This is a genomic window from Diaphorobacter ruginosibacter (genome assembly GCF_014395975.1).
In the GTDB taxonomy this organism is placed as follows: domain Bacteria; phylum Pseudomonadota; class Gammaproteobacteria; order Burkholderiales; family Burkholderiaceae_C; genus Diaphorobacter_A; species Diaphorobacter_A ruginosibacter.
In genome coordinates this window covers 4,729,662-4,935,000 of sequence record NZ_CP060714.1, presented here as the reverse complement: position 1 = coordinate 4,935,000, position 205,339 = coordinate 4,729,662, and the positions used below count along the sequence as shown (strand labels likewise).

Annotated in this window: 179 protein-coding genes and 4 pseudogenes (2 of these 183 only partly in view); 89 read left to right on the top strand and 94 right to left on the bottom strand. The window is 65.0% G+C overall.

Features of this window, described 5'->3' with window-relative positions:
- The 6 genes from H9K76_RS22210 to H9K76_RS22185 form a co-directional block, all read right to left on the bottom strand.
- A protein-coding gene (locus tag H9K76_RS22210) for a benzoate/H(+) symporter BenE family transporter (protein WP_187597417.1) crosses the window boundary here: on the bottom strand, positions 1–662 show its 5' portion. Its footprint begins 517 nt before the window's first position; only the first 662 of its 1,179 coding nucleotides appear in the window; its start codon is at positions 660–662; its stop codon lies beyond the left edge, outside the window.
- Positions 663–794: 132 nt separating this feature from the next.
- Positions 795–2,672 (bottom strand): potassium transporter Kup, encoded by a 1,878-nt coding sequence (locus tag H9K76_RS22205; protein WP_187597416.1) that lies wholly within the window; start codon positions 2,670–2,672, stop codon positions 795–797.
- A gap of 188 nt (positions 2,673–2,860) precedes the next feature.
- Positions 2,861–4,156, bottom strand: a complete 1,296-nt coding sequence (gshA, locus tag H9K76_RS22200; RefSeq protein ID WP_187597415.1) for a glutamate--cysteine ligase — start codon at positions 4,154–4,156, stop codon at positions 2,861–2,863.
- Between the two features lie 125 nt (positions 4,157–4,281).
- On the bottom strand, positions 4,282–5,748 hold the full coding sequence (locus tag H9K76_RS22195) for a TrkH family potassium uptake protein (RefSeq protein WP_187597414.1): 1,467 nt from the start codon (positions 5,746–5,748) through the stop codon (positions 4,282–4,284).
- Positions 5,749–5,790: 42 nt separating this feature from the next.
- Complete coding sequence (trkA, locus tag H9K76_RS22190) at positions 5,791–7,254, bottom strand: Trk system potassium transporter TrkA (RefSeq protein ID WP_187597413.1); 1,464 nt, start codon at positions 7,252–7,254, stop codon at positions 5,791–5,793.
- Between the two features lie 4 nt (positions 7,255–7,258).
- Positions 7,259–8,539 (bottom strand): glutamate-5-semialdehyde dehydrogenase, encoded by a 1,281-nt coding sequence (locus H9K76_RS22185; protein WP_187600797.1) that lies wholly within the window; start codon positions 8,537–8,539, stop codon positions 7,259–7,261.
- Between the two features lie 88 nt (positions 8,540–8,627).
- On the opposite strand from H9K76_RS22185, the gene H9K76_RS22180 reads away from it, so the two are divergent.
- Positions 8,628–8,912 (top strand): hypothetical protein, encoded by a 285-nt coding sequence (locus tag H9K76_RS22180; RefSeq protein ID WP_187597412.1) that lies wholly within the window; start codon positions 8,628–8,630, stop codon positions 8,910–8,912.
- On the opposite strand, the gene H9K76_RS22175 is transcribed toward H9K76_RS22180, so the two are convergent.
- On the bottom strand, positions 8,907–10,418 hold the full coding sequence (locus H9K76_RS22175; protein ID WP_187597411.1) for a sensor histidine kinase: 1,512 nt from the start codon (positions 10,416–10,418) through the stop codon (positions 8,907–8,909). The genes H9K76_RS22180 and H9K76_RS22175 overlap by 6 nt on opposite strands.
- Positions 10,396–11,091 (bottom strand): response regulator transcription factor, encoded by a 696-nt coding sequence (locus H9K76_RS22170; RefSeq protein ID WP_187597410.1) that lies wholly within the window; start codon positions 11,089–11,091, stop codon positions 10,396–10,398. Before H9K76_RS22170 ends, H9K76_RS22175 begins: the two co-directional genes overlap by 23 nt.
- Before the next feature lie 226 nt (positions 11,092–11,317).
- Here H9K76_RS22170 and phnD point away from each other — a divergent pair, with 226 nt between their 5' ends.
- The 5 genes from phnD (at position 11,318) to H9K76_RS22145 (ending at position 15,495) form a co-directional block, all read left to right on the top strand.
- Positions 11,318–12,307 (top strand): phosphate/phosphite/phosphonate ABC transporter substrate-binding protein, encoded by a 990-nt coding sequence (gene phnD / locus H9K76_RS22165; RefSeq protein WP_187597409.1) that lies wholly within the window; start codon positions 11,318–11,320, stop codon positions 12,305–12,307.
- Between the two features lie 164 nt (positions 12,308–12,471).
- Positions 12,472–13,242, top strand: coding sequence for a phosphonate ABC transporter ATP-binding protein (gene phnC, locus H9K76_RS22160; RefSeq protein ID WP_187600796.1), 771 nt, complete (start codon positions 12,472–12,474; stop codon positions 13,240–13,242).
- Positions 13,230–14,054, top strand: a complete 825-nt coding sequence (phnE, locus tag H9K76_RS22155) for a phosphonate ABC transporter, permease protein PhnE (RefSeq protein ID WP_187597408.1) — start codon at positions 13,230–13,232, stop codon at positions 14,052–14,054. Before phnC ends, phnE (H9K76_RS22155) begins: the two co-directional genes overlap by 13 nt.
- Positions 14,047–14,868 carry a phosphonate ABC transporter, permease protein PhnE gene (gene phnE / locus H9K76_RS22150; RefSeq protein ID WP_187597407.1) on the top strand — a complete coding sequence of 274 codons (822 nt, stop codon included), beginning with the start codon at positions 14,047–14,049 and terminating at the stop codon, positions 14,866–14,868. The genes phnE (H9K76_RS22155) and phnE (H9K76_RS22150) overlap by 8 nt, the downstream gene beginning before the upstream one ends.
- Before the next feature lie 183 nt (positions 14,869–15,051).
- Positions 15,052–15,495 (top strand): cupin domain-containing protein, encoded by a 444-nt coding sequence (locus H9K76_RS22145; RefSeq protein WP_187597406.1) that lies wholly within the window; start codon positions 15,052–15,054, stop codon positions 15,493–15,495.
- Between the two features lie 48 nt (positions 15,496–15,543).
- On the opposite strand, the gene holA is transcribed toward H9K76_RS22145, so the two are convergent.
- The 3 genes from holA to leuS are packed head-to-tail and all read right to left on the bottom strand — an operon-like array spanning position 15,544 to position 19,841.
- On the bottom strand, positions 15,544–16,596 hold the full coding sequence (gene holA / locus H9K76_RS22140; protein ID WP_187597405.1) for a DNA polymerase III subunit delta: 1,053 nt from the start codon (positions 16,594–16,596) through the stop codon (positions 15,544–15,546).
- Between the two features lie 17 nt (positions 16,597–16,613).
- Entirely contained in the window at positions 16,614–17,126 is a 513-nt protein-coding gene (locus tag H9K76_RS22135) for an LPS-assembly lipoprotein LptE (protein WP_187600795.1), read from the bottom strand.
- 42 nt (positions 17,127–17,168) lie between these two features.
- On the bottom strand, positions 17,169–19,841 hold the full coding sequence (leuS, locus tag H9K76_RS22130) for a leucine--tRNA ligase (RefSeq protein WP_187597404.1): 2,673 nt from the start codon (positions 19,839–19,841) through the stop codon (positions 17,169–17,171).
- Positions 19,842–20,170: 329 nt separating this feature from the next.
- On the opposite strand from leuS, the gene H9K76_RS22125 reads away from it, so the two are divergent.
- Positions 20,171–21,442, top strand: a complete 1,272-nt coding sequence (locus tag H9K76_RS22125) for a mechanosensitive ion channel family protein (protein WP_246475199.1) — start codon at positions 20,171–20,173, stop codon at positions 21,440–21,442.
- Positions 21,443–21,450: 8 nt separating this feature from the next.
- On the opposite strand, the gene H9K76_RS22120 is transcribed toward H9K76_RS22125, so the two are convergent.
- From H9K76_RS22120 to H9K76_RS22095, 6 genes are all read right to left on the bottom strand, one after another.
- Positions 21,451–23,289 carry a GDYXXLXY domain-containing protein gene (locus H9K76_RS22120; protein ID WP_187597403.1) on the bottom strand — a complete coding sequence of 613 codons (1,839 nt, stop codon included), beginning with the start codon at positions 23,287–23,289 and terminating at the stop codon, positions 21,451–21,453.
- Complete coding sequence (locus H9K76_RS22115) at positions 23,286–24,305, bottom strand: DUF2157 domain-containing protein (protein ID WP_187597402.1); 1,020 nt, start codon at positions 24,303–24,305, stop codon at positions 23,286–23,288. The genes H9K76_RS22120 and H9K76_RS22115 overlap by 4 nt, the downstream gene beginning before the upstream one ends.
- 121 nt (positions 24,306–24,426) lie before the next feature.
- Positions 24,427–24,873 carry an ExbD/TolR family protein gene (locus tag H9K76_RS22110; protein ID WP_187597401.1) on the bottom strand — a complete coding sequence of 149 codons (447 nt, stop codon included), beginning with the start codon at positions 24,871–24,873 and terminating at the stop codon, positions 24,427–24,429.
- Positions 24,874–24,888: 15 nt separating this feature from the next.
- A complete protein-coding gene (locus tag H9K76_RS22105; RefSeq protein ID WP_187597400.1) occupies positions 24,889–25,596 on the bottom strand; it encodes a MotA/TolQ/ExbB proton channel family protein in 708 nt (235 codons plus the stop codon).
- 21 nt (positions 25,597–25,617) lie between these two features.
- Positions 25,618–26,445 carry a 4-hydroxy-tetrahydrodipicolinate reductase gene (gene dapB / locus H9K76_RS22100; protein ID WP_187597399.1) on the bottom strand — a complete coding sequence of 276 codons (828 nt, stop codon included), beginning with the start codon at positions 26,443–26,445 and terminating at the stop codon, positions 25,618–25,620.
- A gap of 150 nt (positions 26,446–26,595) precedes the next feature.
- Positions 26,596–27,171, bottom strand: a complete 576-nt coding sequence (locus tag H9K76_RS22095; RefSeq protein WP_187597398.1) for an outer membrane protein assembly factor BamE — start codon at positions 27,169–27,171, stop codon at positions 26,596–26,598.
- Positions 27,172–27,248: 77 nt separating this feature from the next.
- On the opposite strand from H9K76_RS22095, the gene fur reads away from it, so the two are divergent.
- Positions 27,249–27,680: a ferric iron uptake transcriptional regulator gene (gene fur, locus H9K76_RS22090; RefSeq protein ID WP_187597397.1), complete on the top strand. Its 432-nt coding sequence runs from the start codon at positions 27,249–27,251 to the stop codon at positions 27,678–27,680.
- A gap of 115 nt (positions 27,681–27,795) precedes the next feature.
- On the opposite strand, the gene hprK is transcribed toward fur, so the two are convergent.
- From hprK to hpf, 3 genes are all read right to left on the bottom strand, one after another.
- The gene (gene hprK / locus H9K76_RS22085; protein WP_187597396.1) at positions 27,796–28,752 is read right to left on the bottom strand and encodes an HPr(Ser) kinase/phosphatase; all 957 of its coding nucleotides are present in this window, start codon (positions 28,750–28,752) and stop codon (positions 27,796–27,798) included.
- 91 nt (positions 28,753–28,843) lie between these two features.
- The gene (locus H9K76_RS22080) at positions 28,844–29,311 is read right to left on the bottom strand and encodes a PTS sugar transporter subunit IIA (RefSeq protein ID WP_187597395.1); all 468 of its coding nucleotides are present in this window, start codon (positions 29,309–29,311) and stop codon (positions 28,844–28,846) included.
- Positions 29,312–29,501: 190 nt separating this feature from the next.
- Positions 29,502–29,858: a ribosome hibernation-promoting factor, HPF/YfiA family gene (hpf, locus tag H9K76_RS22075; RefSeq protein WP_187597394.1), complete on the bottom strand. Its 357-nt coding sequence runs from the start codon at positions 29,856–29,858 to the stop codon at positions 29,502–29,504.
- 369 nt (positions 29,859–30,227) lie between these two features.
- Here hpf and H9K76_RS23545 point away from each other — a divergent pair, with 369 nt between their 5' ends.
- Positions 30,228–31,148 carry a phosphoribosylaminoimidazolesuccinocarboxamide synthase gene (locus H9K76_RS23545; protein ID WP_246475198.1) on the top strand — a complete coding sequence of 307 codons (921 nt, stop codon included), beginning with the start codon at positions 30,228–30,230 and terminating at the stop codon, positions 31,146–31,148.
- A gap of 242 nt (positions 31,149–31,390) precedes the next feature.
- Here the strand turns inward: H9K76_RS23545 and H9K76_RS23540 are convergent.
- Both H9K76_RS23540 and trxA read right to left on the bottom strand, forming a co-directional pair.
- Positions 31,391–32,086 (bottom strand): annotated as a pseudogene (locus tag H9K76_RS23540) (YbaY family lipoprotein); the annotation flags it as partial.
- 111 nt (positions 32,087–32,197) lie between these two features.
- Positions 32,198–33,088, bottom strand: coding sequence for a thioredoxin (gene trxA, locus H9K76_RS22065; protein ID WP_187597392.1), 891 nt, complete (start codon positions 33,086–33,088; stop codon positions 32,198–32,200).
- A gap of 328 nt (positions 33,089–33,416) precedes the next feature.
- Here trxA and purE point away from each other — a divergent pair, with 328 nt between their 5' ends.
- From purE to H9K76_RS22045, 4 genes are all read left to right on the top strand, one after another.
- On the top strand, positions 33,417–33,914 hold the full coding sequence (gene purE / locus H9K76_RS22060) for a 5-(carboxyamino)imidazole ribonucleotide mutase (protein WP_187597391.1): 498 nt from the start codon (positions 33,417–33,419) through the stop codon (positions 33,912–33,914).
- On the top strand, positions 33,911–35,086 hold the full coding sequence (locus tag H9K76_RS22055) for a 5-(carboxyamino)imidazole ribonucleotide synthase (protein WP_187597390.1): 1,176 nt from the start codon (positions 33,911–33,913) through the stop codon (positions 35,084–35,086). The genes purE and H9K76_RS22055 overlap by 4 nt, the downstream gene beginning before the upstream one ends.
- 2 nt (positions 35,087–35,088) lie before the next feature.
- On the top strand, positions 35,089–36,084 hold the full coding sequence (locus tag H9K76_RS22050) for an L-threonylcarbamoyladenylate synthase (protein ID WP_187597389.1): 996 nt from the start codon (positions 35,089–35,091) through the stop codon (positions 36,082–36,084).
- A gap of 89 nt (positions 36,085–36,173) precedes the next feature.
- Positions 36,174–37,130, top strand: a complete 957-nt coding sequence (locus tag H9K76_RS22045; protein ID WP_187597388.1) for an SGNH/GDSL hydrolase family protein — start codon at positions 36,174–36,176, stop codon at positions 37,128–37,130.
- 113 nt (positions 37,131–37,243) lie between these two features.
- Here the strand turns inward: H9K76_RS22045 and H9K76_RS22040 are convergent, their stop codons facing one another.
- From H9K76_RS22040 to dacB, 3 genes are all read right to left on the bottom strand, one after another.
- Complete coding sequence (locus H9K76_RS22040) at positions 37,244–37,918, bottom strand: OmpW/AlkL family protein (protein ID WP_187597387.1); 675 nt, start codon at positions 37,916–37,918, stop codon at positions 37,244–37,246.
- 33 nt (positions 37,919–37,951) lie between these two features.
- The gene (locus H9K76_RS22035) at positions 37,952–39,112 is read right to left on the bottom strand and encodes an SGNH/GDSL hydrolase family protein (RefSeq protein ID WP_187597386.1); all 1,161 of its coding nucleotides are present in this window, start codon (positions 39,110–39,112) and stop codon (positions 37,952–37,954) included.
- A gap of 256 nt (positions 39,113–39,368) precedes the next feature.
- Positions 39,369–40,940 (bottom strand): D-alanyl-D-alanine carboxypeptidase/D-alanyl-D-alanine endopeptidase, encoded by a 1,572-nt coding sequence (gene dacB, locus H9K76_RS22030; RefSeq protein WP_187597385.1) that lies wholly within the window; start codon positions 40,938–40,940, stop codon positions 39,369–39,371.
- A gap of 126 nt (positions 40,941–41,066) precedes the next feature.
- Here dacB and tsaB point away from each other — a divergent pair, with 126 nt between their 5' ends.
- From tsaB to corA, 4 genes are all read left to right on the top strand, one after another.
- Positions 41,067–41,789, top strand: coding sequence for a tRNA (adenosine(37)-N6)-threonylcarbamoyltransferase complex dimerization subunit type 1 TsaB (gene tsaB, locus H9K76_RS22025; RefSeq protein ID WP_187597384.1), 723 nt, complete (start codon positions 41,067–41,069; stop codon positions 41,787–41,789).
- Positions 41,786–42,265, top strand: a complete 480-nt coding sequence (gene rimI / locus H9K76_RS22020; RefSeq protein ID WP_187597383.1) for a ribosomal protein S18-alanine N-acetyltransferase — start codon at positions 41,786–41,788, stop codon at positions 42,263–42,265. The genes tsaB and rimI overlap by 4 nt, the downstream gene beginning before the upstream one ends.
- The gene (locus H9K76_RS22015; protein ID WP_187597382.1) at positions 42,262–43,056 is read left to right on the top strand and encodes a uracil-DNA glycosylase family protein; all 795 of its coding nucleotides are present in this window, start codon (positions 42,262–42,264) and stop codon (positions 43,054–43,056) included. The genes rimI and H9K76_RS22015 overlap by 4 nt, the downstream gene beginning before the upstream one ends.
- A 208-nt stretch (positions 43,057–43,264) precedes the next feature.
- A complete protein-coding gene (corA, locus tag H9K76_RS22010; protein WP_187597381.1) occupies positions 43,265–44,251 on the top strand; it encodes a magnesium/cobalt transporter CorA in 987 nt (328 codons plus the stop codon).
- Positions 44,252–44,328: 77 nt separating this feature from the next.
- On the opposite strand, the gene H9K76_RS22005 is transcribed toward corA, so the two are convergent.
- From H9K76_RS22005 to fba, 4 genes are all read right to left on the bottom strand, one after another.
- Complete coding sequence (locus tag H9K76_RS22005) at positions 44,329–45,090, bottom strand: 5'-methylthioadenosine/adenosylhomocysteine nucleosidase (protein WP_187597380.1); 762 nt, start codon at positions 45,088–45,090, stop codon at positions 44,329–44,331.
- Between the two features lie 160 nt (positions 45,091–45,250).
- Positions 45,251–46,930 carry a long-chain-fatty-acid--CoA ligase gene (locus H9K76_RS22000; RefSeq protein ID WP_187597379.1) on the bottom strand — a complete coding sequence of 560 codons (1,680 nt, stop codon included), beginning with the start codon at positions 46,928–46,930 and terminating at the stop codon, positions 45,251–45,253.
- Positions 46,931–47,148: 218 nt separating this feature from the next.
- Positions 47,149–47,877, bottom strand: a complete 729-nt coding sequence (locus H9K76_RS21995; RefSeq protein WP_187597378.1) for a hypothetical protein — start codon at positions 47,875–47,877, stop codon at positions 47,149–47,151.
- A gap of 277 nt (positions 47,878–48,154) precedes the next feature.
- Positions 48,155–49,219: a class II fructose-bisphosphate aldolase gene (gene fba / locus H9K76_RS21990; protein ID WP_187597377.1), complete on the bottom strand. Its 1,065-nt coding sequence runs from the start codon at positions 49,217–49,219 to the stop codon at positions 48,155–48,157.
- 291 nt (positions 49,220–49,510) lie between these two features.
- Between fba and H9K76_RS21985 the strand changes: the two genes are divergently transcribed.
- On the top strand, positions 49,511–50,092 hold the full coding sequence (locus H9K76_RS21985) for a phosphatase PAP2 family protein (protein ID WP_187597376.1): 582 nt from the start codon (positions 49,511–49,513) through the stop codon (positions 50,090–50,092).
- Here H9K76_RS21985 and pyk read toward each other — a convergent pair.
- The 6 genes from pyk to H9K76_RS21955 all read right to left on the bottom strand — a co-directional run bounded on the left by pyk (position 50,040) and on the right by H9K76_RS21955 (position 57,251).
- Entirely contained in the window at positions 50,040–51,476 is a 1,437-nt protein-coding gene (gene pyk / locus H9K76_RS21980; RefSeq protein ID WP_187597375.1) for a pyruvate kinase, read from the bottom strand. The genes H9K76_RS21985 and pyk overlap by 53 nt on opposite strands.
- A gap of 116 nt (positions 51,477–51,592) precedes the next feature.
- Complete coding sequence (prfH, locus tag H9K76_RS21975) at positions 51,593–52,198, bottom strand: peptide chain release factor H (RefSeq protein WP_246475197.1); 606 nt, start codon at positions 52,196–52,198, stop codon at positions 51,593–51,595.
- The gene (locus H9K76_RS21970) at positions 52,189–53,361 is read right to left on the bottom strand and encodes an RNA ligase RtcB family protein (RefSeq protein ID WP_187597374.1); all 1,173 of its coding nucleotides are present in this window, start codon (positions 53,359–53,361) and stop codon (positions 52,189–52,191) included. Before H9K76_RS21970 ends, prfH begins: the two co-directional genes overlap by 10 nt.
- Positions 53,362–53,850: 489 nt before the next feature.
- Positions 53,851–55,242: an aminopeptidase P N-terminal domain-containing protein gene (locus H9K76_RS21965; protein WP_187597373.1), complete on the bottom strand. Its 1,392-nt coding sequence runs from the start codon at positions 55,240–55,242 to the stop codon at positions 53,851–53,853.
- 339 nt (positions 55,243–55,581) lie between these two features.
- A complete protein-coding gene (locus H9K76_RS21960; RefSeq protein WP_246475196.1) occupies positions 55,582–56,310 on the bottom strand; it encodes a TSUP family transporter in 729 nt (242 codons plus the stop codon).
- A 134-nt stretch (positions 56,311–56,444) separates the two neighbouring features.
- On the bottom strand, positions 56,445–57,251 hold the full coding sequence (locus H9K76_RS21955) for a nucleotidyltransferase family protein (protein ID WP_425489639.1): 807 nt from the start codon (positions 57,249–57,251) through the stop codon (positions 56,445–56,447).
- A 181-nt stretch (positions 57,252–57,432) separates the two neighbouring features.
- Between H9K76_RS21955 and tkt the strand changes: the two genes are divergently transcribed.
- From tkt to H9K76_RS21930, 5 genes are all read left to right on the top strand, one after another.
- On the top strand, positions 57,433–59,490 hold the full coding sequence (gene tkt, locus H9K76_RS21950; RefSeq protein WP_187597371.1) for a transketolase: 2,058 nt from the start codon (positions 57,433–57,435) through the stop codon (positions 59,488–59,490).
- Between the two features lie 94 nt (positions 59,491–59,584).
- Positions 59,585–60,586, top strand: coding sequence for a type I glyceraldehyde-3-phosphate dehydrogenase (gap, locus tag H9K76_RS21945; RefSeq protein ID WP_187597370.1), 1,002 nt, complete (start codon positions 59,585–59,587; stop codon positions 60,584–60,586).
- Between the two features lie 237 nt (positions 60,587–60,823).
- Positions 60,824–61,204 carry a DUF4398 domain-containing protein gene (locus H9K76_RS21940; RefSeq protein WP_187597369.1) on the top strand — a complete coding sequence of 127 codons (381 nt, stop codon included), beginning with the start codon at positions 60,824–60,826 and terminating at the stop codon, positions 61,202–61,204.
- 48 nt (positions 61,205–61,252) lie between these two features.
- Positions 61,253–62,194, top strand: a complete 942-nt coding sequence (locus tag H9K76_RS21935) for an OmpA family protein (RefSeq protein WP_343066288.1) — start codon at positions 61,253–61,255, stop codon at positions 62,192–62,194.
- Positions 62,195–62,236: 42 nt separating this feature from the next.
- Positions 62,237–62,806, top strand: a complete 570-nt coding sequence (locus H9K76_RS21930) for a DUF924 family protein (protein WP_187597368.1) — start codon at positions 62,237–62,239, stop codon at positions 62,804–62,806.
- 81 nt (positions 62,807–62,887) lie between these two features.
- Here H9K76_RS21930 and H9K76_RS21925 read toward each other — a convergent pair whose 3' ends face one another.
- Complete coding sequence (locus tag H9K76_RS21925) at positions 62,888–63,241, bottom strand: HPF/RaiA family ribosome-associated protein (protein ID WP_187597367.1); 354 nt, start codon at positions 63,239–63,241, stop codon at positions 62,888–62,890.
- Positions 63,242–63,481: 240 nt separating this feature from the next.
- On the opposite strand from H9K76_RS21925, the gene H9K76_RS21920 reads away from it, so the two are divergent.
- The gene (locus H9K76_RS21920; protein ID WP_187597366.1) at positions 63,482–64,360 is read left to right on the top strand and encodes a gamma-glutamyl-gamma-aminobutyrate hydrolase family protein; all 879 of its coding nucleotides are present in this window, start codon (positions 63,482–63,484) and stop codon (positions 64,358–64,360) included.
- Between the two features lie 54 nt (positions 64,361–64,414).
- Here the strand turns inward: H9K76_RS21920 and H9K76_RS21915 are convergent, their stop codons facing one another.
- From H9K76_RS21915 to H9K76_RS21890, 6 genes and pseudogenes are all read right to left on the bottom strand, one after another.
- Entirely contained in the window at positions 64,415–64,747 is a 333-nt protein-coding gene (locus H9K76_RS21915; protein ID WP_187597365.1) for a helix-turn-helix domain-containing protein, read from the bottom strand.
- Positions 64,744–64,956, bottom strand: a pseudogene (locus tag H9K76_RS23535) (type II toxin-antitoxin system RelE/ParE family toxin); the annotation flags it as partial. The gene H9K76_RS21915 and the pseudogene H9K76_RS23535, both read right to left, overlap by 4 nt.
- A 237-nt stretch (positions 64,957–65,193) precedes the next feature.
- Positions 65,194–65,667 (bottom strand): FKBP-type peptidyl-prolyl cis-trans isomerase, encoded by a 474-nt coding sequence (locus H9K76_RS21905; RefSeq protein ID WP_187597364.1) that lies wholly within the window; start codon positions 65,665–65,667, stop codon positions 65,194–65,196.
- Positions 65,668–65,710: 43 nt separating this feature from the next.
- Positions 65,711–66,697 (bottom strand): Bug family tripartite tricarboxylate transporter substrate binding protein, encoded by a 987-nt coding sequence (locus H9K76_RS21900; RefSeq protein ID WP_246475195.1) that lies wholly within the window; start codon positions 66,695–66,697, stop codon positions 65,711–65,713.
- A 40-nt stretch (positions 66,698–66,737) separates the two neighbouring features.
- Positions 66,738–67,142, bottom strand: a complete 405-nt coding sequence (locus tag H9K76_RS21895) for an AtuA-related protein (RefSeq protein WP_187597363.1) — start codon at positions 67,140–67,142, stop codon at positions 66,738–66,740.
- Between the two features lie 21 nt (positions 67,143–67,163).
- Positions 67,164–68,558, bottom strand: coding sequence for an acyclic terpene utilization AtuA family protein (locus H9K76_RS21890; protein WP_246475194.1), 1,395 nt, complete (start codon positions 68,556–68,558; stop codon positions 67,164–67,166).
- Positions 68,559–68,665: 107 nt separating this feature from the next.
- Here H9K76_RS21890 and H9K76_RS21885 point away from each other — a divergent pair, with 107 nt between their 5' ends.
- Positions 68,666–69,574: a LysR family transcriptional regulator gene (locus tag H9K76_RS21885; protein ID WP_187597362.1), complete on the top strand. Its 909-nt coding sequence runs from the start codon at positions 68,666–68,668 to the stop codon at positions 69,572–69,574.
- Position 69,575: 1 nt separating this feature from the next.
- Here the strand turns inward: H9K76_RS21885 and H9K76_RS21880 are convergent, their stop codons facing one another.
- From H9K76_RS21880 to H9K76_RS21865, 4 genes are all read right to left on the bottom strand, one after another.
- Complete coding sequence (locus tag H9K76_RS21880) at positions 69,576–70,043, bottom strand: GyrI-like domain-containing protein (RefSeq protein ID WP_187597361.1); 468 nt, start codon at positions 70,041–70,043, stop codon at positions 69,576–69,578.
- Positions 70,044–70,149: 106 nt separating this feature from the next.
- On the bottom strand, positions 70,150–71,199 hold the full coding sequence (locus H9K76_RS21875) for an SDR family oxidoreductase (RefSeq protein ID WP_187597360.1): 1,050 nt from the start codon (positions 71,197–71,199) through the stop codon (positions 70,150–70,152).
- A 143-nt stretch (positions 71,200–71,342) separates the two neighbouring features.
- Positions 71,343–71,966, bottom strand: a complete 624-nt coding sequence (locus H9K76_RS21870) for a DUF1439 domain-containing protein (RefSeq protein ID WP_246475193.1) — start codon at positions 71,964–71,966, stop codon at positions 71,343–71,345.
- 151 nt (positions 71,967–72,117) lie between these two features.
- Positions 72,118–72,795: a chalcone isomerase family protein gene (locus H9K76_RS21865; protein ID WP_187597359.1), complete on the bottom strand. Its 678-nt coding sequence runs from the start codon at positions 72,793–72,795 to the stop codon at positions 72,118–72,120.
- Between the two features lie 349 nt (positions 72,796–73,144).
- Here H9K76_RS21865 and H9K76_RS21860 point away from each other — a divergent pair, with 349 nt between their 5' ends.
- From H9K76_RS21860 to H9K76_RS21825, 8 genes are all read left to right on the top strand, one after another.
- The gene (locus H9K76_RS21860) at positions 73,145–74,026 is read left to right on the top strand and encodes an IclR family transcriptional regulator (RefSeq protein ID WP_187597358.1); all 882 of its coding nucleotides are present in this window, start codon (positions 73,145–73,147) and stop codon (positions 74,024–74,026) included.
- Between the two features lie 39 nt (positions 74,027–74,065).
- Positions 74,066–75,223, top strand: a complete 1,158-nt coding sequence (locus tag H9K76_RS21855; RefSeq protein WP_187597357.1) for a thiolase family protein — start codon at positions 74,066–74,068, stop codon at positions 75,221–75,223.
- Between the two features lie 24 nt (positions 75,224–75,247).
- Positions 75,248–75,631: a Zn-ribbon domain-containing OB-fold protein gene (locus tag H9K76_RS21850; RefSeq protein WP_187597356.1), complete on the top strand. Its 384-nt coding sequence runs from the start codon at positions 75,248–75,250 to the stop codon at positions 75,629–75,631.
- Between the two features lie 70 nt (positions 75,632–75,701).
- Entirely contained in the window at positions 75,702–76,706 is a 1,005-nt protein-coding gene (locus H9K76_RS21845) for a tripartite tricarboxylate transporter substrate binding protein (RefSeq protein ID WP_187597355.1), read from the top strand.
- Positions 76,707–76,765: 59 nt separating this feature from the next.
- A complete protein-coding gene (locus H9K76_RS21840) occupies positions 76,766–78,871 on the top strand; it encodes an acetate--CoA ligase family protein (RefSeq protein ID WP_187597354.1) in 2,106 nt (701 codons plus the stop codon).
- Between the two features lie 190 nt (positions 78,872–79,061).
- Positions 79,062–79,610, top strand: coding sequence for a ferritin-like domain-containing protein (locus H9K76_RS21835; RefSeq protein WP_187597353.1), 549 nt, complete (start codon positions 79,062–79,064; stop codon positions 79,608–79,610).
- Between the two features lie 112 nt (positions 79,611–79,722).
- Positions 79,723–80,292 (top strand): DUF2939 domain-containing protein, encoded by a 570-nt coding sequence (locus H9K76_RS21830; RefSeq protein WP_187597352.1) that lies wholly within the window; start codon positions 79,723–79,725, stop codon positions 80,290–80,292.
- A 135-nt stretch (positions 80,293–80,427) separates the two neighbouring features.
- On the top strand, positions 80,428–80,676 hold the full coding sequence (locus tag H9K76_RS21825) for a hypothetical protein (protein WP_187597351.1): 249 nt from the start codon (positions 80,428–80,430) through the stop codon (positions 80,674–80,676).
- Positions 80,677–80,682: 6 nt separating this feature from the next.
- On the opposite strand, the pseudogene H9K76_RS21820 reads toward H9K76_RS21825, so the two are convergent.
- The 4 genes and pseudogenes from H9K76_RS21820 to H9K76_RS21805 form a co-directional block, all read right to left on the bottom strand.
- Positions 80,683–81,494, bottom strand: a pseudogene (locus tag H9K76_RS21820) (tRNA-uridine aminocarboxypropyltransferase).
- The gene (locus H9K76_RS21815; protein WP_187597350.1) at positions 81,473–82,087 is read right to left on the bottom strand and encodes a class I SAM-dependent DNA methyltransferase; all 615 of its coding nucleotides are present in this window, start codon (positions 82,085–82,087) and stop codon (positions 81,473–81,475) included. The pseudogene H9K76_RS21820 and the gene H9K76_RS21815 overlap by 22 nt, the downstream one beginning before the upstream one ends.
- Before the next feature lie 113 nt (positions 82,088–82,200).
- Positions 82,201–82,587, bottom strand: coding sequence for a VOC family protein (locus tag H9K76_RS21810; protein ID WP_187597349.1), 387 nt, complete (start codon positions 82,585–82,587; stop codon positions 82,201–82,203).
- A gap of 54 nt (positions 82,588–82,641) precedes the next feature.
- Positions 82,642–82,806 (bottom strand): hypothetical protein, encoded by a 165-nt coding sequence (locus H9K76_RS21805; protein ID WP_187597348.1) that lies wholly within the window; start codon positions 82,804–82,806, stop codon positions 82,642–82,644.
- A gap of 147 nt (positions 82,807–82,953) precedes the next feature.
- On the opposite strand from H9K76_RS21805, the gene H9K76_RS21800 reads away from it, so the two are divergent.
- From H9K76_RS21800 to H9K76_RS21780, 5 genes are read left to right on the top strand one after another with little or no spacing between them, the layout of a single operon-like run.
- On the top strand, positions 82,954–83,457 hold the full coding sequence (locus H9K76_RS21800; RefSeq protein WP_187597347.1) for a MarR family winged helix-turn-helix transcriptional regulator: 504 nt from the start codon (positions 82,954–82,956) through the stop codon (positions 83,455–83,457).
- A complete protein-coding gene (locus tag H9K76_RS21795; RefSeq protein ID WP_187597346.1) occupies positions 83,454–85,589 on the top strand; it encodes an FUSC family protein in 2,136 nt (711 codons plus the stop codon). The genes H9K76_RS21800 and H9K76_RS21795 overlap by 4 nt, the downstream gene beginning before the upstream one ends.
- Complete coding sequence (locus H9K76_RS21790) at positions 85,586–85,792, top strand: DUF1656 domain-containing protein (RefSeq protein ID WP_187597345.1); 207 nt, start codon at positions 85,586–85,588, stop codon at positions 85,790–85,792. Before H9K76_RS21795 ends, H9K76_RS21790 begins: the two co-directional genes overlap by 4 nt.
- 13 nt (positions 85,793–85,805) lie before the next feature.
- A complete protein-coding gene (locus H9K76_RS21785) occupies positions 85,806–86,798 on the top strand; it encodes an efflux RND transporter periplasmic adaptor subunit (protein WP_187597344.1) in 993 nt (330 codons plus the stop codon).
- 5 nt (positions 86,799–86,803) lie between these two features.
- Positions 86,804–88,303 (top strand): efflux transporter outer membrane subunit, encoded by a 1,500-nt coding sequence (locus tag H9K76_RS21780; RefSeq protein ID WP_187597343.1) that lies wholly within the window; start codon positions 86,804–86,806, stop codon positions 88,301–88,303.
- A 106-nt stretch (positions 88,304–88,409) separates the two neighbouring features.
- Here H9K76_RS21780 and H9K76_RS21775 read toward each other — a convergent pair whose 3' ends face one another.
- Entirely contained in the window at positions 88,410–91,316 is a 2,907-nt protein-coding gene (locus H9K76_RS21775) for a DNA topoisomerase III (protein WP_187597342.1), read from the bottom strand.
- Between the two features lie 96 nt (positions 91,317–91,412).
- Here H9K76_RS21775 and H9K76_RS21770 point away from each other — a divergent pair, with 96 nt between their 5' ends.
- The 3 genes from H9K76_RS21770 to H9K76_RS21760 all read left to right on the top strand — a co-directional run bounded on the left by H9K76_RS21770 (position 91,413) and on the right by H9K76_RS21760 (position 93,871).
- On the top strand, positions 91,413–92,099 hold the full coding sequence (locus tag H9K76_RS21770) for an SET domain-containing protein (protein WP_187597341.1): 687 nt from the start codon (positions 91,413–91,415) through the stop codon (positions 92,097–92,099).
- Complete coding sequence (locus H9K76_RS21765) at positions 92,096–92,995, top strand: biotin--[acetyl-CoA-carboxylase] ligase (RefSeq protein WP_187597340.1); 900 nt, start codon at positions 92,096–92,098, stop codon at positions 92,993–92,995. The genes H9K76_RS21770 and H9K76_RS21765 overlap by 4 nt, the downstream gene beginning before the upstream one ends.
- A 90-nt stretch (positions 92,996–93,085) precedes the next feature.
- Positions 93,086–93,871, top strand: coding sequence for an SPOR domain-containing protein (locus H9K76_RS21760; protein WP_187597339.1), 786 nt, complete (start codon positions 93,086–93,088; stop codon positions 93,869–93,871).
- 1 nt (position 93,872) lies between these two features.
- Here H9K76_RS21760 and H9K76_RS21755 read toward each other — a convergent pair whose 3' ends face one another.
- From H9K76_RS21755 to H9K76_RS21745, 3 genes are all read right to left on the bottom strand, one after another.
- Positions 93,873–94,733 (bottom strand): N-formylglutamate amidohydrolase, encoded by an 861-nt coding sequence (locus H9K76_RS21755; protein WP_246475192.1) that lies wholly within the window; start codon positions 94,731–94,733, stop codon positions 93,873–93,875.
- A 143-nt stretch (positions 94,734–94,876) separates the two neighbouring features.
- Entirely contained in the window at positions 94,877–97,174 is a 2,298-nt protein-coding gene (locus tag H9K76_RS21750; RefSeq protein ID WP_187597337.1) for a xanthine dehydrogenase family protein molybdopterin-binding subunit, read from the bottom strand.
- The gene (locus tag H9K76_RS21745) at positions 97,174–97,647 is read right to left on the bottom strand and encodes a (2Fe-2S)-binding protein (RefSeq protein WP_187597336.1); all 474 of its coding nucleotides are present in this window, start codon (positions 97,645–97,647) and stop codon (positions 97,174–97,176) included. Before H9K76_RS21745 ends, H9K76_RS21750 begins: the two co-directional genes overlap by 1 nt.
- 231 nt (positions 97,648–97,878) lie before the next feature.
- Here H9K76_RS21745 and H9K76_RS21740 point away from each other — a divergent pair, with 231 nt between their 5' ends.
- On the top strand, positions 97,879–98,457 hold the full coding sequence (locus H9K76_RS21740) for a nucleotidyltransferase family protein (RefSeq protein WP_187597335.1): 579 nt from the start codon (positions 97,879–97,881) through the stop codon (positions 98,455–98,457).
- Here the strand turns inward: H9K76_RS21740 and H9K76_RS21735 are convergent.
- Complete coding sequence (locus tag H9K76_RS21735; RefSeq protein ID WP_187597334.1) at positions 98,449–99,918, bottom strand: sensor histidine kinase N-terminal domain-containing protein; 1,470 nt, start codon at positions 99,916–99,918, stop codon at positions 98,449–98,451. The two genes, H9K76_RS21740 and H9K76_RS21735, sit on opposite strands and share 9 nt — an antisense overlap.
- 103 nt (positions 99,919–100,021) lie before the next feature.
- Complete coding sequence (locus H9K76_RS21730) at positions 100,022–100,696, bottom strand: response regulator (protein ID WP_187597333.1); 675 nt, start codon at positions 100,694–100,696, stop codon at positions 100,022–100,024.
- Between the two features lie 215 nt (positions 100,697–100,911).
- On the opposite strand from H9K76_RS21730, the gene H9K76_RS21725 reads away from it, so the two are divergent.
- From H9K76_RS21725 to phnY, 3 genes are read left to right on the top strand one after another with little or no spacing between them, the layout of a single operon-like run.
- The gene (locus H9K76_RS21725) at positions 100,912–101,640 is read left to right on the top strand and encodes a phosphonate utilization associated transcriptional regulator (protein ID WP_187597332.1); all 729 of its coding nucleotides are present in this window, start codon (positions 100,912–100,914) and stop codon (positions 101,638–101,640) included.
- 1 nt (position 101,641) lies between these two features.
- Positions 101,642–102,874, top strand: coding sequence for a phosphonoacetate hydrolase (phnA, locus tag H9K76_RS21720; protein WP_187597331.1), 1,233 nt, complete (start codon positions 101,642–101,644; stop codon positions 102,872–102,874).
- 12 nt (positions 102,875–102,886) lie between these two features.
- Positions 102,887–104,326: a phosphonoacetaldehyde dehydrogenase gene (phnY, locus tag H9K76_RS21715; RefSeq protein WP_187597330.1), complete on the top strand. Its 1,440-nt coding sequence runs from the start codon at positions 102,887–102,889 to the stop codon at positions 104,324–104,326.
- A 160-nt stretch (positions 104,327–104,486) separates the two neighbouring features.
- On the opposite strand, the gene H9K76_RS21710 is transcribed toward phnY, so the two are convergent.
- Positions 104,487–108,773 (bottom strand): DUF11 domain-containing protein, encoded by a 4,287-nt coding sequence (locus H9K76_RS21710; RefSeq protein WP_187597329.1) that lies wholly within the window; start codon positions 108,771–108,773, stop codon positions 104,487–104,489.
- 397 nt (positions 108,774–109,170) lie between these two features.
- Here H9K76_RS21710 and H9K76_RS21705 point away from each other — a divergent pair, with 397 nt between their 5' ends.
- Complete coding sequence (locus H9K76_RS21705) at positions 109,171–109,746, top strand: phosphonate degradation HD-domain oxygenase (protein ID WP_187597328.1); 576 nt, start codon at positions 109,171–109,173, stop codon at positions 109,744–109,746.
- Here H9K76_RS21705 and H9K76_RS21700 read toward each other — a convergent pair.
- Positions 109,728–110,222: a MarR family winged helix-turn-helix transcriptional regulator gene (locus H9K76_RS21700; RefSeq protein WP_187597327.1), complete on the bottom strand. Its 495-nt coding sequence runs from the start codon at positions 110,220–110,222 to the stop codon at positions 109,728–109,730. The two genes, H9K76_RS21705 and H9K76_RS21700, sit on opposite strands and share 19 nt — an antisense overlap.
- Positions 110,223–110,402: 180 nt before the next feature.
- On the opposite strand from H9K76_RS21700, the gene recA reads away from it, so the two are divergent.
- Together recA and recX are read left to right on the top strand one after the other, a co-directional pair.
- Positions 110,403–111,494 (top strand): recombinase RecA, encoded by a 1,092-nt coding sequence (gene recA, locus H9K76_RS21695; RefSeq protein WP_187597326.1) that lies wholly within the window; start codon positions 110,403–110,405, stop codon positions 111,492–111,494.
- Positions 111,495–111,623: 129 nt separating this feature from the next.
- Positions 111,624–112,109, top strand: coding sequence for a recombination regulator RecX (recX, locus tag H9K76_RS21690; protein ID WP_187597325.1), 486 nt, complete (start codon positions 111,624–111,626; stop codon positions 112,107–112,109).
- A 20-nt stretch (positions 112,110–112,129) separates the two neighbouring features.
- Here the strand turns inward: recX and H9K76_RS21685 are convergent, their stop codons facing one another.
- From H9K76_RS21685 to H9K76_RS21655, 7 genes are all read right to left on the bottom strand, one after another.
- Positions 112,130–112,546, bottom strand: coding sequence for a hypothetical protein (locus tag H9K76_RS21685; RefSeq protein ID WP_187597324.1), 417 nt, complete (start codon positions 112,544–112,546; stop codon positions 112,130–112,132).
- Between the two features lie 18 nt (positions 112,547–112,564).
- Positions 112,565–113,116 (bottom strand): DUF4234 domain-containing protein, encoded by a 552-nt coding sequence (locus tag H9K76_RS21680; protein ID WP_187597323.1) that lies wholly within the window; start codon positions 113,114–113,116, stop codon positions 112,565–112,567.
- Between the two features lie 11 nt (positions 113,117–113,127).
- Positions 113,128–115,593, bottom strand: coding sequence for a DUF1631 family protein (locus H9K76_RS21675; protein ID WP_187597322.1), 2,466 nt, complete (start codon positions 115,591–115,593; stop codon positions 113,128–113,130).
- A 163-nt stretch (positions 115,594–115,756) separates the two neighbouring features.
- Complete coding sequence (gene secF, locus H9K76_RS21670; protein WP_187597321.1) at positions 115,757–116,713, bottom strand: protein translocase subunit SecF; 957 nt, start codon at positions 116,711–116,713, stop codon at positions 115,757–115,759.
- Between the two features lie 14 nt (positions 116,714–116,727).
- Positions 116,728–118,647, bottom strand: a complete 1,920-nt coding sequence (gene secD, locus H9K76_RS21665; RefSeq protein ID WP_187597320.1) for a protein translocase subunit SecD — start codon at positions 118,645–118,647, stop codon at positions 116,728–116,730.
- A 130-nt stretch (positions 118,648–118,777) separates the two neighbouring features.
- Positions 118,778–119,107 (bottom strand): preprotein translocase subunit YajC, encoded by a 330-nt coding sequence (yajC, locus tag H9K76_RS21660; protein ID WP_187597319.1) that lies wholly within the window; start codon positions 119,105–119,107, stop codon positions 118,778–118,780.
- A gap of 255 nt (positions 119,108–119,362) precedes the next feature.
- Positions 119,363–122,986 (bottom strand): indolepyruvate ferredoxin oxidoreductase family protein, encoded by a 3,624-nt coding sequence (locus tag H9K76_RS21655; protein WP_187597318.1) that lies wholly within the window; start codon positions 122,984–122,986, stop codon positions 119,363–119,365.
- Between the two features lie 174 nt (positions 122,987–123,160).
- Here H9K76_RS21655 and H9K76_RS21650 point away from each other — a divergent pair, with 174 nt between their 5' ends.
- Positions 123,161–123,646 carry an Lrp/AsnC family transcriptional regulator gene (locus H9K76_RS21650; RefSeq protein ID WP_187597317.1) on the top strand — a complete coding sequence of 162 codons (486 nt, stop codon included), beginning with the start codon at positions 123,161–123,163 and terminating at the stop codon, positions 123,644–123,646.
- Between the two features lie 212 nt (positions 123,647–123,858).
- On the top strand, positions 123,859–125,553 hold the full coding sequence (locus H9K76_RS21645; protein ID WP_187597316.1) for an MFS transporter: 1,695 nt from the start codon (positions 123,859–123,861) through the stop codon (positions 125,551–125,553).
- Positions 125,554–125,576: 23 nt separating this feature from the next.
- Here H9K76_RS21645 and mltA read toward each other — a convergent pair whose 3' ends face one another.
- Complete coding sequence (gene mltA / locus H9K76_RS21640) at positions 125,577–126,785, bottom strand: murein transglycosylase A (protein ID WP_187597315.1); 1,209 nt, start codon at positions 126,783–126,785, stop codon at positions 125,577–125,579.
- Here mltA and H9K76_RS21635 point away from each other — a divergent pair.
- Together H9K76_RS21635 and H9K76_RS21630 are read left to right on the top strand one after the other, a co-directional pair.
- Positions 126,718–126,858, top strand: coding sequence for a hypothetical protein (locus H9K76_RS21635; RefSeq protein ID WP_187600821.1), 141 nt, complete (start codon positions 126,718–126,720; stop codon positions 126,856–126,858). The genes mltA and H9K76_RS21635 overlap by 68 nt on opposite strands.
- A 199-nt stretch (positions 126,859–127,057) precedes the next feature.
- Positions 127,058–127,702: a YiaD family glycine zipper/OmpA-like lipoprotein gene (locus tag H9K76_RS21630; RefSeq protein ID WP_187597314.1), complete on the top strand. Its 645-nt coding sequence runs from the start codon at positions 127,058–127,060 to the stop codon at positions 127,700–127,702.
- A 97-nt stretch (positions 127,703–127,799) separates the two neighbouring features.
- Here the strand turns inward: H9K76_RS21630 and H9K76_RS21625 are convergent, their stop codons facing one another.
- The 4 genes from H9K76_RS21625 to H9K76_RS21610 all read right to left on the bottom strand — a co-directional run bounded on the left by H9K76_RS21625 (position 127,800) and on the right by H9K76_RS21610 (position 135,597).
- A complete protein-coding gene (locus H9K76_RS21625; protein ID WP_187597313.1) occupies positions 127,800–128,429 on the bottom strand; it encodes a response regulator transcription factor in 630 nt (209 codons plus the stop codon).
- A gap of 4 nt (positions 128,430–128,433) precedes the next feature.
- On the bottom strand, positions 128,434–130,479 hold the full coding sequence (locus H9K76_RS21620; protein ID WP_187600787.1) for a two-component system sensor histidine kinase NtrB: 2,046 nt from the start codon (positions 130,477–130,479) through the stop codon (positions 128,434–128,436).
- 64 nt (positions 130,480–130,543) lie between these two features.
- On the bottom strand, positions 130,544–131,359 hold the full coding sequence (locus H9K76_RS21615) for a carbon-nitrogen hydrolase family protein (RefSeq protein WP_187597312.1): 816 nt from the start codon (positions 131,357–131,359) through the stop codon (positions 130,544–130,546).
- Positions 131,356–135,597 carry a YhdP family protein gene (locus H9K76_RS21610; RefSeq protein WP_187597311.1) on the bottom strand — a complete coding sequence of 1,414 codons (4,242 nt, stop codon included), beginning with the start codon at positions 135,595–135,597 and terminating at the stop codon, positions 131,356–131,358. The genes H9K76_RS21615 and H9K76_RS21610 overlap by 4 nt, the downstream gene beginning before the upstream one ends.
- A gap of 137 nt (positions 135,598–135,734) precedes the next feature.
- Between H9K76_RS21610 and glnE the strand changes: the two genes are divergently transcribed.
- The 4 genes from glnE (at position 135,735) to H9K76_RS21590 (ending at position 144,594) form a co-directional block, all read left to right on the top strand.
- Positions 135,735–138,545: a bifunctional [glutamate--ammonia ligase]-adenylyl-L-tyrosine phosphorylase/[glutamate--ammonia-ligase] adenylyltransferase gene (glnE, locus tag H9K76_RS21605; RefSeq protein ID WP_187597310.1), complete on the top strand. Its 2,811-nt coding sequence runs from the start codon at positions 135,735–135,737 to the stop codon at positions 138,543–138,545.
- 188 nt (positions 138,546–138,733) lie between these two features.
- On the top strand, positions 138,734–140,215 hold the full coding sequence (locus H9K76_RS21600) for an efflux transporter outer membrane subunit (protein ID WP_246475191.1): 1,482 nt from the start codon (positions 138,734–138,736) through the stop codon (positions 140,213–140,215).
- A 47-nt stretch (positions 140,216–140,262) separates the two neighbouring features.
- Positions 140,263–141,501, top strand: a complete 1,239-nt coding sequence (locus H9K76_RS21595; RefSeq protein WP_187597309.1) for an efflux RND transporter periplasmic adaptor subunit — start codon at positions 140,263–140,265, stop codon at positions 141,499–141,501.
- A 12-nt stretch (positions 141,502–141,513) separates the two neighbouring features.
- Entirely contained in the window at positions 141,514–144,594 is a 3,081-nt protein-coding gene (locus H9K76_RS21590; RefSeq protein ID WP_187597308.1) for an efflux RND transporter permease subunit, read from the top strand.
- 620 nt (positions 144,595–145,214) lie between these two features.
- Here the strand turns inward: H9K76_RS21590 and H9K76_RS21585 are convergent.
- Complete coding sequence (locus H9K76_RS21585) at positions 145,215–145,835, bottom strand: glutathione S-transferase N-terminal domain-containing protein (RefSeq protein ID WP_187597307.1); 621 nt, start codon at positions 145,833–145,835, stop codon at positions 145,215–145,217.
- Between the two features lie 223 nt (positions 145,836–146,058).
- Here H9K76_RS21585 and purB point away from each other — a divergent pair, with 223 nt between their 5' ends.
- Both purB and H9K76_RS21575 read left to right on the top strand, forming a co-directional pair.
- On the top strand, positions 146,059–147,438 hold the full coding sequence (gene purB, locus H9K76_RS21580) for an adenylosuccinate lyase (protein ID WP_187597306.1): 1,380 nt from the start codon (positions 146,059–146,061) through the stop codon (positions 147,436–147,438).
- Between the two features lie 137 nt (positions 147,439–147,575).
- Positions 147,576–148,136 (top strand): YaeQ family protein, encoded by a 561-nt coding sequence (locus H9K76_RS21575; protein WP_187597305.1) that lies wholly within the window; start codon positions 147,576–147,578, stop codon positions 148,134–148,136.
- Positions 148,137–148,172: 36 nt separating this feature from the next.
- On the opposite strand, the gene H9K76_RS21570 is transcribed toward H9K76_RS21575, so the two are convergent.
- The gene (locus tag H9K76_RS21570) at positions 148,173–148,487 is read right to left on the bottom strand and encodes a putative signal transducing protein (protein WP_187597304.1); all 315 of its coding nucleotides are present in this window, start codon (positions 148,485–148,487) and stop codon (positions 148,173–148,175) included.
- Positions 148,488–148,729: 242 nt separating this feature from the next.
- Positions 148,730–149,149: a DUF3717 domain-containing protein gene (locus H9K76_RS21565; protein ID WP_187597303.1), complete on the bottom strand. Its 420-nt coding sequence runs from the start codon at positions 149,147–149,149 to the stop codon at positions 148,730–148,732.
- A 560-nt stretch (positions 149,150–149,709) separates the two neighbouring features.
- On the opposite strand from H9K76_RS21565, the gene H9K76_RS21560 reads away from it, so the two are divergent.
- From H9K76_RS21560 to H9K76_RS21550, 3 genes are all read left to right on the top strand, one after another.
- Complete coding sequence (locus tag H9K76_RS21560; RefSeq protein ID WP_187597302.1) at positions 149,710–150,444, top strand: TerC family protein; 735 nt, start codon at positions 149,710–149,712, stop codon at positions 150,442–150,444.
- A gap of 200 nt (positions 150,445–150,644) precedes the next feature.
- The gene (locus tag H9K76_RS21555; protein WP_187597301.1) at positions 150,645–151,169 is read left to right on the top strand and encodes a hypothetical protein; all 525 of its coding nucleotides are present in this window, start codon (positions 150,645–150,647) and stop codon (positions 151,167–151,169) included.
- A 61-nt stretch (positions 151,170–151,230) separates the two neighbouring features.
- Positions 151,231–151,587, top strand: a complete 357-nt coding sequence (locus H9K76_RS21550) for a phage holin family protein (RefSeq protein WP_187597300.1) — start codon at positions 151,231–151,233, stop codon at positions 151,585–151,587.
- On the opposite strand, the gene H9K76_RS21545 is transcribed toward H9K76_RS21550, so the two are convergent.
- Positions 151,546–153,156, bottom strand: coding sequence for a M48 family metalloprotease (locus H9K76_RS21545; RefSeq protein ID WP_187597299.1), 1,611 nt, complete (start codon positions 153,154–153,156; stop codon positions 151,546–151,548). The genes H9K76_RS21550 and H9K76_RS21545 overlap by 42 nt on opposite strands.
- Before the next feature lie 199 nt (positions 153,157–153,355).
- Between H9K76_RS21545 and moaC the strand changes: the two genes are divergently transcribed.
- A complete protein-coding gene (gene moaC / locus H9K76_RS21540) occupies positions 153,356–153,868 on the top strand; it encodes a cyclic pyranopterin monophosphate synthase MoaC (RefSeq protein WP_187597298.1) in 513 nt (170 codons plus the stop codon).
- A gap of 62 nt (positions 153,869–153,930) precedes the next feature.
- Here the strand turns inward: moaC and H9K76_RS21535 are convergent, their stop codons facing one another.
- From H9K76_RS21535 to sucC, 10 genes are all read right to left on the bottom strand, one after another.
- Positions 153,931–155,490, bottom strand: a complete 1,560-nt coding sequence (locus H9K76_RS21535) for a spermine/spermidine synthase domain-containing protein (RefSeq protein WP_187597297.1) — start codon at positions 155,488–155,490, stop codon at positions 153,931–153,933.
- The gene (locus H9K76_RS21530; RefSeq protein WP_187597296.1) at positions 155,487–156,128 is read right to left on the bottom strand and encodes a spermidine synthase family protein; all 642 of its coding nucleotides are present in this window, start codon (positions 156,126–156,128) and stop codon (positions 155,487–155,489) included. Before H9K76_RS21530 ends, H9K76_RS21535 begins: the two co-directional genes overlap by 4 nt.
- Before the next feature lie 15 nt (positions 156,129–156,143).
- The gene (locus H9K76_RS21525) at positions 156,144–157,877 is read right to left on the bottom strand and encodes a phosphoethanolamine transferase (RefSeq protein ID WP_187597295.1); all 1,734 of its coding nucleotides are present in this window, start codon (positions 157,875–157,877) and stop codon (positions 156,144–156,146) included.
- A 60-nt stretch (positions 157,878–157,937) separates the two neighbouring features.
- Entirely contained in the window at positions 157,938–158,708 is a 771-nt protein-coding gene (locus H9K76_RS21520; RefSeq protein ID WP_187597294.1) for a hypothetical protein, read from the bottom strand.
- Between the two features lie 77 nt (positions 158,709–158,785).
- Positions 158,786–159,343, bottom strand: coding sequence for a pilin (locus H9K76_RS21515; protein WP_187597293.1), 558 nt, complete (start codon positions 159,341–159,343; stop codon positions 158,786–158,788).
- 273 nt (positions 159,344–159,616) lie between these two features.
- The gene (locus H9K76_RS21510; RefSeq protein WP_187597292.1) at positions 159,617–160,267 is read right to left on the bottom strand and encodes an FHA domain-containing protein; all 651 of its coding nucleotides are present in this window, start codon (positions 160,265–160,267) and stop codon (positions 159,617–159,619) included.
- Positions 160,268–160,399: 132 nt separating this feature from the next.
- The gene (locus tag H9K76_RS21505; RefSeq protein ID WP_187597291.1) at positions 160,400–161,215 is read right to left on the bottom strand and encodes a Stp1/IreP family PP2C-type Ser/Thr phosphatase; all 816 of its coding nucleotides are present in this window, start codon (positions 161,213–161,215) and stop codon (positions 160,400–160,402) included.
- Between the two features lie 376 nt (positions 161,216–161,591).
- On the bottom strand, positions 161,592–162,281 hold the full coding sequence (locus H9K76_RS21500) for a TerC family protein (RefSeq protein ID WP_187597290.1): 690 nt from the start codon (positions 162,279–162,281) through the stop codon (positions 161,592–161,594).
- Positions 162,282–162,452: 171 nt separating this feature from the next.
- Positions 162,453–163,349 carry a succinate--CoA ligase subunit alpha gene (sucD, locus tag H9K76_RS21495; protein WP_187597289.1) on the bottom strand — a complete coding sequence of 299 codons (897 nt, stop codon included), beginning with the start codon at positions 163,347–163,349 and terminating at the stop codon, positions 162,453–162,455.
- Between the two features lie 18 nt (positions 163,350–163,367).
- Positions 163,368–164,528 (bottom strand): ADP-forming succinate--CoA ligase subunit beta, encoded by a 1,161-nt coding sequence (gene sucC, locus H9K76_RS21490; RefSeq protein WP_187597288.1) that lies wholly within the window; start codon positions 164,526–164,528, stop codon positions 163,368–163,370.
- A 272-nt stretch (positions 164,529–164,800) separates the two neighbouring features.
- Between sucC and argC the strand changes: the two genes are divergently transcribed.
- Positions 164,801–165,733, top strand: a complete 933-nt coding sequence (gene argC / locus H9K76_RS21485) for an N-acetyl-gamma-glutamyl-phosphate reductase (protein WP_187597287.1) — start codon at positions 164,801–164,803, stop codon at positions 165,731–165,733.
- Positions 165,734–165,915: 182 nt separating this feature from the next.
- Here the strand turns inward: argC and dprA are convergent, their stop codons facing one another.
- Together dprA and H9K76_RS21475 are read right to left on the bottom strand one after the other, a co-directional pair.
- Positions 165,916–167,079, bottom strand: a complete 1,164-nt coding sequence (gene dprA, locus H9K76_RS21480; protein WP_187597286.1) for a DNA-processing protein DprA — start codon at positions 167,077–167,079, stop codon at positions 165,916–165,918.
- A gap of 127 nt (positions 167,080–167,206) precedes the next feature.
- Complete coding sequence (locus tag H9K76_RS21475) at positions 167,207–168,463, bottom strand: LysM peptidoglycan-binding domain-containing protein (RefSeq protein ID WP_425489634.1); 1,257 nt, start codon at positions 168,461–168,463, stop codon at positions 167,207–167,209.
- 191 nt (positions 168,464–168,654) lie between these two features.
- Between H9K76_RS21475 and def the strand changes: the two genes are divergently transcribed.
- The 8 genes from def (at position 168,655) to H9K76_RS21435 (ending at position 174,735) form a co-directional block, all read left to right on the top strand.
- The gene (def, locus tag H9K76_RS21470; protein ID WP_187597284.1) at positions 168,655–169,167 is read left to right on the top strand and encodes a peptide deformylase; all 513 of its coding nucleotides are present in this window, start codon (positions 168,655–168,657) and stop codon (positions 169,165–169,167) included.
- Positions 169,164–169,709 carry a hypothetical protein gene (locus tag H9K76_RS21465; RefSeq protein ID WP_187597283.1) on the top strand — a complete coding sequence of 182 codons (546 nt, stop codon included), beginning with the start codon at positions 169,164–169,166 and terminating at the stop codon, positions 169,707–169,709. Before def ends, H9K76_RS21465 begins: the two co-directional genes overlap by 4 nt.
- An 85-nt stretch (positions 169,710–169,794) precedes the next feature.
- Positions 169,795–170,793, top strand: coding sequence for a methionyl-tRNA formyltransferase (gene fmt / locus H9K76_RS21460; RefSeq protein WP_187597282.1), 999 nt, complete (start codon positions 169,795–169,797; stop codon positions 170,791–170,793).
- A 131-nt stretch (positions 170,794–170,924) separates the two neighbouring features.
- A complete protein-coding gene (locus H9K76_RS21455; protein ID WP_246475575.1) occupies positions 170,925–171,677 on the top strand; it encodes an AzlC family ABC transporter permease in 753 nt (250 codons plus the stop codon).
- A complete protein-coding gene (locus H9K76_RS21450; RefSeq protein WP_187597280.1) occupies positions 171,674–172,006 on the top strand; it encodes an AzlD domain-containing protein in 333 nt (110 codons plus the stop codon). Before H9K76_RS21455 ends, H9K76_RS21450 begins: the two co-directional genes overlap by 4 nt.
- Before the next feature lie 160 nt (positions 172,007–172,166).
- The gene (locus H9K76_RS21445; protein ID WP_187597279.1) at positions 172,167–173,357 is read left to right on the top strand and encodes a phosphoglycerate kinase; all 1,191 of its coding nucleotides are present in this window, start codon (positions 172,167–172,169) and stop codon (positions 173,355–173,357) included.
- Between the two features lie 221 nt (positions 173,358–173,578).
- Positions 173,579–174,151 carry a hypothetical protein gene (locus tag H9K76_RS21440; protein WP_187597278.1) on the top strand — a complete coding sequence of 191 codons (573 nt, stop codon included), beginning with the start codon at positions 173,579–173,581 and terminating at the stop codon, positions 174,149–174,151.
- A gap of 14 nt (positions 174,152–174,165) precedes the next feature.
- Positions 174,166–174,735 carry a FlgO family outer membrane protein gene (locus H9K76_RS21435; RefSeq protein WP_246475189.1) on the top strand — a complete coding sequence of 190 codons (570 nt, stop codon included), beginning with the start codon at positions 174,166–174,168 and terminating at the stop codon, positions 174,733–174,735.
- Positions 174,736–174,978: 243 nt separating this feature from the next.
- Here H9K76_RS21435 and H9K76_RS21430 read toward each other — a convergent pair whose 3' ends face one another.
- Positions 174,979–175,866, bottom strand: a complete 888-nt coding sequence (locus tag H9K76_RS21430) for a DMT family transporter (protein ID WP_187597277.1) — start codon at positions 175,864–175,866, stop codon at positions 174,979–174,981.
- A 57-nt stretch (positions 175,867–175,923) separates the two neighbouring features.
- Here H9K76_RS21430 and pyrF point away from each other — a divergent pair, with 57 nt between their 5' ends.
- The 4 genes from pyrF (at position 175,924) to H9K76_RS21410 (ending at position 179,912) form a co-directional block, all read left to right on the top strand.
- Positions 175,924–176,748: an orotidine-5'-phosphate decarboxylase gene (pyrF, locus tag H9K76_RS21425; RefSeq protein ID WP_187597276.1), complete on the top strand. Its 825-nt coding sequence runs from the start codon at positions 175,924–175,926 to the stop codon at positions 176,746–176,748.
- A 25-nt stretch (positions 176,749–176,773) separates the two neighbouring features.
- Positions 176,774–177,676 (top strand): LysR family transcriptional regulator, encoded by a 903-nt coding sequence (locus H9K76_RS21420; RefSeq protein ID WP_187597275.1) that lies wholly within the window; start codon positions 176,774–176,776, stop codon positions 177,674–177,676.
- A gap of 180 nt (positions 177,677–177,856) precedes the next feature.
- Positions 177,857–178,888, top strand: coding sequence for a Bug family tripartite tricarboxylate transporter substrate binding protein (locus H9K76_RS21415; protein ID WP_425489633.1), 1,032 nt, complete (start codon positions 177,857–177,859; stop codon positions 178,886–178,888).
- 52 nt (positions 178,889–178,940) lie between these two features.
- The gene (locus H9K76_RS21410; protein ID WP_187597274.1) at positions 178,941–179,912 is read left to right on the top strand and encodes a M14 family metallopeptidase; all 972 of its coding nucleotides are present in this window, start codon (positions 178,941–178,943) and stop codon (positions 179,910–179,912) included.
- Between the two features lie 586 nt (positions 179,913–180,498).
- Here the strand turns inward: H9K76_RS21410 and uvrA are convergent.
- The gene (gene uvrA, locus H9K76_RS21405) at positions 180,499–183,489 is read right to left on the bottom strand and encodes an excinuclease ABC subunit UvrA (protein WP_246475574.1); all 2,991 of its coding nucleotides are present in this window, start codon (positions 183,487–183,489) and stop codon (positions 180,499–180,501) included.
- Between the two features lie 249 nt (positions 183,490–183,738).
- Between uvrA and H9K76_RS21400 the strand changes: the two genes are divergently transcribed.
- The 6 genes and pseudogenes from H9K76_RS21400 to H9K76_RS23620 all read left to right on the top strand — a co-directional run bounded on the left by H9K76_RS21400 (position 183,739) and on the right by H9K76_RS23620 (position 190,387).
- Positions 183,739–184,245, top strand: a complete 507-nt coding sequence (locus H9K76_RS21400; protein ID WP_187597272.1) for a MarR family winged helix-turn-helix transcriptional regulator — start codon at positions 183,739–183,741, stop codon at positions 184,243–184,245.
- Positions 184,246–184,315: 70 nt separating this feature from the next.
- Entirely contained in the window at positions 184,316–185,860 is a 1,545-nt protein-coding gene (locus tag H9K76_RS21395) for an MFS transporter (protein WP_187597271.1), read from the top strand.
- A gap of 70 nt (positions 185,861–185,930) precedes the next feature.
- The gene (locus tag H9K76_RS21390; RefSeq protein WP_187597270.1) at positions 185,931–187,583 is read left to right on the top strand and encodes a phosphoethanolamine transferase; all 1,653 of its coding nucleotides are present in this window, start codon (positions 185,931–185,933) and stop codon (positions 187,581–187,583) included.
- Positions 187,584–187,790: 207 nt separating this feature from the next.
- Positions 187,791–188,996, top strand: a complete 1,206-nt coding sequence (locus tag H9K76_RS21385; protein ID WP_187600783.1) for an MFS transporter — start codon at positions 187,791–187,793, stop codon at positions 188,994–188,996.
- A 119-nt stretch (positions 188,997–189,115) separates the two neighbouring features.
- A pseudogene (ssb, locus tag H9K76_RS23625) lies at positions 189,116–189,690 on the top strand (single-stranded DNA-binding protein).
- Between the two features lie 136 nt (positions 189,691–189,826).
- On the top strand, positions 189,827–190,387 hold the full coding sequence (locus tag H9K76_RS23620; protein ID WP_187597269.1) for a TetR/AcrR family transcriptional regulator: 561 nt from the start codon (positions 189,827–189,829) through the stop codon (positions 190,385–190,387).
- A gap of 33 nt (positions 190,388–190,420) precedes the next feature.
- Here the strand turns inward: H9K76_RS23620 and H9K76_RS21370 are convergent, their stop codons facing one another.
- Positions 190,421–191,623 (bottom strand): M24 family metallopeptidase, encoded by a 1,203-nt coding sequence (locus H9K76_RS21370; RefSeq protein ID WP_187597268.1) that lies wholly within the window; start codon positions 191,621–191,623, stop codon positions 190,421–190,423.
- Positions 191,620–192,588, bottom strand: coding sequence for a Bug family tripartite tricarboxylate transporter substrate binding protein (locus H9K76_RS21365; protein ID WP_187597267.1), 969 nt, complete (start codon positions 192,586–192,588; stop codon positions 191,620–191,622). The genes H9K76_RS21370 and H9K76_RS21365 overlap by 4 nt, the downstream gene beginning before the upstream one ends.
- 185 nt (positions 192,589–192,773) lie before the next feature.
- Between H9K76_RS21365 and H9K76_RS21360 the strand changes: the two genes are divergently transcribed.
- Complete coding sequence (locus H9K76_RS21360) at positions 192,774–194,297, top strand: rhomboid family intramembrane serine protease (protein ID WP_187597266.1); 1,524 nt, start codon at positions 192,774–192,776, stop codon at positions 194,295–194,297.
- 97 nt (positions 194,298–194,394) lie between these two features.
- On the top strand, positions 194,395–195,783 hold the full coding sequence (locus tag H9K76_RS21355; protein ID WP_246475188.1) for a tetratricopeptide repeat protein: 1,389 nt from the start codon (positions 194,395–194,397) through the stop codon (positions 195,781–195,783).
- A gap of 45 nt (positions 195,784–195,828) precedes the next feature.
- Here the strand turns inward: H9K76_RS21355 and H9K76_RS21350 are convergent, their stop codons facing one another.
- Complete coding sequence (locus H9K76_RS21350; protein ID WP_187597265.1) at positions 195,829–196,740, bottom strand: LysR family transcriptional regulator; 912 nt, start codon at positions 196,738–196,740, stop codon at positions 195,829–195,831.
- 167 nt (positions 196,741–196,907) lie between these two features.
- Between H9K76_RS21350 and gcl the strand changes: the two genes are divergently transcribed.
- From gcl to H9K76_RS21320, 6 genes are all read left to right on the top strand, one after another.
- The gene (gene gcl, locus H9K76_RS21345) at positions 196,908–198,698 is read left to right on the top strand and encodes a glyoxylate carboligase (RefSeq protein ID WP_187597264.1); all 1,791 of its coding nucleotides are present in this window, start codon (positions 196,908–196,910) and stop codon (positions 198,696–198,698) included.
- Between the two features lie 89 nt (positions 198,699–198,787).
- Complete coding sequence (hyi, locus tag H9K76_RS21340; protein WP_187597263.1) at positions 198,788–199,564, top strand: hydroxypyruvate isomerase; 777 nt, start codon at positions 198,788–198,790, stop codon at positions 199,562–199,564.
- A gap of 66 nt (positions 199,565–199,630) precedes the next feature.
- Positions 199,631–200,533: a 2-hydroxy-3-oxopropionate reductase gene (gene glxR, locus H9K76_RS21335; protein WP_187597262.1), complete on the top strand. Its 903-nt coding sequence runs from the start codon at positions 199,631–199,633 to the stop codon at positions 200,531–200,533.
- Positions 200,530–201,816: a glycerate kinase type-2 family protein gene (locus H9K76_RS21330; protein ID WP_223196264.1), complete on the top strand. Its 1,287-nt coding sequence runs from the start codon at positions 200,530–200,532 to the stop codon at positions 201,814–201,816. The genes glxR and H9K76_RS21330 overlap by 4 nt, the downstream gene beginning before the upstream one ends.
- A gap of 64 nt (positions 201,817–201,880) precedes the next feature.
- The gene (locus H9K76_RS21325; protein WP_246475187.1) at positions 201,881–202,294 is read left to right on the top strand and encodes a type II toxin-antitoxin system RelE/ParE family toxin; all 414 of its coding nucleotides are present in this window, start codon (positions 201,881–201,883) and stop codon (positions 202,292–202,294) included.
- Positions 202,278–202,601 carry a helix-turn-helix domain-containing protein gene (locus tag H9K76_RS21320; protein WP_187597261.1) on the top strand — a complete coding sequence of 108 codons (324 nt, stop codon included), beginning with the start codon at positions 202,278–202,280 and terminating at the stop codon, positions 202,599–202,601. Before H9K76_RS21325 ends, H9K76_RS21320 begins: the two co-directional genes overlap by 17 nt.
- Before the next feature lie 64 nt (positions 202,602–202,665).
- On the opposite strand, the gene H9K76_RS21315 is transcribed toward H9K76_RS21320, so the two are convergent.
- The 3 genes in view from H9K76_RS21315 to H9K76_RS21305 are tightly spaced (at most 50 nt apart) and all read right to left on the bottom strand, a layout consistent with a single transcriptional unit that may run on beyond the window.
- Entirely contained in the window at positions 202,666–203,643 is a 978-nt protein-coding gene (locus H9K76_RS21315; protein ID WP_187597260.1) for a Bug family tripartite tricarboxylate transporter substrate binding protein, read from the bottom strand.
- Positions 203,644–203,693: 50 nt separating this feature from the next.
- Positions 203,694–204,623, bottom strand: a complete 930-nt coding sequence (locus H9K76_RS21310) for an alpha/beta fold hydrolase (RefSeq protein WP_187597259.1) — start codon at positions 204,621–204,623, stop codon at positions 203,694–203,696.
- A 12-nt stretch (positions 204,624–204,635) separates the two neighbouring features.
- Positions 204,636–205,339: the 3' portion of a TauD/TfdA dioxygenase family protein gene (locus tag H9K76_RS21305; RefSeq protein ID WP_187597258.1), read on the bottom strand. 142 nt of this gene lie beyond the right edge of the window; 704 of the gene's 846 nt are visible here — the last part of the coding sequence; the start codon falls outside the window, past its right edge; the stop codon is at positions 204,636–204,638.

The following is a 205,339-nucleotide window of genomic DNA, read 5'->3' as shown; positions in this document are numbered from 1 at the left end:
AAGGGAAGCGCCAGGCTCATGACCGCTGCCACCGAGAAGGTGGGCATGGTGAATACCGGCATGGCGAGATCCCAGTGGATGGCAGACCAGTCCATCTTGCCCTGCGCCGCCGCGCACAGGACACCGACCAGCAGGGTAAGCATCACTGCGTAGCGCGGCAGGATGCGCCGCGCGAGCAGATAGGTCAGTAGCATGGCAACGATCAGCACCGGGGCGGTCTCGGCCGCATTGAACGCCTGCATGCCGAACTTGGCTAGCACGCCCGCCAGCAGTGCCGCGGCGATCTCCTGCGGAATCTTGCTCATCACGCGCTCGAACCATCCCGTCACGCCCGCCAGGAAGATGAGCGCCGCGCTCACCATGAATGCGCCGACCGCATCGCCCATGGTGAAGGCCCCCGTCGCGCCCGCCGTGGCCAGCACGGCCGCACCTGGCGTGGACCAGGCCACCATGACCGGCTGCTTCAGGATCAGCGAGGGAACGAGCGTGCACAGCCCCATGCCGATGCCCACCGCCCACATCCACGAGGCGATCTCCGCCGGCGACGCCCCGAAGGCCTGCGCCGCCTGGAACACGATGGCAACCGAGCTTGTCAGCCCCACCAGTACCGAGACGAATCCGGCAACGAAGGCCGAGAGGGTCAGATCCTTGAAAAATTGCATCGTCGAGAGTCTTTCACCAACTGCGGCGCCGCGCCTTCCCGGAGTCCGGAAGAAAGCCCGCCGGAGAGGATGATGCGCGACGCAGGAAAAATGACGGGATCACACCGGCGGGCAAGGCCCGCCCGGAAGCCTTCAGACTTCCACCTTCGATCCCAGCTCCACCAGGCTGTTGCTGGGCAGCAGCAGGAAGTCCGCCACACCTGCGGCGTTGTGGTGCATCTGCCCAAACAGTTTCTGGCGCCAGAGCGCCATGCCGATGTTCTTGTCCCCCGGCACGAACACGTCGCGCGACAGGAAATAGCTGGTGCTCATGCTTTCCACCTCGCAGCCGCGGCCACGCAGTTGCTGCAGCGCCGCCGGCACGTCGGGGTCGTTCTTGAAGCCGTAGTTGATCTTCACGCTCCAGCAGTCGCTGCCCAGCGATTCGATCTGCACGCGCTTGTCCAGTCCGATCCAGGGCACCTCGTGGTTCACGATGGTCACGAAGATGTTCTGCTCGTGCAGCACCTTGTTGTGCTTGAGGTTGTGCAGCAGCGCCGTGGGCGTCACCTTGGAATCGGACGTGAGGAACACGGCCGTGCCCGCGACACGCGTGATCGGCGGCTGCTGCAGCAGCACCATCTGCAGGAAGTCGCGCAGGTCGATACCGTCCGCATGCAGCTTGTCGTAGACGAGATCCCGGCCACGCTTCCAGGTCATCATCACCGTGAACACCGCAAAGCCGATCGTCAGCGGGAACCAGCCGCCCTCGAACAGCTTGAGCAGGTTGGAGGCGAAGAACGTCACGTCGATGCAGAAGAAGAACAGCGTGGGAGCGAGCGCCATCCACAGCGGGTACTTCCAGCCGAAGCGCAGCACGAAGAAGGTGAGCACGGTCGTGATCGTCATGTCCAGAGTCACCGCGATGCCGTAGGCGGCCGCCAGGTTGCCGCTCGAGCGGAACATCATCACGGCCAGCGCGATCGCCACGCACAGGCTCCAGTTGACGAACGGTATGTAGATCTGGCCCATGTCGCGCACGCTGGTGTGCTCGATCTGCAGGCGCGGCAGGTAGCCGAGCTGGATGACCTGCTTGGTCACGCTGAACGCGCCCGTGATCAGCGCCTGCGATGCGATCACCGTCGCCATGGTGGCCAGCACCACCAGCGGCAGCACGGCCCAGCTGGGGGCCAGCATGAAGAACGGGTTCTTGATCGCGTCGGGATTCTCGAGTATCAATGCGCCCTGTCCGAAGTAGCACAGCGTGAGTGCCGGCATGGCGATGCTGAACCAGGCCAGGCGAATCGGCTTGCGGCCGAAGTGGCCCATGTCGGCATAGAGCGCCTCGGCCCCGGTCACGCAGAGCACCACGGCCCCGAGAATCACGAAGCTCACGCCCGGGTTGCTGGCGATGAAGCTCAGCGCATAGTGCGGGCTCAGGCCGCGCAGCACCGTCGGGTGCTGTGAAATGTTCCAAATGCCCAGGACCGCGATGCTTGCGAACCAGATCAGCATGATCGGCCCGAAGAACTTGCCGATGCCGCCGGTGCCGTGCTTCTGGAACCAGAACAGCAGGATCAGCACCACCAGCGTGAGCGGCACGACGCCCTTCGTGAAGTGCGGCGAGACGATCTCCAGACCCTCGACCGCCGACAGCACGGAGATTGCCGGCGTGATGACCCCGTCGCCATAGAACAGGCAGGTGCCGAAGATGCCGATCATCATCAGCACCGACCGCAGTCGTGGCTTGTCCTTCACCGCCTGCGACGCCAGCGCCAGCATGGCGATCAGGCCGCCTTCGCCGTTGTTGTCGGCACGCAGCACCAGCACCACGTACTTGAGCGAGACGATCAGCGTCAGCGTCCAGAACAGGATGGACAGGATGCCGTAGACGTTGTCATGGGTGAACGGCACGTATCCCGAGCCGAAGACCTCCTTCAACGTGTACAGGACACTGGTGCCGATGTCACCATAGACGACACCGATCGCGCCCAGTGTGAGCGATGTGAGGGAGGATTTGGCGTTTTGCACGGGAATCTGGCTGTTTGCCGTAGTGTTGGCGCGAGCGCCTCAAAAGCGGGTCAAAAGCCGATCAAAAGTAGGTCAATGGTCGCTATTTTGCTCTGCCCTTGATTGGACGCAAGCAATGAATGAATGTCGGGGGTCCACCGCACAGCCCACTTGACATTCATCCACGCTTCACACGATTTCCAGCGATATCAGTCGTAGACCTCGGCATTCGGGTCGGTCGCCTCGAGTTCATAGCTGGATGCCAGCATGGCCAGGCGTGCGATCACGCCGTACATGTAGAACCGGTTGGGAGCGCTGGCTCCGGGACGCGCACCCGGCTGCGGCAGGTGCGTGCTGTGCTCGAACGCCAGCGGCACGAAGCTTGCGCCCGGCGCGTTCAGGTTCTCGTCCGTTCCACGCTCGGCATGCATGCGGTAGAAGCCGCCGACCACATAGCGATCCATCATGTAGACCACCGGTTCGGCCACGGCTTCGTGCACGCGCTCGCGGGTGAGCACGCCTTCCTGGACGATCACGTCGTGCACGACCTGGCCATCCTTGATGACGGCCATCTTGTTGCGCGTCTTGCGGTTCAGGTCCTCGAGCTCCTTGGCATCGCGCACCGTCATGATGCCCATGCCATAGGTGCCGTTGTCGGCCTTCACCACCACCCACGGCTTCTCGTTGATGCCATATTCCTTGTACTTGCGGCGCACCTTGGTGAGCGTGGCGTCCACGGCGGTCTGCAACGCATCGAGGCCGATGCCTTCGTTGAAATCGACGCCTTCCACCTTGGTGAACAACGGATTGATCAGCCACGGGTCGATGCCCAGCATCTTGCCGAATCGCTTGGAGACCTCTTCATAGCTCTGGAAGTGGCGGCTCTTGCGGCGCACGCTCCAGCCCGCATGCAGGGGCGGCAGCAGGTACTGCTCATAGAGCTCCTCCAGGATGCCCGGCGGGCCCGCGGAGAGGTCGTTGTTCAGCAGGATGGTGCAGGGGTCGAAGTTCTTCAATCCCAATCGGCGCTTGGTGCGGATCACCGGCTCGAGCGTGATGGACTCGCCGTGAGGCAGCGTCACCGTCGTCGCCTTCTTGATCTCCGGGCTGATCGAGCCCACGCGCACATTCAGTCCGGCCATGTTGAAGATGCGCTGCAGCTGCATCACGTTGGCCAGATAGAAGGTGTTGCGCGAATGATTCTCGGGAATGATCAGCAGGTTGCGCGCCTCGGGGCAGATCTTCTCGATCGCGGCCATGGCCGCCTGCACCGCCAGCGGCAGCATCTGGTCCGTCAGGTTGTTCCAGCCGCCCGGATACAGGTTGGTGTCGACCGGTGCAAGCTTGAAACCGGCATTCCGGATGTCCACGGAGGAATAGAAGGGCGGCGTGTGCTCCATCCATTCCAGGCGGAACCAGCGCTCGATCGCCGGCATCGAATCCAGAATGCGTTGTTCCAGTTCGTTGATTGGCCCGGTCAGGGCGGTAATGAGATGGGGAACCATCAATGTCCTCGCAAAAGACTTCAGGCGGGTTGGCGAAACATTTTAGGCGACTCGTTTATTCAAGCTCAATGAGAACAGGCGCCGGTCGCGACACATGCATCACGGACGGCCTCTGCACGCCGTGGCTAGCGCCGCCAGAAAGTCGGTGTCAGCAGCGCGATGAAGCTCAGGATCTCCAGGCGCCCGAGCAGCATGCCCAGGGTGCAGACCCACAGCTGGAAATCGGTGAGCACCGCGTAGTTCGAGCTCGGGCCCAGCCGTCCCATTGCCGACCCCGAGCAGTGCACGCTCGCCAGCACGGCGGAAAAGGCCGTCAGCGGATCGAGGTCGGTCAGCAGCAGCGCCATGCTCAGCAGGATCACCGTGGCGCCGTACATCAGCATGAAGGCCAGCACCGAGAAGATCATGTGGTTGTCCACCACCGCCTGCCCCAGCCGCACCGGCTGCACTGCCGCCGGGTGGATGATGCGGGTCATCTCGCGCTTGGCCTGCTTCAGCAGGATCAGCATCCGCGCCATCTTGATGCCGCCACCCGTCGAGCCGGCGCCGGTCGCCACGCCCGACAGCATCAGCATGAACACCGGCACGAACACGGGCCAGCCCAGGTAGTCGGCGGTCGTGTAGCCGGTGGTGGTGGCCACGGAGATCAGCTGGAACATGCCCATCCGCAGGGCGTCGGACGGCTCGTACACGCCCTTGGACCAGAGCAGCAGCGCGACCAGCAGGCCACCGCCGATCAGCGTGGCCATCGTCGCCCGCATCTCGATGTCGCGCCAGAAGCCGCGCCAGTTGCCCTTGCGCAACGCAATGAAGTACAGCGCGAAGTTGCAGCTGGCCGCCATCATGAAGAAGATGGCGATGCATTCCATCAGCGGCGACTTGAAGTACGCGAAGCTCGCATCGTGAGGCGTCAGCCCCCCCAGGCTCACGGTTGTGAACATGTGCATGATCGCGTCCTCCGGCGTCATGCCCGCCCACCAGTAGCCCAGCGCGCAGAACAGCGAGAACAGCACGTACACGCCCCACAGCCCCTTGGCGGTCTCCGTCATGCGCGGGGTGAGCTTGGTGTCCTTGACGGGGCCCGCGGCCTCCGCCTTGAACAGCTGGCTCGCTCCCACGCCGAGCAGCGGCAGCACGGCCACCGCCAGGATCAGAATGCCCATGCCGCCGATCCACTGCATGAAGGTGCGCCACATGTTGATCGACAGCGGCAGCTGATCGAGGTTGGACATGACCGTCGAGCCCGTCGTGGTCAGCCCCGACACCGCTTCGAAATAGGCGTGTGTGAACGACATGGGCTGGTGGATCTGCCAGGACACCAGCAGCAGCGGCACCGCGGCGAACAGCGGCAGCACGACCCACACCATCGACACCAGCAGCACGCCGTGGCGCGGCAGGAGTTCACGCTGGTACTTGCGCGTGCCGAACCACAGCACGGCGGACACCAGAAAGGTCAGCAGCATCGAGATCACGTAGCTCTGCCAGAGCCCGTCGTCGGCATACAGCGAGGCCGACAGCGGCACGAGCAGCGCGCCGGCGAACATCGCCAGCAGGGCGCAGAGCAATCGCAGGACGGGCAGGATGTCGGACATGGTGGTCGGATGGGTGGCGGGCGTTTCGGCAGTGCCTGCGGGTCAGAAGTAGGTGGCACTCACGCGGAAGAGCTTTTCCACGTCCTTGACCAGGCGCTTGTTGGGCAGGAAGAACACCACATGGTCGTTGCTTTCGATCACCGTGTGGCTGCGCGGAACGATCACCTGCACCTCCCGCTGCTTCGGCTCGCTGCCCTCCTCCTGTGGTTCCGTCGGATCGGGAAGCCCGCGCACGATCAGCCCCATCGTGACCTCGGGCGGGAGGTGGATGTCGCTGATCTTGCGCCCCACCACGCGAGAGCTCTTGGCATCGCCGCGCGCAACGATCTCCAGCGCCTCGGCCACGCCGCGGCGCAGGCTGTGCACCGCCTGCACGTCGCCCTGCCGCACATAGGCCAGCAGCTCACCGAGCATGGCCTGCGCCGGGGACAGCGCGATGTCGATCTGCGTGCCGTGCATCAGGTCCGCGTAGCTGCGCCGGTTGATGAGCGCCAGCACCCGGCTCGCTCCCATGCGCTTGGCGAGCAGGCTCGCCATGATGTTGTCCTCATCGTCCCCGGTGATGGCCAGGAAAAGGTCGACGTCCTCGATGCTTTCGTTGCCGAGCAATTCCTCATCGGTCGCGTCGCCCTGCAGGACCAGCACATCCGACGGCAGCTCGGACGCGAGCGCCACGCAGCGCTCGGGACTCATCTCGATGATCTTGATGTGATGGCTGCCCTGCCGGGTCAGCTGCCGCGCCAGTCGCAGCGCCACGCGCCCGCCGCCGGCCATCATGATGCGGCGCACCGGCCGGGCATTCTGCCCGCTCGGGCGGTGAAAGGACGACAGCACCTCGGAGATCTGCTCGCGCCCGGACAGCACGAACACTTCGTCCCCCGGCTCCACCATGGTCGAGCCGTCGCAGGAGATGAAGCGGTCGGGCTCCTCCGCGAACCGACGGTAGATGCCCACGATGCGCATGGCCACGTCGGGTGCCATCAGCCGCAGCGCTCCGATGCGATGCCCCACCATCGGAGCGCCGCCGCGCGCGCGCACGGACACCAGGCATGCGCGCCCACCGGCGAATTCGCGCACCTGCATGGCCTCCGGGAACTCGATCAGCTTGCCGATGTAGCGCGTGAGCGACTCCTCAGGGCAGATGATCCGGTCGACGCCGAAGCCGTCCTTGCCCAGCAGCTTGTCGCTCTTGTCCAGGCCCGACGATCGCACGCGCGCCACGAGCTTGGGAACGTTGAACATCACCTGCGCCACCTTGCAGCAGACCAGGTTGGTCTCATCCTGCGCGGCACAGGCGATCAAGAGATCGGTGTCGTTGGCGCCCGCCTCGGCAAGCACCCGGGGATCGATGCCGTTGCCCACCACGCCGCGCAGGTCATAGCGCGACTCGAGCTCGCGCAGGCGTGCCGGATCCTGGTCGATGACCGTGATGTCGTTGCGCTCGGAAACCAGGCTGTCCGCCACGCTCGCGCCGACCCGGCCCGCTCCCAGAATGATGATTTTCATGAGCTCAGCTGCGGATTTCGCCTTCGCCCAGCACCACCCATTTGAGCGAGGTCAGGCCCTCGATGCCCACCGGCCCGCGCGCATGGAACTTGTCCGTGCTGATGCCGATCTCCGCACCCAGGCCGTACTCGAAGCCGTCGGCAAAGCGCGTGCTGGCATTCACCATCACACTGGCCGAGTCCACTTCGCGCAGGAAGGTCTGTGCATGCATGTGGTTGGTGGTGATGATGGCGTCCGTGTGATGGCTCGAATACTTGTTGATGTGGGCGATCGCCTCGTCCACGCCCTCCACGATCTTCACGCTGATGATCGGGGCCAGGTATTCCTCGCTCCAGTCGGCCTCGGTGGCCAGCGCCAGCGTGGCTCCGGCCACCGGCTTGAGGATGTCCAGCACTTCGGGCGTGCCGCGCATCTCCACGCCCTTGGCGGCAAAGACGGCGCCGATCCTTGGCAGGAATTCCGCCGCGACGCCGCGCGCCACCAGCAGGCTTTCGCTGGCATTGCAGGGGCTGTACTTCTGTGTCTTGGCGTTTTCGGTCACCCTCACCGCCATGGCGATGTCACAGGGGTCGTCCACATAGGTGTGGCAGTTGCCATCCAGGTGCTTGATGACCGGCACGCGCGCGTCGCGGCTGATGCGCTCGATCAAACCCTTGCCGCCGCGTGGAATGATCACGTCCACATAGTCGGGCATGGCGATGATCTGGCCCACCACTTCGCGGTCGGTGGTCTGCACCAGCTGCACGCCGTGCTCGGGCAGGCCCGCTTCAGCCAGCGCCCTTGAGACCAGCAGCGCCAGCGCCTTGTTGGAATCGATGGCTTCCGAGCCGCCGCGCAGGATGCAGGCATTGCCGCTCTTGATCGACAGGCTCGCGGCCTCGATGGTCACGTTCGGGCGGCTCTCGTAGATCATGCCGAACACGCCGATCGGCACGCGCATCTGTCCCACGCGGATGCCGCTGGGCTGCTGCTTCATGCCTAGGATCTCGCCGATGATGTCCGGCATCGCCGCCAGTTGCTCGCAGCCCTCGGCGCAGGTCTCCAGCACCTTGGGGGTCAGCTTGAGCCGGTCGACCATGGGCTCGGGCAGGCCCGCGGCGCGCGCGCGCTCGAGGTCGCGGGCGTTGTCGACCTGCAGCGCGTCCACGCTTTCGCGCAGCAGACGGGCCAAGGCCTTGAGCGCTTTGTTTTTAATAGCAGCTGGAGCCTTGGCCATCAGCGCAGAGGCTGCCTTGGCCTGTACTCCGAGAGCGTGGGAATATTCAGCGATGTTGAGCGCGTTCATAGCCATGATTCTCTCCGAAACCGTCCGGCCCGCGTGCACATGGGCCTGTTCCGGTTACGCTTGTTGGCTTTTCCACCCCGCAACCGCCATGTCCGACACCGCACACTACGAACTCCAGAGCCTTCGCGAACGTCTCCAGCAACTGGCCGACGGCAGCCTCAGTCCGCATGGCTTCAGCGACAGCGCCCGCTCGCTGGAGGCTCTGCTGGCGGCCCTGCCCGCCCGCTACGCGGAGGTGCTGTTCGGACTGCTCGATCGGCTCGAGTCGGGCGCCCTGTTCACCGAGGAGAGCTGCTCGTTCAGCCTGAAGGACCTGACCGACAACCTGCGGCTCTGGGCCGACAAGGCCGAGGCGCAGTTGCAGCGCTCATGACGCGCCCGCAACCGGCGGCCGTGGCATAGGCGGCAGCGGCGGCAGCAGCAGCGCGGCCTTCACACCCGTCGGCCCGCCGCCCTGCGCGCTCCGCGCTCCCTCCGCCCGGTTACACACGCTGAGCTGCGCGCCCAGCGCCAGCGCCAGGTCGCGGCAGATGGCCAAACCCAGGCCCGCGCCCTTGCCGCCACCGGTGACGAAGGGCTCGAACAGCCGCTGCGCCACGTTGGCGGCCAGCCCCGGGCCGCTGTCCCAGACCTCGAGTTCGCACCCCTTCCCTTCCAGGCTCCGCAACCGCATGCCCAGCTCCGAGCCTGCCGGCGCGTGCTGGATGGCATTGGTCAGCAGGTTCTTGAGGATTTCCTCCACCATCCACCGCTCGCCCGTCCAGAGCAGCGGAGCCTCGGGGGCATCGAGTGAGAAATCCAGCTGCTGGCGCGCCAGCAGCGGCGAGAGCTCCACCGCCACGTCCTGCATCAAGCCGCGCAGCTCGACCTGTTCGCGCGATGGATCCGGGTCATGCCGGTCGCCCTGGGCACGATTCCACATCAGCAGCTGATGCACCACGCGGCTGGTCCGCCCGGTGGTGTCGGCAATGTGGCCCAGGGCCTCGTGCGCCGGCACATCGCCCTTGAGGCCGGATTCCGCATGCAGCTGCAGCACGGCCAGCGGCGTGCGCAGCTGGTGGGAGGCATCGGCAATGAAGCGCTGCTGCCGCTGCCGGGAGCCATCGACGCGCGCGAGCAGCCCGTTGAACGCGCACAGCAGCGGCCCGACCTCCTCCGGCGTCGATGCGGCGGACAGCGGCTTGAGGTCATCCGGACTGCGCTGGTCGACCGAGCGCGCCAGCACCCGCAGGGGCCGCAGCGCCACGGTGGCGACGACCCACATCGCCACCAGCAGGAGCAAGAGCAGCGCCACCTGCCGGGCCAGCGTGTTCCAGAGAATCGCGCGCCCGATCGCATAGCGGTACGAGACGTACTCACCCACCTGCACCACCACGTAGCGCATGCCCTCCGCGGACTCCACGGGCTGCCACAGCGCCACGAAACGCGCGGGCTCTCCGTCGGGCATCTGGCGGTCATAGAACTGCAGCCGCGAGGCATAGGCCGTGTTCACCGGAGGCAGGCCGGTGTAAGCGGGCAGCGCCGCATCGCCTGCAAGAAAATCGCCATTGAGAAAGTTCACGCGATACAGCAGCGGGCTGCGCCCCGGCTGCTCGCGCAGGTCGGAGCGCACATCGGTGGAGTACAGCTCCAGCGCCGAATGGGGCAGCGTCACCTGGAGCTCGCCGCGCTCGAGCCGGATCATGTCTCCCAGCGCATGGGAGGCCGTCACCAGCAGCCGGTCATAGGCCGTCTGCGTGGTCTGCAGCGCGGTGCGATAGCTCAGCCAGGCGTCGATCAGCACGAATACCAGCAATGGCACCGCCATCCAGATGAGCAGCCTGCGGCGCAGCGAGAACGCCCGCGACGCCGCGGCATCAGGGCTGCGGCGCGCGGCCACCGGCACTGTCCTGGCTTTGCTGGATCAGGTAGCCCACGCCGCGCAGCGTCGTGATCTGCACGTCGGTGTCCAGCAGCTTCTTGCGAAGACGGTGCGCCACCACTTCCACCGCATCGGACTGCGGGGCCTGCCCCGATGGAAACACCAGCGCCATCAACCGCTCCTTCGTCACCGCATGGCCCGGACGCTCCATCAGCGCCGCCAGCAGAGCCGATTCGCGCGGCGTGAGTTCGAGCGCCCGTCCGTCCACGTAGGCCACATGCGACGCGCGCTCCACCCTCAGGCTGCCGCAGCGCATCTCGCCCGCGTTGCCCCCTGCGCGGCGGCACAACGCACGCAGGCGGGCCTCGAGTTCGTCCAGGTCGAAGGGTTTGGCCAGATAGTCGTCCGCACCCGCATTCAGGCCCGCCACGCGGTCGCCCACCGCGCCGCGCGCCGTCACCACCAGCACCGGCACCTCATTGCCCCGGGCCCGCACCTTCGAGACCAGTTGCAGGCCGTCCATGACCGGCAGCCCGAGGTCGAGCATGACCACGTCGTACTGCCCCGCCCCCAGGTGCACGAGCGCCTGCACGCCATCGGTGCAATGCTCGACATGGATGCCGCGCCGCGTGAGCACGCGCGAGAGCGCGGCGCTCAGGTCCAGGTCATCCTCGACCAGAAGCACCTTCATGGCAAAGCCACCTTCATGGAGCCCCATGCATCCGTGCGTATTGCTGCATCGCAGCAATCGCCATGCGCCTCGGCAAACGCCCGTGTAACGAAATTTTTTCCCATATTGAAAGCTACTTGAAAGCCAAGCGCAAGCCAGTCGAAAGCCAGCCGGCGACCGCGCGGATTGTGCTCCCTATAGTCCGAGCATCCCATCATTCAACCAACCCATTCCACAAGGATAAGAGATGGCCTTGAACCTCACCGCACGCGCCGCCCTCCTGGGCGTGGCGCTCGCCGCATCCGGCGCTGCATTCGCCGACGAAGCATGCTCCCACCGCGGCGACCTCGACGCGCAGTTCTGCGACGCCAACAAGGACCTCGTGGCCGACACGCCCACCGACCCGAAGAAGCTCAAGGACCCCAGCACGCTGGTGTTTGCCTTCACGCCGGTGGAAGACCCCTCCGTCTACGAAAAGCTGTTCCGCCCGTTCATGGGCCACCTGTCGCAATGCGTGGGCAAGAAGGTCGTATTCTTCCCCGTGCAGTCGAACGCCGCGCAGATCGAGGCCATGCGCTCGGGCCGCCTGCACATCGCCGCATTCTCGCCCGGTCCGGTGAACTTTGCCGTGAACCTCTCGGGCGCCGTGCCGTTCGCCATCCGTGGCAACGACCAGGGCCCCGTCGGCATGCACCTGAAGATGATCGTGCAGAAGGGCAGCAGCTACCAGAAGCTCGACGACCTGAAGGGCAAGCGCATCGCCCACACCTCGCCGTCGTCGAACTCCGGCAACCTCGCGCCGCGCGCGCTGTTCCCCAAGCTCGGCATCACCCCCGACAAGGACTACAAGGTCGTCTACTCGGGCAAGCATGACCAGTCCATCCTCGGCGTGAAGACCGGCGACTACGACGCCGCCCCGGTGGCCAGCGACGTGCTCGAGCACATGACCGAGCGCGGCGTGGTCGGCAAGGACGACTTCCGGGTGCTCTACACCAGCGAAATGTTCCCCACCGATGCCTACGCGTTCGCCTACAACCTGAAGCCCGAACTACAGGAAAAGATCAAGGGCTGCTTCTTCAACTACAAGGTTCCCGCCGAAATGGCCAAGGGACTGGGCGGCGATCGCTTCCTGCCGATCACCTACAAGAAGGATTGGGAGCTGGTGCGCACCGTGGCCCAGGCCTCCGGCGAATCGTTCACGCGTGAAGCTTTCGACAAGGCCGCTCAGAAGAAATAACGGCTGATTGAACCACGCGGGCGGATGTTGCCGGGCAGCATCCGCCCGCGTTGTCATTTGAAGGGGGCCGCCTTGGGGCGACCTCCTTGCAATCCGCTCCGAAGAACACGATACAAGCACTTGAAGGCACCCTGCCCATGAGCAATCAAGCCCCATCCACCACCATCGACGCCGCCATCGAGATCCGCAGCCTGGTGAAGGAATACCGCGCGGGCCAGCCGATCCTCAAATCGATCGACCTCGCCCTCCCGGCGTCCGGCCTGACCTGCGTGATCGGCCCCTCCGGCACCGGCAAATCGACCATGCTGCGCTGCATCAACCGCCTCGTCGATCCCACTTCGGGCGAGATCTGGGTGAACATCGAGGGCCGGCGCACCGACATGGCGAAACTCAGCGGCCGTGAACTGCGCCGCGCGCGTCGCCACATCGGCATGGTGTTCCAGGAATACAACCTCGTCGACCGGCTGAGCGTGATGGAAAACGTGCTCACGGGCCGCCTCGGCTATCTCTCCGCATGGCGCGCATGGCGGCGCAAGTTCGACGCACAGGACTTCATCCATGCGCAGCAGCTGCTCGACGAGGTGGGCCTCGGCGACTTCGCCTCGCGCCGTGCCGATGCCCTGAGCGGCGGCCAGCGCCAGCGCGTCGGCATCGCCCGCGCGCTCATGCAGCGCCCCGCCGTCCTGCTGGCCGACGAACCCACCTCCTCGCTCGACCCCAAGACCTCCATCGAGATCATCCAGCTGCTACGCGAGCAGGGCATCCAGCGCAAGATCCCGGTGATGGTCAACATCCACGACGTGGAGCTGGCGCGCAACTTCGCGGACCGCATCGTCGGCATGACCGGCGGCCATGTCGTCTACGACGGCGCGCCCGCCGGCCTGACCGAGGAGCACCTCACACAGATCTACGGAGGCAAGGCATGGCTGGAATGACGGACAGGCACGCCACCGCGACCGCATCGGCAAGCCCGGCACAGCGCAAGCCGTTCAGCATGGGCTGGCAGCAGCGCACCGTCCTGCTCGCGCTGCTGGCCTACTGCGCCTGGGCGCTGGCCAGCATGGGGGTGAACAGCGAGCGCCTTGCGAACGGCTGGTCGGCGGCGGCAAAGTTCATCGGCATGATGTTTCCGCCGCAGATGGGCAAGATGGACGAGCTCTGGCAAGGCCTCAAGGAAACCATGCAGATCGCCGTGCTCTCCACCGCCGTGGGCATCGTGCTGAGCCTGCCCGTGGGCCTGATGTCCGCCTCGAACATGTCGCCGGCTCCGCTGCGGGCATTCGGCCGCGGGCTCATCGCCGTGTGCCGTGCGCTGCATCCCGTGATCAGCGCCATCCTGTTCGTGAAGGCCGTCGGCTTCGGACCGCTCGCCGGCATCCTGGCGCTGGTCGTGGCCACCGTCGGCTTCGTCGGCAAGCTGTTCGCCGATGCGATCGAGGAGATCTCGCCCAAGCCGATCGAGGCGATCAAGGCCACCGGCGCCTCGTTCATGAACGTGGTGCTGTTCGGCGTGCTGCCGCAGGTGATCAGCCGCTTCGTGGGCTTCGCCACCTACCAGCTCGACTCCAACCTGCGCAACTCCACCATGGTCGGCATCGTCGGCGCGGGCGGCATCGGCGGCGTGCTGTTCGCCGCTTTCCTGCGCTATGAATACAACTTCGTGTGCACGATCCTGGCCGCGGTGATCGCGATCATCGTGGCCGGGGAACTCATCGTGAACGCCGTGCGAAAGGCCCTCCATGTCTGAAGCAGCGCCGACACTCCACCCCGCCGCACCCGCGAAGTGGGAACGCTTCACCTTCGGCCAGCGCATGCTCCGCTATGTGCTGTGGATCTTCTGCGTATGGGCCATCGTGCAATCGGTGCGCTACATCGAGGTGATTCCCGAGTTCCTCTATGACGCGCCCGAGCAGATGGGCGACATGCTCGGCCGCATGTGGCCGATCGACTGGGCCTACTTCCAGCCTGACGTGCTGCAGGGCCTGACCGAAACGCTGCACATGGCCACGCTCGGCACCGTGCTGTCGCTGTTCCTCGCGCTGCCGCTCGGCGTGATGGTCGCGCCCAACGTCACGAAGAGCAGGACGCTGAACTTCATCGCGCGCGTTCTGCTGGTGGCCAGCCGCTCGGTGAACTCGCTGGTCTGGGCCATGCTGTTCGTCGCCATCTTCGGCCCCGGGCCGCTCGCCGGCATGTTCGCGATCGCGCTGCGCTCCGTGGGCTTCGTCGGCAAGCTGATCGGCGAGGCGCTGGAACAGACGCCCAAGGGCTCCATCGAGGCGCTGCAGGCCACGGGCGCAGGCAAGTTCGCGCAGCTCTGGTACGGCTACTGGCCGCAGATCAAGCCCGCGTTCTGGTCGGTGGCGCTGCTGCGCTGGGACATCAACGTGCGCGAGTCCGGCGTGCTCGGCCTCGTGGGCGCGGGCGGCATCGGCGTCGTGCTCAACACCTGCATCGACCTGTTCCAGTGGGACCGCGTGGCGCTCGTGCTGTTCACCGTGCTGGTGGTGGTCGCGGTGGCGGAAATCATCGTGCTGCAGATCCGCAAGCGCGTGCTGTAAGACAGGCGGGCCGCCCCACCTCGCATCCGCACAAACCCCGAAATGGAAGAGCCCGGGCCTCGCCTATAGTGAATTCCGTCCACTCAGCACATGCCGCGCTCCGGCCCCCCGGACGCGGCATTTCTGTTGGTGGCGTGTCCTGAACAATATTCACACCAGCAAGAAAGAAGGGCGTCTTCCATCATGCGCAGCAACCCGTTCACCAGGATCCCCGGATTCACTTCGTTCACGGCATTGGCCCTGCTGACCGCCACCAGCTTCGTCCATGCCGAGGTCTATCCGCGCGAAAGCATGATCAAGGCCGAAAAGAAGGAGGCAGCAGGAGGCAAGGGTGTGCTGCACGGGGAATATGCGTTCACGCGCGACATGCCGAAGAAGGACGAGGCGATCAAGGAGATCAGCTGGCTCACGCTGAAGCCGGGCGACTCCATCGGCTACCACAAGCACACGACGAACGAAGACACGTACATCATCATCTCGGGCACCGGCATCTTCAAGGACAAGGATGGCAAGGACGTGCCCGTGAAGGCCGGTGACGTGACCATCGTGCGCAAGGGCGAATCGCACGGGCTCACCGCCACGGGAGTCGAGCCGCTGGTGTTTGTCGATGTGATTGCCGAGCAGTAACCGCCGCCTGCCGGCTGCGCCACGACCAGGCCCCGCTTCGTTCCGCCGTCAGCGCGCCCCGCAGGTCTTGCACAGCTGCAGCCCCAGGCGCTGCAGTGCCAGCCAGCCGTTCTGCGGCCAGTCGGGTTGCTTCAGGCCCTTGACGATGCCGTCCACCGTGTGCGCCGACTGCAGCAGCCGCGCCAGCGCGGCATCTCCCACGTTCGGCAGGATGCGCTCGAACAGGCGCTCCTTCGGCCCCCAGATGCGGTTTTCGCGCAGCGCCATGGGCAGGGGCTTGCCGGCATTCATCGCGTCTTTCACGCGCTTCAGCGAGCGGATGTCCTCGGCCAGCGCCCAGTGCACCAGCACCTCGGCCTCGCCTTCGGCCTGCAGGCCGTCCATCATGCGCTGCATGCGGGCGACGTTGCCGGAGAGCACGGCCTCGGAGAGCTTGAAGACGTCGTAGCGCGCGACGTTGAGCACGGCCTGCTCCACCTGTGACCAGGTGAGCTCGCCCTGCGGATACAGCAGCGCGAGCTTCTGGATTTCCTGGTGCGCGGCAAGCAGGTTGCCCTCCACGCGATCGGCAAAGAAGGCCAACGTGCGCTGGCCCTCCTCGCCTGCGACCACGCGCTGGCCCTGGCTGGCCAGGCGCTGCGCGATCCACTGCGGCAGCGCACCGCGCTCGACCGGATCGATCTGGATGCTGATGCCCGCGGACTCCAGCGCACTGAACCATGCACCGGTCTTCGTGGCCTTGTCCAGACGCGGCAGCATCACGATGGTGAGCGTGCCTTCGTTGCCTGCAGACTCCTGCGCGATCTGTTGCAGCGCTGCGCCGCCGTCCTTGCCGGGCTTGCCGGAGGAAACACGGATTTCGATGATCTGCTTGTCCGCGAACAGCGAGAGCGAGCCACCGGCCGCAAGCACGCTGCTCCAGTCGAAATGCGCTCCCTGCACGGTGAAGCTGCTGCGCTCGGAGTACCCCTGCGCACGCGCTGCCGCACGTATGGCGTCGACCGCCTCCTGCTGCAGAAGCGGCTCGTCACCGTGCAGCACGTACAGCGGCTTCAGGCCTTTTTGCAGATGTCCGGCGAGCTGGTTCAGGGCGACTTGCATGCGTTCGTCCCGGGCGATCAGGACACGGGGATCAGCTTGACCTTGGCGAGGCGGCGCATGAGCTGCTGCACCAGATCGGTCTGCATGTTCTTGTAGAGCATGGCCTCTTCACCCTCCTTGGACAGCGCGATCGATTCGTTGTAACTCACGTCGCGCTGCTGCAGCAATTCGGTGTTGGTGATGTACTCCTGCCCCTGCGGGCCCGTCAGCGAGAAGTGGATGCGCAGCCGCAGTTGCAGCTCGCGCACCTGGCCCGAGGCGTTCAGGCCGACCACCACGCGTTCGCGGGCTTCCGAGAGGATGTTGCAGACCACCTCGGCCTCCGTGATGCGCTCGGGCTCGGTGATCACCGTGATGTTGCCGCCCGCTCCCTTGAGCGTGCGGATCAGCTCGCGCGACATCTGCGAGCCGGGCTGCGACTTCACATAGATCGACTTGAAGCTGAAATCGGGCGCGCCACGCAGGCGAAAGCCGCATGCCGCCAGCAGCGGCACGGCAGCGAACATGGTGAGAACGGTACGTTTTTGCATCATGGTGCTTGGCATCTCCTGCGTGACTGGGCCGCTTCGCCGTCAGACGACCACGTTGACCAGGCGACCCGGCACCACGATGATCTTCTTCGGGGCCTTGCCTTCGGCGAACTTCTGGTATTCCTCGTTGGCCAAGGCAGCGGCTTCGATGGTGGCCTTGTCGGCACCGGCGGCCACGACGATGGAGCCGCGCAGCTTGCCGTTCACTTGCAGCATGAGTTCGATCTCATCTTGCACCAGCGCCTGTGGATCGACTTCGGGCCACGAGGTGTCGAGCAGATCGCCTTGAGCCTTGGCGTAGCCCAGTTCGCTCCACAATGCGTGACCGAGGTGCGGCGTTGCGGGGTACAGCGCGCGGACCAGGATGCCGAAGCATTCGACCACGGCCTCGCGGCCGCCTTCGCTGTCGAGCGCCTTGAAGTCCTCGAGCGCGTTGATCATCTTCATCGCGCCGGAGACCACGGTGTTGTACTGCATGCGCTGGTAGTCGTAATCCACCTGCTTGAGCACGGTGTGGATTTCGAGGCGCAGCGCCTTGGCTTCCTTGCCGAAGCTGACCCCTGCCACGCCGTTCCTGGCCGTGGCCTTGGCGCGTGCAGCGTCAAACTCAGCACCCGCCAGCTTGGCGCCAAAGTTGTACACGCGGCGCAGGAAGCGGTAGCTGCCTTCCACGGCGAACTCGTTCCACTCCAGCGTGAGCTCGGGCGGCGAGGTGAACATGGTGTACAGGCGCGCGGTGTCGGCGCCGTACTTCTCGATGAGGTCCTGCGGGTCCACGCCGTTGTTCTTCGACTTGGACATGGTGGTCATCTCGTAGTCGAGCCTGGAGCCGTCGGCCTTGAGCGTGCCGCCGATCACCACGTCGTTCTCGTTCTTGATGACGTCGACGTCCTTTTCCCAGTAATAGACCTTCGCGCCGCTCTCGGCCTTTTGCGAGAACGCGCCGCGCAGCACCATGCCTTGCGTGAGCAGCTTCGTGAAGGGCTCGTCAATCTTCACGAGGCCCATGTCGCGCATCACCTTGGTCCAGAAACGCGCATAGAGCAGGTGAAGAATCGCGTGCTCGATACCGCCGATGTACTGGTCCATGGGCATCCAGTAGTCGGAGCCGCCGGCCACCATCTGCTCGCTGTTCTTCGCATCGCAATAGCGCATGAAGTACCACGACGAATCCACGAAGGTGTCCATGGTGTCGGTCTCACGGCGCGCGCTCTTGCCGCAGCAAGGGCAGACCACGCCGGCGTGGAAGGCCTCGCTCTTGACGAGCGGGTTGCCGGAGCCATCGGGCACCAGGTCCTGCGGCAGCACGACCGGCAGGTCCTTCTCGGGCACGGGCTGCGGGCCGCAGTCCTCGCAGTGGATGATCGGGATCGGCGTGCCCCAGTAGCGCTGGCGGCTGATGCCCCAGTCGCGCAGGCGCCAGGTGGTCTTGAGCTCGCCCAGGCCCTTGGATTCGAGCACCTTCGCGACGGCTGCGACGGCGTCCTTGTGGCCCATGCCGTCGAACTCGCCGGAATGGATGGTGATGCCGCGCTCCTTGTCGCCATACCAGTCATGCCACTGGGTGGCGTCGTAGGTCTCGCCCTCCACGGCCACCACCTGCCGGATCGGCAACTGGTACTTGAGCGCGAACGCGAAGTCACGCTCGTCGTGCGCGGGCACGCCCATCACGGCGCCGTCGCCGTAGCTCATCAGCACGTAGTTGCCCACCCACACTTCCACCTGCTTGCCGGTGATCGGGTGCGTGACGAACAGGCCCGTCGGCAGGCCTTCCTTTTCCTTGACGGCAAGTTCCGCCTCGGTCGTGCCGCCCTTCTTGCATTCCTCGATGAAGGCCGCAAGCCCGGGGTGGGACTGTGCCGCATGCTGCGCGAGCGGATGCTCGGGCGCCACGGCACAGAACGTCACGCCCATGATGGTGTCGGCACGCGTCGTGAAGACGTACATCCGGCCGTCCTGGATCAGCTGGCCGTCCGCTCCCCGGATGTCGTGCGTGAATGCGAAGCGCACGCCCGCGGACTTGCCGATCCAGTTTTCCTGCATCAGGCGCACCTTGTCGGGCCAGCCGGTCAGCGTGGCCTTCTCATTGCCGATCTGCACGTGGTCGAGCAGCTCCTGCGCGTAGTCGGTGATGGCGAGGTAGTAGCCGGGGATCTCGCGCTTTTCCACCAGTGCGCCGGTGCGCCAGCCGCGGCCGTCGATCACCTGCTCATTCGCGAGCACGGTCTGGTCCACCGGGTCCCAGTTCACGACCTGGGTCTTGCGGTAGGCAATGCCCTTCTCCAGCATCTTGAGGAACAGCCACTGGTTCCACTTGTAATACTCGGGATCGCAGGTGGCGACTTCGCGGCTCCAGTCGATCGCGAGGCCCATGGCCTGCATCTGGCCCTTCATGTAGGCAATGTTCTCGTACGTCCACTTGGCCGGGGGCACCTTGTTCTTGAGCGCCGCATTCTCCGCCGGCAGGCCGAACGCGTCCCAACCCATGGGCATCAGCACGTTGAAGCCCTTCATGCGCAGCTGGCGCGTGAGCATGTCGTTGATCGTGTAGTTGCGCACGTGGCCCATGTGCAGCTTGCCGCTCGGGTACGGCAGCATGGAGCAGGCATAGAACTTCTGCTTGGAAGCGTCCTCGGTCACGCGATAGGCGTCGTTGGCGGTCCAGTGGCCTTGCGCGGCGCGCTCGACCTCGGCGTGGTTGTATTTGTCTTGCATGGAACTCGAATGGGAAGAAACGCGGCCGCAATGCCCAAGGGTTGACGCGAACCGAATGGTCGAAGATTGTAGGCGTTTGCCTGAACCCCGGTTTTCGGCTCCGTTACACGGCCCGCACCGGACCTCGACACCCCCGCCCAAGCACCCGGCGGTGGGCATGGTCAAGACAGGGCATGCGAAAATAGAGGGATCTTTCCGGCATTTCTCATGTCACACATGGATCGCGCGCTCCCAATCAAGGAGCAAAAGCGGGCCGCCCCACGCGGGCGACAGCCTCGCCCGACGATCCCATCTTTCACCCCCGAAGCCACCACAAGGAGTGTGAACCCGTGCTTTCCGAGTATTACGACACCATCAGCCACCTCGATCCATGGATGCAGAGCGCCATCGGCCTGGCCGTGCTCGCGGTCTTCGCGTATGTGCTGCGTTTCATCACGCGTCTCGTCCTGTTGAACGTGGTGCCGCGCGTGGCAGGCAGCCTGCCCGATGGCGGGCTGCAGAACCTGATGGACAGGCGCGTGCTCAGGCGGGTTGCGCAGATCGTGCCTTCGCTGGTGTTCCAGGTGGGCGTGTTCGCCGTGCCGCACCTGTCTTCGGTGGTGCTGAACATCATCCACAACGTGGCCGTGGCCTGCACGGTGCTGGCGATCGGGCGCGTGGTCGTGGCGGTGCTCGATGCGATCCAGGACCACAACGCCCAGGCGCTCAGCACCCGGCCCCAGACGCGCTCGCTCAAGAGCTACGTGCAGCTCGGCAAGCTGGTCACCTTTCTGATCGTGGGCATCGTCATGGTCGGCGCGCTCATCGACCGCTCGCCGCTGATCCTGCTCTCGGGCCTGGGCGCGATGTCGGCCGTGCTGATGCTGGTGTTCAAGGACACAATCCTCTCGTTCACCGCGGGCGTGCAGCTCACGGGCAACGACATGCTGCGCGTGGGCGACTGGCTGCAGATGGACCAGGTGGGCGCGGATGGCGCGGTGGTGGACATGGCGCTGAACACCGTCAAGATCCGCAACTGGGACAACACCATCACCACCATTCCCACCTGGCGGCTGATGAGCGAGAGCTTCAAGAACTGGCGCGGCATGTCGGAGTCCGGCGGGCGACGCATCAAGCGCAGCATCCTCATCGACAACGCGACGGTGCGCTTTCTCACCGACACCGAGATCCACGAGCTCTCGCAGATCGCACTGCTGAAACCCTACCTCGAGAGCAAGACGCAGGAAATCGGTGAATACAACAGCGACTTCGCGCGCAAGGCCCCCGACATGGCGGAGGAGGTCGTGAACCTGCGCAAGCTCACCAACATCGGCACCTTCCGCGCCTACGTGAATGCCTACCTCCGGGCCCATCCACGCCTGCGCAAGGACATGACCCTCATGGCCCGCATGATGGAAAGCACCACCAACGGCACGCCCCTCGAGATCTATGCCTTCACCGCGACCACCGCGTGGGTGGAATATGAGGGCATCCAGGGCGACCTCTTCGACCACCTGATGGCGATCCTGCCCGAATTCGGGCTGCAGGCGTTTCAGAATCCGTCGGGCCATGACGTGAAGCTGGGACTGCGACAGAACGAGGTGGGCGCGCTGTCGCAGTAGAGGATGGGCTACTTCCGCCCGGAGGGGGCCGCAGGCTCGGCCTCCGGCACGGCCGGCGCCACCTCGGGCGCGACCGGCGCGACGGCTGCGGGCTCCTCCATCGCCTCGGTCTCCTCCTCTAGCGGGACCCGGGGACCGCGCGGCATCTCGATCGCCTGGCCGTCCGCATCCGCCAGTCCGACCAGCAGCGCACGCCCATCGGGCAGCACGCGAAAATCACCATACGAGGCGTGCTCGAAGACACGGCCCTGGCCCTCGGGGAAGAAGAAGGCGTCGGTCACCAGCACCCAGGAGCCCTTGAGGCGCTTGAGCGGCAGGAGGATCCGGCCCTGCCCGGGTGCCACGTTCGGCCGCGCGAGCCCCAGCACCGTGGCACGCCCCTTGTCATCCAGGCTTGCCTCCACCAGGGCGGTTGGGGCAAGCGTGTTCTCCAGGCCCTCGCGCACTTCCGCCGGCAGATCGAAGCGCAGCGCCATGTAGTCGCCCTGCATCAGGGAGCGCGGATCGACCGGCACCAGCCTGACCAGCACGGGCTGGCCATGCTCGATGACCTGTTCCTTGCCGCGCACGTCCCAGTTCACCAGGCCGAAGATCAGCAACGCGCCGGCAATCAGGCACAGCAGGCGCGTGCGCGACCAGGCGGCCAGTGGCGGCAGCATCACATCGGCCTGCGCCCCGGCATCGACGGCGGCCTTGCGGGCCGCGAGAAGACGCTGCAGATACAGGCCGGCCAGCAGCAATGCGCCGAACAGCGCAAGCCCCAGGCCTTTCTGCGCCAGCGTCCACGCCAGGCTGTAATAGAACTGAGACAGTGCCCAGAGGGCTGCCACCCCGCAGAGCGCTGCGATGCGCCAGCGGCCGCCAATCAGCGCGCCGGCTGCCATGAGCGCCAGCATGCCGAGCGAGGGCGCGAACCAGGCTGCGACCGCGAGCAGCACTCCGGTCCCGAGCAGCGTCATCAGGGTCTGCGGCTGCGCCATGCCGCCGCGCTTCCAGTGGGCGTGCACCAGCCCCGTGGCCAGCAGCACCAGGGCCACGGCCCAGACGCGGCCCGCCGTGGCGATCAGCCGCAGCGTCGACTCCGGCATATCGGTCACGTCCGTGCCCCACAGGCCCTGCAGCTTGTGGGACAGGCCCACGCCAAGGCCCGCGTCCACATAGTTCAGCGCCATCATGCCGATCAGGGCCACCGCGACGCTGTCGAGGAACACGGCCCAGCCCGTCAGCGATGCCCCGCGCGCCGCCAGCAGGCCGGGCTCCTTGCGGATGAAGAACAGCCAGCAGGCCACCATCAGCAGGCTGCTCACGTCGAAAACCACCAGCAGCAGGCTGCTGCTCATGACCGTGGCGAGGAACCAGTGCAGCGCGACGGCACAGACGAAGCCCATGATGCGCTTGATCCAGAGCGCGCGCGCAACAAACGCACCGACCAGTTGCAGCACGAACACCAGCCCCGAGCACAGCATGAAGAGCTGACGCTCGTCATGGTCGATCTGGTCGCCAATGCGCAGCAGGAGAAGCGCAATGAAGGTACCCCAGAGTACCAGCGCCAGGCAGGTGATGAACACGCCCCGTGCGCGATGCAGCATCACGCCCGCGCCGACGATGCCCAGCACGCTCACCCCCACGGCAGCGGGGTTCCTGAACCAGAAGTCCGAATCGAGCAGCGCGAAAAGGAACGCGCCCACCAGCAATGTGCAGACCAGGGCCCCGATCAGTGCCAGCACCACCACGAAGATGTTCGGATCCTCATCGATCGAGGCATTCGGGGCGTCGCCGCTCACCAGCCCCTGCGCGCGGGCGCGCTGCCACCAGGCCGGCTGCGAGGAAAACAGATTCAGGTTCATTGTTCGCCTCCTGTGTTCGACCGCGACGAACGCACCGCAGCGTCCGCCTCGCCGCGCAGCCTGCGCTGCACGGCCATCAACCCGGATACCGTGGCCGCAAGGCAGCCCAGCCCCACGATCGCACAGATCAGGAAGGCGGCTACATCACTGCTGGATGGGATCACCCTCACGACCAGCGACATGATCCATGCGTTGGCGGCCAGGGCCCCCAGGCACAGGCTCGCAAAGTCCTGCATGCGCCCCCGGTAGGAGACGAACATGGCCGCAGCGGTCAACAAACCCGCCAGCGGAAACGCCAAGCCGCTGTGCTTGCTGGTGAAGAGATCGGCCACGCCCAATACCATCCATGCGGCGAGCGCGAGAGCCAGGGCAAGGCGATGCGACGACCACGCCACGCCATGGCGGTGGCGCGCCCACGGAAGAAGAGACACCAGCCAGGGCACGAGCGCCAGTGCCAGCCAGATCGCGACATAGAGCAGTTGCTCCGTCATCCCGCGGTCGCGCGAGAACAGGATGCTCCACAGGTCCAGGTGCCCGTACCACATGGCGATGGCGGTGGCCGCCACGACGATCCACAGCACCCACAGCACATCACTGCGCGCCAGCAGCGTCCAGATCAGCGCGAGGCCTGCCCAGGTTGCGAAGAGCTGCCACGCATCCGCCCCGGTCTGGTAGGTCTGCCCCACGAAGGCGAGCAGCCCGCCCAACGCCAGTGTTGCGCACAACAGCGCCGCGATGCGCCCGCGCCGCCAGAAAATCGATGCCAGCACGCTGGCGAGCAGGGCGCCTTCTATCAGCCCCAGCTTGAACATGCGCGTCTGCTCCTGCCAGTTGGCAGCGATCCAGAAGATCAGGCCGCAGGCCAGCAGCAGCCCCGCCACGAGCAGCAGGCCCGCATGCATCTGCCGCGCCAGTGCGCGCGGCTCACCGGGCGCCGTGGCCACGGCGTGCAGCTGCGCCACCTGCTCTGCAGTGTGCGGCTGCTGCGCTGCCCATTCGTACAAAGTGCGATCCATCGAGGACTCCCCTTCCATGCCGGAACGGCGTTGGACGACACTGTAACGGCAGCGCAGGACACGGGAGTGCCGAGTGCGAAAAGTATTGTGTGGTGATACTTGCGAGCGCCTGGGGCACTACTCAGCGCAGCGAGTGCCCCTCGGCCTGCGCAGACTGCGGCGCGGTCACGAAGGCAATCCGGTGCAGGCCCGCCTTGTTGAGTTCGCCCATGAGCTCGACCACGCGACCATAGGGCACGGTGGTGTCAGCACGCAGCTGGATTTCGGTCTCGGCACGCGTGCGTGCGATGTCCTTCAGGCCCTCACGCAGCGCATCGGCATCGAGCGGCCGGTCGTTCAGATAGGCCCTGCCCGCGGCGTCGATCGACACGACCACCGGCTTGGAGGAGGCGGCACTTGCCTCGGCGCCATCGGCCTTGGGAAGATCGAGGCGGATCGCGCTGGCCAGCAGCGGCGCCGTGAGAATGAAGATCACCACCAGCACCAGCATCACGTCGACGAGCGGCGTGACGTTGATGTCGCTCATCGGCTTGGATTCCTGTGATCGCACCATGCGTCCGAAGGCCATGTGGCGTGCTCCCGGTCAGTCGCCCAGCGGGCCGGTTGCCAGATCGTCCGCCGAGTCATCCGCCAGGCTGTTCGCAGGGCCATCGGCCAGCAAGTCGCGCAGGTCGTGCGCGAAGCCCTCGAGATCGGCTTCCACGTTGCCGAGGACGCGGCCGTAGACGTTGTAGGCCAGCACGGCCGGAATCGCCACGGCCAGCCCCGCGGCCGTCATGATCAGCGCCTCGCCGACCGGCCCCGCCACGCGCTCGATGGTGATCTGCCCGGCACCCGCCATGCCCGTGAGCGCGTGGTAGATGCCCCAGACCGTGCCGAGCAGGCCCACGAAAGGTGCCGTCGAGCCGACCGTGGCAAGCAGCACCTGTCCGAACTTCAGGCGGGAAAGCGACGACTGCAAAGCGTTGCGCAGCACGCGGGTGAGCTGCTGGGAGCGATGGCCCTGCCCTGCCAGCGTGGCGGACGACTGCGCGGACGCCGCGAGCGCCGCCTCCACCATTGGCCGCACCAGGCCTTCACGATCCCAGGGGAGGAGTCGTTCGCTCGCGGCTGCGAGCGTGGGCGCCTGCCAGACGGCTTGCGTGCAGCGCGGAACGTCTACATGGGCGCGGCGCATGAGCCACGCCTTCCAGAAGATGACGATCCAGCTGGCCACCGACATGGCCAGCAGCAACACGGCCGTGATCTGCGTCACGGCGTCCCCTTGTCGCAACCACGCCAGTCCGTTCATGGTGCGCTCCGTCTGTGTGGATCAGTCGTTGAGCTTGAGCACGTCGAACATGTCGAACATGCCGTTCTTCTTGTCCGCCAGATAGCCGACGGCACGCAGGCTGCCGCGGACGTAGCCGGCGCGGCTCGAGGACTTGTGCGCGATCTCGATGCGTTCGCCTTCGCTGCAGAACAGGACCGTGTGGTCGCCCACGATGTCGCCGCCACGCACGGTGGCAAAGCCGATGGTTCCGGCCTTGCGCGCGCCGGTTTCGCCATAGCGCTCATACACCGCGCGATCTGCGAGATGCGTTCCCTGCGCCCTGGCGATCACCTCGCCCATCTTGAGCGCCGTGCCCGAGGGGGCATCGATCTTGTGCTTGTGGTGGGCCTCGATGATCTCGATGTCGTAGCCATCGTCGTTCATTGCACGGGCGGCCATCTCCAGCAGCTTGAGCGCCACGTTCACACCCACGCTCATGTTGGGGGCGAACACGATGCTGATCTTCGCGGCGCCTTCGGAGAGGCGGGCCTTCTGGGCTTCGCTGAGGCCGGTGGTGCCGATCACCATCTGCACCCCGAGCTCCTCGCAGACCGCCAGGTGGCTCATCGTGCCTTCGGGGCGCGTGAAATCGATCAGTACGTCCACGTTCTTCAGCCCCGCATGCAGGTCGGCCGTGATCTGCACGCCGCTCGCATGGCCAAGGAACGCCGTGGCGTCCGTGCCGACGGCCGGGCTGCTCGCAACGTCGAGGGCCCCCGCCAGCACGCAGTCGTCACTCTGGCGGATGGCCTCGATCAGCATGCGGCCCATTCGGCCGGAAGCACCAGCCACGGCAACGCGGCGACGGGAATGTGAAGGAGCGGTCATGGATAGTCTGTCTTTTTGTCGTTGCTCCCGCCCCGGGCGGCCGGCTGCAGGCCCGTGGCCTTCCGATGCGTGCCGCCTGCCTGGCAGGAGCGGGGAAAAGATTGCCCGAAAAAGGTTGCCGTTGCGGCCTGCCCTGCTGGCTCTGCCGGATTACTTGCGCGCTTCCAGCGGCGGGTAGCTGGCGGGCAGCGGTGCCGATGGAGCCTCGTTGCCGGGATTGTCGACCACGGAGACGGGTGCATCGGGCTTGGGCGCGTAGCGCTTGAGCTGGTCTTCCGTGGCTTCCAGGTTCGGCACCTTGTTCTTCGAGGCCTTGGATGCCAGCGAAGAAACGAAATCGGCCTCGGTCGGCATCTCGTCGCCTTCGTAGCGATCGAGCACGTCATCCTTGAAGAACACGGTCAGCTTGCGGGTCTGCTGCTCGATGCCGGGACGCTTGAGCGTGAAGACGTATTCCCAGCGATCATTGTGGAAGAGCGGCGTGACCAGGGGCGTGCCAAGGATCTCCTTGACCTGCTGGCGGCCCATGCCGGGCTTGAGCGCCTCGACCTGTTCCCTGGAGACGAAATTTCCTTGCACAACATCGATCTTGTATGGTGTGATGGCGCTGGCCAGACGATGGCTTGCGCTGTCAAAGCTACCGCAAGCGGCCAGCCCGGCACTGAGCAAAACGATTGCGCCACAACGGACGCCGTAACGGGCGGGAGCGAACATGGTTAAAGCCATAGGGATATGATCAGCCCATTGTAGCGGCTGGAATCCCCCGGGCCTTAACGCGCCTTAGGCAAACGAAAGACCTTGTCATGACGAATATCGACGAACTGAAAAGCACCGGCCTCAAGGCAACGCTTCCCCGCCTGAAGATCCTCGACATCTTCCAGAAAGGGCAGCAGCGCCACATGACGGCCGAAGACGTTTTCCGCGTATTGCTGGAAGAACGTTCCGACATCGGCCTTGCAACCGTTTACCGCGTGCTCACGCAATTCGAGCAGGCCGGCATCCTGCTGCGCAGCAATTTCGAAAGCGGCAAGGCCGTCTACGAACTCAACGAAGGCCAGCACCACGACCATTTCGTCTGCACCGGTTGCGGCAAGGTCGAGGAGTTCTACGACGCGGAGATCGAGAAGCGCCAGAACCTCATCGCCAAGCAGAAGGGCTGGGTGATCCAGGATCACTCGATGTCGCTGTACGGCCAGTGTTCGGATTGCGCCAAGCGCGCCAACGCCGGGCGTTGAACCTGCACGAGCGCCAAAAGGAACAGGGGACCGGCAACGGCTCCCTCCCAAAGACAAAAGCGAAGCACCTGCTTCGCTTTTTTGTTGCTCGCCTGGAATACGTTGACGGCCAGGATCAGGGCTGGACGCCGCTGGCCATGGCCTTGCGGTGGCGCTCCACGAACTCCTGGTAGGTATCAATGCCGCGCAGTTGCAATATGGTGTTGCGTACGGCGGCCTCGACCAGCACGGCGATGTTTCGGCCCGCAACCACCTGAATCACTACTTTCAGAACCGGAACACCCAGCACGTCCTGGGTCAGCGGCTGATAGGGCATGCGCTCGTAGTCGCGCTCCAGCGTTTCCTTGCGCACCAGGTGCACGATGAGCTTCAGGCGCATCTTGCGGCGCACCGCCGCCTCGCCGAAGATCGCGCGGATATCGAGCAGGCCGATGCCGCGCACCTCCAGCAGGTTCTGCAGCAGGTCGGGGCACTTGCCCTCGACCGTGGTCTGGTTGATGCGGTACAGATCGACCGCATCATCGGCCACCAGGCCATTGCCGCGCGAGATCAACTCGAGGCCCAGCTCGCTCTTGCCCAGCCCCGACTCGCCGGTGATCAGCACGCCCATGCCCAGGATGTCCATGAACACGCCGTGCAGCGTGGTGCGCGTGGCGAAGTGCTTGGAGAGATAGGCACGCACCACATCGATCACGAAGGCCGACGACTCATGCGTGGCGAACAGCGGGATCTGTGCACGCTCGCACAGCGACAGCAGCGCATCAGGCGCCGTCTGGTCGTCTGCAAGAATCAGCACGGGCGGCTCGAGCGTGAGAATGCGCGCGACCCGGCGCTTGCAGTCGTCTTCGGTGCCGTTGCAAAGGTAGCGGATTTCCCGCTCCCCCATGACCTGGGCACGGAAGGGGTGGATGTAGTTGAGATAGCCCACCAGGTCGGCGCCCGAGCGGGCCGCACGCACCGCCTCTTCGTCGAAGCGACGGGCCGATGCGCCGAGGCCGGCGACCCAGACCAGCTTCAGGGAACTGCGAAACTCTTCGAACAGGACGTCGGCACTGACAAGATTGGGTTTCACGCTATTCCTGACTGGTTTGTTAGGGAATCAGGACCGCCCGGCTTGCTCGGAACCCGGCGGCTGGCGCCGGAGCCGGCGCACGGAAGGGAAATCAGGCCGCTTGCGCCGATCGCCAGTCGGCGATCAGGCCGTGCAGTTCCGTCGCGTCCGAGCAGGTCTTGATGCGTTCGCGCAGCGCGCTGTCGCTCAGCAATTCGGCGATTTCCGAGAGAATTTCCAGGTGCTTCTGCGTGGCCGCTTCGGGGACCAACAGGAAGATCAGCAATGAGACCGGCTGCTCGTCCGGTGCGTCGAAACCGATGGGGTGGGCCAGCTGGAACACCGCAGCCATGGGCGATTTCAAGCCCTTGATGCGCCCATGGGGAATGGCCACGCCGTGTCCAAGCCCCGTGGATCCCAGGCGTTCTCGGGCGAAGAGGCTGTCGGTGATCAGTGCACGGGACAAACCGTGCTGGCTCTCGAACAGCAAACCCGCCTCTTCGAAGGCCCGCTTCTTGCTGGTGGCGTCGACACCAACCAGAACCTGGGCCGGAGGCAGTATGGAAGCAAGACGATTCATGATGGCAATTATGCGCGTCAAGCGTAAACCCTAAAGGACTTACTATAAGCAACAAAAAACCGCCTTGGAAGGCGGTTGCGTATCCAACCCTCGAAATAAAGAGAAGTGGGCGCGACTGATAAATGGGGTTGCATTATGTATCAGTCGCGCGCGATACGTGGTTCGAGGGCGTTTGCGGGGCTTTTGTCGCTCAGGCCGCCGAGGCTGCCACAGCGAACTCCGCCGTCGCCCGGCGCACCGCCGGCTGATGATCCTGAAGACGCTGTTTGTACTTCATCACCTTGCGATCGAGCTTGTCGATCAGCTCATCCACTGCCGCATACAGGTCGAAATGGGCGCATTCCGCAAAAAGATCGCTGCCTTTCACTCTGACATTGCATTCCGCTCGCTGCCGCTTGTCCTTTTCCTTCTGGTTTTCGACTGTCAGCAGCACCTTGACATCAACCACCTGATCGAAGTGCCGTGTAATGCGTTCCAGCTTGGAAGTCACGTAGCTGCGCAACGCGGGGGTCACCTCAAGATGATGTCCGCTAATCGTCAAGTTCATAAAACGTCTCCTGTGACGCACGGGTTGAAATCGCCCTGCTCCCTGGCAATCAGGGGGCGGGACAGCCGAACTTGAATGCATTCATGTTGGCTTCACTATGCGCGCCGCGATGGTGAAAATCAACGCGTGTCCTGCCGGGATACCCGGGTTACCTGTTACAGATGCCAAGCTGCAAAAAAACGGTCACAATGCCAAGTTGTCCGGGGTGGTACCTTGCACCGCCCGCCCCGCGAGCCGCCTCCTCCCGCAAACCGGACTCCTGCAGCGCAAGGCGTAAAATCATCCCTCACGTCCCGTCCCAACCCGGCACAGCACGTTGGCCCAGCGTGCCCGGCGGGATTTTCCTTTTGTGTTTGCCTGAAAACCGCAATGACCCAGCCTAGCTCTTCCGCTCTGCATACATCCGCCCTGACCTCGCTGCCGCTGCTCGCGCGCGGCAAGGTGCGCGACAACTATGCAGTGGGCGACGATCGCATCCTGATGGTGGCCTCCGACCGCCTGTCGGCCTTTGACGTGATCATGGGCGAGCCCATCCCCGGCAAGGGCGAACTGCTCACGCAGATGGCGCTGTTCTGGTTCGACAAGCTGCAGGGCGTGGTGCCCAACCACCTGACCGGCGACGCACCCGAGAGCGTGGTGACACCCTCCGAAGTGCCCCAGGTCACCGGCCGCTCCATGCTCGTCAAGCGCCTCAAGCCCATTCCAGTGGAAGCCGTGGTGCGCGGCTACCTGGCCGGCAGCGGCTGGAAGGAATACCAGGAATCGCGCTCGGTCTGCGGCGTGCCGCTGCCCGAGGGCCTGACCAACGCAGCCAAGCTGCCCCAGTCGATCTACACCCCGGCAGCCAAGGCCGCGGCCGGCGAGCACGACGAGAACATCACATTCGAGCGCACCGTGGAGATCGTGGGCGAGGAACTGGCCACGCGCATCCGCGACGTGAGCATCGAGCTGTACGAGAAGGCCGCCGCCATCGCCCTGCAGAAGGGCATGATCATTGCCGACACCAAGTTCGAATTCGGCCTGACGCCCGAGGGCGAGCTGGTGCTGATGGACGAGGTGCTCACGCCCGACAGCTCGCGCTACTGGCCTGTCGAAGGCTACGAGGAGGCGCTCAAGGCCGGCGCCAATCCGCCCAGCTACGACAAGCAATTCGTGCGTGACTGGCTCGAGTCCGTGCGCATCAACGGCAAGCCATGGGACAAGACGGCACCGGCGCCGCGCCTGCCCCGCGAAGTGGTGGACAAGACCGCTGCCAAGTACCGTGAAGCGCTGGAACGTTTGACCGCCTGACCGGTCCGGTCGCCAGATACCTCCGACGAACTACCGCTCCGCGCTGCATGGCCGGGGCGGTTTTTTGTTGCGGAGGTCTTTTTGAGGACAGAGCAGAAACTGAACCAGCCAGCAACCCAATCACTGCGGCGAGTTCGGCGGCTCATAGGGCTCGAACCCCGCCATGCCCCCTCCTGCGCACGCAACTGCAAAATAGGCTTATCATCCTCATCCTGCAATTCCAGTTCGCGTCCGCGCTGCACGAAAGACCGCGCTTCGGCGAGGGCGCTCAGGAATGCAGGCTCATCGCCTCCGCCATCCAGGCACAGGCGGATCGACGTTCGGGTCAGTTGCAGCCGCAGCGACTTGCCCTGCACCCTGTAGGTTCCAAGAAATCGGTTGCAGCCGCCCGAACCGACGAAATCGCCCTGCGATTCGCCTGCGGGGAATTTCCCTGCCGCCGGCTGGAACTGGAGGAAGGCCGGAACCGCGCCTTCTGCCGCCGGAGCCACGGGCGTCACGGCATTCTCTCCCACGCTCAACAGCCGCCAGTGGGTCTGCGCGAAGGGAATCGCTGCATTGACCGTGGCATCGGTGCGCACGTAGGGCTCCAGCATCACGTCCACCCGCTGGAACGCGGGGTCCTGCATGACCGGATTCACGCCCGGCGTGTAGAAAATCAGCTCGTTGTAGAGCGTGACCTGCGCCTGCACCACGTACTTGCCGTTGCGCTGCACCTGCTCCTTGCGAAAGGGGATGGCCAGATCGAACGGTGCCTGGCCCGCGGGCTCGAGCCGCTGGCGCCCGAGCGCGACCGGTGCTTCTCCCTCGTTCGTGACATCGAGCAGCACCGCCTCGAACACGGCATCGGGTGGGATGTAGAGCCGCTGGAGCGAGAACGCGCGGCCGGTGATGAGTGCATCGGGCCGTGGCACGCTCGCGCAGCCGGAAAGCAGCATCAGCCCGCCTATCCCGCCATACAAGGCGCCGCGCAACCACAGGCGCCGGCCCCGTGCGGGGGCGTCATCCGTCACGGGCCGCGCCGCCACATCGACCCCGCCACCTCGCGCTCAGCTCAGCACCACGCTGGAGAGGCGACGGCGGTAGGTGGCGACAGTTGGGTCCTCGGGCGGGATCTGGCCATCGGCCACCTTGACCTTCGGCGGCTCGATGAGCTCGAGGATGGCGATGTACAGCTTGCGCGCCGCATCGCCATTCCAGGTCTTGTCGCGCATGAGGATGTCCAGCAGCTCGTCCATCGCGTCGGTCCACTTCTGTTCGGACAGAAGCTTGCGGGCGCGGGCAAACCGGGCGTCGAAGTCACGCTTGTTGGCGGCGATCTGCGCGTCGAAGTCGGCCATGGAGCCGCTGCGCGCGGAGAAGTCGAGCGCATCCATCCAGGCCTTGAGCGCGCTCAGCTTGCGCGATGTCTCGGCCTTGGCGATCACGGGAGCGAACGCCACCTTGGCGTCGTCCTCGCGGCCCTGCTGCAGCAACAGCTTCACATAGTCGTAGCGCGCGTCGTCATTCGACGGGTCGGTGGCAACGGCATGCTGATAGCGCTCGAGCGCCGACTCGGCATCCTCGGAGGCCAGCGCATCATCGGCCAGTTCCTCCTCGGCCGGTGCTTCTTCGGCGGGCGGCACATGCTTGTCGAGGAAGGCCTTGACCTGACCTTCGCTCTGGGCGCCCATGAAGCCGTCCACGGGCTGCCCATTCTTCATCAGGATACAGGTGGGGATGCTGCGGATGCCGAACGCGCCAGCCAGCTCCTGCTGCTGGTCGGAGTCGATCTTCACCAGCTTGAAACGGCCCGCGTACTCGGTCTCGACCTTTTCCAGGATCGGGCCGAGCGTCTTGCACGGGCCGCACCATGGCGCCCAGAAGTCCACCAGCACGGGTGTCTGCATCGACGCGGCGATGACTTCGGCTTCAAAATTCTCTACGGTGACATCGATCATGGCAAAAACCCGGTGATGTGGATGGTGCGCGGTGCGCAATGTAAGTGAGTGCGGGAGGGGCGTGCACTCGGCCCGCCCGGCTCCTGCAGATGGGGTCATGGCGTGCGTTCACAAGCCGGCAGCCCGTGCTCGCCGCCCCTCTCCAAACTCGCATTCTCCCGCATATTCGACGCTCCCATGGAAGCCCCACTCGCAGGCGGCATTGCCCGTCTTCTCCCCGGACGGGGGTGCGCAACTGCGGGCCATTGCACGCCCCGCGCGTACAAAAAGTAAAATCGCGGGTTCCACCCCAGCGGGGCTGCCTTTTGCGGCCCCTCGCATTCACACAATGACATCCATCCAAATCGGCGTGGTGATGGGCTCCAGCAGCGACTGGGACACCATGCAGCACGCAGTCGCCATCCTCGAACAATTCGGCATCGCCCATGAGGCGCAGGTGGTTTCGGCCCATCGCATGCCGGACGACATGTTCCGCTATGCGGAAGCTGCCGCCGGCCGCGGCCTGAAGGCCATCATCGCCGGCGCGGGTGGTGCAGCCCACCTGCCGGGCATGATCGCGGCCAAGACCCCGGTTCCCGTGCTCGGCGTGCCGGTGGCCAGCCGCCACCTGCAGGGCGTGGACTCGCTGCACTCCATCGTGCAGATGCCCAAGGGCGTGCCGGTGGCGACATTTGCCATCGGCCAGGCCGGCGCAGCGAATGCGGCACTGTTCGCCGTGGCCATGCTCGCCAACGAGGATCCCGCATTGCGCAAGAAGCTCGAAGCGTTCCGCGAAGAGCAGACCAACGCGGCACGCGCCATGACCCTGCCTCCGGTGTCCGCATGAGCGCGCAGGACGATTCCCGTGTGATTCTTCCGGGCGCCACGCTGGGCGTGCTCGGCGGCGGCCAGCTGGGCCGCATGTTCGCGCAGACCGCCCAGGCCATGGGCTATTTCACCGCCGTGCTGGACAAGGACGAGACCAGCCCCGCCGGCCTCGTGAGCCACCACCATATCCGGACCGGGTATGAGGACCCGCAAGGCCTGGCCGAACTGGCCTCGCTCTGCGTGGCGGTCACCACCGAATTCGAGAACGTGCCCGCCGGTTCTCTCGACACGCTGGCGCAGTCGGTGCCGGTTTCGCCCGCCGGCTCCGCCGTCGCCATCGCCCAGGACCGTGCCGCCGAGAAGGCGCATTTCGTCAAGTGCGGTGTCCCGTGCGCCCCCTACGCCGTGATCGAGACGTCCGAGCAACTGGCCGCCGTGAACGACGCGCTGCTGCCCGGCATCCTCAAGACCGCCCGCATGGGCTACGACGGCAAGGGCCAGGTGCGCGTGAAGACGCGCGAAGAGCTGAACACCGCCTGGGAGCAGCTGGGCCGCGTGGCCTGCGTGCTCGAGAAGATGCTGCCGCTCGCGCTCGAATGCTCGGTGATCGTCGCACGCGGCCGCGATGGCACCATCGTCAATCTGCCGGTGCAGCGCAACCTGCACCGCGACGGCATCCTCGCTGTCACCGAAGTCTACGAAGGCAGCCTGCCGGCCACCCAGGTCGAGAAGGCGATCGCCGCCGCGCGCTCCGTGGCGATCGGCCTCGACTATGTCGGCGTGCTGTGCGTGGAGTTCTTCGTCCTGAACGACGGCATGCTGGTCGTCAACGAGATCGCACCGCGTCCGCACAACAGCGGCCACTACAGCCAGAATGCCTGCGACGTGTCGCAGTTCGAGCTGCAGGTGCGCTGCATGGCCAACCTGCCGCTGACGCAGCCGCGCCAGCACAGCCCCTCGATCATGCTGAACCTGCTGGGCGACCTGTGGTTCAAGGACTCCGCCGAAGCCAGGACACCCGCCTGGGACCAGGTGCTGGCGCTGCCAGGATGCACCCTGCACCTCTACGGCAAGCATGACGCCAAGCGTGCACGCAAGATGGGCCACCTGAACATCACGGGTGCCACGCCCGAAAACGTGCGCGCCACGGCGCTGAAGGCGGCTGCGATCCTCGGCATCGAGCCCTTCTGACCATGATCCTCGATGCAAGCCTGAAAGAGTCGATCACGGCCGGCGCCCGGGCGCTGCAGGAGGGCCGGCTGCTGGGCATGCCCACCGAGACGGTCTACGGCCTGGCCGCCGACGCGGACAACGATGCGGCCGTGGCCCGGATCTTTGCCGCCAAGGGCCGCCCGGCCAACCACCCGTTGATCGTGCATGTGGCCGATGCCGCCAGCATCCAGCGCTATGCCAAGGAAGTGCCAGTGTTCGCGCAGCAGCTGATCGACGCCTTCTGGCCCGGCCCGCTCACCGTGATCCTCCCGCGCCTGCCGGAAGCTGCCAAGGCCTCCACCGGCGGCCAGGACAGCGTGGGACTGCGTTGCCCGTCGCACCCGGTCGCGCATGCGCTGCTGCTGGCCTGCCAGCGGCTCGACCCGCCGGTCTGGGGCGTCTCCGCCCCCAGCGCCAACAAGTTCGGCCGCGTGAGCCCGACCACCGCGGAGCACGTGGCGTCGGAGTTCGGCGACGATCTGCTGGTGCTGGACGGCGGCGCCTGCGAGGTGGGCATCGAGTCGACGATCGTCGATTGCACGCGCGGCGCACCCGTGCTGCTGCGCCCGGGCGCCGTCACGCGCGAGGACATCGAGCGCGCCTGCGGCATGCGCCCGCTGTCCAAGGAGGAGATGCCGGAACACACGCCGCGCGCCTCCGGCACGCTGCTTGCCCACTACGCGCCCAGCGCCAAGGTGCGGCTGATGGATGCCAGGCAGATCCAGACGGCGCTCGAGGTGCTGGGCAAGGACGCCGCGCATATCGCCATCTATTCGCGCACCCGCATGCTGACGCCGGCACGGGCCGTCACCCTGCGCCGGATGCCGGACGATCCGAATGCCGCCGGGCAGGAACTGTTCGCCGCGCTGCGCGACTTCGACGAGGCCAAGGTCAAGCTCATCTGGGTGGAAACTCCGCCAGAATCCGGGGAATGGGAAGGCGTGCGCGACCGCCTGCAACGCGCGGCCGCGGCCTGATTGCGCAGGTGGCCTACAGTTTGTAGCGGATGCTTCGCCCATCGTTGACACGCACTAGTTACACTCACAGGATCGTTTTGGAGAAATTTATGGCAGCAAATTGGATGCGCCGCACTTTTGTGGCCGCAGCGTGCGCTTCGGCAGCCCTGCTGACGGCCTGCGGCTCCAGCAGCGTGGACTCGGCAATCAGCCCCGATCGTTTCGTCGTCTTCGGTGACGGCCTTGCCGACCAGGGCCAGCTGGGAACCTCGTTCACGGTGAACGACGGCAGCGTCAACAACTGGACATCGCAGCTCGCCGCGCGCTATGACGTGAAGCTCACGCCAGCATCCAAGGGCGGCTGGAACTATGCCTATGGCAACGCCCGCATCTCGCAGAGCCCCGACGCGGCCGGCAACGCCAGCACGCCCACGGTGGTCAAGCAGATCGACACCTTCCTCGCTGCCAACAAGTTCGCCGACAACGACATGGTCGTGATCAGCGCCGGCGTGAGCGACGTGATCGCCAACACCATGGCATTCATCAATGGCACGATCACCCAGGACCAGCTGATGGCGAATGCCACGCAGGCGGGCGCGGATCTCGCAGCCCAGGTCACCCGCGTGATCAATGCGGGCGCCAAGCACGTGGTCGTGACCGGCACCTTCGACCTGGGCCGCACGCCATGGGCCAAGCAAATCGACAAGGAACAGTTGCTCACCCAGGTCATGCTGGCCCTGAACAACCGCCTGAAGATCGACATCAACCCGCTGGGCGGCAAGCAGGTGCTGTACATCGATGCAGCCTACCAGGTCAACCTGTTCCAGGGCAACCCCGGCGCCTACGGCTTCCAGAACAGCGACACGGCCATCTGCACGTCGGTGGATGCCGGCGCGGGCATCGGCACCGGCAACAACCGCGTCAACTCGGCGCTGTGCACCCCGAACACCCTGCTGCCGAACGCCGATCCGATCCGCTATGTGTTCTCCGACAACGTCTACCTGACACCCGAAGCCAATCGCCGCCTGGGCGAGTACGCTCGCGACATCATCGTCCTGCAGTGGTAATGCGACCGGTGTGCGGGAAGCTCCCGAGCACACGGATCAAGGGATAAAAAACCGGCCCCGAAGGGCCGGTGGTGTCTACCTTGGAGAGGAAGACGCAAGGATCAGACGTAGTATCAGAAGCGGTAGCCGATGCCGAAGGACACCACGTCCGGATTGAGCTTGACCGAAATGCTCTGCCCCGTGGACAGATGCGCCTTGGACTTCAGGAACGACTTGTAGTACGAAGCATCAACATACCAGCGCTCGTTGATGTTGTAGGTGAAGCCGATCTGCGGTGTGATGCCGAACTTGTTGTCCATCTTGGCGGTCGTCGGATTGTCCGGGGTGCCGCCCGTCAGTGCGGAAAGGGTGGCCGTCGTGCGGTTCTTGAAGAATTTCGCATATGTCACGCCCACGCCGACATAGGGGCGGAACGCCGACTTCGCATCCCGGAAGTAGTACTGCACGAACAGCGTCGCGGGAATCACCTTGACCTGGCCCAGCTTGCCCACGCCCGCGATCGCGCCATCACCGTAGAAGTTGTGCTTGAACGGCAGTCCGAGTGGCAGGTCCAGGGCGATGTTGTCCGTGACCATGTAGTTGATGCCGCCCGTGAACTGGTTGGCACTGTCCACATCGATCTTGGTGTTGGGGAAGCTCGGGGCGGACAGGTTGCCGCTGTCCACGTCGGGCATGATGCGCGTGGCGCCCGCGCGCACGCTGATCGTTCCCGCAACCTGCGCCTGTGCCGCCGCGCAGGCCGCCAGGATGACCAGCGCTGCGCCAGCCTGTTTGAAGAGCGTCGTCATGTAATCGTCTCCAGTATTCGTTGTGGATTCAGGTCAGAGCCAGCCTGCTTGCGACAGCGAACGTGCCGTCAGCTGGCTCATCAGCTTCTGGCCGTAGGGCGTGGGGTGGAAGCTGTCGGCAAAACCGTAGCTCTTCCACCAGTCCGCACCACCGGTGGCTCCGGCTGGAGGCGTCCTGGCCGACAGGGCCTGCGCCGTGCAGGTTGTGAAGGTGTAGGTCGGCAGGCCGGATGCGTCCTGGCCCGTCGGCGGGCAGACCGGATCGGTCACGTTCTGGTACGAATACTGTGCGGGGTTGGCTGCCTGGTCCTTGAAGGAGTCGTAGAAATCCACGATCGCGATGCGTGCGTCGCCCTTGAGGTTCGCGTTCAGTTGGGTGTTGAAGGTCTGCACCCAGGTGTCGAACAGCGTGTTCAGCTTGGCCGCCGCTTCCGCGCCCTGCGTTGCAGTGATCTTCTTGAGCACCATCTGGAACTTGGGCGTCAGCGTCACGCCGGGCATGTTCAGCACGGCCACGCGAGGGGCTCCCTTGCCCACCGTGTTGGCCTGGATGCTCTTGGAAAAGCCGGTGGCCAGCGCCTGCATGTAGGCCGCACCCGCCTTGGGCATGCCGGCGGCACCCTGTGCGGCCAGGGCCTGCACCGTGGCCGGGTCGAGCACCGTGCCGAGCAGGCCGAAGAATGTCTTGCCGCCGTCCGTGGAGGCTGCCAGGTAGGCACCGAACAGGTCGCCAGCGTCATTGCCGCCGCCGTCGATCAGCACGAGGTCGGTGGCTGCATAGCCTGCAGCGCCCATGTCGGCGAGCTGCTTGAGGATGGAAACGGGCGAGGTGGCCGATGCGGGGTAGTTGATGCGGCCGCCAGCCACTGCGTAGCCCGTGCAGTTCGCCACCGCAGCGAAGTTGGCCCCCGTGGTGTCTGTCGCACGGTAGTGCGCGCAAAGCGATGTTCCGTAGTCCTTGGCGATCCAGTCCACCCACATCGGCGTGGAGTCGGGGCCGGTCATGGCTGTCGAGGACGCCTGCACCGTCGCCTTGAAACCAAAGGTGCCCACGTCGGACAGGCTGTCACCGGCGACCTTGACCGTCGTGATCTTCGCGGCGGGCGTCGTGTCCGAACCACCGCCGCCACAGGCTGCCAGTGCCACAGCAGCAGCTGCCGCTGCAACCCAATGCATACGCATACGTGCTTTCATTTACAGAGCTCCTTCATTGAATAGAACGACCGTTCGTTTTTTTCAAAATGATAGAGATGAATCGCTTTCGCTCCTATTTGGGTAAACACTGAATTCCCGCCTAAACAACGCCAAAGGGTGGCTTTTGCGGCGCGTCATAGGTGCAAATGTGGGAAAACGATAGGTGCCTGAAAGCCAATGGCCCCGGGTATGCCGGGGCCATTGCACAGGGATTGTCAGTGGGCCGTCCGCGTGGCTGCGGCAGGGTGATCCGTCGTCAGCGGCGATGCGACACCTTGGCCGCGGACCCTGTGTTGTTGTTGGCCACCTGCGGGGATGCCGCGGGCGCGTCCTGCGCGGCCCAGTCGACCAGGGCATGCAGCGCCGGGCGGGCGTTGGGCGCCAAGGGGTGGTTGATGATGCCCACCAGTGCATAGCGCCTGCCGCTCACGGAGTCCACCACGCCGGCCAGCGCGGTCACGTCGCGCAGCGTGCCTGTCTTCAGATGCGCCATGCCCTTAGCGCTCGCGGTGTTCACGCGGCGCAACGTGCCATCGACACCGACGATCGGCAGCGACGACAGCAGCTCGGGCATGTGCGGCGAGAACCATGCGGTCTGCAACATGCCGGCGAGCGAACGGGCCGTCACACGCTCATCGCGGCTGAGCCCGGCGCCGTTCTCCCACACCGGCGGCGTGAGTTGGGGCCAGCGGCTGCGCCACCACTGCGCCATGGCCTGGCGGCCCGACTCCCAGGTGCCCCGGCCCGTGGCCTGCAGGCCCAGCGTGAGAAACACTTGCTGCGTCATCACGTTGTTGCTGTACTTGTTGATGTCGCGCACCACTTCCGCCAGGGTCTGGGACCGGCTGGTGAACGCAGGCTTGAGCCCCGCGGGCACCTTGCCGTCATGCACCGACCCCGTGACCTTGCCACCCAGGTCGCGCCACATGCCCTCGATGGCACGCGCGGCGTAGCCGTCGGGGTCTGCCGGCGCGATGGACCATTCGCGCTCGCCACAGGTCGCGGGAAACGGGCCCGCGAACGTGATGCGGCCCGGCTCACCCAACTCGGCCTTGAGCGCAGCCTGCCAGTCACCACAGGCCGTGGCGGCGGGCGCGAGCGGCACGGAGGCAGGAAGCTGCATGCCGCCCATCGGCGGCTCGTAGGTGATGCGTGCGACACCCGCCGCCGCGTCGGGCACGAAGCGCAGCGTCATCGCCTTGAAGTTGATCAGCAGCGCATCAGGCCCCACGTTGTAGGGGCGCCAGGGCTCGCCGTCGAAGGTGGCGGCATCGCGCGGCGGCAGGCTGAATGCCGAGCGGTCGAGAATGATGTCGCCCACGATCACCGTCACGCCCATGCTGCGCAGCCGGCGCATGGCAAGCCACAGGCGTTCGAGCACCATCTGCGGGTCGCCCTGGCCCTGGATGTAGACGTTGCCGCGCAGGGCCCCGTCCTGCGGCACGGCGTCGAGATAGACCGGGGTCTCCCATGCGAATGCCGGGCCGAGCTGGTCGAGCGCCGCGTAGGTCGTCACCAGCTTCATCACCGAGGCCGGATTCATGGGCTCGTCGGGGCGATATGCCAGCTTGGGCGACTTGGGCGAATCCAGCTCCACCACCATGGCCGCAAGGGCCTCGCGCGGCACCTTGGCACGCTGGAGCGCGGCATCCACCGAGGGCGGCAGCGCCTGCTGCTGCGGCGCGGGAGCCAGCGCGGGCTGGGCGGTCCGCTCATTCTGCGCGACAGCGGGAAGAGCGGCTCCGGCAGACAGGACACAGGCCAGCGCCACGAGGCGCCAATGCACTTGCCGCGCGCTGGCGGCGGCTGCGAGGAATTCCAGAAACATCCGACAAGTCTATGATTTATCGGTATTTCCAGCCAACAATGCTGCCAATTACCCGCAGATATCACCCGCGGATATTGCGGCGGGACGATAATCCCGGGTCCCCCGCTCCCGCCAGATCGACCGTTCATGAATCTCCTTGCGCTAGATACCAGCACCGATACGCTTTCCATCGCCGTCCAGAAGGGTGGCAACGGGAGCGGAGCGGGGCTGCTGGAGCGCAGCGCACCCGGCGGCGCCCAGTCCTCCACCACGCTGATCCCGCTGATCCGTGAACTGATGGGCGAGCTGGGCCTGTCCTTCGATGAGCTTGACCTGATCGCCTTTGGCCGCGGCCCGGGCTCGTTCACCGGACTGCGCACCGCATGCTCGGTGGCGCAGGGCCTCGCCTTCGGCGCCCGCAAGGGCCTGGGCGTGCCCGTGCTGCCCGTCGACTCACTGCTGGCCGTGGCCGAGCAGGCGCGCATGGAACACGGCGTGGACAAGGTGCTTGCCGTGCTGGATGCACGCATGGACGAGGTCTATGCCGCAGCCTATCGATGGGACGGCGGGCAATGGAGCAGCGCTGGCGACTATCAATTGCTCGCTCCGCAGCATGTGATCGTCGAGCCCGGCTTCACCGTCGCCGGCAATGCGCAAGCCGCCTACGGCGAACGCCTCGCGCCCGATGCCCCCCACGTGCGCGCCCTGCCGACGGCCGGGGCCATGCTGCGCCTGGCCCCTCAGCTCGCCGCCAGCGGAACGGTATCCGCCAAGGAAGCGCTGCCGCTCTACATCCGCGACAAGGTGGCCCAGACCACGGCCGAGCGCGAGCAGGCCAGGCAGGCAGCCTCCGGACCTCAGCCCGCATGAACGCCATCGCCTCCACCTTGCACCATGACTCGCTGCTGCACTTCGAGTTGCTGTCGCTCGCGCGGCTGGATGCGCTGCTCGAGGTGGAGAACGCGGCCTATACGCATCCGTGGACCCGCGGCAACTTCATCGATGCGATCGCGGTCGGCTACCAGATCCAGTTGCTGATGCAGGAAGACCAAATTGTCGGCTACTTCGTCGCCATGCAAGGCGTGGACGAGGTGCATCTGCTGAACATCACCGTGGCGCCGCGTTTCCAGCAGCAGGGCTGGGCGCGCGTGCTGCTCGACTCGCTGGTGCTGTGGTCGCGCGGCAGGCAGGCACAGTGGCTTTGGCTGGAAGTGCGCCAGAGCAATCTGCGTGCGCAGCATGTCTACCTGCAGTATGGCTTCCAGTCCGTGGGCCAGCGAAAGCGCTACTATCCGGCGGAAAACGGCGAACGCGAGGACGCCATTGTCATGAGTATCAAGCTATGAGCCTTCAGCTGGACGCACGCCAACGAGCGATGCTGCAGGAGATGGGCATCACCATCTGGCAGGCAGCACCTGCGGCCGCCGCGGCGGCTCCTTCCGTGACCGAACGCATGGCACGGCCCGCAGCCCAGGGCATGCCCGTGCTGGAACGGCCGCTCGCGCCGCAGGTGCCTCCCGCGCAACCCCGCGCGGAGGCGCCCGCGCCCGTCGCGCGGCAGCAACCGCCCCAGGCCGCCCCTGCACCGGCACCTGCGGCCACACAGCCTGCAGGCGCATCCGAAGGAGCCGTGGCCAGGCTGCACGCACCGGTTGCGCTGTACCCCGATGCCGCAACGGCCACGTCCGGCCCACCGCGCGAGCTTGGCAACGGCTGGCTCGTGATCTTCGAAACGCCGACACCCGCGGACCCCTTGGGTGGCGATTCCGGCCGCCTGCTCGACAACATGCTGCGTGCCATGCAACTGCACCGGCATCCGCGCACCTTCGCCTGTGTGCTCGAACGCGGGGCGGGTGCCGAAGCGTCCCCACCTGTCCAGGCGATGCTGTCGCGGACGCTGGCGGAGCTTCAGCCCTCGATGGTCCTGATCCTCGGCCTCGGTGCTGCCCGCGCCACCCTCGACAACCGGGAACCGCTCGGACGCCTGCGTGCCGCACAGCACCAGATGCCGGACGGCACACCCGCCTTCGTCAGCTACGACCCTGCCTATCTGCTGCGCGCGCCCGATGCCAAAGCCTCCGCCTGGGCCGACCTGTGCCGAGCCCTGGCCGTGGTCCGCAAGGCCGGCGAGGCCTGATTACCGCCCCCCTCTTTGTCACACTCCCGCGATGGCATGGGCCGGGATGCCGATGCCATAATGCGGGAATCTTGAATACAGGAGACAGCTCCGTGGAAGCCTACCCCAGTTGGTAGCTTTCAACTCCCGGCGTGCCGAGGGTTGAAAGCGATATGACCTCACTCAACACCCTCGCCCTTGCACAATGATTTTTCGGGAATGCTGAGCAATGCTCAATATCTTTACGTTGGCCAATGGCCGCCTGGTTCAGGAAGAAATTGAATCGCTGGAGGAGCTCAAGCGTTTTCAGCCGATCTGGGTAGACCTTGAATCGCCGACCGTGGAGGAAAAGCGCTGGGTCAAGCAGCACTATGGCCTGTCGATTCCCGAAGACGCGATGGACGAGGACATCGAGGAATCGGCCCGTTTCTACGAGGAAGACAACGGCGAACTGCATATCCGCAGCGACTTCCTGGTGGATGTGGATGACGATCCGCGCGCGGTTCGCGTCGCCTTCATCCTGAACCTGGTCAACGACTCGCTCAAGAGCAAGGGCGTGCTGTTCTCTATCCACGACGACGACGTGCCGGTCTTTCGCCTCGTGCGCCTGCGCGCCCGCCGCGCGCCGGGCCTCATCGAGGATGCCAAGGAAGTGCTGCTCAAGCTGTTCGACGCGGACGCCGAATACTCGGCCGACACGCTCGAGGGCATCTATGACGAACTCAAGCTCGTCAGCACCCAGGTGCTCGCGGGCGACGTGACCGACGCCAAGGCCAGCGAAGTGCTGGCCGCCATCGCCCGCCAGGAAGACCTGAACGGCCGCATCCGCCGCAACATGCTCGACACGCGCCGCGCCGTGAGCTTCATGATGCGCTCGAAGATGCTCAACGCCGAGCAGTTCGAGGATGCGCGCCAGATTCTTCGCGACATCGAATCGCTGGACAACCACACCGCGTTCCTCTTTGACAAGATCAACTTCCTGATGGATGCGACGGTCGGTTTCATCAACATCAACCAGAACAAGATCATCAAGATCTTCTCGGTGGCCAGCGTCGCCCTTCTGCCACCCACGCTGATCGCAAGCGTCTACGGGATGAACTTCAAGTTCATGCCCGAGCTGGAATGGCAATACGGATATGGTTTCGGGATCGGACTGATGGTCTGCAGCGCCGTGATTCCCATGCTGTATTTCCGCAAGCGCGGATGGCTCAAATAAGGTTTTTCGCGGAAGACCGGGTCGAGTGGAGGGACTGACCCTCCGGGTGCACTTCCTGCCTCTGCCAGCAGGAAAAATCAAAGCGCCCGCAAAAACGCATGCACCACATGGTCCGCGTACCGGCTCGCCACGGTCCGCACGAACTGCAGGAAATCCACATCCGCTGAATCATCGGCCCGGTCGGAAATCGTCCGCACCGCAGCGAATGCTATGCCATAGTCCGCGCACACCTGCGCCACCGCCGCCCCCTCCATCTCCACGGCCAGCACGCGGTGCCCAGCACCCTCCAGCACCGAGCGGATGGCGCCGGACTCCTGCGCCGTGCTCACGAACCGATCGCCGCTCGCGATCAGGCCCAGGTGCACCGAGGGCCGGTGGGTGGCGCCGAGCCCGAGGGATGCCCAGTCGATCGCATCGCTGTCCCGCGCCACGCAGTCCTTCGTGGCGGAGACAAGCCGCTGCGTGAGGTCGGCATCGCAAGCCATCCGGATCGCCGGATAGCCGGGCACACGCCAGCGCTCGACGATGGGTGACGCGTCCATGTCGTGCTGCAGGTAGTCCTGTGCAACGACCACGTCGCCCACGCACACGCCCTCGCCCAGCCCGCCCGCCACGCCGGTGAACAGCACGCGCGTGGCGCCGAACTTCTCCGCCAGCACTGTGGCCGTGGTCGCCGCCGCCACCTTGCCGATCCCCGAGAGCGCCAGCACCACTTCATGTCCATGCAGGGTGCCGCGCCAGAATGTGCGTCCGGCGTGGGTCACCTGCCCGGGCTGCTGCAGGGCCTGAACGAGGCTGCCCTGCTCCTCGGGCAAGGCACTGATGATGGCGATGGTCACTGCGCGGGTCTCCGGCAAAAAGAGTGCGATTATCGTGCGCGATGGAAGCTCTGCGCGCATTCCGTCGACACATGCTTTTCGATCGGCGCGTGCAGGGCCTCCCAAGAAAAACGCCGCACGAGGCGGCGTAGGTCGATGCGCTGTAAAGCAGGCTCGGTGGTCACTTCTTGTCGCGCAACTCGCGCCGCAGGATCTTGCCGACCGGCGTCTTCGGCAGCGAGTCGCGGAATTCGATCACGCGGGGACGCTTGTAGCCGGTGAGATTGGCGTTGCAGAACTCCTTGACCTGCGCCTCGGTCAGCGACGGGTCCTTCTTCACGATGACCAGTTTCACGGCCTCGCCGGTCTTTTCGTCGGGAACGCCGACCACGGCACATTCGAGCACGCCCGCCATGCCTGCCACCACATCCTCCACTTCGTTCGGGTAGACGTTGAAGCCGCTGACCAGCACCATGTCCTTCTTGCGATCGACGATCTTGAAGAACCCGTTGTCGTCGATGATGCCGATATCGCCGGTCTTGAAGTAGCCGTCCTCGGTCATGACCTTCGCGGTTTCGTCGGGGCGCTGCCAGTAGCCCGCCATGACCTGCGGCCCCTTGATGGCGATCTCGCCCGGATGCCCCTTGAGAAGCACCTCGCGGCCATCGTCATCGACCAGCTTCATGTAGGTGCTGGGAATCGGCACGCCGATCGTGCCGGTGAATTCCTTGGACGTCACCGGGTTGCAGCTCGCCGAGGGGCTGGTTTCCGACAGGCCATAGCCCTCGACGATCGGGCAGCCCGTCTTCTCGAGCCACAACTTGGCGACCGCGCCCTGCACGGCCATGCCGCCGCCCAACGAGCACTTGAGGTTCTTCCAGTTGACCGTATTGAAGTCAGGATGGTTGGCCAGGCCGTTGAACAGCGTGTTCACGGCCGGGAAGCTGTGGAAGGTCTGCTTCGAGAGCTCCTTGAGCACCGCAGGCAGGTCGCGCGGATTGGGGATCAGGATGGTCTTTCCGCCCGTGCGCATGGACAGCATCATGTTCACGGTGAACGCGAAGATGTGATAGAGCGGCAGCGCACAGACGGCCGTGGGCTGCTCGCCCTGCGGCACCTTGCTCATCACGGGGGCGTTCCATGCCTGGGATTGCAGCACGTTGGCGATGATGTTCCGGTGCAGCAGCACGGCCCCCTTGGAGACGCCCGTCGTGCCGCCCGTGTATTGCAGCAGCGCGATGTCGTCGGGCGTGATCACAGGCTTCTGGAATGGGGCACGCGCGCCGCGCGCGAGCGCATCGTTGTAGCGTACGGCACCGGGCAACGAGAACGTCGGCACCAGCTTCTTCACGTTGCGCACGACGTAGTTGATGATCATGCCCTTGAGGAAACCCATGCGGTCGCCCATGGTTGCGAGCACCACGTGCTGGACGGGCGTGCTCGCAATGCAGGCCTGCAATGTGGCCGCGAAGTTCTCGATGATGATGATCGCCTTGGCGCCCGAGTCCTTGAGCTGGTGCTCCAGCTCGCGCGGGGTATACAGCGGGTTGACGTTCACCACCACGAACCCGGCACGCAGGATGGCCGCGACCACCACGGGATACTGCGGCACGTTCGGCATCATGATTGCGACCCGATCCCCCTTGGCCAGCCCCAGCGATTGCAGGTAGGCCGCCATCTGGCGGCTTTCGGCATCCGTCTGCGCATAGCTGACCTCCTTGCCCATGAAGCTGTAGGCGGTGCGTGAAGCGTAGTCACGAAAGGCCTGCTCCATCAGTTCGACCAGCGAAGCATATTGCGACGGGTCGATATCGGCTGGAACGCCAGGCGGATAGGCGCTGAGCCAGGGGCGGTCTGTCATGCTGAGGTCTCCTGCGTGTCTCGTTGTTGAATGCAAAATCCGTAAATTCTGCGCATTGTCCGGTCCATCGTTCATTTCCAGAGTCTGGAATTACCCTAGAAAAACGAAATTTCTGCACGATCGTTCGTTTTTATCATGTTCCCTCCGCGAAGGGTTGAATTTCACTTGATCGGACCGGAAATTGATTCACGCGTGCGGCCTTCCTCCCAGCGGCCGGGTTACTCTGGCAGCGGTACGGGAAAGGGGGGTACGACGAAGCGGCCGTCCAGCATGGCCACGCTGTCCTTGGCGGCCTGCACGAAGTCGATCAGCCATTCCTGGGCGGGTCTGCCGGCCGCGAGGAACTGATCCGTGCCCACGGTTCTGGGCCGCATCAGGCGCTGGTCGACCAGTGCTTCCACCAGCAGGTAGCCCCCTTCCGCCGTCGCGTATCGGTACGACACGTGCGAGTAAGGCGCGAGCGGCAGCGCATTGTTTTGCTTGACCCACTCCTGCAGCACGGGGCGGTTCTTCTTGAGGAAGTCCTCGCTGTCCGCGCGGCGCTTGAAGCGCAGGCAGTCGATGCGGATGGGACTGCCCTTTGCGAAGTCATCGACCTGGACGCCCTGCTGTGCCGGGCAGGTATGGGTCCACAGCGTGGTGTCGCGAGGGTCGTTGGAGGCATTGGTCTGCACGACGATCACGGCCAGCATTTCCCCCTGGCGGCCGCGCAGGCCCACGGCCTGCGTGCGCATGGGCAGGTCGTGCGAGACGTCATCGGGCAGCACGTTGAAGAGATCGCTGTCGCCCTGCTCGAGCTTTTCCCAGTCGCCCGGCGGCAGCTGCAGCTCGGAGCGCCCCACCTTGACCAGGCCTTGCTGCATGGGCGCGCATGCGGTGAGCAACACCGTGGAAGCAACCGCAGCCACCGCCACCGCGCATCGAGCGCGCAGAGAAAACTTCAGCATGATGAAAACCAAATCCTTGCTATCCCGAGCGGGCGGGCAGGCTGCAGCCTGCCTTCCTTGTCGATGATGATGATGAGTTTGAGAAAGTCGGAATATTGTGAGCGTACAGCCTGCCTTGGCCGCCCGTGCCCCGCATTCTCCACCAGAGCAGAATTTACCGAATCTTGCAAACCGGCAAGGCATCCCATCCCGGCTGGCTTCACGCCCCCTGCAAAGCAAAACCCGGCGCCTTTTGCAAGACGCCGGGTTTCGGCACTTTTCACTGGAGGGCGAAAAATCAGTTCACAGTCTGCTTGAGCGAACCAGAAGCATATTTTGCCGCCATTTCGGAAAGCGAAACGCCCTGGATCTTCGAACCCTGGCCTTCACAGCCGAATTCCAGGTAGCGTTGCTTGCAGATCTGCTTGGCGGCCTCGCGCGCGGGCTTCATCCATTCGCGCATGTCGAACTTGTCCGGGTTCTCGGCCTGGAACTTGCGCACCGCGCCGGTCATGGCCAGGCGGATGTCGGTGTCGATGTTGATCTTGCGCACGCCGAACTTGATGGCTTCCTGGATTTCCTCGATCGGCACGCCGTAGGTTTCCTTCATCTTGCCGCCGAACTGGTTGATGATGGCCAGCAGGTCCTGCGGCACGGAGGAGGAGCCGTGCATCACCAGGTGGGTGTTGGGGATGCGGGCATGGATTTCCTTCACGCGGCTGATCGCCAGGATGTCGCCCGTGGGCTTGCGGGTGAACTTGTAGGCGCCGTGGCTGGTACCGATGGCGATCGCCAGCGCGTCCAGCTGCGTGGCCTTCACGAACTGTGCGGCCTCTTCCGGATCGGTCAGCAGGGCCGAGTGGTCCAGCACGCCTTCGGCGCCCACACCGTCTTCCTCGCCAGCCATGCCGGTTTCCAGGGAGCCCAGGCAGCCGAGCTCGCCCTCGACCGTCGCGCCGATCCTGTGGGCCATTTCGACCACCTTGCGGGTCACGTCGACGTTGTAGTCGAAGTCCGCCGGTGTCTTGCCGTCTTCACGCAGCGAGCCGTCCATCATCACCGAGCCGAAGCCCAGGTTCAGCGCACCCTGGCAGATCGCGGGAGAAGTGCCATGGTCCTGGTGCATGACCAGGGGAATGTGCGGGAAGGCTTCTGCCGCGGCCTGGATCAGGTGCTTGATGAAGGGTTCGCCAGCGTACTTGCGGGCGCCGGCGCTGGCCTGCAGGATCACGGGAGCGCCCACTTCGTCGGCAGCCGACATGACGGCCTGCACCTGCTCCAGGTTGTTCACGTTGAAGGCTGGAATGCCATAGCCGTTTTCGGCAGCATGGTCGAGCAATTCGCGCATCGAGACGAGAGGCATGGGAAAGGTCCGTAAGGTAAGTTGTTGAGCGACAGGCACCGGTCGACGCGGCCCGCGCGGGGTCGGGCGGGGTGCTGCCGCCTTGCGCGAGTTGGTAACCGGTTGGTAACTGCCGATTTTAGCGCCAAGCCCGAATGGCCGGAATTTCGGGCTCCTGCGGCCCTGCGCAGCCAGGTGGAACTGCGGGAGGCATCGCCCGGTCGATTTCATGCATCCGCGTTCAGATTGCTTTCACATTGGTGCCGTAGATTCGCCGCAACATCACTCGGGGCGCAACCACGCGCCACCCCCATGCTGCCTCTGGATCACGTCCTTTTCCTGCATATCAACGCCAGCGCCGCCACCCCGGCGGCAGTCGTCGGGGTGGCGACATGGCTATCGCAGAGCCTGCCGATGTCGATGGCAGGCGCCTTCATTCTTGCATTGCTGGGAGGGGGACGGCTGGTGCAGCGCGAACTGCTCGCGACGCTGGCCGGATTGCTACTGGCGGCGGCAGTCGCCTATCTGATCCGGCGCCATTGGCCGGAGCCGCGTCCGGCGCAGCTGGGGCTGGGAATCCAGTGGATCGCCCACGGCATGCGCTCGGGATTTCCAAGCATGCACGCCACGCTGGCATTTGCGCTGGCGCAGGGGCTGCTTACGGGGCAGGCGATCCGCGACTCGCGCCTGGGGCGCTGCGTGATCGCTGCGGCCTGGCTGGCCGCCATGGCCATCGGCTGGAGCCGGGTCTGCCTCGGTGTCCACCTGCCCGGCGACCTGCTGGGCGGCGCGATCGTGGGCATCGCCAGCGCGAGCGCCGTTGCGGCGCTCGCCGGCAGGGTCAGCGGGCGCGGCAGATCTTCATCATATTGGTCCCGCCCGGTGCGCCCATAGGCTCGCCGCAGGTGATCACGTAGAGGTCGCCCTGCTGGACGATGTTGCGCATCCTGAGATGACTCTCCGCCTGATCAAGGGCCGTGTCACGGTCCGCGCTGGTGTCCATGAGCAGGGGGCGCACGTTGCGGTACATCGCCATCTTGCGCTGGGTCGCCACCTTGGGCGTCAATGCATAGATGGGAATGTGGATGCGGTGGCGGCTCATCCACAGCGCCGTCGAGCCGCTGTCGGTCATCGCGACGATCGCCTTCGCGCCCAGGTGATGGGCCGTGAACAGCGCGCCCATGGCGATCGACTGGTCGATGCGGCCCAGCGTCTGGCCGTGGAAATCGTCATCGCGGTCCGGATCCTCCGCCGCTTCGGCAGCCGCGCAGATCGTCGCCATCTCGCGCACCGTCTCCAGCGGATAGCGGCCTGCGGCCGTTTCGGCGCTCAGCATCACGGCGTCCGTGCCGTCCAGCACGGCATTGGCCACGTCGCTCACCTCGGCGCGCGTGGGCACCGGGTTGGTGATCATCGACTCCATCATCTGCGTGGCCGTGATCACGAACTTGTCCATGTCGCGCGCCATCTTGATCATCTTCTTCTGCAGCGCAGGCACCGCGGCATTGCCCACCTCCACGGCCAGGTCGCCACGCGCCACCATGATGCCGTCGGAGGCGCGCAGGATTTCCTCGAGCAGAGGAACGGCCTCGGCGCGTTCGATCTTCGCCACCAGCCCGGGACGGTGGCCCGTGCCCGCTGCCGCCACGTAGCAAAGCTGGCGCGCCATCTCCATGTCGGTGGCATTCTTGGGAAAGCTCACGGCCACGTAGTCGGCCTGGAAGCTCATCGCGGTCTTGATGTCCTCCATGTCCTTGGCGGTCAGTGCCGGCGCCGTCAGACCGCCGCCCTGCTTGTTGATGCCCTTGTTGTTCGAGAGTTCGCCCCCGATCCTCACCGTGGTGTGCACCGCATCGCCGCGCACTGCCTCGACCACCAGCACGATCAGGCCGTCGTTGAGCAGCAGCACGTCGCCCGGGCGCACATCACGGGGCAGTTCCTTGTAGTCGAGGCCCACGCCGCCGAGATCGCCCGGCTCGGTGCGCGAAGCGTCCAGCACGAACGCGGCCCCCTCCTCCAGCATCACCTTGCCCTCGGCAAACTTGCCGACACGGATCTTCGGGCCCTGCAGGTCGGCCATGATCGCCACCTCGCGGCCCGCGCGCTGCGCCGCGGCACGCACCATGGCCGCGCGGTCGATGTGGTCCTGGGCCTTGCCGTGGCTGAAGTTCAGGCGCACCACGTTCAGTCCGGAGGCAATCATCTTCTCGAGCAGCTGCGGATCGCTCGAAGCGGGGCCCAACGTGGCAACAATCTTGGTAGCGCGGCGGATATGCATGACCATCAAAATCCCATGAGTACGTAATTGAGTTTCAATTTTTGCATAAATCGGGTTACATGAGGGCAACTTCCGGTGCTGCAGCGCACAAAACCGCGGCACCGCCGCCGGCCTCCTCACCCGTGCAGGACCCGTACCGGATTGCCGCGGTCCACATCCCGGTGCAACAGGCTGCGGCTCCTGCGCGCATGGCCCTCGTCCTGCTCCGCCCGCTCGGCCAGCTTCAACGCGATGAGCGTGCGCGCCAGCCGCCGGTTGGCGTGCTGGCTGCGTTCGCTCATCACCTTGACCGCGATGCCGCTCGGACGATGGAGCGCATGGACAGCCGAGTCGGTCGTGTTGACGTGCTGGCCGCCCTTGCCCGACGCGCGGCAGGCCTGGAAGACGATGTCGCCATCGTCCAGCGCCAGAGCCGCCGGCGACACTTCGCAGCGCTGCACCCCCACGAACCAGTTCCTGCGGCGATGCCCCGGGCGGAATGGACTCGTGAAAATGCACTGCACCGACCCGAGCCATGTGCGCAGCCATGCATCGGCCGCCTCGCCTCGCGCCTGCAGCAGCACGGACTTGAGCCCGGCGGGAGACGCCGCCTCCTCGACGACATCCACCTGCACGCGGTGCGCCTCGGCGTCGCGCAGCAGTGCCTGCAGCGTAACCAGCGTCGCGCGCTCGCACTCGAGCGGCCCCTGCGCCGCCGTGATCTGGAAGAACGTCAGCAGCATGCGGCCAGCCCTCCCTTCTTGTAGGTCAGGATGGGACGCAGGCGCGCAAGCAGCGTGACCAGGCCCGCATCGACCAGGGCGGCGACCACCGAGTCCACATCCTTGTAGGCCTGGGGGGCCTCCTCGTACAGCAGTTCCTTGTCGTTGCACACCACCGTGCTGCCAAAGCGCGTGCGGCGCAGCTCGTCCGAGCGGTACTTGTGCGCCAGGCGCCCCATGCAGTCGGAGCGCGACCACTTGCGGCCCGCGCCATGCGCCAGCGAGAACAGCGCCTCGTCGCGTCCGGCCACCGGCCTCACCAGGTAGCTGAAGTCGCCACGCGATCCGGGAATCATCACCACGCCCTGGTCGGAGGGAGTGGCTCCCTTGCGATGCAGGAAGCCGCACTCACCACCGAATTCGGCTTCCTGGACATGGTTGTGGCTCACATCGAGCAACAGGTCGGCCTCGGCACGGATCGCCTGCAGGATGCGGCGTGCGATCCAGATGCGGTTCAGGCATGCGAAGTCGAGCGCCGCGTCATGCTGCGCGAGATAGACCCGCGCATCGCCCGAGCCCGCCGTCAGCCCCGCATGGCCGAAGCGCTCCACATGCTCGCGCAGAATGGCGCCTCCGAGGCCGCGCGAACCACTGTGCACCAGCAGGTGCACGCGCTTGCGGTCGATGTCCGCATCGGCGTCGTAGACCTCGTCCACCACCTGCAGTTCGGCGAAGTGGTTGCCTCCGCCGATCGTGCCGATGCTGGCCGCCAGCATCTCGCGCGACGCGGGCAGCTGCGCGACCGCAATGCCATCGAGCTGGCGCTGCGCATCGGCCATCAAGGCGTCGGGAAGCGGCCCGTCGATGTTGCCGAGCTGCTTCTCGAGCTTGCTGGCCGAGGCCGCATGCGCGCGCAGATCGGTGCGCCACAGGCCCATGCCGCAGCCGATGTCGCCGCCGACCAGCGCGGGGTAGAAATGATTCACGGAAAAGAACGCAGCACCCACGGGGTAGCCACGACCCGGGTGCAGGTCGGGCAGGCCCACGGCTGCACGGATGTGCGGCAGGCGTGCGGTGATGCGAAGTTGTTCGAGCGCGGCATCCTCCAGCCATACGCGCTCGCCTGCCAGCACGCGCACCTGCGCGGCGTGTTGCAGTTCTTGAAATGGGGTAGTAGTGCCCATGCGATTGAATCCAAACAAACAAACGAATTCCTTCGCGCGGCGTGCCTTGCGACACGGCGCGAAACAATGCTTTGCCTGGCAAAAACGCATATGGCGGGCAGTCCTGGAAGGACTCCGTCCACCTGCATCCAGCAACTGGATGCTCACATCACGCGACCATCAGCGCGTGACACTTTCAAAAGAGAAAGAAGGAGTGAACGACGACGTTCAGGCCTGCGCGGCCACTTCGTTGATGCGGCAAGCGATACGGTCTTGTCGTTGCCATGCAGTCTTCTTCATGTTGCTGCTCCTTGGATGTCTGGAATGAAAGGGAAAGGGAGGTTGCCCACGGTGTCTCACGACACGGTCTCCACGGAGATCCCCGAGGATGGGGGCAAGAGGCACAGTCTATCGGCACCTCACGGCACTGGCAAGGCTTCACGCGCTTCTTCGCGCACCTCCTGCGAGCGGCGTTGCGCGAGCGCCGCACGTGCAGGAAGCGCGCCTGGCTCATGCCCTCATCAGCGCCTCGATGTCGTCGGCCTTCACAGGCACGCCGCGCGTCAGCAGTTCGCAACCGGTCTCGGTGACCACCGCATCGTCCTCGATGCGGATGCCGATGTGGTGGAACTGCTCTGGCACGCCGGGCGCGGGGCGCACATAGATACCGGGCTCGATCGTCGTGACCATGCCCGGGCGCAGGATGCGGCTCGGACGGTTCTTGATGAGCTCGCCCGACAGCGGATCCTTGCGTTCGCTGACCACACCGATCTCCGACGGTTCGACGTAGCTGCCGCAGTCGTGCACATCCATGCCGAGCCAGTGGCCCGTGCGATGCATGTAGAACTGGAAGTACGCGCGCGATTCGATCACGTCCTGCGCGGTGGCGTGCTTGTTGCGATCGATCAGGCCCAGATCGAGCATGCCCTGCGCCAACACCGCGACGGTGGCGTCATGCGGATCATTGAAGCGCTTGCCGGCCCGCGTGACGGCGATCGCCGCCTCCTGGCTGGCCAGCACCAGTTCATACAGCGCGCGCTGCGGACCGTTGAACCGACCATCGGCGGGAAAGGTGCGCGTGATGTCGCTGGCATAGCCGTCGAGTTCGCAGCCGGCATCGATCAACACCAGCTCGCCCTTGCGCACCGGCGCCTTGTCGGCGCGGTAGTGCAGCACACAGGCATTGGCACCCGCCGCGACGATGGAGTCATAGGCCACGTATTGCGCGCCGCTCTGGCGGAATTCATGCAGCAGCTCGGCATCGAGGTGGTACTCGCGCACATCCTCGCCGGCACGCAGCATGCGCGCGGAACGCTGCATGGTGCGCACATGCGCGCGCGCACTGATGATGCCCGCGCGCCGCATGATGTCGATCTCGTGCGCATCCTTCACGAGGCGCATTTCGTCGAGCAGCGCACACAGGTCGCGTTGCTCCGTCGGGCACATCGCGCCGAAGCGCACCCGCGCGCGCACCTTGTTCAGCCAGCCATCGACCTGCGCGGCCAGTCCTTCGTGCGTGGCAAACGGATACCACACGCATTCGGTGTTCTCGAGCAGCCGCGGAATACGTGCCGGCAGCTCGGCCACCGAGAACGCCGCATCCATGCCCAGCGTCGTCACCGCCGCTTCAGGGCCGAGGCGGTAGCCGTCCCAGATCTCGCGCTCCAGGTCCTTGGGCTGGCAGAACAGCGTGCTCGTGCCATCGGCCGCCAGCACCAGGCAGGCATGGGGCTCGGTGAATCCCGTCAGGTAGTAGAAATAGCTGTCGTGACGATAGAGAAAGCTGTTGTCGCGATTGCGCTGGCGCTCGGGCGCCGTGGGAATGACGGCGATGCCGCCCTTGCCAAGCTGCGAGGCCAGGCGGGCACGTCGTTGGGCGTATACGGTTGCGGACTGAGTCATAGGCACATTGTGTACCTTCCGCCGCCGGGCGAAAAAGAAATTCTTCGCGGAATACCGTGTCGAATGGGGTCGCGTGACGAATGGGCGTGCTGCGCTTTTGGTGAGAGTCTTCGTTTTGGGGTGCTGAGATGGCCCCTCATACTTTGTTCCAAAGGCTTGCCGTACGCTTGTACTGTCCGCGCCTTTGCGTCGCGTCTGAGGGGCCATCTCAGCATTGGAGTGAACAGTTCATGCGTGACACGCGCTGCTCAGGCAGTTGTTTGGAGAGCCTTGTGCTCACACCGTCCATGCGTGATGGCACCACGCTTGCCCGCTGCGTGTGGCCGAGAGCAACCCGTCTCAGCGCAGCGCGGAAAGCAGCATGCTCACGCCGGCCAGCAACAGCAGCGAGCAGACCAACCACTGCAGCACGCGTACGGGCAGCCTCGGCGGATGCTTGGCCAGCACCCAGGTCACGCCCGCCACGACCGGCATGGCGAAGGCGGCGACGATCACGGATGACCGGTTCAGCTCACCGGTCGAGATCACGATGCCCAGGCGCAGCACGGTGTTCGCCAGAAACAGCACCAGCAGGCATTGGCGGATCAGCTCGGCTGGCAGTGGCTCGCGATAGAGGTGGTAGACGATGGGCGGGCCGGAGGTGGAAAACAGGCCGCCCAGCAGCCCCGACAGCCCGCCCGCCACATACATGGCACGCGTGCCGGATGGCTGCTCGCGCCGGCCCTTCTGCGAGAGCAGCAGGACCGCGCAGGCGATGATGGTCACGCCCAGCAGCATGCGCAGGATGTTGACCAGGCTGCCGCTGAGCAGGTGCAGCAGCCCCAGCCCCAGGAGCACGCCGATCTGGCTGCTGATCAGCATCGGCTTGAGCAGGTCCCAGCGCGGCTTGAACGGATGGCTGCGCAGGTAGACGACGCCGTTGACCAGCGAAAGCAACCCTGCCACGTTGGCCGCATCGGCGATCGGCAGCAGATGCAGCGCGCCCGCCAGCCCCACGAAGATGAGCGCGAACGCAAACCCCGTCAGGTTCTGGCAGGCCGACGCCAGCGCAACAACGATCAGCAGCATGAAAAAGCTGCTCCACTCCATACCCATCTTCCGCCCCATCCCCGCGAGGATCTCAATCAGGGGGTGGATTCTGACGGATGTGGCCCGGACAGTGGCGGGCTCGGCTATTCGGCCCTGCCCTGCGAGCCGGAGGATCAGGCGGCGTTGAGCTGTGCGAGCCGCTCGGGCGTTCCCACGTCGGTCCAGCGGCCTGTGTAGAGCGTGGCCCCCACGCGGCCGGCATCCATCGCGCGGCGCAGCAACGCAGCCAGGGGCGCGGCCACGCCGTCGGGATTGCCCGGCGCGATATCGCACCAGGGCGCGCGGAACAGCTCGGCCTTGAGCAGCGCGATCGTGCTGTAGGTGAATCGCGGGAATGCGCTCGGCGCCTCCCTGGGCTGGTTGAGCGCGCGGCCCGTGCCGCTGCCGGGCGCTGTCTCCTGCAGCGCAAAGTCGCCCAACGGGTTGTGCCCGGGGTTCGGCACCAGCCACACATGGGCCAGGTCGCTGCCAGCGGAAAACGCGCGCGCGCATCCGGCGTCGAACACGAAATCGGGCGCAAACACGTCCCCCGCCGCAAGCCAGAAGGCCTCGCCCAGCAGCGGCAGCGCCCGGGCGATGCCGCCAGCCGTCTCCAGTGCCCTGCCGAAATCACGGCCCTCGTGCGAAAAACGCAGCCGCCCTTCCTTGTCGAGACCTGGAAAGGCGGCCCGCAGATGCTCGGGAATCTGTTCGCCCAGCCATGCGGTGTTCACGGCAAGGCGGTTCACGCCATCGCGCGTCAGCGCCCGCACATGCCAGTCGAGCAGGGCCTGCCCCTGCACGGCCAGCAGCGGCTTGGGCGTTCGATCGGTCAGCGGACGCATGCGCTCGCCGCGTCCGGCCGCCAGCAGCATGGCGTCCAGGTGCGTGCCCGGTGCGGTGGGCAGGGCGATTTCCGGTGAAAGGGAAGCGGTTTGCATGGGCGCACACTGTAGAGCATTCACGCCACCACACGGGCTCTGCGGGGCAGATCATGAGGCGATCACAGGGTGACGCCAGGGCGTTCACTGGGTCGGAGGAAGCCCCCTTGCACGCCTGCGCCTCGGGCAATTAGTAAAATAGGGGGTTTTCTCTACCAGTCCCTCCCGGAGCACGCCTCTCATGGCCAATTCACAACAAATGGCGAATGCGATCCGCGCACTCGCAATGGATGCCGTTCAACAAGCCAATTCCGGTCACCCCGGTGCCCCGATGGGCATGGCAGACATGGCCGTGGCCGTGTGGGGACGTCATCTGCGTCACAACCCCACCAATCCGAACTGGGCGGACCGCGACCGCTTCGTGCTCTCCAACGGCCACGCATCGATGCTGCTGTACTCGGTGCTGCACCTGACCGGCTACGACCTGCCGATCGAAGAGCTCAAGAATTTCCGCCAGTTGCACAGCAAGACCGCCGGCCATCCGGAGCACGGCATCACCCCTGGCGTCGAAACCACCACCGGCCCGCTGGGCCAGGGCATCACCAATGCCGTGGGCTTCGCACTGGCCGAGAAGCTGCTGGCCAAGGAATTCAACCGCGAAGGCCACGCCATCGTCGACCACCACACCTACGTGTTCCTCGGCGACGGTTGCCTGATGGAAGGCATCAGCCAGGAAGCGATTTCGCTGGCTGGCGCCTGGAAGCTGAACAAGCTGATCGCGCTGTACGATGACAACGGCATCAGCATCGACGGCCAGGTCGCGCCCTGGTTCATCGACAACACGCCCGAGCGCATGCGCGCCTGCGGCTGGAACGTGATCGGCCCGGTGGACGGCCATGACGCCGACGCCATCGACGCCGCCGTCGCCAGCGCCAAGACCAGCACCGACAAGCCGACGATGATCGTCTGCAAGACCCACATCGGCAAGGGCTCGCCCAACCGCGCGAACACCTCCAAGGCCCACGGCGAGCCGCTCGGCGCCGACGAAATCACGCTCACGCGCAACGCGATCGGCTGGAGCAGCGCTCCATTCGAAATCCCCGCCGACGTCTACGGCGACTGGGATGCCAAGGAAGCCGGCAAGGCCGCCGAAGGCGAGTGGCAGCAGCGCTTCGACGCCTACGCCGCCGCATTCCCCGTGCTCGCATCCGAATTCGCGCGCCGCATGGCCGGTGACCTGCCGCGCCACTTCGCACAGACCGCCGTGGACGCCGTGATCGCTGCGCACACCAAGGCCGAGACCGTCGCCAGCCGTAAGGCCAGCCAGATCGCGCTGGAAACCTTCACCGCCAAGCTGCCCGAGCTGCTGGGCGGCAGCGCCGATCTGACCGGCTCCAACCTCACCAACACCAAGAGCACGCCTGCCCTGCGCTTCGCCGAGAACGGCGACGTGGTGCAGGTCGAAGTGCAGCTCGGGGACGAGACCGTCAAGGTCGGCGGCCGCCACATCAACTACGGCGTGCGCGAATTCGGCATGGCCGCGGTGATGAACGGCATCGCGCTGCATGGCGGCTTCATCCCCTACGGCGGCACCTTCCTCACGTTCAGCGACTACAGCCGCAATGCGATCCGCATGGCGTCCCTGATGAAGCAGCGCGTGATCCACGTGTTCACGCACGACTCCATCGGCCTCGGTGAAGACGGCCCGACTCACCAGTCGATCGAGCACGCCGCGAGCCTGCGCCTGATTCCCGGCCTCGACGTGTGGCGTCCTGCCGATACCGCGGAAACCGCCGTCGCCTGGAGCGTGGCGCTGTCCAACCGCAACAAGCCGACTGCCATGCTGCTGTCGCGCCAGAACCTGCCCTACCTTGCCAAGAAGGACCTGGGCGACATCTCGCGCGGCGCCTATGTGCTGTCCGAGCCCGCCGACGTGGGCCTGGCCAGGAAAGCCAAGGCCGTGATCATCGCGACCGGCTCCGAAGTGCAGCTCGCCGTGGCCGCGCAAAAGCTCCTTGCCGAGAAGAAGATCCCTGTGCGCGTGGTTTCCATGCCCAGCACGACCACCTTCGACCGCGAAGAGGCCAAGTACAAGAAGCTCGTGCTGCCCGAGGGCCTGCCGCGCGTCGCCGTGGAGATGGGCGTGACCGACTTCTGGTGGAAGTACGGCTGCGCCGCCGTGGTCGGCATCGACACCTTCGGCGAATCCGCTCCCGCTGGCGTGCTGTTCAAGCACTTCGGCTTCACAGCGGAAAACGTTGCGCAGACCGTCGAGGCGGCACTGCAGCGCGCCCGCTGAGCGCCGGCAGGCATGGGTTCATCCATCGGCAGCGCAGGCGACTGCGCTGCAGGATTTCAGGTTTTGTAATCGACTTAACTTTTGAGGCACAACTATGACGATCAAGATTGGTATCAACGGCTTCGGCCGCATCGGCCGCAACGTGCTGCGCTCCGCAGTGCAGAACTTCTCCGACATCGAAGTCGTGGCGATCAACGACCTGCTCGAGCCTGACTACCTCGCCTACATGCTGCAGTACGACTCGGTGCACGGCCGCTTCAAGGGCGACGTGAAGGTCGAAGGCAACACGCTGATCGTGAACGGCAAGAAGATCCGCCTCACGCAGGAACGCGACCCTGCGAACCTGAAGTGGAACGATGTCGGCGCCGACATCGTGATCGAGTCCACCGGCCTGTTCCTGGACAAGGCCACCGCCGAGAAGCACATCGCTGCAGGCGCCAAGAAGGTGCTGCTGTCGGCGCCCTCGAAGGACGACACCCCGATGTTCGTCTATGGCGTGAACCACAAGACCTATGCCGGCCAGGCCATCATCTCCAACGCCTCGTGCACCACGAACTGCCTGGCTCCCGTGGCCAAGGTGCTGCATGACAAGTGGGGCATCAAGCGCGGCCTGATGACCACGGTGCACGCTGCCACCGCCACGCAGAAGACCGTGGACGGCCCGTCCAACAAGGACTGGCGCGGCGGCCGCGGCATCCTGGAAAACATCATTCCGTCGAGCACGGGCGCAGCCAAGGCCGTGGGCGTGGTGATTCCCGAGCTGAACAAGAAGCTGACCGGCATGTCCTTCCGCGTGCCCACATCCGACGTGTCCGTGGTCGACCTGACCGTGGAGCTCGACAAGGCAGCCACCTATGAGGAAATCAAGGCCGAGATGAAGGCCCAGTCCGAAGGCGCGCTCAAGGGCGTGCTGGGCTATACCGAAGACAAGGTGGTGGCCACCGACTTCCGTGGCGACACCCGCACGTCGATCTTCGACGCCGACGCCGGCATCGCCCTGGACGGTACCTTCGTGAAGGTCGTTTCCTGGTACGACAACGAATGGGGCTACTCCAACAAGTGCCTCGAGATGGTTCGCGTGATGGCCGGCAAGTAAGCCCTCGTCACCGTCCCTGTACAAGGAAAAGCGCCTCCGGGCGCTTTTTTCATGTCTGCTCCATAGCTTCTGGTAATTAACAATTCACGTAGGACTAGCTCCACCCTATCGATCTCCCGACTCCGACAGGGATGGCCAGAAAGGGCCTACCCGGATACGTTGCCGCTCCACGAAAAAATGGAAGGCACAGCGAGATCCGCTGTTTCTCGCCACAACATCACACGAGGAGAGCCTTCCATGCACAACAACACCACCTTCCTGCTTCGCGGAGCGGCCGCTGCCCTCATGCTGGGCGCCCTGTCCGCCTGCTCCTCGGTCCCGGCACCCACGGGCGAGATGGCCGTCGCACAAAGCGCCATCGCGCGTGTCTCCGCCGCGCCGCAAGTGACCGCCCATGCCCCGCTGGAGCTGCAGCGCGCACGCGACCTGTGGGCGAAGGCCCAGAGCGCCATGGACAAGAAGGACTACACCGAGGCCCGTCGCTATGCCGAGTCTGCGGAGGCCGAGGCCCGCCTGGCCGAGTCCAAGGCACAGGCCGCCGAGAACCGCTCGCGCCTGCAGGAAGTGGAGCGCGGCTACCAGGCCCTGCCCAAGCCCGGCTCCGGCGCCGTGCGCTGATCCTGGCCGATCCGCCCATCGCACAGCCCCATGGAACAAGGAACACACATGCAGCAGCCCATCACTCATCAACTCCTCTCTCTGAAGCACCGCAGCCCCCGCACCATGCGCGGCATCGGCATGGTGGCCGCCGGCGTGGCCAGCCTCTCCCTGCTGACCGCCTGCGCGACGCGCAATGCGCCGCTCGAGCCCCTGCAGAAGGCTCGCGCCGCCGTGAGCACGGCCATGAACGACCCCAAGGTCGTGCAGTTGGCACCGCTCGAACTCAAGAACGCGACCGACACCCTGTCCAAGGCCGACAACGCATGGACCCGCGACGCCGATGCAGCCGAGGCCACCCATCTCTCCGAACTCGCACTGCAACGTGCGCAGATCGCGCAGAACGTGGCGCAGACCCGCCAGCTCGACGCCGACATCAAGCAGGCCGGCGTGAATGCCGAGCGCCAGCGCCTCGAGGGCACTGCGGCACGCGCGCAGATGCAGGCAGAACAGGCCCGCGCGGCCGCCGCCGCCAATGCCACCGCTGCAGAGCAGGCACGCCAGCAGGCGCAGGCCGCACAGGCACAGGTGAAGGACCTGCAAGGCCAGCTCAACGACCTGCAGGCCAAGCAGACCGAGCGCGGCCTGCTGGTGACACTCGGCGACGTGCTGTTCGAGTTCGGAAAGGCCGACCTCACCTCGCAGGCGGCACCGCGCCTGGACAAGCTGGCCCAGTTCCTGGCCGAGTTTCCGAGCCGCAAGCTGCTGATCGAGGGCTACACCGACAGCGTGGGAACCGACGCCATCAACCAGAAGCTCTCCGAGCGCCGTGCGGCGGCCGTGCAGAGTGCGCTGGTCACCCGTGGTGTCGCGCCCGACCGCATCACGGTGCGGGGCTACGGCAAGGAGTTCCCGGTGGCGGACAACGCATCGCCCGAGGGCCGGGCAATGAACCGCCGCGTGGAGATCGTGATCGCAGACGAGAACGGCAACCTGCGCTCACGCCGTTGACCTGGGGGCGCGCAGGGCGCCCGGACGCGCTACAGTGGGGCCATGACGACCCAACAAGCACAAGCACATGACCCCACGGCCCAGGCCGTCATCCGTTTCTGGTTCGAGGAATCCACGCCGCAGCAGTGGTTTGCCAAGGACGACGCATTCGACCGCGCCATCCAGGAGCACTTCGGCGGCGTACTCGATCAGGGCGCACGCGGAGAGCTCTGGCACTGGCGCAGCGATGCCCTCGGACGCCTCGCCGAAATCCTCGTGCTCGACCAGTTCTCGCGCAACGTCTGGCGCGATACGCCCCGCGCCTTCGCGCAAGACGGCATGGCGCTCGTGCTCACGCAGGAGATCATCGCACTGGGCCTGGACCGCGATTTCACCGAGGCGCAACGCGCATTCGCCTACATGCCGCTGATGCACAGCGAATCGGCCGTGGTGCAACAGGAGTCAATCCGCCAGTTCACCGCCCTGGGCAATCCCGTCAATCTGGACTTTGCCGAGCGCCACAAGGCGATCGTCGACCGGTTCGGGCGTTATCCGCATCGCAATCGGGTGCTGGGGAGAGCGAGCACCGCGGAAGAAGAGGCGTTTCTGCGGACACCCGGGAGCTCGTTCTGAGACAAGAAAACAAAAGCAAAAACGCCCGGAGCTCCCACCCCGGGCGTTCAGCGTTACAAAGACAACAGAAGAAAAAAATCGTTAAGGTTGCTCGCCATCGCGAATGGTCTCGCGATTGTTCTTGTCGCGCGCTCGGCCCTGATCGGCCTCCAATCCGCGCAGCAGCTTGTCGATCGCCGCATTCAGGGCCTCGGCCACCTTCGGTGCATCGGCATTGGCCGCCACCGGCTGGCGTCCCGCCGGGCGCGCCTCGATCACACAGCGCTTGTCCTGGCCGCCCGCCTTGGCATGGCCGTCGGAATCCGAGAAGAACACCTCCACGCGCGTAATGCTTTCCTTGAAGCGTGCGAGCCGACTGGAGACTTCCTGCTGCACCCATTGCGCCAAGGATTCGCCGCCCTGGATCTTGTCGTTGGTGTGGACTTGCACTTGCATCAACTTCTCCTGTATCGAAATTAACAATCCAATAGGTCATTGGATCTGCTGCATCTTGCCAGCAACTACAGCATAGCGCTTGACGCGCATCAACTCGGCAACGGACAACACTCGCTTTCCCGGATAACCGCACCGTCCATGGGCGGGATGCGAGCCGTGTTACAAAGGGGCGGAAACCTTCGTGCGGCTGTGCACCTCGAACCGCTTTGTACACAGGAAGAGTAGAAGGATCGGAAAAACATGACCAGCCCCCGTTCTGACCAACGCCTGAAGATCGGCCTCTCCGCCTGCTTTTCGCATGCAGACCCCTATCGCCCGCTGTTCACGAACAAGACGCTGCAATACGTCGAGCAGACCATTGCGCACTGGATCATGTCGGCCGGCGCGATGGTGGTGATGGTGCCCTGTCCCACCGGAGAGACGGCGCTCGGCGATGTCACGCTGAGCCACTATGCCGAGTGGCTGGACGGCGTGGTGATGCATGGCGGGGCCGACGTCTGGCCCGGCAGCTACGGGGAAGAGCCGCTCAAGGATGCATGGCTTGGCGACCGCATCCGCGATCTCTACGACCTTGCCGTGGTCGAGGCCTTCGAGCAGGTGGGCAAGCCGATCTTCGGCGTATGCCGGGGCCTGCAGCTCATCAACGTGGCCTTCGGCGGCACGCTCTACCAGGACATCGAGACTCAGCACCCGGGCGCGCAGCAGCACCGCGACCCGATCACCTACGACCAGCATTTCCACGACATCGAGATCGTGCCCAACACGCGGCTTGCGCGCATGTACCCGGAGATGGGCCAGGTCAAGGTCAACAGCATCCACCACCAGGGTATCAAGCAGATCGCGCCGGGCTTCGACATCGAGGCCTGGAGCTATCCCGACGGCGTGCCCGAAGCCATCCGCCGCCACCCCACGCAGGGCCATGGCTATATCGCGGCAACGCAGTGGCATCCCGAGTTCCGTGCACACGACGGCAGCATCCTCGACGCCAGGCCGATCCTGGACGACTTCCTGCTCGCCTGCGAGCGCGCCAAGGTGCAGCCGCTGCCGGGCCACAGCCCCTTCCAGATTCGCGATCGCGCTTCGCGCCTGCTGCGCCGCGCGCTGCTGCGGCAGCGTTGAAATGGGAAAAAACTCAAACAACCCAATGGCTTAGGCTGAACCCCGGAGCCTGCATCAGCCCACCGCGAGTCGAACCGGCTTGCCGATGCGGCTGAGCATTTCCACCAGCGTGTCGATGGTGAATTTCGTCGTCTTCTTGTTCACCACATCGGACACACGCGGGCGGGACACCATCAGGATCTCCGCTGCCTCGGCCTGCTTCAGGTGATGCTGCGCGATCCACTCGGCCAGCTCTGACATCAGTTGCTCCTTGAGCAATCGCGTGTCATTGATCTGCTGGCGCGACGCCGCCTGCAGCCGCTTGGCTTCGTCGGCCGAAAAGCCCAGTTCCAAGAACAGGTTCGCACCGGGCCTTGTGACATGGCGGATTTCGGTGTCAATCTTCATGGCGTGGCCTTTCTTGCGTTGACCACGGCGCGGTAACGCGCCGTAGCGATGTCCTTGTCCCGCTGACTGGTCGCCTGCGTTTTCTTCTGGAAGCAGTGCAAGACGTACGTCTTCGGTTCAGCCGCTTCGCGCACCGGCTTGTCCTCGGTGTGAAGGTAGCGCATGGACGTCGCCACGGCCTTGTGCGCCGTCAGGGCCATGCCGACCTTGAATGAAAAATGGCCCTCACGCCCCCCTGCTTCGCATGGTCCGCTGCCCCCCGAGGGGGCGCTTTTCATCTTGGGGCGGCCCGGCGATGAAAATGGCTCCCCACGCTTGCCCACTGCGTGTGGCCGCTGCCCCTCCGAGAGGGGCGCTTTTCATCTTGGGGCGGCCCGGCGATGAAAAAGGGCCGAAGCATGCATGACTGCACGCTTCGGCCCTTGAAGAGCAAAGACCGGTTCGGCTCAGTGATGGTGGCCGTGGCCGCCGTGCACGTGCCTGTGCGCGATCTCTTCCGGTGTCGCGGCGCGCACCTCGGTTACCGTGGCGGCAAAGCGCAGCGGCTTGCCGGCCAGCGGATGGTTGCCATCCAGGTGCACCTCGGGGCCCTTGATCTTCACGACGTTGAAGACCGTCATGTGACCATCATTGCCGGGGCCCTGGAGCTGTCCGCCCACCTTGACCCCGGGGGGAAACTCGCTCTTGGGAATCACGCGCACCAGGCTTTCGTCGCGCTCGCCGAAGGCGTCCGCCACGGCCAGGTCGATGGTGGCGGCAAATCCCGCGGCCTGTCCCTCAAGGGCGGCCTCGACCTTCGGGAAGATGTTCTCGTATCCGCCATGCAGATAGGCCACATCGCCCGAATCCAGCGGCTTGCCGGTGACGGGATCCGCGATCTTGTAGTGCAGCGTGACGGCTGTGTCTTTGGTGATGTTCATGGGCGAGATTCTACGGTTGCCGCGCGGCACACGGGCAACACGGTCAATCGAGCTTCACGCCCGTGGTCTTCACCACCTTGCGCCATTTCTCCACATCGTCCTTGATCTCCTGCGCGAAGACTTCCGGCTTGTTGGCGACGGGTTCCGCCCCGAGGTCGTTGAGCTGCTTGGCCACCTCGGGCGACTTCACCGCCTCGGCGATGGTGCCCTGCAGCTTGTTCAGGATCTCCCTGGGCGTGCCCGCGGGTGCCAGCAACCCGAACCAGCCGGAAACCTCGTACCCCGGCACGCCGCTCTCGGCCACCGTGGGAATGTCCGGCGCGCCGGGCCAGCGCCGGGCGGTGGTCACCGCCAGCGCACGCACCTTGCCGCTCTTCACGAACCCGATGCTCGATGGCAGGTTGTCGAAGCCGATCTGCACCTGCCCGCCGATCAGGTCGGTCAGCATGGGCGCGGCCCCCTTGTAGGGCACATGCGTCATGTCGATGCCGGCCATCATCTTGAGCAACTCGGCGCTCATGTGCGGCGAGCCGCCCGCGCTCGTGGAGCCGAAGTTGATCCTGCCGGGCTCCTTCTTCGCCAGTGCGATCAGCTCCTGCAGGTTCTTCACCGGCACAGCCGGGTTGGCGATGATGATGTTGGGTGTGTTCGCCACCACGGTGATCGGCGCGAAGTCCTTCACCGCATCGTATGGCAGGCTCTTTTGCAGCGCCGAGTTGATGCCGTGGGAGCTGGCCGTCGCCATCACCAGCGTATAGCCGTCGGGCGCCGCCTGCGCCACCGCCTGCGAGCCGATGGCGCCGCTCGCACCGGCCTTGTTCTCGACGATGAACGACTGCTTGAGCCGCTCGGTCAGCTGGTTCGCCGCGATGCGCGCGATGATGTCGGTCGTGCCGCCCGCCGGGTACGGAACGATGATGCGCACGGGCTTGCTGGGGTACACGGCCTGCGCAAAGGCGGCAAAGGAACTGGCGGCGAGATACGCCGCCGCGACGTGGCGCAGCATGGTGCGCCTGCGGGTTTGGAACATGGTGCCTGTCTCCTTTTTATCTTCGTGGTGTCATGGCGGTTCACGGCTGCCCGGCGCCCGCATCGGCATGCCCTTGAGGGGACGCCGGCTGGCGTGTTCTCAGGCATGACAGCAGCGCCTGCGGCACCTCAATTTCAAAGCCCAGAATCGCCGCCGACAACGCCTTGCCGTAGTTGTCCAGCGACAGGCTGCGCGAGACGCCGCCGCCGAGCGCGCCATGGGCGACAAAGTTCAGCGCGTGGAGGTTGTCCACCTCGTATCGCAGCACATCGCCGGTGATGGCCGTGCGGTGAAACGCCTTGAAGCGCTCGGCCGTGAGCTGCTCCTTGAGCAGGGGATAGAGCGCGGGCTCATAGGCAAATACCGCGATGTTCGAGGTGTTGCCCTTGTCGCCCGAGCGCGTGTGGGCCACCTGTTCGAGCAGCACTTTCTTCGTGGATGACATGTCGGTTGGCTCCTTTCCGGCTCAGCTGATGAAATAGTCGATCTGCGGCGTCACCTGTTCGCGCGCCACCAGCGATGACCAGACGCCAATCACCTCGCGCGTGCGGTCCTGGTGCGGCACGCGCTTGCCGGTATGGGCCACGCCCGACACCGCCATGCCGTCGACCTCGCGGCCCACTTTCAGCGCCTGCTCGCGCGTCTTCGTCCTGGCCGCGACGCGCACGGCCACCTCGTAGGGCTCGGGCGCATCGGCCGGCGTCGCGGCGCCGTGGATGGCATTGAGTCCCAGGAAATCGATGCGCATGTCCTCCGCCTCGAGCTTCACGATCCTGAAGCGCTCCTCCAGGATCCTCCTGGCCAGCTGTGCGCGGCGCAGCGCGCCCGGGCCGGCGTAGAAGAACATGTCCTCGCCGATGAAGCCTTCGGTGCAGCCCATCGAGACCTTGAGCGTGGACGTGCGCGGCTTGCCGGTCAGCCCGGTCACGCGCACACGGTCCGCTCCGATCTGTTCGAGCCGCGCCCGGGTGAAGTCGACGACCACGTCCGGCGTGATGTAGTTCGCCGGATCATGTACTTCGTAGAGCATCTGCTCCTTCACGGTCTGCAGGGTGATCGCGCCGCCCGAACCCGCGACCTTCGCGATCACGACGCTGCCGTCGGCCTCGACCTCGGCGATGGGAAAGGCAAAGTTCCAGGGTTCGGGCACGTCCTTCAGGCCCGGGTCGCTGAAGTAGCCACCCGTCACCTGCGCACCGCATTCCATGAGATGGCCGATGCCGCTGCCCGCGCCGACCTTCTCGTGGTCAAGCGCACTCCAGCCGAACTCGTACATCATCGGCGCGAGGAACAGCGAAGGATCGGCCACGCGGCCCGTCACCACGATCTGCGCGCCTTCGCGAAGCGCCTGCACGATCGGCTCCGCGCCCATGTAGGCCTCGGCGGAGATCAGCGTGTCCCGAAGCGTGGCGGTGGGCTGGCCGTTCTCCAGGATGGTCGGTGCAAGCGAGAGCACGCGGTCGGTGATCATGCTGCCGCTCACCGCGGCCACCTTCACGCCTTCGATGCCCATCTCGCGCAGCAGCGCCGTGATGCGTTCGGCCGCGCCCTGCGGGTTGATCCATCCCTGGTTGGAGATGATCTTCGTGCCGCGCCGCATGCACGCGGGCAGCACCGCCCGCATGCGGTCGTCGAGATAGGTGTCGTAGCCCGCGAACGAGGGATCGCGCCGCGCGCGCACCTGCGCCGCGGAGACCGTGGCCTCCGCCATGGTCTCGAAGCACAGATAGTCGAGATCGCCCTGCTCCGCATTCAGCCCCGCGGGCTCCACGCGATCGCCCCACCATGCGGCACCCGAGCCGATGCGCAGCGTCCTGCTGCGCGGCGTGCGCCCGCCATCAACGTCACTCATGTCGTTCATCAGCGTTGTCTCCTTCATTTCAGGCCATTCTGAAGATCCGCTCTTTGTTCAACAATGCGTTCGCAAGACCAGTAGCTATGAATTCAATTCACAGCTACCCTTGCATCATGGACAAATACGCTGAAATCTCGGTCTTTCTGAGCGTGGTCGACGAGGGCAGCTTCTCAGCCGCCGCACGCAAGCAGGAGATGACGCCGTCCGCCGTGAGCAAGCTGATCGCGCGGCTGGAGCAGCGTCTGTCCGTGCGGCTGTTCGAGCGCATCGCGGGCACCATCCGCCTCACGCAGGAGGGCGAGCGCTTTCGCGAGGCCGGCATGCACGTGGTGCGCGCCATGGTGGATGCGGAAGACGCCGTGCACCTGCGCGCCGCGGACATCTCGGGCGTGGTGCGCATCCACACCGCGCTGACCACGGCCAAGTACCTGATCGCGCCGCGCCTGCCGCTGCTGATGGACAGGCACCCCAGGCTGCGGCTCGACTTCGTGCTGGGCACCGAGCGTGCCGATTTCATCCGGCAGGGGCTCGACGTGGCCATCCACAGCGGGCAGCCCACCGAGCTCACCTTGGTGGGCCGCCCGCTGATGCTGCGCCCCTGGGTGATCGCCGCCGCACCGTCCTATCTGGAGCGCTTCGGCAGCCCCGCCGAACCCCAGGAACTGCGGCACCACCGCTGCCTGAACTTCACCATCCGCACGCAATGGAACAACTGGACCTTCCAGGACGGCAGCGACGTCAAGGCCGTGGACATTCCGCGCCATATCGGCGCCAATCAGGGCGAGCTGCTGCGCACGCTGGCCCTGCAGGGACTGGGCATCGTACGGCTGGCGCACTTCAACATTGCCGCCGACCTGCAGGCGGGCCGGCTGGTGCCGCTGCTCACGCAGTTCCACCGGCAGTCCGAGGAGGATCGCTTCTATCTGCTGTATCCGGGCGGCCGGTCGCTTGCGCCGCGCGTGCGTGCCGTGGTCGACTTCCTGGCGGAGCAACTGGCACAGGACGCCCCGCAGCCTGCCTGATTCAGCCTGCCAGCGGCTGAATCAGTTCGGTGCGCCAGAGCCGCGTATCGGAGCCGCGCTCAGGACCGGTCACGTAGCACTCCCAGAGATCGGGGGTCACGGCCAGCCCGTGCGCCACGATCCACTCCTTGAATGCGCCCCATGCACCGGGCAATTCCTCGTAGCGCCCGCAGTGCACGGTGCGTGCCACGCGCATGACCGGCCACTCCGAGGGCAGCACGCGCCCGCAGGCGTGGACCGAACGATCGACCGGAATGCCGATCTCGAAGTCGAAGCTGTCCGTGGGTCGCCGCAGATGATGGGTGTAGAGCGGCGCAATGGGCGCCGCACCCTGTTCGCGCACCGCGTCGAGCAGTTCGCGTACGCCTCGGCCCATCACGAGCTGGATCTCCTCGCGCGTGCAGCGCACCGGAATCACGGCCGTGAAGCGGCACAGCGATATGTCGATGATCTCTGGTGGCTCAATCATGATGCGCTCCTGGCTGAGTCAAGCAGACATCACACATGGTAGTGCCGGATCCATACCCTGGCTATAGGGCATGGATCGCGAGTGGGGTCACCCCCGGGAAAGCCGCTCAGCGCCGGGTGCGGCTGCCCACCCACCAGCCGATCGCCAGCCCCACCGTGCCCAGCACGATGGCGGCCGTCGCGGCTTCGGTGCGCGCACTGCGCACGCCGCCATCGATGCCGGTGTCGACGGAAGGCTCGTAGAGATTTCCATCGCTCAAGGGAGCAGGCTCCGCGTGGCGCAGGCCACGCGCACCGAACCAGTTCATCACCTTGCCGACCAACGTGGGCGATACGGCGTGCGCGACCCGACCGGGCAGCGCGGCGGCCCCGAGCCACGTCACCGGACGCGGGTGCGACGAGTACGCAAGCGCCACGATCGTCTGTGCCACGCGGCGCGGATCGAGCATGGGCAGCGGCATACGCAGCCGCCTGCCCGTGTAGTTCGCTCCGTTGGCGAGGCCGGGAGTGTCCACCAGCGTGGGCGCCACGTCGCAGATGTGGACATTCGGCAGATCGGCCACCTCGGCGCGCAGGCTCTCGGAGAGGCCGCGCACGCCGAACTTGCTGGCACTGTAGGCGGCCGCGAACGGCGTGCCGACCCAACCACCCATGGAATTGAGGTTGACCAGCAGGCCCCTGCCGGTCTCGCGGAAATGCTGGATCGCCGCATGCGCGCCGTGCAGGTGCCCCATCAGGTTCGACTCGATCACCCTGCGGCTGGCCGACAGCGGCACGCCATCGAAGCGCCCTACGGCACCGACGCCGGCGGCATTCACCCACACATCGATGTGGCCATAGTGGCTGATGGCGCGATCCGCCAGCTTGCGCACCGCATCGGCATCCGTCACATCGGTCGGGATGCCCAGCGCCGAGGTCCCCTCCGCGATGCACTCGGTCACGACCGGCGCCAGGGTGTCCGCGCTGCGTGCGGCCAGAACCAGCCGCGCGCCGCGCCGTGCGAACGCCACGGCGGCCGCATGGCCGATGCCGCTGGACGCCCCGACGATGACCACCACCAGCCGGCGATGCGCGGCCTGCTCCTGTTCGAGCGATGAAGAAGAACGGCGAGAAGACACCGTCCGTTGCGAACCCTCATGGCTTGTCTGTGTTCTCATGGGCAATACATCTCTTTCTTCGTCTCTTTCTGCCTGGCGGAGCGCCACGCCCGACGCTCTGTGAACCTGTTTGTAACAGCCACGCGCGCCGCGCCGCGTAGGACAGTGTCACGAACCATGCGCAGACATCCGAAAGGACGCCATCAAAGTGCGTTCTTCGGCTTGAGCTGCACCACCAGTCCCTTGTCCGTCACGGTGAATTGACCCGGCTCCAGGCCCAGCCCGTCGGTCAGCGCGAGGTCCTGCTCGCTCAGCTGATGCAGGACCACCTCCTGCAGTGACCGCTGGGCCAGCGTCGTGCCGTATTGCTGCAGCATCTGCTCCGCCGCTGGCGTGAGACCCTCCATGCGCAGGCCGTTGAGCTGCAGCCGGGTCGCCCGCAGTGTTCGGTCGGAGGCTTCGTAGCGCAGCGAAAAGTCCACATCCAGTGCGCCGTTGTACGAACGCCCCTGCAACAGCGGCCCCGATGCCACCACCGCGATCACCGCATTCAGTTGGTCGTGTTCGGGCTTCAGCCGGATCCTCGGGTCCGCCAGCGCCAGGTTGACGAGTCCGCCCATGCCGTAGCTGCGCGGGAACTTGCGTGCCACCGCGCCCTGGATCTGTGCCTGCGAGATCGTGTACCCCTGCTGGGCGAGCACGCCGGGCGACGCCGCGCATCCCGACAGGAACACCCCGCCAGCCAGCAGGCCCGAGAACAACCATCGACGCCGCGTGCAGGCGGCCACGTCAACAACAACGCCCGAAGGCAAAGGAGCGGATCTCATACGAAGCGGTATCGCACCCATGCAAGGTGCGCGAGGGAAACATGCGGCACATTGTCGCGCCACAGGGCTGCCCCCTGGCTCCCGCATGTAAGAGCATGTTGACGACCTGACGGCCTTCACTCAGGAAGATGGGGTGCCGCGCGCCACGCGATCAGTTCCTGTTGGCCGTATCGGTCGTGGCCTTCACGCCCAGCATCGCATCGCGCAGCTTCCAGTCCGCGGGTGTCGCTCCCAGCCAGATGCCTGCCAGCGCATGATAGAACTGCGCCTCGGGAATTGGGTCCGCAGCGGGGACGCCGCGCACGGACACCACCGTTCCCTTGCCGGGCACCCAGTCGAGCGTGATGGAGTCGCCGGCATCGAGCCGCCTGTATTCGCTGAACAGTGCCGACATGCGCAGCATCGCCGGCATCAGGCGTGCTGCCGCAGCCTTGTCCATGTTCTCCTGGATACCGCGCACGAACATGCTGCCCAGTTCGTTGGCATTCACCTCCCGCAGCATGACCAAATGGATGCGCTTGGCCTCGCCTTCCCCGGCCAGGTCGCCATATTGCAGCGCGGGCTTTTCGGTGTAGAGCGCGGCGCGATAGACCTGAAACACCGCCTTGAACCGCGTGCCGGAGCCGTTGAGCTGCACCGTGCGCCCTCCCACCGAAACCTTGTTGGCAAAGACCGCCGACGGGCTTGCCTGCGCTGGAATCGACACCGGCTTCGCCTCGACCACGGGCACGCCGGCTTCCGTGCGCGCCAGGGCGGGCAGACAGACAGCCGCGGCCAGCGTGCCTCCCGCCACCAGCAGACCAGCGATGTTGCGAACGACTCTTTGCATAGCATGCACCTACAAGATATTAAAATTGAATAGGTGAATGCTATTTTTTACACAAGCTATCGCCTATCCGTGGAGCATCTTGTTAACAATCGCTCTCGCGCTTCAAATCTGGTAGCAAAAATCTCTTGATACAAGCCACATGTATCTCATTGAAACAATGAAGAGCGGAACAGAGACAATCAGCACAAAAGGCATTGAACTGACAAATCAATAGATCTAATCTATATAAATTCCTGTTCTGCATCGCAGCAAAAATTTCACTCTCCAAAACTCGCAAAGAAGTTTTTGACCTGAAGGCCCACTATTTCTACATTGGCTCATCGTTTGTGTTTCATCCATGGAAACCAACATGCCAGAGCCCACCAGAACAGCGCCCCTATCCAAGCCCAAGGCCATCGTGACCCGCAGTTCCGGCACCAGCGTGTCGTCGGTGGAGCGCGCCATGCGTGTCCTGCGCGTGATGTCCGAGGGTGCCAATGCGCGGCTGACGGACATCGCGGCAGCAGCCGATCTCGACAAGGCCACAGCGCTGCGCCTGCTGGAAATGATGGTGCGTGATGGATTCGTCACGCGCGACCCGCTCACCAAGCAATTCAACCTCGGCCCTGAGCTGATGGTGCTCGGCGCTGCCGCACTGCGGCGCTTCGATCCGCGTCCCATCGTGCGCCCCAGCCTCATGCGCCTGGTCGGCCAGTTCGAGGACAGCGCCGTGGTGTCGATCCCGAGCGGCATCGAGTCACTGTGCATCGACGTGGAGGAAGGCACCTACCCGATCCGCGCCAACTACCTGCGCGTGGGCAGCCGCCGTCCGCTGGGCGTGGGAGCCGGGAGCCTGGCGCTGCTCGCCTGGCTGCCGCAGGCCGAGCGCGAAGCGGCCATCGACATCCTGCTCGGGCAACTGCAGCGCTATCCACGCATCACGGCCGAACTGCTGCACGAGCGCATCGACCAGGCGCGCACTCGCGGCTATGCGGTGCTGCTGGACGTGGTGGTCGAACGCATGGGCGGCATCGCGGTGCCGATCCTCGACCCGCATGGCCGTCCGGTGGCTGCCATCAGCATCGCGGCGCTCAATGACCGGATCCTCACGCGCGAAGCAGCCATGGGCCAGGCCCTGATGCACGAGGCCATGCAGTGCCAGGTGCGCTGGTCCGAGGCGACGCGGCCCGGCGCGAGAACGGCACACCGCGTGGGCGCGCTGAAACCCGGCGGCGAGCGACGCGCCGACTGACGGCAGGCCCATCCAGACAACACCAAGGAGACAGACCGCATGCAAGCATCCACCCCATCGGCCTACCTGCGGGGCGCCGGTGGCACCCCGTTCGGCCGGCACGAAGGCCGCGGCGCGCTCGACCTCATGGCCGACGCCGCGCGCGAGGCGCTGCACAGCGCGCAGCTCGAACGATCACGCATCGATGGCGTGCTCTGCGGCTATGCCACCACCCTCCCGCACCTGATGCTCTCCACGCTGTTCTGCGAGCGCTTCGCACTGTCGCCGGACTATGCGCACAGCATGCAGCTCGGGGGCGCAACGGGTGCCGCCATGCTGATGGCCGCGCGCGAGCTCGTGCGCTCGGGCCGCTGCCGCAACGTGCTGGTGGTCGCCGGAGAAAACCGGCTTTCCGGCCAGTCGCGCGACAGCTCCATCCAGACGCTCGCCCAGGTCGGCGATGCCGATTTCGAGGTGCCCAATGGCGCGTCCGTGCCGGCCTACTACGCGCTCATGGCATCGGAGTACATGCAGCGCACGGGGGTGAGCTCCGCCGACCTCGCTGAGTTCGCCGTGCTGATGCGCCGGCACGCCATCACGCATCCCGATGCGCACCTGCGCACGCCGATCACGGTGCAGGACGTGCTGGCCAGCAAGGCCATCGCCTCCCCGCTCTCGCTGATGGACTGCTGTCCGATCTCCGATGGCGCGATGGCACTGGTCGTCTCCGCAGAGCCGGGCAAGCACGCGGCGGTGCAGATGCGCGGCGCGGGCCAGGCGCACCGCCACCAGCATCTGACGGCGATGGACGACGTGATGCGCTGCGGCGCGTCGGACGCGGCACGCGCGGCGCTTGCCGAGGCTGGCATGCAGGTCGGCGACTTCGACTACCTGGGTATCTACGACTCGTTCACCATCACCCTCGTCATGCTGCTGGAGGAAATCGGCTTCGCGCCGCGCGCCGGTGCCGCGGCCCGGCTGCGTGCGGGCGACTTCGAGCGCGGCGGCGCCCTGCCGCTGAACACGCACGGCGGGCTGCTCTCCTATGGCCATTGCGGCGTTGCCGGAGGCATGGCGCACGTGGTGGAGGCCTGGCGCCAGATGAGCGGCCTCGCGGGCGAGCGACAGCTGGCGCGCCCGCCGCAACGCGCCTTCATCCACGCGGACGGCGGCGTGATGTCCTCGCATGTGAGCCTGGTGCTTGCGCGTGAACCATGAACGATGAGACAGGAAGTGCAGTCCATGAATGATCTCGATCACCCGGCTCGGCCGCTGGCCGCCCCCTTCACCGAAGGCCTGCGCGAAGGCGTGCTGCGCTACCAGCGCTGCACGGACTGCGGGCACGCGCAGACGCTTGCGCGCTATGCCTGCCAGCGCTGTGCCAGCGAATCGCTGCAATGGCAGGACGCCTGCGGCTTGGCGACGGTGCGTGCCGTCACCGTGGTATCGCGCGCGCCGTCCGATGAGTTCCGGGCGCTCGCGCCCTACACGCTGGTCATGGCGCAGCTGGACGAGGGTCCGCGCCTCATGGCCCATGCCGCCGCCGGAATGCAGATCGGGCAGCGGGTGCGCGCGCATTGCTTCGAGCATGGCACGCGCACGCTGGTCCGCTTCGAGCCGCAATGACAGGCGGGCAGCCAACCCTTTCCGGCCCCATCCATCCCGACACCCATCACAACATCCAGGAGACACCACCATGGCCCACACAGCACCGTTGATTTCGCGCCGCAGCGCCACCCGCCTGGCCCTCGCGGCCGCCGCGCTGAGCGCGTTCGCCGCCGCACCGGCCGCGTTCGCGAGCGGGGATTATCCGAACAAGCCGATCCGCCTCGTCGTCCCCTACCCGCCCGGAGGCCCGACCGACATCGTCGCGCGCGTGGTCGCGCAGAAGCTGCAGGAGCAGCTCGGCCAATCCATCATCGTGGACAACAAGCCCGGTGCCGGTGCGAACCTGGGAGCGGAGCAGGTCGCGCGCAGCACCCCGGACGGCTACACGCTGATGGTGGCGACCACGGCCCATGCGATCAACCCGTCGCTGTTCTCCAAGCTGAACTACTCGATCACCAAGGACTTCACGCCGATCTCCCAGCTCACCAGCGGCCCGCTGGTGATCGTCGCCACGCCGACGCTGCAGGCCAGCAACGTGAAGGAGCTGATCGCGCTTGCCAAGTCCAGGCCCGGCGGCCTGAACTATGCGTCGTCGGGCAACGGCCAGTCCACCCACCTGTCCGCCGAACTCTTCAGCGCGATGGCCGGCGTGAAGATGAACCATGTGCCCTATAAGGGCAGTGCCCCCGCGCTCACCGATGTGATGAGCGGCCAGGCCGACCTGATGTTCGACACCATGCTCTCGTCCATGCCGTTCGTGAAGGGCGGCAAGCTCAAGGCGATTGCCGTCACCAGCAGCGAACGCTCTCCGAGCGCTCCGGACATTCCCACGATCGCCGAGGCCGGCCTGCCTGGCTACGAAGCCATCGCCTGGAACGGCATGCTCGCTCCCGCGGGCACGCCCAAGGAAGTGATCGACCGCCTGAACGCCGCGCTGCGCACGGTCCTGCAGAGCCCCGACGTGAAGCAACGCTTCGACGGACAAGGCTTTGCCGCGAAGTGGGACACGCCCTCCGCCTTCGGCAGCTTCCTGAATGCGGAAGTGGAGAAGTGGGGCAAGGTGGTCAAGACATCCGGCGCGAAGGTGGACTGAGCGTCCCGGCGAATCATCGGCGGGGTCCACGGGACCCCGCTCCAACCAGCACAAACTCCATGCAAGACCTTCTCCAATCCGCGCTGAATCCGCGTTCGGTGGCCGTCATCGGCGCTTCCGAGAACATCCACAAGATCGGCGGCCGCCCGATCCACTACATGGGCCTGCACGGCTTCCAGGGAGCGATCTACCCGATCAACCCCACGCGCGACGAAATCCAGGGCCACCGTTCCTATGCGTCTCTGTCGGCACTGCCCGAGGTGCCCGAGCTCGCGCTCGTCGTGGTCGGTGGCGACAAGACGGTCAGCGCCGTCGAGGAGTGCGCGGCACGGGGCGTGAAGTCCGCCGTGATCATCGCCTCCGGCTTCGGCGAGACCGGCCCCGAAGGCAAGGAAATCGAGCAGCACATGCTGCGCACGGCCCGCAGCGCCGGCATGCGGCTGTATGGACCCAACACGCAGGGCCTTGCCAACTTCGGCACCGGCGCGATCGCCGGCTTCTCCACCATGTTCATCGAAGTGCCGCCCATGGACGGGCCGGTGGGCATCGTCAGCCAGAGCGGCGGTATGAGCGCGATGGCCTACGGCCTGCTGCGCGGACAGGGCCTGGGCGTGCGCCACGTCCATGCCACAGGCAACGAGGTGGATGTGTCGGTGGGCGAACTGGCGCTGGCTGTCGCGCACGATCCCGACGTGAAGCTGCTGCTGCTCTATCTCGAGAGCATTGCACACCCCGACCTGCTGGCCCGCGCGGCCGCGGTGGCGCGCGAGCGCGACCTTCCGATCGTCGCCGTCAAGGCCGGCAGAACGGCCGGCGGGCAGCGCGCCGCCTCGTCACACACGGGGTCGCTTGCCAACGAGGACCGCACCGTCGACGCCTTCCTGCGCCAGCATGGCATCCTGCGCGTGCGCGATCCCCACGAGCAGGTGCGTGCCGCAAAGGCCTACCTGAAAGGCTGGCGTCCGCAAGGCCGGCGCCTGGTCGTGATCAGCAACTCGGGCGCCAGCTGCGTGATGGGGGCCGATGCCGCCGATGACGAAAAGCTCGCGCTCGCGGAACTGTCGCCTGCCACGCAGGACGATCTGGCGCAGAAGCTGCCGGGCTTTGCCACGACCAGCAACCCGATCGACATCACGGCCGCGCTGCTCACCAACAGCGGCCTGTTCGGCGACGTGCTGCCGGCCGTCGCCAAGGACCCTTCCGCCGATCTCTTCTTCATCAACATTCCGGTGGCGGGCGCGGGCTACGACGTGGAGCGTTTCGCACGCGATGCCGCGGCGTTCGAGGCCGGCACCGGAAAGCCCGTCGCCGTCGCGGCCTGGCAGGACAGCGTCGCGTCGGCGTTCCGCGCTCACGGCATCGCCACGTTCGCGAACGAGGGGGATGCGATCGGCGTGCTGGCCCAGCTGGCCAGGCATACCGACCTCATGCGCCGCCCGCGCACCGCACCCGCACTGGCGACGTCCCCCGTGCAATGGCCCGCATCGGGCGACCGCTTCCTGAACGAGGCCGACAGCCTGGCGCTGCTGGGACGGCATGGCGTGCCCGTGGTCTCCATGCACCTGTGCCGGACCGCAGGAGAGGCCGGTGCCGCGTTCGAACAGATCCGCGCAGGTGGACAGCGCGTGGTGATGAAGGCCTGCTCGCGCGACATTCCCCACAAGTCGGAACACGGCCTGGTGGCACTCGACGTCGCGTCGCCCGAGGAGGCGGAGGCTCTGTTCGAGCGCTTCGACCACAAGATGGACGCACTGAACGCATCGCGCGATGGTGTCATCGTGGCCGCGATGCACAAGGGGCGGCACGAGTTCATGGTGGGCGCCCACATGGACCCCGTGTTCGGCCCGGTGATTGTGGTGGGTGACGGCGGCAAATACACCGAGGCACTCAACGACTGCGTCGTGCTGCTGCCCCCGTTCTCGGCCGACGACGTCACGCGGGAACTGGCCCGGCTGCGCATCGCACCGCTTTTCAAGGGCCTGCGTGGCGAGCCCGCGCTGGACATCGCGGCGCTGTCGCGGCTCACGGTGGCAGTAGCCGACTTTGCGGTGGCTGCAAAGGGACAGCTCGCATCGCTCGACCTGAATCCGGTCATCGTCGGCTCCGAGGGGGAAGGCGCGGTGGCGGTGGACGCGTTGATCGAGATGCGCGCTGGCTCTGCCTAGGCACCCTCCGCACCTCGCCCTGGCCCCGGTGGGGCCACCTGCTGTCGCTGCGGTACGTCATCGAAAGTCAGCGTTGTCTCACAGACAAAGCCCTGCACCGCGACTACGGTGGAAGTCCGGCCGCGCACATAGAGATATCCACAGATATCCGCGCGAGCCCCTTTCCCCGCAACACAAGAGGAAACTCACGATGGCAAATACCTCAAGCAACAAGCAGAAGCTGCAACTCGACCAGAAGCGCCTGGATGCGGCAAAGCAGAGCCTCGACCAGGGCGCCGTCACGCCCGATTTCGGACCGTACCGCGAGGACATCATCCGCCTGCTCAACGATGCGCTGGCAACGGAGATGGTCTGCGTTCTGCGCTACAAGCGTCACCACTTCACGGCCACGGGCCTGGAGTCACCGGCGATCGCCGGTGAGTTCCTGCAGCACGCCGTGGAAGAGCAGCAGCACGCCGACATGATCTGCAAGCGCATCGTGCAGTTGGGCGGCGAGCCGGACCTGAACCCCGACACGCTCACCCGCCGCAGCCACGCCGACTACAACGAGCAGCTGGAGCTGCACGAGATGATCCGCGCCAACCTGGTCGCCGAACGCGTGGCGATCGAGGCCTATACACAGATCATCGAGCTGGTCGGCGACAAGGATCCCACCACGCGCCGCATGATCGAGCAGATCCTCGAGATGGAGCAGGACCATGCGGACGAGCTGTCCGACTGGATGAACAAGGCCAGCTGACGCCGCCCGCCGGGTGACTTTCACCGAGCCGGACCGCACAAGCTGTGCGAACATGCGCACAGCCCATCCGGCCAGAAGGCCGGGTGCAGAAGATGTGGAAGGATCACCCGGAATGAAGAATCGAAAGAGCGTTGTTTTCCCCGTGCTCGTGGCTGCTGCCCTGGGCTTTGCCACGCTGCTCTATGTGTCGCCGTATCTCGCGATGCAGTCCATCAAGAAGGCCATCGACGCAGGAGACTCGGCCGCACTCTCGGAGTTCGTCGACTTTCCCGTACTGCGCGAGAACATGAAGGGTAGGCTCATGCGCTCGCTGGCCTCCAAGCTGCCCAAGGCGGAGCCCGGCAGCGACAACCCGCTTGCCAACATCGGTCAGGCCATCGGCGGGCTCGTCGTCGGCACGGCGGTCGATCAACTCGTGACCCCCGCCGGGATCATGATGATGATGGAAACGGGACGCGTGGCGCGTGGACCTGCGCCCGCGGCCGATCCAGCAGCCGGTAGTAGCCGCGGTGGTGAGGCCGAAGCCGGCGATGCGGATCAGCGCAAGGGCTTCTCCCTGCACTACCAGGGCTTCGGCAAGGTCCGCGCCTTCCGCCAGAGGGATCCGGGAACCGCCTTCATTTTCCGCCGCGATGGACTGTTGGGCTGGAAGCTCGTGAACATGGAGCTCGAAGGGCTCTAGGCGCTCATCACCCCAGATAGCGGGTCAGCCTCTTGGCTGACAGGCGGCGCTTCCCATTTCCGGTACAACGGCGTTCGACGGGCCGCTGGGCTGCCGCAGTCGAAAACGGTCTCTTGTCTCAGGAACGGAACACCCATGAGCTCCAAAGAACTCTCCTCCGAGGACACCCTCGCCAAGCGCATCCTCTTCATCATGATCAACGAACAGGGGTTGCGCGCGGGTGACGGCATGAGCCCCGACAACCTGGTCCGCGATCTCACGCGGCACGGCATCGGCCAGCCCGAACTGCAGCAGGCCGTGCAGCACGCGAAGGATCGCGGCTGGCTGCGCGACGGCCCCTACGGCGAATTGCAGTTGACCGAGACCGGGTTCGCGGTCGACTGAGGTCCGTCAGCCGGCCGCCTGCGCGGCGCCGAGGCATGCACCCAGGCGCCGGTGCTCCGGGCCGTCGAAGTCCGGTGGCAGCTGGTTGCGCGCCCGCTCGTAATTGTGCGTGAAGACGTCGAGCCAGGCCGCGAGCACCTGCGATGCCGCGGAGTCCTGCGACAGCTCGAGACACAGCGACGCCACCTCGCTGGTGCAGAAATGGTCGTCGCGGTTGGAACGCCGCAGCCGGTATGCCGACACCTGGTCGGGGTGCAGGCTCAGGACAGGAAAGCGGTCGAGATACGGGCTCTTGCGGAACATCTTGCGCGCCTGCGACCACGTTGCATCCAGCAGCACGAAGAGCGGACGCCTGCCGTCGCCCCCCGGTACGTCGGCGCACCGCCAGGTTGCGCCAGGGAATGCACGACACGCTCCGCCGAATCCGCGTACTCTCCGGGGAAAACGACGAACGGCTGCCACTTCGGATCATCCAGCAACGCCAGCAGTTCGCCGCTGGCCTCCATGCGCGACCAGCCGAATGCAAAGGTATCGGGCACCACGTCGGCGATCAGCCAGCCGGTGTTGCTGGGCTTGAGCGGCTCCGCGTCGTGCATCAGCAGGCACACGCCCGCATGCACGTCGGCCTGAAGAACCGGCGCGGCGCAGATGCAATGCGAAGGGCGCAGCCGGCAACCTTCGCAGCGCTGCCCCTTGGGGCCGCCACGCGCGAGAAACGGCCGCGTGCTGAGCGCAAGGCGCGCCCTGCGCAGCCGCGCCACGGCATGCAGGCCTTCGCGCGCCGGGACGGTGTCCCTCAGGCCTGGCTCTGCCGGCATTCGAGTTCAAACATCGGCACCTCGCAGCGCTCGCTGAGCCAGACGCCGCCGCCCAGCTCCTGGAAATGCGCAGCCTCGAGGCCGCGGCGGTACAACGAGGCACGGTGGCGGTACAGCCGCGGATCGGTCAGGTCCTCGTCGATCACGCCGCGATCGTAATCTTCGCGGCTCACGGCCTCGACATACAGGCCGCCCCGGCAGAGCCGCCCCAGGTTGGCCAGCGCCTGTTTCAGGTCGGAGGGGCTCAGGTATGGAAGCACTCCCTGGCAGATCACCAGATCGAAGGGTTCGTCGCTGCGGAAATCCACGACCGACCCCTGTTGCCAGCCATAGCGCCCACACAGGTAGCTGCTGAATTCGACGCCGTGATACACGGCCCCGGGAAAGTGCCGCGCCACGGCCTCGCGCCACAGGCCGATGCCGCAGCCCACATCGAGGACACGCGCCACCGGCACCCGCAAGTAGGCGAGGTAGGAACAGACGAAATCGCCCAGCCTGCGCGAATGTTCGACATCGATCACGCTTGTTTTCTTGTCGAAATAGAAACGCTGGTAATAGGCTTCGTCGAACCACTGCTCACTTGCTGATTGCACGCACGCTCCTGCTGGAATTGGATGGGGGACGCAAGTATCCCCGACCGCGCCCGTCCACGCTCGCGCTGCGGTATTCAGCGCAATGCGGCGGCTGCGGGCGAGCCCTGTGCGAATCAGATGTTCCTGGGCGGACGGTACAGCAGGCAGATCTTGTTGCCATCCGGATCGCGCAGATAGGCCAGGTACAGGCGCCCCGGCCCTTCGCCACGATAGCCCGGCGGGTCCTCGCATGTCACGCCTCCGTTCGCGAGGGCGGTCGCGTGGCACAGGTTCACCATGTCCTCGGACGAGGCCGCAAAGCCGGTCGTGCTGCCATTGCCTGCCGTGGCCGGCTCGCCATCAATGGGTGTGCTGACGGCAAACGTGCCCGTGGGGCTGCGCCAGAAGAAACGGTTCCTGTTGGCGACGCCGGGCGCAATGCCGAGCTGCCCCAGCAGCTGGTCGTAGAACTGCCTGGACCGCTCCAGGTCGCTGACGCCGAGCATGATGTGACTGAACAATTCGATCTCCTTTGGTTGTTGTAGGCAAGAAAAGAACAGGGGGACAGGGCGTCTCTATTTCACCCCGCCGACACCCATGTCCACCGTGCCGAAGACGGTCACTCCGGTGGGCTGGCCGGCCATCGATCCGGCGTCGCGGTGAGGGGTGGTAGAGGTGCATGCAGCCAATCCGCACAAGGCGAGCACGGCTGCGACAACGCGGATGGTGGTCCATGGCATGGGGAACTCCCGCTGAGCGCGTGAACACGCTCCAAGGTCAAAAGACCATGGTAACGGCTTCGCACGGGAAGTGCCTCGGCGGGATTCCCCACGTCATGCAAATTTTCAAATATTTCACTATACTAATTAGTAAGCCAGCTAATTAAAATGAAAAAGAACTCCTCGTCCACTCCAACCGCCGATACGCGGCTCAGCGCGCGCGAAGAAGCGCTGCTCAAACTCACCCGCAGCATGAGCTTCTGCAATGCGCGCTATCCCCCCATCGCCAACAAGGCCGTGGCGCACCTCGGGTTGTCCGAGGCCACCACCTGGCCGCTCGTGGCGGTGTCGCGCTACGGCGATGGCCTGCGCCAAGGCGTGATCGCCGACATCCTGGGCATCAAGGCGCCCTCGCTCACCCGGCCGCTGGACCATCTCGAAAGCGAAGGCCTGATCGAGCGTCGCGACGACCCGGTCGATGGGCGCGCCAAGACGCTGCACCTGACGGACAAGGGCCGCGAGCTCACCCATCGCATCGAAGCCGCGCTCAAGACGGTACGCAACCAGCTCTTCGAGGGCGTAGGCGATGCCGATGTGGCCGCCTGCCTGCGGGTGTTCGCGCTGCTCGAAGATCGCATGGGCCGTGTCACGCCGGCCGTGGCGCAGCGATGAAACGCCTCTCGCTGCCCCGCTTCACCGGGGCGGAAATGCTCTTTTCGCTGAAGTGCTTTCTCGCCGCGAGCCTCTCGCTGTACGTGGCGAGCCGGGTCGGGCTGAGCCGCCCGTTCTGGGCGATGATGACCTCCTACGTGGTGGCCAGCCCCATGGCAGGCCCCGTACGCTCGAAGGCGCTTTACCGCGTGCTGGGCACCTTCATCGGCAGCACCGCCACGCTGCTGATCGTGCCCGCGCTCGCCAACGCACCGGAGCTGCTCACGCTCGCACTGGCCCTGTGGGTGGGGCTGTGCCTCTACCTGTCGCTGCTGGACCGCTCCCCGAGCTCCTATGCCTTCATGCTCGCGGGCTACACCGCCGCGCTGATCGGCTTTCCCAACGTGCAGACACCGCAGACCGTGTTCGACAACACCACGCTGCGGGTGGAGGAGATCTGCATCGGCATCCTGTGCGCGACGCTCGTGCACAGCGTGATCTTCCCGAAGGGGCTCGCGCCCGCCGTGCTGGGGTTGCTCGACGGCGCGATGAAACACACGCGGCACTGGATCCAGGAACTGCTCAGCGCGGGGACGCGTACGCAACAACCGCAGGCCGCGTCCGACGCACCCCGCGCCAGCGGCCTGGGCGTGGACCGAAGCCTGGTGGCTGGCGACATCACGCAGCTGCGCCTGCTCTCCACGCACATCCCGTTCGACACCACCCACCTGCGCTGGACCGCGGGCGCCGTCGGCACCATGCAGGACCGCATCGCGTCGCTGATGCCCACGGTCTCCGCCGTGGAGGACCGTCTGATCGCGCTCGAACAGGCAGAGGGCAGGCTGGCACCCGACGTGGTGCAGATGCTCGAGCGCACCGCCACGTGGCTGAGCCTGCAGGACTTCAAGGCACCGCACGCCGCACGTGCGCCGCTGCACGCACAGCTGCGCAGCGACATCCAGCAGTTCGCCATGCAGGAGTGGGACCGGCACGAAGCCTGGCAACGCCTGCTGCGCGTGGCGCTGGCCACGCGGCTTGCCGAACTGGTCGATGCGTGGGACGCCTGCGTGCGGCTGCGCCACGACATCGACGCCGGCATCAAGGGTGAGCGCCTGCAGTCGCGCCGCCTTGCCAGCCTGAGCCACCGGGCACTGCACCTGGACCACGGCATGGCGTTCCTTTCGGCGCTCGCGGCCGTGCTCGCGATCTGCCTGTGCGGCGCTTTCTGGATCCTCACGGAATGGCCCGTCGGCTCGGCCGCCACGATGATGGCGGCGATCTTCTGCAGCTTCTTCGCCACCATGGACAACCCGGTGCCCGCCATCCGCGGCTTCCTCAAGTACCTGCTGTGGTCGCTGCCGCTGTCGGTCTTCTACGTGCTGGTGATGCTGCCCAACGTGCAGGACTTCGGCATGCTCGTGGCCGTCTGCGCGCCGGTGTTCCTGGTGCTGGGCTGCTACATGGCCAGGCCCCAGAACATGATGGCGGCGATGGGAGTCCTGCTGGGCGGTTTCTTCGGCACGCTTGCGATGTACGACACCGGCACGGTGGACATGATCACTTTCGTGAACTCGATGATCGGCCAGATCGCGGGCATCGTCGCCGCCGGCGTGGTGACCGCGCTGGTGCGCACGGTGGGCGTGGACTGGGCCGCGCGCCGCATCCAGCGCGCCAACTGGCGGGAGCTGTCCGAACTTGCGCAGCCCACGGCCAGCGCTCGCCAGCTCGACGCCTACGCCGTGCGCATGCTCGACCGCATCGGCCTGCTCGCGCCCCGCATTGCGCAGGCCGGTGGAAAAATCGATGGCGTCGCCAAGGACGAGGCCCTGCGCGATCTGCGCGTGGGCGCCGACCTCGTCTCGCTGCAGCGCCAGAACATTCCGATGGAGTCCCCGCGCATCGCGGGCGTGCTGGCCGACATCGGCCGCTACTTCGCGCTGCGCGGCAGCAATAACGCGGTGGCCCAGCTCACGCCCGAGCTGCTCGCGCACATCGACGAGGTGCTCGGCTACGCGGCCGGGCGACCCGACTCCACGCCGCAATGGCGCAGTGCCGTCACCGCGCTGGTGGGCCTGCGCCGCAATCTTTTCCCGGCCGCCCCCGCGGCACTGACGAGTGCGGCCGCTCCCGCGGCTGCCATGACGACATCATGATTGGTGAAGCTTCCTTCTACGGCCTCTACCTGCCCTGGCTGCTGCCCCTTGCGCTGCTTGCGCTGCTGGTACTGCTGGGCGTGCAGCGCATGCTGGCCGCGATGGGCCTGTACCGGCGCATCTGGCACCCGGCCCTTTTCGATATTGCGCTCTACGTGGTGGTGCTGTGGTGCCTCTCGCGCCTGAGCGCGTTTTTGCAATGACGAGAACAAGAAGATGAACGACAAGACTCCTGCCAGAAACCTGGAAACCGCCGGCGCCAACGCCAGCACTCCCGCTGCCGCAGCCGCCGCGCCGGCGCCGCAGCGCCCGCTGTGGATCCGGCGAGCGGCCGCGCGCGCCGTGCCCGTGTGCATCACGCTCGCGGTGACCGCTGCTGCCATCGCCGCGGCCTTCCAGCTCTGGGACCACTACGAACTTGCGCCCTGGACGCGCGACGGCCGCGTGCGCGCCAACGTCGTGCAGATCGCGCCCGATGTCTCGGGCCTGGTGACCGATGTGCCCGTGCATGACAACCAGCGCGTGCGGGCCGGCCAGATGCTGTTCGAGGTCGACAGCGCGCGCTATGCGCTCGCATTGCGCCAGGCCGAGACGTCCATGGCGTCGCAACGCATCGCGCTGGCGCAGGCCCGGCGCGAGGATGCACGCAACGCCGGCCTCGGCAACCTGATCTCGCAGGAGGTGCGCGAGCAGACCCGCACCAAGGTTGAGCAGGCGCAGGCCGCGCTCGCGCAGGCCCAGGTGTCGCTTGACACCGCGAAGCTCAACCTGCAGCGCGCCAGGATCCTCGCGCCGTCCGACGCCATCGTCACCAACCTCGACCTGCGCAAGGGCAGCTATGCCAGCGCCGGCCATGCCGCGATGGCGCTGGTCGATGCGGACTCCTTCTACGTGGAGGGCTATTTCGAGGAGACCAAGCTCGCACGCATCCACATCGGCGATCCCGTGAAGGTCACGCCCATGGGCGCCTCCCGGCCGCTGACAGGGACCGTGGAGAGCGTGGTCGCCGGCATCGCCGACCGAGACCGTGCGACAAGCGCCAATCTCCTGCCGACGGTGAATCCCACGTTCAACTGGGTTCGCCTCGCCCAACGCGTGCCGGTGCGCGTGAAGCTCGACCCCTTGCCCGCCGACGTGGCACTGGTCGCGGGGCAGACGGTGACCGTGGAGGTCACGCAGCCGAAGAGCACGGGCGGGCACAAGGGATGACCACCATGCCGCAAAGAAGCCGCCGTGCCATCCGGCGCCTGCTCCACCTGTCCGTGGGCGCCATCGCGCTTGCTGCCTTGGCTGCCTGCAGCACCCGGCCCGTGGGCCCCGACTATGCCGTGCCGGCGGACGCCGTGGCCCTGCGGGTTCATCCCGGCCAGTCGTTCGCGAGCGCGGGCGATGCCACGCTTGCGAATGAAAAAAACCTGCTCGTCAGCAACGCGCCCCTGCCCGACCACTGGTGGCACCTCTACCGCGACGCGGAGTTGAATGCGCTGATCGAAAAGGCGTTGCAGCACAACACCGACCTGCGGCAGGCGCTCGCCAACCTGGAGCGGGTGCAGGCGGTCGAGCAGGAGATCGCGGGCAGCGCGAGACCCAGCCTCAGCGTGGGCGGCGGCCCGAGCTACGGCCATGTCTCGGGGCTCTCCGTACTGGCCCCAGGTCATGTTCCGTCCAACGCCTTCGGCTACTCGGCCAACGCAGGCATCTCCTACCAGATCGACCTGTTCGGCCAGATCCGCCGCGCCATCGAGGCCGCGCAGGCCGGCACGGATGCGGCGCAGGCCGCTGTCGACCTCACACGCGTGAACGTCGCGGCCAGTACCGCGCGCGCCTATGCAGCCGCCTGCACCGCGGGGCTGCGGCTTGACGTCATGCAGCACTCGATCGCGCTGCAGACCCAGTCCGCGGACATCTCCCGGCGCCTGCACGACGCGGGCAAGGTGGGCTCCATCGATGTGCAGCGCGCGCTGGCGCAGGTGGAGCAGCTCAAGGCCGAGCTGCCGCCGCTGCATGCCTCCAGGCAGAGCGCGCTTTTCCAACTGGCCACGCTCACCGGCGAGCAGCCGCAGGACTTTCCACGCGAAGTGCAGCAATGCCACGAGGCGCCGCGGATCGCGGACACGATCCCGGTCGGCGACGGACAGGCGTTGCTGCGCCGCCGCCCCGACATCCGCCAGGCCGAACGCCAGCTTGCCCAGGCCACCGCGCAGATCGGCGTGGCGACGGCCGACCTCTACCCCAGGATCTCGCTCGGCCTGTCCGCCGCCTCGGCGGGCCGCATGACGGGGCTGGGCAGGGGTGACACCTTCAGCTGGAGCCTCGGCCCGCTGATCTCATGGAGCATCCCGGTGAACGGTGTCGCGCATGCCCGCATCGCGCAGGCCGAGGCCGGCGCGAAAGGCGCGCTCGCCAGATTCGACGGCACGGTGCTGAACGCCCTGCGCGAGACCGAAACCGCGCTCACCCATTACGCCCGCGAACTCGACCGCAACGCCCACCTCCAGGCCGCGCGAGAACAAAGCATCCAGGTGGCCGAGGAGGCACGCAAGCTGTATGCGAATGGCAAGACGGGCTACCTGGAAACGCTCGACGCCGAGCGCGTGCTGGTCAACGCGGACTCGGCGCTGGCCGCGTCGCAGGCCCATATCGTCGACGAGCAGCTCGCTCTGTTTCTCGCGCTCGGCGGCGGGTGGGGAGTGGAGGACAGCGGCAGCCACTGACATGGCTCGCCCCGTTCTTGAGAACGTCAACACGTTCCGAGAAAAAAAAGCCACAGCCACCCCCTCCAGGAAGTGGCTGCGGCTTCGATCCGACCGGTGAGATCGATCAGCTCACGTGCTTGCCGACGATGCCCGCGATCTCGAACATCGTCACCTTGTCCTTGCCGAACACCGGGCGCAGCTTCGTGTCCGCGATCACGGAACGCTTGTCTGCGGGATCCTGCAGGTTGTGCTCCTTGATGTAGTCCCAGATCTTCTTGACCACCTCGGGACGCGAGACGGTGCCCTCCCCGATCACGGCGGCGAGCTCGGCGCTGGGCTTGAGCGTGCCGGCGGCCGGTGCCTTCTTGGCTGCGGCCTTCTTTGCAGCGGGAGCCTTCTTGGCGGCAGCCGTCGTCTTCTTGGCCGCAGGCGCCTTGGCGGAGGCTGCGGCGGAGGTCTTGCGCGGCGGGAACTTCGAGTCGCGCTTCTCGAACTCGAAGTTCACCTTGCCTTCGGCAGCGTCCCAGACCAGGAAGGCCTTGAATGCGCGGCGCGTGCGCATGCTCACGAACTTGTCGAGCAGGTCGGTCTTGCCGGTTTCGAGCAGCTTGTGCATCTGCGCGCGCTCGATGGGCTGCTGCAGGATGATCTTGCCGCTCTTGAACTTGCAGCTCGGCGTGGCCTGCTCCAGCGTCGGCACCGACTTGCTGCAGACGTAGTTCGCGCCATGCTCGTACACGGGCGCACCGCAGACGGGGCATTTGCCCAGGCTTTCCTGCCCCGAGAAATCGATCAGCTCGCCCGACTCCTCGTCGGCTTTGTCGTCGCCGAAATCGAACTCGAGCTTGTAGTTGTTGTTCTCCTCGTCGCGCACGATGGCCACCTCGGCGGTGAACGGCCAGCCTGCCTTGGAGCGGAAGCCCTCCAGCGGGCCGATGCGACGATCGCGCAGCAGCGCTTCGGCTTCCGCGGTCTCGAAGGTGCGCCCCGCGGGCGATTTGGTGAACGAGAAACCGCAGCCGTTGCCATCGCCCTGCTTGCCGGTGCAGGCAAAGCGGCGGTAGTTTTCCTTGACGACGCCACCGCAGTTGGGGCACGGCGTCTCCAGGGTGGCGTAGTCGCCCGGAATGGTGTCGCGGTCGTATTCCTTGGCCTTCTTGACCAGCTTCTCCGTCATGGACTGGATCTGCTGCATGAAGGCTTCGCGCGAGAGCTGGCCCTTTTCCATCTGGGAGAGCTTGTACTCCCACTCGCCGGTCAGGTCGGCGCGCGAGAGCTCCTCCACGCCGAGGCCGCGCAGCAGCGTCATGAGCTGGAATGCCTTGGCCGTGGGAATCAGCTCCCGGCCCTCGCGCAGCATGTACTTCTCGGTGATCAGGCCTTCGATGATCGCCGCGCGCGTGGCAGGCGTGCCCAGGCCCTTTTCCTGCATGGCCTCGCGCAGTTCGTCGTCGTCGATCTGCTTGCCCGCGCTCTCCATCGCGCCGAGCAGCGTGGCTTCCGAATACCGTGCCGGCGGCTTGGTCTTGAGGCCCTTGGCCTCGGCGTGTTCGGTGCGCGGCGTCTCGCCAGGCTTCACCGCAACGAGCGGCTGGCCCTTCTCGCCTTCCTTCGCGCCATCGACCTCGTTGGCCGCTTCCTTGCCGTAGATCGCAAGCCATCCGGGCTTGACCAGCACCTTGCCTTCGGTCTTGAAGCTGTGGCCCACCACCTGGCTGATGCGCGTGGTCACCTGGTACTCGGCGCTCGGGAAGAACACCGCCATGAAACGGCGCACGACCAGGTCGTACAGCTTCTGTTCGGCGTCCGACAGGCCGGAGGGTGCCTGCGTGGTCGGGATGATGGCGAAGTGATCCGATACCTTGCTGTTGTCGAAGATGCGCTTGCTGGGGCGCACGTAGTTGTCGTCCAGCGCCTGCTGCGCAAACGGCGCGAGATGGCGCATGCCGCTCGTGGCCAGCATGCCGAAGGTCTGCTTGGCGACCGGCAGGTAGTCCTCCGGCAGCGCGCGCGAATCGGTACGCGGATAGGTCAGCGCCTTGTGACGCTCGTACAGGCTCTGCGCAAGCGCGAGCGTGGTCTTGGCGGAGAAGCCGAACTTGCCGTTGGCCTCGCGCTGCAGGCTGGTCAGGTCGAACAGCAGCGGCGACGCCTGCGTGGTGGGCTTGGATTCCTCGGTCACCGTCGCGGGCTTGCCGCGCACGGCCTCGGCGATCGCCACGGCATCACGGTGGTTCCAGAGGCGGTCGGCCTTGGCTTCCGGGTCCTCCGACTTCTTCCACTTGGGATCGAACCACTTGCCCAGGTAGTCACCCGCCTCGGCATTGAAGCCGGCGTGCACTTCCCAGTAGTCGCGGCTCACGAACTTGCGGATCTTCTCCTCGCGCTCCACCACGAGCGACAGCGTCGGCGTCTGCACGCGCCCCACGGTGGTGAGGAAGAAGCCGCCATCGCGCGAGTTGAACGCGGTCATCGCGCGCGTGCCGTTGATGCCCACCAGCCAGTCCGCTTCCGAGCGGCTGCGCGCGGCGTTGGCCAGGCCCTGCATCTGCGTGTCGCTGCGCAGCTGGTTGAAGCCGTCGCGAATGGCCTGCGGCGTCATGCTCTGCAGCCACAGGCGCTTGACGGGCTTGCCGAGGCCGCCCTTGGCGCCCCCCGCGTACTGCTCGATCAGGCGGAAGATCAGCTCCCCTTCGCGGCCCGCGTCACAGGCGTTGATGAGTTCGGTGACGTCCTTGCGCTTGGCCTGCTTGACCACGGCATTCAGGCGCGTCTTGGTCTTGTCCACGGGCTTGAGGTCGAAGAACGGCGGAATCACGGGCAGGTGCGCGAAGCTCCACTTGCCGCGCTTGACGTCGAACTGCTCGGGAGCCTGGATCTCCACGAGGTGGCCGACGGCGCTCGTGACCACGTAGCGCTCGTTCTCGAAATATTCGTCGTGCTTGTCGAACTTGCCGGCAACGGGCGTGAGGGCGCGCACGATGTCCTGTGCGACCGACGGTTTCTCTGCAATGACCAGCGTTTTATTCATTTGATGTGGGTTGGCCTTTACGGCGCTTCTACAATTCGGCTTCACGCGCGCACGCGCACGCATGTGTACATATTCAAAGTAACAGAGTTTTCCACCATGGCCCGCAACGCACCCTCCAATATCCCGACCATCGCGCCGGGCCGCCGCATCCAGACACGCCAGTCGGGCGTGCACGGCAAGGGCGTCTTCGCAGTGCAGGACATTGCGGAAGGTGAAGTCATCATCGAGTACGTAGGCGAGATCATCGACTGGCAGACGGCCCAGGATCGCCATCCCCACGACCCGAAGCAGCCCAACCACACGTTCTACTTCCATGTGGACAAGAACCGCGTCATCGATGCCAAGCACGGCGGGAATTCGGCGCGCTGGATCAACCACAGCTGCGACCCGAACTGTTTCGCGGACGAAATCGATGGACGGATCTTCATCACCGCCCTGCAGAACATCCACGCAGGCGAGGAACTCAACTACGACTACGGCCTGATTATCGAAGAGCGTTATACCCCGAAACTCAAGGCCGAATATCCCTGCTGGTGCGGGAGTAGCAACTGCCGCGGCACGCTGCTCGCGCCCAAGCGCGGCTGGGTGCCCAAGGGAATGGAGCCTGCCGGCAAGAAGAAAAAGGCCGAGAAACCCGCCAAGGACGCCAAAGCGGAATCAAAAAAGATAGCAAAATCCGGCAAGAAGGCCGACAAGGCCAAGGCATCCGCACAGGACAAAGCCCCCAAAAAGGACAAGAAACCACGCAAGGTCAAGGGCGGCGACCGAGGCGGCAAGCAGTGAGCACCCGCGCCCCCATCCGCTGGCCCGCCGAAGCCCTGTGGCAGGCCATCGTGGCCGACGTGCCGGACTTCACCATCGAGGTCGTGCCGACAATCGACTCCACCAACACCGAGCTCATGCGCCGGGCGCGTGCCGGCCGCTGCGAGCCCATCCTGCTCGTGACCGAGGAGCAGACCGCGGGCCGTGGCCGCCTGGGCCGCCCCTGGCAAAGCGCCGAACCGTCGGCGGAGGCGGCCCTGCAGGATGAGCGCGGCCCTGCCTCGCTGATGATGTCGCTGGGCCTGCCGCTGCGCCCCAAGGACTGGTCCGGCCTGTCGCTCGCCGTGGGCGTGAGCGTCGCGGACAGCATCCAGCCCGAGATTCCGCGGCCGGGCAGCAGCGTGCCGCGCGTGGGCCTCAAGTGGCCCAATGACCTGTGGCTGGAAGGCGACCGCAAGTTCGGCGGCATCCTGGTCGAGACCGCCAGCTTTGTGGCACCCCAGGGCATGATGACCGGAGATGAACAAGGCAACCTGCGCTATGTGGTGGTGGGTATCGGACTCAACGTGCTTCCGCGCCCGGGCGACGGGATGACGACGCAGCCCGCCTGCCTCGCCGAGATCGATGCACGCTGGACGGCTCCCGAGGCGCTGCAGGCCGTGGTTCCACCGCTGGTCAGAACCGTTCTTTCTTTTGCACGCACGGGCTTCGCCCCCTTCAGGCCGCGCTTCGCGGAGCGCGATCTGCTGCGCGGGCGCGCGGTGAACCTGAGCAACGGCGAAAGCGGCGTGGCCAGCGGTGTCAGCGATGACGGCACCCTGCTGGTGCAGACGACCACGGGACTGCAGCCCATTACCAGCTCGGACATCAGCGTGCGCCCGCAAGGCCAGCCGCTGCCGGGCGAGAACAGGCCCTGAGGGCGTGCTGATGATCTCGACGCGGGTGCGCGGGCCGGTGAGGAGCCGCCCCATGACCATGACAACGACAGACAGGGAGATTCCGACCACATGCTGCGCATCGCCGTACTGATTCTGGTGCTCGCCAACGCGGGCTACTACGCCTGGTCGCAAGGCATGCTGCGCGGCATGGGCTGGGGGCCCGCGATCCAGTCGGAGCCGCAGCGGCTCCAGCAGCAGATCGAGCCGCAGAAGATGCTGGTAAAGCCCGTGCCCCCCGCCACGCTGACCACCGAGGCAGCGGCATCCCCGGCACCTTCCGCCTCGCTTGCCGCCTCGGTGGCGGCATCGTCCCCCGCATCCACCGGCACGCCACCTGCCTCCGCGGCCAGCTCCACAGCCCCAGCCTCCTCACCTGTGGCCGCCGCTCCCGCCAGCGCACCGCAGCGCACGGTCTGCCTGCAGGCCGGCTCGTTCGACGAGCACCAGGCGCAGGCCCTGCGGGCCGCGGCCCAGAGCACCCTGTCGGGAGCCGACTGGAAACTCGAATCCACCAGCGTCGCGGGCCGCTGGATGGTGTACATGGGCAAGCTGGCCGATGACGAGGCCGTTGCCAGGAAACGCAGTGAACTGCGCGCCCTGCAGATCGACTACGACCGTCCCGGCCCGAGCTTCGAGCCAGGCCTGTCGCTGGGCCGCTTCTCCACCGAGGAGGCCGCTCAGCGCGCACTCACGCAGCTCACCAGCAAGGGGGTTCGCACCGCCCGCGTGGTGGTGGAACGCAAGGAAGCCACCACCTACATGTTCAAGCTGCCCGCCGTCGACGATGCCCTGCGCGCCAGGCTGGGCGGCATGAAGAGCGCACTGGGCGGAAAAGCGCTGCAAGGCTGCAGCTGAGTCATTTCTCCCGGGGATCCGTGGCCAGCAGCATGTCCACCAGGTCGCGCAGGTCCTTCTTCAGCCTGTCAAACCCAGGCTGCGAGATCGCCAGCGTTTCCTCATCCATGTAGATGCGGCGGTTGATCTCGATCTGGATGCTGTGCCGGTCCTGCTCCGGCTTGCCGTAGCGGCGCACCAGCTCGACCCCCTTGTAGGGGTGGTTGTATTCCACGTCATAGCCGCGCGCCTTCAGGAAATCGCAGATCCGCCGCGACAGCGCGGGTGACGACGTGCTGCCGTCCCGGTCGCCGATCACGAAATCGGCATGCGCAAGCCCCGGATGCAGCGTCGCATGGCTTGCCGCCACCGACGGCATGGAATGGCAGTTGATGTGGATGCTGTATCCGTGCCGTGCGTGGGCCTCGTCGATCGCGCGCGCAACGGCGTCGTGGTAGGGCACCCAGCATTGCGCGATGCGCTGCTGGCCCTCGGCCACCGACAGCTGGCGGTCGTAGATCGGCCGACCGTCGTCGGTGCAACGCCAGATCAGGCCCTTGCCCAGGCGCACCTTCTGCAGCACGACCTCGTCGCGCGTGACCTCATGCGGCCACGCCGCATCGAACAGGTCGACGTCGATCTCGGTGGTGTCGCGGTTGGCGTCCAGGTAGATGCGCGGGAAATGCGCCTCCACCCAGGCCGCCCCCAGGTCTGCCGCGAAGTCGTAGAGCTTTTCCACGTGCGTGTCCTCTGCCTGGCGCAGCACGGACAGCGGCAGGGCAGAGCGAAAGTCGGCGGGGTAGTCGGTGCCGCTGTGCGGCGAATCCAGCACCAGGGGTGTGCTGCCTTGCCTGGCAGTGAATCGGGGAGAGTCGGCAGTCATGATCGGATGTCTCGCTTGGAAGCTCGGTGCCATGCAGCGGGCCGGCAGAAGGCCGCAGGCCGCGTCAGGCGCAGGTGTCGATCAGCATAACGCGAGTCCTCCGCGACTTGGCACAAGCAAGGTTATTCCCTCCCGCCCCTCCTTCAACCCACCTTGCGGATCGGCAGGTCGCGCATGCGCTTGCCCGTTGCCGCAAAGATCGCATTGGCAATCGCGGGCGCCACGGGCGGCAGCGGTGGCTCGCCCACACCGCCAGGCGGCAGGTCCAGGCGGTCGGCGTTCACCATGTGTGTGCGAATCGCCGCGGGCGCTTCATTGTGGCGCGCCACCAGGAAGTCGTTGAAATTGGACTGTTTCACCGCGCCCTTCTCGAACGAGATCTCGCTCATCAGCGCGATGCCCATGCCCATGACGACGGCTCCCTCCATCTGGTTGCGGATGCGCTCCGGCGTGATCTGCGGGCCGCAGTCGATGGCCATGTCGGCCGCAATCATCCTGACCTCCCCCTGGTCGTTCACCTCCACCTCGATCACCGTCGCCACATAGGACAGGAAGCTGTAGCAGAAAGCCAGCCCGAGGCCGCGTCCCTTGGGCAGCTTGCGCCCCCATTTCGCCCCCTTGCATGCGGCCTCGATCACGCCGCGCAGGCGGCCGGTGTCGAACGGATAGCGCTTCGGTGACTCCGAATAGTTCCAGCGGTCGGAGAACGCCTCGCCGGGATCGAGCCGGCGCGCGGGACCGATGAGCTCGAGCGCATAGGCCTTGTGGTCCTTGCCCGCACGATGCGCCAGCTCCGCGATGAAGCATTGGGTCGCGTAGGCATGCGGGATGTTGTAGACCGAGCGGAACCAACCGATGCGCGTCATCGCCGGTACGCGGCCCGTTTCGACGCGCAGGTTGGGAATCCGGTACGGCACATTGATCGCCCCCATGCCCACCTCGCTCGCGCCCTCGCCCTGTGCGCCCGAATCGAACAGCGAGCCGATGGTCGGCGCCACGGTACGGTGCAGCCACGATGTGGGCATGCCATCGGGGCCGAGGGCGGCCTCGAGGCGCTCCAGCGACACCGCGTGATAGAAATCGTGCTGGATGTCATCCTCGCGCGTCCACACCACCTTCACCGTGCTGCCTCTCATCGCATTGGCGATGATCGCCGCCTCGGTCACGTAGTCGGCCTTGGACTTGCGGCCGAATGCACCGCCCAGCAGCAACGGCTGCAGCGTGATGTGGGAGCGGTCGATGCCCAGCACCTTCGCCACGCCGTCCAGTGCGTTCTGCGGATCCTGCACGCAGGCCCAGATGCGGCATTTTCCGTCCTCACTGATCTGCACGGTGGCCGAGGGCGGCTCCATCGAGGCGTGCGCGTGGTGCGGAATGTAGTACTCAGCGGCCACGCGCTGCCTCTCGCCGGCCTTTCCCCAGGCGGCCGCCACGTCGCCCTGATTGCGTACCGCCTTGCCGGGCTCGCGCGCGGCCTTCTCCAGGGCCTTGCGGTATTCCGTGGAGTCGTAGCCATCGTTGCTGCTTGCATCCCACTCCAGCTTGAGCGCCTTGCGGCCCTGCATCGCCGCCCACGTGTTCTTCGCGACCACGGCCATGCCGCCCAGCGGCTGGAATGCCGGCGACCCCCGGTAGGCGGGAATCTCCACCACCTTGAGCACGCCAGGCACCTGCATCGCCGCCTCGGTGTCACGGCTCTTGAGCCGCGCGCCGAGCACGGCCGGACGCTCGATCACCGCATACACCATGTCCTTCGTATGCTGGTCGATGCCGTACACCGCGCGGCCACGACCGATGTCCTCCATGTCGACCGCATGCACCAGGTCCTTCCCGATATAGCGGAACTGCGCCGCCTTCTTCAGCGAACGCCGATCGGCAGCGGGCACGCTCTGCCGCATCGCATCGGCCGCCAGTTCACCGTAGCCGAGCCGGCGTCCCGTCCGTGCGTGGACGACCTCGTGCCTGTCTGCCCTGACCTCCGCCACGGGCACGGACCAGCGCGCCGCGGCCGCCGCCTCGAGCATCTGCCGCGCTGCCGCCCCCACGCGCCGCATCGGCCACATGAAATGGCGCACGCTGCGCGAGCCATCCACGTTCTGGTTGCCGTAGCGCGCCTCGTCTGCCACGGCCTGAACCACCTTCACGCGGCTCCAGTCGGCCTCCATTTCGTCCGCGACGATCAGAGGCAGGCTGGTGCGCACGCCGGTCCCCATCTCCACGCGGTGCGCGGTGATGGTGACCATGCCGTCGCCCGCGATCTGCACGAACACGAGCGGGTCATCGACGGTGCCGCCGGGCATGGAGTCGGCGCCGTATTTCCGCCCCTCCTCCTCCGCCGCGAAAACCTCACCCTGGCGGGTGACGGCCAGCACGAAACCCGTCGCTCCCACAGCCAGTACGGTGCGGCGGCGAAGCACGGGGGTCTGCATCCTGGTCATCATCACTTGCTCCCCTTCGCCAGTTCGCCCGAAGCGCGCCTGATGGCCGCATGGATGCGATGGTAGGTGCCGCAGCGGCAGATGTTGCCGCTCATGGCCGCGACGATGTCATCATCGCTGGGCGAGCGGTTGGACTTGAGCAGCGCCGTGGCGGACATGATCTGGCCCGCCTGGCAGTAGCCGCACTGCGCCACGTCGGTTTCGAGCCAGGCCTTCTGCACCGCACGGCCGATGCTGTCGTCCTCCATGCTCTCGATGGTGCTCACCCGCTTGCCGGCAACCGCCGAGACCGGCGTGACACAGGCACGAATGGGAGCGCCATCCAGGTGCACGGTGCAGGCTCCGCACAGCGCCATGCCGCAACCGAACTTGGTTCCGGTCATGCCGAGTTCGTCGCGGAGCACCCAGAGAAGCGGCGTGACAGGATCGGCTTCGATGGAGCGGTCCTGCCCGTTGATGGAGAGGGAAGTGGGCATCGTGGAATCTTTCTTTCAGCCGCCCGGGGACGAGCGCCCGCCATGATCAAGCCTTGCATGCGCGACCGTCAACGGCGCTGCGCGTTCACAGGAATTTGTCTTACACGGCACCGTCGCACCGCGCCACCGCTTGCCCGAGGGTTATGAAAGAATGACGAAACGATGTGCTCCCATGGCACGGCGCCGCCCGCCGGGCCTTTCGCATCCTGCCTTCCCACTGCAGCGAATACCATGTCCTCCTTGCCAATGCTCCTGATCCTCGCCGCCGGCAGCGGCTCGCGCTTCCTGGCGTCGGGCGGGGCCTCGCACAAGCTCGCCGCGCGTATTGGCGATGCCTCGGTGCTCGAGCATGCCATCCGCAACGCGGAGGAATCAGGCCTGCAATGGCACGTGGTGAACACGGGCGAAGGCGGACCGGGCATGGGCGACTCGATCGCCGCCGGTGTGCGGGCCACCGCCTCCGGCAACGGCTGGCTGGTCATTCCGGGCGACCTGCCGCTGGTGCGGCCGCGATCCCTCGTGCGGGTCGCATCGGCGCTGGCCCTCGCCACCGATCATGATGTCGTGGTGCCCCGCTTCCATGGCATGCAGGGGCACCCGGTCGGCTTCGTGCAAGGCTTGCGGGAGCAGCTCCTCGCGCTGTCGGGCGACAAAGGCGCCTCCTCCGTCGTGCGCGCCGCGCGAGAGCGGCATCGCGTGCTGGATCTGGAGCTGGACGACGAAGGCATCGTCACCGACGTCGACACCGTCGATGACCTGCGGCACGCCGAGGCACTGTGGCGCAGCAGAACAGGTGCCTCGTCAGGCTGAGCTTCGGTCCTTGCCCGCCGACTCGGCCAGCGCCACGAACTGCACGCTGAATTTCGCGCCGGGCACCGTTGCTCCCGGCCGCACATCCTCCAGCCGGACCTCCGCGCCATGCTGGCGTGCGATCTCGCGCACGATGGGCAGGCCCAGGCCCGAGCCATCGGCCTCGGTGCCCAGCGCCCTGTAGAAGGGCTGGAACACCAGTTCGCGCTCGGCCTCCGGCACGCCAGGGCCAGAATCCTCCACCTGCACCATCACCACCTTGCCGAAGGTATCGGCCAGCACGCGCGCCGTGACCACCCCCGGCCTGTCGGGTGCCGAGGGCGTGTAGTTGATGGCGTTGTCCACGAGGTTGCGCACCAGCTCCTTGAGCAGCGTGGCGTTGCCCTCCATCAGCACGCCGGGAGCGCGCGGCTCCGCCCCCTCGTAGCCCAGGTCGATGCCTTTGTCGAGCGCGCGCGGCACGCTGTCCTGCACCACATCGATCACGAGCCGCGCCAGATCAACGGGCTGGCGCTGCAGGCCCGAGGTGCTGCCGCCCTCCGCGCGCGCCATGGACAGCAGCTGGTTGACCGTGTGTGTCGCACGGATCGAGGAGCGGCCGATCTGCTTGAGCGAAAGCTTGAGCTCCTCGGTGCTCGTGCCTTCGCGCTGCGCCAGGTCGGCCTGCATGCGCAGGCCCGCCAGCGGCGTCTTCAGCTGATGCGCCGCATCCGCGAGAAAGCGCTTCTGCGTGGCGATGGATTCGTTGAGCCGGCGCAAAAGGTCGTTCACCGAATCGACGAGCGGCGCCACTTCCATCGGAACCGCCTTGTGGTCCAGCGGCGAAAGATCGTCGGGCTTGCGCGCGCGAATGCGCTCCTCCAGCAGGTGCAATGGCTTGATGCCGCGCGCCAGCGCCAGCCACACCAGCAGCACCGCCAGCGGCAGGATGACGAACTGCGGCAGCATCACGCCCTTGATGATTTCGGTGGCCAGCACACTGCGCTTGGAGCGCGTCTCGGCCACCTGGACCAGCGCAGCCGGGGCATCGGGAAGCGGCACGCGCACCCAGATGTAGGCAATGCGGATGTCCACGCCGCGCATCTCCGCATCGCGCAGCCGCACCTCGCTGGAGAACGGCACCTCGTCCTCCGGCGGCCTGGGCAGGTCCCGCTCACCCGAGAGAAAACGCCCGTCCGGCGCCAGCACCTGGTAGTAGACGATGTCCGACTCGTCGGCCCGCAGGATCTCGCTCGCGGGCTGCGGCAGGTTGAACTGCACCTTGCCGTTCTGCAGCGTGACCAGCTGCGCAAGCGCCTGCGCGTTGTATTCGAGCGCCCGGTCGAACGGCTTGTTCGCCAGGCCCTGGGCGACCAGCCAGGTCAGCGCCAGGCTCACCGGCCAGAGCAAAAGCAGCGGCGTGAGCATCCAGTCCAGGATCTCACCGAAGAGGGAACGCTGCTCGCGCTGGAAGATCTTCAAGGCGGGGCCTTCAGGGCGGTGTGGAGAGCCAGTATCGGGCGCCAGTCATTCACGAGGCTGACAGCTCGGCTGACAGTTCGCGTCGTGCCGACGTACGTGCCGCTCACCCCGGTATTTTCTCGAGGCAGTATCCCAGCCCGCGCACGGTGGCGATGCGGATCGGACCCTTTTCGATCTTCTTGCGCAGGCGGTGGATGTACACCTCGATGGCGTTGTTGCTCACCTCCTCGCCCCACTCGCACAACCGCTCGACCAGCTGGTCCTTGCTCACCAGCCGCCCCGCGCGCTGCAGCAGCACCTCCAGCAGCCCCAGCTCGCGAGCGGAGAGCTCGACCATCTTGCCCTCGATCGTCGCCACCCGGCCGGTCTGGTCATAGGTGAGCGGCCCGTGCTTGATGACGCTGCTGGCGCCCCCCATGCCGCGCCGCGTGAGTGCGCGCACGCGGGCTTCCAGCTCCTGCAGCGAGAACGGCTTGGCCATGTAGTCGTCCGCCCCGTAGTCGAGCCCCTGCACGCGCTCCTCCACGCTGTCGGCGGCCGTGAGAATCAGCACCGGCATCGCCGAGCCACGGCTGCGCAGGCGCTTGAGCACCTCCAGGCCGTGCATCCTGGGCAGGCCCAGGTCGAGGATGAGCAGATCGAACTCGTTGTTCGTGAGCAGGGCCGAGTCGGCCTCGGAGCCATTGGCGACATGGTCCACCACGGCCCCGGATGCTCGCAGCGTGCGCAGCAGGCCATCCGCAAGAACCTGGTCATCTTCCGCTATGAGAATTCGCATGCCTGTCTCCTGAGCCTGTGTGAGGGAACCTGCTCCGGGTCGGCCCCGCAGCAGATGCGGTGCAGCGGACGATCGGACGGTACTCTGGCGAAATTGTAAGACCGGGCATCGACGCACCCCATCCCGGACGTACGCCCTGCGCATGCGCACATTGTCACGAAACTGTAAATTAAAAACTGTTGACAGTTTGCAATTCAGATTCAACAATGCACTTCATGGACCACAGCAAACCCTCCTCCGCACTGGCCTTCCTGCAATCGAGCTCGCTGCCCATGCTTGTTCAGGAAGAAATCGAGCGCCTCATCATGACGGGCGAACTGCCCGTCGGAAGCCGCATCAACGAAAGCGACATGGCAGCGCGCTTTCATACCAGCCGCGGGCCCGTGCGCGAGGCGCTGCGCTCGCTCGAGGAAGCCGGGCTGCTGCGCACCGAAAAGAACCGGGGCATGTTCGTGCGCGAGATTTCGTTCGAGGAAGCCGACGAAATCTATGAGCTGCGCGAAGCGCTCGAAGAGGTGATCGGCCGTCGCGTTGCGCGCAGGATCTCGCCGGATGGCGTGGCCCGGCTCAGGGCCATGATCGACGCCATGCGCGTGGCGGCCCAGGCGGGAAACCTCGAACACTACGCCCAGCTCAACCTGCAGTTCCACGACATCCTGCTCGACACCGCCGGCAGCGGCAAGCTCACGGAAACCTACCAGCGCCTGATCAAGGAACTGTCGCTGTTCCGCATGCGCGCGCTCGACGACGGCGGCGGCCTGCGCGTATCGGTCGACGAGCACAGCCAGATCGTCGAAGCGATGGCCTCGGGCGATGCGGAGCGCACCGCACAGGCCATGCGCCAGCACGTGGCCGACAGCCGCGCACGCATGCACAAGGCCATGGGCCGCACCGCCCCGGCCGACCTGTCCACCTCTTCCCCCTCTTCCTCCAAGAAAGCCTGAGATGACGACTCCCCAGACCATCGAGGTCAACAACCGCCACTATCGCTGGATGCCGCACCCTGTCGTGGTGGTCTGCGTGGATGGCTGCGAGCCCGCCTACCTGGATGCCGCCGTTGCCGCGGGCGTCGCACCGCATCTCGCGCGCATGCGTTCGCAAGGCGCAGACCTGCTGGCCGATTGCGTGGTGCCCTCGTTCACCAACCCCAACAACCTCTCGATCGTCACCGGCGCGCCGCCCGCCGTCCACGGCATCTGCGGCAACTACTTCTTCGACCGCGAGCTCGGCGAGGAAGTGATGATGAACGACCCCAAGTACCTGCGCGCCGGCACCGTGCTGGCGGCCTTCGCCGACAAGGGCGCCAAGGTTGCCGTGGTCACCGCCAAGGACAAGCTGCGCAAGCTGCTGGGCAAGGGCATGGAGGGCATCTGCTTCTCCTCCGAGAAAGCGGACCAGGTGACCCTGGAAGAGAACGGCATCGCCGATGTGCTCGGTCTCGTGCAGATGCCCGTGCCGTCGGTCTACAGCGCCGAGCTCTCGGAATTCGTGTTCGCCTCGGGGGTGAAGCTCATGGAAACGCGCCGCCCGGACCTGATGTACCTCTCCACCACCGACTACGTGCAGCACAAGGCCGCACCCGGCTCCGAGGCCGCCAACGCGTTCTACGCGATGATGGACAAGTACCTCGCGCAGCTCGATGCCATGGGCTGCACCATTGTGCTCACTGCCGACCACGGCATGAACGACAAGCACGATGCAAGTGGCCAGCCGCAGGTGATCTACCTGCAGGACGTGCTCGATGACTGGTACGGAGCGCAGAAGGCACGCGTGATCCTGCCGATCACCGATCCTTATGTCGTGCACCACGGAGCGCTCGGCTCGTTCGCCACTGTGTACGCACCCGACGCCGCGACGGCCGGCGAGTGGATCGCGCGCCTTGCGCAACTTCCCGGCATCGAGTTGGCCCTGACGCGCGAAGAAGCGGCCAGCCGGTTCGAGTTGCCCGCCGACCGCATCGGCGACATCGTTGTCGTGAGCGAGAAGAACACCGTGGTCGGCACATCCCGGAGCCGCCACGACCTGTCGGGCCTGGACGCACCGCTGCGCTCGCATGGCGGCGTCTCCGAGCAACGCGTTCCGCTGATCTGCAACCGCCCCATCTCGGGGCTCGCCGCCGGCCGTCGGCTGCGCAACTTCGACGCGCTCGATCTGGCGCTCAACCATGCCGCAGCCTGAGGAAACCCAGCCATGACCACCACTGCCTCCAGCCTGCGGCACGAAACCCTGCGCATCGCGGGCGAACACGTCGAAACACGGGAGCGTATCGACGTCACCTACCCCTACACCGGCGAAGTCATCGGCACCATCGGCAAGGCCACGCTGGAAGACGTGCGCCGTGCGTACCGCATTGCGCGCAGCTACAAGTCCAGGCTCACGCGCTACGAGCGCTACCAGATCCTCATGCGCGCGGGCGAGATCATCGCCTCGCGCCTCGACGAGATCTCCCGGCTCATCACGCTCGAATCGGGCCTGTGCCGCAAGGACTCGCTCTACGAGGTGGGACGCGCCTCTGACGTGCTGCTGTTCGCGGCCAACCAGGCGCTGGTCGATGACGGCCAGGTGTTCTCCTGCGATCTCACGCACCATGGGAAGAGCCGCAAGGTCTATACGCTGCGCGAGCCGCTGCAGGGCGTGATCACCGCGATCACGCCATTCAACCACCCGCTCAATCAGGTGATCCACAAGATCGCCCCCGCCATCGCGACCAACAACCGCACGGTGCTCAAGCCCAGCGAGAAGACCCCGTTCACCGCATACGTGCTGGCCGACATCCTGTACGAGGCCGGCCTGCCGCCTGAAATGCTCAGCGTGGTTTCCGGCGACCCGCGCGAGATCTGCGACGAGATGCTCACGAGCGACGACGTGGACCTGGTGACCTTCACCGGCGGCGTGCCGATCGGCAAGTACATCGCGGGCAAGGCGGTCTACAAGCGCCAGATCCTGGAGCTCGGCGGCAACGATCCGATCATCGTGATGGAAGACGCTGACATCGAGGAGGCCGCCACGCTCGCCGCCAGCGGCAGCTACAAGAACAGCGGCCAGCGCTGCACGGCGATCAAGCGCATGCTGGTGCATGCATCGGTGGCCGACCGCTTCGTCGATCTGCTCGTCGAGAAGACCCAGGCCCTGAAATATGGCGACCCGATGGATCCGGATGTGGACATGGGCACGGTCATTGACGAGGAGGCCGCGATCTATTTCGAGACCGTGGTGAACGAAGCCATCGCCGCCGGCGCGACGCTCAGATGCGGCAATGTTCGCAAGGGCGCCCTGTATTCGCCGACGGTGCTCGACAACGTGACACTCGACATGCGCGTGGCCCGCGAAGAAACCTTCGGCCCGGTCTCGCCCGTGATCCGCTTCGGCTCCATCGAGGAGGCGATCCGGCTCTCGAACGGCACGGCCTTCGGCCTGTCCTCGTCGATCTGCACCAACCGCCTCGACTACATCACGCGCTTCATCAGCGAGTTGAACGTAGGCAGCGTCAACATCCGCGAGGTACCGGGCTACCGACTTGAGCTGACACCGTTCGGCGGCATCAAGGATTCGGGCCTGGGCTACAAGGAAGGCGTGCTGGAAGCCATGAAGAGCTTCACCAACACCAAGACGTATTCGCTGCCCTGGTAGCAAGGACAACCCGCAGGCCTGACCTTGCGGGTTGCACGCGGGCAGAAGACTCGAGGAGTCCCGCACAAAAAAGCGCCCCGGGCTCGGGAGCCAGGGGCGCGATTGGCAGACTGCCAGGCAGTCAGCGGTGCCTCGGCTGGTTCAGCCGGGCATCTCCATGTCAGCCACGGCGGCGACGCATGGAAGTACCTCCCACGACGAACGTGGCCAGGCCCAGCAGGATCAGGCCCAGAGTGCCGAGCGCCGGGACGGGCGTCAGATTGCCGTCTGGCGGCACCTTGCCCGAATTGCCGTTGTCATCGCTCTTGGGAACCTTCGTGGTCGCCGAGCCCGTGTTGTTGCCCGGGTTCGTATCACCCGGGGTGCTCACCGTCGCGGTATTGACCAGGCTGAGCGGGCCTTCCACGGTGGAACCGACCTCTGCCATGATCGTGAAGGACTGGGTGGCATCCTTGGCGAGCGGCCCGACGGCGCAGCTCACGGTATTGCCCACCGCCGTGCAATCGGGCGACGACACAAAGTTCACACCAGCGGGCAGTGTGTCGGTGATTTCGCCGGCCTTGCTGGCCGAGGGGCCGTGGTTGGTCACCACCAGGGTGTAGACCAGGGGATCGGTCGCCCGGGCTTCGCTCTTGTCCACCGACTTGGCAAGCGACAGATCCACCAAGGCCACCGGCACGTCCTTGCGGCTTTGGTTGTTGGGATCCTTGGGATCGCCCAGATTGCTGACAACCGCCGTGTTGGCCACCATTGTCTGGCCATCGGCAAGCGCGGTGACCTTCACGCGGAAGCTGAAGTCCACCGACTCACCCGCCTTCAGGTTCGCGATCTCGCAGCTCAGCTCCCGCGTTGCGGCCGCGTAGCTGCAGCCTGCGGGCTCGTTGCCGACAAGCTCGACACCCTCCGGCAGTTCGTCGGTCAGCATGGCACGGCCGTTCACCAGATCCAGCGCGGGAACCTGTGCAGGATCCTCCTCGTTCTTCACGGTCAGCGTGTAGGCGATTTCATCACCCACCAGCACGCCCTCGGCGGGGTAGCTCGCATCCTTGGTGACGGACAGGTCGATGTAGCGGATGTCGCTTGGGTCCGACACCTGCGCCGGGTCGTAGGTGGATGTGCGATCCGTGGTCTGGTTGTTGGCATTCACATCCAGCGCGGGCAACTGCTCCACGTCCGCACTCACCGAGGCGGCATGGTAGATCGTGCCCACCGGGCGGCCATCCTTCAGTTCCTTGGGCTTCATGGTGAACTTGATCTGCACCGACTCACCCGGCGCGAGCCAGGGGAAGTCGCAGATCAGCGGCCCCGTCGTCGCACCCGCCGCAGGAACCGTGGTGCAGGCGCTCAGATCCATCACATGCCCAGCCTGCGAAGAGGTAATGCCGTCCAGGGAGATGAACTCGAACGTTGCCGTGGAGTCCGGTTGCGCGAATTGCTCGGTCATCCTCACGCCGGTGGCGTAGGAGGTGGACGCGGCATTGTTGGTCACCGTGATGGTGTACTGCGTTGCACCGGTGTCGAGCGGAATGCCGTCGTGGGTGTGCTTCATGTTGATCAGCACGTCCACCTGAGGCGCATCCAGGGTCACGCGTGCACTGGCATCGTTGTTCGCATCGTTGATCTCGGGCGTTGCCGTGCTGACATGGACTGCGTTGTCCAGTTGCGATGGCGCGTCCTTGGTCACGGAGCGCAGTTGGTAGGTCACGTACCGCTGATCATTCAAGCCGAACGCAACGCTGTCATTCCATGCGCACACCAGGTGCGTGTACGTAGCATCAATCAACTCTCCCACGACGATGGCTTTGGCGCTACTGCCTCCGTCCGTCAATCGGCAGGAGCCGCCGTTGTCGCTGAATGCCGGGAGCTGCACCCAGATCGCGCCCACGGGCAGAACGTCTTCCAGCTTGACACGCCGCGCCGCCGATGGACCGGCATTCTTGGCCGTCAGCGTATAGGTGATGGGCTGGCCCGCCGCGGCGGAGCCCTGCGGGTTCGGCACCTTGGTCACGGTCATGTCGGTCCGCGCTTCCAGGTCCAACGTCACCGTGGCACTGTTGGGCTTGCCCTGTGCGTATTCCGCGGTGTCGGAAGAGCGAACGTTGGCGGTGTTCGAGATCGTGTTGCTCTGCGTGCCCGCAGCAGCAGGATCCACCCATTGGCGTGCCTTGATGACGATGGTGTAGACCAGGGTGTCGCTGACCGGCAGGTTGTGCAGCGTACAGGCCACCTGCGAGGCGGTGTCCGCGTTGGTATTGCTCAGCGTGCACAGATCGGCGCTGGGCAGGGGGATGGGAAGTCCCGTGAGTTCGGGCATCTGGACCTCTGCGGTCAGGTAACGACCGCTCTGCGTGTACAGCGGCACATTCTCTGCTCCCAGCGCGGTTGCCCTGGCAGTGTTGATCAGGTTGTTCACCGTGTCGGTCACGGTGACGGTTCTGGCCGTCTGGGTCGATTGACCGGCCACCGGGTTGTTCATGACCTGCAGCGTATAAACGACCTCCGATCCCGAAGCGTTGTTGCCGTGGGGATAGACCGGCGTATGTTCTGCCGCGGGGGTGAGCAGCCGGTCCTTGGTGATGGAGAGATCAGCCACCAGTCCGGACAGGTTGACCGAAGGCTTGTTGGTCAGGGTAGTCACTTGCGTACGACCTTGAACCCCCGTCAGAGTCGCCTGATTCTCGATCTTGGCAAACTCGCCGTTATTCAGGTGCGGCCTGACATTCAGCCTCAGCGTGCTGGTCGCGCGCGCATCCAGGCCGGTGTTCAGCGTGCAGGTAATGAGCGCGCCCAGCGTGCTGGACGTCGCGGGAGTGCAGCTCCACGGAGAGTCTGCGGGCACCACGCCGAGGAACTCCAGACGCGGGTCGAGCTGGTCGGTGATGGTGATGGTCTGGCCCGGCCGCACGTTCAGCGGTCCGTTGTTCGTGACGGGAATGTTGTAGAAATAATCCTGGCCCGATGCCACCACCGAGGCGCTGGCCGTCTTGCTGATCGCCAGATTGAGCTTGTCGGTGACCGTCATCTTCGCCGACGACTGGTTGTTGTCGAGATCACTCGTTGCGGACTCGTTGGGTACGCTCAACACGGCCTGATTGACCAGGGTGGCACCCTCGGTGGCCCCATTCAGCGTGGCCTGAGCCACCAAAGCCTGGATGACGAGGTTCGGAAACGTCGCGGGATTGGTATTGCCCAGCGTCAGGTTGCCGCCGTAGGTGCAGGTCACCTGCTGGCCGGCTGCAGAGCAGCTCCAGTCCGGGCCCGTGAAACCGGTGTAGCTCACCCCGGCCGGGAGCGTGTCGGTCACGGTTATGCCGTCCGGGCTCAACAACCCGGAGTTGCGGCTGACCTTCAAGGTGTACTCCACCGGCACGTCGCCCGTCGCGTCCATGTCGAGCGTCGGCGTGTTGACCGTTTTGATCAGTGCCATGTCCAACTGCTGGTTGGGCTGAACGTTGATCGCCGTATTGGTCGTGTTGTTCGTCCAAACGGACTCGGCAAACTCGTTGCCCCCTGCATCCAGCCCCTTGATGGAGGCTTGTGCGGGCACTTGGCCCGAGCCGACTTGCACCAGCGCCGGGAAGGTCAATGCAGGCAGGTCGCCGCCCTTGGCAATGCTGGTTCCCGCCGGAACGGTATAGGTGCAGTCCTGGTAGGGCGTTGGAGGGCTGGTGGTGGCATCTGATCCTGGAGTGCAGATCCATCCGTTGCCTGTTGGCGATCCCTGGAACTGGGTGCCCGTGGGCTGCGCAAAACGCACAACGGCCTTTTCCCCTTCCTTCAACGGGAAGGCGTAGGTGGAGTCCGCGTTGCTGGCCACGACCTGGTAGTTCACCACGGCACCCTGGGTGACCGTGGAGTCATTGGCCGGAGCGGCAATGCGCACGGCCAGATCAGCACGCTCGTAGGTCGTGATGCCGCGCGCAATGCCGTTGTTGTTGCCGGCGTCGATGTCGCTATTGCCCGCCACGGGGGCGGTAGAGGCGGTGAATGTCCAATCGGTTCCGCGCGTTGGCAGCAGCACCTTGAAATCCACATTGACGAAGTCTGCAGAGTCCACTGCGGGCAGGGTGCACTCAATGCTGGCGTTGCCTGCAGTGATGACGGTGCCGGGAGCCGGTGCCGCTGGACACCACGCGGGAGTAACACCTTGGAAGATCGCTCCCACGGGCAGCTTTTCGGTCAGCGTCACGTTGCTCAACGTCCCGCTGCCCCCATTGATCTTGACCTTGGTCCGCAGAATGAACTGTCCGCCGGCAGGGCCGTTATCGACTGTGTTGCCGCTGGTGCCCGTCTGCTCCAGAAAGACGTCCTGATTGACCAGCACGTCATAGTTTGTTGCAGCCTGTGCCCACAAGGGGGACAGCCCGGCCGCAAGAAATGCGGCCAGCTTCCAGCGGGAGCTTCCAGCGGAGGACAACGGTGGGGGCTGCTGGCCCGCATTCTTCATGCAAGGCTCCGACAGCTCGGCGCAACGGCGCCAAGGGCGGTAATGGGGAATAGACAAGACGACTCCTGAGATTTCTGAAACTGGCTGCGCAGCGGCGAGCACATGGCAGAGGCACGCCCGGATGCGCAGGGCCCGGGGGTGCGCGGCAGGCGATGGCATGGCCTGACCCACCCGGGGCGGCACATGTGTTATCAATTTAAATCAAATAAACACACGTGTAAGTTAAAAGTTACGAAACCGTCACAATCGTTCCACCAATACGGTTAAACATTGTTATTTGCTCATTGATGGATACTGTTTTGATTCAAATCAAGCGATCTTGGCCGCACTTCGGATTCATGCATCAGATAGACAGTTTTCCTTCCGGTGCTGTGCGTCCCGTGCAAGGAGCGCCTTTGTGGGCCTGAACATTGCCGATATCGTCCACCTGTTCGAAACCCGGGGCCACGCCCGATACGACGGCGAGCCGGTCACCCAGTTGGAACATGCTCTCCAGACCGCCCACTTCGCAGAACAGTCCGGCGCCGGCAGCGACCTGATCACCGCCGCCCTGCTCCACGACCTGGGCCACCTGCTGCACGGCATGCAGGGCTCACCCACCATCGAGGGCGTCGACGACCTGCACCAATACCTCTGCATTCCGTTCCTGCGTGGGCTGTTCGGCGAGGCCACGCTGGCGCCCATCCGCATGCACGTCGAGGCCAAGCGTTACCTCTGTGCGCGCGAGTCCGGTTATCTCGCGTCGCTCTCGGCCGATTCCGTGCGCAGCCTGTCGCTGCAAGGCGGTGTCTTCACGCAGGATCAGGCCCGGGAATTTGCCGCCCGACCTTTCGCGCAGGAGGCCATTGCGCTACGCCGCTGGGACGATCAGGCCAAGGATGGCCAGGCCACGCCCCCGGAGCTCTCCCACTTCGTGCACCACATGGAGCATGCGGCCGCACTGCACACCCGATTTCAGTCCGCTCCCGCGTAGGCCTCGAGGCCCAGCGCCACCACCGTCGCGACATCCTCGCCCACGGCCTCCCGAAACTCGGCTTCCGCCTGCGCCACCGCCATCTCAAACGCCTTGAGCCATGCCAGCCCCGTCTCCGTGAAACGCACGATACGGGCGCGCGCGTCGTGCGGGTCGGACGCCTTGGTCACCAGCCCCCAGGCCTCGCATTGGTCGACCAGGCTGGCCATCGCCTGCTTGGTCATGCCTGCGGACTGCGCCAGGTCCGTCACGCGATCGCCCGCCAGCGACAGGTGCCGCGTGATGTGGATATGGGCTGCGCTGACCTGCTCGCGTGCCGCCAGGTTCGAGAGCGCCAGCGGCACCTCCACGTCGTGCGCCATGAGCTGGTAGACGCGCTCGTCGAAGCGGCGCATGGCATGTCCGAGCAACCGGCCCAGATGGGTTTCACGCCAGGCATCGGAGGCGGGAGCTGCCGGGTGCAGGTTGTCGGACATGGGCGTATTCCTTGCGTTGTGCCGTGGATGGCATATTGTCAGGCAAACTGACTAAAAACACCTTTGACGGAAAAGTATCCCGGCATAAACTACTGCTCAAGCATACAGACTGTTATTAAATACAGTTATTCTCAGATTCAAACGGAAAGCGCAATGGCAACAAGCAAGAGGACCCCATCCATGGACACCACTGTGAAGAGCACCGTAGACACCAGCGAAAAGGCCAAGGCGCTGCAAGCCGCCCTGGCACAGATCGAAAAGCAGTTCGGCAAGGGCACCATCATGCGCCTGGGCGAAGGCGAGAAGATCGAGGACATCCAGGTCGTCTCCACCGGTTCGCTGGGCCTTGACGTTGCGCTGGGCGTGGGCGGCCTGCCCCGCGGCCGTGTGGTCGAGATCTACGGTCCCGAAAGCTCGGGCAAGACCACGCTCACGCTGCAGGTCATTGCCGAAATGCAGAAGCAGGGCGGCACCTGCGCGTTCATCGATGCGGAACATGCGCTCGACACCTCCTATGCGCAAAAGCTTGGCGTGAACCTCAGCGACATGCTGATCAGCCAGCCCGACACCGGCGAGCAGGCGCTCGAGATTGTCGATTCACTGGTGCGCTCCGGCGCGGTGGACCTGATCGTCGTCGACTCGGTCGCCGCGCTCACGCCCAAGGCAGAAATCGAAGGCGAGATGGGCGACGCCCTGCCCGGCCTGCAGGCCCGCCTGATGAGCCAGGCACTGCGCAAGCTCACCGCAACCATCAAGAAGACCAATTGCATGGTCATCTTCATCAATCAGATCCGCATGAAGATCGGCGTGATGTTCGGTTCGCCCGAGACCACCACCGGCGGCAATGCGCTGAAGTTCTACGCCTCCGTGCGTCTCGACATCCGCCGCACTGGAACCATCAAGAAGGGCGACGAGGCCATCGGCAACGAGACCAAGGTGAAGGTCGTGAAGAACAAGGTCTCGCCTCCGTTCAAGACGGCCGAGTTCGACATCCTGTTCGGCGAAGGCATCTCGCGCGAGGGCGAAATCATCGACATGGGCGTGAACGCGCGCATCATCGAGAAGAGCGGTGCCTGGTATGCCTACAACGGCGAGAAGATCGGCCAGGGCCGCGACAACTCGCGCGAATTCCTGCGCGAGAACCGCGACCTCGCCATCGAGATCGAGAACAAGGTGCGCGAGTCGCTGAACATCCCGCTGATCGGCGTGACTGCCGTGGCCGCGGCGCCTGGCGCGGGCGGCGACGAGGCCGAGGACGACGGCGAAGCCTGATCCGCTCGCGCTGCGCCACTTTCAACAGTTTTCTTTGCAATTGTCGAATCATTTTCGACTTCACGGGCCGCACAGCCACCCTGGCTGGACGGCCCCTTTTTGCTTTATTGCCGGATTGGTTGTCAGCCCATGGGATTCGCCAAATTGTCGCTCAAGGGCCGCGCGCTGAAATTGCTGGCCCAGCGCGAGCACTCGCGCAAGGAACTCGAGGCCAAGCTCGCGCGCCATGTGAACGAGGAGGAAGGCGACGACCTGAACGCCATCCTGGACGAGCTGGAGGCGAAGAATTTCATCGACCCCGAGCGGGTTGCCGCGTCCGTCGTGCATCGCCGCGCAGCGCGCATGGGCACGCAGCGCGTCGTGCAGGAACTGCGCAGCAAGGGCCTCGATGATGCGCTCATCAAGGCCACCGCGGCCGAGCTGCAGGCCAGCGAGCTCGAACGGGCCGCCGCCGTCTGGCGCGCCCGCTTTGGCGGCAGGACGATCGCCGACACGCCCCAGGAACGCGCCCGGCAGATGCGTTTTCTGGCCGCACGCGGTTTCGGCGGCGATGTGGTGCGCAAGGTGCTCAGGAATGCGGGAAGCCCCGCTCCAGACGACGATGCCTTCGACTGAAGCTGCGACAGCGGAAGCGGCTACTCGTAGGTGATGGCCACGCCCGAGGCCTCGCCCTGCTTCTTGAACGCCCGGGCGTTGCCCGCGCCCGAAATGACGAGTTGCCCGTCGGCTCTCCATTGCAGCCGCAGCGGTGGCCGGCCATCGACGGCCAGCGCATTTCCGGCGCAGTCCTTAATGTCCGCGTGGGCAGGCACGATAGACACCTGCGTGTTCTGTCCCGTGGTTGCGCCGCAGTTGCGCGCAAAGGTCACGGCCACATAGTCACCTCGCGGCGAGGCCAGGGTGTCCAGCACTTCATTCTGGCATTGCACCTCGCAGCCGCCGAGCGCCGTCGTCATGAGGATGCAGGCCGAAAGGCGCCGCCTCGAACGCATGAGACGGATCGCGGACTGCAGCCGCCGGGACTTGTTCTTGGTTTTCTTGCGTGTCGCCATGGTCTCCATCTTTGCTTGTCATGCGCCCATTTCGTCGATCGCGGCCACCACGCTGAATATCACGAGAACGATACCCAGCAGCACCACGGGCCAGTCCCATCCGGTCAGCCGCGCATTGCGCTCGAAGGGCGTCGCGCACAGCTGTTCATTGAGGCGGTTCGCGCAGGACTGCACCGGCAGCAGGAACACGAAGCCGAAGAGGCTCAGCAACCAGAACGGAGCCGGCAGCAGATCGAACGCGTTCGCCGCAATATAGCCCAGGCCCAGCAGGACAGGCCGCAGCCCCGAGCGGCCATTGGCCTGCAGGTCGAGCGCACGCACCCGCGCGAAAAGCACGAAGCCATAGAGGAAGAACAGCAGCGTGCGCCGGGCCGGCGAGAACGCCTGATCGCTGCTCCATGCACGGACATGCTGCCAATGCCGGTAGAACCAGTACAAGTGGTACAGCCCCAGCGTGCAGACGCTCAGCAACGCAAACTTGCGCAGCGACACGGCAAAGAACGGCGGCAGCGCAGCGGAGGGCGCCGCACTGTCCGTGTACGCGTTGGGCAAGGTCTGCGGCAGGGCCATAGGGACAGCGCCTATCCGAGCAGCCGCTCCGGATTGGCATGGAGCTTGACCAGCGCATCGCGCGTCGCGCGCATGGTCAGGGCTTCCTCTTCCTTGGCCACCAGCAGGCCCGACTGCAGGTAGGCACCCAGGCGGCGCAACTGGATCAGGTAGCTGGTACCGTCCATGGCCACGAACAGGTGCAGCTGCTTGCGCTGGCTATGCCATGCGTACTGCACCTGCGCCGAGTTGCCGTTGTGGTCGAGCGTGAACCAGGCACCAAGCGACATCTGCTGCGCCCAGCGCACGATCTCGTCGCGCACCGCCGTGCCGTTGTCGGGAATCACCTGCAAGGACGAGGCATCGATGCCCAGCAGCATTTCGACGTTCTCGGCATTGAGCGCAATATCGCCCGCATCCGTATCGCCGATCACGTCCTCCAGATTGGCGAGGCGCTTGACCATGGCATCGATGTGCGCGCGCGGGATGGTGGCCGTCTTCGAGAGGAAGGCATCGGCCAGGGTATCGGTGAGAATCTTGATCTGCGCATCCTGCGGCGCCCCGCTGACCCCCGTGAGGCTCAGGCCATGTCGCAGGTTCTGCAGCAGCGCCGGCAGGTGCTGGATGACCTGGGCGCGCTCCGCGCGATGCGGCTTGGCGCTCGCGGCCCAGACCAGGTCGGCGGCAGAGCGCTTGAGCGCCACCGTGTCGGCGTGCTGCGGACCGTTGCGCAGGGCGGAGACCGCCAGCACCTCGGCCCAGCTCTTGAACAGGAAGTCGCGGATCTCGTCGCGCACCTGCATGTCCTTGAGCATGTCCCGCAGCTCGATCGTGTACTGCACGGCCAGCGTCTCGCGCTGCTCCACCTGCTGGGCCACGCCCACGATCTTCTGCGTGCTCGAGCTCTCCGCGAGCGACTTCGCGATGAAGCGCTCAAACTCCTCGAACACCAGCTGGAAGACGCGGCTGCCGGTCTCGGGGTACTGCTCGATCACCTGCACGATGCGACGCACTTCGGCTTCCAGCGCCGTGCCGTTGATGGTGGCGGCATCGAAGCCCAGCACGCACGAGCCCATGCGATCGATGAGCTGGCGCGCGGGATGCGTCATGTTGCTGAAGAAATCGGGCTCGGCCAGGGCCACGCGCAGCACCGGCACCTGCAGGCGCGCAAACCAGACGCGAATGGACGGCGGCAGGCGATCCTCGTTCAGGATGCTCTGGAACATCAGCGCCACCACTTCGATGATCGCCTTTTCGCTGGCCGTGGTGGCCTTCTTCTTGAATTCCGTGGCGCGCTCGCGCATGGCGCCCATCACCTGGTAGACGACCTGGGGTGAATAGTCCTGCGGCTGCGTCATGGCCGCCATGCCTCCCGGGACGGTCACCAGCATGGTGTCGGGAGAGATGTTGCGATAGTCGGTCATGGCCTGCACGAGCGCCGCCGACGCCGGTGGCGCGTTGACCATGTCGTAGTTCATGACCGGCTGGGTCAGCATGTTGCGCAGTTGGACCATCACGGCTGCCGCACGCTGGCGCGCGCGCTGCAGCGGTGCAATGAATGGTGCGGCCACCATCTGTGCATTGAGTTGCGCGTTCAATTGCGCATTGGCCTGCATCTGTGCATTGAGCTGCGCCAGCAACTGCGGCGGAATCTGCCCGGCGCCCTGCGCGGCCGCACCGGCCCACCCCGTCGCCTGGGGCATCACGAACGCGCTGCTGGCGGGCACTCCCGCAAAACCGCTGCCCATGGGCGCGGGTCCGCTGTCGAAGCCGCTGTGGGGCATGCCCGGTGCGGTGGCCCCGCCGGCAGCCGAACCCGATGCCGTGCGCTTGACGCGGGCACGCAGGTCATGGGCCGTGGTGGCGGACACGCCGCGCTCCTCGTACAGCTTGTTGAGCGCCTGGTATTGGCTTTCCAGCAGTTGCGACAACTCGGTCTGCAGCGGATCGAGCATCAGTTGCAGGTCGGAGCGCGACATGCCGCAGTCGATCCATTGATTGACCAGATGCAGGCAGACGGTCTCGGGCCGCAGCAGGTCCTTGGACGACAGCTCCTGCCCCAGCAGCCGCTGAGAACGCAGCCGGACCGTTTCGTAGTGATTGCCCACATGCTCGCTCACCGTGAGGGCGATGCGCGATGCGAGGATCTTGTTCTCCACCACGTCGTCGCTGAGCAGTTCCAGCCCGCCATCGAGGGACAGCTCCTGCGATTGCGTGGTGGATGGTGCCGCAGCCCCTTCGCTTGACGCCTGTGCCGCGTCGAGCCATGCCTGCTTCACACGTGCAAGCCACTCGCGCTCATGTCCGGAATAGGACATCCAGGAGTCGCGGCGCGACTGCATGTCCTTCAAGGTTCCCGTCTGCGCGGCCAGCGTGGATGCGAACTCCTGGAGCCTGTTGCCCAGACCGGGCAGGCCAGCGACCAAGCCCTCGGAAAAACGCTGACGGCCATACTGTGCCAGACGCTGATCGGTGGTGGATGAGGGCGGATATTCCATAGGTGGGGCAATTATGTGCGGCGAAGGCCTATGGGTCTATCCCCCGCCGCCAGACCGGGGACCTGAGCCACATCCTTGATGTTTCTGAAACGGAAAATCAAGAATGTGGCGTCAGGGCTCCCTCATGACATTTCGGGCACCTCATGGTGCCTCGCAGCAGGCCTTATACGGTCGCTCCCGCGTTCGGATCGTTCGGATCGAGGTCCTTGCCCTTGGGAGCCTTGACCAGATCCTCGCGCTTGACGCCCAGCCACATGGCGATGGCTGCGGCAACGAACACGGAAGAGTAGATACCGAACAGAATACCAATAGTGAGTGCCAATGCAAAGTAGTGCAGACTCGGGCCGCCGAAGAAGAACATCGACAGCACCATCGCCTCGGTCGAGGCGTGGGTGATGATGGTACGGCTCATGGTCGAGGTGATGGCGTGGTCGATCACTTCGGCCGTGCTGAGCTTGCGGAACTTGCGGAAGGCCTCGCGGATCCGGTCGAAAATCACGACCGACTCGTTGACCGAGTAGCCCAGCACCGCCAGCACACCCGCCAGCACGGACAGCGAGAACTCCCACTGGAAGAACGCGAAGAAGCCCAGGATGATCACCACGTCATGCAAGTTGGCGATCACTGCGGCCACGCCGAACTTCCACTCGAAGCGGAAAGCCAGGTAGATGATGATGCCCAGCACCACCATGCCGAGCGCCATCAGGCCGCCATGCACCAGTTCCTCGCCCACCTGCGGGCCGACGAACTCGGTGCGACGCAGGGTCACGGATGGATCAGCCGCCTTCAAAGCGGTCATCACCTGCTCGCTCTGCTGCGCCGAGGTGACGCCCTTCTGCACCGGCAGGCGGATCATCACATCACGCGAGCCGCCGAAGTTCTGCACCGTCACGTCCTGCGTGAAGCCCGCGGTCGCCACGGCCTCGCGCACCTTGCCGATGTCAGCGGTCTGCTGGTAGGCCACCTCCATGACCGTGCCGCCCGTGAATTCCACGGACAGGTGCAGGCCGCGCGTGAGCAGGAAGAACACCGCAAGCGCGAAGGTGATGGCAGAAATCGCGTTGAGAACCAACGCGTATTTCATGAACGGAATGTCTTTTCTGATGCGGAAAAACTCCATGGTCTTCCCCTTTCTTATTGATCGCCATCGCTGTCGCTGACAGCACGGCCCGAGGCCACGGAGCGGTGGCCGGAATCACCTTCCGGCTTCCAGACCTGGCCGATGGAGACGCTCTTGAGCTTCTTCTGGCGGCCGTACCAGAGATTCACCAGGCCGCGCGAGAAGAACACGGCGGAGAACATGCTGGTCAGAATGCCGATGCAGTGCACCACCGCAAAGCCGCGCACCGGGCCGGAGCCGAATGCGAGCAGCGCGAGGCCCGCGATCAGCGTGGTCACGTTCGAGTCCAGGATGGTCGCCCAGGCATGCTGGTAACCGGCGGAAATCGCCTGCTGGGGCGCAACGCCCGCGCGCAGTTCCTCGCGGATGCGCTCGTTGATCAGCACGTTCGAGTCGATGGCGACGCCGAGCGCCAGCGCCATGGCCGCAATGCCCGGCAGCGTGAGCGTGGCCTGCAGCATCGACAGGATGGCCAGCAGCAGCAGCACATTCACGCCCAGCGAGATCGTCGAGATCACGCCGAAGATCATGTAGTAGAAGCACATGAACACCGCGATCGCTGCCATGCCCCAGACCACGCTGTGGATACCGCGCTGGATGTTGTCTTCGCCCAGGCTCGGGCCGATGGTGTATTCCTCGATGATTTCCATGGGCGCGGCCAGCGAGCCGGCACGCAGCAGCAGCGAGGTGTCATTGGCTTCCACCGTCGTCATGCGGCCGGAAATCTGCACGCGTCCGCCGCCGATTTCCGTGCGGATCACGGGAGCGGTCACGACCTCGCCCTTGCCCTTCTCGAACAGGATGATGGCCATGCGCTTGCCCACGTTGTCGCGGGTCACGTCCTTGAAGATGCGCGCGCCCTTGGCGTCCAGCGTCAGATTGACGGTGGGCTCCTGGGTCTGGCCGTCGAAGCCGGGCTGTGCGTCGTTGAGGTTCTCGCCGGTCAGGATGACCTGCTTCTTGACGATCACGGGCATCTGGTTGCGGTCGAGATACTTCTCGCTGCCGAACGGCACGGGGCCTTGGCCCAGCTCGGCCGATCGTGCCTCGGAGCTCTCGTCCACCAGGCGCACTTCGAGGGTCGCCGTGCGGCCCAGGATGTCCTTGGCCTTGGCCGTGTCCTGCACACCGGGCAGCTGGACGATGATGCGGTCCAGTCCCTGCTGCTGGATCACCGGCTCGGCCACGCCGAGTTCGTTGATACGGTTATGCAGCGTGGTGATGTTCTGCTTGAGCGCCTGCTCCTGCACCTTGCGCATCGCATCGGGCTTGATCGTGGCGCGCAGCACGAAGCCGTCGCCCTGCGGGCTGCTGGTGGTGACCAGGTCGGGGAAATTGTCGGAAACCAGGTTCCGCGCGGCCGTGAGCGTGGCGTCGTCGCGCACCTTCACCTCGACCGCGTCGCCGTCACGGCTCACGCCGCCATGGCGGATGTTCTTGTCGCGCAGCGAGGAGCGCAGGTCACCCGCATAGGACTCCACCTTCTTGGTGATGGCCGCGGCCATGTCCACCTGCAGCATGAAGTGCACGCCGCCGCGCAGGTCCAGGCCCAGGTACATCGGGCGCGCATGCAGCGCGGTCAGCCAGGCCGGCGAGCGCGTGAGCATGTTCTGGGCCACGATGAACGTCGGGTCGGACGAATCGGGGATGAGCGCCTTCTCGATGACCGACTTGGCCTTGGCCTGGTTGTCGACCGAGTCGAAGCGGGCAAAGATCGAGTTGCCCTCGAGCACCACGGAGTCGGGCGTGAGGCTGCCGGCCTTCAGCGCTTCTTCCACGCGCTGCCGCACGGCGTTGTCCACCTTCACGGTCGCCTTGATGGACGACACCTGTACTGCGGGAGCTTCGCCGAAGAAGTTCGGCAGGGTGTACAGCACCCCCAACAGCAACACGATCACCATGATCGCGTATTTCCAGACCGGATATCGGTTCATGATCGCGCTCTTCACTATCACGGAGAGTGATGAACCGGCCCGTCAGGCCCCGCTTGAGGGCCTGCCCCGCCGGTCCATCGACGACGGGCGTGCATCACGCACGCCCGCAACGGACTTGGACGAAGCCGTATTACTTCAGCGTACCCTTGGGCAGCACCTGCGCCACGGCTGCACGCTGGATCTGCACTTCCACGCCTTCGGCGATCTCGATGTGCACGAAGCCTTCGCCCAGGCGCGACACCTTGCCCAGGATGCCGCCGGAAGTCACGATTTCGTCGCCCTTGGCCAGCGCGTCGATCATGGCGCGGTGCTCCTTCTGGCGCTTCATCTGGGGACGGATCATGATGAAGTACAGCACCACGAACATCAGCACCAGCGGCAGCATGCCGGTGAGCGAACCCATCAGGCCACCTTCAGCGGCGGCCGGAGCAGTCTGGGCAAAGGCATTGGAAATAAACACTTGAGGACTCCACTTCTATCAGCAGGGATGGTCGATTGGGAACAATTCGAGAGGCCCGGCTTTCGCCAGAGCAACAGGACATTGTATTCGTGGCGCTTTCATATGGCGCGCCAAAGCCCGATCACGGTCAGGGCATGAGATGGGCCCAAAGCGGCACTTTGCAATCGCCAGGCCAGAAAAAAAGCTTCCACAGCCCCTGTTTCAGGCTGCGGAAGCTATATTTTCAGTAGCAATCGAAAGCTGCAAGACAGGCCATCAGGCCGTCTGGCGTTGCTCCACAGGAGCACCGCGCCACTGCGCGAGCAGGCCCTGCCACTTGGTGCGCGCCGCCTTCAGGTGGCGCTCCTTCACATGGCCGTAGCCGCGGATGTCTTCCGGAATGCGGGCGATCTCGATGGCCAGGGCCAGATTGCGCGCATCCAGGCCCTTCAGGACTTCCTCGATGCTGCCGCGGTATTCCTTGATCAGCGCACGCTCGGTGCGGCGCTCCTCGGTCTTGCCGAATGGATCAAGCGCCGTGCCGCGCAGGCCCTTGAGCCCCGCGAGCACGCCGAAGGCCTTGCGCATCCAGGGGCCGTAGCTCTTCTTGATGAGCTCGCCCTTCTCATTCTTCCTGGCCGTGGCCGGAGGTGCGAGATGGTGCACGATGCGGTAGTCGCCCTCGAACATGTTCTCGATCTTCGAGACGAACACCGGATCGGTGTGCAGGCGAGCCACTTCGTACTCGTCCTTGTAGGCCATCAGCTTGAACAGATAGCGTGCCACGGCCTCGGACAGCTTGGTGCTCTGGCCGAGCTTGGCCTCGGACTGGCGCACCTTCTCGACGAAATCGCTGTACTGCTTCGCGTAGGCGGCGTTCTGGTAGCCCGTGAGGAACTCCACGCGCTTGGCCAGCATCTCGGCCAGGCTCGGCTTCTTCACGAACTCGATCACCTGCGCGGCCTGGAACAGCGCCTGCACTTCGGCCAGCTTGTAGGCGCAGCGGCGGCCCCATTCAAACGCAGCCTTGTTGTTCTCGACCTGCACGCCATTCAGTTCGATGGCACGCATCAGCGAGGCATGCGTCAGCGGAATGCGGCCCTTCTGCCATGCGTACCCCAGCATCAGCGGGTTGGTGTAGATGCTGTCGCCCAGCAACTGCACCGCCACCTGCTCGGCATCGAACAGGCCGACCAGCTCGGCGCCGACAGCGTCCGCAATCGCGGCTTCGCAGCTCGCCTCGGGAAACTGCCAGTTCGGGTTGTTCACGAACGCCGCCGAAGGCGTGCCGTGCTTGTTCAGCGCCACGAAGGTGCGGCCCGGCTGCATCACGGACAACGTGGTCTTGGTGGCGGCGACGATCGGGTCGCAGCCGATCACCAGGTCGGCCTTGGCCGTATCGACCTTGGTCGTGAAGATGGCTTCGGGACGGTTGGCGATCTGGATGTGGCTCCATGTCGAGCCACCCTTTTGCGCGAGACCCGCGGCATCCTGCGTGATCACGCCCTTGCCCTCGAGGTGCGCGGCCATGCCGAGCAGCGAGCCAATGGTGATCACGCCCGTGCCGCCCACGCCCGCCACCACGATGCCCCACGCGGATTCCGCCACCGGCAGCACCGGCTCGGGGATCGGCAGCATGGTGGTCAGGTCGCCCTTCTTCTCCTTCTTGGGCTTCTTGAGCGCGCCGCCCTCGATGGTGACGAAGCTCGGGCAGAAGCCGTTCACGCAGGAGTAGTCCTTGTTGCACGAGTTCTGGTTGATGCGCCGCTTGCGGCCGAATTCGGTTTCCACCGGCTCCACGGACAGACAGTTCGACTTGGTCGAGCAGTCGCCGCAGCCCTCGCAGACCAGTTCGTTGATGAGCACGGTCTTGGCGGGCGTGGCCAGCTTGCCGCGCTTCCTGCGGCGGCGCTTCTCGGTGGCGCAGGTCTGGTCATAGATGATGGCCGTGCAGCCCTTGACCTCGCGCATTTCACGCTGGATGCGGTCGAGTTCGTCGCGGTGGAACACCTCGATGCCCGGCGGCAGGTCGTTGACCAGCTCGGCATGCTTGGCGCGCGCCGCATTGGCATCGAGCTGGTGCGTGCGGCCATGGTATTTCTCGGGCTCGTCCGTCACCACCACCAATCGGGCGATGCCTTCGGCACGCAGGCTGTGCGCGATCTGTGCCACCGAGTGCCCCTCGGGACGCTCGCCCACCTGCTGGCCACCGGTCATCGCCACGGCATCGTTGTAGAGGATCTTGTAGGTGATGTTGGCGCCCGAGGCAATGCTCTGGCGGATCGCCATCAGGCCGCTGTGGAAATACGTGCCGTCGCCGAGGTTGGCGAACACGTGGTTTTCCTTGGTGAACGGCGCCTGGCCCACCCACGTCACACCCTCGCCGCCCATCTGCGTGAAGGTGCTGGTGTTGCGGTCGGGCATCCAGGTGGTCATGTAGTGGCAGCCGATGCCTGCCACGGCGCGCGAGCCTTCGGGCACGCGGGTGCTGGTGTTGTGCGGGCAGCCGCTGCAGAACCATGGCACGCGGTCGCCGGTCTGCTGCTGGGGCTCGGCCAGCGCGCGCTCACGCGCCTCGATGACGGCGATGCGCTCGTCCATGCGGCGTGCGATGTCGCCCGACACGCCGAGCTTCTTGAGGCGCTTGGCAATCGCCTTGGCGATGATCGCGGGGGTGAGGTCGGCCTTGGGGCGCAACAGCCAGTTCTGGCTGGGATTGGGCATGCTCCATTCGCCGCCCGAGTTGTCGCCCTCGATCTCGTCGAACTTGCCGAGCACGTTGGGGCGCACGTCGGCACGCCAGTTGTAGAGCTCTTCCTTGAGTTGGTACTCGATGACCTGGCGCTTCTCCTCGACCACCAGGATTTCCTGCAGGCCCTGGGCGAAGTCGCGCGTGATGGTCGCCTCGAGCGGCCACACCACGTTCACCTTGTGCAGGCGAATGCCGAGCTGGTGGCAGACGTCATCATCCAGGCCCAGGTCGGCGAGCGCCTGGCGCGTGTCGTTGAACGCCTTGCCGCTCGCGATGATGCCGAAGCGGTCGTTCTGGCCGCTGATCACGTTGTAGTTCAGCTTGTTGGCACGCACATAGGCCAGCGCGGCGTACCATTTGTAGTCCATGAGCCGCGCTTCCTGCTCCAGCGGCGGATCGGGCCAGCGGATGTGCAGGCCGCCCACGGGCATCTGGAAGTCCTCGGGAATGATGATCTTCACGCGATCCGGATCCACCGAGACGCTGGAGGAAGACTCGACCACTTCCTGGATGGTCTTGAGGCCCGACCACAATCCCGAGAAGCGGCTCATCGCAAAGGCGTGCAGCCCCATGTCGAGGATGTCCTGCACGCTGCTCGGGAAGAACACGGGCAGGCCGCAGGCCTTGAAGATGTGGTCGCTCTGGTGCGCGGCCGTGGAGCTCTTGCTGATGTGGTCGTCGCCGGCGATCGCGATCACGCCGCCGTGCTGCGACGTGCCCGCCATGTTGGCATGCTTGAACACGTCCGAGCAGCGGTCCACACCGGGGCCCTTGCCATACCAGATGCCGAAGACGCCGTCGAATTTCTTGGTGTCGGGATAGAGGTCGAGCTGCTGCGTGCCCCAAACGGCCGTGGCCCCCAGTTCCTCGTTCACGCCGGGCTGGAACACGATGTTGTTCTCGGCCAGATGCTTCTTGGCGCTCCATAGCGACTGGTCGTAGGTGCCCAGCGGCGAGCCGCGGTAGCCGCTGATGAAGCCGGCGGTGTTCAGCCCCTGCATCGCATCGCGCTGGCGCTGCAGCATGGGCAGGCGCACCAGGGCCTGGACCCCGCTCATGAACGCTCGACCCGAGTCGAGTGTGTATTTGTCTTCCAGCGTGACGCTCTCGAGCGCACGGCGTACGTCTTCGGGCAGTGGGGCGTTCATGCCTTGTCTCCGTGATGGTCGTGGGTGGCCGCCTTTTGAGCAGCATCAATTATTCGAGCAATTCCGTTGTCGCTCGTATCCGCGCAGTGTATGCGCGGAAGGCGGATATGTGTTTTCTTTTTTTGCCGTGTTTACCCCAATGTAAGAAAGATTCTTTCCCAAAACAATCGCAGGATGGAAAGTTTGGACAAATTCGATCTCGCGATCCTTTCGGAGCTTCAGGACAACGCCCGCCTGACCAACGCTGAGCTCGCACAACGCGTAGGCCTGTCGGCCGCGCCCTGCTGGCGCCGCGTGCGCGCGCTGGAGGAAGCGGGCTACATCAAGGGCTATCACGCCGAAATCGACCGCCACAAGGTCGGGCTGGGCGTCTTTGCGTTCGTGCGGCTCGACGCGGAGCGCAACACGGGCGACCTGACCCGTGCCATGGAGGAAGCCATCGCGCAGATTCCGGACGTGGTCGCCTGCCACTACATCAGCGGCAGCGGCACCTTCGAGCTGCAGGTGGTGGCGCGGGATCTGGACAGCTTCTCGCAGTTCGCCCGCAACGTGCTGCTGAACCTGCCCAATGTGAAGGACATGCACACCAGCTTCTCGCTCGGCGAGGTCAAGCATGCCGGCGCGCTGCCGCTCACCCATCTCTCCACGGGCCGCGAGTGAAGAACCAGCGAGGAATGAGTGAGGGACCAATGACGGTGCGCTGATGTGCCGTGCGGGGGAAAGGGTGGGGGTATGGGCAGCTCGGAAGGCGACCGCATATTCCACCAGGCGGCATTCGCGCAAACAGATCTTTCACATTTCCCGGGCTGGCCACCCTGAAGCGTCGGCGGGAGGTGCAGAAAGGCCGGCTTCGCCGCGACAATCGGCCTGACATGTCCTCACAGCCCCCCAACGACACCGACCCCGCGCAGGCGGCAGCCGCCGACAACAACGAACGCGCCGACAGCGCCGAGGCCGCCGCTGCCGCGGAGCTCCGGCGCAGCGCGGCCGAGCGCGCATCGCAGTCGCCCTTCGCTCCGCTCTCGGTGCCCGTGTTCCGCATGCTCTGGGGCACCTGGATCGTCGCCAACACCTGCATGTGGATGAACGACGTGGCCACGGCCTGGCTCATGACCACGCTGACCACCTCGCCCGTGCTCGTCGCGCTGGTGCAGACCGCGTCGACCGCGCCGGTGTTCCTTCTCGGCCTGCCAAGCGGCGCCCTCGCGGACATCCTGGACCGCCGCAAGTACTTCATGATCACGCAGTTCTGGGTGGCAGGCGTTGCCATGGTGCTGTGCGCGGCCATCCTGAGCGGCGGCATGACCGCGCATGTGCTGCTGGCACTCACCTTCGCCAACGGCATCGGCCTGGCCATGCGCTGGCCGGTGTTTGCCGCCATCGTTCCCGAACTCGTCAGCCGCCAGCAACTGCCCGCGGCGCTCGCGCTCAACGGCGTGGCGATGAATGCCTCGCGCATCATCGGCCCGCTGCTGGCGGGCGCCATCATCGCCAGCCTCGGCAGCCACTGGGTGTTCGTGCTGAACGCCGTGCTCTCGCTGGTCGCGGGCTTCACCATCATGCGCTGGCGCCGCGTGCACCCCGACAACCCGCTGGGCCGTGAACGCCTGGCCAGCGCCATGCGCGTGGGCGTGCAGTTCGTGCGCGAGTCCCCCGCCATGCGCGCGGTGCTCTGGCGCATCTCGATCTTCTTCTTCCACGCCACCGCCCTGCTTGCACTGCTGCCGCTGGTCGCACGCGAACTCGAGGCGGGCGGCGCCGGCACCTTCACCCTGCTGCTGGCCTCGATGGGTGTGGGAGCGATCGGCGCCGCCCTGTTCCTGCCGCGCCTGCGCCAGATGATGACGCTCGACCAGCTGGTGGCGCGGGGCACGCTCGCACAGGCCGTCGCCACGGCCGTGATCGCCGTCGCACCAAACGTCTATGTGGCCGTACCCGCCATGATCCTGGCCGGGGCGGCCTGGATCACCACCGCCAACTCGCTCACCGTCGCCGCGCAGCTCGTGCTGCCCAACTGGGTGCGCGCGCGTGGCATGTCGATCTACCAGATGTGCATCATGGGCGCGACCGCCGCGGGCGCGGCGCTCTGGGGCCAGGTCGCCTCGCTGCTGAGCGTGCACGTCAGCCTGGGCATTGCGGCCGCATCGGGCGTGGTCATCATGACGCTCATCCAGCGTGTCGTGCGCAACCGCCAGGCCGAAGAGGACCTGAGCCCCGCACAGGCCCTGATCCGCCCCAAGGCGAGCACCACGCCGCAGGCCGGCCTGCACCTGGTCGTGACCATCGAATATTTCATCGACCCGGCCCGCGCCCAGGAATTCAGGGCCGTGATGAAGGAAAGCCGCCGCACCCGCCTGCAGCAGGGCGCCCTGCACTGGGAGCTGGAACATGACATCGCCGATCCGCGCCGCTATGTGGAACGCATCCTCGATGAATCATGGGTGGAGCACCTGCGCCGCTTCGACCGGTCGACGAACGCGGACATGGCGCTGCGCGACCGCAGGCTGGCCTTCCATGTGGGAGAGAACCCCCCGGTGGTGACGCGCTACGTGGTCGAGATCGAATAGCCGCGCCTACCCTGGCGAGCCGCTCAGCGCGGCCACAGCGCCCACAGGCGCAGGTTCTGCTTCAGGCGTCCCGCCACCTCGCCGGCCTCGTGCCCCCAGCCGGTGAAGAAGTCGGCGCGCACCGCGCCCAGGATTGCACTGCCCGTGTCCTGCGCCAGCACCAGGCGCGAGAGCTGGACCGTCGGGCCGGCCGAGGCCAGCCACACCGGTGTGCCATAGGGAATGCTCGCGCGATCGACGGCAATCGAGCGACCGGGCGTGAGCGGAACGCCCTGCGCGCCGCGCGGGCCGAAGGCGGCATCGAGCGCGCTCAGCGGCTCTTCCCTGAAGAACACATAGCGCGGGTTGGCCCAGAGCAGCTCGTTCACGCGCTGCGGGTTCTGCACCGTCCATGCGGTGATGCCGGGCCAGGTCGCATCGCGCACCAGTCCCTGGTCGAGCAGCCACTTGCCGATGCTCTTGTAGGGCTGGTCGTTGGTGCCGGCGAAGGCCAGGCGCACCAGGCGCACGGAGCCGTCGGCCTCCTGCACGCGGATGCGGCCCGAACCCTGGATGTGCAGCACCATGGCCTCGACGGGATCCTTGACCCAGGCGATCGCCTTGCCGGCGAGGGCGGCCTGCGCGGCAGGCAACGTGTCGATCTGCTGGCGCGTGTACCAGGGCTTGCGCACGCCCAGGTCGGCCGGGGGCGCGTACAGCGGCACGTTGTAGCCGTTGCCCGGTGCGCGCGCGGCATCCATCAGGGGCTCGTAGTAGCCCGTGAGCATGCCGTCGGTGCGGCCGTCGGTGGCCTCCACGCGATAGGGGCGCAGCTTCTCCATCATCCACGCACGCTGCTCCTCGCCCGTGGCGATCGACAGGCGGCGCACGTCGGCGCACAGCGGAGCGAATGCCGGCGCGGGCTTCTCGCAACTGCGCAGCCAGGCATTCCAGGCCTCGAACAGCGCATCATCCGAAAAGCCCGGCAGGTCGTTCCACTCGACCGGAACCCAGCGGCTCTTGGACTGGTTCAGCGTGCCCGGCACCGGGTGATAGACGGGCGGCGGCGCGGTGGTCGCGCCGGTATCAGGAGGCGGAGCAGGGGTTTGGGGCGGTTTCGTGGAACACGCAACTAGCGTTCCTACAATCAGCGTCGTTGCAACCAGGCGCAGGAGTCGAAAATTCATGGGATTGATTCTGATTGAAGCGCTGCTCGCGCTGGTCATCTTGGTCGCTATTGTCTGGTGGACCATGTTCTCGGGCCGCAAGAAGGGGGAACTGCCATCCGCGAGTGTCCCGCCGGAACGCAAGGATAGCGCCGACTGAGAGCCTGTTGCCGGTTGACAAGCTTTTGCATTCCGGCGCCCTCCCGCGACGCAGGCTCCGGCTCCACGCGCGGGGGCGTCCTACAGACCGTGCCCCCGCAGCTTGCTACTCTGCCAGCCTGAATCGAGTGCGCTTCGCCGCACCCTCCTGCACACGATGTGCGGGGGCCGAATGAGTCAACGAGGATTAGGAGGTCAACATGCGTAAAACACTATTGGTCGGAAGCCTTGCCGCAGTGATGCTCGTCACCGGCTGCGCCAACATGAGCGACACCCAGCGCCGCACCGCCACCGGAGCGGGCGTCGGGGCCCTGGGCGGCGCCGCCGTGGGCGCGATCACCGGCGGCCATGCGGGCACTGGCGCCGTCATCGGAGCGGGCGTGGGCGCCCTCGGCACCTATCTGTGGTCCCAGCACATGGAGCGTCAGAAACAGGAAATGCAGGCGGCCACCCAGGGCACGGGCGTGGTCGTGACGCAGACCCCCGACAATCAGCTCAAGCTCGACATCCCGAGCGACATCTCGTTCGCCACCAACCGCTCCGACATCCAGTCGAACTTCCAGCCGATCCTGGACAAGTTTGCGGAAGGCCTGCGCAACAACCCCGCGACGGAGGTGCGCATCGTCGGCCACACGGACTCGACCGGCACGGATGCCATCAACAACCCGTTGTCGCTGGACCGCGCCACCAGCACGCGCAACTACCTCACCTCCCACGGCGTGAGCGGCTCCCGCATTGCCGTGGAAGGCCGTGGCTCGCGTGAGCCGGTCGCCACCAACGACACCACCGAAGGCCGCGCGAAGAATCGCCGCGTGGAGATCTTCGTGGGGCAGCGCCAGGGCTGACCTGGCCACACGCAGCAAGCCGCGCTATCCGGCCGCCCCTCCCTCTCACACGGGAGGGGTAGCAGCATCCTTGAAAACCGCGGAAACCTGAGACCTCTCAGGCGTTGTCACGCAGCAGGTTCGCCAGCTCCACCGCCGATTTCACCTGCATCTTGTCGAACAGCCTGGCCCGGTGCACCTCCACGGTCCGCACGCTGATATCCAGCTGATCCGCGATCAGCTTGTTCGGCAAGCCCTCCACCACGAGGCGCATCACATCCCGCTCGCGGTCGGTCAGCTCGGCCAGCCGGTCCCGCACCTCGTGCTTTGCCTGCGATGCCTCCAGGTAGGCCGCCGACTGCTCGAGCGCCGCCTCGATGCGGTTGACCAGCTGGTTGTCGGAGAACGGCTTCTCGCAGAAATCGAATGCACCACGCTTGACCGTGGCAACCGCGGTCGGCACGTCGGCGTGCCCGGTCAGGAAGATCACCGGCATGGCCGCGATGTCGCCGCGCTCGGCCATGCGGTCGAACAGCGCAAGGCCGCTCATGCCCGGCATGCGCACATCCAGCAGCAGGCAGCACGGCTGGCGCTGTGCGGGGCGCTCCATGAGCATCACCTCGAAGGCCTCGGCGCTCGCGAAGGCCTCGCTCGGCAGGCGGCGCGAGCGCAGCAGCCAGGCGAGCGCCTCGCGCACTTCGGCGTCATCATCGACGATGTAAACAGTAGCGTTGGAGACGGGTTCCATCTGATCAGACTTCTGGTGGATTGGCGGGGAGAGTGAAAGTGAATACCGTACCATGGGGCTCGCGCGGCGCATGGCCCAGAAAGCCCCCGTGCTGCTCGACCACGGTACGGCACAGGCTCAGGCCCAGGCCCATGCCTTCGGCGCGGGTGGTGTAGAACGGCGTGAACAGGCGCCCGGCCACATCATCGCTGATGCCCGAGCCCAGGTCGCTCACCGAGAATTCGATCCACTTGCTCTGCGCGTTCGATGCGGCGGGACGCACGCGGATTTCCAGCACGCGCTGCGTGATGGCGGGATCGTCCATCGACTGCATGCCATTTCTCGCCAGGTTGAGCAGCACCTGCTCGACCATGGTCCGGTCGCACAGGACATCGGGCATGCCGTTCTCGATGCCGATCTGTATGTGCACGCGCAGCTTGTGTGCCTGCAGGCGGATGATGGGCAGCACCGCATCGAGCAGATCCTGCGCGGAAACCGCCTCGCGCGACTGGTCGCGGCGGCGCACGAAGTCGTGCACGCTCTTGATCACGCGGCCCGCACGCTCCGCCTGCTGGGCGATGCGCCGGATCCCCACGCGCACGTCGGCCAGGTTGTCGGGGGCCGGTGCCGCGCCCGGCGCATCGGGCTCCAGCAGATTGAGCGAACCGGTCGCATAGCTCGAGATGGCGGCCAGCGGCTGATTGAGTTCATGGCTGAGCAGCGACGCCATCTCGCCCACCGTGGCCAGGCGCGCCGTGGCCTGCAGGCGCTCCTGCGACGTGCGTGATATTTCCTCCACGCGCCGCTGTTCGCTCACATCGAGGAACGACCCCATCCAGCCCGTGTGCAGGCCCTGCGCGTTGATCAGCGGCGCCTCGTAGATCATCACCGGAAAGCGCACGCCGTCCTTGCGCATGAAGACGGATTCGTAGCCCTCGCGCGGCGGCACATGGTTGCCCGACAGGCGCACGGTCTGGCGCGCGCCGTACTCGCCCGCAAACTCCGGCGGCCAGTAGGGCAGCGGGTTGGTATGGCCGATCAGTTCGTCGGCGGTGAAGCCCACCATCTCGCAGAAAGCGGGATTCACGTAGGTGATGCGCCCGTCCAGGTCGCGCGCACGCAGGCCCGTGACCTGCGAGTCCTCCATCGCCTTGCGGAACGCCAGTGCCTCGCCGAGGTCGCGCTCCGCCCGCAAGCGCCTGCGGTTGTCCCGCACCAGCACGATCAGCACCGTGACGAGCGCGATCGACATCGCGGTCACCAGCGCCGTCAGCACGTTCGGGAACACACTGGGGGCGGCATGCCAGCTGTCCAGGCGCAGGATCAGCGTGGAGCCCGGCAGGTCGAACAACTGCTGCGCGGTGAACATGCGCGTGCCCCTGCGCATTGCACCGACCACCGCAAGCCGCGTGCCGTCGGCCTCGGTGAACGAGACCTCCTGGCCGCGCTGCAGGTTGGGCGCCACCAGGTCGACCAGCACCGTCTGCAGGGAGTAGGTGGCGACGAGAAAACCCGTCACGCGGCCGTCCGCCATCAGCGGCAGGCACAGCTCCATCATCTCCGATCCCATGCCGTTGGGCAGCGGCTGGAAGTAGCTGCTCGAGTACGAAGGTCCGCCCACGCGGCGCGCGTTGGTGCATGACAGGTTCATGTCCGAATGCAGGCTGCCGCCGTCCACCGGATCCCAGTTCAGGGGACGGAAAGGCGATTCGGCATGCGCGCGCACCTTGAGCTGCGCGTCGCGCCATTCGAGGCGCACCAGTTCACGGCGCGTATTGAGCAGGTCGGCGGCGCGGCTCTCCCAGTTCACGAGGTCGGGATCGCCCGACTGCAACAGCTGCATGGTCTGCACGTTGTGCGCAAAGGCCAGGCGGATGTCGGACACCGCATCGGCCGCATCGCGCTCCACGCGCGACTGCACCTGGCTGGCCTCGTAGCGCCCGGCCAGCCACACCAGCGTGATCAGCATGCTGGCCACGAGCACGACCAGCAGCGACCACAGCGACCAGCGACGCCATGCACTGTGCCAGCGGTGCAGCTGCCACTGCGGCACGGCGTCCCCGGCCGCCATGTCGGTGGCCGGATGGAGCGGCGGCGGCGTCACGTTGTCCATGTCATCCCGGTTGTCATTCCAGCTACAGCACGCGGTGGTCCAGCGCCGGAAGCTGCGCACGCATCTCGCGCAACTGCCTGTGAGAGAGCGTGCCCGTCACCACCCCCACTCCTTCGGCGCGCTGGGCAACCACCGTCCCCCAGGGATCGACCAGCATGCTGTGCCCCCAGGTGCGGCGGCCATTCTCATGCACGCCGCCTTGCGCCGGGGCCAGGACATAGGCCAGGTTCTCCACGGCACGCGCACGCAGCAGCATCTCCCAATGCGCGCTGCCGGTCACATGGGTGAAGGCGCTCGGCACGAGCAGCAGGTCCACGCCGGCACGGGCGTGTGCGCGGTAGAGCTCCGGAAAGCGAAGGTCATAGCACACCGACAGCCCGACGCGCCAGGCCGATCCGTCGCGTGCCGTGATGGTGAAGCCGACCGGTCGGGACCCGGGGGCAATCACGCGCGCCTCGTCGAAACGATCGGTGCCGTTGTCGTAGCGGAACAGGTGGATCTTGTCGTAGCGCGCGGCGCATTGTCCTTCGGGCGAGAAGGCCAGCGTGGTATTGAACACGTGGGCATCGTCCGGCCCGCGCAGCGGCAGCGTGCCCCCCACGACCCACAGCTTCAGCTCGCGCGCCGCGGCCGCCAGGAACTCCTGGATGCGCCCCGTGCCATAGTCTTCGCACAGCCGCAGCTTGTCGGTGTCCTTGTGGCCCATCACGCAGAAGTATTCGGGCAGCACGGCCAGCTCCGCCCCCTCCTCCGCGGCCTGCTCCAGCAATTGCCTTGCGGTGGCGAGGTTGGCGTCCAGCGATGTGCTGGAGACCATCTGTATGGCGGCTGCTTTCATTGCGTCTCTCCTGCTGTGTCGTTCGCGGTGGTCCCGCCGGTCTGGCCGGAAGCCGGGGCCCCGTTGCGTGCCGCTTCCGTGGCGGCCTTGCTGCGTTTCGTCATTTTCTCCACGCGCGGATCGGACCAGGTGCCGTCGATGCGGAATTCCTGGGTCGCTGCCTGGATCAGCGGACCGCGCAGGAACACCTGCGCAAGAAAGCTGCCCAGGCCGATCACCGGATTGATCGCGGTGGCGACGAGCGAGGCCGTCATGGCATTGATCTCGGGCACCACCACCACGTGCAGATCCTGGGTTTCGGCCTGCAGATCGGCCTTTCCTTCCATCAGCACCGCCGCATTCAGGCCCTTCATCTGCAGGTTGTTGGTGGTGGCCACGCCGCGCTCGATGCGCACGTCGCCGCGCACGAAGTCAAATGCAAAGCCTTCGCTGAATACGTCGCGGAAGTCGAGTGTGAGCCGGCGCGGAATCGACTGCAGGCTTAGCACGCTGAGCAGCTTGGCCAGCCCCGGGTCGGCCTTCAGGAACTGGCCTGCCTGCATGTCGACATGCACCTGCCCCGTCATCGACGGGTAGTCGGGCGACAGCGGCGCACCCGTCCAGGCGACCTGGCCCGTCATGCGGCCCTTGCCCCTGCGCACCACGTCGGGCATGCCGAAGCGCTTGAGAAGATCGCCGGAATCACGCACGTCGAGCTCGAAGTTCATCTCCGTCCGGCGCACGGCGCGCGCGCCGCTGCCCCCGACCAGCGCCCAGTTGCCGCTGGAGTTGAAGGTGGCCTCGGGCGTGATCAGGTTCAGGTGCGACAGCTTCCATTCGCGGCGCCCGTCGCCCGAGACCGCATTGCGTGCGCCCACTTCGATGCGCCCGAGATGGCGGCCGCGCATCTCGAAGTCCTCGACCACGATGTCGAGCGCCGGCAGGTTGCGCGGCTCGTCATCCAGCAAGTCGTCCGCGTCCCCATCGGACGCCTGCGGCAGGCGCAGCCGCTCGAGCCGCGCATGCACCAGCCCCGGCGCGGGCACGGTGTCGCTCTCGGGCCTGAATTCGATGTAGCCGCTGAGTTCATCGGCCTGGGCGTTGACCTGCCAGATGCCTCTGGGCCTCGCGATGCTGGCGTTCACGTCATGCAGCCTGCGGCCCTTCCACTCCAGCGAGCGCGCCTTGAGCGTGCCGCGTGACGGGAGGTAGCCCGATACCTTGTCGGCGTCAGCGGAGGCTTTTGCGGATGCCGCGGGCGCCAGGGGCGCAGTGGGCGCAATGGGCTCTGTTGCCGCCGAGACTCCTGCATGCGGCGGCGCAGCATCGCCCGCGAGCAGTGCAGCCCAGGCATCCACATCGACGTCGCCGAGCGTCAGGTCGGCCGCCACGCCGCTGTCGGGCAGCTTCGCCTGCTGGCCTTCGCGCAGCCCCATGGCAATCGCCCCGCGCAGCACGCGGTCCGGCTGGTCGCGTTCGGTCATCTGGCGTAGGTAGACGACCGAGCCGAGCCCGCCGACATCCACCGTGAGATGGTCCTGCAGCGCGGCCCGCGATGCCTGGCCCGCCGCCGCGGCCGCTGCACTGGCTTCCAGGGATGCCTGGGTGAGCTGGGTTTCGAAGCGCACGGCGCGCTCCCCCTGCGCCGCCTTGCCGAGCGGCGCGGGCAGGTCGAGCGCCATGCCGTCGAGCGAAGCCATGATCAGCAATTCGGGAATGCCGCGACGCACGCCCACCTGCACCGTATAGGGCGTGCTGCCGCTCGCGCGCTGCGCCAATGCGGCCAGCGGTCCGGACGGTGCGATGGCACGCAAGCCTTCGGCGGTGGCCGTTCCCTGCGCACGGATCTGCACGGGTGACTTCAACAGGGCCTGCGGCTGCGGCAACGAGCGCATGCCACCCTCGAGCTTCACGTCGCCGCCCATCGCCTTGCCCTGCAGGCCGACCAGCGAGAAGCCCGATTCGGAAAACTGCACGGAACCCTGGGCCTGCGTGACCTGCGGGACCTCCGGCATGAACTGGATGTCGTTGCCCGCCAGCTTCACGCTGCCCTGCACGCGGGATTGCGCGATGTGGTCGATGGGCAGGCTGAGCTGCAACTTGAGGTCCGCCGGCCCGGTGGCGACGACCTCGTCGAGCGCGTGGTCGATGAGCTGCGCGATGTGCGACTTCGACACCAGCGCCAGCATGTCGGCCAGCGGACCGCGTGCGTCGGCATCGACGCCCACCACCGGATGGTCGAGGTCCGGGATCTGCGCATTCGCGCTGCGCAGCCTGACCTGCGCATTGCCGCCGAGCGTGCCGCTGGCATTCCTGATCTGCATGCTGGACCGATCGAACACCAGTTCGCCCGCGAGGGCCGTGAGGGGCGGCCAGGGCCACTCACCGGCCGGCTGCAACGCGGGAGGAACATAGGTGTAGTTGACGTTCTTCACCTGCGCCGCGATGTGGAACTCGCCCTGTTCGGGCTTGCTGAAGGGGAAGTCGTGCAGGTCGCCCTTCACGCGGAACTGCGCATGGGTCACGGCGCCGGCCTGGACGGCATCACGCACGTAGTGCCGCGTATGCTCAGGAATGCCGAGCGGCAGATAGCGGTGCACGCGCGCACCGTCCGCGCGTGCGAATGAGCCCGAGAGCGTGAGCACGCCCGGGAAGCGCGAGCCCGAGGACGACTTGCGCGCATCGGCGGTCCGCCATGCGATCTTCGCCTCGCCCGCCGCGTCGGCGTTCGCGAAACGCAGGTGCGGCGCATCGACTTGGATGCGCTCGCCGTCGATCTGCCAGTTCACCGTGGTCGACAGCTGCTGCATCGGAATGACCGGCTCCTCGAATACCCCCGGAAACGCCAGCGCACCGTTGGCGATCGAGAGTTCGGCGCTGCCGCCCGCCTGGGTGAGCGAGAACTGCACGCGTGCGCCCTGCACGCCGGGAAGGTGCGATGCGGGCGCGCCGCCCGCCTGCGCGCCCGGCATGGACAGCGCGAGATCCTGCACCAGCCCGCTGGCCTGGTACTGCCTGGGCGCATCGAGCGGCCCGGTCCACTTCGCTTCGAGATGGCTCAGCATGCCGCGTGGCGCCGCCCTGAGCAGTTCCTCATGCAGCTTCTCGCCGAGCGGCAGCCGGCTGGCGATCTGCGCGAGCGCCTCCAGATTGACCTGGCTGGCACGCAGCTCGCCATGCTCCCCCGCCGGATTGGCGCTGCCCTTTCCCAGTTGCGTGAGAAACAGAGTCGAGGAGGGCCAGTGCCTGCCGTCGTCAGTGGAGAACTCCAGGTTCTGGACGCTGGCCTCGAACCCATTGGCGAGCTGCTGGAAACCGAGGCGCCCCTTCACCGACGTGAGCGACAGCGGTTCAAGCCGCTCACCCAGTGTGGCGCGCACCTGCGACAGCGCCACGTCGGCCACACCGCCAACCACCACGCCGCGCCGCACGTCCGCCCAGGCGCGCACGGCACCGTGGCCCTCGCTGACCCGGAGTGCTCCCAGGTCGGCATATTGATGAAGGCGCGACACGTCCCCGCTTGGCAGATCGGCATGGATCTGGCCGCTCCAGGCCTTGAAATTGCCGCTTCGCACCGACCAGATCGGCTCGCGGAAGTTGGCCCGCAGGCTGAAACGCTCGCCCCAGCCTTCGGGCGGGGTGGCGTCAAGCCGCATGCTGTGACGCCACGCGCCGTTGCGCACCACCAGGTTCACGTCGCGCAGCGCCAGTGGCGGAGCGCCGCGCAGCTCGTCGGTCCAGCGCACCTGGCCGTGCAGGATGGCGATCTCGCTCTGCGAGAAAAGCCAGTCGCCGGCCTGGGTGTCGTCGCCTGCGCCGTCCTTGAGGTGGATGCCCGCGATGAACACATTGCCCTCGGCGTCGCGCCGGACGTCGAGCTCGGGGCCCTTGAGGTAGAGCTGTTCGAAACCCAGGTGCAGCAGCGAGCGCGGCGAGATCGCCGCCACCACCTGCGGAAGGCGCAATGCCTCACGGCCTCTGGGGTCAAGCAACTGGACATCGGTGAGCTCCAGCGTGGGAATCAGCCCCTCGCTGCGCGCGGACAATCCGCCGATCACCACGGGTACCCCCAAGGCTTTCCCGACTTGGGTTTGTACCTGCTGACGGAATTCTCCGATACGCGGCACAATCAGGCCGTGCAGCAAGCCCCAGGCGACAGCCACCAGAAGCCAGAAAGCGAGCAGCAGCCAAAGCAACCATCGCGCAAGTCCTGCGAAAAGTTTCAGCAGGCGTGAGGGATGGGAAGGCTGCTCGGTCATGGCGTAAGGCAAGTGATATGGGAATTATGACCCGCCCCGTCTCCTGAGGTTCTGTACAGATGGTGTCGTGATGTACGGCCTTTCCCACGGGATCGGCCGCTCCCACGCTCTGACAGTGCGCCATGCGCCAGCCTGACATGCAGAAGCCTTCCTCAGATCCGATTTCCATCGATGGCAACCGCCATCTCGCTGAACATTCGCGTTTCTTCCAGCGCCTGCACCGGCGCTATGAAGCCGAGATGTCCCTGCTGCCGCCTGGCGTGCCCACGCGGGAGTCCATGGGCCAGACCTGCGACGCGCTGCTCGCACGCGGGCACGACCTCGGAGCCGCGCTGCGCATCCTGCGCCAGCTGGTCATGGAGCGGCTGATCCATCTCGATTGCGAATGCAACGCCTCCCTCGAGGACATCACCCTGCCCGTCACGCACCTGGCCGAACTGGCGCTGGATCGCGCCTGCATCGCGGCGCGTGCCGACCTGGACACCCGCCACGGCGCGCCGCGCGGCCCGCAGGGCGAGCCGGTGCAGTTGTGGGTGATCGGCATGGGCAAGCTCGGCGCACGCGAACTCAACGTGTCGAGCGACATCGACCTCATCTACGTCTACGAGCACGACGGCGAGACCGAGGGGCTGCCCGACGGGCGCGGCAAGCTCTCCAATCACGAGTATTTCGCGCGCGCGGTGAAGGCCATCTACGGGCTGGTCGGTGATACCACGGAACACGGCTTCGTGTTCCGCGTCGATCTCGCATTGCGCCCCAATGGCAACTCCGGCCCTCCGGCGGTCTCGCTGTCGGCGCTGGAAGACTACCTGCAGGTGCATGGCCGCGAATGGGAGCGCTTCGCCTGGCTCAAGAGCCGCGTGGTGGCACCCCTTGCCTGCACGAGCACCCCCAACGTGCAGGCGCTGCGCGGCGTGGTGCTGCCCTTCGTGTTCCGCCGCTACCTGGACTACAGCGTGTTCGATGCGCTGCGTTCGCTGCACCGCCAGATCCGTGACCACGCCTCCAAGCGCAGCGCGGGCCATCCCGAACGCGCGAACGACGTGAAGCTCTCGCGTGGCGGTATTCGCGAGATCGAGTTCACCGTGCAACTGCTGCAGGTCGTGCGCGGCGGCCAGTTCCCCGAACTGCGCTGCCGCCCCACGCTCGAGGCGCTGCAGCGCCTTGCCCGCGCGGGACTCATGCCGCAGGAGACGGCCGACGCGCTCGCCAGAGCCTATGTCTTCCTGCGCAAGGTGGAGCACCGCATCCAGTACCTGGACGACCAGCAGACCCACGTGCTGCCGACCTCGGACGAGGACCTGTGCTGGATCGGCCAGACCATGGGCGTCGAGTGCAGCGACTTCCTGAAGGAACTGGACACGCACCGCGAACTGGTGGCCCAGGAGTTCGACACGCTGCTCGGCGGCGAAGGCCAGAAGAAGAAATGCTCGGGAGGCTGCGGCGGGCCGCGCGCCGCCGGTGCGCAAGCCCCCGCGCCGGAGCTCGACACCCTGATCGAACAGTTGCCGCCGAAGATGCGCGACCGCGTGGCCGAATGGGCCAGGAATCCGCGCGTGCAGTCGCTGCGCGACGAGGCCCGTGCCCGCCTGTTCCGAGTGGTGCAGCGCACCGCGCGCTGGGTGGCCGAGGGCTCCATCGAGGAAGCGGCCGCCGTGCGCCTGGTGGAATGGCTGGAGCCGCTGCTGCGCCGCGAAAGCTACCTGGCCCTGCTGCTGGAGCGCCCCTCCGTCCACGAACACCTGCTGCACCTGCTCGGCACCGCCAAATGGCCCGCGCGCTACATGCTGCAGCACCCCGGCGTGATCGACGAGCTGGCCAGCGATGCACTGATGTCCGAGCGTTTCGTGCCGGCCGATTTCGAGCACGAACTCGAACTGCGGCTGGCCGCGCTGCGCTCGACCGGCGAGGACGACGACGAGAACCTGCTGAACCTGCTGCGCCGTGCGCACCATGCGGAGACCTTCCGCACCCTGGCGCGCGACGTGGAGCACCGCATCACCGTCGAGCAGGTGGCAGACGACCTGTCGGCGCTGGCCGACTGCGTGCTGCGCGTGACGGCACGCTGGTGCTGGGCGCGCCTCAAGAACCGGCACCGCAAGACGCCGCAGTTCGCCATCATCGGCTACGGCAAGCTCGGCGGCAAGGAGCTGGGCTATGGCAGCGACCTCGATATCGTCTTCGTCTTCGACGATGACGACGAGAACGCCTCGGAGATCTACGCCGCCTTCGTGCGCAAGCTGATCAACTGGCTGGCGGTGAAGACGGGCGAAGGCGACCTGTTCGAAATCGATACCGCGCTGCGCCCCAACGGCAATTCGGGCCTGCTGATCACCAGCTTCAAGTCGTATGCCGACTACCAGACCCAGCGCGGAAGCAACACCGCATGGACCTGGGAGCACCAGGCCATGACACGCGCGCGCTTCGTGCTCGGCACCGAGGATCTGGTGCCGCTCGATGAACACGGCCGTGCGATCACCGAGGACGAACCCCATGGCGGCCTGCATCTGCGCGATCGCTTCGACGCGGTGCGCGAGGCCGTGATCACCGCGCCGCGCGACTCCGTGGCGCTGCAGGAGGAGATCGTCACCATGCGCGAGCGTGTGCGCAGCGCACACCCGGTGCCGGCCCATACGTTCGATGTGAAGCACAGCCACGGCGGCATGGTGGATGCCGAATTCGCCGTGCAATACTTGGTGCTGTCGCAATCCGCGGCGCACCCCGGGCTGCGCAACAACGTCGGCAACATCGCTCTTTTGCAACGAGCGGAAACGGCGGGACTGCTGCCCTCCGGCGTCGGCACCGCCGCCGCGAACGCCTACCGCGTGCTGCGCCAGGTGCAGCACCGCGCGCGCCTCAACGAAGAGCCGACGCGCGTCGGCATGGACGAGCTGACGGTGGAGCGCTCGGCCATCCTCGACCTCTGGAAAGCGGTTTTCCGCGCCTGAATCCGCTGCTGCGCGGCCTGCACGCAGCCCTGCGACGACGACCTCCCCACTCCCCCCGGGTGGGTGGCATGGTCGTGGGCGTTCATGCTCTAATGCGGCAGCCTCGCTATCACTGATCACGCGCCGGACACCGTCGCCGTGCTGCGTGCGACAGGCCTTTTCCCGGCCTCCTCACCAATGCGCATTTCATGATGTTCTCCTTCATGCCGCCGATTCACTGGCCGCGCCTGGCCCTGACCGCCCTGCCCCTCGTGCTGGCGGCCTGCGCCGCGCCGCGTCCGCCTGCACAAACGGAGCCGGCAGCGCCCGCCCGCTGGAATGCGCCACTGCCTCAGGTGTCACTGCCGCATGGCGGCAGCGTCGCGGGCCTTGAGCGCTGGTGGGATGCACAGGGCGACGCACTGCTTGCGGAGCTGATCCGCGAGGCCCAGCGCGCCAGCCCCTCCGTCGCCCAGGCCCAGTCGCGCTTCGAGCAGGCCCGGGCCACCCAGGTGGCAGCACGTTCGGCGCTGCTGCCCTCGCTCGATGCGCAGGCCAGCGCCAGCCGCGGGTTCAATCAACAGGCGGCAGGCCTTGCCAATACCGCGCAGATCGGCGTGCAGGCCGGCTGGGAAATCGACCTGTTCGGCAAGAACCGGGCCGCCAACGATGCGGCGCTGGAGCGCCTGTCCGGCGCGCGTGCGCAATGGCATGACGCCCGTGTTTCCGTCGCCGCCGAAGTGGCGCTGCAGTACACCGGCTGGCGCCACTGCGTGAAGCAGGCATCGGTGCTGCAGGGCGATGCGGCCTCGCGCGGCGAAACGGCCAGACTCTCGCGCGACAGCGAACGTGCGGGCTTCACGGCCCCGGCCAACGCCGCCCTGGCCGATGCCAGCTTCGCCGATGGCAAGGTGCGCGCGGCGCAGCAGCAGCTGCAGTGCGACATCGGCATCAAGACGCTGGTGGCGCTCACCGGACACGATGAGGCCGACCTGCGCACGCGGCTGGGTGCCACGCCGGGCACGGCGCTGCCCGAGCAGCTCTTCCAGGTGCAGAGCATTCCCGCAGAAGCCATCGCACAGCGGCCCGACGTGTTCGCCGCGGAGCGCGAAGTGGCGGCCGCCAGCGCGGAGGTGGGAAGCGCCGAGGCCGACCGCTACCCCGGGCTGTCGCTCAGCGGCTCCATCGGCCGCATGTATGTGGGCACCGACGGCCTGAGCGGCAGCAGCAATATCTGGACGATCGGCCCGGTGGCCGTGTCGCTGCCGCTGTTCGACGGGGGCCGGCGCGCGGCGCAGGTCACTGCCGCCAAGGCACGCTACGATGCCGCCGCCGTGGCCTATCGCGGACAGGTGCGCCAGGCGGTCAGCGAGGTCGAGCAGGCCCTTGCCCAGCTGGCCAGCACCGGCGAGCGCCGCTCGGACGCGCAGCGCGCGGCCGACGGCTACAAGCGCTCGCTCACGGCCACCGAGGCCTTGTGGCGCGGTGGCCTGGCGAGCCAGCTCGATCTCGAGAACACGCGCCGCACCGCCCTGGCATCCGAGCTCGCGCTGGTCCAGCTCGAGCAGGAACGCGTCGCCGCCTGGATACGGCTCTACCGGGCCGTCGGCGGGGGCTGGGAGCCGAATGCGCCCGATCCCGAAAGCAGCCTCACGAGCACCGGTGCGGCCGCGCCCACGGCCATGCCATGACCCGACACCTGAAAAGCGTTCAACCTTCGACCGGATTCCTACCTGCCATGTCGCGCTTTCCCTTGCTGAACAACCTCCCATCCCTCCATCGCCCCGCCCTCAACCATCGCTCCGTGGTGGTACTCGCCGTGCTGTGCGCACTGGGCGCAGCGGGCGCGCTCCTCCCCGGCACGGACTCCCGTGCCGCCTCCGAGGCAGCCCCCGGAGCAGCCGCCAACGGAGCCAGCAGCGCTGCAAGCGGCGCATCCCGCCCCGCGGAGATGCGTCCCGCGCTCACGGTCAGCGTGGTGCGGCCCGGTGGTGCCGATATCTCCGCCACGCTCCCGGCCAACGGCAATGTCGCCGCGTGGCAGGAAGCGAGCATCGGCGCGGAAAGCAACGGCCTGCGCCTGACCGACGTGCGCGTGAACGTGGGCGACGCCGTGAAGGCGGGCCAGGTGCTGGCCACGTTCGCGGCAGACACCGTGCAGGCCGACGTGGCCCAGGCCCGCGCCAACCTGATGGAAGCGCAGGCGAGCGCCGCGGAGTCGCTGGCGAATGCCGAGCGCGCACGCACGCTGAGCCAGTCGGGCGCACTGAGCGCGCAGCAGATCCAGCAGTACACCACGGCCGCGCAGACCGGTCAGGCGCGCGTCGAAGCGGCAAAGGCCATGCTCAACGCACAGCAACTGCGCATGAAGCACACGCAGGTACTGGCACCCGACAGCGGCGTGATCTCCGCGCGCACCGCCACCGTGGGCGCCGTCGTCGGCGCGGGCACCGAACTGTTCCGCATGGTGCGCAAGGGCCGGCTCGAATGGCGCGCCGAAGTGGCATCGAGCGAGCTCCCCCGCATCAAGGTGGGCAGCGTGGTGAGTGTCACCGCGGCCAGCGGCGCCCAGGTGCAGGGCAAGGTGCGCACGATCGCACCCACGGTCGATGCGCAGACGCGCAACGCCATCGTCTATGTCGACCTGCCCGCCCACGCGGACATCCGCGCGGGCATGTTCGCGCGCGGTGAGTTCGCGCTCGGCCAGCGCAAGGCGATCACTGTGCCGTCCTCCGCCATCGTGGTGCGCGACGGCTTCAGCAGCGTGTTCGAGGTGGGCCAGGACGGGCATGTGCGCATGGTGCGCGTGCAGACCGGACAGCGCACCGGCGACGTCGTCGAGATCACCTCGGGCCTCGCCGCAACCGCCTCCGTGGTCGCTCGCGGCGGGGCGTTCCTCAACGATGGCGACCTGGTGCGCGTGCAGGCTGCACCGCCTGCACAAGCTGCATCGACGCCCCAGGGCCAGACCCGGTAAAGGACCAGAGCGATGAATCTTTCCGCATGGTCCATCCGCAATCCGATCCCGGCCGCGATGATCTTCGTGCTGCTGACGCTGGCCGGCCTGCTCTCGTTCCGGGCGATGAAGGTGCAGAACTTCCCCGACATGGATCTGCCCGTCGTCATGGTCACCGCCTCGCTGCCCGGCGCAGCGCCCGGCCAGCTTGAAAGCGATGTGGCGCGCAAGATCGAGAACGCGATCGCCACCACGCAGGGGCTCAAGCACATCACCACCACGTTGACCGACGGCACGGCCACCATTTCGGCCGAATACCGCCTGGAAAAGCCCGTTCAGGAGGCCGTGGACGACGTGCGCTCGGCCGTCTCGCGCGTGCGTGCCGACATGCCGGCCGACCTGCGCGACCCGATCGTCAACAAGCTCGAATTCTCGTCCCAGCCGATCCTCGCGTTCGCCATCTCCTCGAGCCGCATGGACGACGAACAGCTCTCCTGGTTCGTGGACGATGCGCTCACGCGCCGCCTGCTCGCGGTGACGGGCGTGGGCGCCGTGAGCCGCGTGGGCGGCGTGATGCGCGAGGTGCGCGTGGCGCTCGATCCCTCGCGCATGCTGGCGCTGGGGGCCACGGCCGCCGACGTATCGCGCCAGTTGCGCGCCACGCAACTCGAAAGCGCGGGCGGACGCGCCGAGCTGGGAGGCGCTGAGCAGCCGCTGCGCACCATCGCCACGGTGCAGACGGCCGAACAGATCGCCGCCATCGACATCGTGCTCGCGGGCGGCCGCCATATCCGCCTCGATCAGATCGCCACCGTCACCGACACCACCGCCGAGCAACGCACGGCGGCCTTTCTCGACGACAAGCCCGTGATCGGCTTCGAAGTCTCGCGCGCCCGCGGCGCGAGCGAGGTGGAAGTGGGTGCGGGCGTGCAGCGCGTGCTCGACCAACTGCAGGCCGAGCGCCCGGACCTGAAGCTCACGCGCACCGTCGACTTCGTGGTGATCGCACAGGACGAGTACGACAGCTCGATGCGCCTGCTCTACGAGGGCGCGATCCTCGCCGTCATCGTCGTGTGGCTGTTCCTGCGCGACTGGCGCGCGACCATCGTGTCGGCGGTGGCGCTGCCCCTGTCGGTGATCCCGGCATTCATCGGCATGAACCTGCTGGGCTTCTCGATCAACATCATCACGCTGCTCGCGCTGTCGCTCGTCGTCGGCATCCTGGTGGATGACGCGATCGTGGAGGTGGAGAACATCGTGCGCCACCTGCGCATGGGCAAGACGCCCTACCAGGCCGCAATGGAGGCCGCCGACGAGATCGGTCTCGCGGTGATCGCCACCACGTTCACGCTGATCGCGGTGTTCCTGCCCACGGCCTTCATGAGCGGCATCGCGGGACGCTTCTTCAAGCAGTTCGGCTGGACCGCGGCGCTCGCGGTGTTCGCCTCGCTCGTGGTCGCGCGGCTGCTGACGCCGATGATGGCGGCCTACCTGCTCAAGCCGCTGCTCGGGCAGGAGAAGGAGCCGCGCTGGCTCGGTGCCTACATGCGTGCATCCACGTGGTGCCTCAAGCACCGCGTGCTCACCCTGCTGGCGGCACTGCTGTTCTTCATCGGCTCGCTCGCGCTGATTCCGCTGCTGCCCTCGGGCTTCATTCCGCCGGATGACAACGAGCAGACACAGGTGACGCTGGAGCTGCCTCCCGGCACCAAGCTGCCCGAGACCCGCCAGCTGGTCGCGCAGGCCACCGAGCGTGCGCTGAAGATCGCGCACGTGGACAGCGTCTACGCCACGATTGGCGGCGGTTCGGCGGGTGCCGACCCGTTCGCGGGCAACGCCGCCGCCGATCCGCGCAAGGCCACGCTCACGCTGCGCCTGGGCCTGCGCAGCGAGCGGCCGCGCAAGCAGGCGATCGAGCAGCAGTTGCGCACGGCCATGCAGGACCTGCCCGGCGTACGCGTGAAGATCGGCCTGGGCGGCTCGAACGACCGCTACATCCTGGCGCTTGCCAGCGAGGATCCCCAGGCATTGAGCGCCGCAGCACAGGCCGTGGAGCGCGATCTGCGCACGATTCCCGGCATCGGCGGCATCAGCTCGACAGCGAGCCTCGTGCGCCCGGAGATCGCCGTGCGCCCCGATTTCGCGCGCGCCGCCGACCTGGGTGTGAGCACCAGCGCAATGGCCGAGACCCTGCGCGTGGCGACCGTCGGCGACTACGACCAGTACCTGCCCAAGCTCAATCTGGCCCAGCGCCAGATTCCCATCGTCGTGCGCCTCGACGACGCGGCACGCGAGGACCTGTCCGTGCTCGAGCGCCTGAACGTGCCCGGTGCCCACGGCCCGGTGCGGCTGGGCGAGGTGGCCACGCTCGAGCTGGCCGGGGGGCCGGCGGTGATCAACCGATATGACCGCTCGCGCAACGTCAATTTCGAGATCGAACTGGGTTCGCGCGGCCTCGGCGAAGTGCAGGAGGCCGTGCGCCAGCTCGCCTCCGTACAGAGCCTGCCCGCCAGCGTCCGGCTCATCGACATCGGCGACGCGGAAATGATGGGCGAACTGTTCGCGAGCTTCGGCCTGGCCATGCTGACCGGGGTGATCTGCATCTACATCGTGCTGGTGTTGCTGTTCAAGGATTTCCTGCAGCCCGTGACGATCCTGATGGCGTTGCCGCTGTCCCTGGGCGGCGCCTTCGTTGCGCTGCTGCTGGCAGGAAAGAGCTTTTCCATGCCGTCCCTGATCGGCCTGATCATGCTGATGGGCATTGCCACGAAGAACTCGATCCTGCTGGTGGAATATGCGATCGTCGCGCGCCGCGACCACGGCATGAGCCGTCTCGATGCGCTGCTCGATGCCTGCCACAAGCGCGCCCGCCCGATCATCATGACCACGCTCGCGATGGGTGCCGGCATGCTGCCGATCGCGCTGGCGCTGGGCGATGCCGACATGAGCTTCCGCTCGCCCATGGCCACTGCGGTGATCGGCGGCCTGATCACATCCACCGTGCTGAGCCTGCTGGTGATTCCGTCGGTGTTCACCTATATCGACGATTTCGAGCACTGGCTGCTGCGCAAGCTGCGGCGCGACAAGCACGCAGCGGCATCGCGGCAGGCATGAGGACGGCAGGGCCGCCCGCCTCTCCGGTGTGGCGGCCGCTGTCGCCTCCCGTGCGTACCCATCGCCCATGATTGTGAACAATTCTGTACCGCTCTGAGCATCTGCGATGTTCGAGCCGTTGGCTGACAGGCCGACTATTGCATCCAGATGAATTTTCCATAACTATTCCACCAGCCGTTCGAAGCTCCCGGACCGGCCTGCGACGCGCATCCAAAGACCGCGTCCTTCGCAGGGAAACCAGGCGAAAGGCAGATGCCGGTAACCGCTTTTTGCAAGGGCTTGGGAGCCCTGCGGAGCAGCTCGCAGTAGTTACATTTTTTTGTGAAAATTGGATGGAACTTCCGTGATTTGGCCTTACTCTATATGCATGACCTGTTCATTTAAGTGAATAAATCATTGGATAGATGACAGAATAGTTTTGTAGTTGCGAAGCCTTTCAGACATCGCGTTTGACTGGAAATCCTGAAGCGCTTCTCCTCCCTCCCTCTCTTATTTCGTTTCGGGACGCTTCGCGACTTTTTTCTCCCCAAAAACAAAGAGCGCCTTCATGGCGCTCTTTGTTTTTGGGGAACGGACTTTGCAAATTTGCCCATCGCCCCGTCGGGGACTGGGCGGGACGTTCAGGCCGCCGGTGGCTGGGTATCCACGAAACTCGGACGCAGCGCCAGCTTGTCGTGCAGGCGGGCGAGATTGGGATAGTCGTCCCGCCACTCGATTTCCGGGAAACGGAAGGCCAGCCACCCCAGGGCGCACCCCACGGCAATGTCCGACAGGCTCAGATGAATGCCGCTGCAGTAGGGCTTCTCTCCCAGGCCCTGGCTCATGGCAGACAGTCCCGAGCGGATCTTGCCGAACTGGCGGTCGATCCAGGCCTGCGAGCGCTCCGACTCCTTGCGATGCTGCCAGGTGACCTCCATGCGCGCCAGCACGCCCGCATCGATCACGCCGTCGGCCAGCGCCTCCCAGGTCTTGACCTCGGCGCGCTCACGGCCGGTGGAGGGAATGAGCTTGCCCACGGGGGAAAGTGTGTCCAGATATTCGACGATCACACGGGAATCGAACACGGCTTCGCCCCCCTCCATCACGAGGCACGGCACCTTGCCCAGCGGATTCGACGCGCTGACCTGGCTGTCATCGGCCCACGGCGACTCCTCGGCGAACCGGTAGTCCAGCTTTTTCTCGGCCATCACGATGCGCACCTTGCGCACATAGGGGCTAGTCGAGGATCCGATGAGTTTCATGGTCTAACTTTCGCTATCACTATCAGTAATAGTCGCTTATTTAATTCAGGGACAAACTGATTCTAGGGCCAGTTGGCGGGCCGCCCCGTTCCACCCGGTGGCCGTAGGTGCAAACCACATGCACCGCGCCGGGTGTTCGTCCACTGGCAGCAACACATGGCGGGCAGCCCGCGCAAACCCATGGGCAAGAGCTTTTGGGCCGCGCGACCTACAATAGAGGGCTATGAGCCTGTCCACGATCACCGCCCTCTCCCCCCTTGACGGCCGCTACGCCGCCAAGCTCGCAGACCTTCGCCCCATCATGAGCGAGCATGGCTACATGCAGCGCCGCGTGCAGGTGGAAATCACCTGGTTCATCGCCCTGTCCGATGCCGGATTCGCCGAATTCAAGCCCCTGTCGGCCGGCGCGCGCAGCTACCTGCACAGCCTCGTGAGCAATTTCTCCGAAGCCGACTCGGCTGCCATCAAGGAGATCGAGAAGACCACGAACCACGACGTGAAGGCGGTCGAGTACTGGATCAAGTCCCAATTCGAGGCGCGTCCCGAGCTGCAGAAGGCCGCCGAATTCGTGCATTTCGCCTGCACCAGCGAAGACATCAACAACACCAGCCATGCGCTGCAGTTGCGCGCGGGCCGTGACCAGGTCGTGCTGCCGACGCTGGACCGCATCCAGCTCAAGCTGCGCGAGATGGCCCGCCAGTTCGCCGACGTGCCGATGCTCAGCCGCACGCACGGCCAGACCGCCAGCCCCACCACCGTCGGCAAGGAAATCGCCAACGTGGTGATGCGCCTGCAGAACGCCTGCGACCGCATCAGCGGCGTGAAGATCCTCGGCAAGATGAACGGCGCCGTGGGCAACTACAACGCCCACCTCTCCGCCTGGCCCGACTTCGACTGGGAAGCCTTCAGCAGGAAGGTCATCGAGGCGCACGAGCCCGAGGGCCTGGGCATCACGTTCCAGCCGTACTCGATCCAGATCGAGCCGCACGACTACATGGCCGAGCTGTTCGATGCCGTGGCGCGCACCAACACCATCCTGATCGACCTCTCGCGCGACATCTGGGGCTACGTGAGCCTGGGCTACTTCAAGCAGAAGCTCAAGGCGGGCGAAATCGGCTCCTCGACCATGCCGCACAAGGTCAATCCGATCGACTTCGAAAACGCCGAGGGCAACCTGGGCCTGGCGAACGCGCTGCTGCGCCACCTCTCGGACAAGCTGCCGATCAGCCGCTGGCAGCGCGACCTGACCGACAGCACCGTGCTGCGCAACATCGGCGTGGCGCTGGGCTACGCCGTGCTCGCGTACAACTCGCTGCTGACCGGCCTGAACAAGCTGGAGCTCAACGAGGAAGCGCTGGCCGAAGACCTCGACAACAGCTGGGAAGTCCTGGCCGAGCCCATCCAGACCGTGATGCGCCGCTACGGCGTGGCCGGCGCCTATGAAAAGCTCAAGGAAGTCACACGCGGCAAGACCGTGACGGCCGAGGCGCTGCACGCCCTGATCCGGTCCCTGGACATTCCCCAGGCCGACAAGGATCGCCTGCTGGCCATGACGCCGGGCAGTTACACGGGCAAGGCGGCAGAGCTGGCCAAGCGGGTCTGATGAAGAGGGGTGGCGATTCTCAGAACGCCGCTCCCTCTCCCGTACCCGCCAGCCGGAGCGAGCCTGCGAAGCGCAGCGGGCATATGGGCTCCCACCACCCAACGATTCACCGATCAAAGCCAACGGCGTCACACAGCATGGCCCTCAAATCCACCATTTTCAAAGCCAATCTGTCGATAGCCGACATCGACAACAGCTACTACGCCGACCACGCGCTGACCCTCGCCCGTCACCCCAGCGAAACCGACGAGCGCATGATGATCCGCCTGGCGGCCCTGGCGCTCAACGCCTACCAGTTGCAGGCCACCTGCAACGGAGACGGCACGCTGGCTTTCGGAGCAGGCCTGTCCGACGTGGAGGACCCTGACGTGTCCCTCACCGACTTCACCGGCCGCAAGCGCCTGTGGATCGAGGTGGGCCAGCCCGAGGACAAGCCGCTGACCAAGGCCTGCAGCAAGACCGACGCGGTCATTGTCTATCCGTTCAATCACGCCTCGGAAATCTGGTGGAAGGGCATCGAGAGCAAGCTCTCGCGCCTCGACAAGGTGCAGGTCTGGCGCATTCCCACAGAAGCCTCCCAGCAGCTCGCGACACTGGCCGAGCGCAGCATGCAACTGCAGGCGACCATCCAGGAAGGCGCGCTCACGCTCAGCAGCCAACTGGGCAGCGTGCATTTCGAGCCGATCCGCTGGAAGTAGTGACCCCCGCCCGTGCAGCGCGGGCTGCCGCAGGGGCTACAGCGGCTGTCCCGCCTGCATGAAGCCGCCGCAGCTCCAGCATTGCTCGAACCCGCCCTCCACTGTCTCACCGCAGCGGCAACGCCAGCGACGCTGAGGGAGCCGCTCGAGGTCCTTTAGCAGCGTGCGCGCCGCAGGCTCATGCTCCTCGTATTCGAGCCAGATTTCGGGATGGCATTCGGCGGGCGGCATCAGTCCGTGCACGGACGCGAAGTGCTCGCGCAGCACCTTGGCGGGCAGGCCCGCCTCGCACAGCAGATCACACCAGATCCGGGCTTGCACAATGTCAGGGGCGGTCATGAGACGCAGCATGATGCACTCCACGATAGCCGTTTGTGCGGGCCGCGTAAACCACAAGCGCACCGCACCTGCTGCCCGGCATGCACTAGGGAACCTCCGCAAAACTCCCTGCCATCGTCTGAACGCGGCCTCGGGCGATCCGCGGCGTTGTCTTTTTCGTCAATAGCTACTGCTATTGCCTTCAAAAGACGCCTTGCGGCTCATCCCGATCCGCGTCCAGCCAATTGGCGAGGGTTTTGCAGAGGCTCCCTAGGCTATCCGCCGGCGCGCTCCTTGTAGCGGGTAAAGCGTAGCGCGGTGGCCTCGATCGTGATGCGCCGCCACACCGCGCGCTTTTGCACAGGAGTGAACTCCAGCCAGTTCTGCACCTCGCCGAAAGTGCGGCCACAGCCCTTGCAGGTGGCATCACCCTGGCTGGTCGAGCAGATCGCGATGCATGGCGTGTCCATCGTCGTCTCGTACCACTCGAGCCACGCAAACAGCGCGTCGGGCGGCATGGCGTCCTCGGCGATCGCATCGAGGCGCTGGTAGACCATCCGCGCGTACACCTCGGCCAGCGCAATCAGCTCGTCCGCCAGCGCTGCTCCAGCGTCGGCCGGCGCGCGCAGGCGCCAGTGATTGATGGCCGCTTCGATGTCGGTGATATGGATGGAGGTTTCGGTTGTACAGCTCATGAAGGGCCACGATGATAAGCCTTCGCGACGGCTTCCGCGGCCCTGCCTCCACAGCACCAAGGGTCATCCCCATTCACTGGAAAGCGACAGAAAAACCATAGCGCAACCTTGAGCCCTGGTGCGATCAGGCGGCCTGCGTTGTTCATGGACACCTTCAACATCTCGTACGTGGACGCTTGCACGGATGCCCGCAGATGTGTTCCAATCGCGGGATTGAAGGGGAGTAGCTCCCAACCCGAAATCCACTCCAACCAACGGGCAATTCACTCGCGGGAGTGTGCGTGGACAGCGGGCTCACGGTCTGTCGTCAGTACGAAGCGCAAGCTTCCGGCAGCCCGGGCACAGGTGAAATACAACGTCAATAGCCTGGCTGAGCAAGACCTTTGATGGCCCTGTCGGGCTGATCAAGGTTGGCTTGCGCCCTTCATGCCAAGCGCCCCTCGCGCGCTTGCACGGAACAGACAAGTTCTCCGCGATCGATCCGACAACCAATCAAGCCAGGTTCTGCACTACCATGTCACGGTGGAGCCGAGCCTTTGACCATTGACGTTGAGGACTTTATGGACTTTTTGACTTCGCCCGAATTCTGGGTCGCGCTGGGTCAGATCATCATCATCGACATCCTGCTGGGTGGCGACAATGCTGTGGTGATCGCACTGGCCTGCCGCAAGCTGCCGCCTGCGCAGCGAACCAAGGGCATCATCTGGGGCACCGCCGGTGCCATCATTCTGCGGGTCGTGCTGATCGCCTTTGCGATGACGCTGCTGAACCTGCCCTTCCTGAAATTCGTGGGCGCGATCCTGCTGGTGTGGATCGGCGTGAAGCTGCTGGCTCCCGACGAGGACGGACACGGCGAAGTTGCCGGAAGCGACAAGCTGCTGGCCGCGATCAAGACCATCATCGTCGCCGACCTGGTGATGAGCGTGGACAACGTGATCGCCATCGCCGGTGCAGCACAGAATGCAGGCGATCATTCGTTCCTGCTGGTGGTGCTGGGCCTGCTGATCTCGATCCCGATCATCGTCTGGGGCAGCCAACTGGTCATCAAGCTCATGGAGCGCTTCCCCATTATCATCACGGCCGGCGGCATGCTGCTGGGCTGGATCGCTGGCGGCATGCTCGTGACCGACCCCGTGTTCGCCAACCCCGACAAGTGGCAGTGGATGCTCAAGATCGCCCAGACCGACACCATCCGCTACGCTGCGAGCGTCGCGGGCGCCCTGTTGGTGCTGGTGATCGGCAAGGCCGTTCTGGCACGCCGCAAGCAAGGCGAAGGCGCCAGCGCCGCACACTGACCGAAGTGACATGGCTCCCTTCTCCGCCTGGGGAAAGGGAGCCCCTGGCGACATCGCGCCAATCCCCTGATTTCCAGTGCAAAAAGCACTGCAGGGGACATGCATCTGTATATTGCAGATGCAGAGCAATGCATTCTGGCGGACACGTGCATCGCACACGAAGCACGCATCCGCCTTCGCCGCAACTTCAAGGACGTCTCATGGACACCATCATCGTGTATGTCGACGACGCCGAGTACGCTCGGCAGATCATTCAACCGCTGGCCCATCAAGCCAGCGGCCAGGCGACGCAGTGGGTTCTGGTGGCGTGCGCTCCCCGCATGACGCATCGCATCAGCAAATGGGTGAGCCACAGCGCCCGCGAATCGTGGCGTGCCAAGTGGGCCGACAAGCTGTTCGCGCAGATGTTGCCCTGGGTGGCGGCAGAAGCCGGATCGCGGGCTCGCGTCGACACCGTTCTCGCCAAGGCACCGCTGCCCGATCTCGTGCTGCAGCTCCAGCAGCAGTACGGTGCGGGAGCGGAACTGGTCGATGCACGTCGCCCCAAGCAGGAAAACGCCATGGGCCTAGCCCCGCAACTACAGCAAGGGCAGGCAGAGCCCCAGGCCGATGCACCCACCGCGGCGCAACCCGTCCCGGTGATCATCAAGAAGCCCAGCCGCACCTGGGCCCTGCCCGGCACGCTCGCGGGCCTGTTCTGCATGATGTTCGTCGCGGTGGAGTGATCCCTTTGACAATGCACCGGCCGCTACTGCTGCCGTCACCGCCGGTGCTATTCTCCGGGGCATGAAACTCCTTCTCAAATGGCTGCTCAGCGCAGTCGCCCTGCTGTGCGTGGCCTACATCTACAGTGGCGTCGAAGTGCACAGCTTCACCAGCGCGCTGATCGCCGCCGCCGTCATCGGCCTGCTCAATACCATCGTGCGCCCGGTACTCATCGTGCTCACGTTGCCGGTCACGCTGGTCACGCTCGGGCTCTTCCTCTTCGTCATCAATGCGCTCATGTTCTGGGCCGCCGGCTCGCTGCTGGGCAACGGTTTCCAGGTGCACGGGTTCGGCGCCGCGCTGCTCGGCTCGCTGATCTACTCCGTGCTCAGCATGCTAATTGAGAGTGCGGTCAGCAGCCTGCTCCTTCAGAAGTGACTCCACTTCGCGCAGGCGCGTGTCGATGATCGAAGCATCGTAGAAGTCACCGCCACCCTTTCGTGCTAAGTCGCGCGCCATGTCCTGCCCCGCCTTGAAGCGATCGCGCGCCGCCGCGTAGTCACGATGACCCATCTGCGCCTCGGCCTCGGCGCGGACTGCGCGCAGTGGCTGGTCCTGCTGCCGCCAGACCTGGGCCAGGGCCTGCCATGCCCCCGCATCCGACGGATGCGTGGCCACCCAGGTCTGCAGCGCGCCCGTCATTTCGGCGCCACGCTGCAGCTTGAGCAGCACCTGGGTGCGCTCAAGCAGTTCCGGACGCCCCACGTCCGCCGTGATCTTCTGGCCTCCGGCATCGAGCTCCCGCAAGGCGGCCTGGGCATTGCCCGCCGCCATCTCTACCTCTGCGGCAAGCAGGTGCGCCTGGCGCCTCGCGGCCGCCATGCCTCCCGCACCGGCACCGTTTCCGCCCACCAGAGCCTTGAGCCTGCCGAGCGATTCGCGGGCCAGCGCATAGTCCTGCAGGTGCACGGCGCTCAAGGCCGCGGCATAGAGTGCGCCCACGCGCCGGTCCAGCGGCTTGGCCTCGAACGCCACATCCCGGGTCTCGTTGATGTACTGGCGCAGCACTTCCACACCAGGGCGCATCAGCACCCGCGCCCGGCCCACCATCATCAGATGCTCGAGCGATGCGGCTGGCTCCGCGACGTCGTCCTTGCCGAGCCGGGTGTGCATGTCGGCGATACGCTGCGAAGTCAGCGGATGGCTGCGCAGATACGGCCAGCTGCCGTTGTCGTTGATGCGGTTGGCCTGCTGCAGCTTGTCGAACATGCCCACGAAGCCTTGCGGCGCAAACCCGGCAGGCTTCATCAGCCCGAAGCCGATGCGATCCGCCTCGCGCTCCATGTCGCGCGAAAAATTCAACTGGTTCTGGGCGACCAGCGCCTGCCCGCCCATCATCATTGCAGCCCCCGCATCGGGACTGCGGCTCGCGGCCAGCGCGCCCAGCAGCATCGAGCCGATCATCAGCGGCGTGAGCTTGTCCTGCGCCGAGATCATGCGGGCAATGTGCCGCTGCGTCACGTGGCTCATTTCATGCGCCATCACCGAAGCCAGTTCATCGCGCGTGCCGGTCACGGCGATCAGGCCGAGGTACACGCCGAAATATCCCCCCGGCAACGCAAACGCATTCACCTGCTTGTCGCGCCCGAGCAGAATCTGCCACGCATAGCGCTCCTTCTGCTCCTCGGAGAGCTCGCCACGCGCCTCCGCCGCCTTCATGAGCGATGCCAGGATCGTGCTCATGTAGTCCGTCATCACGACATCGTCCAGATAGTCCGGATCGCGGTAGAGCTCCTTGATGATCTTGTCGCCCAGCTTGCGCTCCTGCGCCGTCGTCAGATCCTGCCCATCCCCCAGTGAAGGCAGCACCACGCCTTGCGCCGATGCTGCATGGACCTGCACGGTCGCCACCGCCGCAAACACCACCACCCGCACCGCGCGAGACAGGGCCGTGGGGGAATACAAAGAAGAGAGAAAACGAAGACCCCGATGGACGGGTGAATGCATGCGGCAGGGCATCAAACTCGGCACCTCGAGAAACGACAAAGGGCAAAGGGCAACAGACAAGGCAAGGACGCGAACCGCTCATTCAGGCCATGCAGCCTCGGCTGCGTCCAAGCCGTATGATTCCCCAAAGCATGCAATGGTTGCATGTCAATTGCAACCATACTGCGCCCCACACTGATTTTCATCCCCGGAGCCCGCCATGAGCCACAACGATTCCAACAACGATACCCCGCAGCAACAACAACAGACACTCACCCACTTTGACCAGCAAGGCCAGGCGCATATGGTGGATGTGGGAGGAAAACAGGCAACCCACCGAGTGGCAGTCGCGACAGGCGAGATTCGCATGCTGCCAGCCACCCTGGCATTGATTCAATCGGGGACCGCCAAAAAGGGAGATGTCCTGGGAATCGCCCGCATCGCGGGGATCATGGCGGCGAAGAAAACGAGTGATTTGATTCCACTGTGCCATCCGCTGGCACTGACGCGGGTGGCGGTTGAGTTTGAAATTCGGGAAGGGGATTCAGCGGTTCAGTGCACTGCGACAGCGGAGACCATGGGGCAGACGGGGGTGGAGATGGAAGCGCTGATGGCGGTGCAAGTGGCTTTGCTCACGATTTATGACATGTGCAAGGCTGTAGACCGGAGAATGATTATCTCATCTATAAGAGTTACAAATAAATATGGCGGTAAATCTGACATCCTTGAATAGGATCAAAAACTGGCATATTACCAATAATCCGATCACAAAAAAATCAAGACACACAATAATAATTAAAATTGAATTTTTCGACCATATTTATACTCCACGATCATATTATCATCGGTGATCATTTCTGGCATTCTATCCAGGCCAATTAAATCACCCTCTATTTTATAGAAGGGTTTTTTAGAAAATTCATATATTTTCTTTGTCTCAGGGGGAAACCCAGGCTTCCCATCAACCTCCACTCTACTCAGCACACCCCATGCATCTGAATTCTCTGCAGCACTAAAAGGATTCCAGTTTGCAGCATAGATAAAATTCTCATACCTTCTCGCCTGCTGAAAAACCTGTGTAGCAGTATAAAATGCGTCGATTGATCCCGTCGCATTGAAAGCAAGTACACCTTTATCAGTTAGATGTTTTCCAACCAACTCCATCATCTCCTTGGATAAGAGCATTGCAGCATTAGCTCTCCAATGCCAAGTTGTATTCATCAATATCAAGTCATATTTTTTTTCAGGATTAAATTTCAACCATCGTCGTGCGTCATCCACATGAACACTAACACGCGAATCCTGCAATGCTCTACGCTGCGGACCATACAATGCAGCCAACTCCAAATAGCCAGAGTTGATTTCTATTACATCAATAGCTTCCACCCCTGGGAATCCTTCCACGACGGTAAGCCAAGAACCGATAGAAAGCCCTAAAACTAGAATTCGCTTGGCATTAGGATTTAATACATGAAGAGCAAGGGGTCGCTCTAATCCATTGGAGTTCAATTCCAGATCAACATTTGTTTTTCCATCATATACATTCCCTCCGTACACCACATTATCAGTAATTCGTTGATTATTCTTGTTCAACGATTTTGCCTCTGTAATCGTAATAATCCCATGTCGCCCTTCATGAACTCTTATAACAGGTTGATCGTTTGTAATAGCAAATTTACTCACGAGCGAATGTGGGTCTTTCCAGTAGGTTTGAAGCAGAACTAGAGCGCCAATACTGCCAATTAACACAGGCAAAAGAGCCAATGATCTCCCTCCCCCTCTCCCAGAAAAAACAAAGAAAGTAACAATGGCAACTACAGCAATAAAAAATCCTAGCAATCCAAATATTTGTCCAATCGAGAAATAATCGAATAGTATATAACCCGTAACCAGGGGGCCCAATGCTGCCCCCAGAACATTCAACAAATATACTCTGGAGAAGTGCACTCCTTTGTTTGCCCCTCCCCCAAAATTGGCGGCAACACCCAAATGATGAGTAATGGGGAACAAGACGGCAAGGCTTGCAGCATTAATAACAATAATACAGGGAACAGCCAGATTATCAATTGCCGCAATCTGAGAATGATAAAACAACCAAGGAGAGACAATAACAATAGGAGAGGCAATTGCCAAAATCCAAATAATAGATTGCTTGATTGAAGAATTGCTCAACCTCCCACAAATACGCTTCCCAACTTCTGCACCAACAGCAATACCAATTAGATAAACAATTAAAACATAAGCAAAAGCCTTAGGGGTACTCATATTGGCATAACCATACAACCGCACCCATGCGATCTCCAGAGAAAGGCTTATAAAACCTGTAAAAAAACTAATAAAGCGTGCTGCATTCATCCCCGACCCCCAATCGTTTTCCTAGTTTCAAAACTATTAACATCCAGCCGAGCCGCCACTAGCACACACACAAAGCATAAAATATTAATTGACGCAGCTATTTTTGCACTATTATTCAATCCCCACATAGGGAATAGCACCCACGCAGATAACCAAGCACCCAAAGCTGCGCCCAAGGTATTAGAAAAGTACAGTTTCCCAACTGACACCCCAATATTTTCAAATGCATCATCAAAATATACAGTAAGGAGTGGCAATGTAGATCCCATTATCACCGTAGGCAGCAAAACGAGCAAGATCGCTGCCCCACTAACCATAGCATATGGCCAACCCAAGGCACCTAGAATTTGAAATCCACCAAAAATCAACGGACTGAATGCTCCAAATATTGAGAGGAGCAATTCCGCGTAGGCATAGATTACTAGTCTTTTTCTTGGAAATCTATCAGCCAGCCACCCTCCTACAGAGCCACCAATACCGATTCCCAACATAAATGAAGAGACAATAAGAGTCACGGAATCAATATCAACACCTAATCCTGTAAAAAGATAGCGCTGCCACACTAGCTGATATATCAATGCAGCACATCCAGACAAGAAGAACGTGACAAAAATTAGATTAAACGCAGCAATATTCATTTTGCTTACAGTGCCTTACTTCCCAATAAAACATGAATCTCTCTGTACTGCCGAAGAAAAATTGACTTCCCTCTGAGCTGGTGAAATAACCATTTGCGGAGTATTTTTATCTGTTCTATCAAAAAAGCTTTTAATACCAGACTCATCTTTACGCAATCCATCCACTCCTATCATTCTCACGATAGTTCCGAATACGGAGGAACTTGTGTAAATGCCATTGATATTTTTTTTAAGAGCGTGAAAAGCATCCCCGTTAACCTCTCGATATTGCTGACTAAGCCATATAATTACAGGGATCTCATACGCCTCTGCTCCAAAGCGATTTATATCAGTCGTACCACATGATTTGCTTGGTAAAGCCTGTCCATGATCTGAAACATAAATCATTACTGCCCGCCGCCCCTTTTCCTCGAGTTCCGCAATAACGCTTTCAACAAACTGATCTGTATAGGCAATACTATTCGCGTACGTTTGTGTTATTTCTTCACTCATAGGAAATGGGCCAAATCCAGAAGGGTATCGATGTAGAAATTGAAAATGACTTCCCAAAGTATGAAGAACAATAAAACTTTTCTCCCCCTCATTTAATGCAATAGTCATTGGATTCAATAACACATTATCGTAAGTTCCTTGCCTAGTAAAACTTGAAGGATTTAAGAATGCACGCTTATTTGCCTCTTCAGCGTAGGCTGCTATGATCCCATCATATTGACCAATAGCTGCTTGATTAGAGAACCATGCTGTTTCATAGCCAGCTTTTCCTGCCATTGAAACTATTGAAGGAGTCGCGTGTATATTAGCCTTGCCATCAGGCCAAATAAGGGGTTGGTTGGTTAAGATGGAAGGTACAGCTTGTCTAGTTGCTGTAGCCTGAGCAACTACGTTCCCAAAAATTAATAGCCCATCATCAAATTGTGCTCGTTTTGAGAGTCGAGGAGTTGTTTCAGGCGCCTCTTTATGAAATAGATGCCAAGCATTTCGAGAGGATGATTCACCAATCACAAGCACAATAACTTCAGGAGCATTCTCCTGCATCCTTAGTTTGATTTCAGGCTCTACAATTCCCTTTTTCTCCCGAGCCCAATTAACAACAGCTTTCGCTTTAAAGTAATGCGCAATAGATAATGGTAATTCATATGGGAATGCAGTTATGAGATCACTTTCAAACCCATTCCAGCGATCCTCTTCTATGAATTTATCGACTAAACCACCATGAATATTATTTCCCAAGGAAAATTCAGATGATTTCCCCAAAAAAATATATGGAATCAGCAGCATCAATACACTGAGGATGATGCATTTGATTCGCACTGAATTTTCCCATTGCCAATTCTTTCTACTCCAAAGAAAATAAAAGAATGCCAAGCATAATGCATTCCAAAAAAAGAATATCAGAATCCAGTATATAGACAGCGAAAGGAGAAGGCTTTTAATTTCCCCAGGACTGCTTGCTAAAGCAGTAGCGACAAGATTGGCTGTAATCGACGATCCTGTCAGTTCTCTTGCGGCCAAAGAAAATGGCATCCACCATAAAAAAAGTGACCAATTAACTACCCAAGCCATCCATGGCTTTGAAAATAAAGAGAGAAAAATAACACTTAACAACCCACATTTCAACACTCTCTCAAACAATTCAAAGAAATATGTTTCTGGATACTGAAAGCGTTCCCATGTGGATAAATTAGGAATATTCAGCAATATCACTACGAGCAAAAAAATTAGCCATTTTTTATTTTTTTTTACTGGCATGCTCATACTGATTAAACTATTCATGTAAATTATTAAAGACCAAATTATCTGATTAGATTCTCAGAGAAATCCATTTACCTCAGAAAATCCAATAACATTTGCTTTTTTGTCAAGGATAACGATTGCCCCATTTAATTCTCTCGAAGAAACCAACGGCAAATATGTAGCATCCTTTATTTCCACCCCCAAAGATTTCAATGATTTTCTTATAATATTTTTACTTTCTTCAGGACTTCGCGAGTAGAGATCATCCAGCCTTTTCATTTTTGACATCACGCTGGCCCTATCGCTATCGTACTCTTTCCACCAGTCAGGTCTAGCGCTTGGTTCAATCCCCCTCATCGACAATTCAATGCTCTTGATAAATTCATTCCCATCTTTGGGACTGCGCGTACTTAGTAGTATTGGCCCAGACCAAGGCAAAGAGCGATATTTCTCTAATGTCAAGGGTAGCAGATCTTTATCAATTTGAGCCGCCGAAACGGACACAAAACGATCCGATTCAAAAACTACAGCAACAGGGCGCGCAGCGGAAAGCACATATAATCCATAAGCAAGAGCGATGATCTGGATAATGAAAATCACACCAAAATCAGAACATAATTCTTTCTTGTTTTTTTTTGGATTAAATACAATGGCTGTAATAAGGGGGCCGCATAGAATATCAACGGTGATCAGTATCAGGAATAAATGTAGCCCTCCAGAAATTCTTAAGTATGGACTAGGAAACCAAAACATCAATGAAAATATCGCGATAGAGCTCGCAATAATTAAACTGATTCCCAAATGGACTAATGCTGCTTTACCAGCAGCCTTAAAACGATTATTCATAAAAAAAAAGGATTCCGGCAAATCGGAATCCTTTTATTCATTTATCTATTTACCCAGTCTCGCAACCAGGTGAAATATCAACGGCATTGCGCAGGCGCATACTTTGCGAGCAGTGAACCGGCTGTACCAGCTTGGCCAATTTGTGCTGTGGCGGCAGCGTTGGTCGACGATTGGCAGGACCAATCAACAGTACCGGAGGTGCCAGCAGCCAATGCTGTACCCAAACGGATACGTGTAGAGGTACCGTTATTGATCCAAGGAGTCAACACGAGTGTGTTCGCAGCATTACCAACACCAACAACTCCTGCGTTGTAGGTGATGGTGATTTCCCCAGCCGTCACTTGATCGCCAGCCACATCAGCCATCAACACGGTATTGACAAACTTAGAGGCGGCACCCGTGCTACTAGATTGCGCATTCCAAGTATCTTTGGTACGAGTGAGATCAGCAGGAGACGAAACATCAGACACGATCATCGCACGCGCCGGTTGTGCCAAATTCAAGCCTTCTGTCACGCGTGAACGCACGGTGTAGTCCTGATAAGCAGGCAGTGCCACAGCAGCCAGAATACCAATGATCGCCACAACGATCATCAATTCGATAAGGGTGAAACCCTTTTGGATAGTACGCTTCATAGTCAAGTTCTCCCCGGAGTGAATCATTAAGAAAGAAGGATCAGGAGACTTGAGGTGTACTCCGAGAGCCCCAAGCCTTGCATTATCTAAAGCACCAACCGTGCCAACTTTCGCCTAACACCGCGTGCCTCACGAAATGTAAATTCAACGTCTTTCAAGGGTGTCACACTCGTAACAATTGACAATTTTGTCCGAGCAGAAGTGTCACGACGAACAATTTCGGCACGAAAATTGTTATCAAATCCTTGATATTAATAGCTTTTATTGACTAATTCAGCGCTGAATGAACAGCATGGTCGTGCCCACGATCTCGATCTGGTCGCCGTCCTTGAGCTGAATGGGCTCGTCGCCGATGGCCTCGCCATTGAGGGTGGGGTGTTCGCCGCCTTCCACGTGGGCCAGCACGAAGCCGTGGTGGCGCTTGGTGATCGAGGCGATGGCCACGCCGGGCTTGCCGATGGTGGTGACGACCTTGAGCAGCGAGACCTGGCGGCCCGCAGCCGCGCCCGAGAGCACCTTCACGTCCGCCTGCAGCGGCGTGGCCGAGAGAGGCGCGGGGCGGGAGTGGGGAACCTTGGGCAGCGCCATGCCGGGCTTGAAGAGCATGGTCTTTTCATAGTCATGCGCGCCACTCGGCACTTCGTCGATGAAGCGGATCTTGTAGCGGCCCAGTTCAATGGTGTCGCCGCTACGCAGCTTCTGGCGCTTGACGGCCTTGCCGTTGACCTGCGTTCCGTTCGTGCTGTCCAGATCCTCGATTTCCACGTCGTCGCCCGTCATGTGGACCAGTGCGTGCTCGCCGCTGACGGCGAGGTTGTCGATGACTACGTCGTTGTACGGGCGACGGCCAAGGGTGGTGCGCTCCTTGGTAAGGGGCACTTCCTTGATGACCACTCCATCAACCGATACGACCATCTTGGGCATGATCTTTTCCTTCAGAATTATTGTCTGTTCAGCCAGAAATCCCTGCATGCGCGCACACTCCGCCATGGGGGCGAAGAGTCACTTGGCGGCAGTATGCCCCTGCAGTGACCTTCTTACTAGCAAAGATCGGGCTCAATATGAGCGCAGCAATCGCGAGACCAGGCCGGGCTTGATGGGTTTGTGTTTTTCGCCGGCGGTCTGGACCAGAACAACGCTGATGTTGTCCCTGCCGCCCATGGCGTTGGCGAGCTGAACCATGCGCTCCGCCCTGTCGGCAAGCGAGGTCGGTGCCCGTGCGAGGGCCGCGAGGTCATCGTCGCCGATCATGTCGGTCAAGCCGTCCGAGCAAAGGATGTACAGGTCCTGCGGCTCCACCGGGAATTCGTCGATGTCGATCTGAATCGATGGCTCGACGCCCAGCGCGCGTGTGACCAGGTTACCGTATTCGGATTCCTGGGCCTGCTGCTGCGTGAGCAGGCCGGCATCGATCTGTTCCTGCAGCCATGAATGGTCGCGCGTGAGTTGCTGCAGCGCCCCGTCGCGCAGGCGGTAGCAGCGCGAGTCGCCCAGGTGGGCCAGCAGCACGCGGTCACGCCGGAACAGCGCCACCACCACGGTGGTTCCCATTCCCATGTGCTGCGGCGTGGTGAGCGCTACTTCGAGAATGTTGCGGTTGGCGCCATTGATGCACAGGTACAGCAGCTCGCGCAACTCGGAGGGCGTGACGTCGGGGCCCAGTTCCTGGAGCATGCGGGCCGCATGCGAGTCCACATACTCGATGGCCATGGCGCTGGCCACCTCGCCCGAGTTGTAGCCCCCCATGCCATCCGCAAGAATGGCCATGCCCGAGACTTCGTTGACCCCTACCGCATCTTCATTGTTGGCGCGCACGCGTCCAACATCCGTCAATGCGACGAATTCATGGGAAGCGGTAGACCGATGAATCATGGTGGAGCAGCGGCTGCACCTTGGCAGCCCTGGAATGGCGATGATCTCGAGAGAAGAACTCCCGGCCCATGCCGCATCCGAACCGCCATGTGACGCCCCTTAAAAAAGGATGGTTGGGCGTAATGATAGACGACACAAAGAAACAAAGCGCAACTGATAGTATTTATTAACATTCGTCTGACAATTCAGGCACGCAAGCAGGCACACCCTTACCTCACCATGCGTGCAGTCCATTGTCGCGCTCGCGCAGCACCCAAGGGACGCCTGCCCCGAGATTCAATGAGCCATGGCAAAAAGGCAAGGCCCCCTTGCGGAGGCCTTGCCTTTGGAAAGATGCACCGCCGCAAGGCGGGCACACGGGGTGGCAGCAGATCGATCAGGCCGCAACCGTCTTCGATTCGTTGCGTGCCTTCACGAACTTGCCCACGGCCACCACGAGCACCGCACCGGCCGCCGCGGCCACATAGTGCAGCCAGGGGTGGGCCAGCGCATAGCCGTGCAGGATGTTGTCGTTGACGATGGTTTCACCGCCCACCCAGCCGATCAGCGCGGCGCCCAGCACCACGATGACGGGGAAGCGCTCCATCAGCTTGATCATCAGCGTGGAGCCGAAGATCACCAGCGGGATGCTGATGGCCAGGCCCAGGATCAGCAGCACCATGTTGCCCTGTGCTGTGGCAGCCACGGCAATCACGTTGTCCAGGCTCATGACCAGGTCGGCGATCAGGATGGTGCGCACGGCAGCCAGCATGCCGCTGTTGCCCTTGGACTCACCCTCTCCGTCCTCGTCGCCCGTCAGCAGCTGATAGCCGATCCACAGCAGCAGGCAGCCACCGACGATCTGCAGGAACGACAGCTCCAGCAGCTTGGCCGCGACCACGGTCAGCACGATGCGCAGCACCACGGCGGCGCCCGAGCCGATCATGATGGCCTTCTTCTGCTGTTCGGGGGGAAGCGAGCGGGCTGCAAGTGCAATGACAACGGCGTTGTCGCCCGAGAGAATGATGTTGATCCAGATGATCTTGACCAGCCCGATCCAGAAATCGGGCGTGCTGAGGAATTCCATTGTTACTCCGCTGTTATGAATTGAAACGCCAGCCTGAAAAACAGGCTGGCGTTTCTTTTTGGAGTTCGCAGTGTAGAAGGGCGCAAGGCCCTCGTCATGCGTATTAATGCGTAAGCATTTAAGGACTTTAGCCCGCAAACCCTTGCGAAATAAAGCCCAGATGCTACGAAATTATTTCAGCAGACCCTTGAGCAGGCGGCCCATTTCGGAAGGATTGCGTGTGATCGTGAAGCCACACTCTTCCATGATGGCCAGCTTGGCGTCTGCCGTGTCGGCACCGCCGGAGATCAGCGCGCCTGCGTGGCCCATGCGCTTGCCCGGAGGGGCTGTCACACCGGCGATGAAGCCGACGATCGGCTTCTTCATGTTGTCCTTGCACCAACGAGCGGCTTCCGCCTCGTCCGGGCCACCGATTTCACCGATCATGATGACGGCGTCGGTGTCTGGATCGTCGTTGAAAGCCTTCATCACGTCGATGTGCTTCAGGCCGTTGATCGGATCGCCACCGATACCGACGGCTGTCGACTGGCCAATGCCCAGCTCGGTCAGCTGCGCCACGGCTTCGTAGGTCAGCGTGCCGGAACGGGACACCACACCGATGCGGCCCTTCTTGTGGATGTGGCCGGGCATGATGCCGATCTTGATCTCGTCGGGCGTGATCAGGCCTGGGCAGTTGGGGCCCAGCAGCAGGGTCTTCTTGCCGCCTGCGGCTTCCTTGGCGCGCATCTTGTTGCGCACTTCCAGCATGTCGCGGACCGGAATGCCTTCCGTGATGCAGATCGCCAGGTCGAGGTCGGCTTCAACGGCTTCCCAGATGGCGGCTGCAGCACCTGCCGGTGGAACGTAGATCACGGAAACGGTCGCACCGGTTTCCTTGGCGGCGTCCTTCACGGAACCGAAGATTGGGATGTCGAAAATCTTCTCGCCAGCCTTCTTGGGGTTCACGCCAGCGACGAAGCAGTTCTTGCCGTTCGCGTATTCCTGGCACTTTTCAGTGTGGAACTGGCCTGTCTTGCCCGTAATGCCTTGGGTGATGACGCGTGTGTCTTTGTTGATGTAGATAGACATGGTGTTTCTCTCCAGGGCTTACTTGACGGCAGCGACGATCTTCGTGGCCGCTTCGGCCATCGTGTCTGCGGAGATGATCGGCAGGCCGGATTCGGCCAGCATCTTCTTGCCCAGCTCTTCGTTCGTGCCCTTCATGCGCACGACCAGCGGCACTTGCAGGTTCACGGCCTTGCAGGCAGTGATCACGCCGGTGGCGATGGTGTCGCACTTCATGATGCCGCCGAAGATGTTGACCAGGATGCCCTTGACCTTGGGGTTCTTGAGCATGATCTTGAAGGCTTCGGTGACCTTCTCGGGAGTGGCGCCGCCGCCCACGTCCAGGAAGTTGGCCGGCTCGCCGCCGAACAGCTTGATGGTGTCCATGGTGGCCATGGCCAGACCGGCGCCGTTCACCAGGCAGCCGATGTTGCCGTCGAGGGAGATGTAGGCCAGGTCGAACTTGGAGGCTTCGATCTCGGCAGGATCTTCTTCGTCCAGGTCGCGCAGGGCCACGATTTCTGGGTGGCGGAACAGGGCGTTGGAGTCGAAGTTGAACTTGGCGTCCAGGGCGATGATGTTGCCCTTGGAGTCGCGGTTCAGCGGGTTGATCTCAACCAGCGAAGCGTCGGTGTCCATGTAGCACTTGTAGAGCTTCTGGCAGATGTCGATGAACTGGGCCATCGAATCGGCAGGCATGCCGATGCCCTTGCCCAGCTCTTCGCCGTTGGCCTGGGTGAAGCCGACGAGCGGGTCCACGAACACGGTGATGATCTTTTCGGGAGTGGAGTGCGCCACTTCCTCGATGTCCATGCCGCCTTCGCTCGAAGCGATGAACGCAACCTTCTGGGTTGCGCGGTCGGTCACGGCGGACAGGTAGTATTCCTTCTGGATGTCGGCGCCGTCTTCGATGTACAGGCGGCGAACCTTCTGGCCTTCAGGGCCGGTCTGGTGCGTGATCAGCTGCATGCCCAGGATCTGGCCGGCCAGTGCCTTCACGTCGTCGATGGTCTTCGCGACCTTCACGCCGCCGCCCTTGCCGCGGCCACCAGCGTGGATCTGCGCCTTCACGACCCAGACCGGGCCGCCCAGCTTCTGAGCTGCTTCGACAGCTTCCTGAACGGTGAATGCAGGGATGCCGCGGGGGACGGGCACACCGAAACTACGCAAGATTTCCTTGCCTTGGTACTCGTGAATCTTCATGAGGTGTCTCTCGGAGAAGTGGTTGGTGCCCGACCGCCAATCAGGATTGCGGACTCAACCTCCGCGGATCGCGCGATCCGCCCCAACGCCCGTCACTCTGGAGTGATAGAAACACGTTGTCGGTTGAGTCAGCGGCTCCTGAAAAGGGTGCCTGGCCGCGGGCTCTATCAGCATGGCAACTAATAAATGTATCATGTTGCGGCGCACCAATAATGTGGATATAACTTATCCCTCTATCAGCCTTTCATATTGCAGGCCCCCTGGAGAACATCATGGCAAAAGTCTTTATCGATGGCGAAGCTGGCACGACCGGACTGCAGATCCGCGAGCGTCTGCAAGCCATGCCGCAAGTCGAGCTGGTGAGCATCGCCCCCGAATTGCGCAAGGACCCCGCCGCCAAGCGCGCTCTGATCGAAGGCATCGATCTGGTCGTGCTGTGCCTGCATGACGATGCAGCCCGCGAATCCGTGGCGCTGGTCGACGACGTTACCCGCACGACGGGCAAGGCCATCAAGATCATCGACGCCTCGACCGCCCACCGCGTGACCGAGGGCTGGACCTTCGGCTTTCCGGAACTCGCTCCCGGCCAGGCCGACGCCGTGCGCAACGCGACGCGCGTGGCCAATCCCGGCTGCTACGCCACGGGCGCCATCGCCCTGCTGCGCCCGCTGGTCGACGCCGGCCTGCTGCCCGCCGACTATCCGGTCGCGCTGCCCTCGGTGAGCGGCTACTCCGGCGGCGGCCGCACGATGATCGAAGCCTACGAGCAAGGCGATGCCGCTCCGTTCGAGCTGTACGCGCTGGGCCTCTCGCACAAGCACATCCCCGAGATCATGAAGTACACGGGCATGTCGCGCCGTCCGATCTTCGTACCCTCGGTCGGCAACTTCCCGCAAGGCATGCTCGTGCAACTGCCGCTGCACCTCGACACCCTGCCGGGCTCGCCCAAGGTGGCCGACCTGCACGAGGCGCTGGCCGCCCACTATGCAAAGACCGACACGCCCGACCACTGGGTGCAGGTCCTGCCCGCCACCGAAGACGGCAAGCTCGACGCCGTGGCGCTCAAGGACACCAACAAGCTCGAGATCCGCGTCTACGGCAGCGACAGCTACAGGCACGCAGTGCTCATCGCGCGCCTGGACAACCTCGGCAAGGGTGCCAGCGGCGCTGCCGTGCAGAACATGAAGCTGATGCTGGGCCTCTGAGTCCAGCGCAAACGCAATCCCGCTCTCGAAGCCGCCTGGGTGACACTCAGGCGGCTTTTTTGATGGTTCATCACGGATGGCCGGGATAGGCAGAGGCACCTCAAAACGAATACTCTCACCGCAAGAGCCAGACGTCCATTCGTCACCCGCCTCGTTCACCCCGGCATTCCACGAAAACCTTTTCACCCACTAGCCAAGCGCTGGTACATGCCGCCGGGAAGCCGCGCCACATGCCCTTCCAACTCAAGGGACAGCAACTGAACCTGCAACGTGGCCGCATCCCACCCCGTGCGCGCCACGAGCGCATCCAGACCCATGGGGTCGAACCCGAGCGCTGCCAGCAGCTCCTTTTGCACGCCGCTCAGCCGCTCGGTGCCATCGCTTTCCAGTTCGAGCTGGCCGCTCTTTGCAGGGCTGACAGGACGCTGGCGCAGCAGGTGCAGTTCCTCGAGCACATCCTGCGCGGTCTCCACCAGCTTGGCACCCTGGCGCAGAAGCGCGTGGCAGCCGCGGGACTGCGGCGCGTGGATCGAGCCCGGAATGGCAAACACCTCTCGCCCCTGCTCGCTCGCCAGCCGGGCGGTGATGAGCGAGCCCGAGCCCAGCGTGGCCTCGACGACCAGCGTACCCATCGAGAGGCCGGAGATGATGCGGTTGCGCTTGGGAAAATTGGCCGCGATCGGCGGTGTGCCCAGTGGGTACTCGCTCACGACGATGCCGCTGTGTGCGATGCGCGCGGCCAGTTCCTGGTGGGCGCGCGGATACACCATGTCCAGCCCCGTTCCAACGACCGCCACGGTGGCCGCCGTTGACGGGTCGGCGTCTGCAGCCAGCGCGCCCTCGTGGGCGCTGGCATCCACGCCTGCGGCGAGGCCGGAGATGATCGACAGCCCTGCCTCGCGCAGTGCGCGTGCAAACTGGCGGGCGTTCTCCCGCCCCTGTGCCGTCGGGTTGCGCGAGCCGACGATCGCAAGCCCCTGCTCGCCCGCCACGCGCAGTCCTCCCTGCACCAGCAGTGGCCGCGCGCCCTCCAGGTACAGCAGAAGCGGCGGATCCTCCATGGCCAGCAGGCCGGGCGGATAGTCGGGATCGCCCAGGGTGCAGAGGCGGCGCGTGGGGGCATCCAGCCACCGGAGGGTCTGGTCGAGCTGCTTGCCCAGGGCGGGCGGCTCAATACGCAGTGCCTCGGCCTGGTGGCGAGAGACGCAGGCCTGCAACGCGCCCAGCGACTGCTCGAAAACATGCTGCGGCAGGCCGAACGCCGCCAGAAGGCGCCGTGCCGATGGGTTGCCCACGCCCGGTGTCAGTTGCAGGCGCAGCCATGCGGAGAGTTCATCGTGCTGCATTGTCGGGTCTCCCAAAAAGAAAATGCCGGTCGCGCAAGCGGTCCGGCATTTCCTGGGGCCTTATTTTTATTAAGTCCCTTCCTGCGTGCCCCTCAGGGCATGGCGGGATGTGCAAATACCAAGAGGGTCATTGCGGATTCACGAGCCGGTCGCCGACGCCCACGCCATAGCGCACCTGCAGCAGCAGCACGTAGGACACATGATCGAACGTGCGGAACACCATGGCCATGCCATTGGCTTCGCTCGGAAGTTTGATCATGGTACGGCTTTCATCGGTCTTGTCGCGAATGCGCTCACCCTTGGTCAGCACCGTCAGGATCATGCCGGGTTCCAGTCCATCGACGGCACCGCGGTTGATTGATACGACCTGATTCTGACCGGCATTGCCGACAGCGGAACTGCCATAGATCGAAACCACGCGTGCATTCACATCGTCATAAGGGGTGCGCGGCACGTAGTTCATGAAGCTGCGCGGCGCCATCGGCAGCAGCCTGTCGCCCACGCGCACCTCCTCCTTGACGGAGACGATGTCCAGCGTGGCCGGCACCGGGTCGGTGTTCGTGCCGCCGCGGCCGTCGGGTGTGACGTCCTGCGTCTCGCCACGCACCATCTCCGCGCGGCCCACATACTGAGCCTCGTAGCCGAGGATGTCGCCGGTGTCCGGATCCTTGAGCGGAATGGCGTTGCGAAAGAGTCGGAAGGTGCGATCGTCACCGGGCTCGAGCGATAGCTGGGTGCCGGAGGCGCTGCGTGCATACACGCGATCGCCGCTGCCCAGGATGGCGCGGGTCTGCGCCGCAGCGACGATGCGCGGCGCAAGTTCGATCGCCTCGGCGCCCAGCACCTCGGGCTCGACCAGGAAGGGCTCGATCAGGTGCTGCTGGATGGTGGGAAGCGCCGTGTTGGAGACGCTGTCGGTGCGCGTGCGCGGGGTGATGCGCACGACCTCGTTGCCGCCGCCATTGGGGCCGCGCGTAGAGAGGCGCGCAAAGCCGTCGGACTTCTCGAGATACAGCGTCTGCCCGGGATAGATCAGGTGCGGATTGCGGATCGCCTGCATGTTCATGCCCCACAGCTCGGGCCAGCGCCAGGGCTTGGCGAGGTACAGGCCGGCAATCGACCACAGCGTGTCGCCGCGCTTGACGACATAGGTGTCCGGTGCATTGGCAGCGAGCTCGGACACGGGTACGCCGCGCGATGCCACCTGCTGTGCGGTTGCGCGCTGGGCGGAGGTAACAGGATAGGAGGACTTGGGGGAATGCGTCTCAGATTGCGCCTGTGCGCCGAAGGCCATCACCGCGCCAGCGATCAATGCAGCGACTCCAGCCACACGCGGAGCGCTCGCCTGCGGCAGGCCAGCCATCTTGTTCATCTTTTCACGCATTGAATTCGCCCTCTCTACGACCATATTGCTTCAGTGCGCCATAGAAAATAATTCCTGGCTTTTGCACGCACTACGTTACAAACGATCTCAGATTCTCAGTCCAAGCCCTTGATTGGGCAATGATTATTGCGTCCGCGCCCCGCAGGAATCGGCAAAAGTGGCGAAAATAGCGACATATTTCCCCTCTGGACATGGCAATTCTTCCTATTCTTTGTTATCCCGACCCCCGGCTGCACAAGGTCGCCAAGCCTGTTGAAGCCGTGGATGATCGCGTGCGGTCCATACTCGACGACATGCTCGCCACCATGTACGACGCCAACGGCATCGGTCTCGCTGCGACGCAGGTGGACATTCACGAGCGCATCGTGGTGATCGACGTCTCCGAGGAGCGCGACCAGCCCATGGTGCTGATCAACCCCGAGATCATCTGGTACAGCGACGAGAAGGTCGTGGGCGACGAGGGCTGCCTGTCGGTTCCCGGCATCTATGACGGCGTGGAGCGCTCCACCCAGGTGCATGTGCGCGCGACCGACCGCGACGGCCAGTCGCGCGTGATCGAGGCGGACGGCCTGCTGGCCGTGTGCGTACAGCACGAACTCGACCACCTGCTTGGCAAGGTGTTCGTCGAATATCTCTCTCCGCTCAAGCGCAACCGCATCAAGACCAAGCTGCTCAAGCAGAAGAAGACCGAGGAACGGGCATGATCGCCAAGGCAGGCTTGTGGCACAGGCCTGCCCAGGTAGCGCTGCGGGCCGCAGGCCTCACTCCGGCGCTCGCACTGGCTCTTTCACTCGTCCTCGCGCTTGCAGGCTGCGCCGGCCTGACCCAGCCCGACCCGGGTGCGCCAGCCGAGGAAGTGCGTTCACGCATGGGCAGCCCTCTGTCGGTCAAACCGCTGCCCGAAGGTGGGGAGCGCTGGCTGTACTCCACCCTCCCCATGGGCCGCGAGGTCTATCACGTCGACCTGGATCGCCAGGGCACGATGCGCTCCATCACCCAGGTGCTGGATTTCCAGCATCTCTCGACCACACCACTCGGCTGGAGCCGCCGCCAGGTGCTCGATTTCTACGGCCCGCCCTACGAGATCACCGAGGTGGCCAGCTTCCAGGGCAAGGTCTGGACCTATCGCTTCATGGATGACATGCATCTGCGCCGCCTGGCCCATATCCATATCGACCAGGAAGGCCGCGTCGCCAAGGTGATGTTCACCGACGAACCCACGGCGGAAGACAACCGCATGTCCTGAGCCCAGACAAACAACAGACACAAGGACAGGCAGGCAAGGAGGGCACACCGTGCCGTCCACCCTGCCCAGCCCACGAAGAATGCCCATGAAGATCGTTTTTGCAGGTACCCCCGAATTTGCCGCCGTGGCGCTCAGGCGCCTGCTTGCCGCGGGATTCGAGGTTCCGCTGGTGCTCACCCAACCCGACCGCCCCGCCGGGCGCGGCATGAAACTGCAGGCCTCCGCGGTGAAGCAATGCGCCCAGGAGCATGGCATCGCCGTCAGCCAGCCGCGCAGCCTGCGCCTGGATGGCAAGTATCCCGACGATGCCGCCGCCGCGCGCGAGGCGCTACTTGCCAGCGGCGCCGACGTGATGGTGGTGGCCGCCTATGGCCTGATCCTGCCGCAATGGGTACTCGACTGGCCGCGCCTCGGCTGCCTGAACATCCATGCCAGCCTGCTGCCGCGCTGGCGCGGCGCGGCGCCGATCCACCGCGCGATCGAGGCAGGCGACGCCACCACGGGCGTCACCATCATGCAGATGGACATCGGCCTCGACACGGGCGACATGCTGCTCAGGGAGTCCCTGCCCATCACCGCTGCGGACACCACGTCCACCCTGCATGACAGGCTGGCCGAACTCGGCGGCCGCCTGATCGTGGAGGCGCTGGAGATCGCTGCCTGCGGCGATCTGGTCGCCACGAAACAGCCAGAAGAAGGCGTGACTTACGCGCACAAGATCGAAAAGGCCGAAAGCGCCATCGACTGGAGCGAGCCGGCCACCACCATCGCTCGGCGCGTGCGGGCGTTCGACCCCTTCCCCGGCGCAAGCACCACCTTTGGCGGCGAGACCATCAAGGTCTGGGCTGCCGAACCCACAGCGCCCCTGGATGCGCCATCGGTCGAAGGCGCAAAGCCAGCCCAGGCGGGCCAGGTCGTGGACATCAGCGAACAAGGCATCGGCGTAGCGTGCGGGGATACCAGCGTGCTGCGCCTCACCACACTGCAGCGCGCCGGAGGCAAGCGACTGCCATGCGCCGATTTCCTGCGCGGCTTTGCACTCCAGGTCGGGGATATTCTGGGTTCGGATCACCAGTCAGCCTGATTTACCATCAAAATCCTCTCCAACCCCACCCTCAAGCCCTCTCCCTTCTCTCCATGAACCGCCCCTCCCTCACCGACACATTGGCGCGCCTCCGGCAGGCGGCCGGGGAGCGATGGGCCGAATGGCGATCCATGTCGCGCGAGCCCTACTTCAAGCTTGGCGTCACCGACATGCTGGGGACGGGCGTTGGCATCGCGGCCTGGGGACTGGTCACGGGCGTGGCCATGGTCAAGAGCGGGCTGCCCGTGCCGCTGGCGATCTTCATGTCGCTGATGATCTATGCCGGCAGCGCCCAGTTGGCCGTTCTGCCCCTGCTGGTGGCTGGCGCGCCACTGTGGGTGATCTGGCTCACCGCGGCCTGCGTGAACCTGCGCTTCGTGATCTTCAGCCAGATGTGGCGCGACTACTTTCATGGGCTTCCACGCAATAAGCGTCTTTTGCTTGGATTTTTCAGTGGAGACGTCATATTCGTCGGCTTCATGAAGCGATTCCCGGAGCTGAAACCAGCTCCGGGGCAGATCCCCTACTTCTGGGGTGCGGCCTCCACCAATTGGTTGTTCTGGCAGATCCCGTCCATTGCCGGCATGTTGTTGGCCAATGCCATCCCGTTGTCGTGGGGACTGGGATTCGCGGGGGTCCTGGCGCTGCTCGGCATCCTGCTGTCCATGATCAATGACCGGTTCACCCTGCTGGCCACCGTGGTCGCCGGCACTGCGGCCATCGCCACGTTCGCCCTGCCGCTGAAGATGAACATCCTTGTGGCGGTGCTCGCCGCCGTCGCGGCCGGCCTCACGTTCGAGACCGTGGATCGCAACATGAAGCGGCTAAAGGCCCGCTCCGCCCAGGCTCAGGACGGCAACGCGTCCGAGGAGCACCGCCCATGATGTACGCGCTCGAGATGATCATCGCCACGCTTGGGCTGGCCCTCATCACGCTGGTCACCCGCTCGTTCTTCATGATCTCGGACAAGGAACTGCCCATGCCCGAATGGCTGCGGCGCGGCCTGAAATACGCGCCGCTGGCCGCGCTCGGTGCCGTCATCGTTCCGGAACTGTTCATGACGCAGGGCCACTTCATCCACACGCTGATGGATGCACGCCTGCCCGCCCTCGTCGGTGCGGTGATCTACTACTACAGCCAGCGCGGCATTCTCGGCACCATCCTGGTCGGCATGCTCATCTATCTGCCGCTGCATATCGGCCTGGGCTGGTAGAACTTGCAAAGGCGCCTCGCCGGGTTTGCGCAGCGAAAAACAGCACGACAAGCCCCGCGTCAGCCACGGCACCTACAATTCCGACAGTTTCGTGTCCGTGCCATGACAGTGCCCTGCACCGCCCGTGGCGCCGTATCCGTATTCATCTCCTAGAACCATCATGCACATTCTTCGTTTTTCCGACATCTGCGCCCAGGGCAAGGCTTCCGGGCAACGCGTTTTCATTCGCGCCGATCTGAACGTTCCACAGGACGATAGCGGCAGGATCACCGAAGATACGCGCATCCGGGCGTCAATCCCCTGCATCCAGATGGCGCTGGACGCCGGTGCCGCCGTGATGGTGACCAGCCATCTGGGCCGGCCCACCGAGGGAGAGTTCAAGCCGGAGGATTCGCTCAAGCCCGTGGCGCAGCGCCTGTCCGAGCTGATGGGCCGCGAGGTGCCCGTGGTGGCGGACTGGGTGGACGGCGTGAGCGTGCAGCCCGGCCAGGTCGTGCTGCTCGAAAACTGCCGCCTCAACAAGGGCGAGAAGAAGAACAACCCGGAACTGGCCCGCAAGATGGCCCAACTGTGCGACATCTACGTGAATGACGCCTTCGGCACCGCGCACCGCGCCGAAGGCACGACCTATGGCATCGCCGAGTACGCCAAGACGGCATGCGCCGGCCCGCTGCTGGCCGCCGAAATCGATGCCATCACCCAGGCTCTTGCCAATCCGAAGCGTCCCCTCGTGGCCATCGTGGCCGGCTCCAAGGTGTCGACCAAGCTGACCATCCTGCAAAGCCTCTCGAAGAATGTGGACGGCCTGATCGTGGGCGGCGGCATTGCCAACACCTTCATGCTGGCCGCCGGCCTGAAGATCGGCAAGTCGCTGGCCGAGCCCGATCTGCTCGGGGACGCCAGGGCCGTGATCGAATCGATGAAGGCGCGTGGCGCCGAGGTACCGATCCCGACCGACGTGGTGGTGGCCAAGAACTTCGCCTCTGACGCCGTCGCCACCGTGAAGAAGGCCACCGAGGTGGCCGATGACGACATGATCCTGGACATCGGCCCCGAAACCGCCGCAAAGCTCGCGGCGCAGCTCAAGGCCGCCGGCACCATCGTCTGGAACGGCCCGGTCGGCGTGTTCGAGTTCGACCAGTTCGCAGGCGGCACCCAGGCCATTGCCCGAGCAATCGCCGAATCGAGCGCCTTCAGCATCGCCGGTGGCGGCGACACCCTGGCCGCCATCGCCAAGTACGGCATCGAGAAGGATGTCGGCTATATCTCCACCGGCGGCGGCGCTTTCCTGGAAGTGCTGGAAGGCAAGAAGCTGCCCGCCTTCGAGATCCTCGAAAAGCGCGCTGCCTGATCGCACTGTGACGATTCAGAAACGGGGGCCCTGCAAGGCCCCCGTTTTGCTTTTGCGGTGCCGCAAGGCGCATTGCAAACTGCGAACAAAACAACAGAAATTCAGTATCAACATGCACTTAAACACAATTTCTCTTGTTTTTTGTAACTTCTCTGCCCAGAATCGATAGCAATCCTAGGGGTGTTGTTTTCACCTCATCGTTCACTGGCAAGGAGGGAAATATGGCTATGAATAAGAAGCTCGGCCTGGCTGCGGCAGTTGCCGGCCTGGCAGCGGTGTTGACCGGTTGTGCGCCACCGGTGCCGCTCACCAAGAATTTCGAGGAAACCAGCCAATACAAGGTTCGCGCAGCAGGCCATTGGGATGCGATGTCGCATGACGTGGCTGCCCAGACACGCGAAGGTCTGGCTCGCTCGGGCTTCGCCGCCGACACGCCCCTGTACGTGGCCATGCCGCAGAATCCCAGCCCGTTCGATGCAGGCTTCCGCGATCTGCTGATCACGCGCCTGACCGACGCCGGCGCCAAGGTCTACACCACCCCCAACCAGCGACTGGAAGTGACCTATCACGCCCAGGTCGTGAAGACGCCCGGCCATGCCAATGTCGGCATCTACACCGAGGAAACCCATCCCTCCGGCTCGAACACTGAAGTCATCCTGACGACCACCGTCACGCATGCCGGCCAGTACGTCTCGCGCAAGACCGATGTGTACTACCTGGCCAACGCCGACGTGCCGCTGTTCGCCAAGCCCAACCCCATGCGCCCGGTCGACATGAAGGTGGTGGGCCAATGATGATGAAGACAAAGATGATGGCTTCTTCCGCCAAGTTCGCACTCGCTGTCACCGCCGCAACGGTCCTGGCCGGCTGCACAAGCTATAGCAGCGCGCCCGTCACGCGCGTCGATCCGACCTACAAGGACGCGGGCGAGAACCAGTTCCTCAAGAGCAGCAAGGACGCCGTGAACCAGCTGCTGACCGGCGTGGACGTCACCTCCGTGGGCCCGGGCCCCGTGCTGGTCGCCACCGTCGTCGACGTGAACGACACCACGCGCTCCGCCCCGCTGGGCCGCACGCTGTCCGAGCAATACGCCACCAACATGGCGATGGCCGGCTTCAACGTGAAGGAAATCAAGCTGCGCGGCACCGTCTTCGTCCGCGAAGGCACGGGTGAGCTGCTGCTGTCGCGTGAAGTGCGCGACATCGCCCGCCAGCACAACGCCGTGATGGTGCTCGTGGGTACCTATTCCCCTGCCTCTGCCTACACCTATGTGAGCATGAAGCTGGTGCGCACCGAAGACAGCCGCATCATCCGCGGCTACGACTACGCCCTGCCCATGGACCGTGACGTCAAGCGCCTGCTGGGTGCGCAACGCTGAGCGGGGGACGCGACCAGGGCAGGACTGCTGACCTGACCGACTCTGGGTGGTTTGCAGCAGGCTCAATGTAAAAAGGGAACGTGGTCTACACGTTCCCTTTTTACTTGCCTTCAGCTTTGGTTGGGCTTGTCTGAATGGTCCTGGCCCCTTGGGGCGGTTCTTGTTGTGGAGGTCTTTTTTAGGGCGGAGAGCAGAAGTCGAACCAGCCACCCTATCGCACAGACCACATCACAAGCTGCGATCTCAGCCCTGCTTCTTTCCTGATGGCAACAATACGGAGGCGATGGCCACCATCATGAGAACAACGGCGGTCCAGTCCTGCCAGTGCAACTGCTCCCCCAGCCACAGCGACCCGCTGAACAGACCGATCACGGGGATCAGCATCACGCTCAAGGTCGAGGCCACGGGCGGCAGGTTGCGGGCCAGGAAGAACCACGTCACCTGTGCGAAGCCGAGCGCCAGGAAGCCGTTGTAGAGCACGCCGAACAGCGCCGCGCCTTCGGGTACGTGGAATTGTGAGCCTTCGAAGATCACCGCCATCAGGGTCAACGCGGCGGCACCGATCGCCACCATCCAGAACGACAGCGTGATCAGCGGCACGGGAATCCGCGTGCGTCGCAGCAGCTGCGTGCCGATCGCCCAGCTGGCCGCTGAGACCAGCATCAGGCTCACGCCGAAAGGTCGGCTGCCGAGCGCCTCCAGCTCGTGCCAGAGCAACAGCAGCACGCCGATGGCCGCGGCCGCCACGCCGATCCATGCGCGGGCCGGCAGGCGGTCACGGAAGAACAGGCCGCCGAACACGGCGGAGAAGATGGGCATGGTGTAGCCCAGGATCGCCGCACGGCCGCTCGAGAGATTCGGGATCGCCAGGATCATCATGCTGTGCCAGAGCACCATGTTCGGAATCGCAAGCACCAGCAGCATCGGCCAGAACGAACGCGGCACCTTGAACGAGGCCTTCTGGTAGACCACGACCATGCCGATGATCGGCAGGCCCAGCAGCAGGGACAGCGCGCGGAAGGTAAGAGGGGGATAGTGGGCGATGCCCTGCTTCATCACGGGCCAGTTCAGGCCCCAGATCAAGGTGAGCAAAACCAGCAGCACCAGCTGGCGACGGGAAAACGAAGGCATAGCGGCCGATTGTGCCTGCGGGATGAAGATTTCGCTGAGCCCACTAAAATCGCACCCATGACCTTCATCGAAATGCTGCGCAACGCCTCGGCGCAAAACAATTCCATGCTGTGCGTGGGCCTGGATCCCGAACCCAGCCGCTTCCCGCAGGGCATGCGCGGCGACGCACAGAAAATCTACGATTTCTGCGCGGCCATCGTCGATGCCACGGCCGATGTGGCCGGTTCGTTCAAGCCCCAGATCGCCTATTTCGCTGCGCATGGCGCGGAAGACCAGCTCGAGCGCCTGATGCAGCACATGCGCTGCAATGCGCCGCACGTACCGGTGATCCTCGATGCCAAGCGCGGTGACATCGGCTCCACGGCCGAGCAGTACGCCAAGGAAGCCTTCGAGCGCTACGGAGCGGATGCGGTGACGCTCTCTCCCTTCATGGGTTTCGACTCGATCGAGCCCTACCTGCAATACCACGGCAAGGGAGCGTTCCTGCTGTGCCGCACATCCAACCCGGGTGGCAACGACCTGCAGGCCCAGCGTCTGGCAAGCGTCGAGGGCCAGCCCCTGCTTTACGAGCATGTGGCGCGCCAGGCGCAAGGCCCATGGAACAAAAACGGCCAGCTGGGCCTGGTGGTGGGCGCCACCTACCCTGCGGAGATCGAACGTGTACGCGCGCTGGCGCCCACCCTGCCGCTGCTGATTCCCGGCGTGGGCGCCCAGGGAGGCGATGCCGCTGCCACCGTACGCGCGGGCCTCACGCAGGACGGCATGATCGCCGTGAACTCCTCGCGTGCCATCCTCTATGCGTCGTCCGGCGACGACTTCGCCGCCGCTGCACGCCAGGCCGCCCTGACCACGCGCGACGCGCTCAACGCGGCCCGCGCCTGAGTACCGCCCTTCAGAGGTCCCGGCCATGCAATTGAAGTGGCTGGAAGATTTCATCGCTCTCGCCCAGGAGCGCAGCTACACCCGTGCAGCCGAATTGCGCCATGTGACGCATCCGGCCTTCGGGCGCCGCATCCGCGCGCTCGAAGCCTGGGCGGGCACGCCGCTGGTCCAGCCGGGCGGAGGCCCCGTGCGGCTGACACCGGCCGGCGAGGCATTCCTGGAAACGGCGGAGCAGCTCATCCGCAACCTCACGCAATCGCATGACGAGTTGCAGACGATTGCCGGCCGGCACGCGCGCACCGTGACGCTGGCCACCGGCCGCACGCTCGCCCGCACGGTGGTGGCTGATTGGCTGGTGCGCGTACGCAACCTGCTGGGCGAAGGCGAGCTCCACATCCGTACCGGATCGCTCGCCGAAACCGTGCAATTGCTGCAGCAGGGCGATGCGGATTTCTCGGTGCTGTTCCACCATCCCGCGCTGGTCGTGCCGCTCGACGCGCGCCAGTACATGCACGCCACGCTGGCCTCCGACAGGCTCGTTCCCCTGTCACAGGCCCTCGCCCAGGGCGAGCCGCGCCACGCTTTCGGCAGGCACGCCGCAGCGCCCACGCCCTATGTGGCCTATGCGCGCAGCCTCGCGCTCGGGCGCCTTGTGGAAGACCACCTCGCCCACCACCCCGATGCGCCGCACCTGCAGCGCCTGATGGAGTGCGATTCGCCCGATGCGCATCTCGAGTACGTGCTCAAGGGCCTGGGTATGTCCTGGCTGCCCTGGTCGCTGGCCCATGCCGAAGTGGCGGCTGGGCGGCTCGCTCGGGCGGGCGACAAGCGTTTCGACATCCGCTTCGACGTGCGCGTGTATCGCCCCAAGCGCAGGCTCTCTCCCTTCGCGGAAGCCATGTGGGAGCGGCTTGCCGTGCGCAGCTGAGGCCCCCCAGGGCAGCGCCGACCCCCGGTCAGGAAATGTTCGCGCGAGGTTTTCGAGGACGACATTTGGTTTGAATTGGCACCATATTGTGCCGAATTGGCACCAACACCCGCGAGCCGCTTCCGCAAAATCCGCCTCGCACACCACCCATCCCTACATAACGAATCGGAAGACGACACCATGCACCACCGGACCGCCACCACGCCATTGCCCACTCCCTCGATTTCCCGCCGCAGCGCAGCAGCCCGCGCGCTGGCATACGGACTGTCGCTCGTCGCCGCCTGTGCCGCTCCGGCCCACGCCGCGGAAGACCCGGCCGCCTACCCCACCAAGCCGATCACCATCATCGTGGGATATCCGCCGGGCGGCAGCACCGACCTGATGGGACGCCTGGTGGGCGTCGAGCTCTCGAACCGCCTCGGCCAGCCCGTGGTCATCGAGAACCTGGGCGGCGCGGGCGGCACCATCGGCGCACAGAAGGTGGCGAATGCCGCCGCCGATGGCTACACGCTGCTGGTCGGCGCGAACAATGAGCTGGCCATCGCCAAGCTGGTCACGCGGAATGTGAAGTACAGCATCAACAGCTTCACGCCCATCGGCCTGATCGGCTCGCAGCCCATGGTGCTCGTGGCCTCGCCGAAATCCGGTGTGAAGAACGCCAACGAATTCACGCAGCTCGTGAAGAAGAATCCCGGCAAGTTCAGCTACGGCAGCTCGGGCGTGGGCACGGCGCTGCACCTGGCGGGCGAGATGGTCAAGGAACAGGGCGGCCTGTTCATGACGCACATCCCCTACCGCGGCGTGGCACCGCTCACCAACGACCTGGTGGGCAATAACCTCGAGTTCGGCGTGTTCGTGCTCTCCAGCGGCCTTCCGCACATCAAGGCCGGCAAGGTGATCGCGCTCGGCACCACGGAAGCCAAGCGTGCGCAGGCCACGCCCGACATTCCCGCGCTCTCCGAATTCCCGCAGTTCAAGAACGTGGACATCACCTCGTGGTTCGCGCTCATGGCCCCGGCCCACCTGCCGCAGCCCATCCAGGCCAAGCTGAAGAAGGCGCTGAATGAGACGCTCGCATCGCCCGACTTCCGCCAGAAGATGTCTGCCGCAGGCTCCGGCGTGGCCTCGCCCGATGTGAACATGGGCAAGTTCCTGAACGACGAGATCGCGAAATACACCAAGATCGTGCAGTTCGCGAAGATCGAAGAATGACCGAGTGAACGAACCAGTGCATCAGTGAACACATTCGCGAATGAGCCCTCCCATGTCCGCAGAACTGAAATTTGAACTTCCCGCACCCGACCTCGGCGCCTGGCGCACGGGCAACACCGGCACCGAAGGCGTCTGGCATTTCGACTCCGGCCAGCCCGGCCGCCATGTGCTGATCAGCGCACTCATCCACGGCAACGAACTGTGCGGCGCCTGGGCATTGAAAGGCCTGCTCGATGCGGGCTTCAGGCCGGAGCACGGCACGCTCACGCTCGCGTTCTGCAACCTGGCCGCATTCGACACCTTCGATCCGCACAACCACGATGCCTCGCGCTTCGTGGACCAGGACATGAACCGCCAATGGAGCGACGAGCGCATCGACGCCGGCGACACCCAGGAGCGCCGCCGTGCGGCGCAGCTGCGTCCGTTCATCCGCCAAGCCGACTGGGTGCTCGACATCCATTCGATGCACGAGCCTTCGGCGCCGCTGCTGCTCACCGGCATTCAGCCGCGCAACCTCACGCTTGCCGCACAGATGCGCGCGCCCGAACACATCGTGATCGACGCGGGCCACAAGGACGGCACGCGCATGCGCGACTATGGCCGCTTCGGCCAGCCCGACGACACTGCAGGCGACTCGCGCACGCTGCTCGTCGAATGCGGCTTCCACGGCGACCCACAGAGCCGCGCCGTGGCGCACGACACCTGCGTGCGCTTCCTGGAGGCCGCGGGCACCGCCTCGCGCGAGACACTCAACACCCGGCTGCCGGGCTGGCGTCTGGCCGATGCACCACGCCAATGGGCGCTGGAGGTGACCGGCCCGGTCGTCGCGAAAAGCGAGCGCTTCACCTTCACCGAACCCTTCACCGGCCTGGAAGTGATCGCCAAGGCAGGCACCGTGATCGGCGACAACGACGGCGAGCCCGTCACCACGCCCTACGACGACTGCGTGCTGGTGATGCCCTCGACGCGCCAGGCGCGCGCCGGTGTGACGGTGGTGCGGTTCGCGCGGCGCAGGGTGGTTTGAGGAAGCCTACTCCCTCCTTCTCCCCCTCCTCCTCCAAGGCATGAGTGCAGTGCGTTCTTGTTCTGCCGTGGGGGTCCGGGTTTGAGTGGGGGTTGATAGTTGTTTTGAGGGAGGAGGCCGGGAGTGCCCCCGGCGGGGCAGTAACTTTTTGGTCTTGCCCAAAAAGTCACCAAAAATGCGCTTTCAATGCGGGTTCACGCGGTAAAACTCACTTCGCGCTGCGCGCTCCGTTCAGACAGCCACCGCGAGTCAGTCTGGAAGATGTGTTTACGGCACGTCGCTGCGCTCGTGCCTGCTCGCCCGACTTCGGGCGAGCCGACAGCGTCAAGTTTGAACCACAGGGGTGAATTGGGTCACTGTACATCTCGCGAAGTCGCGAGATGCCCCAGCACGAGCGCAGCGACGTGCCGAATGCTCCTCCCCCTAATCTGACTCACGGCGGCTGTCTGAGCGGAGCGCCGCAGGCGAAAAGCGAGTTCTGCCGTGGGTATTAAAACGCCTTTTTGGTGACTTTTTGCGCGCGCAAAAAGTGACTGCCCCGCCGGGGGCACTCCCGGCCTCCGCCCTCAGCCAAGAACCCAAAAACCTAAGCCAGATAAGGCTTGAGATACCTCCCCGTATGGCTGCCCGGATTCCCCGCCACATCCTCCGGCGTCCCCACCGCCACCACGGTTCCCCCGCCCGCACCGCCCTCCGGCCCCATGTCGATGATCCAGTCGGCCGTCTTGATGACATCGAGGTTGTGCTCGATGACGACGATGGTGTTGCCCGCGTCACGCAGTTGCAGCAGTACCTTGAGCAGCAGGTCGATATCCGCGAAATGCAGGCCTGTCGTGGGCTCGTCGAGGATATACAGCGTGCGCCCCGTATCGCGCTTGGAGAGCTCCTGCGCCAGCTTCACGCGCTGCGCCTCGCCGCCGGACAGCGTGGTGGCGCTCTGGCCCAGGCGGATATAGGACAGACCCACGTCCAGCAGCGTCTGCAGCTTGCGCGCAATGGTGGGAACGTCCTTGAAGAACGCATGCGCATCCTCCACCGTCAGGTCGAGAATCTGCGCAATGTTTTTGCCCTTCCACAGCACCTCGAGCGTCTCGCGGTTGTAGCGCTCGCCGTGGCACACATCGCAGGGCACGTAGACATCGGGCAGGAAGTGCATTTCCACCTTCACCACGCCGTCGCCCTGGCAGGCCTCGCAGCGGCCGCCCGCGACGTTGAAGCTGAATCGGCCCGGCCCGTAGCCGCGCTCCCGGGCGGTGTTGGTTTCGGCCATGAGCTCGCGGATGGGCGTGAACAGGCCGGTATAGGTGGCCGGGTTGCTGCGCGGCGTGCGGCCGATGGGCGACTGGTCCACGTTGATGCACTTGTCGAAATAGTCGATGCCCTCGATCGCCTCGTGCGGCGCGGGCTCCTCGTGTGCGCGGTAGAGCTGGCGCGCCACCGCGGCATACAGCGTGTCGTTGACCAGCGTGCTCTTGCCCGAGCCCGACACGCCCGTCACGCAGGTGAACAGCCCCACGGGGAACTCCGCCGTCACGTTCTGCAGGCTGTGTCCGCCGGCGCCGATCACGCGCAATGCCTGGAGCCTGCCCTGCGTGGCGCGGTGCACTTCCATGCGCTCGGCCTTGCGGCGGCTGGCAGGGGTCTCGGGAAAGCGTGATTTGCCGGCTTTCTCCGGCGCTGCGGGCTGCTCGGACTCAAGCACGGGCTTCCACGGCGTGCGCCGCTGCGGCACCGGAATGCGCAGCTTGCCCGAGAGATACTGGCCGGTGAGCGACCCGGGCTCGGCGCACAGCTCGTCGTACGTGCCCTGGGCCATCACGCGGCCGCCATGCACGCCTGCACCCGGGCCCATGTCCACGCAGTGGTCGGCGGCGCGGATCATGTCCTCATCATGTTCGACGACGATCACGCTGTTGCCGATGTCGCGCAGGTGCTGCAGCGTGCCGATCAATCGGTCGTTGTCGCGCTGGTGCAGGCCGATGCTGGGTTCGTCGAGCACGTACATCACGCCCGTGAGTCCCGAGCCGATCTGGCTCGCGAGGCGGATGCGCTGCGCCTCGCCGCCCGAGAGCGTCTCGGCGCTGCGGTCCAGGCTCAGGTAGTTCAAGCCCACGTCGTTCAGAAAGGTCAGGCGCGATGCGATCTCGCGCACCACCTTGTCGGCGATTTCCGCCTTGGCCCCCGAAAGCCGCAGGTTCTCGAACCACGCGAGCGCGTCCGACAGCGTTCGGTGGCTGATCTCGTAGATCGCGAGCGGCTCCTCGCCCTCTCCCACCTTCACGAAACGCGCCTCGCGGCGCAACCGCGCGCCGTGGCATTCGGTGCAGGGCTGCGTGCTGCGGTAGCGCGCGAGGTCTTCCCGCACGACGGAGGACTCCGTCTCGCGGTAGCGGCGCGACATGTTGGGAAGAATGCCCTCGAACGGATGCAGGCGCTCGATCGCCTTGCCCTTCTGCGGGCCGCTGTCGAGCAGGTAGGTGAACGCGATCTCCTCGGTGCCGGAGCCGTGGAGGATCGCGTGGCGCACAGGCCCCGGCAACTCCTCGAACGGGGTCTCCACGCTGAAGCCGTAGTGCCTTCCCAGGCTCTCGATCATCGCGAAGTAGTAGCCATTGCGGCGGTCCCACCCCTTGATCGCGCCGCTGGCCAGGCTCAGCGAGGGAAACGCCACCACGCGCTCCGCATCGAACACTTCCTGCTGCCCGATGCCGTCGCATGCGGGGCATGCCCCCGTCGGCGAATTGAACGAGAACAGGCGCGGCTCCAGCTCCGCCAGCGAGTAGCTGCAGACGGGGCAGGCAAACTTGCTGGAAAACATGTGCTCCCTGTCGGTGTCCATCTCCAGCGCGAGCACGCGGCCGTTGCCCTCCGTGCCGCCCACGCGCAGCACGGCCTCGATGCTTTCGGCCAGGCGCTGCTGCGCATCCGGGCGCACCCGCAGGCGGTCGATCACCACGTCGATGTCGTGCTTCTCGGTCTTCTTGAGCGCCGGCAGGTTCTCGAATTCGTACACGCTGCCGTCCACGCGAAAGCGCACGTAGCCCAGTGCCTGCATCTGCGCGAACAGCTCGTTGAATTCGCCCTTCTTCTGCCGCGCCACGGGCGCAAGCAGCATGATGCGCGTGTCCTCGGGCAGCGCGAGCACGGCATCCACCATCTGGCTCACGGTCTGCGACGACAGTGGCAGGCCATGGTCGGGACAGTACGGCGTACCGGCGCGGGCATAGAGCAGGCGCAGGTAGTCGTAAATCTCGGTGACCGTGCCGACGGTGGAGCGCGGGTTGTGGCTGGTCGCCTTCTGCTCGATGCTGATGGCGGGCGACAGGCCCTCGATCAGGTCGACATCGGGCTTGTCCAGCCGGCCCAGGAACTGGCGCGCATAGGTCGACAGGCTTTCCACGTAGCGCCGCTGGCCTTCGGCGTACAGCGTGTCGAAGGCCAGGCTCGACTTGCCCGAGCCCGACAGCCCTGTGATCACCACCAGCTGGTCGCGCGGCAGGTCGAGATCGATGTTCTTGAGGTTGTGCGTGCGCGCTCCGCGGATGCTGATGCGGCGCTGGCGCAGCGAATCCGCCATGTAGCGACCGTCATCGCTACCGGAGTGAAGGGAACGGAGTGGCTCCGCAGACTTGTCTTGCTTTGGGGGCATGGAATCTCACACATCGCAGGCGAACCAAACATCATAGGACACCGCCCGCACCGCTGCACAGCCCCACGCGCTACAAGCCTACAAACCCCTGTCCGGCGCGTTCGACGGCTTCGTGTTGCGCCTATTAATTACAAACGATATAATTTCAATTGAAATCAAATAACATCCACGACGATCATGAGCCTTGACTCCCGCCTCGAACGCATTCTTGCCGGCAAACCCCGAAAAGTGCTGGATGCCGTGGCCGCATCGCGCCTCATGCTGCACACCGCCGCCCTGCTGGAGCAGCGCGTGAACGAGGCCTTGGCGCCGTTTGCGCTGCACATGCAGGAATACCTGGCGCTCAACCTGCTTGCGGATGCCGTGCACGAGCCGCTGCGGCCCTCCTCGCTGGGCGTGTCGCTGAACGCCACGCGCACCCAGGTCACGCGCCTGCTTGACGGCATGGAGCGGCGCGGACTGCTGGTGCGCTCGGCCGACGCGCAGGACCGGCGCAGCCTGCAGTTGCAGCTCACGTCCCAGGGCGCGGAGCTGCTGCTCAAGACCATGCCTGTCGTGCAGGCGGTCTATCTGCAGATCTGGTCGTCCATCGGCGATACGGCAACACACGAGATGCAGCAGCAGTTGCGGCGCGTGCACGAACGGCTGCAGACCATGGACGTGACGGCGGCCTCCCGGGCCTGATCCCCGGAACACACGCCCCGACGCACGCCGCACCGCACCACGCATGCGTGCACGCACTTAGGACACCCTCATGAAAGCCCCGCGCTGGCACCATTTCCTGCATCGAGAAAAGCAGCTGCTGCTGATGTGGCTGCTGGGCGCGCTGGTGGGCATGGAGTTTCTCGAGAACGGCATGTTCGTCTTCGCCTCGTCGCACATCCTGGGCGGCATCGGCGTGGCGCCGCGCGAGTTCGCACAGGTGCAGGCAGCCTACGCCATCGGCAGCATGCTGATGATCGCGATGCAGCAGTGGCTGTCGAGGCATTTCGGCTACCGCCACTACCTGCTCCTGGCGCTGCTGCTGTATGCGCTCGGCGACCTGGCCTCGGCGAATGCCGCCAACCTGGCCGAACTCACCACCGCGCGACTGATGCAGGGCCTCGGTGGCGGCGCGTTCTTCATCAGCACACGCGTGCTCATTCCCATGCTGTTCTCGCCCGCCCAGCGGCCCCGCGCCGTGCGCGTGTACATGCTGAGCATCTTCAGCGTCGGCGCGATCGGCCCGCTGCTGTCCGCATGGCTCGTGGACGGCTGGGGCTGGCGCTGGGTCTTCTGGGTGGTGCTTCCGCCGGCCGCACTGATCGCCCTGGCCGTGCGCTGGCTGCTGCCGCGCCACCTCGGCAGGAGCAGCACGCCGGTGCGCTGGTCGCTTGCGCCCGTCCTGCTCTTCGTGCTGGCGATCGGCTGCGTGCAATGGAGCTTCTCGGAGGCCCGCTACGAGCTCTTCGATCATCCCGAGCGCCTCGCGCTGGTGATCCTGACCGGCGTGCTGCTGCTGGGCCTGTTCGGCATGCACCAATGGAAACACGACGAGCCGCTGCTGCATCTGCGCGATCTCACGCACCCCGGATTCCTGGTGGGCATCGCGCTGTATGCGCTCTACTACTTCATCGTGAACTTCAGCAACTACCTGTTCCCCCAATTCGCGGAGCAGGGCCTGCACATCCCGCTGGTCACCACCGGCTGGCTCAACAGCTTTGCGGCCCTGATCAGTCTGGCCGTCGCGGTCCTCTACATACGGTATGCGGGCCAGGTCGCCAACAAGCGCGCGCTGATGATGGCCGGCTGCATCGCCATGGCCGGTGCCTCGTTCTGGCTGAGCAGCATTCCACCCGATGCCCCGGCATCGGCGCTGTATGGTGCATTGGTCATCAAGGGGTTCTTCGGCGTGCTGATGGTGCTTCCGGTGGCCGCGCTCACCTTCCGCGCACTCGATGCCCGGCATTTCGCCAAGGGCTATCAGAGCAAGAACATCATGCGCCAGATGATGGCATCGTTCTCCTCCGCCGTCGCCGCCGTGGCGCTGCAGGACAATCGGTTCATGGAGTACAACGACCTCGCAGCCCGCGTGACGCCATCCGACCCCGCGGCGGTGTCGTGGCTGCACGCCATGCAGGTGCATTTCGAGCAGCTGGGCTATACGGTGTCGCAGGCCCAGGGCGCCGCGCTTGCGGAACTGGGCGCCACCCTCCAGCAGCAGGCGCTCTTCATGGCGTGCCAGCACCTCTACCAGGTCCTCGGCGCCGTCGCCGCCCTCGCCGCCGTCGTGGTGGTGAGCCAGCGGCATCTGCGCTGAAATCCCTTGTTGCTTCATGGCATTCGGCACTGAGGCAGGATGCGCACGCTTTTTCCTTGCGCCACCTGCCATGACCCATCGCATTTCCGCCCTTCACGCCGTGCGCGAATCCGCAACGTCTCCCTGGCTCGCCGGGGGGTTGCTGTGCGCACTCGCATGGTTGTTCATCGCGGTGGGCCATGAAGGGCGTCGCGTGGCCCAGGTGCTGGTGCTGCTGATGCCGCTGCTCGTGCTCCTGGCAGTGCCGCTGCAGAGCGCCGCGCTGCAGAAGGCGCGAGCCCTTCTCGCGTGGCTGTGGGTGATGCTGTTCGTGCTCGATGGCGTGGCGCGCGGCTATCTGCAGGATGCCTACCAGGCCGCACCCAACGGTGCGCTGGTGCTGGGGGCCGCCGCCAACACCAATGTGCGAGAGGGAAGCGAATACCTGATGACCCAGTGGCGCACGCTGGGCCTGTGGACCGCTGCCCTGCTGCTGGCGGGCTGGGCGACCTGGCAATGCGCCCGTGCGCTGCGCCGCTTCGGCGGCTGGCCTGGCGGCGCAAGGCGATCGATGCAGGTGGCCCTGGTACTGCTGCTCGCGGTGACGCTGGTGGCCTACGCCAGCAAGCCCTGGCGGCGGCTGCATCCGGTCGCGTTCTGGTTCGACTGGGCAGAGTCTGTCCAGGCGTTGCGCAAGGACTGGTCGAACCAGGGTGTGCAGCGCCTGCAGGCGATGGACAACGCCCGTGCGCTCGCTCCGCGCGTGGCGGGCAGCACGCCGTCCACCATCGTGCTGGTGATCGGGGACAGTGTGAACCGCGACAACATGTCGCTCTACGGCTATGCGCGCAACACCACGCCCCAATTGCAGGCGCTGCAGCAACAGGCGGGCGCGCACATGCTGGTGCTGCGCAATGCCTGGTCGGTGGCGGCAAGCACGCTACCCGCCCTGCACGGCATGTTCAACATCCCCGTACAGGGCTCAGACCACAGCCAGCACCTGCTGGCCATCGCCCGGCAGGCCGGCTACCGTGTCTGGTGGGTGAGCAACCATGACGACCTGGCCATCGAGCAGCAGCATGCGCAGCTGGCCGACGTGGTGCAGCTCGTCAACCGCATGCCCGGCCGCTCCAGCGAATCGCTGGACGGCGAATTGCTCGACGAGGTGAAGGCCGCCCTGGCCGATCCGCACGAACGCAAGCTCATCGTCGTGCAGCTCCTGGGGGCGCACCCCCACTACCGGCTGCGCTTTCCGGAAAACGCCAACCCGTTCGACGACCACCCTGACACCGTGGAGAACCAGCTGATCGCACAAGGCCGGCCGGGCTGGGTTCGCGGCTTCCGCCAGGAATACGACGCCGCCGTGCTGTACCACGACAGCGTGATCGCCGATCTGCTGCGCATGACGCAGGCCAGCGGCGCGGAGCGCACGGCACATACGGCATGGATGTATCTGTCCGACCACGGCCAGGAGGTGGGGCACACGATGAACCATGCGGGGCACAGCCAGAGCACGGCCTCGGGCTTCCGCATTCCCGCCATCCTGTGGCGCAGCGAGGCCTTCACTCCGGTGGATGAGACGCTTGACGATCGCCCCTTCCGCGGCGACTGGATCGCGTTCACCCTGGCCGATCTGATGGGGCTCGAATGGGACGGCCAGATGCGCGAGCGCAACGTGCTCGCCTCCGGCTACCAATGGCAGGAGCCCGTCCTCCCGGCCAAGGTTGCCTCGTTCACGCGCTGACGGCAGTGCCACACGGGCACGCTGCGCGGCAGCCCCCGCCCGGCGAACATGGCAGAATCCCCCGCAGTCACCCGATCGCCCGGTGGTTGCGCCATGCCCGATGCACCGCGCCGCATCGGGGGTCAGAATCCAACTCTTTGCCCGCCTCAGCCGCCCGTGCCGGATACCTTGTCCTCGACCCACTCCTCGCCTTCAGCCTCCACCAAGATGACGGCACTGGAGCGCCGCTCCAGCATCAGCCTTGCGCTGATCTTCGCGCTTCGCATGCTGGGCCTGTTCCTGGTGCTGCCGGTGTTCGCACTCGAGGCACGCAAGTACCCCGGCGGGGATGATCCTGCCCTGGTCGGTCTGGCCATGGGCATCTACGGTCTCACGCAGGCCTGCCTGCAACTGCCGCTGGGCATGGCCTCCGACCGCTTCGGGCGCAAGCGCGTGATCGTGTTCGGACTGCTCGTCTTTGCGGCGGGCAGCCTGCTCGCGGCGCTGGCCGACTCCCTGACCGGGCTGCTGATCGGCCGTGCCCTGCAAGGCGCGGGCGCCGTGTCGGCAGCCGTGACCGCGCTGCTGGCCGACCAGACGCGCGATGGCGTGCGCACCAAGGCCATGGCACTGGTGGGTGGCAGCATCGGGCTGATGTTCGCGATTGCACTCGTGGCAGCCCCCGCGCTGACCTCCCTCGTGGGCCTGTCGGGCCTGTTTGGACTGACCTGCGCACTGGCGCTGGCCGGCATTGCCGTGGTGCTCTGGGTCGTTCCGCCCGAGCCCGTGCAGCATGCCGACGCCCCGCGCGGCCGCGCGGCCGATGCCTGGAAGCATCCCGACCTGCTGCGGCTGAACCTCGGCGTGTTCGTGCTGCATACCGTGCAGATGTCGATGTGGGTGGCCGTCCCGGCGCTGATCGTGCAGGCGGGGCTGCCCAAGAGCGAGCACTGGCATATCTACCTGCCCGCCGTGGTGCTGTCGTTCGTCGCCATGGGCGGCCTGTTCTCGATGGAGCGCCGCGGCCGGCTGCGCGCCGCGCTGCTGACCGCCATCACGCTGGTGCTCGTGGTACAGGTCGCCCTCGGCCTGCTGTTCGCGAGCGGCAGCACGCCCTCGCTCACGGTGATGGGCGTGGTGCTGTTCGTGTTCTTCTGCGGCTTCAATGCACTGGAAGCCACGCAGCCCAGCCTGGTCTCGCGCATGGCACCGGCCAACCTGCGCGGCGCGGCGCTCGGCAGCTACAACACCCTGCAGTCGCTCGGCCTGTTCGCGGGCGGCGCGCTCGGTGGCGCGCTGATCAAGTTCCTGGGCGCACCGGGCCTCTTTGGCGTGACGGCAACACTGTGCGCGCTATGGCTTCTGATCACATGGCCGCTGCGGCCGATCGGGCGCACCGAGGCACGAACCGAGGGCAAATCCGCCCCTCATTGAGGGGCGCCAAGAATCACCTCGCCAGCGCTTCCCGGCTTGGTGCACAATCCCCCGTTCAGGCGCGCTACTCAAACTCCATTTGGCGCGCAGACTCAACATTTTTCGAAGGTATCTGCAGCATGGCATCCGTCAACAAAGTCATCATCGTCGGCAATCTGGGACGCGACCCCGAAATGCGCACGTTCCCCAGCGGCGATCAGGTAGCCAACGTCACCATCGCCACCACGGATCGCTGGCGCGACAAGAACACCGGCGAGAACCGCGAGGCCACCGAATGGCACCGCGTGGTCTTCAACGGCCGCCTGGCGGAGATCGCGGGCCAATACCTGCGCAAGGGCTCGCAGGTCTATGTGGAAGGCTCGCTGCGCACCCGCAAGTGGACCGATCCGCAAAGCGGCCAGGAGCGCTACGCCACCGAGATCCGCGCAGACCAGATGCAGATGCTGGGCAGCCGCCAGGGCATGGGCGGCGGCAACGGCGGTGGTGGTGGCGGCTATGACGACGGTGGCTATGGCGGCAATGACGGCGGCTACGACGCCCCCCGGCCCCGCAGCGCCGCGCCGCGCCCCCCGCCCCCATGGCCCAGCGCCCCGCCCCGGCACCGATGCAGCCACGCCAGGCACCGGCACCGGTGCAGCAGGCGCCGCGTGCGAATTCGGGCTTCGACGACATGGACGACGACATTCCGTTCTGATCACCGCCGCCTAGTAACGGCAGTCAACGGCAGTACGCTCCACGGGTCCCACCTTCGCAAGAAGCGTGGGGCTTTTTGCTTTTCAAGGCCTGCGCCGGCGTGCGCAGCCCTCCCGGTCGACAGACAGGACAGCCCCATGAAAGAAGAGCTCATCCAACGCGCCGCAGGCTACGTGCTCGAGCACGGCCTGCTGGACGGCTCGATCCGCGAGATCGCGAAGAACATCGGCACCAGCCACCGCATGATCAACTACCACTTCGGCAGTTCGGAGGGGTTCTGGGAGGCGCTGGTCAACGAGATCCGGCGCGTCGAGATCGAGCGTTCCCGGCAGTATTTCGCAGCGCACGGGAACTCGCCCCTGATGACGGTGTCACGCGGCTGGGCCTATTTCTCCACGCCCGAGTACCAGCAGATCTTCAAGCTGATCTTCGAGCTCTATGTGAAGACGCTGCGCGCACCGCAGGAGCATGAGGCCTTTGCGCACACCTTTGTCGACCACTGGATCACGCTGCTGTCGGAACGCCTTGCCAGCGATTTCCAGCTTGCATCCGAGGAGGCCCAGGGCTTTGCCCGGCTGCGCCTCGCGTGCATCCGGGGACTGATGCTCGACCTGCTGCTCACCCAGGAGCGCGAGGGCATCGCCAGAGCCGTGGCCCTGTACGACGCCATGTTCGAGCACTGGGTGACGAGCCGGTAGCGGGCTGTCCCTGATCCTTGGCGCTCCGCCCGCTCACGCCGCAAGCGTCGCAAACTCCAGCGACTTCGGCGTGCTGACCAGCACCTCGGGTCGGTCGCCCACCACCACCGTATCGTCGATGCGAAAGCCCCCCAGGCCGTACACGTAGAGCCCCGGCTCGCTGGAATAGACCTCGCCCGCCAGCAGCGGGCGGTAGTTGTAGGCCATGTCCTCCGGATACTCGTGCAGCATCAGGCCGACCGCGTGTCCAGTGCGGTGGAAGACGTACTCGTCAAGCCCCGCCTTCTGGATCACGGCCAACGCCGCAGCGTCGATGTCGCACACGCGGTTGCCCGGGCGCGCCGCAGCAACGCCGGCTTCCGTGGCCGCCATCGCCGTCTCGAAGCAGCGTTTCTGCATGTCGTTCGGCTTGCCCATGAACCAGGTGCGCTCGTTCTCCACAAAGTAGCCGTTCAGGCGCGGCAGCACGAAGTTCACGATGGTGTCGCCCTTGCCGATCACCGCTCCGCAGTTGGCGCCGTCGCCGTGCGGCGATGCGGATGCCGGGCCGCTCAGGGTCCAGCAGCGCATCACCTCGAAGCTTTCGCCGGGAAAGCGCCGCGCGGCCTCCTCCGCCATCAGGGCCGCCACCTGGAAGTCGAGCACCTGGGTCTGGAGGCCGGGCCTGTAGAGCCGCCGGAACTGTTGCTGTGTCCAGTCCGTCAGCGCTGCCAGCGAGCGCATGATGTGCAGTTCCTCGTCGTTCTTCACCCAGCGCAGCGACCGCAGCGTAGCCGTGGCTGGCATGAGCCGCGAGCCGGGCAGCAGCAGCGCAGCCTGTTGCAGGACGCCCGTGGCCGCCTCGGTCAGCAGCGTGCCGGTGGCAAGCCCCGCCTGCCGCAGCACGGAGGCGAGCAGCTGAGGAAGCTCAGCGGGTACCGGAAGGCGCGCGGTGATGCGCGGGTGCTCGGTGTAGAAGTGGATGTCCCGCTCCGCGAGCCAGAGCGTTCCCTTCTTTGCCGAGAACTTCAGGTGGTGCGTGGACAGTTCGTTGAACACCGCATGCAGCGCGCCATTGGCGGTCACCACGCAGAAGATGGGCCGCTCCCACGGCAGCACATCCACCGCGAAGTTCGTTGCGTACTGGATGAAGTCGGAGGTGGTGAAGACGATGCCGTCCGCACCCTGCGCCGCCATGAGTGCCTGCATGGCGCCGATGCGTGCATCGCGCGTTCGGTGGGTCAGGCGAAAGCTCATTGGCGGATCCCCAGTTCATCGATGATCGGTGCCCACAGCGCCGAATCGCGCCGCGTCAGCCTCTGCACGTCCTGCGGGGTGCTCTGCACGGCGGTGAGCGATTGCGCCGCCAGCCGCTCCTGCATCAGCGGGGTCCCGAGGACACGGTTGATCGCGGCATTCATCTTCTCGATGACCTGGCGATCGGTTCCCTTCTTCATCACGATCGAATACCAGCCCGGAACCACCACGTCGTAGCCGAGCTCCTTGTACGTGGGCACGTCCGGGAAGGCCTTGAGCCGCTCGGACCCCGTGACGGCCAGCGGAACCAGCTTGCCCGACTGGATCAGCGGCGCGATGCCGCCCGGCACCGTGGTGTACATCGCGGTGTCGCCCGCGATCACGCTGCTGGAGCCAGCCGCGCCATTGAAGGGCACGTGCACCAGCTGCAGGCCGGTGCGCCTGAGCATCAGTTCGGACGCCAGGTGCGTGGAGTTGCCGATGCCTGCGGACGCAAACGAATACTTGCCGGGGCTGGCCTGCATCAGCGACTTGAATTCGGCAAACGTCCTGACGCCGAGCCTCGGCGAGACCACGGTGATGAACGGGGTGTCCGCAAACACCGCAACGCCCTCGAAGTCCTTCAGCGAGTCGTACGGCAGATGGCTGTAGAGATGCTGGTTCCAGGCCATGTTGGAGACGCCCGCCATGAACATGGCGTGGCCGTCGGCCGGCTGCTGCATGAAGAAGTTCACGGCAATCAGCCCGTTCGCACCCGGCTTGTTCTCGACGACGATGGTTTGCCCGAGCTCCTTGGCCAACGCGTCGGCAAATGCCCTCGCCAGCACGTCCACGCCCGTTCCGGGCGCCATCGGAATCGCGAACCGGATCGGTTTCGATGGCCATCCGGCCTGCGCCGATGCACCCGCCGCAACGCAGGCCAGCACGCACCACGTCAACACGGCTCTCAACAGCTTTCCACGCATGATTTCCTCCTTTGTACCAAGTGGTACACACTATACGAACGACAGCCAAAGGAAGGCCATGGGGGTAATCACCAAGAGAGAGACCGGCTTCGCCGTTCGGCGGCGGGCGACTGCGCTGCGGCAAAAAACACACGCCAGCCCCGAGGGGCCGCCTCAACCGATCCGCGTGCAGCCACAATCGCCGCATGTTCATCGCCATCCCCCTGGAAAACAAGCCATCCTGGAAGTCGCCGCCCTGGATGACGGTGCTGCTCATCGTGATCAACTGCATGGTCTATTTCGGATGGCAGCAATCCGAGGAGAGGGCCGTGGCACGCGCTGCGGAAGGCTACGCAAGGACGGCATTGCCCGCCATCGAGCTGCCGCTGTTCGTCGCCCACCTCGAGGAAGCAAGCCGGCGCGGGGACCGGCGCATCGCGGCGCCGCTGGCGCGCGCGGCCCGACAGATGCTCAAGGGCAAGCAGTACGCGCAGCTCTATGAGCTGATGTGGCAGGAAGGCCGCTTTCGGCAGCAACTCCTCTCGGGCGAGGCCATCGACGCCGACACTCCGCGGTACGAGGAATGGAGCGCCGCCCGCGCACGTTTTGCTCCGCTCGAGCCCCGGGCCTTCACCAGCCGCTGGGCCATGAGCTACGAGAGCGGCGCGGGAGTGCAGCCCGTACAGGCGCTCACCTCCACCTTCCTGCATGGCAGTGTCGGGCATCTGCTCGGCAACATGGTGTTCCTGTTCCTGTTCGGCTTCACGCTGGAGATGGCGCTCGGCGCGTTCGTCTATCTCGCCTTCTACCTGCTATGCGGTTTCGGGGCCTCGCTGTTTGCCGGGCTGTTCTACGACGGCATGGGCGGCCTCGGCCTCGGTGCCTCGGGCGCGATCGCGGGCCTGATGGCGATGTACGCGGTGATGTACCGCATGCGGCGCATCCGCTTCTTCTACATGCTGGCGTTCTACTTCAACTACGCCCAGTGGCCCGCGCTGGTCATGCTGCCGGTGTGGATGGGGTTCGAGTTGGTCCAGCATGTCATCGGCGGCGCGCAGGTGGCCTACATGGCGCACTTTGGCGGCCTGCTCACGGGCGCCGTGCTCATGGGCATCTACATGCAGTTGCAGAAGGTGGAGACCCCGGTCGATGTGGAAGGCGAAGCAAGAAAGGCTGCCGATGCGCATCGCCAGCTCGTCGACGAAGCGGTACGCCGCGCCCGGAAGCACACCGATGCGCTGACCTTCGACCGCGCCGCGAGGGCCTGGCGCGAGGCAGCACGGCTCGCACCCGCCGACCTGAAGATCCTGCGTGCCTGGTTCGAGAGCGCGCGCCACGAACCGGCCGGCGAGGACTTCCATGCCGCCGCGCGCGGCATTTTCAAGCTGTCGGGACGCACCGAGCAGGAACGCGAACTGCAGCACCGCAGCTGGCGCACCTACTGCGAACGCGCGCAGCCCGTGCCACGCATCTCGGACAACACCCTGCACGCACTGGCCCGCAACTTTGTGCGACAGGGCGAATTCGCCGATGCGCAGGCGCTGTGCCGCATGCTGGAGAAATCGGCCATCGCGCGCCCGCATCCGCATTGGAGCGGAACGCTTGCGCTGCTGGCCAATGGCCTGGCCCGATCCGGCAGGATGGACGAAGCGCGGACCTGGCTGCCCGCGCTGCAGCGCGATGCGCCGCAGGAGGCGATCACGCGCTGGCTAGCCGATTCGCGGCCATGACGGGCCTGCATTCCCGGCCCCGCCGGACATCACCGCGCCCGGCAGTCTCGCAGGGGAAACCATGTCGTAACATGGGCGCAGTTCAGGGAGCAGACACATGAGCGACGGGCATTCGCGCAACAGACAGGGCAGGCAGGTCGCAGACGACCACGAGGACGAAGCATCGTCCGGCTGGAACATTCCGCCGTTCTGGCAGAAGCTCAACAGCTTCTTCCTGTTCCCGCTGCAGATGGAGCCGATGATCTACGCCTCCGTCCTGTCGCTGTGCGGCTTCCTGCTGATGGGCGGTTTCTTCTTCGCACTGGTGGCCGGCATCGGACTGATGCTGGCCGTGAGCCGCTATGCATTCAAGGTGGCCGCGCTGGCCTCGCGCGGCATCACCGACAGCGCGGACTACCGCTCCGACATGATGGACGACGCCTGGAAGGCGCTGCCCTGGAAGTTCTTCGGCGTGCTGCTGGTGCACGGCTTCGTGATCGGCTGGACGGCCGGCATCAGCCCCGCCCTGGGTGCCGTCGCCAACCTGCTGTCGTCACTGGCCCTCCCGGCGACGCTGATGGTGCTGATCAACACCTGCAGCCTGCGCGCTGCCATCAACCCCTTCGAGCTGCTCGGCACGATCGCCGGCATCGGCAAGTCGTACCTGCTGCTCTGCCTGTTCCTGTTCCTGCTGATGCAGGGCGTGCCCATGGCGCTCGGGCTGCTGCTGCCCATCGTTCCCCGGTTCGTGCTCGCGCCGCTGATCACCTTCGTGATGATCTACTTCAGCTGGGTGATGGCCGCGATGATCGGCTATGTGATGTACCAGCACCATGCGGCGCTCGACATCGATCCGGTGAAGGCGCCCGACTCCGCTCCGGTGGAGCCCGAGGATCCCGCCGCCGCCGAGGCCAGGCGCCGCGACGCCATGGTGGCCCGGCTCGTGCAGGACGGCGACATGAAGTCCGCGCTCGACAACGCGCGGGAGTGGCAGCGCACCGGCTGGGACAACGCCGCCGACCAGCGCCGCTACCACCGCCTGCTCAAGCTGACCGATCGCACCGACCACCTCGCGCAGCATGCGCAGCGCTTCATTCCGCTGCTGGTCCAGCAGCAGCGCGAAAGCGAGGCTCTCGAAGTCTGGGGCAGTTGCTACAAGCGGGCACCGCAGTTCACGCTCGACTCCGCGGACCATACGCTGGCGCTCGCGCGCTTTGCGTGGAAGGGAATGCAGTCGGGCCACGTGCTGGCGCTCTTGCAGGGCTTCGAGAAACAGCATCCCGGTCACGACCGCACGCCCGAGGCGCTTGAGCTCATCGTCCGTGCGCTCAAGCAGGGCGCGAACAAACCCGATCAGGCGCTGCGCGTCTTCATGCGCATGAAGACACGCTATCCCGACCATCCCGGCACCCAGGAGGCCGAGTGGATCCTGCGCGATGATCTGCAGAAGGTGTTGGGGCAGGACCCGGCCAAGGCCTCAGGCACGCCTGCCGCCACCGCGCCCTGAACGTCTCTCGCACCCTCTCTCGCATCCCCGCGCTCAACGTCGCGTTCAGCGCCGCGCGGGACGCCACCAGTCGTCGGTGAACTCGCTCTTGAGCCAGGCCACCAGTTCCTGCACCTTCGCGGGCACGAGGCGCGGCGAGGGGAACACCGCATGGATCTCCTGCGTGGGCAGGTTCCAGCCATCGAGCACCGGCACGAGCTCACCGGTGCGCAGGCCATCGTGCGCGACGTAGTGCGGAAGCACGGCGATGCCGAAGCCGTCGCGCGCTGCCGCCAGCAATACAGAGAGATTGTTGGAGCGCAGGCGGCCATTCACCGCAATCGCCTGCGTGCTCTCGTGCGCGGTACTGAAATGCCAGATCGCATCGCCCTGCACCGTGCTGTAGACCAGCGCATCGTGGGCCGCAAGATCGGCGGGTTGCGTGGGCGCTCCATGCTCGCGCAGATAGTTCGGCGAGGCCACCACGACCCACGGGCTCACGCCCAGGTAGGTGGCGCCAAGCGATGAGTCGGCCAGCCGGCCCATGCGGATGGCGACATCCACGCCCTGCTCCACCAGGTTCACGTAGCGGTCGTCAAAGCTCAGGTCCACGCGCAACAGGGGGTGCGTGCGCATGAAGTTGCTCACCATCGGCGCCAGCACCCGCCGGCCGAACGCGATCGAGGTGCTGATGCGCAGGACGCCCTGCACCTGCGACTGCATGAGGGACGCGACCGAACGCGCCTCCTCGTCATGGTGCACGATGAGCTTGCACTTGTCATAGTAGAGCTTGCCCACCTCGGTGGGTGTCACGCCATGCGTGGAGCGGTGCAGCAGGCGCGCACCCAGTTCCTTTTCCATGCGGGCGATCTGCTTGGTGGCCGAGGGCTGCCCCATGCCCAGTTCGGCCGCGGCACGGCTGAACGAGCCCAGGTCGACGACGCGGGTGAACAGAAGAAGCGCTTGTATTCGGTCCATGGCCAGATCACAGGAAGGGTGCAGGAAGGGCGGAAATCGATGGTCGGGGGTATTCCACCACGGAATAAACGTCATGCAGCGTACCAGCATTCCCGAAATCCGCGCAAACGGGGACGATGACGACAACTCACCAATCATCCAACTCAACCGTTTTGCAGGAGACTCACATGGCGAAGATGAAGGCCGCGATGGCCGCAGTGCTGGTAATGGAGAAGGAAGGCATCACGCAGGCATTCGGCGTGCCCGGCGCCGCGATCAACCCGCTGTATGCCGCCTTGCGCGAACGCATGTCGATCGCCCACGTGCTGGCACGCCATGTCGAGGGCGCCTCGCACATGGCCGAGGGCTACACCCGCGCCAAGGCCGGCAACATCGGCGTGTGCATCGGCACCAGCGGCCCGGCGGGCACCGACATGATCACGGGCCTGTATTCCGCCAGCGCGGACAGCATCCCGATTCTCTGCATCACCGGCCAGGCGCCACGCGCCCGCCTGTACAAGGAGGATTTCCAGGCCGTGGACATCGAGTCCATCGCCAAGCCCGTGACCAAGTGGGCCGTCACCGTGCGCGAGCCTGCACAGGTGCCGCGCGTGCTGCAGCAGGCCTTCCACCTGATGCGCTCGGGCCGCCCGGGACCGGTGCTCGTGGACCTGCCGTTCGACGTGCAGATGGCCGAGATCGAGTTCGACATCGACACCTACGAGCCCCTGCCGGTCTACAAGCCAGCCGCCACGCGCAAGCAGATCGAGAAGGCACTGGACATGCTGGCCGCAGCCGACAAGCCGCTGATCGTGGCCGGTGGCGGCATCATCAATGCCGACGCATCCGGACTGCTGGTCGAGCTGGCCGAACTCACCGGCGTGCCCGTGATCCCCACGCTCATGGGCTGGGGCACGATTCCCGATGACCACCCGCTCATGGCCGGCATGTGCGGCCTGCAGACCAGCCACCGCTATGGCAATGCCAGCATGCTGGCGAGCGACTTCGTGCTCGGTATCGGCAACCGCTGGGCCAACCGCCACACGGGTTCGGTCGAGGTCTACACCCAGGGCCGCAAGTTCGTGCACGTGGACATCGAGCCCACGCAGATCGGCCGCGTGTTCAACCCGGACCTGGGCATCGTCTCCGACGCCAAGGCCGCACTCGAGCTCTTCGTGCAGGTGGCACGCGAACGCAAGCAGGCCGGCGAACTCCGGGACTACTCCACCTGGGCCGCACGCTGCGCCGAGCGCAAGTCGCTGATGCAGCGCCGCACGAACTACGACAACGTGCCGATCAAGCCCCAGCGCGTCTATGCCGAAATGAACGCGGTGTTCGGCAAGGACACGGTCTTTGTCTCCACCATCGGCCTCTCGCAGATCGCCGGCGCGCAGTTCCTGCACGTCTACGGCCCGCGCCAGTGGATCAACTGCGGCCAGGCCGGCCCGCTCGGCTGGACGATCCCCGCCGCCCTGGGTGTGGTCGCCGCCGATCCGAACAAGACCGTGGTCGGCCTCTCGGGCGACTATGACTTCCAGTTCCTCATGGAAGAGCTGGCCGTGGGTGCGCAGTTCAACCTGCCCTACGTGCAGGTGCTGGTGAACAACAGCTACCTGGGCCTGATCCGCCAGTCGCAGCGCGGCTTCGACATGGACTACTGCGTGCAGCTTGCCTTCGAGAACGACAACGTGACGGACCCCGACCTCAAGGCCTACGGCGTGGACCACGGACAGGTGGTGCGCGGCCTCGGCTGCAAGGCCCTGCGCGTGACCGATCCGGCCAAGCTGCAGGACGCGCTGCGCGAGGCGCAATCGCTGGCACGCGAACACCGCGTTCCGGTCGTGGTGGAGGTGATCCTCGAGCGTGTGACCAACATCGCGATGGGCACCGAAATCGACAAGGTCGTCGAGTTCGAGGACATCGACTGCCGCCACCCGCAGGGCACCGAAGGACTCGTGGCCGCCGGCCTGCTGGATTGAACGACCTCGCCGAATGCGCGCTCCCCGCGGGCGGCATTCGGCACACGCACCCACGCCATCACCAAGAATCAAGACCCAAGGAGTTTTTCATGCCCCGTTTTGCCGCGAACCTCTCGATGATGTTCAACGAGGTGCCGTTCCTCGATCGCTTCGATCTGGCCGCCAAGGCCGGATTCCAGGCCGTGGAGTTCATGTTTCCCTATGCGTTCTCCGCCAAGGAAATCCGCACGCGCCTGGACAGCAATGGCCTTGCGCTCGTCCTGCACAACCTGCCCGCCGGCGACTGGGAAGCGGGTGAGCGCGGCATCGCCTGCCAGCCCGAAAAGGCTGCGCAGTTCCGCGAAGGCGTGGCCAAGGCCATCGACTACGCAGGCGCACTGGGCGTCAAGCAGCTCAACTGCCTGGCCGGCAAGGCACCCGATGGAGTGTCCGCCGACGCGCTGCGCGCCACGTTCCTCGAGAACCTGCGCTTTGCCGCCGACCAGCTACGCGGCGCGGGCCTCGACCTGCTGATCGAGCCGGTCAACACCTTCGACATCCCCGGCTTCTACCTGAACCGCCCGGTGCAGGCGGTGGCGCTGCTCGAAGAGCTCGACCTGCCCAACGCCTTCCTGCAGTACGACCTGTACCACACGCAGCGCATGCAGGGGGAGCTTGCCTCCACGCTGACCAAGTACCTGCCGCTGATCCGCCATGTGCAGATCGCGGACAACCCCGGCCGCAACGAGCCCGGTACCGGCGAGATCAACTACCCGTTCCTGTTCGCGCTGCTCGACCGCGTGGGATACACGGGCTGGGTGGGCTGCGAATACAAGCCCGCGACGACCACCGAAGCGGGCCTGGGCTGGCTGCATGCATTCGCGTGATGCGCGCCCGATGCACCCGTGAACGAACAACAGATGAATGAACAGTGATTCAAGGAGAACACAGAGATGACAGACAAACCACAGAAAATCGGCTTCGTCGGACTCGGCATCATGGGCGCGCCCATGGCATGGCAGCTCATCAAGGCGGGGCACCAGCTGTTCGTGCACACGCGCGGCAAGATCGCCGACCAGATCGCTGAATCGAGTGCCACCAAGTGCGTGAGCGCGCGCGGCGTGGCCGAGCGCGCGGACATCATCTTCTGCATGCTTCCCGATACGCCCGACGTGGAGAGCGTGCTGTTCGGCGAGAACGGCATCGCCGCGGGCCTCAGCAAGGGCAAGATCGTGGTGGACATGAGCTCCATCTCGCCGATCGCCACCAAGGACTTCGCCAAGCGCATCAATGCGCTCGGCTGCGACTACCTCGACGCACCGGTCTCGGGCGGCGAAGTGGGTGCCAAGAACGCCACGCTGTCGATCATGGTCGGAGGAGAGGATGCGGTGTTCGAACGCGTGAAGCCGCTCTTCGAACTCATGGGCAAGAACATCACGCTCGTGGGCGGCAACGGCGACGGCCAGACCGCCAAGGTGGCCAACCAGATCATCGTGGCGCTGAACATCGAAGCCGTGGGAGAAGCGCTGCTGTTCGCATCGCGCGCAGGTGCCGACCCGGCACGCGTGCGCCAGGCACTGATGGGCGGCTTTGCCTCCAGCAAGATCCTCGAAGTGCACGGCGAGCGCATGATCAAGCGCACCTTCGATCCGGGCTTCCGCATCGAGCTGCACCAGAAGGACCTGAACCTCGCGCTCAGCAGCGCACGCAGCCTGGGCGTCTCGCTGCCCAACACCGCCATCGCCCAACAGTTGTTCAGCAGCTGCGTGTCCTACGGCGGCAAGGCATGGGATCACTCCGGCATGGTTCGCGCACTGGAAAAGATGGCCAACTTCGAGATCGGACAGAAGGCATGATGACAGGCACCACAGCGCCGGCGGACCTGCTGCGCCGCATGTTCGATGCAGCCGTGGCGAGCGCCCAGCCCGCGCTGTGCGTGCCGCCGCACCTGCCCACACCCCGGCAACTGGAAGGTGGCAGGCTCATCGTGATAGGTGCGGGCAAGGCCTCGGCCGCCATGGCGGAAGCGGTCGAGACGCACTGGAGCGGGCCGCTCTCGGGACTCGTCGTCACCCGCTATGGCTACGGTGCGCCCTGCTCGCGCATCGAGATCGTCGAAGCCGCGCACCCCGTTCCCGACGCCGCGGGCCTGCAGGCCGCCCAGCGCATGCTGGAGCTGGTGCGAGGACTGAAGCCGGAAGACACCGTGCTGTGCCTGATCTCGGGCGGCGGCTCCGCGCTGCTGCCGATGCCGCTGCCCGGCCTCACGCTCGAGGACAAGCAGGCCATCAACCAGGCACTGCTCCAGAGCGGCGCCACCATCGGCGAGATGAACTGCGTGCGCCGCCACCTCTCCGCGATCAAGGGCGGTCGCCTGGCCGCTGCCTGCCATCCGGCGCGCGTGATCACGCTGCTGATGTCCGACGTGCCGGGCGACTCGCCCGTGGACATCGCCTCCGGGCCCACCGTGGCCGACCCCAGCACCTGCGCCGATGCACTCGCCATCGTGCGGCGCTACGGCATCGCACTGCCGCCGGCGGCACGCCGGCTGCTCGAGGAAGGCGACGCCGCCGAATCCATCAAGCCCGGCGACGCGCGCCTCGCACGCAGCGAAACCCGCATGGTTGCCACCCCGCAGATGGCGCTCGAGGCGGCCGCCGACGTCGCACGCAGGGCCGGATACGCCGCCCACATCCTCGGTGACGCCATCGAAGGCGAGGCCCGCGACGTGGGCAAGGTCCTCGCCGGCATCGCGCTGCAGACCGCCAACCGCGACCAGCCGTTCCGGACACCGTGCGTGCTGCTGTCGGGCGGCGAGACCACCGTCACGCTGCGCGGCACCGGCCGCGGCGGCCGCAACGTCGAATGCCTGCTCTCCCTGGCCCTCGCACTGCGCGGCCACCCCGAAATCCACGCACTCATGGGCGACACCGACGGCGTGGACGGCGCGGAAGACATCGCCGGCGCCATCGCCGGCCCGCAGACCCTCGATCGCGCCTGGGCCCTGGGCCTGCGCCCGGCCGACGAACTCGCCAACAACAACGGGCACGGCTTCTTCCAGGCATTGGGCGATTCGGTGATCACGGGCCCCACGCGCACGAACGTGAATGACTTTCGGGCGATCCTGGTGACGGATTGAGGCGGCGACAGGCGCCTTTGACTGCAATCAGTTGATGATGTAGCATTAGATGCTACTTTTCTGCATGACCCACGTCGTGCAGAAAAAGCGCTCGCCCCCGCTCCGGGATGCCATGTCCCCGCGGGTTTTCAAATCTTCCTGGTTCGACAAGGCTGCCCGTAAGGCATTGATCACCGACGAAGAGCTATGCCATGCGGCAAGACAGGCGATGCAAGGACAAGCCGACGATCTTGGCGGAGGCGTGTACAAAAAGCGCCTGAACGGCAACAGGCACAGATCCATCGTACTTGCCAGAGGTGGGCACTATTGGGTGTACCAGTTCCTGTTCGCCAAGAAGGAGCGCGCCAATATTGAAGATTCGGAGCTGGCTTCGTTCCGGCACCTGGCCAGGCAGTATTCGCAACTCAGCCCGGAGCAGGTGGCGCAGATGCTTGCGATCCGCGAATTCCTGGAGATCTGCCATGACTGCCAAGACTAAGTTCAAAAGCGATGCCTTCGAGGCAATCCATGCGTCTGCGCAGGCACTGCACAGGATTGGCGCAATCGACAAGGCCACACTGCGGACCTTTGACGACTCCTGTATTGCGCCCACACCGGAAATCGGCCCCGAGCAAATCAAGCGCATCCGCATCGAAAACAATCTGAGCCAGCCGATATTCGCCATGTACCTCAACACCACCGAGTCCACCGTTCAGAAATGGGAAACCGGCGCCAACCGACCCAGCGGCACGGCCCTCAAGCTGCTGCACATCGTGCAAAAGCATGGACTCAAAATACTGAGTTGAGCGCCATCCATGAAATCCATGCGGCCCACTTGCGCGGGCGCTCCGTTTGGGGGGCTGGGCAACTTCAGTACTTGATATCCCGCTCCTTGATGAGCTTGCCCCAGCGCTCGGTGTCCTGCGCCAGGTACCTGGCGAATTCCTCGGGTGTGCCGCCGCCGGCGGTGGCGCCGATGGACTCCCATTTCGGCTGCACTTCAGGGCTGCGGACGACCTCGGTGATGTCCGAGGCGAGCTGGTTCACGATGTCCCTGGGTGTTCCCGCGGGCACGAAGATCCCGTACCACGCCGAGGCCTCGTAGCCGGGCAGCCCCTGCTCGATCACCGTGGGCACGTTGGGCAGCCACGGCAGGCGTTTGGGCGACGTGACCGCAAGCGGCACGACGCGCCCCGCCTTGATCTGCTGGAGCACGCCGTTATCGAACATGATGTCCACGCGTCCGGCCAGCAGGTCCTGCTGCGCCGGTGCGCTTCCCTTGTAGGGCACGTGCATGAGCTTCACGTCGGCCATGCTGGAGAACAGTTCGCCCGAAAGGTGGGTGGACGTGGCCGTGCCTGTGGAGGCGAACGAGATGACTCCCGGCGACGCCTTGGCCTTGGCAATCAGTTCCTGCACATTCTTCACGCCCACGGTGGGCGCGGCCACGAGCACGTTCGAGATCGTGGTCAGCGGCGTGACGGGAACAAAGTCCTTGAGCGGTTCGTACGGCAGCTTGTCCATCAGGAACTTGTTGAGCATGAACGGCATCGCCGTCAGCAGCAGCGTGTGTCCGTCCGGCGGCGACTTGATGACCGCCTCGGTCGCGATCACCGTGTTGCCGCCCGGCTTGTTTTCGACGATCACGGGCTGCTTCCATTTTTCCGACAAGCGCTGCCCGACGATGCGCGCCTGGATGTCGGTCGCTCCGCCCGGTGGATACGCGACGATCAGGCGCACCGGCTTGCTCGGCCAGTTCTGGGGCTGGGCCATCGCTGCAGGCGCGATGGAGGACATGCCGGCAGCGGCGATCAGCGCGCTGAGCAGGGTACGGCGTGGGATGTTCATGGTCATTGTCTCTTTCATTGTTGTTGCCGCGGCAGCGCCGCATTGGCGTTTCATCGGTCGCCGCTCCGGTAGGCGGGCTTCAGCGGCGCCCCTGCGAGCCAGGTCCGGATCGGCTCCGTCCAGGCCTGCGGGTCGTAGAGCAAGGCCTGGTGGCCGTAGGGGGTGTGCACGACATGCGTGCCGGTGGCGGAGGATGGAGGCGGCGGGAACAGCCTGTCCGAGGAGGCATGGACCAGGGTGGTGTCCGCGGGAAGCGTGCCGACGTCGAAGCCGGCGGCCGCCGCACGCAGGCGCCACAGCGAATCCGCAGTGAACTCCCGCGCCCAGCGGCCGACACGCTCGCGCTCGCGCCGGTGCGCCTCGGGACCCTGGTCTTCCACCCATTCCGGCAGCCCCGATCGCTGGAGCACGTCCAGCCGGAAGCCGGCCCGCTGCGCGGGCTCGGCCAGGCCACGCAGCATGGGCAGCTCATCCGCGCTGCCACGCCCCTTCGGTGCGGTGCACAGGCCCAGGACGCGCCTGACGCGCCGCGGATAGTCCGCCTTCAGCTGCAGCGCCACGTAGCCGCCGAACGAATAGCCGATGGCGCCCTCGAGCGCATCGATACCCAGTTGCTCCAGCAGCGCATCGACAGCGCCTGCCATGCCGCGGACGGACGCGTGGGCATCCTGTGCGCCCTGCCACTGCGAGCCATAGGAGGAGCCCGGCAGGTTCACGGTGAGGACCTGGCAGCGGTCCGTGTCCAGCGCCTGCCCCGGGCCCACCCATGCGCCGGCCCATCCGGAATCGGCGGCACGCGCATCCCCCGCCACCGCATAGTGGCTGCCCGTGTAGCCGTGCAGCAGCAGGTAGGTTGGCGCATGCCGCGGGCCGCACAGGGTATAGGCCAGTTGCAGCCGCACGACCGCGCCATCGGCAAGACGGAAATCATCCAGTGTCGTCTGCGCGCACTGCACTTCGGGCTCCGGGCCGCGTTGCATGGCCTGCGCCCCTCAGACCGGACGCTCGCCGCGCACCGTCGTGCGGTACAGCGTGCGGTGCTGGCCGGCCGGCAGGTCGCGCGTCGTGGCGCTGTGCATGGTGGAACGGTTGTCCCACATCACCACGTCGCCGGGGCTCCAGCGGAAGTCGTAGCGGAAGTCCGGGCGGATCGTGTGCTCGAACAGGTACTCGAGAATTGCATTGCTCTCCTCTGCCGGCATTCCGACGATCTCCGCCGTCATACCCTTGTGCGCGAAGATGGACTTGCGGCCGGTATCCGGGTTGGTGCGGATCAGCGGATGGACCACATCCGGCGTCTGCGCCTTCTGCGCCTCGTTCAGTTCCACGCGCGTGCTCTGGCCGTCCGTATTCTGCTTGCGGCGGTAGCGATGCACCGCGTGCAAACCAGCGAGGCGCTGCTTCCACTCGGGGGAAAGGGCTTCGTAGGCCGCCTCCATGTCGACGAACAGCGTGTCTCCGCCTTCGGGCGGAATCTCCAGCGCATTGAGGATCGTGGCCTTCGCGGGCTGCTCCTGGAACGCGAGATCCGAATGCCAGTAGGAGCCGCCGTCCGCAATGCCCATGGGCTGCCCGTCCACCACGCGGTTGGAGAGCCGGAAGATTTCCGGATGCTCCGGGTGGTTGTACTGCGTGAGCAGGTGCACCTCCAGCGGGCCGAAGCGGCGGCTGAACTCGATCTGTGCCGCCGCCGAGA

Bases quoted from the DNA above. Each gene is read 5' to 3' on its own strand.
- gshA (WP_187597415.1), bottom strand. From the start codon at position 4,156: ATGGTTCCCCATCTCATTACCGCCCTGACCGGGCCAATCAACGAACTG.
- H9K76_RS22195 (WP_187597414.1), bottom strand. From the start codon at position 5,748: ATGTCCGACATCCTGCCCGTCCTGCGATTGCTCTGCGCCCTGCTGGCG.
- trkA (WP_187597413.1), bottom strand. From the start codon at position 7,254: ATGAAAATCATCATTCTGGGAGCGGGCCGGGTCGGCGCGAGCGTGGCG.
- H9K76_RS22185 (WP_187600797.1), bottom strand. From the start codon at position 8,539: ATGAACGCGCTCAACATCGCTGAATATTCCCACGCTCTCGGAGTACAG.
- H9K76_RS22180 (WP_187597412.1), top strand. From the start codon at position 8,628: ATGTCCGACACCGCACACTACGAACTCCAGAGCCTTCGCGAACGTCTC.
- H9K76_RS22170 (WP_187597410.1), bottom strand. From the start codon at position 11,091: ATGAAGGTGCTTCTGGTCGAGGATGACCTGGACCTGAGCGCCGCGCTC.
- phnD (WP_187597409.1), top strand. From the start codon at position 11,318: ATGGCCTTGAACCTCACCGCACGCGCCGCCCTCCTGGGCGTGGCGCTC.
- phnE (WP_187597408.1), top strand. From the start codon at position 13,230: ATGGCTGGAATGACGGACAGGCACGCCACCGCGACCGCATCGGCAAGC.
- phnE (WP_187597407.1), top strand. From the start codon at position 14,047: ATGTCTGAAGCAGCGCCGACACTCCACCCCGCCGCACCCGCGAAGTGG.
- H9K76_RS22145 (WP_187597406.1), top strand. From the start codon at position 15,052: ATGCGCAGCAACCCGTTCACCAGGATCCCCGGATTCACTTCGTTCACG.
- holA (WP_187597405.1), bottom strand. From the start codon at position 16,596: ATGCAAGTCGCCCTGAACCAGCTCGCCGGACATCTGCAAAAAGGCCTG.
- H9K76_RS22135 (WP_187600795.1), bottom strand. From the start codon at position 17,126: ATGCAAAAACGTACCGTTCTCACCATGTTCGCTGCCGTGCCGCTGCTG.
- leuS (WP_187597404.1), bottom strand. From the start codon at position 19,841: ATGCAAGACAAATACAACCACGCCGAGGTCGAGCGCGCCGCGCAAGGC.
- H9K76_RS22120 (WP_187597403.1), bottom strand. From the start codon at position 23,289: ATGAACCTGAATCTGTTTTCCTCGCAGCCGGCCTGGTGGCAGCGCGCC.
- H9K76_RS22115 (WP_187597402.1), bottom strand. From the start codon at position 24,305: ATGGATCGCACTTTGTACGAATGGGCAGCGCAGCAGCCGCACACTGCA.
- H9K76_RS22110 (WP_187597401.1), bottom strand. From the start codon at position 24,873: ATGGCCTTCGGACGCATGGTGCGATCACAGGAATCCAAGCCGATGAGC.
- H9K76_RS22105 (WP_187597400.1), bottom strand. From the start codon at position 25,596: ATGAACGGACTGGCGTGGTTGCGACAAGGGGACGCCGTGACGCAGATC.
- dapB (WP_187597399.1), bottom strand. From the start codon at position 26,445: ATGACCGCTCCTTCACATTCCCGTCGCCGCGTTGCCGTGGCTGGTGCT.
- H9K76_RS22095 (WP_187597398.1), bottom strand. From the start codon at position 27,171: ATGGCTTTAACCATGTTCGCTCCCGCCCGTTACGGCGTCCGTTGTGGC.
- fur (WP_187597397.1), top strand. From the start codon at position 27,249: ATGACGAATATCGACGAACTGAAAAGCACCGGCCTCAAGGCAACGCTT.
- H9K76_RS22080 (WP_187597395.1), bottom strand. From the start codon at position 29,311: ATGAATCGTCTTGCTTCCATACTGCCTCCGGCCCAGGTTCTGGTTGGT.
- hpf (WP_187597394.1), bottom strand. From the start codon at position 29,858: ATGAACTTGACGATTAGCGGACATCATCTTGAGGTGACCCCCGCGTTG.
- H9K76_RS23545 (WP_246475198.1), top strand. From the start codon at position 30,228: ATGACCCAGCCTAGCTCTTCCGCTCTGCATACATCCGCCCTGACCTCG.
- trxA (WP_187597392.1), bottom strand. From the start codon at position 33,088: ATGATCGATGTCACCGTAGAGAATTTTGAAGCCGAAGTCATCGCCGCG.
- purE (WP_187597391.1), top strand. From the start codon at position 33,417: ATGACATCCATCCAAATCGGCGTGGTGATGGGCTCCAGCAGCGACTGG.
- H9K76_RS22055 (WP_187597390.1), top strand. From the start codon at position 33,911: ATGAGCGCGCAGGACGATTCCCGTGTGATTCTTCCGGGCGCCACGCTG.
- H9K76_RS22050 (WP_187597389.1), top strand. From the start codon at position 35,089: ATGATCCTCGATGCAAGCCTGAAAGAGTCGATCACGGCCGGCGCCCGG.
- H9K76_RS22045 (WP_187597388.1), top strand. From the start codon at position 36,174: ATGGCAGCAAATTGGATGCGCCGCACTTTTGTGGCCGCAGCGTGCGCT.
- H9K76_RS22040 (WP_187597387.1), bottom strand. From the start codon at position 37,918: ATGACGACGCTCTTCAAACAGGCTGGCGCAGCGCTGGTCATCCTGGCG.
- H9K76_RS22035 (WP_187597386.1), bottom strand. From the start codon at position 39,112: ATGAAAGCACGTATGCGTATGCATTGGGTTGCAGCGGCAGCTGCTGCT.
- dacB (WP_187597385.1), bottom strand. From the start codon at position 40,940: ATGTTTCTGGAATTCCTCGCAGCCGCCGCCAGCGCGCGGCAAGTGCAT.
- tsaB (WP_187597384.1), top strand. From the start codon at position 41,067: ATGAATCTCCTTGCGCTAGATACCAGCACCGATACGCTTTCCATCGCC.
- rimI (WP_187597383.1), top strand. From the start codon at position 41,786: ATGAACGCCATCGCCTCCACCTTGCACCATGACTCGCTGCTGCACTTC.
- H9K76_RS22015 (WP_187597382.1), top strand. From the start codon at position 42,262: ATGAGCCTTCAGCTGGACGCACGCCAACGAGCGATGCTGCAGGAGATG.
- corA (WP_187597381.1), top strand. From the start codon at position 43,265: ATGCTCAATATCTTTACGTTGGCCAATGGCCGCCTGGTTCAGGAAGAA.
- H9K76_RS22000 (WP_187597379.1), bottom strand. From the start codon at position 46,930: ATGACAGACCGCCCCTGGCTCAGCGCCTATCCGCCTGGCGTTCCAGCC.
- H9K76_RS21995 (WP_187597378.1), bottom strand. From the start codon at position 47,877: ATGCTGAAGTTTTCTCTGCGCGCTCGATGCGCGGTGGCGGTGGCTGCG.
- fba (WP_187597377.1), bottom strand. From the start codon at position 49,219: ATGCCTCTCGTCTCGATGCGCGAATTGCTCGACCATGCTGCCGAAAAC.
- H9K76_RS21985 (WP_187597376.1), top strand. From the start codon at position 49,511: ATGCTGCCTCTGGATCACGTCCTTTTCCTGCATATCAACGCCAGCGCC.
- pyk (WP_187597375.1), bottom strand. From the start codon at position 51,476: ATGCATATCCGCCGCGCTACCAAGATTGTTGCCACGTTGGGCCCCGCT.
- prfH (WP_246475197.1), bottom strand. From the start codon at position 52,198: ATGCTGCTGACGTTCTTCCAGATCACGGCGGCGCAGGGGCCGCTCGAG.
- H9K76_RS21970 (WP_187597374.1), bottom strand. From the start codon at position 53,361: ATGGGCACTACTACCCCATTTCAAGAACTGCAACACGCCGCGCAGGTG.
- H9K76_RS21965 (WP_187597373.1), bottom strand. From the start codon at position 55,242: ATGACTCAGTCCGCAACCGTATACGCCCAACGACGTGCCCGCCTGGCC.
- H9K76_RS21960 (WP_246475196.1), bottom strand. From the start codon at position 56,310: ATGCTGCTGATCGTTGTTGCGCTGGCGTCGGCCTGCCAGAACCTGACG.
- H9K76_RS21955 (WP_425489639.1), bottom strand. From the start codon at position 57,251: ATGCAAACCGCTTCCCTTTCACCGGAAATCGCCCTGCCCACCGCACCG.
- tkt (WP_187597371.1), top strand. From the start codon at position 57,433: ATGGCCAATTCACAACAAATGGCGAATGCGATCCGCGCACTCGCAATG.
- gap (WP_187597370.1), top strand. From the start codon at position 59,585: ATGACGATCAAGATTGGTATCAACGGCTTCGGCCGCATCGGCCGCAAC.
- H9K76_RS21940 (WP_187597369.1), top strand. From the start codon at position 60,824: ATGCACAACAACACCACCTTCCTGCTTCGCGGAGCGGCCGCTGCCCTC.
- H9K76_RS21935 (WP_343066288.1), top strand. From the start codon at position 61,253: ATGCAGCAGCCCATCACTCATCAACTCCTCTCTCTGAAGCACCGCAGC.
- H9K76_RS21930 (WP_187597368.1), top strand. From the start codon at position 62,237: ATGACGACCCAACAAGCACAAGCACATGACCCCACGGCCCAGGCCGTC.
- H9K76_RS21925 (WP_187597367.1), bottom strand. From the start codon at position 63,241: ATGCAAGTGCAAGTCCACACCAACGACAAGATCCAGGGCGGCGAATCC.
- H9K76_RS21920 (WP_187597366.1), top strand. From the start codon at position 63,482: ATGACCAGCCCCCGTTCTGACCAACGCCTGAAGATCGGCCTCTCCGCC.
- H9K76_RS21915 (WP_187597365.1), bottom strand. From the start codon at position 64,747: ATGAAGATTGACACCGAAATCCGCCATGTCACAAGGCCCGGTGCGAAC.
- H9K76_RS21905 (WP_187597364.1), bottom strand. From the start codon at position 65,667: ATGAACATCACCAAAGACACAGCCGTCACGCTGCACTACAAGATCGCG.
- H9K76_RS21900 (WP_246475195.1), bottom strand. From the start codon at position 66,697: ATGTTCCAAACCCGCAGGCGCACCATGCTGCGCCACGTCGCGGCGGCG.
- H9K76_RS21895 (WP_187597363.1), bottom strand. From the start codon at position 67,142: ATGTCATCCACGAAGAAAGTGCTGCTCGAACAGGTGGCCCACACGCGC.
- H9K76_RS21890 (WP_246475194.1), bottom strand. From the start codon at position 68,558: ATGAACGACATGAGTGACGTTGATGGCGGGCGCACGCCGCGCAGCAGG.
- H9K76_RS21885 (WP_187597362.1), top strand. From the start codon at position 68,666: ATGGACAAATACGCTGAAATCTCGGTCTTTCTGAGCGTGGTCGACGAG.
- H9K76_RS21880 (WP_187597361.1), bottom strand. From the start codon at position 70,043: ATGATTGAGCCACCAGAGATCATCGACATATCGCTGTGCCGCTTCACG.
- H9K76_RS21875 (WP_187597360.1), bottom strand. From the start codon at position 71,199: ATGAGAACACAGACAAGCCATGAGGGTTCGCAACGGACGGTGTCTTCT.
- H9K76_RS21870 (WP_246475193.1), bottom strand. From the start codon at position 71,966: ATGAGATCCGCTCCTTTGCCTTCGGGCGTTGTTGTTGACGTGGCCGCC.
- H9K76_RS21865 (WP_187597359.1), bottom strand. From the start codon at position 72,795: ATGCAAAGAGTCGTTCGCAACATCGCTGGTCTGCTGGTGGCGGGAGGC.
- H9K76_RS21860 (WP_187597358.1), top strand. From the start codon at position 73,145: ATGCCAGAGCCCACCAGAACAGCGCCCCTATCCAAGCCCAAGGCCATC.
- H9K76_RS21855 (WP_187597357.1), top strand. From the start codon at position 74,066: ATGCAAGCATCCACCCCATCGGCCTACCTGCGGGGCGCCGGTGGCACC.
- H9K76_RS21850 (WP_187597356.1), top strand. From the start codon at position 75,248: ATGAATGATCTCGATCACCCGGCTCGGCCGCTGGCCGCCCCCTTCACC.
- H9K76_RS21845 (WP_187597355.1), top strand. From the start codon at position 75,702: ATGGCCCACACAGCACCGTTGATTTCGCGCCGCAGCGCCACCCGCCTG.
- H9K76_RS21840 (WP_187597354.1), top strand. From the start codon at position 76,766: ATGCAAGACCTTCTCCAATCCGCGCTGAATCCGCGTTCGGTGGCCGTC.
- H9K76_RS21835 (WP_187597353.1), top strand. From the start codon at position 79,062: ATGGCAAATACCTCAAGCAACAAGCAGAAGCTGCAACTCGACCAGAAG.
- H9K76_RS21830 (WP_187597352.1), top strand. From the start codon at position 79,723: ATGAAGAATCGAAAGAGCGTTGTTTTCCCCGTGCTCGTGGCTGCTGCC.
- H9K76_RS21825 (WP_187597351.1), top strand. From the start codon at position 80,428: ATGAGCTCCAAAGAACTCTCCTCCGAGGACACCCTCGCCAAGCGCATC.
- H9K76_RS21805 (WP_187597348.1), bottom strand. From the start codon at position 82,806: ATGCCATGGACCACCATCCGCGTTGTCGCAGCCGTGCTCGCCTTGTGC.
- H9K76_RS21800 (WP_187597347.1), top strand. From the start codon at position 82,954: ATGAAAAAGAACTCCTCGTCCACTCCAACCGCCGATACGCGGCTCAGC.
- H9K76_RS21795 (WP_187597346.1), top strand. From the start codon at position 83,454: ATGAAACGCCTCTCGCTGCCCCGCTTCACCGGGGCGGAAATGCTCTTT.
- H9K76_RS21790 (WP_187597345.1), top strand. From the start codon at position 85,586: ATGATTGGTGAAGCTTCCTTCTACGGCCTCTACCTGCCCTGGCTGCTG.
- H9K76_RS21785 (WP_187597344.1), top strand. From the start codon at position 85,806: ATGAACGACAAGACTCCTGCCAGAAACCTGGAAACCGCCGGCGCCAAC.
- H9K76_RS21780 (WP_187597343.1), top strand. From the start codon at position 86,804: ATGCCGCAAAGAAGCCGCCGTGCCATCCGGCGCCTGCTCCACCTGTCC.
- H9K76_RS21775 (WP_187597342.1), bottom strand. From the start codon at position 91,316: ATGAATAAAACGCTGGTCATTGCAGAGAAACCGTCGGTCGCACAGGAC.
- H9K76_RS21770 (WP_187597341.1), top strand. From the start codon at position 91,413: ATGGCCCGCAACGCACCCTCCAATATCCCGACCATCGCGCCGGGCCGC.
- H9K76_RS21760 (WP_187597339.1), top strand. From the start codon at position 93,086: ATGCTGCGCATCGCCGTACTGATTCTGGTGCTCGCCAACGCGGGCTAC.
- H9K76_RS21755 (WP_246475192.1), bottom strand. From the start codon at position 94,733: ATGACTGCCGACTCTCCCCGATTCACTGCCAGGCAAGGCAGCACACCC.
- H9K76_RS21750 (WP_187597337.1), bottom strand. From the start codon at position 97,174: ATGATGACCAGGATGCAGACCCCCGTGCTTCGCCGCCGCACCGTACTG.
- H9K76_RS21745 (WP_187597336.1), bottom strand. From the start codon at position 97,647: ATGCCCACTTCCCTCTCCATCAACGGGCAGGACCGCTCCATCGAAGCC.
- H9K76_RS21740 (WP_187597335.1), top strand. From the start codon at position 97,879: ATGTCCTCCTTGCCAATGCTCCTGATCCTCGCCGCCGGCAGCGGCTCG.
- H9K76_RS21730 (WP_187597333.1), bottom strand. From the start codon at position 100,696: ATGCGAATTCTCATAGCGGAAGATGACCAGGTTCTTGCGGATGGCCTG.
- H9K76_RS21725 (WP_187597332.1), top strand. From the start codon at position 100,912: ATGGACCACAGCAAACCCTCCTCCGCACTGGCCTTCCTGCAATCGAGC.
- phnA (WP_187597331.1), top strand. From the start codon at position 101,642: ATGACGACTCCCCAGACCATCGAGGTCAACAACCGCCACTATCGCTGG.
- phnY (WP_187597330.1), top strand. From the start codon at position 102,887: ATGACCACCACTGCCTCCAGCCTGCGGCACGAAACCCTGCGCATCGCG.
- H9K76_RS21710 (WP_187597329.1), bottom strand. From the start codon at position 108,773: ATGAAGAATGCGGGCCAGCAGCCCCCACCGTTGTCCTCCGCTGGAAGC.
- H9K76_RS21700 (WP_187597327.1), bottom strand. From the start codon at position 110,222: ATGTCCGACAACCTGCACCCGGCAGCTCCCGCCTCCGATGCCTGGCGT.
- recA (WP_187597326.1), top strand. From the start codon at position 110,403: ATGGACACCACTGTGAAGAGCACCGTAGACACCAGCGAAAAGGCCAAG.
- recX (WP_187597325.1), top strand. From the start codon at position 111,624: ATGGGATTCGCCAAATTGTCGCTCAAGGGCCGCGCGCTGAAATTGCTG.
- H9K76_RS21685 (WP_187597324.1), bottom strand. From the start codon at position 112,546: ATGGCGACACGCAAGAAAACCAAGAACAAGTCCCGGCGGCTGCAGTCC.
- H9K76_RS21680 (WP_187597323.1), bottom strand. From the start codon at position 113,116: ATGGCCCTGCCGCAGACCTTGCCCAACGCGTACACGGACAGTGCGGCG.
- H9K76_RS21675 (WP_187597322.1), bottom strand. From the start codon at position 115,593: ATGGAATATCCGCCCTCATCCACCACCGATCAGCGTCTGGCACAGTAT.
- secF (WP_187597321.1), bottom strand. From the start codon at position 116,713: ATGGAGTTTTTCCGCATCAGAAAAGACATTCCGTTCATGAAATACGCG.
- secD (WP_187597320.1), bottom strand. From the start codon at position 118,647: ATGAACCGATATCCGGTCTGGAAATACGCGATCATGGTGATCGTGTTG.
- H9K76_RS21655 (WP_187597318.1), bottom strand. From the start codon at position 122,986: ATGAACGCCCCACTGCCCGAAGACGTACGCCGTGCGCTCGAGAGCGTC.
- H9K76_RS21650 (WP_187597317.1), top strand. From the start codon at position 123,161: ATGGAAAGTTTGGACAAATTCGATCTCGCGATCCTTTCGGAGCTTCAG.
- H9K76_RS21645 (WP_187597316.1), top strand. From the start codon at position 123,859: ATGTCCTCACAGCCCCCCAACGACACCGACCCCGCGCAGGCGGCAGCC.
- H9K76_RS21635 (WP_187600821.1), top strand. From the start codon at position 126,718: ATGGGATTGATTCTGATTGAAGCGCTGCTCGCGCTGGTCATCTTGGTC.
- mltA (WP_187597315.1), bottom strand. From the start codon at position 126,785: ATGGTCCACCAGACAATAGCGACCAAGATGACCAGCGCGAGCAGCGCT.
- H9K76_RS21630 (WP_187597314.1), top strand. From the start codon at position 127,058: ATGCGTAAAACACTATTGGTCGGAAGCCTTGCCGCAGTGATGCTCGTC.
- H9K76_RS21625 (WP_187597313.1), bottom strand. From the start codon at position 128,429: ATGGAACCCGTCTCCAACGCTACTGTTTACATCGTCGATGATGACGCC.
- H9K76_RS21620 (WP_187600787.1), bottom strand. From the start codon at position 130,479: ATGGCGGCCGGGGACGCCGTGCCGCAGTGGCAGCTGCACCGCTGGCAC.
- H9K76_RS21615 (WP_187597312.1), bottom strand. From the start codon at position 131,359: ATGAAAGCAGCCGCCATACAGATGGTCTCCAGCACATCGCTGGACGCC.
- H9K76_RS21610 (WP_187597311.1), bottom strand. From the start codon at position 135,597: ATGACCGAGCAGCCTTCCCATCCCTCACGCCTGCTGAAACTTTTCGCA.
- glnE (WP_187597310.1), top strand. From the start codon at position 135,735: ATGCAGAAGCCTTCCTCAGATCCGATTTCCATCGATGGCAACCGCCAT.
- H9K76_RS21600 (WP_246475191.1), top strand. From the start codon at position 138,734: ATGATGTTCTCCTTCATGCCGCCGATTCACTGGCCGCGCCTGGCCCTG.
- H9K76_RS21595 (WP_187597309.1), top strand. From the start codon at position 140,263: ATGTCGCGCTTTCCCTTGCTGAACAACCTCCCATCCCTCCATCGCCCC.
- H9K76_RS21590 (WP_187597308.1), top strand. From the start codon at position 141,514: ATGAATCTTTCCGCATGGTCCATCCGCAATCCGATCCCGGCCGCGATG.
- H9K76_RS21585 (WP_187597307.1), bottom strand. From the start codon at position 145,835: ATGAAACTCATCGGATCCTCGACTAGCCCCTATGTGCGCAAGGTGCGC.
- purB (WP_187597306.1), top strand. From the start codon at position 146,059: ATGAGCCTGTCCACGATCACCGCCCTCTCCCCCCTTGACGGCCGCTAC.
- H9K76_RS21575 (WP_187597305.1), top strand. From the start codon at position 147,576: ATGGCCCTCAAATCCACCATTTTCAAAGCCAATCTGTCGATAGCCGAC.
- H9K76_RS21570 (WP_187597304.1), bottom strand. From the start codon at position 148,487: ATGCTGCGTCTCATGACCGCCCCTGACATTGTGCAAGCCCGGATCTGG.
- H9K76_RS21565 (WP_187597303.1), bottom strand. From the start codon at position 149,149: ATGAGCTGTACAACCGAAACCTCCATCCATATCACCGACATCGAAGCG.
- H9K76_RS21560 (WP_187597302.1), top strand. From the start codon at position 149,710: ATGGACTTTTTGACTTCGCCCGAATTCTGGGTCGCGCTGGGTCAGATC.
- H9K76_RS21555 (WP_187597301.1), top strand. From the start codon at position 150,645: ATGGACACCATCATCGTGTATGTCGACGACGCCGAGTACGCTCGGCAG.
- H9K76_RS21550 (WP_187597300.1), top strand. From the start codon at position 151,231: ATGAAACTCCTTCTCAAATGGCTGCTCAGCGCAGTCGCCCTGCTGTGC.
- H9K76_RS21545 (WP_187597299.1), bottom strand. From the start codon at position 153,156: ATGCATTCACCCGTCCATCGGGGTCTTCGTTTTCTCTCTTCTTTGTAT.
- moaC (WP_187597298.1), top strand. From the start codon at position 153,356: ATGAGCCACAACGATTCCAACAACGATACCCCGCAGCAACAACAACAG.
- H9K76_RS21535 (WP_187597297.1), bottom strand. From the start codon at position 155,490: ATGAATGCAGCACGCTTTATTAGTTTTTTTACAGGTTTTATAAGCCTT.
- H9K76_RS21530 (WP_187597296.1), bottom strand. From the start codon at position 156,128: ATGAATATTGCTGCGTTTAATCTAATTTTTGTCACGTTCTTCTTGTCT.
- H9K76_RS21525 (WP_187597295.1), bottom strand. From the start codon at position 157,877: ATGCCAGTAAAAAAAAATAAAAAATGGCTAATTTTTTTGCTCGTAGTG.
- H9K76_RS21520 (WP_187597294.1), bottom strand. From the start codon at position 158,708: ATGAATAATCGTTTTAAGGCTGCTGGTAAAGCAGCATTAGTCCATTTG.
- H9K76_RS21515 (WP_187597293.1), bottom strand. From the start codon at position 159,343: ATGAAGCGTACTATCCAAAAGGGTTTCACCCTTATCGAATTGATGATC.
- H9K76_RS21510 (WP_187597292.1), bottom strand. From the start codon at position 160,267: ATGCCCAAGATGGTCGTATCGGTTGATGGAGTGGTCATCAAGGAAGTG.
- H9K76_RS21505 (WP_187597291.1), bottom strand. From the start codon at position 161,215: ATGATTCATCGGTCTACCGCTTCCCATGAATTCGTCGCATTGACGGAT.
- H9K76_RS21500 (WP_187597290.1), bottom strand. From the start codon at position 162,281: ATGGAATTCCTCAGCACGCCCGATTTCTGGATCGGGCTGGTCAAGATC.
- sucD (WP_187597289.1), bottom strand. From the start codon at position 163,349: ATGTCTATCTACATCAACAAAGACACACGCGTCATCACCCAAGGCATT.
- sucC (WP_187597288.1), bottom strand. From the start codon at position 164,528: ATGAAGATTCACGAGTACCAAGGCAAGGAAATCTTGCGTAGTTTCGGT.
- argC (WP_187597287.1), top strand. From the start codon at position 164,801: ATGGCAAAAGTCTTTATCGATGGCGAAGCTGGCACGACCGGACTGCAG.
- dprA (WP_187597286.1), bottom strand. From the start codon at position 167,079: ATGCAGCACGATGAACTCTCCGCATGGCTGCGCCTGCAACTGACACCG.
- H9K76_RS21475 (WP_425489634.1), bottom strand. From the start codon at position 168,463: ATGCGTGAAAAGATGAACAAGATGGCTGGCCTGCCGCAGGCGAGCGCT.
- def (WP_187597284.1), top strand. From the start codon at position 168,655: ATGGCAATTCTTCCTATTCTTTGTTATCCCGACCCCCGGCTGCACAAG.
- H9K76_RS21465 (WP_187597283.1), top strand. From the start codon at position 169,164: ATGATCGCCAAGGCAGGCTTGTGGCACAGGCCTGCCCAGGTAGCGCTG.
- fmt (WP_187597282.1), top strand. From the start codon at position 169,795: ATGAAGATCGTTTTTGCAGGTACCCCCGAATTTGCCGCCGTGGCGCTC.
- H9K76_RS21455 (WP_246475575.1), top strand. From the start codon at position 170,925: ATGTCGCGCGAGCCCTACTTCAAGCTTGGCGTCACCGACATGCTGGGG.
- H9K76_RS21450 (WP_187597280.1), top strand. From the start codon at position 171,674: ATGATGTACGCGCTCGAGATGATCATCGCCACGCTTGGGCTGGCCCTC.
- H9K76_RS21445 (WP_187597279.1), top strand. From the start codon at position 172,167: ATGCACATTCTTCGTTTTTCCGACATCTGCGCCCAGGGCAAGGCTTCC.
- H9K76_RS21440 (WP_187597278.1), top strand. From the start codon at position 173,579: ATGGCTATGAATAAGAAGCTCGGCCTGGCTGCGGCAGTTGCCGGCCTG.
- H9K76_RS21435 (WP_246475189.1), top strand. From the start codon at position 174,166: ATGATGGCTTCTTCCGCCAAGTTCGCACTCGCTGTCACCGCCGCAACG.
- H9K76_RS21430 (WP_187597277.1), bottom strand. From the start codon at position 175,866: ATGCCTTCGTTTTCCCGTCGCCAGCTGGTGCTGCTGGTTTTGCTCACC.
- pyrF (WP_187597276.1), top strand. From the start codon at position 175,924: ATGACCTTCATCGAAATGCTGCGCAACGCCTCGGCGCAAAACAATTCC.
- H9K76_RS21420 (WP_187597275.1), top strand. From the start codon at position 176,774: ATGCAATTGAAGTGGCTGGAAGATTTCATCGCTCTCGCCCAGGAGCGC.
- H9K76_RS21415 (WP_425489633.1), top strand. From the start codon at position 177,857: ATGCACCACCGGACCGCCACCACGCCATTGCCCACTCCCTCGATTTCC.
- H9K76_RS21410 (WP_187597274.1), top strand. From the start codon at position 178,941: ATGTCCGCAGAACTGAAATTTGAACTTCCCGCACCCGACCTCGGCGCC.
- uvrA (WP_246475574.1), bottom strand. From the start codon at position 183,489: ATGGCGGATTCGCTGCGCCAGCGCCGCATCAGCATCCGCGGAGCGCGC.
- H9K76_RS21400 (WP_187597272.1), top strand. From the start codon at position 183,739: ATGAGCCTTGACTCCCGCCTCGAACGCATTCTTGCCGGCAAACCCCGA.
- H9K76_RS21395 (WP_187597271.1), top strand. From the start codon at position 184,316: ATGAAAGCCCCGCGCTGGCACCATTTCCTGCATCGAGAAAAGCAGCTG.
- H9K76_RS21390 (WP_187597270.1), top strand. From the start codon at position 185,931: ATGACCCATCGCATTTCCGCCCTTCACGCCGTGCGCGAATCCGCAACG.
- H9K76_RS21385 (WP_187600783.1), top strand. From the start codon at position 187,791: ATGACGGCACTGGAGCGCCGCTCCAGCATCAGCCTTGCGCTGATCTTC.
- H9K76_RS23620 (WP_187597269.1), top strand. From the start codon at position 189,827: ATGAAAGAAGAGCTCATCCAACGCGCCGCAGGCTACGTGCTCGAGCAC.
- H9K76_RS21370 (WP_187597268.1), bottom strand. From the start codon at position 191,623: ATGAGCTTTCGCCTGACCCACCGAACGCGCGATGCACGCATCGGCGCC.
- H9K76_RS21365 (WP_187597267.1), bottom strand. From the start codon at position 192,588: ATGCGTGGAAAGCTGTTGAGAGCCGTGTTGACGTGGTGCGTGCTGGCC.
- H9K76_RS21360 (WP_187597266.1), top strand. From the start codon at position 192,774: ATGTTCATCGCCATCCCCCTGGAAAACAAGCCATCCTGGAAGTCGCCG.
- H9K76_RS21355 (WP_246475188.1), top strand. From the start codon at position 194,395: ATGAGCGACGGGCATTCGCGCAACAGACAGGGCAGGCAGGTCGCAGAC.
- H9K76_RS21350 (WP_187597265.1), bottom strand. From the start codon at position 196,740: ATGGACCGAATACAAGCGCTTCTTCTGTTCACCCGCGTCGTCGACCTG.
- gcl (WP_187597264.1), top strand. From the start codon at position 196,908: ATGGCGAAGATGAAGGCCGCGATGGCCGCAGTGCTGGTAATGGAGAAG.
- hyi (WP_187597263.1), top strand. From the start codon at position 198,788: ATGCCCCGTTTTGCCGCGAACCTCTCGATGATGTTCAACGAGGTGCCG.
- glxR (WP_187597262.1), top strand. From the start codon at position 199,631: ATGACAGACAAACCACAGAAAATCGGCTTCGTCGGACTCGGCATCATG.
- H9K76_RS21330 (WP_223196264.1), top strand. From the start codon at position 200,530: ATGATGACAGGCACCACAGCGCCGGCGGACCTGCTGCGCCGCATGTTC.
- H9K76_RS21325 (WP_246475187.1), top strand. From the start codon at position 201,881: ATGACCCACGTCGTGCAGAAAAAGCGCTCGCCCCCGCTCCGGGATGCC.
- H9K76_RS21320 (WP_187597261.1), top strand. From the start codon at position 202,278: ATGACTGCCAAGACTAAGTTCAAAAGCGATGCCTTCGAGGCAATCCAT.
- H9K76_RS21315 (WP_187597260.1), bottom strand. From the start codon at position 203,643: ATGAACATCCCACGCCGTACCCTGCTCAGCGCGCTGATCGCCGCTGCC.
- H9K76_RS21310 (WP_187597259.1), bottom strand. From the start codon at position 204,623: ATGCAACGCGGCCCGGAGCCCGAAGTGCAGTGCGCGCAGACGACACTG.